Annotated in this window: 201 protein-coding genes, 1 tRNA gene, 1 other RNA gene and 1 pseudogene (1 of these 204 cut by a window edge); 83 read left to right on the forward strand and 121 right to left on the reverse strand. The window is 40.5% G+C overall.

Translation table 11 applies throughout. The features are described from left to right. Positions 1–5: 5 nt before the first annotated feature. From BFS30_RS01260 to BFS30_RS01375, 24 genes are all read right to left on the reverse strand, one after another. The gene (locus tag BFS30_RS01260) at positions 6–809 is read right to left on the reverse strand and encodes a phytanoyl-CoA dioxygenase family protein (protein ID WP_069377614.1); all 804 of its coding nucleotides are present in this window, start codon (positions 807–809) and stop codon (positions 6–8) included. Positions 810–836: 27 nt separating this feature from the next. Further along, positions 837–1,862: a GNAT family N-acetyltransferase gene (locus BFS30_RS01265; protein WP_069377615.1), complete on the reverse strand. Its 1,026-nt coding sequence runs from the start codon at positions 1,860–1,862 to the stop codon at positions 837–839. Between the two features lie 12 nt (positions 1,863–1,874). Continuing rightward, positions 1,875–3,023 (reverse strand): glycosyltransferase family 4 protein, encoded by a 1,149-nt coding sequence (locus BFS30_RS01270; RefSeq protein ID WP_069377616.1) that lies wholly within the window; start codon positions 3,021–3,023, stop codon positions 1,875–1,877. A 125-nt stretch (positions 3,024–3,148) separates the two neighbouring features. Further along, positions 3,149–4,501, reverse strand: a complete 1,353-nt coding sequence (locus BFS30_RS01275; RefSeq protein ID WP_069382226.1) for a pectate lyase family protein — start codon at positions 4,499–4,501, stop codon at positions 3,149–3,151. Between the two features lie 478 nt (positions 4,502–4,979). Continuing rightward, entirely contained in the window at positions 4,980–6,074 is a 1,095-nt protein-coding gene (locus BFS30_RS01280) for an NAD-dependent epimerase (protein WP_069377617.1), read from the reverse strand. Between the two features lie 37 nt (positions 6,075–6,111). Further along, positions 6,112–7,947, reverse strand: a complete 1,836-nt coding sequence (asnB, locus tag BFS30_RS01285; RefSeq protein WP_069377618.1) for an asparagine synthase (glutamine-hydrolyzing) — start codon at positions 7,945–7,947, stop codon at positions 6,112–6,114. Next, positions 7,919–9,016, reverse strand: a complete 1,098-nt coding sequence (locus BFS30_RS01290; RefSeq protein WP_069377619.1) for a glycosyltransferase — start codon at positions 9,014–9,016, stop codon at positions 7,919–7,921. The genes asnB and BFS30_RS01290 overlap by 29 nt, the downstream gene beginning before the upstream one ends. Further along, positions 9,013–10,077, reverse strand: coding sequence for a hypothetical protein (locus BFS30_RS01295; protein ID WP_157262847.1), 1,065 nt, complete (start codon positions 10,075–10,077; stop codon positions 9,013–9,015). The genes BFS30_RS01290 and BFS30_RS01295 overlap by 4 nt, the downstream gene beginning before the upstream one ends. Then, positions 10,013–10,615, reverse strand: a complete 603-nt coding sequence (locus BFS30_RS01300) for a hypothetical protein (RefSeq protein ID WP_069377621.1) — start codon at positions 10,613–10,615, stop codon at positions 10,013–10,015. Before BFS30_RS01300 ends, BFS30_RS01295 begins: the two co-directional genes overlap by 65 nt. Further along, complete coding sequence (locus BFS30_RS01305) at positions 10,599–11,804, reverse strand: pyridoxal phosphate-dependent aminotransferase (RefSeq protein WP_069377622.1); 1,206 nt, start codon at positions 11,802–11,804, stop codon at positions 10,599–10,601. The genes BFS30_RS01300 and BFS30_RS01305 overlap by 17 nt, the downstream gene beginning before the upstream one ends. A gap of 21 nt (positions 11,805–11,825) precedes the next feature. Beyond that, complete coding sequence (locus tag BFS30_RS01310) at positions 11,826–12,965, reverse strand: glycosyltransferase (protein ID WP_069377623.1); 1,140 nt, start codon at positions 12,963–12,965, stop codon at positions 11,826–11,828. Further along, positions 12,958–14,145, reverse strand: coding sequence for a hypothetical protein (locus tag BFS30_RS01315; protein WP_069377624.1), 1,188 nt, complete (start codon positions 14,143–14,145; stop codon positions 12,958–12,960). Before BFS30_RS01315 ends, BFS30_RS01310 begins: the two co-directional genes overlap by 8 nt. A gap of 5 nt (positions 14,146–14,150) precedes the next feature. Beyond that, positions 14,151–15,236: a hypothetical protein gene (locus tag BFS30_RS01320; protein ID WP_069377625.1), complete on the reverse strand. Its 1,086-nt coding sequence runs from the start codon at positions 15,234–15,236 to the stop codon at positions 14,151–14,153. Beyond that, positions 15,233–15,829, reverse strand: a complete 597-nt coding sequence (locus BFS30_RS01325) for a sugar transferase (protein ID WP_069377626.1) — start codon at positions 15,827–15,829, stop codon at positions 15,233–15,235. Before BFS30_RS01325 ends, BFS30_RS01320 begins: the two co-directional genes overlap by 4 nt. 12 nt (positions 15,830–15,841) lie before the next feature. Continuing rightward, positions 15,842–17,083, reverse strand: a complete 1,242-nt coding sequence (locus BFS30_RS01330; RefSeq protein WP_069377627.1) for a DegT/DnrJ/EryC1/StrS family aminotransferase — start codon at positions 17,081–17,083, stop codon at positions 15,842–15,844. A gap of 36 nt (positions 17,084–17,119) precedes the next feature. Continuing rightward, on the reverse strand, positions 17,120–18,220 hold the full coding sequence (locus BFS30_RS01335) for a glycosyltransferase (RefSeq protein ID WP_069377628.1): 1,101 nt from the start codon (positions 18,218–18,220) through the stop codon (positions 17,120–17,122). Between the two features lie 10 nt (positions 18,221–18,230). After that, positions 18,231–19,094, reverse strand: a complete 864-nt coding sequence (locus BFS30_RS01340) for a glycosyltransferase family 2 protein (RefSeq protein ID WP_083251896.1) — start codon at positions 19,092–19,094, stop codon at positions 18,231–18,233. 6 nt (positions 19,095–19,100) lie between these two features. Further along, positions 19,101–20,252: a DegT/DnrJ/EryC1/StrS family aminotransferase gene (locus BFS30_RS01345; protein WP_069377629.1), complete on the reverse strand. Its 1,152-nt coding sequence runs from the start codon at positions 20,250–20,252 to the stop codon at positions 19,101–19,103. After that, positions 20,249–21,691 carry a lipopolysaccharide biosynthesis protein gene (locus BFS30_RS01350; RefSeq protein ID WP_069377630.1) on the reverse strand — a complete coding sequence of 481 codons (1,443 nt, stop codon included), beginning with the start codon at positions 21,689–21,691 and terminating at the stop codon, positions 20,249–20,251. Before BFS30_RS01350 ends, BFS30_RS01345 begins: the two co-directional genes overlap by 4 nt. A gap of 42 nt (positions 21,692–21,733) precedes the next feature. After that, on the reverse strand, positions 21,734–22,735 hold the full coding sequence (locus tag BFS30_RS01355) for an acyltransferase family protein (protein ID WP_069377631.1): 1,002 nt from the start codon (positions 22,733–22,735) through the stop codon (positions 21,734–21,736). An 11-nt stretch (positions 22,736–22,746) separates the two neighbouring features. Beyond that, complete coding sequence (locus tag BFS30_RS01360; protein ID WP_069377632.1) at positions 22,747–24,045, reverse strand: nucleotide sugar dehydrogenase; 1,299 nt, start codon at positions 24,043–24,045, stop codon at positions 22,747–22,749. A 6-nt stretch (positions 24,046–24,051) separates the two neighbouring features. Continuing rightward, complete coding sequence (locus tag BFS30_RS01365; RefSeq protein ID WP_069377633.1) at positions 24,052–24,579, reverse strand: UpxY family transcription antiterminator; 528 nt, start codon at positions 24,577–24,579, stop codon at positions 24,052–24,054. 179 nt (positions 24,580–24,758) lie between these two features. After that, positions 24,759–27,053, reverse strand: coding sequence for a GumC family protein (locus BFS30_RS01370; RefSeq protein ID WP_069377634.1), 2,295 nt, complete (start codon positions 27,051–27,053; stop codon positions 24,759–24,761). Positions 27,054–27,081: 28 nt separating this feature from the next. Then, complete coding sequence (locus tag BFS30_RS01375) at positions 27,082–27,843, reverse strand: polysaccharide biosynthesis/export family protein (protein WP_069377635.1); 762 nt, start codon at positions 27,841–27,843, stop codon at positions 27,082–27,084. Between the two features lie 196 nt (positions 27,844–28,039). Here BFS30_RS01375 and BFS30_RS01380 point away from each other — a divergent pair, with 196 nt between their 5' ends. Next, a complete protein-coding gene (locus BFS30_RS01380) occupies positions 28,040–28,567 on the forward strand; it encodes a hypothetical protein (RefSeq protein ID WP_157262848.1) in 528 nt (175 codons plus the stop codon). A gap of 40 nt (positions 28,568–28,607) precedes the next feature. Here BFS30_RS01380 and BFS30_RS01385 read toward each other — a convergent pair whose 3' ends face one another. Then, positions 28,608–29,435: a DUF6266 family protein gene (locus BFS30_RS01385; RefSeq protein ID WP_069377637.1), complete on the reverse strand. Its 828-nt coding sequence runs from the start codon at positions 29,433–29,435 to the stop codon at positions 28,608–28,610. Positions 29,436–29,779: 344 nt separating this feature from the next. Beyond that, complete coding sequence (locus BFS30_RS01390; protein ID WP_237028691.1) at positions 29,780–31,231, reverse strand: amino acid permease; 1,452 nt, start codon at positions 31,229–31,231, stop codon at positions 29,780–29,782. A gap of 248 nt (positions 31,232–31,479) precedes the next feature. Here BFS30_RS01390 and BFS30_RS01395 point away from each other — a divergent pair, with 248 nt between their 5' ends. After that, positions 31,480–32,154 (forward strand): hypothetical protein, encoded by a 675-nt coding sequence (locus tag BFS30_RS01395; RefSeq protein ID WP_069377638.1) that lies wholly within the window; start codon positions 31,480–31,482, stop codon positions 32,152–32,154. A gap of 56 nt (positions 32,155–32,210) precedes the next feature. Here BFS30_RS01395 and BFS30_RS01400 read toward each other — a convergent pair whose 3' ends face one another. The 4 genes from BFS30_RS01400 to BFS30_RS01415 all read right to left on the reverse strand — a co-directional run bounded on the left by BFS30_RS01400 (position 32,211) and on the right by BFS30_RS01415 (position 35,119). Continuing rightward, positions 32,211–33,047: an alpha/beta hydrolase gene (locus tag BFS30_RS01400; protein ID WP_069377639.1), complete on the reverse strand. Its 837-nt coding sequence runs from the start codon at positions 33,045–33,047 to the stop codon at positions 32,211–32,213. 16 nt (positions 33,048–33,063) lie between these two features. Next, entirely contained in the window at positions 33,064–34,101 is a 1,038-nt protein-coding gene (locus tag BFS30_RS01405) for an LLM class flavin-dependent oxidoreductase (RefSeq protein ID WP_069377640.1), read from the reverse strand. Between the two features lie 56 nt (positions 34,102–34,157). Further along, a complete protein-coding gene (locus BFS30_RS01410; protein WP_083251897.1) occupies positions 34,158–34,460 on the reverse strand; it encodes a hypothetical protein in 303 nt (100 codons plus the stop codon). Between the two features lie 80 nt (positions 34,461–34,540). Beyond that, positions 34,541–35,119, reverse strand: a complete 579-nt coding sequence (locus BFS30_RS01415) for a TetR/AcrR family transcriptional regulator (RefSeq protein ID WP_069377642.1) — start codon at positions 35,117–35,119, stop codon at positions 34,541–34,543. Positions 35,120–35,466: 347 nt separating this feature from the next. Between BFS30_RS01415 and BFS30_RS01425 the strand changes: the two genes are divergently transcribed. Beyond that, the gene (locus BFS30_RS01425; RefSeq protein WP_069377644.1) at positions 35,467–35,859 is read left to right on the forward strand and encodes a MauE/DoxX family redox-associated membrane protein; all 393 of its coding nucleotides are present in this window, start codon (positions 35,467–35,469) and stop codon (positions 35,857–35,859) included. Between the two features lie 513 nt (positions 35,860–36,372). After that, positions 36,373–36,618, forward strand: coding sequence for a hypothetical protein (locus BFS30_RS27905; protein WP_167353113.1), 246 nt, complete (start codon positions 36,373–36,375; stop codon positions 36,616–36,618). A gap of 62 nt (positions 36,619–36,680) precedes the next feature. On the opposite strand, the gene BFS30_RS01435 is transcribed toward BFS30_RS27905, so the two are convergent. The 10 genes from BFS30_RS01435 to BFS30_RS01480 all read right to left on the reverse strand — a co-directional run bounded on the left by BFS30_RS01435 (position 36,681) and on the right by BFS30_RS01480 (position 50,170). Beyond that, positions 36,681–39,482 (reverse strand): M16 family metallopeptidase, encoded by a 2,802-nt coding sequence (locus BFS30_RS01435; protein WP_069377646.1) that lies wholly within the window; start codon positions 39,480–39,482, stop codon positions 36,681–36,683. Positions 39,483–39,507: 25 nt separating this feature from the next. Then, a complete protein-coding gene (locus BFS30_RS01440; RefSeq protein WP_069377647.1) occupies positions 39,508–40,875 on the reverse strand; it encodes a TlpA family protein disulfide reductase in 1,368 nt (455 codons plus the stop codon). Between the two features lie 60 nt (positions 40,876–40,935). Continuing rightward, a complete protein-coding gene (locus BFS30_RS01445) occupies positions 40,936–42,312 on the reverse strand; it encodes a RagB/SusD family nutrient uptake outer membrane protein (protein ID WP_069377648.1) in 1,377 nt (458 codons plus the stop codon). An 11-nt stretch (positions 42,313–42,323) separates the two neighbouring features. Beyond that, a complete protein-coding gene (locus BFS30_RS01450; protein WP_167353114.1) occupies positions 42,324–45,809 on the reverse strand; it encodes a SusC/RagA family TonB-linked outer membrane protein in 3,486 nt (1,161 codons plus the stop codon). Positions 45,810–46,080: 271 nt separating this feature from the next. Then, positions 46,081–47,202, reverse strand: coding sequence for a FecR family protein (locus tag BFS30_RS01455; protein WP_069377649.1), 1,122 nt, complete (start codon positions 47,200–47,202; stop codon positions 46,081–46,083). Positions 47,203–47,325: 123 nt separating this feature from the next. Next, a complete protein-coding gene (locus BFS30_RS01460) occupies positions 47,326–47,901 on the reverse strand; it encodes an RNA polymerase sigma factor (protein WP_237028692.1) in 576 nt (191 codons plus the stop codon). 169 nt (positions 47,902–48,070) lie between these two features. After that, positions 48,071–48,268, reverse strand: a complete 198-nt coding sequence (locus tag BFS30_RS01465) for a helix-turn-helix domain-containing protein (protein WP_069377650.1) — start codon at positions 48,266–48,268, stop codon at positions 48,071–48,073. Positions 48,269–48,758: 490 nt separating this feature from the next. After that, on the reverse strand, positions 48,759–48,965 hold the full coding sequence (locus BFS30_RS01470) for a hypothetical protein (protein WP_069377651.1): 207 nt from the start codon (positions 48,963–48,965) through the stop codon (positions 48,759–48,761). Between the two features lie 174 nt (positions 48,966–49,139). Further along, on the reverse strand, positions 49,140–49,601 hold the full coding sequence (locus BFS30_RS01475; protein WP_069382231.1) for a YybH family protein: 462 nt from the start codon (positions 49,599–49,601) through the stop codon (positions 49,140–49,142). A gap of 134 nt (positions 49,602–49,735) precedes the next feature. Then, positions 49,736–50,170 (reverse strand): VOC family protein, encoded by a 435-nt coding sequence (locus BFS30_RS01480; RefSeq protein ID WP_069377652.1) that lies wholly within the window; start codon positions 50,168–50,170, stop codon positions 49,736–49,738. 70 nt (positions 50,171–50,240) lie between these two features. Here BFS30_RS01480 and BFS30_RS01485 point away from each other — a divergent pair, with 70 nt between their 5' ends. The 4 genes from BFS30_RS01485 (at position 50,241) to BFS30_RS01500 (ending at position 52,814) form a co-directional block, all read left to right on the forward strand. Beyond that, positions 50,241–50,849, forward strand: coding sequence for a TetR/AcrR family transcriptional regulator (locus BFS30_RS01485; protein WP_237028693.1), 609 nt, complete (start codon positions 50,241–50,243; stop codon positions 50,847–50,849). A gap of 51 nt (positions 50,850–50,900) precedes the next feature. Beyond that, the gene (locus BFS30_RS01490) at positions 50,901–51,692 is read left to right on the forward strand and encodes an SDR family NAD(P)-dependent oxidoreductase (RefSeq protein ID WP_069377653.1); all 792 of its coding nucleotides are present in this window, start codon (positions 50,901–50,903) and stop codon (positions 51,690–51,692) included. Between the two features lie 85 nt (positions 51,693–51,777). Continuing rightward, on the forward strand, positions 51,778–52,371 hold the full coding sequence (locus tag BFS30_RS01495) for a Crp/Fnr family transcriptional regulator (protein ID WP_069377654.1): 594 nt from the start codon (positions 51,778–51,780) through the stop codon (positions 52,369–52,371). Between the two features lie 56 nt (positions 52,372–52,427). Then, positions 52,428–52,814, forward strand: coding sequence for a hypothetical protein (locus BFS30_RS01500; RefSeq protein ID WP_069377655.1), 387 nt, complete (start codon positions 52,428–52,430; stop codon positions 52,812–52,814). A gap of 145 nt (positions 52,815–52,959) precedes the next feature. On the opposite strand, the gene BFS30_RS01505 is transcribed toward BFS30_RS01500, so the two are convergent. Both BFS30_RS01505 and BFS30_RS28180 read right to left on the reverse strand, forming a co-directional pair. Further along, positions 52,960–53,826, reverse strand: coding sequence for a DUF808 domain-containing protein (locus tag BFS30_RS01505; RefSeq protein WP_069377656.1), 867 nt, complete (start codon positions 53,824–53,826; stop codon positions 52,960–52,962). Between the two features lie 19 nt (positions 53,827–53,845). Then, positions 53,846–54,010 (reverse strand): hypothetical protein, encoded by a 165-nt coding sequence (locus BFS30_RS28180; protein WP_420488418.1) that lies wholly within the window; start codon positions 54,008–54,010, stop codon positions 53,846–53,848. Positions 54,011–54,420: 410 nt separating this feature from the next. Here BFS30_RS28180 and BFS30_RS01510 point away from each other — a divergent pair, with 410 nt between their 5' ends. After that, on the forward strand, positions 54,421–54,612 hold the full coding sequence (locus tag BFS30_RS01510) for a cold-shock protein (RefSeq protein ID WP_048905418.1): 192 nt from the start codon (positions 54,421–54,423) through the stop codon (positions 54,610–54,612). Positions 54,613–54,678: 66 nt separating this feature from the next. Here the strand turns inward: BFS30_RS01510 and BFS30_RS28185 are convergent, their stop codons facing one another. Next, a complete protein-coding gene (locus BFS30_RS28185; RefSeq protein WP_069377657.1) occupies positions 54,679–54,915 on the reverse strand; it encodes a helix-turn-helix transcriptional regulator in 237 nt (78 codons plus the stop codon). A 352-nt stretch (positions 54,916–55,267) separates the two neighbouring features. Between BFS30_RS28185 and BFS30_RS01520 the strand changes: the two genes are divergently transcribed. Continuing rightward, positions 55,268–55,549, forward strand: coding sequence for a RidA family protein (locus tag BFS30_RS01520; protein WP_237028772.1), 282 nt, complete (start codon positions 55,268–55,270; stop codon positions 55,547–55,549). Positions 55,550–55,778: 229 nt separating this feature from the next. Here BFS30_RS01520 and BFS30_RS01525 read toward each other — a convergent pair whose 3' ends face one another. Beyond that, a complete protein-coding gene (locus BFS30_RS01525; protein WP_069377658.1) occupies positions 55,779–56,543 on the reverse strand; it encodes a TIGR03915 family putative DNA repair protein in 765 nt (254 codons plus the stop codon). 14 nt (positions 56,544–56,557) lie between these two features. Further along, positions 56,558–57,814 carry a putative DNA modification/repair radical SAM protein gene (locus BFS30_RS01530; RefSeq protein WP_069377659.1) on the reverse strand — a complete coding sequence of 419 codons (1,257 nt, stop codon included), beginning with the start codon at positions 57,812–57,814 and terminating at the stop codon, positions 56,558–56,560. A 217-nt stretch (positions 57,815–58,031) separates the two neighbouring features. On the opposite strand from BFS30_RS01530, the gene BFS30_RS01535 reads away from it, so the two are divergent. The 6 genes from BFS30_RS01535 to BFS30_RS01560 all read left to right on the forward strand — a co-directional run bounded on the left by BFS30_RS01535 (position 58,032) and on the right by BFS30_RS01560 (position 65,677). Then, positions 58,032–58,562 carry a protease gene (locus BFS30_RS01535; protein WP_069377660.1) on the forward strand — a complete coding sequence of 177 codons (531 nt, stop codon included), beginning with the start codon at positions 58,032–58,034 and terminating at the stop codon, positions 58,560–58,562. A gap of 221 nt (positions 58,563–58,783) precedes the next feature. Further along, positions 58,784–59,359 carry an RNA polymerase sigma factor gene (locus BFS30_RS01540; protein WP_069377661.1) on the forward strand — a complete coding sequence of 192 codons (576 nt, stop codon included), beginning with the start codon at positions 58,784–58,786 and terminating at the stop codon, positions 59,357–59,359. Positions 59,360–59,434: 75 nt separating this feature from the next. After that, on the forward strand, positions 59,435–60,460 hold the full coding sequence (locus BFS30_RS01545) for a FecR family protein (RefSeq protein ID WP_069377662.1): 1,026 nt from the start codon (positions 59,435–59,437) through the stop codon (positions 60,458–60,460). 139 nt (positions 60,461–60,599) lie between these two features. Continuing rightward, positions 60,600–64,058, forward strand: a complete 3,459-nt coding sequence (locus BFS30_RS01550; protein ID WP_237028694.1) for a TonB-dependent receptor — start codon at positions 60,600–60,602, stop codon at positions 64,056–64,058. Positions 64,059–64,080: 22 nt separating this feature from the next. Beyond that, the gene (locus BFS30_RS01555) at positions 64,081–64,881 is read left to right on the forward strand and encodes a hypothetical protein (protein ID WP_157262850.1); all 801 of its coding nucleotides are present in this window, start codon (positions 64,081–64,083) and stop codon (positions 64,879–64,881) included. 19 nt (positions 64,882–64,900) lie between these two features. Beyond that, positions 64,901–65,677 carry a hypothetical protein gene (locus BFS30_RS01560; protein WP_157262851.1) on the forward strand — a complete coding sequence of 259 codons (777 nt, stop codon included), beginning with the start codon at positions 64,901–64,903 and terminating at the stop codon, positions 65,675–65,677. 280 nt (positions 65,678–65,957) lie between these two features. On the opposite strand, the gene BFS30_RS01565 is transcribed toward BFS30_RS01560, so the two are convergent. Then, the gene (locus BFS30_RS01565) at positions 65,958–66,797 is read right to left on the reverse strand and encodes an MBL fold metallo-hydrolase (RefSeq protein ID WP_083251901.1); all 840 of its coding nucleotides are present in this window, start codon (positions 66,795–66,797) and stop codon (positions 65,958–65,960) included. A gap of 216 nt (positions 66,798–67,013) precedes the next feature. Here BFS30_RS01565 and BFS30_RS01570 point away from each other — a divergent pair, with 216 nt between their 5' ends. After that, positions 67,014–67,868, forward strand: coding sequence for an AraC family transcriptional regulator (locus BFS30_RS01570; RefSeq protein WP_069377665.1), 855 nt, complete (start codon positions 67,014–67,016; stop codon positions 67,866–67,868). A gap of 118 nt (positions 67,869–67,986) precedes the next feature. On the opposite strand, the gene BFS30_RS01575 is transcribed toward BFS30_RS01570, so the two are convergent. Continuing rightward, complete coding sequence (locus tag BFS30_RS01575; protein ID WP_069377666.1) at positions 67,987–69,405, reverse strand: serine hydrolase; 1,419 nt, start codon at positions 69,403–69,405, stop codon at positions 67,987–67,989. A gap of 273 nt (positions 69,406–69,678) precedes the next feature. Further along, positions 69,679–70,041: a winged helix-turn-helix transcriptional regulator gene (locus tag BFS30_RS01580; RefSeq protein ID WP_069377667.1), complete on the reverse strand. Its 363-nt coding sequence runs from the start codon at positions 70,039–70,041 to the stop codon at positions 69,679–69,681. A 234-nt stretch (positions 70,042–70,275) separates the two neighbouring features. On the opposite strand from BFS30_RS01580, the gene BFS30_RS01585 reads away from it, so the two are divergent. The 3 genes from BFS30_RS01585 (at position 70,276) to BFS30_RS01595 (ending at position 73,133) form a co-directional block, all read left to right on the forward strand. After that, the gene (locus BFS30_RS01585) at positions 70,276–71,289 is read left to right on the forward strand and encodes a hypothetical protein (RefSeq protein ID WP_069377668.1); all 1,014 of its coding nucleotides are present in this window, start codon (positions 70,276–70,278) and stop codon (positions 71,287–71,289) included. A gap of 79 nt (positions 71,290–71,368) precedes the next feature. Next, complete coding sequence (locus tag BFS30_RS01590; protein WP_237028695.1) at positions 71,369–71,743, forward strand: nuclear transport factor 2 family protein; 375 nt, start codon at positions 71,369–71,371, stop codon at positions 71,741–71,743. Positions 71,744–72,242: 499 nt separating this feature from the next. After that, on the forward strand, positions 72,243–73,133 hold the full coding sequence (locus BFS30_RS01595; protein ID WP_069377669.1) for a heparin lyase I family protein: 891 nt from the start codon (positions 72,243–72,245) through the stop codon (positions 73,131–73,133). A 289-nt stretch (positions 73,134–73,422) separates the two neighbouring features. Here the strand turns inward: BFS30_RS01595 and BFS30_RS01600 are convergent, their stop codons facing one another. The 6 genes from BFS30_RS01600 to BFS30_RS01625 all read right to left on the reverse strand — a co-directional run bounded on the left by BFS30_RS01600 (position 73,423) and on the right by BFS30_RS01625 (position 77,928). Beyond that, positions 73,423–74,433: an alpha/beta hydrolase gene (locus BFS30_RS01600; protein WP_083251903.1), complete on the reverse strand. Its 1,011-nt coding sequence runs from the start codon at positions 74,431–74,433 to the stop codon at positions 73,423–73,425. Next, the gene (locus tag BFS30_RS01605) at positions 74,387–75,019 is read right to left on the reverse strand and encodes a DapH/DapD/GlmU-related protein (RefSeq protein WP_083251904.1); all 633 of its coding nucleotides are present in this window, start codon (positions 75,017–75,019) and stop codon (positions 74,387–74,389) included. The genes BFS30_RS01600 and BFS30_RS01605 overlap by 47 nt, the downstream gene beginning before the upstream one ends. A gap of 63 nt (positions 75,020–75,082) precedes the next feature. Continuing rightward, positions 75,083–75,961 carry a helix-turn-helix domain-containing protein gene (locus BFS30_RS01610; RefSeq protein WP_069377671.1) on the reverse strand — a complete coding sequence of 293 codons (879 nt, stop codon included), beginning with the start codon at positions 75,959–75,961 and terminating at the stop codon, positions 75,083–75,085. Between the two features lie 342 nt (positions 75,962–76,303). Then, positions 76,304–76,510 carry a hypothetical protein gene (locus tag BFS30_RS01615; protein ID WP_069377672.1) on the reverse strand — a complete coding sequence of 69 codons (207 nt, stop codon included), beginning with the start codon at positions 76,508–76,510 and terminating at the stop codon, positions 76,304–76,306. After that, positions 76,507–77,340 (reverse strand): class I SAM-dependent methyltransferase, encoded by an 834-nt coding sequence (locus BFS30_RS01620; RefSeq protein ID WP_069377673.1) that lies wholly within the window; start codon positions 77,338–77,340, stop codon positions 76,507–76,509. The genes BFS30_RS01615 and BFS30_RS01620 overlap by 4 nt, the downstream gene beginning before the upstream one ends. 514 nt (positions 77,341–77,854) lie before the next feature. Next, positions 77,855–77,928, reverse strand: a tRNA-Ile gene (locus BFS30_RS01625). A 329-nt stretch (positions 77,929–78,257) separates the two neighbouring features. Between BFS30_RS01625 and BFS30_RS01630 the strand changes: the two genes are divergently transcribed. The 3 genes and pseudogenes from BFS30_RS01630 to BFS30_RS01640 all read left to right on the forward strand — a co-directional run bounded on the left by BFS30_RS01630 (position 78,258) and on the right by BFS30_RS01640 (position 80,869). Then, positions 78,258–78,893, forward strand: a complete 636-nt coding sequence (locus BFS30_RS01630; RefSeq protein ID WP_083252272.1) for an HAD family hydrolase — start codon at positions 78,258–78,260, stop codon at positions 78,891–78,893. 50 nt (positions 78,894–78,943) lie between these two features. Then, positions 78,944–79,261, forward strand: a complete 318-nt coding sequence (locus tag BFS30_RS01635) for a DUF962 domain-containing protein (RefSeq protein WP_069377675.1) — start codon at positions 78,944–78,946, stop codon at positions 79,259–79,261. Between the two features lie 100 nt (positions 79,262–79,361). Next, a pseudogene (locus tag BFS30_RS01640) lies at positions 79,362–80,869 on the forward strand (catalase). A 63-nt stretch (positions 80,870–80,932) separates the two neighbouring features. Here the strand turns inward: BFS30_RS01640 and BFS30_RS01645 are convergent. Continuing rightward, the gene (locus tag BFS30_RS01645; RefSeq protein WP_069377676.1) at positions 80,933–82,117 is read right to left on the reverse strand and encodes a proline dehydrogenase family protein; all 1,185 of its coding nucleotides are present in this window, start codon (positions 82,115–82,117) and stop codon (positions 80,933–80,935) included. 97 nt (positions 82,118–82,214) lie between these two features. Here BFS30_RS01645 and BFS30_RS01650 point away from each other — a divergent pair, with 97 nt between their 5' ends. The 6 genes from BFS30_RS01650 to aroC all read left to right on the forward strand — a co-directional run bounded on the left by BFS30_RS01650 (position 82,215) and on the right by aroC (position 88,287). Further along, a complete protein-coding gene (locus BFS30_RS01650) occupies positions 82,215–82,421 on the forward strand; it encodes an RNA-binding S4 domain-containing protein (RefSeq protein ID WP_069382236.1) in 207 nt (68 codons plus the stop codon). Further along, positions 82,421–83,485, forward strand: a complete 1,065-nt coding sequence (gene aroB, locus BFS30_RS01655) for a 3-dehydroquinate synthase (protein WP_069377677.1) — start codon at positions 82,421–82,423, stop codon at positions 83,483–83,485. Before BFS30_RS01650 ends, aroB begins: the two co-directional genes overlap by 1 nt. Before the next feature lie 401 nt (positions 83,486–83,886). Continuing rightward, positions 83,887–84,723, forward strand: a complete 837-nt coding sequence (locus tag BFS30_RS01660; protein WP_069382237.1) for a prephenate dehydratase — start codon at positions 83,887–83,889, stop codon at positions 84,721–84,723. A gap of 49 nt (positions 84,724–84,772) precedes the next feature. Then, the gene (locus tag BFS30_RS01665; RefSeq protein WP_069377678.1) at positions 84,773–85,912 is read left to right on the forward strand and encodes a chorismate mutase; all 1,140 of its coding nucleotides are present in this window, start codon (positions 84,773–84,775) and stop codon (positions 85,910–85,912) included. A 2-nt stretch (positions 85,913–85,914) separates the two neighbouring features. Continuing rightward, positions 85,915–87,168, forward strand: a complete 1,254-nt coding sequence (locus BFS30_RS01670) for a 3-phosphoshikimate 1-carboxyvinyltransferase (RefSeq protein ID WP_069377679.1) — start codon at positions 85,915–85,917, stop codon at positions 87,166–87,168. 24 nt (positions 87,169–87,192) lie between these two features. Then, positions 87,193–88,287, forward strand: a complete 1,095-nt coding sequence (gene aroC, locus BFS30_RS01675; RefSeq protein ID WP_069377680.1) for a chorismate synthase — start codon at positions 87,193–87,195, stop codon at positions 88,285–88,287. 64 nt (positions 88,288–88,351) lie between these two features. Here the strand turns inward: aroC and BFS30_RS01680 are convergent, their stop codons facing one another. Continuing rightward, positions 88,352–90,775: an alpha-ketoacid dehydrogenase subunit alpha/beta gene (locus BFS30_RS01680; protein ID WP_069377681.1), complete on the reverse strand. Its 2,424-nt coding sequence runs from the start codon at positions 90,773–90,775 to the stop codon at positions 88,352–88,354. Between the two features lie 132 nt (positions 90,776–90,907). On the opposite strand from BFS30_RS01680, the gene BFS30_RS01685 reads away from it, so the two are divergent. The 4 genes from BFS30_RS01685 (at position 90,908) to BFS30_RS01700 (ending at position 93,655) form a co-directional block, all read left to right on the forward strand. Further along, positions 90,908–91,300, forward strand: coding sequence for a DUF1573 domain-containing protein (locus BFS30_RS01685; RefSeq protein ID WP_069377682.1), 393 nt, complete (start codon positions 90,908–90,910; stop codon positions 91,298–91,300). A 62-nt stretch (positions 91,301–91,362) separates the two neighbouring features. After that, complete coding sequence (locus BFS30_RS01690; protein ID WP_069377683.1) at positions 91,363–92,565, forward strand: pyridoxal phosphate-dependent aminotransferase; 1,203 nt, start codon at positions 91,363–91,365, stop codon at positions 92,563–92,565. Positions 92,566–92,593: 28 nt separating this feature from the next. Continuing rightward, positions 92,594–92,960: a transfer-messenger RNA gene (gene ssrA / locus BFS30_RS01695) on the forward strand. A gap of 149 nt (positions 92,961–93,109) precedes the next feature. Next, positions 93,110–93,655, forward strand: coding sequence for a hypothetical protein (locus BFS30_RS01700; protein WP_069377684.1), 546 nt, complete (start codon positions 93,110–93,112; stop codon positions 93,653–93,655). Positions 93,656–93,811: 156 nt separating this feature from the next. Here the strand turns inward: BFS30_RS01700 and BFS30_RS01705 are convergent, their stop codons facing one another. The 24 genes from BFS30_RS01705 to BFS30_RS27665 all read right to left on the reverse strand — a co-directional run bounded on the left by BFS30_RS01705 (position 93,812) and on the right by BFS30_RS27665 (position 132,300). Then, entirely contained in the window at positions 93,812–94,447 is a 636-nt protein-coding gene (locus BFS30_RS01705; protein ID WP_069382238.1) for a DUF6624 domain-containing protein, read from the reverse strand. Between the two features lie 136 nt (positions 94,448–94,583). Beyond that, entirely contained in the window at positions 94,584–96,248 is a 1,665-nt protein-coding gene (locus BFS30_RS01710; protein ID WP_069377685.1) for a hypothetical protein, read from the reverse strand. 85 nt (positions 96,249–96,333) lie between these two features. After that, positions 96,334–97,128, reverse strand: a complete 795-nt coding sequence (locus BFS30_RS01715) for a hypothetical protein (RefSeq protein WP_069377686.1) — start codon at positions 97,126–97,128, stop codon at positions 96,334–96,336. A 192-nt stretch (positions 97,129–97,320) separates the two neighbouring features. Continuing rightward, a complete protein-coding gene (locus BFS30_RS01720) occupies positions 97,321–102,459 on the reverse strand; it encodes a tail fiber domain-containing protein (protein ID WP_069377687.1) in 5,139 nt (1,712 codons plus the stop codon). 319 nt (positions 102,460–102,778) lie between these two features. Continuing rightward, on the reverse strand, positions 102,779–107,155 hold the full coding sequence (locus tag BFS30_RS01730; RefSeq protein WP_069377689.1) for a tail fiber domain-containing protein: 4,377 nt from the start codon (positions 107,153–107,155) through the stop codon (positions 102,779–102,781). A 58-nt stretch (positions 107,156–107,213) separates the two neighbouring features. Continuing rightward, complete coding sequence (locus BFS30_RS01735; protein ID WP_069377690.1) at positions 107,214–107,633, reverse strand: hypothetical protein; 420 nt, start codon at positions 107,631–107,633, stop codon at positions 107,214–107,216. A gap of 60 nt (positions 107,634–107,693) precedes the next feature. Then, positions 107,694–107,855 (reverse strand): hypothetical protein, encoded by a 162-nt coding sequence (locus tag BFS30_RS27650; RefSeq protein ID WP_157262852.1) that lies wholly within the window; start codon positions 107,853–107,855, stop codon positions 107,694–107,696. 52 nt (positions 107,856–107,907) lie between these two features. Then, positions 107,908–112,938: a hypothetical protein gene (locus BFS30_RS01740; RefSeq protein WP_069377691.1), complete on the reverse strand. Its 5,031-nt coding sequence runs from the start codon at positions 112,936–112,938 to the stop codon at positions 107,908–107,910. Positions 112,939–112,972: 34 nt separating this feature from the next. Further along, positions 112,973–119,311, reverse strand: a complete 6,339-nt coding sequence (locus tag BFS30_RS01745; protein WP_069377692.1) for a hypothetical protein — start codon at positions 119,309–119,311, stop codon at positions 112,973–112,975. A 211-nt stretch (positions 119,312–119,522) separates the two neighbouring features. Beyond that, positions 119,523–120,119 (reverse strand): hypothetical protein, encoded by a 597-nt coding sequence (locus BFS30_RS01750; RefSeq protein ID WP_069377693.1) that lies wholly within the window; start codon positions 120,117–120,119, stop codon positions 119,523–119,525. A 4-nt stretch (positions 120,120–120,123) separates the two neighbouring features. After that, positions 120,124–122,841 (reverse strand): hypothetical protein, encoded by a 2,718-nt coding sequence (locus tag BFS30_RS01755; RefSeq protein WP_069377694.1) that lies wholly within the window; start codon positions 122,839–122,841, stop codon positions 120,124–120,126. Between the two features lie 4 nt (positions 122,842–122,845). Continuing rightward, a complete protein-coding gene (locus BFS30_RS01760) occupies positions 122,846–125,020 on the reverse strand; it encodes a hypothetical protein (protein WP_157262853.1) in 2,175 nt (724 codons plus the stop codon). 19 nt (positions 125,021–125,039) lie between these two features. Further along, entirely contained in the window at positions 125,040–126,929 is a 1,890-nt protein-coding gene (locus tag BFS30_RS01765) for a hypothetical protein (RefSeq protein ID WP_069377696.1), read from the reverse strand. Positions 126,930–126,984: 55 nt separating this feature from the next. Further along, positions 126,985–127,554 carry a hypothetical protein gene (locus BFS30_RS01770; RefSeq protein WP_069377697.1) on the reverse strand — a complete coding sequence of 190 codons (570 nt, stop codon included), beginning with the start codon at positions 127,552–127,554 and terminating at the stop codon, positions 126,985–126,987. After that, entirely contained in the window at positions 127,551–127,724 is a 174-nt protein-coding gene (locus tag BFS30_RS27655; RefSeq protein ID WP_157262854.1) for a hypothetical protein, read from the reverse strand. The genes BFS30_RS01770 and BFS30_RS27655 overlap by 4 nt, the downstream gene beginning before the upstream one ends. A 138-nt stretch (positions 127,725–127,862) precedes the next feature. Next, the gene (locus BFS30_RS01775) at positions 127,863–128,252 is read right to left on the reverse strand and encodes a hypothetical protein (RefSeq protein ID WP_069377698.1); all 390 of its coding nucleotides are present in this window, start codon (positions 128,250–128,252) and stop codon (positions 127,863–127,865) included. After that, positions 128,253–128,723: a M15 family metallopeptidase gene (locus BFS30_RS01780; protein WP_069377699.1), complete on the reverse strand. Its 471-nt coding sequence runs from the start codon at positions 128,721–128,723 to the stop codon at positions 128,253–128,255. It abuts the gene before it with no gap. A gap of 106 nt (positions 128,724–128,829) precedes the next feature. Continuing rightward, on the reverse strand, positions 128,830–129,231 hold the full coding sequence (locus tag BFS30_RS01785; protein WP_069377700.1) for a hypothetical protein: 402 nt from the start codon (positions 129,229–129,231) through the stop codon (positions 128,830–128,832). A gap of 203 nt (positions 129,232–129,434) precedes the next feature. Beyond that, the gene (locus BFS30_RS01790) at positions 129,435–129,893 is read right to left on the reverse strand and encodes a hypothetical protein (protein ID WP_069377701.1); all 459 of its coding nucleotides are present in this window, start codon (positions 129,891–129,893) and stop codon (positions 129,435–129,437) included. 76 nt (positions 129,894–129,969) lie between these two features. Next, on the reverse strand, positions 129,970–130,209 hold the full coding sequence (locus BFS30_RS01795; protein WP_069382239.1) for a hypothetical protein: 240 nt from the start codon (positions 130,207–130,209) through the stop codon (positions 129,970–129,972). A 29-nt stretch (positions 130,210–130,238) separates the two neighbouring features. Beyond that, positions 130,239–131,051 (reverse strand): hypothetical protein, encoded by an 813-nt coding sequence (locus tag BFS30_RS01800; protein ID WP_157262855.1) that lies wholly within the window; start codon positions 131,049–131,051, stop codon positions 130,239–130,241. Next, positions 131,048–131,902 (reverse strand): hypothetical protein, encoded by an 855-nt coding sequence (locus tag BFS30_RS01805; RefSeq protein WP_069377703.1) that lies wholly within the window; start codon positions 131,900–131,902, stop codon positions 131,048–131,050. The genes BFS30_RS01800 and BFS30_RS01805 overlap by 4 nt, the downstream gene beginning before the upstream one ends. 35 nt (positions 131,903–131,937) lie before the next feature. Further along, the gene (locus tag BFS30_RS27660; RefSeq protein ID WP_157262856.1) at positions 131,938–132,144 is read right to left on the reverse strand and encodes a hypothetical protein; all 207 of its coding nucleotides are present in this window, start codon (positions 132,142–132,144) and stop codon (positions 131,938–131,940) included. A 9-nt stretch (positions 132,145–132,153) separates the two neighbouring features. Further along, positions 132,154–132,300, reverse strand: a complete 147-nt coding sequence (locus BFS30_RS27665) for a hypothetical protein (protein ID WP_157262857.1) — start codon at positions 132,298–132,300, stop codon at positions 132,154–132,156. Between the two features lie 391 nt (positions 132,301–132,691). Between BFS30_RS27665 and BFS30_RS01810 the strand changes: the two genes are divergently transcribed. The 4 genes from BFS30_RS01810 to BFS30_RS01825 are packed head-to-tail and all read left to right on the forward strand — an operon-like array spanning position 132,692 to position 135,736. After that, positions 132,692–133,318: a S24 family peptidase gene (locus BFS30_RS01810; protein ID WP_157262858.1), complete on the forward strand. Its 627-nt coding sequence runs from the start codon at positions 132,692–132,694 to the stop codon at positions 133,316–133,318. A 7-nt stretch (positions 133,319–133,325) separates the two neighbouring features. Continuing rightward, positions 133,326–133,700, forward strand: coding sequence for a helix-turn-helix domain-containing protein (locus BFS30_RS01815; RefSeq protein ID WP_069377705.1), 375 nt, complete (start codon positions 133,326–133,328; stop codon positions 133,698–133,700). A gap of 8 nt (positions 133,701–133,708) precedes the next feature. After that, complete coding sequence (locus tag BFS30_RS01820) at positions 133,709–134,674, forward strand: polysaccharide deacetylase family protein (protein ID WP_069377706.1); 966 nt, start codon at positions 133,709–133,711, stop codon at positions 134,672–134,674. A 21-nt stretch (positions 134,675–134,695) separates the two neighbouring features. After that, entirely contained in the window at positions 134,696–135,736 is a 1,041-nt protein-coding gene (locus tag BFS30_RS01825) for an Atu2307/SP_0267 family LLM class monooxygenase (RefSeq protein ID WP_069377707.1), read from the forward strand. A 32-nt stretch (positions 135,737–135,768) separates the two neighbouring features. On the opposite strand, the gene BFS30_RS01830 is transcribed toward BFS30_RS01825, so the two are convergent. The 10 genes from BFS30_RS01830 to BFS30_RS01875 form a co-directional block, all read right to left on the reverse strand. After that, positions 135,769–136,050 carry a SelT/SelW/SelH family protein gene (locus tag BFS30_RS01830; protein ID WP_069377708.1) on the reverse strand — a complete coding sequence of 94 codons (282 nt, stop codon included), beginning with the start codon at positions 136,048–136,050 and terminating at the stop codon, positions 135,769–135,771. 23 nt (positions 136,051–136,073) lie between these two features. Continuing rightward, on the reverse strand, positions 136,074–137,438 hold the full coding sequence (locus tag BFS30_RS01835; protein ID WP_069377709.1) for an aldehyde dehydrogenase family protein: 1,365 nt from the start codon (positions 137,436–137,438) through the stop codon (positions 136,074–136,076). Then, on the reverse strand, positions 137,435–138,148 hold the full coding sequence (locus BFS30_RS01840) for a gamma-glutamyl-gamma-aminobutyrate hydrolase family protein (protein ID WP_069377710.1): 714 nt from the start codon (positions 138,146–138,148) through the stop codon (positions 137,435–137,437). Before BFS30_RS01840 ends, BFS30_RS01835 begins: the two co-directional genes overlap by 4 nt. A gap of 23 nt (positions 138,149–138,171) precedes the next feature. Then, positions 138,172–139,320, reverse strand: a complete 1,149-nt coding sequence (locus BFS30_RS01845) for an iron-containing alcohol dehydrogenase (protein ID WP_069377711.1) — start codon at positions 139,318–139,320, stop codon at positions 138,172–138,174. A gap of 12 nt (positions 139,321–139,332) precedes the next feature. Further along, positions 139,333–140,691, reverse strand: coding sequence for a glutamine synthetase family protein (locus BFS30_RS01850; RefSeq protein WP_069377712.1), 1,359 nt, complete (start codon positions 140,689–140,691; stop codon positions 139,333–139,335). After that, entirely contained in the window at positions 140,688–142,004 is a 1,317-nt protein-coding gene (gene eat / locus BFS30_RS01855) for an ethanolamine permease (protein ID WP_083251905.1), read from the reverse strand. Before eat ends, BFS30_RS01850 begins: the two co-directional genes overlap by 4 nt. A gap of 42 nt (positions 142,005–142,046) precedes the next feature. After that, positions 142,047–143,609: a SusD/RagB family nutrient-binding outer membrane lipoprotein gene (locus BFS30_RS01860; protein ID WP_069382241.1), complete on the reverse strand. Its 1,563-nt coding sequence runs from the start codon at positions 143,607–143,609 to the stop codon at positions 142,047–142,049. A 50-nt stretch (positions 143,610–143,659) separates the two neighbouring features. Then, on the reverse strand, positions 143,660–147,052 hold the full coding sequence (locus BFS30_RS01865; protein ID WP_083251906.1) for a SusC/RagA family TonB-linked outer membrane protein: 3,393 nt from the start codon (positions 147,050–147,052) through the stop codon (positions 143,660–143,662). A 224-nt stretch (positions 147,053–147,276) separates the two neighbouring features. Beyond that, positions 147,277–148,398 (reverse strand): FecR family protein, encoded by a 1,122-nt coding sequence (locus BFS30_RS01870; RefSeq protein ID WP_069377714.1) that lies wholly within the window; start codon positions 148,396–148,398, stop codon positions 147,277–147,279. A 71-nt stretch (positions 148,399–148,469) separates the two neighbouring features. Next, positions 148,470–149,063 (reverse strand): RNA polymerase sigma factor, encoded by a 594-nt coding sequence (locus tag BFS30_RS01875; RefSeq protein ID WP_069377715.1) that lies wholly within the window; start codon positions 149,061–149,063, stop codon positions 148,470–148,472. A gap of 239 nt (positions 149,064–149,302) precedes the next feature. Here BFS30_RS01875 and BFS30_RS01880 point away from each other — a divergent pair, with 239 nt between their 5' ends. Both BFS30_RS01880 and trxA read left to right on the forward strand, forming a co-directional pair. After that, a complete protein-coding gene (locus BFS30_RS01880) occupies positions 149,303–149,599 on the forward strand; it encodes a Dabb family protein (protein ID WP_069377716.1) in 297 nt (98 codons plus the stop codon). Positions 149,600–149,674: 75 nt separating this feature from the next. Beyond that, positions 149,675–149,965, forward strand: a complete 291-nt coding sequence (gene trxA, locus BFS30_RS01885; RefSeq protein ID WP_069377717.1) for a thioredoxin — start codon at positions 149,675–149,677, stop codon at positions 149,963–149,965. On the opposite strand, the gene BFS30_RS01890 is transcribed toward trxA, so the two are convergent. From BFS30_RS01890 to BFS30_RS01915, 6 genes are all read right to left on the reverse strand, one after another. Further along, positions 149,958–151,664, reverse strand: coding sequence for an ArnT family glycosyltransferase (locus tag BFS30_RS01890; protein ID WP_069377718.1), 1,707 nt, complete (start codon positions 151,662–151,664; stop codon positions 149,958–149,960). The genes trxA and BFS30_RS01890 overlap by 8 nt on opposite strands. A gap of 14 nt (positions 151,665–151,678) precedes the next feature. After that, positions 151,679–152,089 carry a GtrA family protein gene (locus BFS30_RS01895; RefSeq protein ID WP_069377719.1) on the reverse strand — a complete coding sequence of 137 codons (411 nt, stop codon included), beginning with the start codon at positions 152,087–152,089 and terminating at the stop codon, positions 151,679–151,681. A 100-nt stretch (positions 152,090–152,189) separates the two neighbouring features. Then, entirely contained in the window at positions 152,190–153,698 is a 1,509-nt protein-coding gene (locus BFS30_RS01900; RefSeq protein ID WP_069382242.1) for a SusD/RagB family nutrient-binding outer membrane lipoprotein, read from the reverse strand. An 11-nt stretch (positions 153,699–153,709) separates the two neighbouring features. Continuing rightward, on the reverse strand, positions 153,710–156,859 hold the full coding sequence (locus tag BFS30_RS01905) for a SusC/RagA family TonB-linked outer membrane protein (RefSeq protein ID WP_167353115.1): 3,150 nt from the start codon (positions 156,857–156,859) through the stop codon (positions 153,710–153,712). A gap of 22 nt (positions 156,860–156,881) precedes the next feature. After that, complete coding sequence (locus BFS30_RS01910; RefSeq protein ID WP_069377721.1) at positions 156,882–158,069, reverse strand: glycosidase; 1,188 nt, start codon at positions 158,067–158,069, stop codon at positions 156,882–156,884. 25 nt (positions 158,070–158,094) lie between these two features. Next, positions 158,095–159,924 (reverse strand): sodium:solute symporter family protein, encoded by a 1,830-nt coding sequence (locus tag BFS30_RS01915; RefSeq protein ID WP_069377722.1) that lies wholly within the window; start codon positions 159,922–159,924, stop codon positions 158,095–158,097. Positions 159,925–160,087: 163 nt separating this feature from the next. Between BFS30_RS01915 and BFS30_RS01920 the strand changes: the two genes are divergently transcribed. Then, complete coding sequence (locus BFS30_RS01920) at positions 160,088–160,966, forward strand: AraC family transcriptional regulator (RefSeq protein ID WP_237028696.1); 879 nt, start codon at positions 160,088–160,090, stop codon at positions 160,964–160,966. 1 nt (position 160,967) lies between these two features. On the opposite strand, the gene BFS30_RS01925 is transcribed toward BFS30_RS01920, so the two are convergent. Further along, entirely contained in the window at positions 160,968–161,657 is a 690-nt protein-coding gene (locus tag BFS30_RS01925; protein WP_069377724.1) for an MCP four helix bundle domain-containing protein, read from the reverse strand. A 26-nt stretch (positions 161,658–161,683) separates the two neighbouring features. Next, entirely contained in the window at positions 161,684–163,117 is a 1,434-nt protein-coding gene (locus BFS30_RS01930) for an ATP-dependent DNA helicase (protein ID WP_069377725.1), read from the reverse strand. Between the two features lie 68 nt (positions 163,118–163,185). On the opposite strand from BFS30_RS01930, the gene BFS30_RS01935 reads away from it, so the two are divergent. The 3 genes from BFS30_RS01935 to coaD are packed head-to-tail and all read left to right on the forward strand — an operon-like array spanning position 163,186 to position 165,016. After that, entirely contained in the window at positions 163,186–164,016 is an 831-nt protein-coding gene (locus BFS30_RS01935) for a DUF3822 family protein (RefSeq protein ID WP_069377726.1), read from the forward strand. After that, complete coding sequence (locus tag BFS30_RS01940; protein WP_069377727.1) at positions 164,007–164,549, forward strand: RsmD family RNA methyltransferase; 543 nt, start codon at positions 164,007–164,009, stop codon at positions 164,547–164,549. The genes BFS30_RS01935 and BFS30_RS01940 overlap by 10 nt, the downstream gene beginning before the upstream one ends. A gap of 5 nt (positions 164,550–164,554) precedes the next feature. After that, positions 164,555–165,016: a pantetheine-phosphate adenylyltransferase gene (gene coaD, locus BFS30_RS01945; RefSeq protein WP_069377728.1), complete on the forward strand. Its 462-nt coding sequence runs from the start codon at positions 164,555–164,557 to the stop codon at positions 165,014–165,016. Here coaD and BFS30_RS01950 read toward each other — a convergent pair. Then, positions 164,987–165,619: an NUDIX hydrolase gene (locus BFS30_RS01950; RefSeq protein WP_069377729.1), complete on the reverse strand. Its 633-nt coding sequence runs from the start codon at positions 165,617–165,619 to the stop codon at positions 164,987–164,989. The genes coaD and BFS30_RS01950 overlap by 30 nt on opposite strands. A 381-nt stretch (positions 165,620–166,000) precedes the next feature. Between BFS30_RS01950 and pyrE the strand changes: the two genes are divergently transcribed. Next, on the forward strand, positions 166,001–166,660 hold the full coding sequence (gene pyrE / locus BFS30_RS01955) for an orotate phosphoribosyltransferase (protein ID WP_069377730.1): 660 nt from the start codon (positions 166,001–166,003) through the stop codon (positions 166,658–166,660). Positions 166,661–166,667: 7 nt separating this feature from the next. Next, positions 166,668–167,066 (forward strand): SRPBCC family protein, encoded by a 399-nt coding sequence (locus BFS30_RS01960; RefSeq protein ID WP_069377731.1) that lies wholly within the window; start codon positions 166,668–166,670, stop codon positions 167,064–167,066. A 59-nt stretch (positions 167,067–167,125) separates the two neighbouring features. Here BFS30_RS01960 and BFS30_RS01965 read toward each other — a convergent pair whose 3' ends face one another. The 4 genes from BFS30_RS01965 to BFS30_RS01980 all read right to left on the reverse strand — a co-directional run bounded on the left by BFS30_RS01965 (position 167,126) and on the right by BFS30_RS01980 (position 170,220). Then, positions 167,126–167,722, reverse strand: a complete 597-nt coding sequence (locus BFS30_RS01965) for a hypothetical protein (protein WP_069377732.1) — start codon at positions 167,720–167,722, stop codon at positions 167,126–167,128. A 62-nt stretch (positions 167,723–167,784) separates the two neighbouring features. Next, positions 167,785–168,525 (reverse strand): endonuclease/exonuclease/phosphatase family protein, encoded by a 741-nt coding sequence (locus tag BFS30_RS01970; protein ID WP_208603022.1) that lies wholly within the window; start codon positions 168,523–168,525, stop codon positions 167,785–167,787. 120 nt (positions 168,526–168,645) lie between these two features. Further along, positions 168,646–169,866, reverse strand: a complete 1,221-nt coding sequence (locus tag BFS30_RS01975) for an MFS transporter (RefSeq protein WP_069377734.1) — start codon at positions 169,864–169,866, stop codon at positions 168,646–168,648. Between the two features lie 12 nt (positions 169,867–169,878). Further along, a complete protein-coding gene (locus tag BFS30_RS01980; RefSeq protein WP_069377735.1) occupies positions 169,879–170,220 on the reverse strand; it encodes a DUF1801 domain-containing protein in 342 nt (113 codons plus the stop codon). A 398-nt stretch (positions 170,221–170,618) separates the two neighbouring features. On the opposite strand from BFS30_RS01980, the gene clpB reads away from it, so the two are divergent. Next, positions 170,619–173,213 (forward strand): ATP-dependent chaperone ClpB, encoded by a 2,595-nt coding sequence (gene clpB / locus BFS30_RS01985; RefSeq protein ID WP_069377736.1) that lies wholly within the window; start codon positions 170,619–170,621, stop codon positions 173,211–173,213. A 115-nt stretch (positions 173,214–173,328) separates the two neighbouring features. On the opposite strand, the gene BFS30_RS01990 is transcribed toward clpB, so the two are convergent. Further along, positions 173,329–174,531: an MFS transporter gene (locus BFS30_RS01990; protein ID WP_069377737.1), complete on the reverse strand. Its 1,203-nt coding sequence runs from the start codon at positions 174,529–174,531 to the stop codon at positions 173,329–173,331. A 138-nt stretch (positions 174,532–174,669) separates the two neighbouring features. Between BFS30_RS01990 and BFS30_RS01995 the strand changes: the two genes are divergently transcribed. Continuing rightward, a complete protein-coding gene (locus tag BFS30_RS01995) occupies positions 174,670–176,964 on the forward strand; it encodes a glycosyltransferase family 4 protein (RefSeq protein WP_069377738.1) in 2,295 nt (764 codons plus the stop codon). A gap of 2 nt (positions 176,965–176,966) precedes the next feature. Then, positions 176,967–177,980: a glycosyltransferase family 4 protein gene (locus BFS30_RS02000; protein ID WP_069377739.1), complete on the forward strand. Its 1,014-nt coding sequence runs from the start codon at positions 176,967–176,969 to the stop codon at positions 177,978–177,980. On the opposite strand, the gene BFS30_RS02005 is transcribed toward BFS30_RS02000, so the two are convergent. Further along, positions 177,970–179,484, reverse strand: coding sequence for a glycoside hydrolase family 130 protein (locus tag BFS30_RS02005; RefSeq protein WP_069377740.1), 1,515 nt, complete (start codon positions 179,482–179,484; stop codon positions 177,970–177,972). The genes BFS30_RS02000 and BFS30_RS02005 overlap by 11 nt on opposite strands. Positions 179,485–179,884: 400 nt before the next feature. Between BFS30_RS02005 and BFS30_RS02010 the strand changes: the two genes are divergently transcribed. Further along, positions 179,885–180,523 carry an outer membrane beta-barrel protein gene (locus BFS30_RS02010; protein ID WP_069382243.1) on the forward strand — a complete coding sequence of 213 codons (639 nt, stop codon included), beginning with the start codon at positions 179,885–179,887 and terminating at the stop codon, positions 180,521–180,523. A gap of 154 nt (positions 180,524–180,677) precedes the next feature. Then, on the forward strand, positions 180,678–181,781 hold the full coding sequence (locus BFS30_RS02015) for a C1 family peptidase (RefSeq protein WP_069377741.1): 1,104 nt from the start codon (positions 180,678–180,680) through the stop codon (positions 181,779–181,781). A 257-nt stretch (positions 181,782–182,038) separates the two neighbouring features. Here BFS30_RS02015 and BFS30_RS02020 read toward each other — a convergent pair whose 3' ends face one another. Beyond that, positions 182,039–182,320 carry a hypothetical protein gene (locus tag BFS30_RS02020; protein ID WP_069377742.1) on the reverse strand — a complete coding sequence of 94 codons (282 nt, stop codon included), beginning with the start codon at positions 182,318–182,320 and terminating at the stop codon, positions 182,039–182,041. Positions 182,321–182,467: 147 nt separating this feature from the next. Here BFS30_RS02020 and BFS30_RS02025 point away from each other — a divergent pair, with 147 nt between their 5' ends. Continuing rightward, a complete protein-coding gene (locus BFS30_RS02025) occupies positions 182,468–182,986 on the forward strand; it encodes a glycosyltransferase family 2 protein (RefSeq protein WP_069377743.1) in 519 nt (172 codons plus the stop codon). A gap of 247 nt (positions 182,987–183,233) precedes the next feature. Here the strand turns inward: BFS30_RS02025 and BFS30_RS02030 are convergent, their stop codons facing one another. Continuing rightward, positions 183,234–185,738, reverse strand: a complete 2,505-nt coding sequence (locus tag BFS30_RS02030) for a S9 family peptidase (protein WP_083251910.1) — start codon at positions 185,736–185,738, stop codon at positions 183,234–183,236. Between the two features lie 211 nt (positions 185,739–185,949). Here BFS30_RS02030 and BFS30_RS02035 point away from each other — a divergent pair, with 211 nt between their 5' ends. Both BFS30_RS02035 and BFS30_RS02040 read left to right on the forward strand, forming a co-directional pair. Continuing rightward, positions 185,950–186,840 (forward strand): polysaccharide deacetylase family protein, encoded by an 891-nt coding sequence (locus BFS30_RS02035; RefSeq protein WP_069377745.1) that lies wholly within the window; start codon positions 185,950–185,952, stop codon positions 186,838–186,840. 29 nt (positions 186,841–186,869) lie between these two features. After that, positions 186,870–187,721, forward strand: coding sequence for a polysaccharide deacetylase family protein (locus tag BFS30_RS02040; RefSeq protein ID WP_069377746.1), 852 nt, complete (start codon positions 186,870–186,872; stop codon positions 187,719–187,721). On the opposite strand, the gene BFS30_RS02045 is transcribed toward BFS30_RS02040, so the two are convergent. The 3 genes from BFS30_RS02045 to BFS30_RS02055 form a co-directional block, all read right to left on the reverse strand. Continuing rightward, positions 187,714–188,166, reverse strand: a complete 453-nt coding sequence (locus BFS30_RS02045) for a 3-oxoacyl-ACP synthase (protein ID WP_069377747.1) — start codon at positions 188,164–188,166, stop codon at positions 187,714–187,716. The two genes, BFS30_RS02040 and BFS30_RS02045, sit on opposite strands and share 8 nt — an antisense overlap. A gap of 3 nt (positions 188,167–188,169) precedes the next feature. Beyond that, complete coding sequence (locus BFS30_RS02050) at positions 188,170–188,748, reverse strand: nitroreductase family protein (protein ID WP_069377748.1); 579 nt, start codon at positions 188,746–188,748, stop codon at positions 188,170–188,172. Positions 188,749–188,820: 72 nt separating this feature from the next. Continuing rightward, positions 188,821–189,405: a hypothetical protein gene (locus BFS30_RS02055; protein ID WP_157262860.1), complete on the reverse strand. Its 585-nt coding sequence runs from the start codon at positions 189,403–189,405 to the stop codon at positions 188,821–188,823. A gap of 90 nt (positions 189,406–189,495) precedes the next feature. Between BFS30_RS02055 and BFS30_RS02060 the strand changes: the two genes are divergently transcribed. Beyond that, on the forward strand, positions 189,496–191,118 hold the full coding sequence (locus tag BFS30_RS02060) for an ABC-F family ATP-binding cassette domain-containing protein (RefSeq protein ID WP_069377750.1): 1,623 nt from the start codon (positions 189,496–189,498) through the stop codon (positions 191,116–191,118). Positions 191,119–191,173: 55 nt separating this feature from the next. Here BFS30_RS02060 and BFS30_RS28010 read toward each other — a convergent pair whose 3' ends face one another. After that, positions 191,174–192,040, reverse strand: a complete 867-nt coding sequence (locus BFS30_RS28010; protein WP_069377751.1) for a glycosyltransferase family 10 domain-containing protein — start codon at positions 192,038–192,040, stop codon at positions 191,174–191,176. Between the two features lie 104 nt (positions 192,041–192,144). On the opposite strand from BFS30_RS28010, the gene BFS30_RS02070 reads away from it, so the two are divergent. Next, the gene (locus tag BFS30_RS02070; protein ID WP_069377752.1) at positions 192,145–192,543 is read left to right on the forward strand and encodes a glycosyltransferase family A protein; all 399 of its coding nucleotides are present in this window, start codon (positions 192,145–192,147) and stop codon (positions 192,541–192,543) included. Here BFS30_RS02070 and BFS30_RS02075 read toward each other — a convergent pair. Next, positions 192,515–193,123, reverse strand: coding sequence for a hypothetical protein (locus BFS30_RS02075; protein ID WP_069377753.1), 609 nt, complete (start codon positions 193,121–193,123; stop codon positions 192,515–192,517). The genes BFS30_RS02070 and BFS30_RS02075 overlap by 29 nt on opposite strands. Before the next feature lie 163 nt (positions 193,124–193,286). Between BFS30_RS02075 and BFS30_RS02080 the strand changes: the two genes are divergently transcribed. The 17 genes from BFS30_RS02080 to BFS30_RS02170 all read left to right on the forward strand — a co-directional run bounded on the left by BFS30_RS02080 (position 193,287) and on the right by BFS30_RS02170 (position 211,772). Beyond that, positions 193,287–194,024 carry a glycosyltransferase family A protein gene (locus BFS30_RS02080; RefSeq protein ID WP_069377754.1) on the forward strand — a complete coding sequence of 246 codons (738 nt, stop codon included), beginning with the start codon at positions 193,287–193,289 and terminating at the stop codon, positions 194,022–194,024. Positions 194,025–194,082: 58 nt separating this feature from the next. Continuing rightward, positions 194,083–194,346, forward strand: coding sequence for a hypothetical protein (locus BFS30_RS02085; protein ID WP_069377755.1), 264 nt, complete (start codon positions 194,083–194,085; stop codon positions 194,344–194,346). A 10-nt stretch (positions 194,347–194,356) separates the two neighbouring features. After that, positions 194,357–195,046 (forward strand): glycosyltransferase family 2 protein, encoded by a 690-nt coding sequence (locus BFS30_RS02090; RefSeq protein ID WP_069377756.1) that lies wholly within the window; start codon positions 194,357–194,359, stop codon positions 195,044–195,046. Between the two features lie 103 nt (positions 195,047–195,149). Beyond that, entirely contained in the window at positions 195,150–195,812 is a 663-nt protein-coding gene (locus tag BFS30_RS02095; RefSeq protein WP_069377757.1) for a glycosyltransferase family 2 protein, read from the forward strand. Beyond that, on the forward strand, positions 195,809–196,501 hold the full coding sequence (locus tag BFS30_RS02100; RefSeq protein WP_069377758.1) for a glycosyltransferase family 2 protein: 693 nt from the start codon (positions 195,809–195,811) through the stop codon (positions 196,499–196,501). The genes BFS30_RS02095 and BFS30_RS02100 overlap by 4 nt, the downstream gene beginning before the upstream one ends. Positions 196,502–196,511: 10 nt before the next feature. Further along, entirely contained in the window at positions 196,512–196,823 is a 312-nt protein-coding gene (locus tag BFS30_RS02105; RefSeq protein WP_069377759.1) for a hypothetical protein, read from the forward strand. A 504-nt stretch (positions 196,824–197,327) separates the two neighbouring features. Then, positions 197,328–197,573, forward strand: a complete 246-nt coding sequence (locus BFS30_RS02115; protein ID WP_069377761.1) for a hypothetical protein — start codon at positions 197,328–197,330, stop codon at positions 197,571–197,573. A gap of 490 nt (positions 197,574–198,063) precedes the next feature. Further along, positions 198,064–198,642 (forward strand): RNA polymerase sigma factor, encoded by a 579-nt coding sequence (locus BFS30_RS02125; protein WP_069377763.1) that lies wholly within the window; start codon positions 198,064–198,066, stop codon positions 198,640–198,642. Between the two features lie 64 nt (positions 198,643–198,706). After that, positions 198,707–199,828 carry a FecR family protein gene (locus BFS30_RS02130; protein ID WP_069377764.1) on the forward strand — a complete coding sequence of 374 codons (1,122 nt, stop codon included), beginning with the start codon at positions 198,707–198,709 and terminating at the stop codon, positions 199,826–199,828. Positions 199,829–200,031: 203 nt separating this feature from the next. After that, a complete protein-coding gene (locus BFS30_RS02135) occupies positions 200,032–203,649 on the forward strand; it encodes a SusC/RagA family TonB-linked outer membrane protein (protein ID WP_237028697.1) in 3,618 nt (1,205 codons plus the stop codon). Positions 203,650–203,667: 18 nt separating this feature from the next. Next, positions 203,668–205,107, forward strand: a complete 1,440-nt coding sequence (locus BFS30_RS02140) for a RagB/SusD family nutrient uptake outer membrane protein (protein ID WP_069377766.1) — start codon at positions 203,668–203,670, stop codon at positions 205,105–205,107. Positions 205,108–205,126: 19 nt separating this feature from the next. Next, positions 205,127–205,696, forward strand: a complete 570-nt coding sequence (locus BFS30_RS02145; protein ID WP_157262861.1) for a hypothetical protein — start codon at positions 205,127–205,129, stop codon at positions 205,694–205,696. A 22-nt stretch (positions 205,697–205,718) separates the two neighbouring features. After that, the gene (locus tag BFS30_RS02150; RefSeq protein WP_069377768.1) at positions 205,719–207,146 is read left to right on the forward strand and encodes a TlpA family protein disulfide reductase; all 1,428 of its coding nucleotides are present in this window, start codon (positions 205,719–205,721) and stop codon (positions 207,144–207,146) included. A gap of 21 nt (positions 207,147–207,167) precedes the next feature. Continuing rightward, positions 207,168–208,316 carry an NHL repeat-containing protein gene (locus BFS30_RS02155; protein WP_069377769.1) on the forward strand — a complete coding sequence of 383 codons (1,149 nt, stop codon included), beginning with the start codon at positions 207,168–207,170 and terminating at the stop codon, positions 208,314–208,316. Positions 208,317–208,348: 32 nt separating this feature from the next. After that, positions 208,349–208,909 carry a hypothetical protein gene (locus BFS30_RS02160; protein WP_157262862.1) on the forward strand — a complete coding sequence of 187 codons (561 nt, stop codon included), beginning with the start codon at positions 208,349–208,351 and terminating at the stop codon, positions 208,907–208,909. 363 nt (positions 208,910–209,272) lie between these two features. Continuing rightward, positions 209,273–210,571, forward strand: a complete 1,299-nt coding sequence (locus BFS30_RS02165) for an alpha-L-rhamnosidase C-terminal domain-containing protein (RefSeq protein WP_083251912.1) — start codon at positions 209,273–209,275, stop codon at positions 210,569–210,571. 25 nt (positions 210,572–210,596) lie between these two features. Beyond that, a complete protein-coding gene (locus tag BFS30_RS02170) occupies positions 210,597–211,772 on the forward strand; it encodes a glycosyltransferase family 2 protein (RefSeq protein ID WP_069377772.1) in 1,176 nt (391 codons plus the stop codon). On the opposite strand, the gene BFS30_RS02175 is transcribed toward BFS30_RS02170, so the two are convergent. Continuing rightward, a complete protein-coding gene (locus tag BFS30_RS02175; protein WP_069377773.1) occupies positions 211,761–212,141 on the reverse strand; it encodes a hypothetical protein in 381 nt (126 codons plus the stop codon). The two genes, BFS30_RS02170 and BFS30_RS02175, sit on opposite strands and share 12 nt — an antisense overlap. Before the next feature lie 268 nt (positions 212,142–212,409). On the opposite strand from BFS30_RS02175, the gene BFS30_RS02180 reads away from it, so the two are divergent. Together BFS30_RS02180 and BFS30_RS02185 are read left to right on the forward strand one after the other, a co-directional pair. After that, complete coding sequence (locus BFS30_RS02180; RefSeq protein ID WP_069377774.1) at positions 212,410–212,982, forward strand: Crp/Fnr family transcriptional regulator; 573 nt, start codon at positions 212,410–212,412, stop codon at positions 212,980–212,982. A 92-nt stretch (positions 212,983–213,074) separates the two neighbouring features. After that, positions 213,075–213,488: a MauE/DoxX family redox-associated membrane protein gene (locus BFS30_RS02185; protein WP_069377775.1), complete on the forward strand. Its 414-nt coding sequence runs from the start codon at positions 213,075–213,077 to the stop codon at positions 213,486–213,488. A 104-nt stretch (positions 213,489–213,592) separates the two neighbouring features. Here BFS30_RS02185 and BFS30_RS02190 read toward each other — a convergent pair whose 3' ends face one another. Continuing rightward, on the reverse strand, positions 213,593–214,792 hold the full coding sequence (locus BFS30_RS02190; RefSeq protein ID WP_069377776.1) for a GTP-binding protein: 1,200 nt from the start codon (positions 214,790–214,792) through the stop codon (positions 213,593–213,595). A gap of 110 nt (positions 214,793–214,902) precedes the next feature. On the opposite strand from BFS30_RS02190, the gene BFS30_RS02195 reads away from it, so the two are divergent. The 5 genes from BFS30_RS02195 (at position 214,903) to BFS30_RS02220 (ending at position 218,245) form a co-directional block, all read left to right on the forward strand. Continuing rightward, positions 214,903–215,283 (forward strand): MerC domain-containing protein, encoded by a 381-nt coding sequence (locus tag BFS30_RS02195; RefSeq protein WP_069377777.1) that lies wholly within the window; start codon positions 214,903–214,905, stop codon positions 215,281–215,283. Positions 215,284–215,504: 221 nt separating this feature from the next. After that, positions 215,505–216,134 (forward strand): ABC transporter ATP-binding protein, encoded by a 630-nt coding sequence (locus BFS30_RS02205; RefSeq protein ID WP_069377779.1) that lies wholly within the window; start codon positions 215,505–215,507, stop codon positions 216,132–216,134. Next, positions 216,131–217,324, forward strand: coding sequence for an ABC transporter permease (locus BFS30_RS02210; RefSeq protein WP_069377780.1), 1,194 nt, complete (start codon positions 216,131–216,133; stop codon positions 217,322–217,324). The genes BFS30_RS02205 and BFS30_RS02210 overlap by 4 nt, the downstream gene beginning before the upstream one ends. A gap of 43 nt (positions 217,325–217,367) precedes the next feature. Continuing rightward, on the forward strand, positions 217,368–217,808 hold the full coding sequence (locus tag BFS30_RS02215) for a hypothetical protein (RefSeq protein WP_069377781.1): 441 nt from the start codon (positions 217,368–217,370) through the stop codon (positions 217,806–217,808). A gap of 2 nt (positions 217,809–217,810) precedes the next feature. Beyond that, positions 217,811–218,245, forward strand: coding sequence for a Fur family transcriptional regulator (locus BFS30_RS02220; RefSeq protein WP_069377782.1), 435 nt, complete (start codon positions 217,811–217,813; stop codon positions 218,243–218,245). Between the two features lie 9 nt (positions 218,246–218,254). Here BFS30_RS02220 and BFS30_RS02225 read toward each other — a convergent pair whose 3' ends face one another. From BFS30_RS02225 to BFS30_RS02250, 6 genes are all read right to left on the reverse strand, one after another. Then, complete coding sequence (locus BFS30_RS02225; RefSeq protein ID WP_069377783.1) at positions 218,255–219,325, reverse strand: dipeptidase; 1,071 nt, start codon at positions 219,323–219,325, stop codon at positions 218,255–218,257. Positions 219,326–219,349: 24 nt separating this feature from the next. Further along, positions 219,350–219,817, reverse strand: coding sequence for a RidA family protein (locus tag BFS30_RS02230; protein WP_069377784.1), 468 nt, complete (start codon positions 219,815–219,817; stop codon positions 219,350–219,352). A 33-nt stretch (positions 219,818–219,850) separates the two neighbouring features. Beyond that, positions 219,851–221,386 (reverse strand): SusD/RagB family nutrient-binding outer membrane lipoprotein, encoded by a 1,536-nt coding sequence (locus BFS30_RS02235; RefSeq protein ID WP_069377785.1) that lies wholly within the window; start codon positions 221,384–221,386, stop codon positions 219,851–219,853. 11 nt (positions 221,387–221,397) lie between these two features. Then, positions 221,398–224,568 (reverse strand): SusC/RagA family TonB-linked outer membrane protein, encoded by a 3,171-nt coding sequence (locus tag BFS30_RS02240; RefSeq protein ID WP_083251913.1) that lies wholly within the window; start codon positions 224,566–224,568, stop codon positions 221,398–221,400. Positions 224,569–224,882: 314 nt separating this feature from the next. Next, positions 224,883–225,383 (reverse strand): FKBP-type peptidyl-prolyl cis-trans isomerase, encoded by a 501-nt coding sequence (locus BFS30_RS02245; protein WP_069377787.1) that lies wholly within the window; start codon positions 225,381–225,383, stop codon positions 224,883–224,885. Continuing rightward, positions 225,383–227,407, reverse strand: a complete 2,025-nt coding sequence (locus tag BFS30_RS02250) for a thioredoxin domain-containing protein (protein ID WP_069377788.1) — start codon at positions 227,405–227,407, stop codon at positions 225,383–225,385. The genes BFS30_RS02245 and BFS30_RS02250 overlap by 1 nt, the downstream gene beginning before the upstream one ends. Before the next feature lie 104 nt (positions 227,408–227,511). On the opposite strand from BFS30_RS02250, the gene BFS30_RS02255 reads away from it, so the two are divergent. From BFS30_RS02255 to BFS30_RS02270, 4 genes are all read left to right on the forward strand, one after another. Beyond that, positions 227,512–227,694 carry a hypothetical protein gene (locus BFS30_RS02255; RefSeq protein WP_069377789.1) on the forward strand — a complete coding sequence of 61 codons (183 nt, stop codon included), beginning with the start codon at positions 227,512–227,514 and terminating at the stop codon, positions 227,692–227,694. Positions 227,695–227,704: 10 nt separating this feature from the next. After that, positions 227,705–228,802, forward strand: a complete 1,098-nt coding sequence (locus BFS30_RS02260) for a mandelate racemase/muconate lactonizing enzyme family protein (RefSeq protein WP_069377790.1) — start codon at positions 227,705–227,707, stop codon at positions 228,800–228,802. Positions 228,803–228,901: 99 nt separating this feature from the next. Beyond that, positions 228,902–229,375, forward strand: coding sequence for a MarR family winged helix-turn-helix transcriptional regulator (locus tag BFS30_RS02265; protein WP_069377791.1), 474 nt, complete (start codon positions 228,902–228,904; stop codon positions 229,373–229,375). After that, positions 229,368–229,940 (forward strand): pentapeptide repeat-containing protein, encoded by a 573-nt coding sequence (locus tag BFS30_RS02270; RefSeq protein ID WP_069377792.1) that lies wholly within the window; start codon positions 229,368–229,370, stop codon positions 229,938–229,940. The genes BFS30_RS02265 and BFS30_RS02270 overlap by 8 nt, the downstream gene beginning before the upstream one ends. Here the strand turns inward: BFS30_RS02270 and BFS30_RS02275 are convergent. Continuing rightward, positions 229,937–230,686, reverse strand: the 3' portion of a protein-coding gene (locus BFS30_RS02275) for a glycoside hydrolase family 25 protein (RefSeq protein ID WP_069377793.1). It continues 171 nt past the right edge of the window; 750 of the gene's 921 nt are visible here — the last part of the coding sequence; the start codon falls outside the window, past its right edge; its stop codon occupies positions 229,937–229,939. The two genes, BFS30_RS02270 and BFS30_RS02275, sit on opposite strands and share 4 nt — an antisense overlap.

Below are 230,686 nucleotides of genomic sequence, written 5' to 3' on the forward strand. Positions count from 1 at the left end.
GTGAATTACTCCTGACCTCTCTGATACATTCTTTTATGAACCGGTTGATAATATTCCTCAAAATCAGCCGGGACCCTTGCATTATAACCGATCACCTGTCTGAGGTCTTCGCTAAGGCCCTCACCAAAAGCATATCCGAGAAATCTTGGATAATCCATCTGCTGTTTCATAAAGGGTTTGGTAAAAGCCATTGTCAGTGCCCTTCTCGGCCCATCGGTATAATTTATGCCCGCAGCATGCCATAGGTTCGCATCAAATAAAACGATGCTGCCTTTCTTTGCCAGGGCCCTGTCCGCATGATCATAAAAATAGGCTGTCCCGGGTTTTTCATCATACTGATGTGATCCGGAAAGAAAATAGGTTGCCCCGTTTTCCAGGGTAAAATCATCCAGGATCACCATCATCTGCACCATCAGTTTAAAAGAGCCTGTAAATGTTCTGATGTCTCTATGAATATTCTGAACATACGCATGGTTATTTTTTAAATTGATCACCGCTCCCAAAGAATTGAGAATATACTGACCTCCCAAAAGACTTCTGATCTGCGTATCCGCATATTTCTGTTCCAGGAATTTTAAAGAAAACAGGTCTTTTTCTACCAGATGATGAAGGGTGCCATCCATACTTTCCCCAATTCCATTATTCAACTGTATTTTTCGCCTGAATTCATAGGCAGGCTGAAGTGATGTATTGATCTCCTCCACAAATTGAGGATCCAGGGCATTTTCATAAATAATCCAACCATATTTTTTGATGATTTCATCAAATAAACGGAGATCAGTTACAGCATAATCCAATCTATTTTCCATTTGTCTCTTATTTTTTGCGTTAAAACTCTATTGTCTGTAAGCAGGAAAGAATACCGATTCAGGATTGATTTCAGGTATCCGTTGAAGTACAAGCGCATCATACGCCTCCTGGTCATTGATATAGCACCAGATCCGGTCTGCAATCTGCAAATCTGAAAAATGGCGTTTGAACTCGAATAAGGAATCTTCCTTCCCTCCTACACCTCCTCCAAGGTGAAAGATCTTCTTTCCCAGTCTCCGGCCAATCATACTGATCTCATCGGTCAGCAATTTGCTTGGAGATTCATGCAGGTACTTTTCCGAGGTTGCCGACAAATGGTTTCTGACCACCTTATCGGAAATCAGGATTACCGCACCGCAAATCAACTCCGGCCCGTCATAAATCAGGATCAACCGGTTGTTGAACTCCTCCTGGTTCAACAGACCAGTAAAATAGGCTTCATCAAAATAATAGCTCTTATTTGCGTTCAGGCGATCCATATTTTTATGGTACATCTCGGTAAACAGGGTAATCTCTTCCGGACTGCAGCTGTCTTTGATCGTATAGCCTGCTTCACGAAGTTTCTTCACCTGTCTTTTTAACCGTTTATGGTACCTGGAGCGCTGCTCTTCAACAGTCATAGATAAATCCATGTAAATCGTGCTGCCGTTCGGGGAAACGTTTCCAATATAGGAAAGCAAATATTGCTGGTTCAGAAAGGGATACAACCGTGTAAAAACACAAACACAACGCTCATCTGTCAGAAACCGGCAAAAGGCTTCTTTAAAATCCTGTAAGGATAATGCCGTAATACTGCTGAAATCACAATCAGACACCGGGCCTGCATAACCATATACTGAAGTCAGATCATAGAATGAGGAATTGGCAATGCTTCTTTTAACCACCGGAAAAGCAATAAAAAAACCGGGTTCTTCATAAACAAAAAGAAGGGGCTCTCCAACCCGGTTCAGCTTATGATAATCCCAGGTATGGTAAATTTCATAATCCCGGGAACGTTTCACATAGGCATCCCACTCCGTCTTTTCCCGGACAATAATACTTTGATAGGCCATGTTTTTTTTTGTTTAATAGACTCCCTCGAGCACTCGGATCATCATTTCATTGACCTTATTGACATCAAATTTTTCCCCCGCGTATTTTCTTCCATTGACACCAAACCGGATAATATCATCGGTGTGCCTGATGTAATACTCCATTTTTGAAGCCAGTTGGGCCACATCTTTTATCGGAACCAGGAATCCGTTTGCCTTCCTCAGCAATGGATTAATCGTTTCCCGGCAGCCTACGGAGTTGCAGGTAATCAATGCCCTTCCCATTGCCATCCCCTCCAAAAGGCACCTGGGCACTCCTTCTCCATAATAGGAAGGCAGCACCACAACAGAGGAAGCACTAATATAAGGCCGCACATCTTCCACCAAGCCCAGGTATTGAACTGTACCATCTGAACAGATCTTTGCCCGTAAATCATCACTTATCGCATCAATGTTATCATCGTAAGGTCCGATCAGTTTAAAGCCAACCTCCGGAAATTTCCCTTTGATCAGTCTTGCCGCCTCATAGTATTCCCTAATCCCTTTTGCATTGATGAGGCGCGCGATCATTAAAAAACTGAGGTGTTGTATATCCGGTGTAGAATACTCATAACCCGAAAGGTCTACGCCAGAACCATTCACAACTGAAGCTTTATTCTTTTTTGAAATGATATGCTCCCGGATCAGGAGCTCATAATCGTCCCGGTTCTGGAAGATGATGTGTAATCTTTTACTTGCCCTCAGGCTTAGTTTAAGTAATATCCTGGTGATTCTTTGTACCCATGTTCTCTTGCCAATATCCAGAAAATTATAACCCAGACCGGTCAGCATCGGGGTAATGCGTTTCACCCCGCAATACCTGGCCACAAAAGAACCATAGATAACTGGCTTAAAGGTATAAGGGAAGAAGACATCTGGTTTTAGCATCCGGATTACTTTGCGTAAGGCAAAAAGGTATTTCAGATCCGAACCTATGGAAACATTACTGGGGTTGAGCTCATTCTCATATACCTTTACGCCCATTTCCATCAGCTGGCGACTAATATACGGTTGTGCTATCGCCGGGCTAAACACGATCACTTCGTGTTTTTTCAGCAATGCTTCTATCAGTTTCCCCCTGAAATCCAGCAATGAGCGCGGAGAATCACAGGAGATCAATATTTTCTTCCTTTCCGTTACCATATTTATTGAGTTTTAGGGGACAAAACAGCTTACTGAACCCACAGGAAATAGCGCGTATATTTAAGGGGCAGACCGAACAATAATGCCGGACCTGCCCCTTAAATATTAAAATCAATGTGGTTTGGTTACCTCAATGTTGCACCTGCCCCGGCGCTTACCACTGCAGGAACATTTGCCGCAGCGATCAATACAGATTTATACTCATAAGCAGGCACCCATGTTGATGCTGCAGTAGAAATCCTGTTGGCCTTGCTGTTGGCATAAACATTTGTTGCTGCACCGCTCACATAACCAGGTTTGGCATTGTAATCCGTATAAATTGGAACGGCCTGGTTTTCAAAATAATTGTTATCAGTCCTTACGGTAGCCCCCATAGTCACCCCAATCCCATAACCACTGCCATTTTGCAGGTAATTATTAAATACGTGGATATAACCAAATCTGGTACTCGGCTGACGTTCAGAAACATTATAAAAATAATTATTGTTTACGGTAACGCGAAGATGCCCGATATCATCGGTATTCTCATCCCCAAAACCGATCAGCATTGGAATATGGCTATCGTGTAACCTGTTCCAGGAAAGCGTGACATAATCCGCTCTCTTACCTACATCCAATAAACCATCGTAATAATCCCATCCATGATTTCTGTCGGACGACAAATCACAATGGTCAACCCAGATGTGATGCGCCCCTTCTTTAATGATGATGTTAGAATACGTCACCACATTCCTGATGGTCATGTTCCTGATAATGACATTGCTGCTGCCATACATCATCAGGCCTACACCTTCCAGACTTGAACCCGGCAGCCCCTGAATGGTCTTATTCGATTTCACATTCAGAAATCCCGTACCCGTAATTTTTCCGGATACCAGAATGATTGAAGCCGCATTCGATTCTACCGCAGTTTTTAACGCAGATAAGCTGGATACCGTAATCGTCTGACCTCCAATACCACCTGTTGTTTTTCCATCCACCGAGGCGAATCCAACCGGTGCAGAACCGGCAACAGGCTGTTCAGTAACAGGCGGGGTTACGGGAGGGCTAATAGCAGAAGCTGTACTGCCATCAAGACTATAGGTATAGGTCCTTCCATTAGTCCTGGGATTGGTATTATCCGAAGCCGAAAAATACAGGCTGCCAGCCCAATGACTAAAACGGCCTTTCCCCAGATTCCTGATGTCAGCATGCATCGCATGCGCAGGGCCTAGTTCTTTACCATTTTCAAATAGCCTGAGCGTGGAAGCTTTGGGTGTTCTTTCCGAATCACTTGCCCCGGGGATGTTAATCACTTTGTAAGAAAACCCAGCATCGCTAAAGGCCTTCGTTGCATCAATCGTTTTTATTCCGGTGATGCTACTCGTGCTCAGGCTTGCGACTTCGGTTAAATCAGATGAGTTTTCTAAGGTTGCCACATCCGAGCCTTTTTTACATTTACTAAAAGTTAATACAACCAGCAGTAGCAGAAGGCTCATGGGCAGTCGATTTGTTAAATTGTTTTTTCTTTCCATTTGTAATTTTTAAAAGTCTACAATGGTAACGCGAAAAAGCATTACCTCATACGTTTTAAAAATTATAGAAAAGCACTGATTTTCAGTAAAGAAGGCCTAAAATACAGACTTTTTGAAAAAAGGCAATCTGACCGATTTAATTCCTGTAATCAAACAATTTTCAAATTAAAATCAGAATATTAAACAAGTTAACCAAATGAAAACAAGGGTTAGCAGAAGAAAAAAAATATTAATATATTTTCTAACCTAAGTTTTAATCTTTATTTAAAAAAAATCAAATTATTTTAATCTGGTATATAAATGTTGGTCAATTCGTAAGTTTAAACACCAATTTATTGTAATATTTATGTCATAATCAATATTAAAAATTCTTAACAGTCCATTTATTCTGTTAAAAATTTGAAATTGTAAATATTTATTTGTATAATTTATCTAGTGTTTTTCAATCATAACCTACTGGTTCCAGTTGCTCCGGTATGTTTTCTGTTACCCCATAGAAATCTTTATACCAACTCACGAAATTCCGGATTCCTTCTGCGACAGAAACACGTGGCTGGTATCCCAGCATCTTTTTCATGTTTGAAATGTTTGCCCAGGTTTTAACCACATCTCCGTTCTGCAGGGGCAAAAAATGTTTATGTGCCACCTTTCCCAGGTTTTTCTCAATCTCTCCAATAAATTCCATCAGGTCTACCGACTGCCCCCGGCCAATGTTAAACACCCGGTACGGTACTTTTGAACTGGCAGGATCAGGCTTAAATTCATTCCATTCCGGATTGCTTTTTGCGGGATGATCAATCACACGGACAATACCATCCACAATGTCATCCACATAGGTGAAATCCCGTTTCATCATGCCATTATTAAATACTTCAATATTCCTGTTTTCAAGAATTGCTTTTGTAAAGAGAAACAGCGCCATATCCGGCCTCCCCCAGGGGCCATAAACCGTAAAAAACCTCAGCCCAGTAGTTGGAAGCTGGAACAGATGGCTATAGGCATGTGCCATCAGCTCATTACTTTTTTTAGAAGCGGCATACAAAGACACCGGGTGATCAGCATGCTGGTTTGAGGAAAACGGCATTTCCTTATTCAATCCATAAACGCTGGAAGAACTCGCATATACCAGGTGTTTGATGTGATGTATCCTGCAACATTCTAAAATATTCAGAAATCCGGTGATGTTCGAATCAATATAAGCCCTCGGATTGGTTAGACTATACCTCACCCCTGCCTGGGCAGCCAGATTGCATACCGCATCAAAATGACAGTCCTTAAATACTTTTTTTAATTTGCCATGGTCTGTAATGTCGAGCTTAATAAACTGATAATTTAGATACTTACTGCTGACCAGCCCTTTGCTGTATTTCAGATCGGCAGTATTAATGCCCGTTTCTTCCAGTCGCCGGTACTTTAGATGAACATCATAGTAATCGTTAATGTTATCAATTCCGATTACTTCATCTCCTCTTTCCAACAGAAATTTCGCGAGGTGAAACCCAATAAAACCGGCTGTACCGGTAACCAATACTTTCATAACGATCGCTTTAAATTTTAGATTAAGAAATTTAGACTTACAGACTTTTATGCCATACCTCCAGACTGAAAACACAGAAGAGAATTTTAGCCCTTCTTTCTTCAGAAATACCGATCCGTCTGGTGATCAGCTGTTCAATGAAAGACTTTTTGATGATATGGGGATACAATGCATCCGGAGCCAGCAGATAGGTCTGCATCACCTCCCGAAGCTCATGGTCTACCCATTTTTGCAAAGGTATTTCGAAACCTCTTTTAGGCTGCTCAATCAACTCTGCCGGAAGGTATTTTTTGGCCAGTGTTCTCAGGATGTGTTTCGTACGGATATTTTTGATCTTATACTGATCCGGTAAACCCGGTGCAAAATTAAGGATTTCCCTGGCCAGAAAAGGGCTTCTCCCCTCGATGGAATGTCCCATTGTCGCAATGTCCATTTTTGGCAGCAGCCGGCTAAATAACATCGATTCAAAATCCATCAGCAATAATTTCTTTAATGGCGATATGGAATAACCATTATACCGTTCCAGGTCTCCGGTAATGGCCAGCATTTCTGGTTTGATGATAAAGGCCTCTTCAAATCCCACAAATAAGTCGGAAGAGGCCGAACAATAAATTTTTACCGGATCAGCATAACCGGCGAATTTCAGGAGCCGGTAAGCATAGGTATAAAGGCTTTGTTTTTGATTGGCGACGGGCAGGATTTTAGTCAGCATACCAGCGCCCATTTTTGTAAAATAACCAGGGTTAAAAAAATCCAGGTGTTTAAAAGGAACATACCTCCGGTAACCGCCAAACAACTCATCCGCCCCATCTCCGTTTAAAACTACCGTAATGTATTTTTTAGCCTCCCTGGCCACATAATAGCTGGGAATTGCCGAATTGTCTGAATTTGGCTCCCCATGATTGGAAATGATCTTCTCAATATCATTTGCCAGATCAGAAAAATCGATCTCCACTACCGTATGATCTGTACCATATCTTGTGGCTACTTTTTCCGCAAGTGCCGACTCATCAAAAGAACCCGGTACTTTTACGGTAAATGTCTTTAACCGGGACTGATGCCCCGCAGCCATCGCCGTGACCAGGCCACTATCAATTCCTCCACTTAAAAATGACCCCACATCCAGATCTGCACTTTCTATTCTCCTTTTCACGGCGGTATCCAGGTGCTGATCCAACTGTGATAAAGCATCCTCATAACCTATACCCTGTTCGTTTCTATAAGCATCCTCCATCTTAAACCAGCAAACATCTTCTGCATGGCCAAGCAAGGTATCAATGATCATATAATGTCCATTCTCCAACTCATTTACCAGGTGATAAGGCGTTGCCTTCCGGTAGTAATGACCGAGATAAAGATAATCTGCAAGTGCAGCATAATTGATTTCTGGCCGGCAACTGCGGTAAAGCACATTCAACTCCGAAGAGAAGACATAACTTACCCCTTTCTTGTAGATGTATAAGGGCTTTTTTCCGGCCCTGTCCCTTGCCAGGTATAACTTCAGGTTCTGCGTATCATACAAAGCAAAGGCAAACATGCCATCAAATTCCTCCAGCATTTTCATTCCTATCCGTTCAAACAGCATCAGAATGGTTAAGGTATCCGAATTTGAAGCGGCAGAAAGACCATATTTCTGTCTCAGCTCCATATGGTTATAAATCTCTCCGTTAAAAACAATCACCAGACCTTTGTACATCATCGGCTGCTGACCGGAAACAGTTAAATCCTGAATCGCCAGTCTGGTATGGTAAAGTTGTACATTATACAAGCTAAAACAACCCTGCTCATCCGGCCCGCGATGAAGCAATCCTTCAAAGATCTGCTCTTTCCGGATTGCATACTCATCATTTAGTGTTCCAAAAATTCCGCACATCGTCGTTAGTTTTTTCAATCAATGCTTTCCATTGCCTCATCACAAAGCCTTCAGAGAATTCCATTTTCAGGTATTGTCTTCCCCTTTCCCCCAATTCTTTCCTTTCTGACAGGGAAATATCCATCATGTTTAACATCCTGGTTGCCAACTCATACTCATTCTGTTTTTCGAACAAAAAACCACATTTCACCGCCTCCAGCAATTCTCTGTTCCCATCAATATCTGATATCAGAACCGGTAAAGCATGTGCCATTGCTTCCAGAACCGCATTAGGCATTCCCTCCGAAAAGGAAGAGAGCACAAAAGCATCAGATTCATTCAGATAAGCAGCAATATCAGGCCGAAAACCAATCAGGTTTACCCGGTCCTGGATGTTCAATTCCTCTATCATCCGGTATGGCCAGTCTGCGCCGTTCAGCTCCCCGAGGATGTCCACACAGAAATGCTGATCCCGGATCAGTGCAATAGCTTTAAACAGCGTTGGATAATCTTTATTCCACCTGAAATGTCCCACACAGACCCACCTGAAAACCCCGCTTTTTCCGGACATCTCCGCTGTATCTGCAGGAATGGAGATGCCATTGTGAATGACTAAACCTCCTTTTAACCTGGGATTCCGGCTTTCAAAATTACTTTTAGCAGCCAGGGAATTATACACCAGCACATCGTCTAAGCCTGCGGTCAATTTAAATGGCAGATACCATTTGGCCGGCAGTACCGAGATCCTGATGCTGGAAATCAGTTTAAACCTCAGGCTCTTTTTCAGCAAACGGGCAAAGATGATCGCGATGAACATAAATGCAACCATTACCTGCGGTTGGAAACTTTTCACCCTGGAATGGAGCAGGCGGAGGTTGGAAAGAAAATGCGAAGACCAGTTGTTCAAAAACAGGACTTCCAGTCCCGAGCGCTCCAGCAGTCCGTTAAACTCATCTATTGGTTTCAGCGAAATGATCAGTACCTGATCCCCTTCCGATTTCAGAAAGAGGGCCAGCTTTAGCAATTGTGTCTCTGCCCCGCCCTTACTCATGGAGGGCGTCAATAAAATCACACGTTTAGGATCTTTCATAAAGCCGATGCTGCAGATGCCGACAGGTAAGCCCGGACTTGTTTCTGTTTGATGCGAAAAACGGCATCCACATATTTTACATCCCAGGAATTAAAAAGACTAAAATGCTGTTTGTAAAAAGCATAAGCCTTTTTCCTGACCTCCATTTTCGGATTTGGCTGATAAAAAGGGCTCACCTCCAGATAAATAGGTTCGGTACTCAGGTCATCATCCTTCCAGGTAATGTCGAAAGCACCTGTGGTTAACTCCAGGGAACGGAAAGTATCAATAATATGCTGCCTCCATTGTTCCGGAAAAAAGTCAAAATCTACCTCCGTTCCATAACTCGTTGATGTAGGCTTCCATTCTTTATCCTTATTGATCCGCCAGTAGTGGAGTACAATCTCCCCTTCTACCAGAATCACCCTCAGGTCTTTTCTCATGTTGATCAGTTCCTGAACGATGATGTGTCTGTTCTTTCTGATAAAATTTTCGTCGGACATCAGTCTGGCCAGGTCGGAAAAATCCGAAATCTTGTACAATCCCTCTGCAGAACAGGAATGTTCCGCCTTAATCAGATAGGGAAATTTGATTTTCGCATTCAGCAGGTATTTCATAGAATCAAAAATCCTTGTCCTGGGTTCATGTACCCTCGCCATATAAAAGCGCTGGTGCATATAAGTCTTATTCTCCCAGAAGATCGTTTCACACTGCTTTGGAAAGACTTCATTTCCCTGGATTTCCAATTGCCTGGTGATGTGCAGTAAAATATTGGTATAGTCATCAAAACCATAAATATTATACTTGCTGTTGATAGAAAAGAAGATCTTTTTATCATGATAGCTCCCAATCTTTTTGCCGGTAACCACCCTGAACTCTTTATTTTCAGCAACCAGACCGGCAATTGTCGCCATGTCCCAGATAAATGCATCTGATCCGCAGTAAAAGAGCGAAAGATTGGGGATCCAAATCAGGATTTCACTATCGGAACGATACAATTTCCAGAACCGGGCCCACTTAATACTGACTATAATTTGAAAAATCCTGGAAAGTCTTTTGAGTATCCTGATGATTGATTTCATAATTTGAATTGATTGATTCTATTTCTTTAATGCCCAGATAAGTAAGAGGAAGGTCCTTCAGCTCCCGGATCAGCTCGTGGTAAAGTTTCAGTTCTCCATGCTCATGGTTATAACTCAGATCGTCAATATAGACCAGCTCCAGCCCTTTTAAAACCAGTGTTTTGATGTAATACATTTTGTCTTCCGCCTTCGTGACCAGAATCAGTTCAGCGCCCTCAAAACCACAGGATTGCAGCCATTCTGCAGTAGCCTTATAGCATCGGTAACTTCTGGCGGAAATAAAGATCACCTTTGCCTTTTTCAGCTGCTCAGCAATGAGCTTACGCATCCCTATAAACACCGATAAAGACCGGTATCGGTCCCGGTCCCGAAGGTAAACCCGGTCCCGGAGTGATGGCCAGGTATCGGCAAGCGTATTGTCTATATCCACCAGATAAACGGGAACCCGCTGTTGCAGCCGGCTTGCGATACTGTTAAATTTCAATTGAAAAAAACAAGCAAAAATCCAATAATACAGTGCCTTAAATAGCCTTTTCATCGATCAGGTCTAAAACTACATTCATTTCCAGACAGCACCTCAGGCTATTGATGATGTAATTGTTTTCTGTTCTGGACCGCGAAGCCAGTCTGATAAACTGCCCCTCCAGTCCGATTTTATCGTCACAGGTCCTGATGTATATGCCGTAGCTGATCAGTAATTTTGCAACAAAGTCTGAAGCCATAATTCCGTTGGTCAGCTCAATCAACACAAAATTCGCCATGCTTGGGTAGACTTTAATATAAGGGAGTTGCCGGAGTTCTTTGATAAATTCCAGTGTTTCCACAATGTATTTTACCCGGAGGATATCATACCTCATTGCAAAATCGCTTCTGGTATACAACCTGAAAAAGTATTCTGCAAGCCCGTTGGAATTCCACAGGTACCCCCTGCTCAGCAGCTGCTGAACATATTCCTGTTTCATGATGCCATAACCCGCCCTGATCCCCGCCACGCCAAAATCTTTGGACATGCTCTTAATCACGATCAGATTTGGATTTTCCGCGACCAGGTTACTCAGGGAAACCAGCTGATAACTCTGACTCTCATAAGCAAAATGGATAAAACTTTCATCTACGATAATATTCTTCACAAACCACAGCTCATCCAATATACGCTGCACATCTACAATCCGGGTATAGGCCCCATTGGGATTATTGGGATTGATCAGCACAATGGTATCGGGGCGGTAAAATTTGACTTTTGCAATGTAACGGTCCACATCCAGGCTGTAGTCCTCTGCTTTGGACAGCTCATTGTAAATCACTTCCACCCCTTCTTTTACGTACTCATAATAGGAAGAAAAGGTAGGGATATTGATCATGATCTTTTTCTCGGTAAAATTGTGAATTACAGCCTGTATGATCTCAATAGCGCCATTTCCAATAAAAATATGCTGGGGATTTATCGCCAGGAAGTCGGCCAGGATTTCAGCAATCACTCCATTTTGAGAAGGATAACATTCCAGCAGATCTCTGATCCTGCCAGTCTCCAGAATTTCCTTATTGAAATATTCAATAAAAAGATCTGTAGCATAGGGATTGGACAGAAAGCAGGCGTCAATTTTTATCTCTACCTCCGGAAGCTTTTGCCGGAAGGTAAAAATGCCAGGTGAATGTGATCCCGCTTCATTTTTTAAGATTTCCAGTTTTTTGACAACTATCAGTTCTTCATCAGTAAATTTCATCATCTTGTTTAGCTATGGAATGGTTCAACAATAGAGTTCCCGTACCTTATGCTCCTTTAAATTCATGGCAATTGCATACACTTTCAGGTGTTTGCCGGCCGAGATGCCAATGGTATATTTCTGTTCGTAGTCTTTCTTCAAATTTTCTTTTATCGTTTCTTTATCCGGGGTATACAATGCCTGTTTTAAAGCCTCATAATAAGCAGTTGTACTGACCTCCCTGCTTAAAAACCCGGTGATCCCTGTACGGATCATCTCCTTCATCCCACCGATAGGCGTACATACCGGAATACAGCCCAGAGACATGGCCTCTATAAGAGAGATGGGCATTCCTTCCCAGGTACTCGATAAGCAAAAGGCATCTGCAATGCTCAGGTAATCCCCCACATTTTTCTTCCCACCCAGAAACTCGATACAGGGATCTCCATTCACCTGTTTTTTCAGACTTTGGTATAATTTCAGCTCTTTGACTTCTCCGATCAGCAACAGCCGGCAAGGTACAGGCGTGGTTTCATTGAGTTTCTGCACCACCTCAATCAAAAGCTTTTGATTTTTTTCCGGGGAAATCCGACCGATATGAACGATCAGAAAACCATCCTCATTTCCTTTATATTGCTTTAAAAGCTCATTCCGTTCCGCGGTGATCAATACCGGGGGCCTTGCATTTTCAACCAGGACATCGTTTCTTAACCGGTAGTATTCCCGGTAAGACCGGCTGCAATCAGCAGATATGGTCACAGGGATTACCTTATTACTTTTATAAAAAACCTTTCTGAACATTTTTAATATCAAGCCGGGGCATTCTGCCTCAGCCAGGTTATGTATTGTATGAAAAAAGATGGTCTCATTCCTGGCCATACGGTACAACAACAGGTACTCGCTGCTGTTTTGATGGCTATGGACAATATCAGGAGACTGATTTTTCAGCCAGGCGGTAAGTTTCATCAGCACCGTCCAGCTGAACCCACTTTTCTTTTCAAAAGAAACATAGTTTACCCGCTCATCGATCTCCTCCAGAAAGCTATTCTCTTTTTGGTTTCCACATAAAGAAACCAGCGTAATTTCATGTTCTGGCTTCCTGGCCATTTCATTACAAAGGTCCACTACAAACCGTTCCGCCCCGCCTCTGGCCAGATTGCCGATAAGGTGTATAATCCTAGACATGGTTTTCTTTTTGCCGGTGATACAAATGAAGGATACTGAAAAAGAGAAAAACCGTTGGACCGTCTGCACTGATGAGCCATGGATTGTGCGAAAGCGCATTCACTGAAACCGCTAAAAAAGCGAAACAAAGACAAACCATCATGGCATTTTTCCGGTCCCGCAGCTGATGAAAAACATAGATGCAGGCGCGGCCAACCCTATAATAAATTGCGGCCAGCAGCCCCAACCCTAAAAAAGGCCCCAGATAGGTGAAAAATATCAGGTACGCATTATGAGAAGTAATTCCCGAGGAGAATACATAATCCCGATAAATCACATCGCTCCAGTTTTTTCCATAGAAAATCAACCCATAGGGATAATCAGCATAGATCCTAAGGTTTTCTTCAGCCAGGTTCGAACGGTCATATGCTGCATCACTGTGGGTGTTTTTCACCAGGATATTGTTGTAGCTATCCAGGTTATCCTTCAGCACATAATTGTACAGCAATCCACAAAGTAATACCATCAGGAAAATTGCCAACACCGCTTTGAAACGATAATACAAAACAAGAAACAGAAAAGTAGCCCCCACAAATCCAACCAGTACAGAGCGCTGCATCCCCAGAAAAATAAACAGCAGGCAAACCCCTAAAGCCATTCCTTTGACCAGCAACGGTGTTTTAAAAGTACAGGTACAAATGAAAACAAAAGGAACCAAAGCTGCCAGCTGATATCCATAGGCAAACTGACTGAGGGCTATTCCTGCAGGGCTTTGTAACACCCGGTCGCCCATGATCAGTTCCCTCAAAGTATCCATCTCCCCATAAAAATGATTGAGTACCATAACCACAGAAGAAATCAGCAATAAGCAAAAAAACATCCAGACGGAAACCTGAAACCTGCGTTCACTATTGCCGACAAAATAGTTAAAATAGAAAGCACAGATCAGGATACACAAGCTATTGGCAGCAAAACTATTCACTTCCGAAAGGCCAATTACATAGTAGAAAAATAAAGCCAGACCAAGCAGGATAAGTTCCCGCGCATATAAAAACTTAACTGCCCCCTCTTCCCGGAATAGAAACACCAGGGGAAAGCAAAACAGAAAGGGTGCCGGGATCCGGAAAAGGTCTGTCAGGAATATCCCGAATGCCAATGTCCCCAGATAGCACATCATGAGCAATGTGACAATTAATTTCATAGAAATCAGGTATTATTGATGCTGTTTTTAAAGAAGCTGATGAATTTTTCAGCATCATTTATCGCATCATAGTATCTTTTCTGACCATTTCTGGCAATATGCCTGTAATGGTCATAATTGCTGATCATTTCGGTTAGCTGACCTTCCAGTCCGGAGAAGTTCCAATGTACAGGCACATACGTTTCATCGGCAATAAAGAGGTCCGGAAAGGTTTCTATATGACTCATTACCGGCTTCACCAGCACCGCGCCGGAAATAAAGGTTTCAAAATCCCGATAGCAGATTTCCCCCCACCCAAAAGGACTGACGCTCAATTTAGCCGCTTTCAGTTCTTTCCAGTACCGGGATTTACTGACATTCCCGCCCGTTGCCATCTGCAGGTTCATCTGGTTAAACAGGTGAATAAGGTGGTTTCTTTGATAAAACACCCCCCGTTGCCCGTCCTGATCCGGATGAATTGTACCCCTGTAGGCAAGGTCATATGGCCTTTGCTGATCCACATCGGTAAAGCGAACCGGATACCACTTATAACTCAGGTAATTGCTCAGCCGGCTCATTTTGTATCCGAAATACCGGTAGTCATTAAAGCCGATATTCCATCCCAGTCGTACCTTATGAAGTTCCCCCTTCGGACAGGGTTCAAATCTTTTTCTTTCCCCGGGTGATAAACAGTTTAACCATACCCGGATGTCTTTCTCCCCTTCAGGATTTACATAATAATCTTTGTTCCGCAGCAACTGCTTTTTAAGAAAAAAATCCACATAGGGAAGCACCGGAAAATCGTAGGATCCTGTTGAGTCAGCGGCATCAAACCAGATCAGCTGATCTGCAGAAGCCCTTAACGACTGGAGAAAGCGAAAGAGCTGCTCCTCATTCCGGGCATTTCTGGTGCTGATGTTCTGCCATCCCCCGGCGAAATGCCGGGAATGGATCAAGACATAATCTGCATCTGCCAGCCCCTTATCACGATGATCCACGTAAAACTCTACTTTTATGCCATGGTCCAGCAATTTTCTTTTCCAGCGGTGAAAATGGTGGGTCTCTCCATAATATTGCTTGGAAGGCCAATCCAGGATCTTCAAAGTTTTCATTTCAGCAGGATGCTCTTCAAAGTATGAGAAATGATCTTACAGTCAATCCAGAGGTTATGGTGATCAATATATTCCAGGTTCTGACTAATTTTGGAAGGGATTACCTTATGGATATAAAAGCTTTCCGGATCATCTGCTGTTGCGAGTAAACTGCTTTCGTCAATGTATTTGATGGAAGCCCAGTCGGTGATCCCTGGTTTTACGGTCAGCACCCGCTGCTGACTGGCATCATACATTTCCACATACTTGGGCACTTCCGGTCTTGGTCCCACAAAGCTCATCTCCCCTTTCAGGATATTCAGCAACTGAGGAAGCTCATCTACTTTATGCTTCCTTAACCAGCACCCGAGCCTGGTGATCCTGGCATCATGATCTCCGATAGTCAGCAATCCCATTTTATCCGCATCCGGACACATTGTCCTGAACTTGATCAATTGAAAACACCGCTGGTTCAGGCCAACCCTGATCTGCTTATAAAATACAGGTCCCTTACTTTCTCTTTTCAGCAGAACAGCCACTACAAAAAATACCGGCATCAGAATTAAGAGCCCTGTCAGGGAGAAAAATATATCGAATAGTCTTTTCGCATCCATATCCGGAACACATTAAGATGCCACCTTTACTAATTTGTTTATCTCTTTTACCAGCTGAACACATTCAATCACCGCATCTGTAATATAATGCAGCTCAGCATCAGAAAGCTGGGGATAGATCGGCAATGAAATTTCAGCTGCATATTGCTTGTAGCTATTGGGAAAATTTGCCATGGCATACCCCAGGCTTTTAAAATACGTTAACATGGGCATGGGAATAAAATGCACATTCACATTGATGCCCCTAACCACCAGTTCATCAATCACCCGGTCCCGTTGTGCTTCGGTGATTCCTTTAATGCGTAGTGGAAACAAGTGGTACGAAGCCTCTCTGTTGTCCTCCTTCATAACCGGTTCTATAAACCAGTCGCACGGCCTGAATGCATCACAATACCTCATAGAAATAACTTTACGAAGTGGCAGTAAACTGTTCACATATTGCCTGATCTGGGCCAGTCCGATTGCCGCACAGATATCCGGCATATTCATTTTAAATCCTTTAAATAAAATATCGTACCTCCAGTTTGCTCCTTTCGACTTGGCAAAGGCATCTTTATTCTGGCCATTCATGGAGAACAATTTCAAAAAGGCATATTCTTCCTGATTGTCAAATGGCTCCGGCAGGTTAAGACAGATACAACCACCCTCTGCCGTAGTAATGTTCTTTACCGCATGGAAAGAGAATATCGTTATATCGGATTGTTGTGCAGCCGGCTTTCCATTATACACCGCACCGATGGAATGTGCCGCATCGCAGATGAGCAGGATTCTTCCCAAGCCCGCCTGTATCGCTGTTGCAGAAACAAACTGCACCTTAATTTCAGGTTCCCTGATCAGCGCATTCAACTCCTCATAACGGCATGGCAAACCGGCAATATCTACCGCAATAATTGCTTTCGTTTTTGCATTGATCATTTTTCTGACCATTTCAGGATCCATGGTAAAATCATCCAGAATATCCACCATAACCGGTGTTGCGCCACAGTGTAACACACATAAAGCAGTGGCACAGTAAGTATAAGCAGGTACAATGACCTCATCTCCAGGCCCGACGCCAAACCAATTGAGCATCATAATGGCCCCCGACGTCCATGAGTTGACACAAACTGCAGCCTTCAGGCCGGTCAGACTGATCACTTCGGACTCCAGCGCTTTGACTTTCGGGCCCGATGTGATCCAATTGGAATGGAGCGTATCCAATACCTCATCGATCACCTGCTGATCAATGAATGGCGGAGAAAATGGAATATTCATAATCTTTAGTTTTTGTTGGTTCTGCGGATAAAGATTTTAGGGACGTTGGATCAGCTCTTCCCATTTATCAGAAATAACTTTCAGGGAATTCGTCTGACTGATCTGTCTGGCTTCATTTCGTAATTTTCTTTTCAGGTTCAGGTCGAACAGCACATTGAACATGGCTTTTGTAAGGGCAGGAACATTGTCTTTAGGAACGAGAATCCCGTTTTGCCCGTCTTCAATGATCTCTGCTGGCCCAAATTCGCAGTCTACCGCAACACAAGGGCATCCATTGCTCATAGCTTCAATCAATGCATTTGGATAACCTTCATTTCTGGACGGCAGAACGAACAGCTCTGCCTGGTTATAGTAATCCTGCAGGTCGTCTTTAGCTCCCGCCAGCATCACCCGGTCCTGCAAGTTCAGCCTGTTGATCTGTGCCGCCAGGTTTTGTCTTTCCTGCCCCTGACCAACGATGATCAGGTCAATATTTTTAATTCTTAATTTACTAAAGGCATCAATCAAAAGATCAAATCCTTTCTCATAAGAAAGTCGGCCGACCCCCAGAATAAATTTCCGGCGATGTACGATTACATGCTGATCTGATTTGAAAACATAGACCGGATTTCTGATGATGCTGTAATTGTTGAGCCGGTTAAACAGACCATTGTTTTTTAAACAATTTTCAATGCCTTTAGCCGGTACCACTACTGCTTTTGAGCCACTGTAAACGAAGTAAGACATCCATTTGAAGAAAAAATTAAAGCGGTTAATCGTATGGTCCGGGGTTGTTCTTTCCGATACGATATAAGGGATTCTCAATAAACCGCAGCTCAACCCTGTCCATAGGTTTGCACTGGTCATAAAGGAAATCACACAGTAAGGCCGCTCTCTGAACAAAACCAGGAGCAAGCGCAGATAGGTCTGCATTCCATAGATCAGTCTTCTGAAAATATGCTCTTTATGTTTTCTTTTCAAAAGAGGAATGACCCTGATTCCATCGGCCAGCGGATAACCTTGTTCTGCATCGTTCATGCAAACAATAACCACCTTGTATGACCTTTCGCTAAAGCTGTTGCTCAAAGTCGAAAGTACCCGTTCAGCACCTCCTTTCTGAAGGGTATAGATAACAAAAACCAATTTTAATCCGGACATGGCGCATGAATTATAATAAGTTCATAATCGTGTTCATTGCATTATTGATCTTCCAGTTTCTCAGGTCAAACAGAAAATACTGACGGATATAAATTTTGAGCAATTCCTTTTTCATCAGTCCGGAATACTTAAAATTCTTAATGGTCAGGTTGAAATCACTGACCATTCTTGTCTTCCTGATCCTGGAATCGATCATGCTCCAAATCCCACCGGTATGCAGGCGGTAGCAAGCCATAACTTCCGGCAATACAAATATTTTCTTACCGGTATTTGCCAGGGCATACAGCTTAAAAAGGGTATCTGTACCATAGGTATCGAAGTACCAGGACTCTTGCCCTACTGCCCTCACCGCATCAATATTTCTGATCATGAGTGAGCAGATTCTGGTTTCTTCTCTTTTGCCAAGCAATACATCCTGATAGTCAAATTCCATGCTTACCGGTGTCTTTTTGAGGTAAACTGTTTCCTCATTTTCATCGATCACCCTGGTATGGTGACAACAGATCACATATTCCGGATTGGTCTCTAAAAAGTCGACCTGCTTTTGCAGTTTTTCAGGATCAGTCCAGAAGTCATCTCCATCACAAAGGGCAATGTATTTCCCCCTCGCCCTGGTGATCACATCTACCTGGTTTCTGATCGCTCCGATATTTTCCGGATGCGCAATCAGTTTGATGCGTTCAGGATACCTGACTGCATATTCCCGAATCACCGATCTCGTGGCATCCGTAGAGCAATCCTCACCAACCAGGATTTCAAATTCAAAACCAGTTTTTTGCATCAGAAAACTGTCCAGTGCTTCGGCGATATATTGTTCATGATTATAGGTGATGCAGCAGACGCTCACCATAATTTCAGGTTTAGTATTCATCATATTGCGTTATATTCCAACCGATGCCGGGTGTAGTATTTCAATCGGGGTGCTGTCCATGGTCTCCGTTTGCAGAGGCTGACCATAATTCTGAACCCGGAGAATGATCCGCGTGATCAGGTCCAGATCGCTGGAAGTGAGCGTATGGTATAACGGTAAACAGAGTATCCTGGAGGCTACAGATTCACAAACCGGCATAGACACCGGATCTACAAAAGGCAGACTGGAAAGTGGTGGATAGAAATACCTTCTGCAGTAAATTTTCTCGTTCTCCAGTGCTTTCAAACAGCTCAGCATCAGCGCCGCACTGTCAAACAATACCGGGAAATAGGCATAATTATAATCCAGATCTGCATTGAGCTTAGGATACTTCGCTTTCAGCGGACTCAGCGCCTTCCAGTAATAAAAAGAAAGCAACCTTCTCTTATCGAGAATATCATCCACCTGTTTCAGGTTACACAAACCCATTGCCGCATGGAACTCGCAGTTTTTTCCATTGATTCCAAGTTCCGCAAATTCGTCTGGGCCATTGTAGCCAAAATTTCTCATCAGCGCCATCTTTTTTAATAGCTCAGGACATTTGGTAAACACAGCTCCACCCTCAATCGTATGGAAAAGCTTGGTGGCATGAAAGCTCGTGGTGCTGATGTCCCCGTATTCAAATACCGATTTATTTTTATACTTCGTTCCGAAGCAATGCGCTGCATCAAAAATCACCTTCAGAGAATGTGCATCTGCAATTTTTTGAATCGCCTCGATGTCGCAGGGATTACCATATACATGAGTAGCCAGGATTGCCGAAGTCTTTGGTGTAATGGCCTGTTCAATTTTAGCCGGATCGATATTAAAAGTTTCCTCATCGATATCTACAAACACCGGCGTACAACCTTCCCAGACAATGCTGTTCGTGGTGGCTACAAAAGAAAATGGGGTGGTGATGATTTCCCCTTTCAGGTCCAGCGCTTTGATGGCGATCTGCAAGGCCATGGTCCCATTAGCAACATAAAGCAAGTGCCTGATGTTCAGGTAATTTTTCAATTTCAATTCCAGTTCATTTACCAATGGTCCATTGTTAGTGAGCCATTGTCGCTCCCAAATACTGCTCATATACGATTCAAATTCTTGAATTCCAGGGAGAAAGGGTTTGGTTACAGGTATCATCTTTTTAGGATTAATTGTTTAAAATCATGAATTGCCGCAAGCCTGAACAGGCTGCTTCCAGCCAGGTACACGATCAGAAAAAAGGATCCATTGATCAGTATTCTGCTGAAGTCGGATAGGAAGAGTGATCTCAAGCCATATTCATCGAACAGGTAACAGATGACACCGGCAAGGGCCGAGTTTCCAATAATTGGCGCAGCATCTGCTATTTGCTCAGGGATGGGATAACTGATCATCTTACCACTATAAAAGGAGTTGATATAATAGCCGATGAAATTGAAAAGCAACTGAAAATAAAGCAATCCATAGATCCCGAATGGAATGGCAGCTAAAATTCCAACTACACAAATCCCCTTTTTCACCGATTCCAGTTTCAGGATCAGGTCACTCCGGCCTTTTACCTTCAGGATGTTTAAATTGTAGGCATGTAAAGGATACATGATGCCTGCAAAACAAAGAATCTGAAAGTACGGTACCGCCGGCAACCATTTGCTTCCAAGCAGCACATTGAACAAGGGTTCTGCAATAAGGGCCAGAAAAATCAGGACCGGAGTATTCCAGAATAATACCTGCTGCATCAGCTTTTTGTATACCCATTTCATTTTTTCATCGTCCTCTGCAATTTTCGAGAACATGGGGTAAGTCACCTTACTGATCACTGCCGAAATATTGGTTACCGGAAGCTGACTTATCGATTCTGCCCTTGAATAATAGCCCAGCTGCACCGCAGCATAATATTTACCAATAATCAGTACATATATATTCCGGTATACAATTTCCAGCAATCCGGTCAGGGTCATTTTATAACCGAAATGAAAATGTCTTTTGAAACAGGCCAGGCTAAAAATTAAATCAGGTGTCCATCCGGAATAGATCCAATGCATAATGGTCGATAAAAACGACTGGAATAAAGACATCCAGACCAGGCTCCATACCCCGTAACCGTTCATCGCCAGAAAAATGCCAAGTAACCCGCCGCCCAATACCGCGGGGATCTGGATCAGCATCTGAATCCGGAATTTCATTTCCTTTGTCAGGCGCGCATTCTGCACACTAAAAAAAGCATTCAGAATAAAATCCAGTGCATATATCCTTAAAACCAATGTCAGCGCATCCTGATGATAAAAAGCCGAAACCAGGGGCGCTAAAAGGTAAACCAGACCGTAAATCAGGAGGCTCCCTATCAGGTTAAAATAAAAAACAGTAGAATAATCCTCTTGTGTAAGGTCCGGCGACCGGATCAGTGAGGATGCCAGTCCGCCTTCCAAAAGCGCATTACCTATCGCGATGAACACTGTTAGCATTGCGATCAATCCAAATTCCGCAGGCATTAAAATCCTGGCCAGAATAATGGTGATACAAAAACTGATCAGCTGTACACTGAATTGCTGTGTAAATGTCCAGAGCAATCCCGATAAGGTTTCCTTTTGTAGGCTCATGATGATGATTGGTCCCGCGGCTTCGGATAATTTTGCCTTTTTTTATTTTTGCAAAGAGCTGGAATATCTCTGCCCCTGAATTCTGTAATTCCTTAAAAACTGAAGAACCGGCTTTTCCAAAAACCTGGTAACCAGCCATGCCAGCGTAACAATCAGCACCATAGTGATGAATATCACCAGGTATTCATTACCGATATACGGCTCCATTTTTCTCATCAATACAAAGCCAATATTCTGATGAAGCAGGTACAGGGAATAAGAGATGTAACCAAGGAATATAAAGGGTCTCCAACTGAAGAATTTAAGCTGATCGTATACAAACAGATAAAACAACAAAAAGATGAAAACAAACACATAAAAAAGGGTTAACCCCGGGTGTGTCAATACTGCTGCAAGAAAGCAAAAACCGATTAACACATGCTCATGCCAGTCTCCTTTGGCAAATTTGATCTGGTAAAAGAGAATCCCCGCCATAAAGAACATGCCATATTCAAGATTCAGAAAGTAGGCCCCGAACGGAAGTTTAAACAAGGTGTTAAACAACATCAGGCTCAACCAAACCAGGGCAATCGTACGGACCTTATTTAACCAGCCCAGCTGAAACAGCAGCCCCATGCTCACGTAAAAGAACAATTCGGGAATCAGCGACCAGTATACCCCATCTATATTTTTTATATTGAACGCTCCCTGGATCATCGTCAGGTTCATCAGGAATACCGCAGCCGACTGGCTTTCTATCCCCGGATCCCGGGCCAGGCCTACCACCAGAAAAGTCAGAATCATACAGATCCAATAAGTCGGATATAATCTGGAAAAGCGTTTATAGGCAAAATCCCGGATACATGTTTTTCCCTGAAGCGACATAAAAATCACAAATCCGCTAATGATAAAGAATAATTCTACACCATACTGACCGATATTCCAATCGTATTTTGAGGGATAATCATGACCAAAATTCAACCTGAATTTAGCCGTATAATGGAACAGCACAACATTCAATGCTGCAATCCCCCTTAAAACATCGAGTTCTTTTACACGTACCATATTCCGGGGTATTACAGTCGCATATTGACCAGTTTGTCAGGCAATAGCGATTTTAAATCATAAACGATGGTTTGCGCATTACACATCGCCGAAATGTCGATATCCTTAAATTTGCGGTGTGCTACGGCAAGGATAATCGCATCGTATTTCCTGGTTTTCGATTCTCCGTTCTGACAGATCACCCCATATTCACGTTCCACCTGAGCGGGATCTGCCCAGGGATCGTGGATCACCACCTGTATATTGTATTCGCGGAGCCTCCTTACGATATCAATGACTTTGGTATTCCTCACATCAGGACAATTCTCCTTAAAAGTGAAACCCAGGATCAGCACCTGGCAATCCACCATTTTTCTGGTGGCCACGATACGTTTCACCAGTTCATCGGCAATGTACCTGCCCATCCGGTCATTGATCCGCCTTCCAGCCAGGATGATTTCCGGATAATACCCCTGCTCCTGTGCCTTTTGCGCCAGATAATAAGGATCTACACCAATACAATGGCCGCCAACCAGGCCGGGCTGAAATTTCATAAAATTCCATTTGGTACCTGCCGCTTTGAGTACTTCAGTAGTATCAATTCCTAATTTGTTAAAGATCATGGCCAGTTCATTTACAAAAGCAATGTTAATGTCGCGCTGTGCATTTTCAATAACTTTAGCTGCTTCGGCCACCTTTATAGAAGATGCTTTATAGGTTCCGGCCATGATGACTGAACCATACAGGTTATTGATTATTTCTGCAGATTCAGGTGTGGAACCGGAAGTGATTTTCAGAATCTGGGACACCGTATGTTCCTTGTCTCCGGGGTTTATCCGTTCTGGTGAATAGCCCACAAAAAAGTCGCTGTTGAACTTTAATCCGGAAACCTTTTCCAGTACCGGAATACATTCTTCCTCCGTTGCCCCTGGATATACCGTAGATTCATAGATAACGATATCTTCCGCTTTCAGTACCCGGCCTATAGTCTTGCTCGCTTTCAGCAGGGCCCCCATATCCGGACGGTTGTTCTTGTCTACCGGTGTAGGAACAGTGACAATATACACATTACATTTCCTCAGCATTTCCAGCTCATTGGTACAAAACAAACCTGTCAGGGTGCTGCAATCGTTGGTGATGACCTTCATCAGGTCGGCTGCCTCAATTTCCAGCGTATGGTCGTATCCCATTTTCAGGTGGGCGATCCGCTCTACATTGGAATCAAAACCAAACACCTTATATTTTGCAGCAAAGGTTACCGCCAGCGGTAAACCCACATATCCAAGTCCTACGATTCCAATTTTAATCCCTTTAATTACCGGAGTTACCATATCCTATTAATTAATGAGTTCCAGGTCTTCTATATTCACATCGGTAAGCAGTACACAGTTCAGGCTATCAATCACCACCATCACGCTTTTTTGTCTGAGTTTAATGACCTGCCCTTCTTTATTGTTCATCAATCCTTCTTTAATCTTTACCCGATCGCCCACTTCCAGCTGTTGAAGATCTACTACCTCTACATCTGGAAATGCATCAATACATTTCCTGATCTCCTCGATCACCACATCCCTTACCTGAGCAGGTCTGCCCATGTAATACACAAAATTCATCACGCCCAATGTGGCCCTTACTTTGAGCTCTTCTCTTGGATCGATGTACACAAATACATAGGAATTAAATAGGGGCAGCTCTACGTCTTTCATTCTGTCCGCCCATTTATGTCTGACTCTTTTAAGAGGACAATAACTGTTGATTCCCTGTAGTTTAAGCAATTCATCAACTTTTTTTTCCCATCTCGGGCGGGTGTAAATTACATACCACCTTTTTGGCGTGTTGAGCCGGATTGAGGATAGACCTTCCATAATTTTATTTTTGAGAAATGTTAATAGACTGAAGGTTTAATACGGCTTCGCCCCCTCACTTACATGATGTTTCGTGTTTTCAGGAAAATCTTCGTATCACCCCTTTATTTTTTAGCATCTACCGGAACAATTACCGGTCTTTCACCATGCCCAACGCACATTTTAACCTTATTCTTCAGTTATGCTGAGTATGCATATCTGCCATATTTGTACGCATTTTTATTCCCCTTCCCTGCATCATTAAGCACAATCATTGGATTTTTAAGCCGGCCGTTTTCACAGATTTCTTCAAATATCGCCAGGTCTTCTTTCTGGGTATAATTATACCGGACCAGGTAAATGCTGGAATCCGCAAACTCAGCAATGGTAAAAGCATCTGCAACATAACCCACCGGTGAAGTATCGACAATCACATAATCAAACCGCTCTCTGAGCTCCATAAACAGTATTTTTAGTTTAGGGCTCATTAGAATTTCTGAAGGGCTGTCTGAAATTTCGCCACATCCAATCACAGACAAGTGTTCAGATTGCGGTACTTTGATCAGAATGTCATCCACCCTCAGGTTTTCAGATTTGAGATAATCTGATAAACCTGTTTTGCTCTGCAGTTTCATGCTGTTCAGCAGATCCGGTTTACGCAGATCAAATTCAAGGATAACCACCTTTTTATTAATTAAAGACAAGGTGATGCCCAGGTTAATGCTAAAAAAGGTCTTCCCTTCTCCTTTTGAAGTGGAGGTGACCATCAACACCTTGTTGTGCCGGCTCATATCCATAAAGTGAAGGTTAGAACGGATATACCTGAACAGCTCGGAAATGGTATTGCTCTGGTTTTTATGCACCACAATAGATTCTCCAATTGCTTTATGGCTCAGTTCTCCAAGAATTTTTCCGTTTGCCGCAATATATTGCACATCATAAATATCTTTTACTTTATTGTTTAGTTTCTCTTTCAGGTAAATGACCGAAAAGGGAATGGTCAGACCGGCCATTATGCTGAGCATATAGATCAGCTGCACTTTAGGTTTCGCAGGAATCGGGTTGTAAGCAGGCTTATCAATCAGCTTAGAAGTAGGAATTGTAGCCGATAAAGAAAGTTCCGTTTCTTCTCTTTTCTGAAGCAGGTATTGATAAAGGGTGGTTTTCACACTTTGCTCCCGGCTTCTTTCCAAAAGCCCCCGTTCCATCACCGGCACATGACTTAACCGGTTCTCAAACTGAGAAGTTTTGCTGCTCAGTTTATTTCTTTCCAGCGTAAGGCCTCTTCTGATCATCGTCAGGTTTTCCAGCAGGCTTCTTTTAAGGCCGCTCAATTGTTCAGTCAGACTGACCACCAGAGGGTTATTTACGCTATTGTTCCGCAGCAGTCTTTCTCTTTCAATCTGCAGGTTATTGTATTTATCTGTCAGGTTTTGTAGGGTCGGATCTTTCAATCCAAGCGTGGTAGGTACCAGTTCAAAAGTGCTGTTTCCACCTTTCAGGTAATTGATGATAGATTGTACCAGGCTCAGCTGTACTTCGCTTGAGGCCAGCTGTTCGTTGTAATTTCCTGAAGACTGCAGGTTCATCTGCGCATCAGCACTTAGTTCAGTGATCCTGTTGTCCCTTTTATAATTCTCGACATCCTGTTCTACCCCGGACAGGTTTTTAGTGAGGTATTTCAACTTACCATCAATAAATTTAATGGTATTTAAGGCCATGACATTCTTATTATTGACATTTTCCCTATTGTACCTGGAAATCAATGCTTCCAAAATGTCCATTCCCCTTTGCGGGATCACATCCATTAAACTCAGCACCACAGTATTTGCATCCTTAATCACCGGCAGCACCGTTAATCCAGTGGTGCTGTAGGCTTGTGACAGTTGGCGCAGGTCAACGAATCTGAACTGAATGACCTGATCAGATACTTTAAATGCAGGGCCTTTTACAACCGTTATATTGAACTGAGAACGGGAAATGGCATAGCCAAAATTGTAAATGGTCCTTTTACCATTTTCATTTAAAATAAACTGATCTTTATTGAGGATGGTCAGACTTAGCTTTTGACGGTAAGCCTGGTCGTTGTTTTTCCCTACGCGAACCACTACCGGCAGGGTCTTCCCATACAATTCCTGATTCCGGAATGTCAGCTCATAGAAATAACTCAGCTCCATGTTCAGGTCTTTTAATACCCCATAGATCAAATCCCTGGAACGCATCACCTCCATCTCATCGATCACCGTTTTGGAGCTCCGGAACATGTTCAGGTCGCTAAATGCCGTTCCCTTTAATAGCCCATCCCCTTTTGCATCATCCTGAACAAGTAAGGTGCTGCTTACTTTATATTTTGGCGCTGTCATTTGCAGGTACAGCCAGGCGGCTCCCAGACTTAAGATCAGTGCAATAACAAAGAAATGCCAATATTTCACATATTTCATCGCCTGTGCAATAATGCCGGGATTATTGATTGGAACTTGTTTATGGTAAGCCATGACAATAGATTTAAGAAATGAAATCACATTACTTTAAAAGTGTAGCCGCTAAAACAGCCACTGCAGAGATCGTAGCCACCACTAAAGGCATCAACCTGTTGTTATTGCTGACTTCGACCGATTTGGCTTTATCAGGCTCTACATAAATCACATCGTTCTGTTTCAGATAGAAATAGGGGGAGCTCAATACATCCTGCCTGTTCAGGTTGATGCGCTCCATGATACGCCTTCCGTCCTCTTCTCTGATCAGCAGGACATTTTCCCTTTTACCATATGCGGTCATATCACCCGCCAATCCCAGTGCTTCCAGGAGGTTTATCTTTTCATTGCTCACCGTGAACGTGGAGGGGTGGTTCACCTCCCCGATTACCGTCACCCGGAAATTCAGAAATTTGATATTTACGATTGCATTCTTGACATACTTGTTGAGTTGAGCTTCGATCAGCTTCTGAGCCTGATTAATTGTAAGTCCCTGTACAGGAACCAGTCCGAGTACGGGAAACTTAATACTTCCCACTTCATTTACCCGATACCCTTCCCTTTCATATACCCCGTTTACCGTTTGGTTAACCGGCTGTGAGGCAAACAGCACATTCGATTCCGGACTCGTGCTATTTACGGTAACCGAGAGGATATCATTCTGAAGAATAGTTGGTTCTCCATTATTCAAGATCTTGGAATAAGGTTCCTTTTTAGAATCCAGATCACTGAAATAGACTAAATTTCTTTGTCTCGAACAGCTACTTAATGTAATTACCATTAAGTAACACACTACAAGTTTTAGATTCATAAAATACAATTTAAATTAAACACAAGTAAATGTTTGATTAAATATTACAAGATGAATTTACTAACTAATTATAGCGTATAAATGGCCTTCAACCCAATTGTGAAGCCACTTGTAGAACTTTCTCATTCCGTTTCACACATGTGAGAAATATTTTATACATGTGGTATCAATTTTGATGACAGCTACAGAAACTCCCATGAATAAAATCATTCTATCGGCCTTCCTGCTACTCCTGACTTTTAACTGTATTGCTCAAAAAGATGCCGGCATTAAAGCACTGTTATCTAAAAACGGGGAACTGTCTCTTCCTGTGCAGGTAAAAACCCTGAATAAGGAATTGAAAGTAAAACCTGTGGTCACAAGTGATGATACCTATGGTGATGAGTATACCTGGAATACCCCTGAGGGACTTTCATTTTCCGGTTTAGTGAGCGCAGACAAGACCTCTTCTGTGATTTTCTTAAAAGCAGCAAAAGGAAAAGTTTTAGGCGGTTTGCCTTATGGTTTAACATTGAATGGCAGTACTTTAAAAGACTGTGAAAGCAAATTCAAAACCAATATCCTCGAAAAGCAAAAGCTCAATCCTGTTGACAATCCGGGAGAAACAAGCAGTTTCATTTTAAAGGTAAAAAAAGGGATATACTATATCCATCTTGCATTTGATGCACAGCTAAAACTGGAGCAAATTACCCTTGCTACCGTTAATCTTGACGCCGCCGGTTAGTACTTTTTAAGGCCGGAGGTCCGGTTAATACATTTTGAGCTTAACCGGGCTTCCCTGGCAGGTGTTCGAGCTTTTGTTTGAGCGCCTGATACTCTGTTTCCAGATTCCGGAAGGATTTGGTGGTCAGCTGAGCTACAATACGCAGGTCGAGAATTCTGAAGTATGCTGCTGAAACCTGATCAAACCTGGTTTTTAATGCCTGATACTGTTCCCTTTTCAGCTTTTCTTTAGAACTTTCCATCTCCCCGTTGAAATTCCCCAGATATACACTATTGGAAATTTGCTTTCCATCTGCGGACTTGAAGCAGATATATGCTTCCAGTTGTTGGCTCAGGTCTTCCTCAGAAATGGCAAAAAAATGACTTCCTGCATCTCTTCTGCAGGCATTAATACTACCACTGGATAAACCTTTTAACGGATGACAAATCAGAATCATCACCATATCATGTGGTTTCCCCCCACCGGTATCCCAGCTAATTTGCAGCCCGGTTTCTGTCTTTACCATTTTCAAATTTCCTGCAACCGGTAGGTTGCCATAACTCAGTACCACTTTGCTATAATCCACCCTAATATCTGGGTATTCGCCTTTTAAGGCCTGTTTTTTATTGTAGGAAGTGGCGAGGTTGTGCTGATTTTTAACCGTCCCCCTCGCTTCAATTTCAAAACTGGAATTGATAAAAGTAGTCATGGGCTTTAACAGTTTCATGGTCACAGCCATAGCCTGATAATTGGCCAGCTGGTCTTTACTATGTTTAGTGCGTTTGTGACCTATAGTGCGTGTCACTACTTGTCCATTTAAGATATAGGAAACCAGTTTTCCTACTTTTCCGATAACCGGGCCATGTGGCCCATAAGGCAATAATCCCATAATCTATAAATTAATTGTTTTAATCTAATTTACAATAAAATTCTCTTTATAACAATACAGGAACTATCATTAATTAAGGTGCTGATGGATTCCCCTGCTAATGAGTTCCCTATCTTTTCTGCTATCTATATCCTAATAAACAGTGTTGAAAAGGCAATAAGCCGGATAAAGGCCCTAGGAACTCCTATGAGAAGCTGGAGTAAATCCCATGAAAGTAGGTATACAACAGACATGCAGCATAACTACTGCCAGCTGGGATTCAGGGGGCGCGAATAAAGGAAATAAAAAAGCCTGCGCTTGACCTTCAGGAAAGCGCAGGCATAAAAAATATAAAATCAGTTATTTTAAGCAATCTGTTTCTTCTTTCTTTTCACCAGCAGGTAGCAGATGTATAAAAGCAGGATCCATCCGGGAATGAGTTCTACGGAGACTTTCATACCGGTAATCCACATGATGGCTAAAATTCCAATGAGAAAAACCAAACAGATATAGTTCGATAACGGATAAACGAAAGAAGGAAACTTGGTCTTCACCTGCTCTTCTTTTTTTCTCTTTCTGAATTTCAAATGAGTAATACTGATCATTAACCAATTGATCATTAAAGAAGAAACTACCAGTGACATCAGGATTCCCAACGCTTTTTCCGGGATCAGTTTATTAACTACAATACAGATTGCGGCAAAAACACTGGACACCAGAATGGCTTTTATCGGTACATGGTTTTTATTCAGTTTCTTTAGGAAAGCAGGTGCATTCCCTTGCTCTGCCAAGCCAAAAAGCATACGGCTATTGCTGTATACACAGCTATTGTAAACCGATAATGCGGCCGTTAAAACAATCAGGTTAAGCACATTGGCAATGATACTCGTGAAGTAAATGGTCTTTCCGAACAAGTCAAACTGGAAGCCTTTTAAGCTTTCAAAAACCATCACAAAAGGACTGCTATCTGTAGTGATGCTTTTCCATGGTGATAAGGAGAACAGGATGACTAATGCACCTACATAGAAAATCAGGATGCGATAGATCACCTGATTGGTTGCTTTAGGGATTGTTTTTTCAGGATTTTCTGCTTCCGCAGCGGTGATGCCGATCAATTCCAATCCGCCGAAAGAAAACATAATCAGCGTAATCGCGGCAAACAATCCTTCAAACCCACCTTTTCCGTCAGAACCAAACCATCCTTTCGCGAAGAAACCGCCATCATTCCAAAGATTTTGGATGCTTGCTTTTTCACCACCCGTCCCACTCAGTAACAGATAGGCACCAAAAGCAATCATCGCTATGATGGCAACGACTTTGACGATAGAGAACCAGAATTCCACTTCCCCATAGACTTTAACGGAAGTCAGATTTAAGGCGTTGATGGTCAGGAAAAAGAAAAGGCTGGAAGACCATAAAGGAATTTCCGGCCACCAGAAATGTACATAGATACCAATGGCTGTCAGCTCCGACATGCTCACCAGGATATAGAGTACCCAATAATTCCAGCCCGAGGCAAAACCTGCAAAGGGGCCCCAGTATTTATAGGCAAAGTGACTAAAACTTCCTGATACAGGCTCCTGTACTACCATTTCACCCAATTGGCGCATGATAAAAAAAGCAATGATACCCGCTAAAGTATATCCTAAAATTACAGAGGGTCCTGCGAGCACTGCTGCCGGCCCGATCCCTAAAAATAAGCCCGTTCCTATGGCACCGCCAAGGGCAATTAACTGAATATGTCTGTTTTGCAATCCCCTTACCAGTTTCTGCTCCTCAGGCTTTTGCAGTTCAGATTTTTCGTCTACTTGTTTCAATTTATATCGTATTGATTTGATGGCAAAATGAGTAATTCAGCAAAAATGTAAACTTATATTCATATCAGCGATTAAAAGACTAAATAATTTGAGTTGTTTTTATACACATCCAAAGATGGAATTCATTAGGCCAATACATACACCATTAAATCAAGATATATAGATATCTAGATGTCATGAATTAAAATTTAAAGTCTGGATATGGAAAGTTCAGGTTTTATGCATCTCCATATTAAATCTTAAAAATTATGGAAGAGCAGATCAACAATGCCCGTTTGAGTTTCAAGTGTAAAGAGAATTGGGATGCCATGACGCCCGAAGCTGATGGCCGGTTTTGTGGGGTTTGTCAAAAAAAGGTGTACGATTTAACGGATAAAAAAGCGGCCTATTTTATCCGGATTATGCAGGAGAACAACAATAATGTTTGTGGCAGATTCAGCAGTGATCAATTGATTGCCCCGGCTCATGGCCCAAAATCAACCTGGAAAAAATGGGCTATAGCGGCGATGGTTTTCATCGGTATCGGGACTGCTGGACAAGAGGCAAATGCACAGGAAAAAATGTTGGGTAAAGTTGCCCCAAAAGTAGCGGAGCCAGACTGCGATAAAATAATGACCATGGGAATTGTAATGCCCCCAATTACAGCAGCTGAGGAATTAAGGTCTTTACATGGCTACATTGCTCAGCACTGCAAAGTCCCTGCTTCTACAAATGGCAGGATGATCGTTTCTTTTAGCGTTAGAAATAACGGCAGTTTAAGCAATATCGCGCTTACCGAGCAGTTACCAAAAGCTGTTCGGGACGACGTATTAAAAGCCATAAAAACCGCTCATAAATGGAATGTTCAAAAGAAGAATGATACTTCCCGTTATACCATGCATCTTACTTTCAAAAACGGAAAGATCCTGCCTTACGGGAGTTAAAGGATAAAAACAAACCGGAATACCTGTTGATTCCGGCTTGTTTTATTTCCAATACGTTAGCAATGGTTATTGAGCCATTTTAAAACCAATGCTTTAGCCTGCTCCACATAGTCAAATTTTTGCCCGAACATATTGGTTCCTTTTATTCCCCAGGCATGATCTCCCTGAGGAAATATATACAGTGTTGCAGGAATCTGTTGTTGTTTCAGCGCTTCATAATACAAAGTGCTGTTAACCGGGGATACAATGGTATCATCATCACTGGTTAAGATTAACGTGGGTGGCGTATTTGGCTGGACCTGCTTTTCGCAAGAATAGTTCGCTATGGCTAATGAAGAAGGTTCTGCTCCCAGCAAGTTTTGCTGAGTGTCTTTTTGTGTATGTAGTCCCATGGAAATCACCGGATAGAACAAAATTGAAAAGTCAGGCCGGGTACTGATCCCCTCTTCTGAGAATAAAGTAGCCGATAAGGCAGCCAGGTGACCTCCTGCGGAAAATCCAGCTACCCCAATTTTGTTTTCATTTAGTTTCAGCCCTTTGGCGTTCTTCCGGATATAGCGGATGGATTCCTGAACATCATCCAATGGAATTTCTTTGTTTCCATTTGGCATTCTGTATTTCAACACGATTCCTGTGATGCCGATCGTGTTGAGCCATTCGGCAAAATCGTAGCCTTGTGTCGTGATGGCTAATCCGGCATAAGCCCCTCCGGGGCATATGATTACCGCAGCGCCTATATTTATCTTATCGTCCGGGCTATAGATGATCAGCTCTGTTTCTGTAACATTGGTCAGCTCCAGGATCACTTCCGGGTCCAGAACTTCGTTGCCGGATAATCCGCTATTGACAGGTGGATTTCCATTCCACAGGTTTAGTCTTTCTATCTTTTTCATTTCTTTCTCTATTTAATTACTGATTTAAGGCTTTCCTGACTTTTGGGGCTATTTTAGTTCCGTATATTTCAATGGATTTCATCAGATGGGGATGGTCTGGAGCACCCACATCCAGATGTGCAGAAAAACGGGTAATTCCGTATAGTTCCTGTGCGTACAATATTTTATCAACCACCTCTTCTGCATCGCCGACAAACAAAGCACCTGCTTTAGACCTTCCGAAATCATATTGTTCCCTCTGAAAAGGAAACCATCCTCTTGTCCTTCCGATCCTGTCCATTTGCGCTGCGTATAAAGGATAGTAGTATTCACTGATTGCATTGGCATGTTCTCCAAACAGGGAATGCGAGAACATCCCCACCTGGAACTTTGACATATCATGTCCAAACTCCTGATAAGTCTCTTTATACAGATCATAAAGGGGCTTAAACCGCAGGAGTGGTGTTCCTGCTACGATGGCAAAAACCAATGGCAGTCCCAGCCTTCCTGCACGAACTACGGACTCTGATGTTCCACCCGCAGCGATCCATACGACCAGCTTGTTGTTTACTGCTCTGGGTAGCACCTGTTGTCCATCCAGGGCCGCCCGAAAGCGACCTTGCCAGTTAATGGTCTCTTCTTTGTTGATTTTTAACAGCAGGTCCAGTTTCTCTTCAAATAAAGCACTGTAATCATGGAGATGGTATCCAAACAGCGGAAAAGATTCCGTAAAGCTTCCTCTTCCGGCCATCAATTCGGCCCTGCCTCCGGAGAGCAGGTCGACCATCGCAAAGTTCTGATAAAGTTTAACCGGATCTGAAGAGCTTAATACCGTTACAGAACTGCTTAATTTTATTCTTTTGGTGACAACCGCCGCAGCTGCAAGGATGATTTCCGGGCTTGGCACCGCATATTCCGGTCGGTGGTGTTCCCCTATTCCTAAAAGATCGATACCTACATCATCGGCAAGTTTAATTTCTTCCATGAGCTCTTTCAGGCGCTGTTGAGTGGATTGTATTTTCCCGGTGGCGGGGTCGACGTGTAAATCGCCAAACATGCTGATTCCTAATTCCATATCTATTTATTTTATGTTGTATTTTAGAACAATCGTTCTATTATTGATTAAAAAAATTAGTTGTTTCTTTTTTCTTTCCAGACATCGAGATAGTCGTAAGTAGCATAGGCTTCCGTATTGAAAGCGCCCCATGCTCCTTTTTCTATGGCAAGATTTACGGTTCTAAGCTGACTTGGATGAAAGCTCAGGGTAATCAAGTGCCCCAATCCGATTAAGACTTTCCAACTGATTACTTCTACCTGCAAGGGTGGAAAAATCTCCCAGAACCGATTGTTGTTCAATACCTCAACTATCGCATCGAGGTTTCTGTGCTGCTGGTGTTTTAAGAGGTAAGTCAGCATCATTTTATCTGTTTCCATATATTTTTTACAGTATATTAATGGAACAATCATTCCATTATCGATTAAATTTTTTTGAGTTTCTTTTCCTCAGAATGTATTTAGTTTTTTAAACTGTCCAAAGTGGTTTTTGCCATTTGATCGACCATTTTCCGGTCGTTAAAAAGAGATTGCATCTGCCATAAACCGGCAAAACCTCCTACAATGAACTGAGCGGATTGCCTGGCATCTTTCTTCTTTGATATTTCGCCTTCCTGCTGTGCTTTAAGGATTAACTCTTCAAAAATTGAGATTAAGGAGTTGCTGAGTTGCTTTAGTAATGTCTTCACATCTTCGTCGAGCGGCGCCATTTCAAAAGAAGATTTGACTACCATACAGACCTTATCTTCTTCAAATGATCGTTTTATAGCTTTTTTGATCATGAGTTCAATGGCTTTGAATGGTGATTTCTCTCCTGCTGCTGCTTTTTTATATTCTCCGTAAGTTTCCAGGGCATAGTTTTGCAAGCTTTCTATAAATAGCTGATGTTTATCTCCGTAAGTATCGTACATACTCCCGCGATTCACTTTCATCTGGCTCACCAGGTCCTGCATGGAAGTTGCATGATACCCCTTTTCCCAAAATAAATCCCGGGCCTTTTCCAGCTTTTCAGTAGGGTCAAATTCTTTGTTACGTGCCATAGTGGGAGCAAAAGTATGTATTTAGAACGAATGTTCCAATTAAAATTTTTATTGCAGATGTTTTTTACCAAGATTTCACCTTCTGTTAAAATTATCGTGCAGTGGCAGTTTTTGGGACATTTGACCCTAGAATCTGAGCTAAATCATGCTGAACTTAGCACTAAGATATCGGAGGATATTCTACAACTGATCAACCATCGGATCAAATGACTTATCGGGAAAAAATGCGTTTTTGTTTTAGATTATTATTCATAACTAAGTTGTTTTCCGATGGTTCGCTCAGTTCTTGAATCAAATGATATCGAATAAAACTTTAAAGACCTTGACCAATGATTATATCTGTTTTAATGTATACAATTATTGCTTTATTCATTGCATTATGGATATATGCAGCAGTACCGAAGTTACGCAACATCACTTATTTCAAAGAGGTTTTGAAAAGCCAGGCCATTCCAAAATGGAGCGTTCCATGGCTAAGCTGGATGTTACCCCTTGTGGAATTAGGAACAGTGGTTTTATTGATTGTTCCGGAAACGAGATTGATAGGGATGTATTTGTCTTTGGCTATGATGAGCGTTTTTACAGTGTATGTAAGCGGAATTATCTTCCAGGTTTATGACATCTATCCTTGTCCATGTGGTGGCGTGTTTAGAAGAATGGGATGGAAAAAACATTTAAGGGTAAATCTGTTGCTGACTTTGATTGCCTTAGTTGGGGTGGTGTTGCTGCAGATGAGGTAATCAAAGATTGGTTTTAAAGGAGAGTGATAAGGGATGCCGAAAACCTTGAAAAGAGTAGGAAAAAAATAAAGTTTAAGCTTTTTGATTTATAAAAGCACTAAAATTATGGCTACATCATGGTTTAAATACACAGGGGGACCCGTTTGTAATCCTCTAAGTTATTCAGAAATAAGTGGAAATCCCAATTGCCCAGCTCCAAGACAACGCTTATGTGCAATTTTTGCAGAAGTTCAATTAATTGGGGACATTGTGCGGCCAATTATCACCAGTGCACTATGCGCAGAAATTAATGTTGCAATCACAACGTTGACACAATCATCTAACGTAAGGTTAAAGCCAAATTAGATTATCGATTATTCATTCCTAGAAAGGAATTAAAATATTGTTTAAACAATTGCTGTAAGTTTTGCAAGACTGAAAGCAAGGGAAATGCCGAAAACCTTAATATGAGTAGGCAAAGGGAAAGCTGAAAACCTTTAAAAGAGTAAGCAAAGAATTTAAATTTTATATATTATGGCAACTTCATGGTTTGTTTATAGTGGCAGCGGATCAGTTACAAGTCCTACTAGTTATGCAATTGTTAGCGGAGCTCCTACTTGTCCCTCTCCAAAACAACGCCTTTGTGCAATTTTTGCAGAAATTCAATTTATTAATGATGTGGAAAGACCAACTATCACTGGGTCTTTGGGCACAGAGATTAATACAGCAATCTCATCGTTAACAGAATCTGCCAACGTAAGGTTACGACCAAATCCTTAAAACAGGGACAAAGTCGAACAGGACTAACCAAAAATGGTTAGTCCTGTTATAATGATCTTATATTATTCTGGATCCATAATTATCTCAATAGCATTTTCCGGATTAAAAATGTGTTTGGCAAATTTCTGTACATTTTTAGGAGTAACAGATAATACCATTTTTTCATAGTCTAACCCACCATCTAATCCATAGACATTTAACATCCAGGCCTTATCAATCCAATAATAAGCATTTTTTTGCTGAGAGGAATCCTGTTTATAAATTTCTAATAAATTCTGTTTTACTTTTGTTAAGTTTTCTATGGCTGGCCCATGCGTTATGATTTCATGAATTTCATCATATACAATCTGCAGCAACTTTTCTTTCTTTGATGGGTCAGTATCAAAAACAATTTGAAAAATGAAATTACCTACAGGAAAATTATAGATATCTGCGTATACACCCACTCCATATGTGCTTCCTTCCTTTTCTCTCATCTTTTCAGTATAAACAAGCTTCAACACCCCACGTAAGTATTCCATCATCATCTGGTTTTCCACGTTCATGACCATTTTACCAGTATAACCTATAGTAACTGTAGATTGCGGTATTTTCATCAGGGTTTTAAAATGTTTTTTAAAGTTTCTTTTAGGGGGGGAAGCATAGTGATCAATCATCTTCTCTTGTATGTTCAATGTTGGAAGCGATCCTATATACTTTTCTACCATCAATTTAATACTATCTATTTTCACATTTCCTGTTATAAAAAATGTAAAATCAGCCGCATTGCCAAAGCGTTCTTTATAAATCCTAATGATCTTATCATAATCCACTTTATCAAGTGTTTTAACTTCATTCAGTGAAATAAGTGCACGTGGATGATGATCATTCATAATGGAATTTAAAGTATCCATATAAATAGTCTTAGGATTTGATAAAAGCTTGGACAGTTCATTCCTTTTTGACTCTATATATTTTTCAAAGACCTCAGTTTGCTCTTCAATACGAGTCATTTTCAAATACAACAACTTGAAAAAAACTTCCGGATTTTTCAAGTTACTGGTCTTTCCTCCAAGCGTTTCGTTATAACTATCTACTTTGAAAGTTAGCGAGGCCTTCCTCTCGGGATCAGTCAATCCTCCCAGGTTAATAATGGAATTCATAGCCAATCCAGAAGGTAAATCTGATGTATTTAATACAGACAAGCCTCCAGGGCTATATCCCCAGATATAAAGGTCCCCATCTTTTTCATCAGTTTTTTTAAACTGTACTTTTGCTCCATTAGATAATGTCCATTGGACAAATCCAAAAGGTTCTTGTTCTGTTTTAACTACTTTTCCGCCTTTCACTTCTATTGAAGGCAATGGGTCAATTTTTCTTATACTTTTTGCGACATAGGGCTGCAATTCCAGGTGTTTTATGGTCTCCCATATTGTAAGTACGCCCTGCTTATCAGGAAGTACCTTTTGTTGCTGAGGTCCAGTGATCGTAATCACCATATTAGTATCACCCAATAAACTTTGAACCATTGTGTTTAGTTCCTGCAATTTCAAAGATGCAATAAGTTCCTTGCCCTGTTGGTATTCCCAGTCAGCATTGGCAAAAGGCTCATTCTTGGTAAAATTAGCTATGCATTTGAGTACATACTCAAAATTCTCTCTTTTACTTCGCCCATTATATTCCCCTTCAAGCAAACGTAATGTATTGTCTTTATAAATTTTCAATTCTTGTTCTGTAAATCCAAAACGTTTGACCCTTTCAACTTCAGTCAACAACCCCTTAAGTGCAACAGCCGTACTATCTTTATTCCGGGGCATACCACTGACGGACAGCGCCTGTCTTCCTGATGCTACAAAAAAATCATCAACAATAGCATTTACACCCATATAAGTTGATTTCGCTTCGCTACTAAGCTGTGAAAAGCGGTTCATCAATATATTTCCAATTCCTTTATTTATCATTTTTATTTTATAATAATCCGGTGTTGATTTATGGCCTATTGGATCATTCTGCAGCTTCCAATAAACATTTATGTTAATGTCAGCCAATTCCGGATCTGTGGCAATAGCTACAATGGGAGTTTTATTGTCAGGTATATTGAATTCAGGACGTATTGAAGGATTTTTATGCTTAGGGATAGTGTTAAACAGCTTTTTAAGCTTTATTTCTATCTGCTGAACATCAATATCCCCGACAACAATAACAGCCTGTAAGTCTGGCCTGTACCATTTATAGTAATATTCCTTCAGCTGCTGTACCTTAAAATTATTCACTACCTCCATTGTCCCAATAGGAATGCGGTTAGCATAGGGCGAGATGGCATAAATTATAGGAAAAATTCCATTTTCCAACACTCTTATACTTCCTGTAGACCGAGTTCTCCATTCTTCCCTGACAATTCCTCTTTCTTCATCAATATCCTTATCATTATTGTCAATAAACCCTGACCAGTCATACAATACCAGGAGAGCAGTGTCTACAATACCTTGGGTATTTATCGGAATGTCGGTTAAACGATATATAGTCTCATCATATCCCGTGCTTGCATTGATATTACTGCCAAACCTGATTCCTTTTTTCTCCAATTCGCTGATCAGTGTTTTCCCGGGAAAGTGTTTTGTACCATTAAAGGCCATGTGCTCCAAGAAATGAGCTAATCCACGTTGGTTTTCTTCTTCCAATACTGATCCAACTTTTTGTACAAGATAAAAGTCTGCGCGTCCTTTTGGCTTATCATTATGCAGTAGGTAATAGGTTAATCCATTACTTAATTTTCCAGTACGGAGTCTAGGCTCCAAAGGAATAGACTGGGCTATTGCGGTATAATAGGTACTTACAAGAGTAAATAAAATGATTAAATTGATGTAACTGGTTTTCTTATTCATTTGTGGACTATTAATTCTTTTAATATTATTTGTTATTCTTTTCCGTCAAGACAAATACTTCCAGTTCTCTTTCTTCTTCTCTTAAGTCAAGTCCGTAGGCTTGCAATGAGGCACGTAAGGCAGGAATGTTCTTCCAGGAATCAAATTTTAAATCTAAATCTACTTCTCCCGTATACCCCGTTTCGTTAAAAAATGGCGGGTTGCCATAATGTTGATTAATTTCCCATACAAGATTGTCAAATGTGTCTTTACGAAATGTTTTAACAGAACCATCAAGGTGGTTATCACGCTCTTCGGCAATTGATCTGAATTTCTCAGTTGAATCTGAGCGAATCAATGCCAAACATTTAATTTTCCTATGTTCAAACCTGCCATACAGGCCAAGTAAATAATCCAGGTCATTAATAATGTCACGACTACGCTGCTCAACAGTTCTTCCGGTATCAGCAGTGACAGATTCATAACAGATCCAGGTCTTTCTTGCTATATCAAAATTGGTAGCATTACCATCCGTTTTTATAAACCTGGAAAGATCTTTTACTTCAAACACTATATTCGTAGGTACCGGAAATAAAGGAGATTTCCCTGTAGCTGCTCTGATCTTATTCCAATTTACTAGGTAAATATTATAAATGGGAAGATTAACCACGTAAGTCCTCAAAAGACGATTCACCGAGTCATAAGAACTACCGTTTGTACTAAAAGGTGGACCTACCCGATAGCCAAATATGGCTGCATATCTTTTTAAATCAGGATTCCCCAGAAACTGCTTAGCGTTAGGGCGCATCAGTGGCTTTTTTACGTCGACCCAAGGTAAAAAGTCATCCTTCAGTGGCCAATCGTTCTTTTTACCATCCAATATCAATTGGATATTTTTTCTAGTTACATAATCTTTTTCAGTTATAGCTATTACTTTCCCTTTATAAATCCATACTTCGTGGGGCTGTGCATTATGTTTAAATAAGGCAGATAGAATCTTATCCTCTATAACAGTTATAACCTTTGTATTTCGTAAATAGCGATTTTTAACTAAAAACTTACTGATTATATCCATAGTTTCATGCGTCACCGGAAGCATTTTGATTCTGTTACCAAATTCCTGTTGCAATTCCATTATATGGGGCAGTGCTTCAACGCAGGAACTGCAGGTAGTGGCCCAAAAATCAAGGATGAGCAGCTGGTCTGCAAAATCAAACATTCTGGCACTAGCACTTTTATCATTTAGAATCTTAGAAATCAAAACATTAGGGACTTTATCTCCTATTTTCAGATGATCAATTTTCTCTCGTTTAGACGGTAGTGATTTATGAAAACCAACAGGTCTATTTTTTTGGGCTGTAACACTTAAACTCAGTACGATTAGCAATAACAAGATAAATGATGTGATTTTCATAGTCAATATTTTTTAAACAGGCGCAGCTTAATAAGGTTACGCCTGTTATGATAATTTATTTTAGCGGGGATTCTGTGGAAGATTTACCCGCTCCAATACCTCGCGGGGAATTAATAAAGTATAACGTGGATCCTTAGGAGGAAGTGTATAAATTTGCGAGTTTAATGTGCGCGTAAGTGTAACTGCAAAATGGCCTTCCTTATTAAGTCTGCGCAGGTCTGTCCACCTAAGACCACGATAAGGAAGTTCTTTCCTACGCTCCGCAATTACAATATCCAGTGCTACGGATGCATTAGCAGCAATCTGGTCTACATACATTGTTTTACCTGTTACTGAATTAACAGCCCAGCGGGTTCTTAACAAGTCATTAACATCCTTCATTGCGTCTGCTATATTCCCTGCTCTTGCCGAACATTCAGCTCTGATCAAGTACAACTCATCTGTTGCCAGACCATTAAAGATAGAACCTGTATAATAAGCACCTTTAAAATTATAAGTTCCATCTCCGTTATTTTTATAAAAGATATCCCGCCTTAAATCTCCTTCGGCATACGACTTATATAATGTTTCAGGAACTCCCCCACTAAAAATGGGTACATTTCCTGAACCAATAAGATTATAAATCACTTCCTGATTGTAGGGTGAAATCGGATTATCAAGTGTGAAATCCAGATTTTTGAATTCCATCAATACGTTATACTGCTTTAAACTTGCATCTGCATTTTTAAAGGCGTTTGGATAATCTCCCATCGTTAAATATATCCTTGCCAATGCTGCAAACCCTGCAGCCTTTACAGGCATGGCAATTGACCTTGTTACACGGTCTATAGGCTGTCCTTCTGGCAAAAGCGCCACCGCTTCAGTCAGGTCCTGAACAATCCTTGAATAAGTTTGCTGAACCGTACCACGGTTTGATTCTTCACTGATGCTGGACGTTAACTTTAACGGAATCCCTAAATCCTGTCCCGAGGTGGCCGGATCATAAGGCTTTGCAAATATCTGTGCCAGGCAGTAAAAATTCAAAGCCCTCAAAAGCAATGCAGCCCCCTTTAATTTATTCCATTGTAGTTGTTCACTCTGTGTTGGCGTAATTTCACCTAATGTTTCAAGAATTTGATTCGTAACAAGAATGGTACTATAAGGGCTAAACCAATTACTGACATTTATATTGGCGTCCGTTTGCCAGACATATGCTTCTTTATCATTCTGGTTGATGGAGTTCCAGACTGGAAATGTTAAAATATAGTCATCAGAAGACACCTCAATACCTAGCGGATAAGTATTACTTAACAAAGTAACATTATTTAACAACGATTGACAATCCCTAAGACTAGCAGGAATTACTTGTTTTTTATCTGGTTTCAGGTCAAGATATTTCTGACATGAGTTTAAGCTAAACAAGATCATCACTATAAATATTCGATAAATAGATTTCATGACTTTAGATATTATAAATTAGCGTTTAAACCGAATGCGATGGTACGAGGAGCTGGATAATCGAGATTAAATTCAGGATCAATACCTAATTTGTTTGCCCTCCAAAGGATTCCCAGGTTACTGATGTTTGTAAAAAATCGTATGTTTTTAACCGGCCAACTAGGTTTGTTCAATGTATAGCTGAAAATAATATCCTGCAGGCGGATATGATCTGCTTTTTCTACTAAAGCAGCAGATCCAGCATAAAATTGATCTCTCGAAAAATCATTAGGATAAATAAACGACGGTACATTCGTTGTAAATTCATCACCTGGCTTCTGCCACCGTTTACTGTAATCTGGGTGACCAATTCCTCCCGCGGTGTTTATTAATGCGGTATAATCAAGTGCTTGTCTCCTGAAAAAATGACCAAATTTAGCAGTAATATTTGCAGAAAGGCTGAAGTTTTTAAATGAAACAGTGTTTCGAAAAGCACCGGCATAAACCGGAGTAGCTGGGCCGTTATATTTTAGCTGATCAGGAGTTGTATTTATTAGTGCATCATAATCCTTGCTAATCTGACCATTAAGTAATCCCTGGGGATCACCTGTCTGCGGATCTAAACCAGCCCATTGATATGAATATATGGCGGCAACAGGTCTGCCTACCATTTGAAAAATATTAATTACCGGGGTTACTTCGATAAAACTTGAAGCCTGACTTGGTACGGGCTTCAACTCGGTGACTTTATTAACGTTATAACTAAGAATTAGGTCTGTATTCCATTTAAACAGGCTAGTTTTTGAAAGATTAGTTGAATGGAACGACAGATCTAGCCCTTTTGCCTTTAGTCCTGTGCTGTTGTAAGTAGTAAATCTAAACCCGGTGGTATAGTCTAATGGAGCAGTGAACAATGCATCTTTCACATTTTTGGTGTAGTATTCAATACTACCAGAGAGAATGTTATTTTTTAGTCGGAAATCAATGCCAAAATTCAACATCCCCACTCGTTCCCAACGAAGCTCTTCATTCGCAGGATTAATCAGATCAGCATAAGGCAATCCAGTATCTGGATCATTTGTTGAACCATATCGAATGGTACTATAAGCAGATAAACTAGGATTTGTATTGCCCTGGTAGCCATATGTTGTCCTCAATTTTAAATAGGGTAAGCTCAAAAACTGATAAAAAGGTTCTCTTGAAATATCCCAGCTCAGCCCACCTGAGTAAAATGGAGCCCCTCTTAAATTTGTATTTACGCCGAAAAGATTAGCCGCATCCTTGCGCCCACTTGCAGAAAAGGTATAACGATTGTTATAGGTGTAGGAAGCATTCGCATAGAAAGAAGTAAAGCGAGAAGTCACATCTGTAAAATTGATTCCACTCGGCATACTTACAAAATTAGAAAATGAAATAAATTGGGTTTTATTATCTACATCAGCGTAAGTCAAAAGTTGATCATTATAACCGTAGACATTGCGGCTATTTGAACTAGTGTGATTTTCACGCTGTTCTACACCGGCAATGGCATTCAATTGATGCTTATCATTCCAGTTTTTATTGATATTAAGCTGTCCACGCAGATTAGACAAATTGTTATTTCCTGTTGTCATTCCCAATATAGATCCCAAAGGAAGATTCCTGATTACTTCTGAGCCATTGAACTGAGTCAAAAGATTGATCTGGTTCCTTGTGTAATAAGATTCTTGGGTTTGCAGATTTTTAAGATCTGTTAAGGTTCTACCATATTGATACATGATCTCTGCACTAATTATCTGAGAAAACTTATATTTTGCAGTCAGATTTAGGAGCAAATCATATGTTTTTTGAGTATTTGAACTGGCATTCATTTCGGCAAGTGGTCGCCATCTCCAGTCAATGTAATTTGGATTTGCTATTTCATTCAAAAATTTCACTCTCCTGTCTCTACCTACTATAAGTGGATTGCCTTCATCATCTGCCAGTCGGGTATAAGGAAGAATGCTTTTGTTATAGTCCAAACGACTAAATGCCCCTGCAGAACGATTCACTTTTTGGATGTAAAAAGTTCCGGCAGTGATCTCAAGATTTTGCACCGGGCTATAAGAAAAATCTGACCGCAGGGTAGCTCTATAATCGTTGCTCGTTTTTATACTGGCATTGTTCTTATCATATCCTCCAGAAATGCTATAGCTGAATTGTCTTCCACCACCATTCAGGCTTAAAGCATACTGCTGGGCCATAGCATCTCGGTACACATATTTTAAATAGTCATTCCGTACATCGTAAGTCCGCAATACATCAATCTTGGCATTGGCCTCAGCCAATGTAAGTGTACCTCCAGGTCTTGTCTGAGCAAGTAATTCCACCACTGGAGAGAGGTAGGGATAAGACCTGGTATTGTTGATTCTCCCATCATAAAATCCGGCATTATAAAGTGTAGTTTCCACATCAATATAATCAGAGCTGCTCATTTGTCGAACAGCAAACAGATCCGGCTTTTCTGTTACTGTTAAATTTGTATTAAAGGAAATCTGTAAAGGTTTATCATACATTCCCTTTTTTGTAGTAATCACAATTACCCCATTGCCTGCGCGTGCGCCCCAGATAGAGGCAGCTGCAGCATCTTTCAGAATAGTAACACTCTCTATATCATTAGGATTAATATTATTGACATCTCCTTCATATGGAAAATTGTCTAAAACTATGAGTGGAACGGCAATAGCCTGAGTAAGCGTACTCAATCCACGGATACTAACATTGCCAGCACTTAGCTTACCCTCCCGGATTAATCGTCTGTCTACCAACAAACCGGGTATTATCCCTTCCAGTCTGGTGAGAATATTAGAACCGTTTGTGCGATTCAGTAAAACGTTATCAATCTTTTCAAAAGACCCGGTTGACCTTTCTTTAGGAATGGTCTGATAACCAGTACTGACCACCGAGACCTCTTCCAGCTGTCCGGTGACTGGTTCCAGGCGAATAACTAAATCCACATCCGCTCCTGACACATTCACTTCCTTTGTTTTATATCCTACATAAGAAACGATCAACACCGCATTTTCTCCTGGAACGTTCACAGAGAATCTTCCTTCAGAACTGGTTACAATCGAAACTTTAGATTCATTCCCTTTCAACTTTACTGTTGCCCCGGGCAACCCCTGCCCCTTCTCATCCACGACTCTCCCTCGGACGACAATATCTAACGAGGGCTTTTCGCTCCCATTCAAACCAACCTCATCTTTCTCCGATACAATTATCGTCTGATCTTTTACAAGATATTTCAATGGCTGCCCCTCAAATATTTTTGTCAACACCTCATTCAATTCTACATTCTTAACATTTATCGTTACCTCTTTCGTCCCTTTCAGTGTCGTGGCGGTAAACATAAAATCGTAACCCGTTTGTGCCCGAATCGCTCTGAATACCTTCATCAATGAGGCGTTTTTCTCCGACAAAGTGATTTTCTGTGCAAAGGAACTTGCACTTACCTGCATGATTGCTGAAATTAAAAGAATGGTGATTAGGTTAATTCTCATGATCCATTTCCTTTTATCTGAATCGCTGATCCGGCAAAATGCCGAGGTCATAAACAGCAGTAGTTTAGCTAGGTAGCACGACGGCTCCCATAGACATTTCCTGTAAAAACTGTACATTTGTTTAGTTTGGGTTTATGCGTTGCGCCTTTTCATTTTCGAGGTGGTTCGGCTCTTCGCGGTTGATGATATATTTCATATGTTATCTATCCAGGCTTAGTCATCCTGATTCGCGTTGGGATGGCTTTTTTATTGGATTTCAGTTTAGGTAGCATTACTTCATAACTGTAATCCTCCTTCCTTCGATTCTAAAATGAACTCCTTTGGTTTTCTCCAAGACATCCAGTACCTGATTGATGTTTTTTGTACGTGATATCGTTCCGTAAAATCCTTCTTCAGTAATTTCTCCCTGATACCGGACCTCTACATTATACCAGCGGGAGATTTTCCGCATGATGCTTTCAATGTTTTCATTGTAAAAATAGAAGTAGCCCTTTTTCCAGGCAATCGCTTCTTCCACATCAACAGTTTTCAGGGCAAACCGACGGTGACTCAAAATGGACTGCTCTCCTGGTTTCAGAATTTTAGACTCCAGGTCATTATGGATTTTTATCGAGCCTTCCAATAAGGTGGTTTTAACCACCTGCTCATCCTTGTAGGTATTGATGTTAAAATGCGTTCCTAAGACTTCGACATCCTGTTCGGTCGTTTTGACGATAAATGGTTGCTGCTTATTCTTAGCCACTTCAAAGTAGGCTTCGCCGCGTAATTCAACCTTTCTACTAACTAACCTGGCAAAAGTTGAGGGGAATTTGAGTGACGATGCGGCGTTAAGCCATATTTTGGTGCCATCCGGCAATACGATCTGATATTGCCCGCCGACAGGGGTTTCTATAGTGTTGTAGTTATTTATTCCTTTATGTCGTTCATCATGGTCTGAAATGTTATATATCAGTTCGCCATCTGCCGCTTTCGTTATTTTGACTCCCGGTTGTATGGCGACTGTACCATTCTTCGCATTCGTCAATGCAATTTTTTGACCATCTACCAATGTCAGATATGCTTTATTGCCACCAGGGGAAATAGTGCTTTGCGCATGTAAGACAAGAGGTTCTGGTTGAATCCGCTGATAAAAATAATAGGCAGTTCCGACACAAAGAACAACTGAAGCGGCAGCGGCAATACGCAGCCAAAGCCTTCCGGAGTTCCTATGGTATTTTAGGGGAAGCTCCGTCCTGAGGAGTTCGATGATTTCTTCCTGCCGCTCCTCATCAATTTCTGCTTTGCTGTTTAAAGCCTGGGTAATGTACCAGGATTCCAGTTTTGCGCGTTCCTCCTGACTTAATCCTCCTTCGTTGTATTTTTTGATTAAAGCTATGACCTGATCTTCATTCATAACACTAAGACAGCTAACTAAGGCCAGCGTCATATGTCGACATCAAAAAAAATTAAATTCTTATGAAATGAGGCTAATGCTCCCGATATGCAGGGGGCTAATCTCTACAGAAGAAGATAAATACTACAGAAAAGGATAAATACTCAGGAAGGAGTCTATTTTAAGCTTCAGGATTTTCATTGCTTTATAAACCTGTTGTTTTGCTGTCTCACTGCTGATATTCAGTCTTTCCGATATTTCACGGTAATTTAGCTCGTCTTTTTTATTTAAGAGAAACACCTCCCGCATTTTTGGAGGTAGAGCGTCCACCTCTTTTTCTATGATCAAAGCGAGTTCCTTTTCCCTGATCTGATCTTCAATGATGTTATAGCCTTCTACCATAAAACTGCTAATGGATTCTGCATATCTTAAAATCACCTTCTGATGAGATAGTAAATTAAAAATCTTGTTTCTAACGGAAGCATAGAGATATGCAGAAAGTGAGGTTTTAAATGATAGGTCTTCCCGTTTTTGCCAAAGCTGAAGAAACACATCCTGCACCACATCATGGGCTTCTTCATGATCGGAAAGAAGCCGAAATGCATGCCGCAGCAGCACTCTGGTATACCGTTCAAAGATTTCAGTATACGCGAGCTGGTTCCCTGACTTTAGTAAGTCTACCAGCTCCACATCCGAAAGATTACTATATAATCTCATCATCGATATTTCTCATTATGACTTTATGAGGCCTGATACAAAAACAACAGCTCACCGGGGATGTTGATATAAATTTACCAATAAATCCGGGCAATGTTAAAGAAATATTTTCAAATTGTTAATGTTAACTCAATTATTATAAGGAGTATAAAAGAAAAACAAGGTCAGGATCTTAATTTTCCGGGAGTAAACTATCAATAGAGATTTCCAGAATTTCTGCTATCTCATAGAATCTCCTCACGGTTAGTTTAGTTTCCCCACGCTCCAATTTTGAATAGGCATTTTGAGAAATATCAAGGCGAAACGCCATATATTCCTGGCTGTATCCCTTGATCATTCTCTGAACTCTTATTTTAGCGGCGATTGGCATAGCATTTTATCTATAAGTAACAAAGAATATAACGAAATCAAACTTGAATAAATACAGCAAAAGCAAAATTTTACGCAAAAAATGTATCTATTTATGACAGTTATATTAAATAATGAAAGAATTAAAAACATTTTGATTATTAACAGGAAACCCTCCTAATACAAAATCAGATAATTTACAGCGGAATTGACTACACTGAAATTCAGTGTGGTTAGAGATCGTATTTAAGGTTAATATCCTTAAAAAAGAGGTAAGATGACACATTTTGAGCGCGTGTATTTATTTAAAATATAATCCAATTAACTGCTTACTGAAACCAAACATTTTTCATGTCTGCATAAAAAACATGCTCCGACAACTATACTACAAAAATAATTGCTGTAGCTAACACTAAATTGTTGCAAAGATTTTAGGTCAGTAAGCAATTATTTTGCAGAAAAATCTTTAAGTTCTCAGGATTGACTGATTAAATATAGGGTATGGATCGATTTTACGCCTTACAAACAAAGTCGTAAGGTTTAACTGGATTACCATTACAGGAAGGGACAGGGACACAGTTTCCTCCCATACAGTCCATATCAGAACTGCATTGATCCGCACAAGGATGCAAACCTCCTCCGCTTACGGTTCTCATTTCGGCTCTTGAAAGCACTTTTTTTGCACTAAATTTCAAATCCTCAACAGATAAGTTTTTCATAATTTCTACAAATTAAATTTACAGTAATATTAAAAACCACCCTATAATGCATTAAACGTACTAATAATTTTCTGCTTTACGCAAAAAAATTAGATTTATTCAATACTTTATTACCTCCTACTTCAATAATTGAAGTATTTATAATTGTAATTATTCATGCTTTTTCTTTTACGGTCAGTTGAGCTTGTTATCGCTGCTGAAAGAGTCCCGGAACATTTTCCAGCCCTGATCTGTTTTTTTCCAGAGTACGAGAAATTTCCCATGATCGAACAACACATGGTCCTTATTATAAGACTTCCAAATTCCTTCCTCTGCAACATAACCGTTACCTAATCCATACACCATTGTTGTTATAAATTCACCGTCCCGGAGTCCTATTTGATCGTAAGCAATTTTAAAGAACTCTAATGCTCCCCGATGCCCCTTCATTGCCTTTGCATTTGGCACCATAATCAGACAGTCTTCTGCATAACGATTAATAAAAATGGAAGAATCGCCTTTTACAAAGGCCTGAAAATAAAGATTATTGCTGGACGCGATTTCTCTCTTAGCTTCGTCGAGACTTAAATCAGTTTGAGATTGGGCAAGGGTTTTATCAGTTACAAGATTCAAAGTAATGAACAGTAGTATTGCCATTAAAAACAGGTGATTTTTCATGTGTTTTTTTGATGATGAGACTCAAAATTACGGGCACATCGATCAAAAAAATTGTATAAATCAGAACAAAAGAGCCCTACCTGCTGAATACAGTCAGACAGGGCCGAAATTGTTTATTTCTTGTTGTTCTCGTTGAAACTTACCATCCAGTTGATGCCAAATTTATCAACAAACATCCCGAAATAGTCTCCCCAAAAGGTTTGATTCATTGGCATAGTAGCTTGCCCACCTGCAGATAAACCGTCAAATAACCGATCGGCTTCTGATTTACTGTCAGCCCCGATAGAGATAGAAAAATTATTGCCCTGTACAAATGTTGGTGCCCATTCCCCTCCGGTGTCACTTCCCATCAAAACAGAAGTCCCTATAGGCAAAGAAACATGCATAATTTTATTACCGTCTTCTTCAGACATGGTGCTACCACTTTGCGGTGGCATTTCATTGAATTTTCCGATAAAGGTGAATTCTCCTCCAAATACCGATTTGTAAAAAAGAAATGCTTCTTCGCAGTTCCCGTTAAAGTTTAGATAAGTGTTTGTTGTTGCCATTTTTATAAGTTCTTAATATTAAATCTACAGATAATGACTGAAACTTCTGCATAAAGTTCCTATTTTTGTAATGAACAATACAAAAATGATTCCTGAGATGAGAGGCAGACCAACCATATATGATGATCAACAGATTTTACTGAAAGCACAAAGCGTTTTCTGGACAAAAGGATATACAGCCACATCTTTAGAAGACCTGTTAAAAGCCATGGACATAGGCAGTGGAAGCTTCTATAATGCTTTCAAAGGAGGAAAAAAAGAACTATTCCGAAAAGCACTCCTTCAAAGAAGAGCCGCATTTAATCAATTTAAGGCGGAATTAAAAAAGAATGAATCCCCAATTGAGCTGATCAAAGATTTTTTCCGAAGTATTGCAGAATCTGATTCCCTAGTTCACCTCCAGGGCTGCATTATTGTCAATACCGTCGTAGAAATGACTTTTGTCGATGAAGAGTTGGAAAAGGAGTCTGTAGCCATTTTGATGGAAGTAGAAAAGATGTTTACAGCTGAAATTGAAAAAGCGCAGAAGAAGGGTACACTTAAAAATCAGACAGATCCTGTAATTCTGGGCAGATACTTAATTACGTTGTGGAACGGTTTGAATGTTACAAGAAGAATGTACCCGGACAATAATATACTTAAAGAGCAGATTGAAATGCAGCTGGAAATCATCAGCTGATTTTTTTTGATCATTTATGTAGTAATCAATACAAAATTAATATGAACACCTATGGATTTACAATTAAAATCAAAAACAGCTTTTATAAGCGGTTCTACGCAAGGGATTGGATTTGCTATCGCTAAACAATTATTAAAGGAAGGGGCTAAAGTAATCATCAATGGCAGAACACAAAAAAAGATTGACCTCGCTATACGAAAGCTAACAGAAGAAATACCGGACGCCGATGTTTATGGGATTCCGGCAGACTTTGCTAATGCAGATGAAGTAAATCAGCTGCTGGCTAAACTTCCGGATACCGACATTCTCATTAACAATGTAGGCATATTTGAACTCAAACCATTTGCTCAGATTGGGGATGAAGACTGGAGCAAAATTTTCGAAGTGAACGTTTTAAGTGGTATTCGTTTGTCAAGATTATTATTACCGAAGATGCTAGAGAAGAAATGGGGCAGAGTTATCTTTATAAGCAGTGAATCCGGCATCAATATTCCTGAGCATATGATCCATTATGGGATGACTAAAACGGCAATGCTTTCTATTAGTAATGGCTTGGCAAAACTCACTAAAAACACAGAAGTGACTGTAAATACCATATTAGGAGGCCCAACCTATTCTGACGGTGTAGCTGAAACCATCACTCAAATAGCACAGGCACAGCAGCAAGATATCACAGAAATCAAAAGCTACGTCATGAACAATTACAACCCATCCTCCCTACTTCAAAGGTTCATTGATCCATCCGAAATAGCAAACCTTGTGGTATATCTTTCCAGCCCATTGTCTATCGCTACAAACGGATCAGCACTCCGTGCAGATGGAGGTGTTTTAAATACAATTTAATGTCAGGTTATTTCCTTCTATCCTTAGCAGCACCAGGATTTTAAACCTAGCTTTGTGCAGTACCGGCAGAGGCGAAACTACAATTATGGATAAAACAGTAAGTATAGATGAAGCTTTAGATCTGATCAACAAGAGATACCTAAAACTGAAACCAGAAAGCAGAGCGGCGTTAAAGGAATGCGCAAGAATCGAAGTGTTTGAGAGAAATACGGTACTTGTTAAAGAGAATCAGTATTCAAAAGCTTTAATGTTTATCATAACCGGAGCTTTGAGGGCCTATTACCTCAAGGATGGAAAAGACATCAGTGACTGGTTTGCTTTTGAGCATGATTTCATCTGTGAGATAAACAGCTTCTTTCTTGACAAACCCAGCGCCCATTATTTCGAAACATTAGAAAGATCTGCCATAATGATCATTCCCAAAGAATCCATATTGAAACTTTGTGATCAACACCATGATATAGAAAGATTAGCGAGATACTCCACGACGAAAACCATGATCAGGCTCCAGCGAAGATTGGTTTCCTTACAATTTGAAACTGCATTGCAGAAATACAACAACCTGTTAACAGTTCATCCAGACATCACTAAAAGAGTGTCTTTAGGCCATATCGCCTCCTTTCTGGGCATTACATTAGAAACGCTGAGCAGGATTCGAAATCCCAGAAACAGAATTTGATTTATATCAAATGAATTCAGGTTAATTAACGGGAGTTTTGAAATAAATTAAATTTTATGAAAACCTTATTAATCATTGGTGGTATACACAGCCTGCTCTTCGGCTTGTTTCATTGCATGTTCTGGAATAAGTTACATTGGAAAACCGAGTTAAAAAAAATCGATCCTAACAATGAAGCTGTCATGCAAATCTTAAATCTTAGAATTATCTATATTTTCTTTTTGCATTCCATACTGTGTTTCTTTTTTATGGATGAACTCTTAACTACCGGGATTGGGCGTTTTATACTTATCGGATCCGCATTGTTCTGGTTCGGCAGAACAATTGAACAATTTGTTTATCAGAAGCAATTGCCATTTAAGGATCCCGTTAATATGGGGGTAACAATCATGTTCATTATCGGAATCGCAATTTACACCATACCACTTATTGATTTAAGATAATGCTCAGGATGGCAGGATATTTTTATAATTAGCAGGTGGCTTGGAACTAAATTGATTATTCACAAAAAACGCCGTTCTTCTGCATGAAGGAACGGCGTTTTTTGTGACCCATGAAATTGCATCACAAATCATCAATAAACATCCTTTATTTTTTAAAAAATGAGATTGCTTTTTTACCAGCCGTTAATATCGCGACCATGATTAATCCCGCTACCAGTCCAGCCAGTAATTCTTTAACTATTGAAGCCATTTTTGGAAATAAATGGTGTAAAAATTCAATGTTATGGATAAAGATTCCACCAGAAACCAGGATCAAAGCAAGCGTTCCTACAACAGCCAGAATCCTGATAATAACAGGCAGTGATTTAACCAGTAAATGTCCCAGGCCTGCCAATAAGCCTTTATCATTGGAGCGTTTGATTAATTTGTAACCTGCATCATCCATTCTTACAATAACGGCAACGATGCCGTAAACGCCAACTGTAGCTAATATGGCGACTACCGAAACTGTTAAAATCTGAATCGCTAAACTCTTTTCTAAAACACTTCCTAACGCGATAATCACGATCTCTACCGACAGAATGAAGTCGGTGGTTACCGCAGATTTAATCTTTATTTTTTCTGCCTCATTATCTTCCTGTTTGATCTCCGCAACCACCTCATGACCTTCCTTCGGACGATGAAAAAAGTACTCGACAATCTTTTCAACACCTTCATAAGCCAGATAAAGCCCTCCTAATACCAAGGCAACCTTAATAGCAATTGGAAAGAATGCGTTTAACAACAAAGCGATAGGAACGATAATAATTTTATTAATGAAAGAGCCTTTCGTAATTGCCCAAAGCACCGGCAGTTCACGTGAAGACAGAAAACCAGTGGCTTTCTCTGCATTCACAGCTAAATCATCACCCAAAATACCCGCAGTTTTTTTCGTTGCTATTTTAGCCGCAACTGAAACATCATCCATCAAGGCAGCTATATCATCCAAAATCGCAAAAAAACCTGCAGCCATATATTTATTTTAATTTTTGTTAATAGAACCGCAAAATATAAATACGGTTTTGAATTACCATAAAAAAATACTGTATATATTTTCTATGTACCGTGTTGAATTTGCCTGCATAAGCCATAAAGCAACTACCCACTTCATTTTTGGACCTGCTTCCAAAAGGCATATTATCACGGACAGTTTTCAAGTTGTCACCTTACCGCATGTGCCATTTCATCTCATTCGATTTGCACCTTTCAAATACTTTGAACGAAAAGATAGCCTCCTCCTCTATAATCCATGAGGATTTTCTGTTCCATCAACGAAACCTAAAATGGAACAAAGAGACAAGGCCGAAGCGCAACGTCATGTCCGATCCGAGAATCAGATTAAAAATTATACCGATGAAAACCTGCTTTTTGACGACGGAAGTTGATTATTGAAAGATTGTGCGCGCAATGAGCCCAGAGGCTGATTTCAGTGGTGCAAAAACCATAAATAATTGCAAACACATATTTTAAATCAAAATAATATTTCAAAATTTAAATAAAAACAAAATATTATTTTAAACTTCAAAAAAAAAATTGTTATCTTTGGGTATAATTAATATATAATACAATGCAACAAGGAACAGTAAAATTTTTCAATGAGACAAAAGGTTTTGGATTTATCGTGCCAGCAAATGGTGATAGCGAAATCTTTGTTCATTCTTCTGGTTTAATGGACAACATTCGTGAGAATGATTCAGTAAGCTACGACATCGAGCAAGGTAAAAAAGGCTTGAATGCAATTAATGTTAAGATCAGCTAATTAGAATCCTTCATAAATTGGTAAAAACATCTGTCTAGCGGCAGATGTTTTTTTTATGCACCAATATTAACAACCGTCGGTAAACCTGGCTGGGGGAAGCCTGAAACCCTCCACTATTGAATAACCTGCTCCAGAGCGATAAACCATAGGAATTCCTACACGCTCAAGCATACTAAGATCCCTATATATCGTTCTTTTGGTTACTTGAAATTTCTCTATCAGTTCGTCTATCGGTAAGACAGACCTCGATTGAAGCAGAAAAAATATATGAACTATCCTCCCAAATTTCTTTATGTTTTCCATCTTGCATAATTAAAAGTTCAATATTCCATATCTATTGTCTCCGTTATTTCTTGTAACGGGTAGTTTTAATATTAACAAATTTAAGTGCGCCAGTGACAACTGTATGTCACAACAATCATTGAACTTCAAATTAATTACACGATATAGGTGTTAAAAAAATGATTAGCTCTTTTAGTGTGACAAACGGTTGTCACAATTGAGGTTTAGGTTTGTAGAAATAAATAATACTTAAATCAAAAACAATGGAAAAAAAATCACTTGCCCCCTGGAAATGGGGTGAGTACACGAACTCAGTTCAGGCAGTTGAGGTTAAAATGTAGAGAGTACACTTTATTGCTCGGGACAAGTTGCAATAGATGCGAATGGACAGCCCAGTTCAGCTGACATGAGAACTCAACTCCTACTTACAATTAATAACCTGGAAGAACTTATCAAGAGTGCAGGATATGATTGTAAGGGCATCGTTCGTTTGAATGTTTACACCACCTCTGTGCAAGATTTTTTCAGTACATGTATGGAGGTATATCAGGATTTTTTGCATAAACACGGCATAAAGCAAGCTACACCCTTACTGGAAGTTAAAGGCCTTTTTGCAACTCTGACGGTCGAACTGGAAGCTACTGTAGTAAGATAGCAAAACGGACAGTTTCATCTAGTCGAAATCACAGCCCATAACTTTAATAAATCGCATACGTGATAAGGTAAAATAATCTAACGAAAAAAGCCGCTTTTCTTTTACAGAATGCGGCTTTTTAAGTAATGGGTCTGACTGGTCACCGCCCTAACCAATTCCTATATGATTTAGGTTTAATCAGTGTGGCGTTGATTGGGGTTATCACCTGAGGAGCGATTTGCTAGAAAATTTAGGCGCCAATTTTTTCAGTAAGATACTTCCAGTATCTTTTTGGGACATGTTGCACATGTAATTTGGTATTTTTTCTAGCCGAAATATTAGTGCTTTTAAAATAGTCTTGCCATAATGTGGCGTAGAGATTTTCTTTAGCATCCTGCAGTTCTCCAGTCTTTTTATTTAGATTTTTTTCCTCATCTGGATTAAAACTTACTTCTTCTACTTTTTCCAGGTTATAATACATTCCATAATGTCTTTTCAGATCATAAATGATCCACTCCTGATCTGCATAACGGTTCTTAAAATGATTCATAATTAAAGGGAGTACATTGAAGACCGGTTCTACGCCACAGTAAAAAATTCCATCTACAGAATGTTGAAATCGTATGAAAGCCTCCATCCTATGTTTCTCTCTCTCCACCTTTCTGGCTGTTTGCGCTACAGCCAATACATAAGTATTACCATAATTATCTTCTGATCCGGCTGGATTTGAAAATATATAACAAGTAAACTCAAATAGACTGCTGTAGGCTTGAGCTGATTCTGAGAGAAAAGTGCAGTAGAACCTTCTCATCCAGCTTGTATTTAGTTTCTTTTTTAATCCTGCCCATACTCTATCAGCCTTTTTGATATCATTATGTACATGAAATGCTGCTGTGAAAGCATCTGGTTGATGATTTTTTTCCAATTGCAGAATTATTTTCCCTGGTTTTCTCTCAAACCATTCAAAGACTGCACAAAGCAAGCTCTCTAAACTTCCATCGATCACATATAACATTGGCAATTGTAGGATTAAAATAAAATCAATTGTTGAACATCAATTTTAGAATATTTACCTTGGCATTCCGCTAATATGAATGTCTTGATCTGCGTAGCCTGATAATCTTTAATTTGATAAGGAGTGTCTGCACATTTGATAAAATGTTTTGCCCTATTATAGGCAACTCCTATTTTCTTCAGCTGATCTATACGTAACTTTCCAAATTTTCTGGCTTGCATAATTTTTTTCGCAGAACTCACTCCAATTCCTGGGATGCGCAAGATCATTCTATAGGCGGCCACATTGATGTCAATAGGAAAAAACTGAAGGTTTCTAAGTGCCCAGCTCAATTTTGGATCTATATCAATATCCAAGTGGGGGTTGGCGTCATTTAATAGTTCATTAACGTGAAAGCCGTAAAAGCGCATGAGCCAGTCAGTCTGATATAATCTATTCTCGCGAATTAGTGGGGGCTGAGTGCCTATAAGCGGCAGACGATGGTCGTAGCTAATAGGTATATATCCAGAATAATAAACTCTTTTCAGAGAGAATTTTTTGTAAAATGCATCTGCAGTATGCATAATATCTTTATCTGTTTCCGGGGTCGCCCCGATTACCATTTGCGTACTTTGGCCCGCAGGCACAAATTTAGGTGTATTTTTAATAATTTTTTTTTCGTCGTTGAACTGTATGATTTGATTTTGTATTAATCCGAGCGGTCGCTTAACGTCTTCATGATTCTTTTCTGGTGCAAGTAATTTTAGACCACTTTCCGTAGGCATCTCCAGATTGATACTCATTCTGTCTGCATAAAGCCCCGCTTGCCTAATGAGTTCTTCGCTTGCACCAGGGATCGTCTTCAAATGGATATAACCATTGAAGCGTTCTTCAAGTCTCAATTTTTTAACGACTTTTAGTAAGCGTTCCATCGTAAAATCAGCATTCTTAAAAATTCCAGAACTTAAAAAAAGTCCTTCAATAAAGTTTCGTCTATAAAAATTGATGGTCAGGGAAACAACTTCTTCAACAGTAAAAGCTGCACGTTGAATATCATTACTTTTTCTTGAAACACAGAAGGCACAATCATATATGCAGTGGTTGGTCAGCAGAATTTTCAAAAGAGAAACACAGCGACCATCTTCTGTATAGGTATGACAAATCCCGGAAGCGTGGCTATTACCCAGTCCTTTATTGTCATTTTTTCTTGTTCCTCCACTTGAAGAGCAGGATACGTCGTATTTTGCCGCATCAGCCAGGATATTCAATTTTTCTCTAATCCGTTCAGACATCTTTCATATTTTACTAACAAATATAGTAATACATACTAATTAATTTAGCTTAATTCTGAATATTGAGAAGATCCAATTCATAAAAGCAACAGCGACCTCAAGATCGCGTGGAAAAATGTGAACAAGAAGGGCTGGAACTTAAACAAATGATTAATTTTTTACTATAACATCATAAAAAATTAATGATCAAGCCAGGCAAAAAAGATATTTTTGTACCATGAAAAACTTTAGTACATTACTATATGCTACCGTCGTACTGGCACTTTCATCTTGCGGGATGAACAAGAATGGCACACAAAACAGTACAGACGCAGCGGATTTTCCGGCTACTGTAGCTGTAGACAGCTTAGCTGAGAAAGGTCTATTTGCAAAGATGTCAATTAAAGACACCGTTAAGGTTGGTGAATTGGTGGAACTGAAATTTACAGTGTACAATGATGCAGATACTGCACAACATTTTTGCAAATGGCACACTCCTTTCGAGCCATTTATAAGTAAATATCTGGATGTACAATCAGAGTCTGGTGAAGAAGTGAACTACAAGGGAGCGATGGCGAAACGAGTGATGCCACCACCGGCTGGTAGTTATATGGCTGTAAATTCTAAAGATAGTGTTTCTGTTACCGTTGATCTTTTAAAAGGATATGACATCACCAAACCTGATAAGTACACTATTACTTACGTGGGCCAAAACATGAGTGGACTTATTGTTAAAGACAGTATTTCTTTCGTTTACGCCAAACAGTAAAAATCTTAAGATGCCTGACAAACACCCGACGCTCTGCATCAGGTTAAAACCTGGCAGAGGGACAAGAATGAAAATATCCCTATCATCTTATTAAAAATACCCCCCTTTTTACAGACTGTAAAAAGGGGCTGTGGACACGACAAATTTCGGCATTAAAGAATTTCCATTTAAGTTAACATACTGGTAATAATGCTTCATATATCTTTGGTCCAAGTAAAGACATGAATTTAGCATCGTTATCTGATACGGAATTAATTGATGAGGTCAAACGCAGTCATACGGCTGCATTTGAGGAAATTTTCAAGCGATATTGGGAACCCTTGTTTCTTTTTGCTCATAAAAAGTTAAAAGATGAGGATGATGCGAAGGATGTTGTGCAAGACGTCTTCATCAATTTCTGGATCAGGTCTTCCTCCATTGTCATCACCGAGTCCCTGGAAAAATACTTATACAGCAGTGTACGGTACGAACTGCTGTATAAAATATCCAGATCCCTCAAAAAGGAGGAAAAGATCCGGCATTATATAGATGTCGTGATGCCTGATTTTACCGCTTCACTGGATCCCCTGCAACAGAAAGAACTGTTTGCTGCTGTAGATGAGCAAATTGACTTATTGCCCGATCGCCTCAAACAGATTTACCTACTTAGCAAAGACGAAAACCTAAGTATCAAAGAAATAGCGAGCATGCTGAATCTCTCCGAACAAACTGTTAAGAATCAACTAAGCACAGCATTAAAAAAGCTTCGGGTAGGCCTTAAAGAAGCATTTATCATTATTCTCTTTTCAAATATCTAAGCACTTAAACTGCTAACAATAGCTTAACCTAAGCATAACACAGTTCGACTAGTACGAAATACCCATTTCATACGCATGTATATAAAGGGTATAGAAATGAACATCAAACAATTTGGGATATTGGTCGATCGCTATCTTTCTGGCAACGCTTCTGCCATAGAAATCCATGCTATAGATCAATGGTTGAACAAGTCTGAAGAAAGTACAGAGGTGCTGAGCGATCAGGAACGCATGAAACTGCAGGACGAACTTCTTCAACAAATAAGACAAGCCATGCCTGACCAGGCACCTTTGAAGCAGGGAGCGTTGATTAGGCTGATCAAACCTTACCTGCGTATCGCTGCAATGCTGGCTATGCTCATTGGTTTGACATGGCTGTACCAATCTTACCAGGCGAACAAAACAGTGACGATATCGAACAACAAAGTCACCTACGAAACCTATCGCACGCCTAAAGGCTTGAAGGCTATGCTTAAGCTCTCAGACGGATCATTGATCCAGCTTAACGCGGCTACGGTTTTTAAATATCCTAAGCAATTTCAGGGTGCCACGCGGGAAGTAATTCTGGAAGAGGGTGAGGCATTTTTTGAAGTTAGTCCCAACGCGCACAAACCCTTTATCGTTCACGCAGCGCATCAAATAGATACGAAGGTTTTAGGCACATCCTTCAATATCAACAGTTACCGCGCCACCGGCCGGCTCACCATATCCGTAAACACAGGCAGCGTGCAGGTCACTAAAGCGAGTGGCAAGTCCAAAAAGACAATGGGTATTTTTATTCCCGGACAAGGTCTGTCCTATCATGCGAAAGACGAACAGTTCGAGTACCATAAGCTAGATGCCACAGAATTAGCCGTCTGGAAAAACAATATTCTGGTATTGAAAGACGCCGACTTTAATGAATTGAAACAGCGATTGGAGAACTGGTATGGAATTGAAGTCCACTTACACACAAAAGCAGATCCGACAGTGCTGTTCACGGGCCGGTTTTTCAACAAATCACTGAATGAGGTATTGCATGCCTTACAGCGTATCAATCATTTTCACTACGAACTAAAATCAAACAAACTTACTATAGAAAAAGAAAGGAAGCCTATGTAATCTGTACCCATCATATAAGAATACCGGAATTGTTGACAGCAATCCCGGTATCAATACAGTCTTAAACAAGTGTCTTAATCTTATTATAAACTATCCAAAAGTAGTAAAAACTACTGTTATGGAGAACAAATTCAAACAAATGAAACAAATATTAAATGGGATTCTATTTAATTTATTTAAGCTAATGAAACTTTCAGCGCTCTCGTGTATCGTTATTGCGGTCATGGGCGGCACACTGCTGGCCAAACCGGCGTATACACAAAGCATCTCCGAAGTAAGGACTTCCATCAAACTGAAATCCGCGAGCCGGGATATGGTCCTGCAACAATTACAAAGACTGACGGGCTTTAACTTCATGTACAACAAAGTCCTGATAGAAGGCAATAAGATCGTCAGTATACAATTGGAAAATGAATCGGTCAAAACCATACTCGACCAGCTTTTTCAGGAGAGTAATGTAGGCTATAAACAGGTTAAGGAAGATATATACCTCTACCAGAAACCAGCATTACAGCAGCCGGGCCGCATCTCAGGTATGATTCTGGATGAAAAAGGAATAGGGCTGCCGGGTGCTAATATAAGAATCAGCGCGGGAGGCAATGGGGTACAAAGTAATTCTGACGGAACCTACAGTTTGGAACTGCCAAAAGGCAGCTATACGTTGGAGATCAGCTATGTATCCTATCAGACACAGCACATTACCGGCATCATAGTCGTCGCCGGAAAAACCACACCACTGAATGTTGCCATGAAGGCATCGGCCAATGCCCTATCTGAGGTAGTGGTCAGCTCAGGCTACAAGAAAGCTTCCATAGCTGGATTGTATGCGCAACAGCAGAATACAGCAGAGATCTCTAATGGAATTACGGCAGAACAGATCTCCGCTACACCTGATAAAAACGTAGGCGATGTCCTCAAAAGAATAGCTGGAGTGAGCACGAATGATAACCGCAGGGTAGTGATCCGCGGGATCGCGGAGCGCTATAATGTGGCCATGCTGGACGGCGTTACTCTTCCAAGCACAGATGTACAAGTCCGTGACTTTGAATTCGATATCATCCCCAGCAATCTGATCGACAATGTAGTGGTGTCTAAGAGCTATACGCCAGACATGAGCTTTGGTTTTGGTGGAGGGTTGGTGCAGATCAATACGCTGACCATTCCCAATAATAATTTCGTCACCTTCAGCTTAGGTACCAAGGATAATAACCGCAGCACGGGAAAAGACTTTCTGGGTTACAAACGTGGCAAAAAAGATTATTTTGCTTTTGATGACGGCGGCAGGAAGGATCATTTTCCTAAAGACCTGTTTTATTATGATATCAACAGATACAATCCGAGCACGCCCTACGAAAACGTAGTGTCCCCTGGTTCTGACCTCACTCCCATTACACCCGAAATGATTGCCAACCAAAATAAAAAGATTGGCGGAACGGAACGGTTGGGAACGCGGATTTATACCGCCCTCCCATCACAAAACTTTCAGTTTTCGTTGGGTCAAAGTTACCATGTTGGCAAAGGCCGGTTGGGCTTTGTAGGCTCTTTGAGTTACCGAAATGAACAAATGATAGATGATATTCTGCATTTTGAGCGGGGAAGCTGGTCAAAGAATGCTAACAATACCTATGATGCGATAACTGGTAAGGAAATTCATGAATCAAACGCTCAACAATATAATTTTAGCACCAACTGGGCTGCATTGCTGAACGGGGGCTGGCAAACAGACAACCACAAGGTTCTGACCCGCAATTTTTATTCTAGAGGATTTCAGAGCCGCTTTATCCGTACCACAGGCTGGGGAAATGACATTGGATTTGATGATAATCCCGCAGTTATGGAAAATGACAGTCCTAAATTCATCGAGTTGCTGCAAAATAAGTTGACGGGAGAACACAGGTTTGGCCACTTTTTGCTAGACTGGAATCTGGCCCGCAACAAGATTTCAAATGCTGAGCACGATGCTGTAGAAGCATCACTTGTCCCTGAGAAGACGGCGAATTCTACAGTATATAGTTATATACCAAACAGTGTCACCGATCCGGGCGTTGGTGCGTTTAACAGATCACAGTACCTCTATGATGAGGACAACCTCATGGCAGATGTAGCGCTTAGCTATCAATTTAAGGTTGGAAAACTAAACCAAAAGATCAAAACCGGCTATCAATATCTGAAACGCCATGGTAAATACGATTGGGATATCTTGCCGATAGGATCGTTAAATGGCGCCCGCTACAAGGGCATTCCCGTCCAGGAATGGAGCAAATATCTTGAATTCAGTGATCCCCTGAATGATATTCTATATTACCCGGGATCTTTTTCTCTAAACGGATATGAAGGAAAAAACACCAACGAAGCCTTCTTTGCGATGGTGGACTGTCGCCCGCTGAGCTGGGTTAGGCTAGTCTGGGGCTTGAGGCTCGAATCATACGTCTATAAAGAAATTCTGGATGCCACCAGCTCCATCAGTCAACACCTGGATGAGCAGGCAGAAGCAAAGCGGCGCTATGTAGACCCGGTAACAGGTAAACAGGTACACAAATTTTTGGATGCGGCAACAGAGGAACAAAAATGGAGATACTTGCCCTCAGCCAATCTGACCCTGACGCCACTGAAAGATTTAAATCTACGCGCTTCCTATGCACAGTCGGTTGTAAGGCCTTCACTGATTGAGAACTCAGGTTTTTCACGCCTCAATCCAACACTCGGACGCATCCAGCACAACATTGGCGTACTGTCGACGGTAATCGATCACTATGATTCAAAACTGGAATGGTATCCCAATCCGGGTGAAGTGTTGTCTATAGGGTACTTCTACAAATATTTCAAGAATCCGGTGGAGCTCTATCTCGATATTACCAATTCAAGTCAGAGTGTAGATGCCATTACCGGTAATTCAGACTGGGCGAAAGTGAGGGGGTGGGAATTTGACTTCCGCAAGAGTCTCGGCTTCTTATATGCTGGATGGAAGCCCTTGGCCAACATCTATGTGAGTGCTAACCTCACCTTGCAAAATTCAGAAGTACAGGCCAGCAGATTCAATTATACCAATTTCGGAGAGGGAGGCTATGATAAAGAAGGTTTGAGTTATGCATACCGCGATAAAAAACTATTGCGGGAGAAGCGCCCACTGTATGGTCAGGTACCAGTGTTGTACAATTTCGGTTTGTTGTACAGCGGCGATCGTTTAAGTATGAACGTAGTTTACAATCATATGGGGTACAAAACTTTTACAGTTGGTCTGATGCCGGATTATGTAGAGTACGAGCGCCCGAGAAATCAAACGGATGCGCAGATCGGCTATGCCTTTCTGAAAAACAAGGGCTTGAAAATGAAGCTCAATCTGAGCAATCTGTTTGACAATCCTTATCGGTTTTTTGTGAACAACGCAAGCACCTATAAAATTAAGCCTAATTCAAGTATGTATTTCACAGAATGGTCGGAACGCTACGAATGGAAGTACGGTTTTTCAGAAAAATATGAAGAAGGTTATTACGACACATCTGAGGATGGCAAAACCAAGACCCGTGTTGGCGACACTGATACCTATGTCAGAAAAATAGGACGATCCATGAGCCTATCTCTTTCTTATTCATTTTAGCAATCGATATAAATATAAAGATATGAAATTTACACCTAAAGTCATTTTCCTCTTACTGTGGTCGTTGAGTATGGCCGGCTGCCAGAAAGATGATATTTTTTTTATTAAAGATGAAGCCTTTTCATTGGTTACAGCTGGCTATAATGGCAGTAACAGCGAATTAATCATCACGATAGACACCATGAAGTTACCAAATGGTATTCCGGCCAATGGCAGTTTCAAGCGCACAGACAAATATACCTTTCATGAGGGGCAGGATAAGGTAAAGGTGGTCGTCAGTGAAAAAGATAGTGGTAAAAAATTATACGAGTCAGCTGTCAACAGGGGGGAGTATAGTCTGAATGTCGACCTGATCTACGTCGATAGTAAATTAATCGTCAGACCTGCTTTTCCAGCAAATAAAGAAGGATTCCTCCAGGCAAGCTATTTGTTTATTCCTAAAGTTTCTGGTTACTCCGGTGACATCGATATCGCCTATTTCAAAAACCACGAGGTATATGTGGATAATAAGCTGGTAGTGGAAAAATCCGAAGAACTGGCCAGAGTCACCGCAAAGCCAAATACCTTCTCGCCATTTTTACAGGCTCCTATCTTCGAGAGTGGCCGTACCGAGATCGACGGAAAAGTCTATTATATCAATCAGGCAACGGTGTTTTTCAAGGCAGGCACCAACATTCCATATTATAAAGACGCTGGGTTCACTACCGGTGAGTATGCTACGTTCCCTTACCTCACCTCTACTCGGCCTGAGTGTGTTGGTATAATTGAATCAGGATCGGCGGAAAATAAGATGATAGACGGTTATTTACAAGTAAAATTATAAAGGGTTAACAATGATATTTATGATTCCAAAATACGTACAGGCATACACCATTGCAGTGGTTAGCCTATGCAGTCTAACATCCTGCAATAAAGAAATACCAGTACCTATGGCAGTGAGCGTTAGCTTCCATGGCTACAACCTTAGTGAGGACCAGCTGGTAGCTACGTTTGATACAGTAGTATACGATAAAGACCTGATCCAGCCCAATAGCCAATACAACTTCAGTAAGGTATATCCCTATCCACCAGGAAAAACTGAGTTGAATATACAGGTGAAAAATAAGAAATCCGGAAAGGAGCTATTGAAGAAGACACTTTCACTGTCAAGTGGCACCCTCGAATTCTTTTTTCCACTAGTCTATTTTGACAATAAGGTTCTTGAAGTAACACCTCCTGTAGCAGATCCCGAAACCAATAAACTGGGTTTTTACATTCGTTATAAAGAGAGCAATGAACCGATAGATATAATCCTATACAAGCCCCAGACCGGAGAGCGGGTTTATCTTGCCGAAAGTGTAGTTCCAGGAACATGGGTGTATACTAATTATGTTCCCACTGCGGGCTTTTTGAGTAAGAATGACATTCAGCAATGTGTTCTTTATTTCATGAAGTCCGGAACTACAGATCAATGGGCATTCAATGGAGACGAGTATGCTAGTAAGGCCTCCGCTGGCAGCCTTTATATTCCGCACATGGCATATAACTTCAATAAAGTGCAGCCCTACTTCATCACACCATCTCCCCAAGGCTATCAAACAGATGTGTCCAATATGTTTCCTAATCCTAAGGAATATTAATCGTTGAATTCCTCGCTCTCATAACTAAGCTGATGCCCTGTTCATACTGAGCAGGGCATTTTTTAATATCGCTGCAAATATTATTGCTCCTTTATCTCTGAATTTTTTCTTTGTTGAAATGCTGCAAGCCACCAAGCTCTGGTCTATAGACTCCCTCCTGTTGAACCACATAAGCAAAAAAAGCTGATACTACTTTTAAAGTGTATCAGCTTCTTAATCGAAAGCAATATCAAAGTAACTACTGATATTTGAAGGTAATCTTAATAATTAAAACAGACATTTAAAGAGAAAGTTTAATCACTTCTCCATCCTGAGGGATTATCAGTTTATCTGTTCCGATATTGAATTCGGCAGCTTTCTGTCTCAAAGACTTTCTGGTTGTCCGGCAATGATCCAAAGCATCCATATGTACTGCTATCACTTTCGCTTTGCCACTTTCACCTATCAAAGCCATTGTCTGCATTTCATCCATGATAATGGGCGTATTTTCATAGCCTTTAATAAGTGCTCCACCTGAATTAACAATAATATAGTCGGGTTTAAACTTTTTGATGTTATTTTTAATATCATCTGTCCAGATCGCGTCTCCAACGATATACAGCGTTGGTTGGTTCTTGGCCTTTAGGACAAAGCCCGAAGTTTTGCCCATCAACTTCAATAATTCTCCGCTACCATGTTCAGCTTCCATTCTATGAATACTGATACCGTTCCATATCTTGTTATCTTGTAAAGCAGTCGCATTGATAAAACCTTCCTTCTCAAAGAAACCCTTATCTGCAGGTTGATTTATAAGTTCTATGGATTTATCCAGGATTTTACTCGCCGCCTTGTCGAAATGGTCCTCGTGTGTATGTGTCACCATAACCAGGTCAACTCCTTTGACAATATGATTTACAGGCATTTTTAGGTCAACTGTGGGGTTTGTTTGGATTCCGGCCCAAGACTCAATTGCTCCCTTAGAAGACAGCATTGGATCGACTAAGATCTTTTTTCCATTATACTTAATGATTAATGTTGCGTTTCTAACCAGCTGAACAGTTGGCTTGCCGCCTGGGTTTGTTTGTGCGAAGGATAAGGTAGCTGCAAGTGCTAACGCCAATGCTAAAATTACTTTTCTCATAACTTTTTATTTGTTTCTAAAAATTTTCACTCCATCTTTTATTGAAATCTCAACGTAATGATTTCAATACAAAGGTCAGAACATTGAATTATCTGAAACCTACCAATAGCTACTTAATTACTATCATTTTGATAACCGGATAGTATAGAAGACAATTTTCAATGTGCATTAAATATTTAAACTTCAGTAACTTTGACGACCTAAATAGCAAAGAGAATGAAAACGATTAAATTCCATAAGACTGAATGTGGAGTTGATTTTCTGTTGAATGTGTTAACAGAGAAAGATATTGATTATACTGATAGAGGTACTTTTAATACTGACTATTTTGAAGTTTTATTTTTCAAAAAGGCACAGGGTACATTAATTTTAAATCAGCAAGAAATTGAATTAAGTGATGGTTCGGTCATTTTTATTTCACCCTTTCAACATCGAAATTGGAAATTAGAACTGAATGATCTTCAGGTTACTACCTTGATTTTTCAGGAAGCTTTCTTGAATGATTTTTTTGCCGATAAACTATTCACTTACAGACTATTGTACTTTTATCAGTTGGTTCATCCTTTACAAATGAATATCGACAAGGATGAAATGCTAAAATACTGCAACCTGTTGACAGAAATAAAAACGGAGTTGTTGAATAGTAAAACAGATAGCGTCCACATTATTCGCTCGTTGTTATACTATCTACTCCAGACATTAAACCGCCGTTATTCCCAACAACATGAACTATCTCTAAGAAACACACAGCATAATTTTGCTTTCCTTTTCAAAAATCTAATGGAAATCCATATTAGGGAGAAACAGCGAATCGCCGATTATGCTGAAATGTTGGGCATTAGCAGGATTTCATTGAACAAAGCGGTCAAGGCTCAGTTCAACAGTACAGCTACTCAATTGCTAAAACAACGTCTTCTTTTTGAAATACAAAACTCGCTACTCCATTCGAATAAAACTATTAACGAGATAGCTTACGAACTTAATTTCCCCGAACCGAACCATCTGATGAGATTCTTTAAGACTCAAACAAGTCACACACCAACAGAATTCATCAAGAGCATGAAGAAATAACAATATTTGTTATCTCATTTAAACGGTCGTTTTTAAATATACCTATCTTCGATATTTAATCGGAATTGACCGCATCTACCGGCAGAACCTAGGTGGGCGTGAATCAAAAAACCGCAATTCAAATTATTTTCCTCAGAATCGAAATGCCGATGTCGTCGACACTAACATTTGAATTAGACAGCACAACCACGGCAATTTTCTTTTCCGTATTCAAGATCAAATAACTTCGGCTTCCACCTGTGCCACCATTGTGCCAGTAATAGCTAGCTCCATCTTCTTGAAGTAGATGCCAGCCTAAACCTACCACAGGATCCTTTATGTAAGTAATTTTATGTGTCAGTGTAAAGGAATTAGATAATGGGACATACTCGCTTTTAATATTTGCTTTTGCATACAGCAACAGATCATTAACCGTAGAACGGAGAGATCCACAACCCGCAAGCGCATTAAAATCCCAGGGCTGGATTTCATCACCATCAGTGTCATATACCTTAACGAAATGTTTATTTTGCTGAGGTGTTAATCGTTGGGAAGTATTGTTCATATGCAATGGAACCGATATCAATTGTTTAACAAGCTGCTCATAAGTTTTGCCACTTATTCTTTCTAAAATTACCCCTAGTAAACCGGTAGCCAAATTCGAGTATGCATACGCCGTTCCAGGGGCAGTCGTTAATTTACATGCTCTAAGTCCGGCAAAAAGTAGTCTTTCATCATAATGGATATAGGGATTAGCCGGATTCATTTTATTTGCAAAATTACCAGGAATAGTTGGAAGTCCGGAAGTATGGTTACTCAGATTTAAAATTGTGATTTTATGAAGTTCGGAATTTGCCGACAGTGAATCTGGTAAGTATTTGATGATTGGATCTGTCAGACTAATTTTTCCTTCATTTATATAATGAGCTAATATCGTGGCCGTAAATGTTTTAGTAATCGATCCTATTTCAAAGATGGTGTTTGCATCTGGAAGTTCGCCACTCCCTTTGCTTGTTTCGCCGTAACCATAAGTTTTCATCTGGCCATCTTTTAAAATCCCTATACTTAAGCCAACTGTATTGGATTTCTGGATATACTTTCGGGCAATGGAATCAACCTGTTTATCAAGTACAGTGATTAATTTGTTGGAGGTGGCAGCAGGTACAGCCTTGCTTGTTGTGACGGCTTTAAACGGTAAAAAAGTAAACGAATTAAACTTACCGACCTTGTCGAGCAAAAAAGAAAACTCAAGCTTTCCGTATTCAAATTGTAGTTTGTATTTATCTGTTTGGTTAAAGCCAATAGGTGAATATTGTTTAATCTTACCAAAAGGATAAATCTCTTTTTCAAAAAAGATACTCAACTTTTCTTTATCAAAACCTTTTCTAAATGACTCACTGGTCATCTCATAAATAGCAACCGTATTATGCTCATTGATGTATTGCTTTATTAAAAACAATACTGAATCACTTTTTTGAGGTTGATTAGTTTGGGCTTTTACAGTTAATGATATAAGGTTCAATAATACTATTGATGCCAGAATGTTAAAAAACTTCATAATTTGCATTTGAAACCAATATACCTATTTAAAACTTCCAATTTGAACCAAGGCTTTGACTTAATTGCTGAAAATTACCAAGCTATCATTATAAGTTTTATATTACTCTGATAATATCCTGTAAAGTTCAAGATCTAGATAATAATGTCCCCCATCAATGGATCTAAAATACTTCTATAGTTATTGCAAAACACGAATTATACAAACGAATAAACCATAGCAATGTTTGAATAATTTTAAATGTATCGGAAAGTTTCAGACAGGAATGCGAGGTCACTCACCGATCAATTTTTTATGGCTTGTGCCCCAAACTTCTAATTCCATGATAACTGACTTCAATGCGTATCCAATTTCTGTCAGCTCATATTCTACACGTGGCGGTACTTCTGCATAAACAGTCCGGCTGATTATTTTATTCTCTTCGAGTTTACGCAGTTGCAAGGTCAACATCCTTTCAGTAATACCAGGTAATTTCTTCTTTAGTTCTCCAAATCTAAGTTTACCGCTTAATAGCCACGAACATATTACCAATGTCCATTGTCCGCCGATGATATTTGAGGCATATGCTTCCGAACATTCATCGCTCAGAGCAACCTTATTCGAGAAGTTGGTTGAGGTTTGCTTGATCTCACTCATTACTTACATTATTTATAGTACCTAACAATTGGCGGGTAATATACAAAAGTTTATGTGCAACCTTAACTTTGTCTTAAATACACGAATCATTGAAATATGAAAACTTTAATAATTGTTGTGCATCCTAATCTTGCTGAGTCTGTGATAAATAAAAGATGGCTTGATGAGTTGTGACCGACTTCACACTTAAAATGAATTGCAAAATGTAAGGTTATATAATTTAAAAAATTTAATATGGAATCACAGAAAAAACGAATCTTAATTGTGGGCGGTTATGGAATGGTTGGAAGTAACATCGCACGACTAATCAGACAAGCTGATAAGAGTATCGAACTTATTCTTGCAGGTAGAAATCCGCAAAACGGAATATCTTTAGCGAAGGAATTAAATCATTCAGAAACAGCCTATATCAATCTCGAAGAAGGCTTCGATCTAAGTGAATTTAAGAAAATTGACCTGATTATATCAGCAGTGGATGATCACAGTAATATATTAAGAGAAACTGCTATCTTAAATGGCATTGCATGTATTGCTGTAAGCGAATTAGCGGATCAAATTTCTCCCACAGCATTTTTGAGCCTTCACAAAACGATTGTTGCACCTATTGTATACGCAGGTCATTGGCAAGCGGGATTATTAACCCTTATGGTCAAACAACAAGCGAATAAATTCAGTCAAATAGAAACTATCGAACTTGCAGGATTATATGACCCAAAGGATAGCGTAGGGCCGTTAGTTGCAAACGAAGTTAGTGGTTTTGATGGTGAGGCGCTAATTCGCAAGGGGGGAAATTGGCTATCATTACAAGCAAAAGAAAACCCGAGAACTATTGATTTGCACAATCATTCATCAGCAATAGGTTACCCACTCAGCACGCTGGATGTTCCGAGTATAGCCGCTTTTACGAGTGCGAAAAATATTCGATTCGACTTTATTATAGGAGAATCTATAGGGACTAGTAAAGGCCTGGAAGCTTCCCATGAATTATACATTACTATTGATGGCACCCTACTATCCGGCGAAAAAAGAAAACTCAACACGATCGTATCCGGCCCAAAAGGAAATTCCCATCTCACAGCTGTGGGCGTATATTTAATCACAGAAAAGATATTGGGCCTGAATGGACAATCTGAACAAAAGATTGGGGGTTTGTATCTTCCAGAAACTATTATCTCAACTCATCATATCAGCAACCGATTAAAAGAATTTGGAATCGAAATAATTGAAGAAACCTTGGAAAGTATGTAGAACTTAATCAGGATATTCTAAGCACAATTTAACAAAGTCACAAAATTGAGCATGACTATTAAGACTAACAAATGGGCATATGAAACAGAGTATAAAACAAACAAAAATGAAAAACGCAACGATATTACACAAAGCCAACGAATTCGTAAAAAAGGGAAACTATGAAAGTTTTCTAGTCTATTGTACACAGGATACCAAATGGGTTTTTGTAGGCGAACGTATCCTTGAGGGTAGAGATAAAGTACGAGAGTATATGAAAGAATTCTATTTGGAACCGCCCGTGTTTACGGTCGAAAAGACCATTGAGGATGGTAGCTATGTAACCGTGACAGGCGAAATCACCTTGAAGGCTGCAAATGGAACCTATAACCACTATGATTATTGCGACGTCTGGCGCTTCGAAAATGGAAAAATTGCAGAATTGAAAGCTTTTGTCATAGAAAAGAAATCTTGACACATGAATCGTTAAATGAAACTGAATTGGCAATTGAGCGTAATAGGGCCACTAAAGCCTTACTACTGTAACGGAATTATAAATCTGTTAAGAGACGTTAATTAAAATAAGAATAGTAAAAACCGGAGATTTCGCAAGCCGCTAGTCATGTCATTAAGAAATTATAAGCCAATGCGCTTCGCTCAGACTGACTGCAAATTTAAGAACTTTACCGTAAGCGAAGTATGATATACCTCTTAATAATATCTCTTTGTGCTGTAAGTTCAAGCCTTATTAACGCTAAGCAGTAGATACTAAATGCCTTCTTCACAACTGCTACTTCGTAAGACAACCTGAGTAGCTACAAATACCAATAAATGCTATTTACGTTTAATAAAATACTTATATAATTGATTAAATAAATATTGATAATTTAAAATTAAATCATAAAATTTATATTGTGTGATTGGCCGATTCACAAATTAACCATTTGTAAACCATAATTTTAAATTCATTCCTAATGAAAGTTAAATATTTAAGCCTATTGCTGACAGGACTTATTTTTAGTTCTTGTGAAAAAGGTATTCAAAACTCCGAAAATCCGGGATCCCAACAGTTAACTGCTAAAACCAAATCTGATATTTCCATAGCAGCAGTTGGCGTGACCTTAAATGCCGATGGCCCGGGAAATACCTATAGTTTAATCAATAGCGTACTGGGCGGAACAGCTTATGAGGTACCTGATTGCGGACATGCACAGAACCACATTAGCGAGGTTTTTGATTCCGTACTCAACACCAATGTATTTGTATTTTCCGCACATGTTGCATTAGACGATGACAGATGTCAAGCCACCGATCGTCAGCGTACGGAAATTAAAACTTATGGCTCCTCTCCGGCGAACCTTAAAGCCTCTAATGGTGAAACCGTTACGTATCGCTGGAAATTTAAGATAGATGCTGGTTTTAAGGCTTCTTCCAGCTTTACCCATCTTCACCAGATCAAGGCCGGTGATGGTGATGATGCTGGAGCTCCTCTAATTACCATTACACCACGCTATGGGGCTAATAATACGGACAAAATGGAGCTGATTCACGTCAACTCTTCAGGTACAAGCACTAAAGTTAAGATTGTTAACCTGGCACCTTTCAAAGGCAATTGGGTAGAAGTTATAGAAACCATTAAATTTGGTTCTTCCGGAACTTATAACATCGCGATCAATAAAGTAAGTGATGGGACAAGTTTGTTATCCTATAGCAGTTCCAATATAGATTTGTGGAGATCAGGTACAACTTTTTGCCGGCCAAAATGGGGAATTTACCGCAGTCTGAATAATCCTTCCCAATTGAGGGATGAAGACGTTCGTTTTGCTAATTTTTGCATTGCAGAAGGAAGCGCTACCTGCCAATAGTTTTGCCTATAGGAATACCAAAGCACCTATCTTATTGCCTCACACTAAAGATCATCTTTAATCAGATAAAATTTTCAGCAAACAATTGCTTCTTAAAATTTAAAAACGAAAAAAAACCGCTTCTCTTTACAGGAAAGCGGTTTTTTAAGCTTGGACCCAACTGGGTGTTTCTCGAAGCATTTCCCAGCTAATTTATGTTTAGTCAGCGCTTTGGTCATTAAAGTTATCTGATAAAAACTATTAATATTATGAAGTAAACTAAAGCGCATTAACTGTAACGATGTTCATCTTATTTAAGATTTTGCTTAAAAAACAATTCTAACTTACCAAATGGGATGACATCGATCTTATCATATAAATCAACATGAACTGCATTTGGAATAATGAATAATTCTTTAGGCTCTGCAGCGATCTTATATATATCCTCACTGAAATAGCGTGAATGTGCATTTGCTCCTGCTATCAGCAGAATTGGTCTCGGAGAGATTTCTTTGATGTAAGATAACAATGGCATGTTCATAAATGATAAGGGATTGGTAACAGGCCATGCGCCATTTGAATTAACCGAATTGGGATGAAAGCCACGGGGACTGCGGTAATAATTGAAATAATCTACAATAAACTGGGGCTCATCTCCCTGCAATTTTTCAGGCAAATTACGAGGTCCATCAGCAGGTGCTCCTTTTTCGGCATCTTCCCAACGTTGTTGACTAATTTGTTCAAGCATTTTGGTGCGTTGCCCAAGTGTCATCGAGTCATTATATCCTTTCGACATAACCCTGCTCATATCGTACATGCTCGTAGTGGCAATTGCTTTCACACGTTTATCAACAGCCGCAGCATTTAGTGCCATACCGCCAAAACCACAGATTCCAATAATTCCTATCTTATTCCTGTCAACAAATGTCTGTAAACCAAGGTAGTCAATGGCTGCACTGAAATCTTCGGTATTAATATCCGATGACGCTACGTTGCGTGGCTCACCTCCACTTTCTCCAGTATAGGAAGGATCAAATGCGATTACCGCAAAACCGCGTTCGGCCATGATGTTAGCATACAAACCCGAGGATTGCTGTTTAACTGCGCCAAATGGTCCGCCAACGGCAAGTGCTGATAATTTTTCGTTTCCGCGGTTTTTTGGAAGATACAAATCGCCAGATAAGGTAATTCCATAACGGTTTTTAAAAGTAATTTTTTGACGTGTTACCTTATCGCTTAACTTAAAAGTATAATGATTTTGTGCTGTCAGCAGATTAATAGACATCAGCACTGCGATTATTGTTAGCATTATATTTCTCATTGTTATTTGTTTTATTTACTTCATTAAATTCTACTATTTGTTTGAGTATTTTTGCCGGAACACCACCTACTACGGTGTCAGCAGGGACATCTTTTGAAACTACGGCACCTGCGGCAACAATTGCGTTCTCACCAACGGTAACTCCCGGTAATATGGTGGAACCTGCCCCTATCCAGGCATTCCGTTTAATTAGAATAGGTTGGCACAGCATTCCTCGTCTTTCATCTGGCAGCAAAGGATGGTTTTCTGTCACCAGATTTACTCTCGGACCGATTAGAACATGATCTTCAAGCGTAATCCCGCCCATATCTAAAAAAGAGCATGCATGATTGATAAAAACATGTTTGCCGATCTTAATGAAGCGACCAAAGTTTGTGTGAAACGGAGCAAACACAGTTGTGCTCTTGTCTAATGCATAACCTACAATCTCACTTAGCTTCTGCCTGGTCTCCTCAATACTTGTCGAAGCGTTGAGTCCTGGAGATAGCGCCAGTGTACGATTAACTACTTCGTCTACTTTGTAAAATTCTGGATCTTGTAGATGGACCAACCCACCGCCCCGAAGTCTGTGGAAAATATCTTTCATACCACAAAACTCGGTGATTACCGCTTTCGTAGTTTACAATTATCAAACCGATGGTTAAGAATTTCAAACCGATGCTTCGCGAAAGGCAGTTGGATTCGTTCCCGTCATCTTTTTAAAAAAGTTGTTGAAATAAGTAGGATACTCGAAGCCTAGGGCGTATGCAATTTCGGCAATATTCCAAGCCGTATGTTGTAGTAGTGCTTTTGCTTCCGTGATAATGCGTTCAGTAATGTGGGCGGTGGTCGGTTTGCCAGTAATTTCTTTCACGGCCCTGTTGAGATAATTAGCATGGACATTTAATGCACCTGCATAATCCTGAGCTGTTTTAAATTGTAGCGGTCTATCGGTAGTTTCAATTGGAAATTGTCTTTCAAGTAGTTCAAAAAAGACAGAGGTAAGTCGTCCTGCCGCATTTTTGTGCTGATCGAAATTGGCCGATGGTTGTATTTTAAGGGCCTCGTGGATAATCAGGTTGATATAATTTCTGATCAGGTCGTCTTTATAAACATAGTTGCTCTTTTGCTCCTCAATCATTTTCAGAAAAATGGAGCTCAGAAAATCTCTCTTATCTTCATCTATTTTCAGTATTGGAGTACCTCCAATTTTAAATAAGGGTGAATGTTGCAGGCTTTCGCTACGCTCTGAAGCACTAAAAAAGCCGTCTGAAAAAAGCACGGTATAGCCTACATAAGTAGTAGAAAGTGTCTCCCAGGAATAAGGAATATGAGGATTACCAAAGAATAAAATTGTTCCTTCATGCTCGAAACTTCGATCCGCATAATGAACAATGCTTTTGCCTGTAGTGAGGCAAATTTTATAGAAGTCTTTACGATTATAAATACGAGTTGCCTGGCTATCAGCCTCCAGTTGCCATACGTTAAAGCCTTTTAACTTCAATTCATTGTTGAATTCTGATACCTGACGTCCGATTTTCGTAACCATTTCACAAAGTTAAGAAATTCAAATCAACTGCTGCTAATCCAATATAGAAATGGCACATTCTCTTTCATTTTCGACCTATTGCGGTTACCTGATAACCTTTAGGTAATCACTAACAAATTGTAAGCACATATGCTTTAATTTTGAATATGACATACCTTAAGTGAAATGCCCAGCATCATAGAGCAAAAAAAAGCGGGCAAACGACTTATCTAAGCGTTTGCCCGCCAGGGTGGCCCAACTGGGCGTTTCTCGAACCATTTCCTATCTGATTTAGGTTTAATCAACGATTTGGTTGAAAAACTTGAATCTAGTTAAAGGTGATTATAGAACTTAATGATTAGGTTATCTGATTTTTCCTTTAACAGTTTTCATCACACTATACTCGCAAAATCCATTTTCAATATATTCTATTTTATATTCTGATAGAAGTTGAGTAACTATTTGTCTGGTAGAATTTTCATCTAGACCAAGTTTTTCTCCAAGCTCTATTTCGTTACAACGTCCATTACTTTCTTTGAAAGCCTTAAAATATTTATCTTTATTTCTCATAAATTGATTGTTTTTTTTACCGCTATCATCATATGCGGACTAAATGGTAAAAGGTAGCTATCGTTTTCAGTGATCTGGATAAGTTCCATTAAGGTCTTTCTCTTTTTCATATCCAAAAGATTCAAAAAGTAATCTTTATCCAGCCACGCCATCCCCTCAACTGCATAGATATTTATATACGTCAAGTCCTGTTTCACAAATTCATCTTTTAACTCATTTGGTTTATGATAATATGCTTCCGCTAGAAGCCAGGGAAAATCATCTGGAGGATTATGAATGCCTGTTGTGAGCTCTTCTTTGCACATATTAAAGAAAGTACCTTTATGAATTAGCCCTTGTAAAAGCCCAACTAAAGTTGATGCCGTATAATTTATAGAAAACCCTAAAATAATACCGCCTATTTTTACAACTCGTTTGGCTTCACAAATCGCTTTTTCTCTGTCTTCTTTTTTTTGAAGATGATAAAGCGGCCCGTGTAGAATTATGATATCAGCAAAATTATCTGGGAAGTCTAAATTTCTAGCTTCTCCTAAATAAACGAAATATTTGTTTTTTAATTTACTAGCTCTATCCTTAGCTATTTGAATATGTTTAAGGACTGGCTCAATTAAGTATACCTCATGCCCTTTTTTTGCAAGCCATTCTGAATATTTACCTGTACCTCCACCAACATCAATTATTTTAGAGGATGTGAGTGGAACATATTTTTCGACGAGTGATTTAATTCTTTCAAATTCAAACACTCCCATACCTTTGTTCAATCTAGTTTCTTCGGATGCTTTATTATAAAAGAGTTCTATATCTCTACTTATTAACTGTTTACTATTCATCTTGAATATTTTTAAACTTTATCAAATTGCAGGAGATATTAATCATTTTGCAATGTGATAAAGTAATTGATTTGATAATCAATCTCTTTTTTTATTAAAAATTATTGGGTAAAAAATGATGCACATACTATCCGTTACATTTAGAATCAGGTGGTTCCAATGCATTAGGTCTTCAACTTAAGGAGGATTTCCTTACGAAGGTTGAATAATATGTCAGATATAGTATAACAGATCACAAAGGTAGAAATTAAGAATGATCATTTTTTGGTTTCTTTTTCAACTATAATGTTGTTTATTCAACATCAAGATACACATTGATAATATCATATGATACTATCAATGTGAAGTATAAAAGCTCCCCATACAATACAACTATTTAGACTTGTAACAAAACAAACCCAATTAGAATACCGTTACGGTTTTTGTAAAGAATTAACATAAATTCGTGACCGATAATAAAAAATCAGAAACAAAAAAAGCCGATTTTCTTATCGAAAAACGGCTTTCTTGCTTGTGGGCCATGATGGGCTCGAACCATCGACCAAAAGATTATGAGTCTTCTACTCTAACCAACTGAGCTAATGGCCCTGGTCTGTAGTTTTTTCTACAGGCCGCAATATTACAGCTTTTTTTTTATACCTCAAAATTTCTCTATTACCTATCTACAGCCTTTTATTAAAACCATTGATCTATAACACGATAATTTTCAGATGATCGAAGCAAACCGATAAATTTATTTTTTATTCCAATGTAACCTTAGTTCCGACAGCACGATCAAACTCCCCCTATATAAGGCCATTATTGATGAATTTGGCATCCACCTACTGCTTAGTCAAGCTTTTATCTGATTCCACAAATGAATTGATTTTGCGGGAACAATGTTCCATCTTTGGAGCGAATTTTGGAAACATCCTGATATGAAAGAAATAAAAAACATCATTTTTGATTACGGCAATGTAATCTTTGAAATCGACTTTAAAAGGGCACAACAAGCATTCGTAGAACTTGGCATTACTGACATAGAAACATTCTTCGCGCATAAAGGCCATCATGATATTTTCAATAACCTGGAAACCGCAGCAATTAGTCCGGCGGAGTTCAGAACCGGAATCCGGGAGGCATCCTCCAATAAAGAGATTACAGATGAGCAAATTGATGCTGCATGGAACAGTTTATTGATTGGAGTTCCACCCAATGTCCATGAAGTCCTATTAAAAGTAAAAGAGAAATACCGTACCTTTTTGCTGAGTAATAATAATGAAATCCATTATAACTGGATCGTGGACTACCTGAAAAGAGAATTCAATATGGCAGACAACAGCAGTCTGTTTGAAAAGGCATATTATTCCCAGCAGATGTTTTTAAGGAAACCACATGTAGAGATCTTTGAGAAAGTGCTGGCAGAGAACAACCTTGACCCAGAAGAGACGCTATTTATAGACGACAGTCCACAACACCTGACAGGTGCCAGACAAGCAGGCATGCATACTTTATTAATGACCAGACATCCTAAAGACCTGGAAGAAGTATTAACTGAGCACCATATATTATAAGGCTTCGTTAAAATATCGTAAATTGCAGGCCTAAATAAAACTCAAGTACGATGACGGAAAAAAGATTCAAAACTCTGAAAGAATTCTATCCATTCTATTTAACAGAGCATAGAAATTTAACCAGTCGTGTGTTACATTTTATAGGAACGGGCCTCGTTGTTCTTTCTGTATTTACAGGAATCCTGTTTCATGAATGGCGTTTCATTTTAGCAACGCCATTCCTGGGATATGGCTTTGCCTGGGTCGGACATTTCTTTTTTGAGAAAAACAAACCTGCCACTTTCCAGTACCCCCTCTTCAGCCTCGCCAGCGATTTTCTTTTATTCTGGGACTTACTCACAGGAAATCAAAGCTTTAAGGCGAAATAATTTTCCAGCATAGAAAAGGTCTATATCCATATAGATATTTGGTGTTTGCCATGAAATTGTGATATCCATAATTTTACCCCGACACTAAGATCATTTCGTTATGGAAAATAATAATACAAACAATCGCAAACTGACTACTGCTTCCGGGAGACCTTATGTAGACATGAAAATACACAATCCGTAGGGAGCCGGGGACCATTGTTACTTCAGGATTTTATCCTTCATGAGAAAATGGCTCATTTTAACCGGGAGAGAATTCCTGAACGCGTAGTCCATGCAAAAGGTACCGGGGCTTACGGGACATTTACGGTTACTCATGACATCACTAAATATACTAAAGCTAAAATCTTCAGTAAGATTGGCAATACCTGTAAAACATTTCTACGGTTTTCTACGGTAGGTGGAGAAAAGGGAAGTGCTGATTCTGAAAGAGATCCACGAGGGTTTGCCCTTAAATTTTACACAGAAGATGGCAACTGGGACCTTGTAGGAAACAATACCCCGATCTTCTTTATAAAAGATCCGAAAAAATTCAGTGATTTTATCCATACGCAGAAAAGAGATCCGAGGACCAATCTGAAAAGTCCGACGATGATGTGGGATTTCTGGTCATTAAACCCGGAAAGCCTGCACCAGGTAGTGATCCTGATGTCTGACCGCGGTACTCCTTTTTCTTACCGTCATATGGATGGCTTTGGAAGTCATACTTACTCTTTCATCAATGGCGAGAATGAACGGGTATGGGTAAAATTCCATTTCAAGACCCAACAAGGCATTAAAAACTTTACCGGCCCCGAGGCAGATGCCATGCGTACACAGGATATGGACCATTCTCAGCGTGACCTGGTAGAGGCCATTGATCGTGGAGATTTCCCTAAATGGAATGTAAAAATCCAGGTGATGACAGCAACCGAAGCTAAAACTTTCAGATGGAATCCATTTGACCTGACCAAAGTTTGGCCTCATGGAGAGTTTCCTCTGATCGATGTAGGTGTACTGGAATTAAACCAGATTCCGAGGAATTACTTCGCCCATGTGGAACAATCAGCATTTGCTCCGTCCAATACCGTAGATGGTATTGGTTATTCACCTGACAAAATGCTTCAGGGGCGTATCTTGTCTTATGCAGATGCACATCGCTACCGTCTGGGCGTAAACTACGAACAGATTCCTGTAAACAGCTGTCCTTTTATGGTAAACAATTACCATCGTGACGGGATGATGCGTGTAGATGATAATGGAAATGAGGAGCCAAATTACTACCCTAACAGCTTTGGAGACGTAGTTCCGGACGAAAGCTATAAAGAGCCGGCATGGGAACTGGATTCTAATGTAGCAGACTGGTACGATAGAAATGCAGGTCCGGGCGATAACGATCATTATACTCAGCCGGGAGATCTTTACCGTAAAGTATTGAGTCCTGAAGATAAGGTAAATCTGGTGAACAATATTGTGGGTGCCATGAGCGGCATCAGTGGTCCGAAAAGGGCACAGATCATCAATTTACAATTGTGCCATTTCTTCAGAGCAGACATTCAATTGGGAATGGCCATTGCAAAGGGGCTTGGCGTTGATGTGGATCAGGCTATGGCCAGCAAACACAGCTAATACAGCATAAAAAAGCCGGTTTGATGAATCAGACCGGCTTTTTTATACTTTATATTTTACAGATTATAATTTTCTGCGTTGTTTTTCTTTGATGATCAATCCAAGTTCTCTGCTCGTTGCACCTGCAATAGAGGTATTTTCCTGCGCTCTTCTGAAAAGATAAGGCATTACCGCTTTAATTGGCCCGTAAGGAACGTATTTAGCAACATTATAGCCTGCATCAGACAAATTGAAGCTTAAGTTATCACTCATTCCCAGCAACTGCGCAAAATAAACATGGGGGTGGTTATGGCCGATCTGATGTTGATCTAACAATTCTGCTAATAAACGACAGCTTTCTTCATTGTGTGTACCGCAAACAATGGCAATTTCATTGATATGCGCCATGCAATAGTTCAAAGACTCATTATAGTCCCTGTCTGAAGCTTCTTTATTTGGTTGGATCGGCGATAAATACCCCATCTCTTCGGCTCTTTTTCTCTCTTTCTCCATGTATGCTCCACGAACCATTTTAACCCCAAGAATGAAACCTGACGCTTTAGCAATCAAATGATCTGCTTTTAAGTCGGCCAGTTTATCATGACGGTACATCTGATAAGTATTGTAAACGATGATACTTTCCTTATTAAATAGTCGCATCATGTCCATCGCCAGCTCATCAATGGTATTCTGAATCCAGGTTTCTTCCGCATCTACCATAATCGGCACATTTTTATCGAATGCCCTTCTGCAGATCTTTTCACATCTGGCTTTTACTTTCTCAAATTCTGCCTGTTCTGCTGCTGTTAATTCCTGTTTGGCATCCAGTTTCTCCAATAGTCCGAAGCGGCCGATACCAGTCACCTTAAAAACGGTAATTGGAATGCGTTTATCCCCCGCAGCCCTTTCTATTGTTCTGATGATCTCCTCACAGGTAAAGTCGAATACCGACTCCTGCTCTTCTCCTTCTACTGAATAATCTAAAATGGTACCTACATGACCAGTTGTAAGCTGCTGAATAGTATGTTCACATTCTGCAATTGTCTCTCCACCACAAAAATGTTTAAAGATGGTTGCCTTGATGATTGATTTTATTGGTAAACCGATATTCAGAAAAAAATTAGTGATTGGCGGGCCTACTTTGGTTAGGAAATTACTGCTGATCACTTTAAAAAGCCAGTATCCAGCATTCAGTTCTGAATTTGATTTATTGCGAAAAGCGATTTCGGTGTTGTCAAAATTCAAGGTTTTTTTGGGAAAAGTTTCCATTTAAATATTATGGTTAGTCAAATTGCATGCAAAAGTATAAATTCCACGGCTATACATGGTACAACACTTTATAAATAATTGTAATTTTGCTGGTATAATGATAGAATTCAAATTAGAAGGCGAATTTATTCCCCTTATTCAGTTGCTAAAAGCAACCTCACTGGTACAAAGTGGCGGCGAAGCACAAACCGTTGTTGAAGACGGCCTGGTAAAATACAATGGCAAGGTCGACTATCGCAAGCGGTTGAAAGTTCGTGTGGGCGATGTAATTGATTTTATGGGACAGAAAATAACAGTAATTTAATGAACGTAATAGAAAGCTCAGGCCATCATATTCATTTTGAATCCGAACTTGCTCCCTTAGCAAACCTGATAGAAGCGGGTAAATACAGTAAAGTATTTGTTTTTACAGACCGCAATACCTCCGAGTTCTGTCTGCCTTTTTTCCAGGAAATGTTGGGAGATTTTACAGGATTTGACCTGATTGAAACCGATCCGGGTGAAGAAAACAAGAACATTGATTTCTGTATTGGTATATGGAAAACTTTACTTGATTTTGAAGCAGATCGCAAATGTCTAATGATCAATCTGGGAGGAGGAGTCATTACAGATATGGGGGGCTTCATTGCTTCTACCTATAAACGTGGCATTGATTTTATCAATATTCCGACGACCTTACTTTCTCAGGTGGATGCTTCCGTAGGTGGCAAAACCGGGATTGACATTGATAATGTAAAGAATATGGTAGGTACTTTTTCGCTGCCACAGGCTGTTTTCATTGAAAGTTCTTTCCTGAATACCTTACCTGAAAGAGAATTACTTTCCGGATTTGCAGAAATGATCAAGCATGGTCTGATCGTAGATGGTGCCTATTACCACAACCTGAAAAGCGCCGACTATAAACATATCGAACCAATTGCCATCCGCCGTTCTGTAGAAATCAAAAATGAAGTCGTAACGGAAGATCCACAGGAAAAAGGACGTCGCAAGATTTTAAATTTTGGTCATACCATCGGGCATGCGGTAGAAAGCTATTCACTGATCAACGACAAGGCACCTTTAACACATGGCGAAGCCATTGCCGTAGGGATGATCTGTGAAGGCTATTTATCCAGTACCAATAACACCCTGAGCGAAGCAGAACTGGAAGACATCACGAAGTATATTCTGAGCCTTTACCCTGCCTATGAGCTCAAAAGTAAGAGCTTTACGGACCTTTTAGGCTTCATGCAAAGCGATAAAAAGAATGAACATGGACAAATTCTGTTCTCTCTGTTGAACAAAATCGGTGCCTGTGATTACAATTGTATCGTTACGGAGAAGGACATCCTGGAGAGTTTAAGCTATTACAACAATCAGGTTAAATAACTGTTACAAGTGATTTAGCAGCAAATTTTAGCAATAAAATTACAGGTTTAAAATCTGTATAAGTAGCTAATGTTTTGTTGTACAGCGAATCAGGGTTACAGCACAATAAATAATTTTTTTTATTAAAGTATTGACAAATTAAATTTTGTTAGTACATTTGGAAAAACGAAAAAGAAAAAAACATCGCATGAGAAATGTTACTACATATTGGTTTGGTTACTTCTACTACTTTAGTAAGAGCCGGGACTGATATGCAACAAAAATCATAAGATAAAAATGTATATAGAAAGTCCCGGCCTAAAGCCGGGACTTTTTTTTGTTTAATGCAAAAACCGAAACCTGCAGAAGTACAAAAACAGCCTTCCGCAAGCTTCAAGACCACAGAAAACTCAACAGCAAAAATGAAACAGAAAAAAACAAGAGTAGCGATTCAAGGTATTAAAGCGTCATTTCATGAAGAAGCCGCTTTCAAATTCTTCGGAAAAGACATTGAAACCATAGAATGTAATTCTTTCAAACAGACTTGCGACAGTCTGGAGAGAAAAGAATCGGACTTTGTGATCATGGCCATCGAGAATTCTATTGCAGGAAGTCTTCTACCCAACTATACCTTAATCCGCGAGTACAATTTTGCTGTTGTAGGAGAAGTATATTTACCGATTCAGTTGCACCTGATGGCTTTGCCAGGCGTAAAATTTGAGGACATCAAATATGCTACCTCCCACCCTATTGCGATTCGTCAGTGTGTTGACTTTTTTGACGATTTCCCTCACATTCAGGTAATTGAGAGCAATGATACTGCAGCTTGTGCCAAACGCATTAAAGAGGAACAATTAACAGATACCGTAGCCATTGCCAATACCCTGGCTGCAGAATTATACGGGCTGAATATCATTGAAAGAAGAATCGAGTCCAACAAAAAGAACTATACCCGTTTCCTGGTGCTAAAACAAGACAAAACAGAAGATTTGTTAGAGATCAATAAAGCTTCCATCTGTTTCCAGGTAGGCAATCATGTAGGTGCACTTTCCAAGGTCCTCAACATATTTGCAGATCAGGATGTGAACCTAACCAAAATCCAAAGCATGCCTGTCCTAGGAAAAAGAAACGAGTATTATTTCTACGTGGATATGGAATGGAGCAATATGGAACAATATGATAAAGCCATCCGCCAGACTTTAAAATACACCGTAAATTTTAACATTATGGGTGAATACCTGAAAAATGATAAAGTATAAAAAATAGAAAACACCTTCATAAAACATACAAAAATTAAACCCCAAAAAAATGAAATTACAATTGAACATCCAGCCATTAAATACCTGGCTTAACACCAACAACGAGCCATTAATTATCTCAGGACCATGCAGTGCAGAAACTGAAGAGCAACTGTTAACAACAGCACATTTATTGGCTGCAACCGGAAAAGTATCGGTTTTGAGAGCTGGAATATGGAAGCCACGTACCCGTCCGGGAGAGTTTGAAGGTATCGGCAGCATTGGATTAGAGTGGTTGAAAAGAGCAAAAGCTGAAACAGGATTGCCTACTGCTGTTGAGGTTGCCAATGCGAAACACGTAGAGGAAGCTTTGGCTGCTGGTGTAGATATTTTATGGATTGGTGCACGTTCAACTGTAAACCCATTCACCGTTCAGGAGATTGCGGATGCTTTAAAAGGTGTTGACATCCCGGTATTGGTTAAAAACCCGGTAAATCCTGACCTTCAGTTATGGGTTGGCGCATTGGAGCGCATCAACGGTGCCGGAATCACTAAGTTAGGTGCCATTCACCGTGGTTTCTCTTCATTTGAGAAAAGCTCATTCCGTAACGAGCCAATGTGGGAACTGGCCATTCAATTGAAAACTTTATGCCCTGACCTTCCGATCATCAACGATCCAAGTCATATCTGCGGTAACCGCGAATTAATCCCTTACATCTCTCAAAAAGCACTGGATTTAGACATGCAAGGTCTGATGATCGAATCGCATGTTGATCCTTCAGTAGCCTGGACAGATGCAAAACAACAAGTTACCCCTGCTGCATTAAGCGAATTGGTGGAACGTTTAACTGTACGTGAACCAGAATCTCAAAACGAAGCTTTTGTAGATCAACTGGCTGATTTGCGTAAGCAGATTGATAAAATCGATGATCAGTTGTTACAGAAATTAGGAGAACGTATGGCCATCGTAGGTAAAATCGGTGAATTCAAACGTGACAACCAGGTAACGATTTTACAGGTAAACCGTTGGGATGCCATCATGAACAAAGGAATTTCATTTGCTAAAGCGCTAAAATTAGACTTGAACTTTACAGAGAAATTCTTAGAATTGGTTCACGGTGAATCTATCCGTAAACAAACAGAAATTATGAATGCCGGCAAAGCAGAAAAAGGCCTTGCGGCAGAAACACATACAGAAGTTAAGTCTTAATAATGAGTAAGCATGCACTTGTTTCTTTTACCGGAAACAAAAAAATCCATACAGAGATTGCGCTTACGGGCTCTAAAAGCGAGTGCAACAGGGCATTAATTATCAGTGCGGCAAGCAAAGGTTCGGTAAAAGTCGACAACATGTCTATTGCAGCCGATTCGGTAACACTAGACCGCATTTTAAAACAGGTTTCCGCCTCAGATCCACATCAGCAAACTGTTGATGTGGGCCCTGCAGGTACGGCAATGCGCTTCTTAACCGCCTATCTTCCTACTCTTCCAGGTCAGTTTTTACTCACCGGAACGGAACGGATGAAACAGCGTCCGATTGGTATTCTTGCAGAAGCTTTAAAAGCAATTGGTGCGGAAATCAGCTATGCGGAAAAAGAGGGTTTTCCTCCTTTAAGCATTACCGGCCCTTTAGCTCAAAGCAAGGGAACGGTTCAGATCAAAGGAGACATCAGCAGTCAGTATATATCTGCATTGTTAATGATTGCCCCTACTTTGGAGCAGGGATTGACTTTACAGATTGAAGGCGAGCTAACCTCTCTTCCCTATGTAAATATGACCCTGAATATGCTGGAAGAAGCAGGAATCCAACATGCCTGGGGTGGGAATAATATCAGCATCAAACCGCAGCCTTTCAAAGCGGCAACACTGGTGGTAGAGCCCGACTGGAGCGCAGCTTCCTACTGGTATAGCATTGCCTGTTTAGCAGAAGAAGCAGAAATTTCTTTACCCTATTTAAAGGAAAAAAGCTTACAGGGTGATAGTAGAATCAGGTCGATCATGACTGCATTTGGTGTACAGACTGTCACTACAGCTACAGGCCTCACCTTAACCTCTTCAGCTACAGATTTCAGCGATGAAATTTTAGACCTTAAAGATTGCCCGGATTTAGCACAAACCATTATCGTATGTGCTGCCGCTTTAAAGAAAAACCTATCCTTTACCGGACTGGAGACCTTAAAAATCAAGGAGACAGACCGAATTAAAGCTTTGCAGAATGAACTTGCAAAAATTGGTGTAATTTTAAGCGAAAACAATCTGGTTTACACTTTGAATTGTGAAGGACTTCATTTCCCCGACAGCGTGACTTTTGGCACCTATGAAGATCATCGCATGGCGATGGCCTTTGCTCCGCTCAGCCTTTTGATTAAAGAGGTGATATTGGAAGAAATGGACGTAGTAGAGAAATCTTACCCTGACTTCTGGAAAGACCTGAAAAAAGCAGGTTTTACTGTTGAAGTGATTTAAATTAACCTATAAAAACGAACAAAAATGGCAGGTAATACATTCGGACAACTATTTCGCATCAGCACTTTTGGGGAATCCCACGGTGCCGCTATTGGTGTTATATTAGATGGTTGTCCGGCACAATTGCCAATTGACCTGGATTTTATCCAGTCAGAATTGGATAAGCGCAGGCCAGGGCAATCGAAAATCACTACGCAAAGGAAAGAAAGTGATACCGTTCAGATTCTTTCGGGAACATTTGAAGGTAAAAGTACCGGTACTCCTATTGCGATGCTGATCCCGAATGAAGACCAGCGTAGTAAAGACTATAGTCATAATACCGATATTTATCGTCCTTCTCATGCAGATTACACCTATGATGCAAAGTATGGCATCCGTGACCACCGTGGTGGTGGGCGTTCCTCTGCAAGAGAAACTGCTGCCCGCGTTGCTGCAGGAGCCATTGCCAAATTGCTGTTAAAGCACCACGGCATTGAAATCTTCGCCCATGTGTCTGCCGTAGGACGTATCATTGCGCCCAACCTGGAATCGTCCTTAACTGTAGATCAGCTTTTGGAAATCAGGGAAGAGAACATTGTACGTTGTGCAGATCCCGCAACCGCGAGAGAAATGATTGAATGTATTGATGGCATCAGAAAAGATGGGGATACCATTGGGGGTAAAGTTAGCTGTATCATCAGAAACTGTCCTGTTGGACTGGGTGAGCCTGTATTTGACAAGCTACATGCAGATCTGGGTAAAGCGATGCTCAGCATCAATGCTGTACATGGTTTTGAATATGGATCCGGATTTAGCGGAAGCGAAATGAGGGGATCAGAACATAACGACATCTTTATTCCCGGCAATGAGGCGCCAAAAACATTAACCAACTTCTCCGGGGGAATCCAGGGAGGTATTTCAAATGGAATGGAAATCAACTTCACTGTGGCATTTAAACCTGTAGCAACCATCATGCACAATCAGCAGACCATTAATGCTGCTGGCGAAGCGGCAGAGATCAAAGGTAAAGGCCGTCATGATCCATGTGTAGTGCCGCGTGCGGTAGTTATCGTGGAGGCGATGGCTGCTTTGGTGTTGGCAGACCAGTTACTCAGAAATAAAAGCAGCAAATTGGATTAACAAAATTTAGATGCAAAAAAAAGGCGTTCTGTAATGGAACGCCTTTTTTTTGTCTTATTATTTTCTAGAATATCGCAGGGTATTTCACAGCATTATGATCGTGCATCATCTGATATACTGTTTCTACTACGTCGTCTACAGATGGTTTACTGAAATAATCGCCATCAGACCCATAAGGAGGACGATGTGCTTTAGCACTCAGCGTTTTAGGCTGTCCATCCAGGCTATAATAACCTTTTTGCTCTTCTAGAATCTGTTGCAGAATAAATGCGGTTCCACCGCCTGGTACATCTTCATCAACCACTAATAATTTATTGGTTTTGCTCAAAGATTTAGCGCAAAGCTGGTCTGTATCAAAAGGCAACAGGGTTTGTGGATCGATGATTTCTACCGAGATACCAAACTGAGCCAGTTCTTCTGCTGCTTCTTCCACTATTCTAAGGGTAGAACCATAAGATACGATTGTCAGGTCAGATCCTTCTTTGATGAGCTCCGCTTTACCTAAAGGAACTGTAAACTCCCCTACATTTTCAGGAAGTTTTTCCTTCAGCCTGTATCCGTTAAGGCATTCAATAACCAATGCAGGTTCATCAGATCTGAACAGGGTATTGTACATTCCCGCAGCCTGAGTCATGTTGCGTGGTACGCAAATGTGCAATCCACGTAAAGATCCAAGAATCATTCCTATCGGTGATCCGGAATGCCATACTCCTTCCAGTCTATGTCCGCGGGTCCTGATGATTACCGGCGCCTTTTGTCCAGCTTTGGTACGGTAAGATAAGCTTGCCAGATCATCACTCAATACATTTAACGCAAAGAGCAGATAATCCAGGTATTGAATTTCGGCAATTGGTTTCAAGCCACGCAATGCCAATCCGATTCCCTGACCAACTATCGTCATTTCACGGATCCCCGTATCTGTGATTCGCAGGTCACCATATTTGGCTTGCAATCCGGCAAAACCCTGATTTACATCACCAATCGCGCCTAAATCTTCACCAAAGGCAACCAGACGAGGGTCACGGCCAAAGTTTGCATCAAAGCAAGCATTTAACAGTTCTCGTCCATCCACCATTTTACTGGATTCTGTGTATTCAGGCTCAAGTACGTTCACTAAAAACGGACTTTCGTTACCATCTGTAAACAGTTTTGACGTATAACGCTCCAGGTTCATTCCACTTTGTTCGTTGTACCACTCCAACAGCGCATTTCTATTGTCCGATGGGTGTTGCAGGCTTAAACGCAATGCTTTTCTGGCAGAGGAAATTACTTCTTTGCGTTGAGCATCCGGCGTATTGGCCAGCTGAGTAGTAATTTTAATCAGCGCAGGGTTTCCTTTTGCCAAAGTATTGATCAGCTCAATGGCCTGATCTTTTTCTGTTTTTATATCAGCCAGGAATTCATTCCATGCTTCTTTCTGTGTTTCACGAACAAATTTCTTTGCTGTATCTTCCAGGGCAACCAGTTCTTCCTCAGGAATAATGGCAGATTCGATCATCCATTTGCGCATCTGGGCAATACAATCGTATTCTTTCTCCCAGTCTAAACGGTCTTTATCTTTATATCTCTCATGTGAGCCTGAAGTAGAATGACCTTGCGGCTGCGTCACCTCTGTTACATGAATCATGACCGGAACATGTTCTGTTCTGCAGACATCAATGGCTCGCTGATACGTTTCACATAAAGCCGGGTAATCCCAGCCTCTTACTTTATATATTTCGTAACCAGCTGCATTTTCATCCCGTTGGAAGCCTTTCAGAATCTCTGAGATGTCTTCTTTAGTGGTTTGATATTTTGCAGGAACTGAAATCCCATAAGCATCGTCCCAGATGGAAATTGCCATTGGAATTTGTAATACACCGGCAGCATTGATGGCTTCAAAGAATACTCCTTCCGAGGTAGAAGCATTACCAATCGTTCCAAAAGCCACTTCATTTCCATTTACGGAGAAGTTTTTAAGGTATTCCAATTCCGGATTCTGTCTGAATAATTTCGAAGCATAACCTAATCCGACTAACCTGGCCATTTGTCCGCCTGTAGGAGCGATATCGGATGAACAGTTTTTCATCGCGGTAAGGTCTTTCCAGCTTCCGTCCTCATTAATGGAGCGGGTAGCAAAATGACAGTTCATTTGTCTGCCTGCTGAGGCAGGTTCAGCTTCAACGCTAGGGTTGGCATATAGTTGGGCAAAAAATTCTTTGATGGTACAAATGCCTGTAGCAAATGCAAAAGTCTGATCTCTGTAATATCCCGAGCGCCAATCTCCATTCTTAAAAGCTTTGGCCATGGCGATCTGAGGAATCTCCTTACCATCACCAAAAATACCAAACTTAGCCTTACCTGTTAAAACCTCCTTACGACCTAATAAACTGGCTTGTCTACTTTCAAAAGCTATTTTATAATCGTTTACCACAATGGTTTTGAAGTCCTCAAAACTTAACTCTGAAGCGTCAATGGGATTGGTAGTAGGTTTTATATCCGGCATCATAAGCAATATTAGTTAGGCGACAAAGATACATAAAATCTAAAGTATGACTTATGGCTGTCGGGTAATTTATATATTGGAATACTTTTTGATTTATGAATCAAAAGATTAAATTTGCTTTAAAACACCATAATCATGAAAAAGTTATTACTATTATTTACATTAATTTTAGGAGTAAGTGTTGCAACTAACGCTCAAACAAAACCTGCTGAGTTCAAATTTGAAAAAGAGCTTCACGATTTTGGTAAAATCCCATTGAACAAAGCTGCGACGGTTGAATTTAAGTTCACCAATGTTGGCGATCAGCCATTAATTCTTACTAAAGTAGAGACTACTTGTGGATGTACAGTCCCTGAATATACCCAAACTCCGGTTAAAAAAGGAGAATCAGGTGTAATTAAGGTTACCTATAACCCAACTGGTGCCGCTATGCCATTTAGCAAAAGCATTACCATTTCTTCCAATGCAAAAACCACTACTAAGGTGTTGTATATTAAAGGAGAAACTGTAGCTGCCAGTACCAAGTAAAATTTTTAAAGATATTTCTTATTAAGACCTCGTTAATCAACGAGGTTTTTTATTTTTGCGACATGCCTAACATTTCAGAAAAAGGGATACAAATGCCCGCCTCGCCGATTAGAAAACTGACTCCATTTGCTGATAAAGCAAAGAAAGATGGTAAAAAAGTCTATCATTTGAATATTGGTCAGCCCGATATTGCTACTCCAGAGGGCATGTTAAATGCCATCAAAAATATTGATTTCAATGTTTGGGCCTATACCCCATCAGAAGGTACTTTATCCTATAGAAGCAAATTAGCTGAATATTACAATAAACTGGGTTATAACATTACCCCTGAAGACATCTTAGTGACTGTAGGTGGATCTGAAGCGATTACCATTGCCATGCAGACCTGTGTCAACGAAGGTGATGAGATCATCATTCCTGAGCCTTTTTATGCGAATTACAATGGTTTTGCCTGTATGAGTAATGTAGTGGTAAAACCAATTTTGTCTTATATTGAGAACGGTTTTGCACTCCCTCCTATTGCGGAGTTTGAAAAACTGATTACAGATCGTACTAAAGCGATTATCATCTGTAACCCGAATAACCCAACCGGTTATTTATATTCTAAAGAAGAACTGGAAGCATTAAAAGCATTGTGTCTGAAATACGACTTGTTTTTGTTCTCTGATGAGGCTTACCGTGAGTTCTGCTATGATGGAAAAGCGTTTATCTCTCCAATGCATCTGGACGGAATCGACGAAAATGTAGTGATTATGGATACCGTATCCAAAAGATACAGTGCCTGCGGTGCAAGATTGGGCTGCCTGATCACCAAAAATAAAGAAGTGATCAAATCGGGATTAAAGTTTGCTCAGGCAAGGTTAAGTCCGGGTATGGTGGAACAGATTGCCGGTACCGCAGCCGTAGATACTCCTGATAGTTATTTTGAAGCAGTAAATAAAGAATATACTTTACGCAGAGATACGATTGTAAAAAGATTAAATGCAATCGAAGGTGTTTTCTGTCCGAATCCGGGTGGTGCATTTTATGTAGTAGCTAAACTTCCGATTGATGATGCTGATGTTTTTTGTCAGTGGATGCTGGAAAGCTTTGAGCATGAGGGACAAACGGTAATGATGGCTCCTGCTACAGGATTTTATTCGACCGCTGGTTCAGGAAAAAATGAAGTAAGAATGGCTTATGTCCTGAATACTGATGACCTGAATAAATCAATGGATTGTCTGGAAATTGCATTAAAAAAGTACCCTGGTAGAACATTAGCGTAATTTTTTGTATATTTGTTGTTCTAACAATGGGGCCGTTTTGGATTTGACAGGGTGGCGCTACGTATGTTAGCATGCAGTGCGTTGTACGGAGAGCACTTTAAAGAGAACGTTCACACTATAATTGGCGAAAATAACTACGCCTTAGCTGCCTAATTTAGAATTAGCTTAGCTTTTGTCCCTCTGACTGCTGCGATGTTAGGTTAGAATATGGGGCATCGAAATAACAACGCTGGCCGCTGTAGGGTACGATACAGTAGCGAGATAAAGTACCTAAGGAAAAAGGCAAGGTAGGTTTCCGGCCCGTCTGCTCCCGAAAATTAAATGGAAAACAAGCATGTAGAAGGCATAACTTATCACACAACTGGACAAGGGTTCGAACCCCTTCGGCTCCACAAACAACAAAGAAAACGGCTAAGAATTAATTCTTAGCCGTTTTCTTTTTACGGCATCTTAGCGTTAAAATTTATTTATTGTATTTACATTTACACTTTTGTGTATATAAAATACATCTATTAGAAATAAATAATAAAAAAAATACAATTAAATGAAAAAACAATTATTAACGCTCTTAAGCATTATACTTATAATTACCGCTTGCAGCAAGAACGAATCAGAACCAACAAAGGAGAAAGAGATAAGTCTGGGTAACGATTCTTTGGTTAACCGATTAAAATTGAAACCTAATGATAAGGAAGGTTTAATCATTAAATTACAAATTCTTAAAGACAGCAAAGGTGCTTACCTGGTTTTGGGAGAAAAAAACAAGAAATATTGGTTAGGCTACTTTGATCGTAACGGGAATGAATTATCTACAAAAGTATTTGATGATCCGACTGAAATGAAAGGACCTTATGGGGCAATTATAAAATTGACAGAAACCCTCTACTATGATCTTATAGAAGTAAGTGGAACTATTTATATCAACAGGCAACTGAGAGATGATGTTCTTTCCCGAAATCCATTTGTTGAATCCCTTATTCGAATAAATACGAATTCCAGGGCGATTACGAATGAATATACTGAGATAGATGGAAAATCTTCTATGACATCATTTATCGGCCCTTGGTTCGATGGTACAGTGCTAATTTAACTTCAAGGATGAACATAAGAACAGGCAAACTATTGAATTAAGATTCTTTCCGCCTCTTTATCTATATAAAAAACGGTTAAGATTAACATCTTAACCGTTTTTTATTGAAAATTAAGTCACTTACCTCATTAAGCAGCTCATGATGTAATCGTCATATTATTTTACCACATAAAGCTTCGGCCCTTTGATTCCTCGCTTTTCGTAGTTGTCTTTATTCATTTTAAAATGAAGTTCAGTCATTAGGTTTAGATATTGCTCTATACTCTCTAACCCAACTTCCTTTCTTCGCTTGCTCAACGACTCTGGTTTTTCTGTTGGTTTTGGAATTGCCTGGCAGCTATCCGTATTATAAGTTACTTGTGTTCCGTACAGTTGATTACGACCTGAATTAATTCTTACCCTATCGGTCAGATAAGCATAATTTCCACTGGATGCATTTTTCCTAAGCACCTGTTTTTTCATGGCCTTCAATACTTTTTGCTGAAAATCCGGCCAGTTATCCATATGTTGGACCAATAACCAGAAATGGTGTGAACCTTCTTTTCCTACCAGGTCAAATCCAGGATATCCATGTTTTGAAAGAATCTTTTGAAGCTGGTCATGATGAGCGGTAAATACACTGTCCCGAAATTTCTCTCTGTTAGGATCATTGAGTGCATATTTAGGTTGAAATCCGGCTACTTTCTGGTCCCAGACTACCATTTTCTCCAGTGTGTCTTTAAGTGCTGTATTTATTTGGGCAAAGACGCTGATGTTATTTAAAAAAATCAGGATCAGGATAATTTTTTTCATAATTGATCTGTTTTGCCCAAGATAATTCATTATGACTTTAATTACCAATTTATATAATGGAATTTCCTGCGGCGTAATATTTATCAATTAGAAGAAGCCAGTTGTAAGTTCTGAAAGTTACAACTGGCTGTATGCATTATTCGAGTAAGGTTCCTGAGGAGTTACCTGCGTTCCAATTTCCATATTGTACACTCCCGTCTTCCCGTAGGGAATACAATCTTAAATCACCACTAGACACATTACTATCTAAGTACGTCGTCCTCCATTTCCTGAGGTCATTATTTATCCAGTCTTTCGCCTCTACTGCACCCGATTCCCAGCCAATTGAACTATTCTCACCAGAATATGTAATCCATAGCTTACTGGTTCCAACTTCTCTCATCACCGGTGGTTTCAGCAGAAAATACAATAACACTGCAACTATGGCTATAACAACTCCAGCAGGAGAGCCCGCTATTGGAGCCAGAGGGAAAAATACCGTAAAGAAACCTCCGGTAGCAACACTAGATAATGATGTCACTACTGTGGAAGTAATCCATACTGCTTCGACACTTGCCAATGTTGCCCAGCTTTTTATACGCGCCCACTGACTAACAGATGATGACTTTATTACTACAATTAAGTTCTGACCATTATAAGCTATTTCTGCCTTAACATTATTCTTCCAGACATTATTACTATTGCTATTTATTCTGTACCTGCCTTTATATTTAATGGATTTAGGTTCAATTCCAGGGCTTCGATACTCATCTGAAATAACATTCGGACGATCGACCATCCATACGATCACTTCTTCTACTTCATAGTTTTTATATCGATCATTTCCACCTACTGTCCAGCTTCTTGGAGCAACGACGGTTAATGTCAGGCTGTAAGCTTTATATTTTGGAGTAGGATGTGATTCCGCCTTTTTCCTGGTTACTGCAAAACTCCGGATCATATCCACATCTCCATCTCTCAGTCCAGAATGGGTTGATATACCAGAAGTCAAGGATCTGCTATTACCAAAATAATCCACCTCAACCAATGATATAGCATAAGTTTTAAAATAATTGTAATTATCTGAACTCTTGTTCCAGATCCCTAGGACGATTGCATCAAAGGCACCATCTCCGGTCTTTTCTACATATTGCAAGGTTACAGGTAGCCAAAACCCATTCAAGCTACTGTCTTTCGCGGTCAATAGATCAACCAGAGATCCAGGATTTAACGGAACGCAGTTCGCATTATTTACTCCACCTCCCTCCACAGGCTTATAAGCCCATTCATCATCATCAACCTGCGATCCACCAGCTCTATATCCCTGTTGGTTAAATATTTTTACACTTTTAAAAGATCCCCCGGAATAGACTGCAAAGAAACCACCTGTATCCCTCCACTGTACTAACATGGGCATATTTAAGAGTTCTCTTCCCATATCATAACCGGTTTGCGGATTATTCATCTGCCCGGCTACAATTGTCCCTATCGGATTTGTGCCGGTGGAGGTATCATACAACATGACCACATGCTTGTCTGCATACGCGCACAGCAATAAATTACCGAATTTAGAGATGTCAGTGGGTATCCCCATATCTGATTTCCTCAGCGTTATAGTGACAGGGCATCCTGTGGTTTGGGTAATTTCTCCATTTGTAATTACTGCGTAAGGATCCAATGTATTCTCAGAACTAAAGAAATAACCATCAGCTATTACTGTCATTTGATAATTGCTGTAATATTTTCTGGTATCCTTATTGAAATATAGTTTCTTAGCTACCCTTGGTGAAGAGCAGGGAGAAGATGCTGAGACTTCCCACATATTAAATATTAATGGTGCAGACGGATAATTTGAAAAATCCGAGTGCTTTGGTGATATACAATGTGCCATATTCTATTCTAAAATTTTAGTAAACATATTCTGTTATAGGTGCTCTTACTACTGGTTCCGGATAGTAGTTACCGCAGTCGTAAATTGTGTATTTACCACTATAGCCAGCGGTTCCGTTCAAAATCACGACAGGATAATCATCAATGAAGAAAGTAAAGTCGGGGTGATCTGTTACCGGTGTACCGCTGGCATTTACGACAGTGAGGTATAACCACATTGCTTGTATTGAGCCACTATTAGGTCCGTATCCGCAATCGGCAGACGTCGTCTCAGAACTTCTGCTATCAGTGTAAAAGAATGCAGAAACTCCACTTCCGCTTTCTCCACTTTCGTTATCTCCATCCATACATGAGCCATAAGTTTCAAATTGCATAAATGCATAGCGCAGATAGGTAAGGGAATTGTTTGACCATGCATTTATTCCATACCTTCCTTGATCATTATTATTGAATTTTGATAAAGTAACCGCAGCATCATCAACCCCATTGGCTACATTACCAAAGAGTGCCAGTTCAAATGATTTATACTTTCCCCACCTATTGACCTGACTTATTGACCAACCAGACACAGGTTGTGGCTGGCTGTAAATAGTTGAAGCATATTGTGTGGATGACCATTTGCTTTCTAACCAAGCGTAAAATGTCCCCCGATTAAACGGGAAAGCCGGAAAGTATCGTCCTGTCGTAATATAAAACTGAGGACCGAAGCCTTCCTTAATATCTTCTGCACTGATAGCTCCTTTCCACCAGGAAAATATATCCTGGGCTTGTCCAAGCGATCCGCTTGATTTTATGTTATTTGGATATGCCATTTTTTTTAATTTTCAGTTTATTTAATTTATTAATTACATCCGCCATCGTGATACAGTTGAATGTCTAAGTCTGCATGGTCGGATTCGTATCAAAAACAATAACCCCGCGGCTGATCTCCGTTAGCATATGAGCAGCGCAACGGGATTATCATTTAAGAAATGAAAGCGTTATTTTTTGGCGGACTATCGATATTAATTTCCCGCCCTGAGACTTTCCAGCTGTGACTTTAATTCTTTCACAGCCTCAATTAACAGAGGAACAACTTTCTCGTATTGGATAGTCATGTAGTGCTCACCAGACTTACTTTTTCCATCAGCTATATTGGTGTCGAATGGAGCAAGCCTAACCGCTTCTGGCAGAACTTCTTTAAGTTCCTGAGCAATAAGCCCAACCTGCACTCTATTCCTATCAGGAACAAGCCCTAACTCTACAGCCAGATTATTAGCGGTATAGGTGTAACCGTGTAGTTTGCTTACTTTTTCTAAAGCACCTTCTAACGGTTTAAAGTTTTCCTTTAATCTTTGATCAGAATAGAAGGATATTAAATCTCCGGTTGCTCTGATTTCAGCTCCTGTTATCGTTCCGGTGGCAGTAATGTCTGTTACCCCAGTTAAAGCTCCTGAAATATTTGCCGTTCCATTGAATGACTGACCCCACAATGTTCTTGCAGTTTGCAGAGCCGTTGATGTAGCAGCATTACCGGTAACAGCAATTGGCCAGGTTCCGGAAGTACCTGTTCCAGTAAGCGGGGCTTTGGCATTTAACTGTCCCTGAACTTTACCAAATCCTGTCAAAACAGTTTCTGAGGCAGATAGAGCAGTATTAGAACCAATCGCATAACCAGTTAGCGGAGCAGCTATGGCTCTCGCATTTGTGAAATACAAATTCCCTCCTTCAGGAACATTAGTTGAATTCAGATTTGCCAAATTTCCCTGTCCGTTAACGTATTGGGCAGCAGTTCCGGCCCAGGTATAATCTAATGCACCAGCGCCTGTTACCGCAGTGGCCGGAACATTTAACGCATTTCCGGCAACCGTACTTGAAATACTGGTAACTGTACCCGTACCTACAGGAATAGTGATATTGGCCGAGCCATCAAATCCAACACCGTTTATGGTTCTTACTGTTGCAAATTTTGAAGCGCTAGATGCGTTTCCGCTAAGCGCACCTGCAAAAGTTGGCGCTGAGACAGTGGAATCGAAAGAGTGGCTGGTACCCACATACAATATCGGAGCACCAGAATTATTTATGGAAAGACTATTATTTGATGCTGTACCATGACCTATAAAAGATAATCGTGTTCCGGTATTATTTAGAAATTCAATGTAGGTATTACCTGTACCGGTAGAGCTTTGCAATTTAAGTGTTGCACCGCCAGCCACAAATGATCCCTGTAAGGCGTTTAATGCCCCGCCAAACTGAGCGTTGCCTGTGCTTCGATTAATAATTAAAGCATTTCCAAGAAAAGAACCGCCATCCGAATATCTGGCAATATTAAAATTAGTTCCGGCGTTTGCACCCGATTCTGCTCCTGAATCCCCGTACATCAACCATCTTAATACTCCGGCAGTTAGCAGTCCAAAACTTCTGGTCGTAGCGGCTGCACCAGTTACGGTCATATTCTGAGTTGCATTGACACTACTTGCAAAACTCGCAGATGCCCCCCCTGTAATCGCTCCACTAAAAGTTGTGTTTCCTGTTTGTCGCTCTACAAAAACAGCATTACCAAGTGAGGCCCCAGTATCACTAAATCGTTCAATTACAAAATTAGTTCCAACATTTGATCCGGTTTCTCCAGCAGCATTTGCTCCATAAAACCAGCGATTAACGGAATCAGTTTGAGCAAACACACCTCTCATTGTACCTGATGCCCGGTTAATTATATAAGCTAACCCTGAAACATTTCCTGAAAAGTTAGCAGAAGTAGCACTTAAGGCTCCGCCAAATTGTGAGGCACCGGTACTTCTGTTAATGACCAGGGCATTTCCGATAAGCGCCCCCGTATCTGAATATCTCGCGATATTGAAGTTACTACCTTCCTGTGCCCCTGACTCCGCATATGCATCGACAAAGATAGACCACCTATCGATTCCACTTGATCTTAACCTATAAGCCCGCGTTGTTGCTGCTGCTCCATTTACAATAACATTAGTTGTACCGGATACAGATCCACTGAAAGTAGCAGATGTTCCATTAAGCGGCCCTGTCAGACTGCCTCCAGCCAATGGTAAATAGTTATTTAAACCAATTGCCAAACCAATTGCTGCACCTGTATAAGTATATAATGTATCGTCAGTACCTGAGTTTTTACCTACAATACTAAATGGAGAAGAAGAGAAGTTGTTATTGTTTAAGATAGTCACTGTCGCAGCAGTTATCCCGCTTTTTAATACAAGATCACCATTTCCATTAAATCGTCCAATTTCCCGGTCTTCGGTATTATTCCCCTGAGTAAACATGATTTGCGAAAAACCCGTACTTATGGTGTTTTTAGAGAAAATGTTGGTTGCTCCGGATTCAGAATCTATTTGTGTGTATTGCCCCGTTGTGAGCCTTTCGGTTCTTATTGTACCTTTAACATGCAATGAGCTGAGTGGCGTTGTAGTTCCAATTCCGACATTTCCTCCCGCACTTTGCATAATAATATGATATGCAGTGGTGGTACCATCGAATCGACCGGCTTGCATCCATGTATTGCCGTCATTGTACACACCTATAGAAAGACCATATAAGTTTAGGGTACTACTCCCATTCCCTATTTTGAAGGCACCGTTCAAAGTCCCAAGTGTTGGATAATTATAATTAGTTGAGCTGATCAGACCAATATTCCTGGTAGTCAAACTCCCAGAAAGTGTTCCACCGGATAAAGGCAGGTAACTATCCAAAGAAGTATCTACATAAGTTTTATTAGTAAGATGACTCCCTATACTTGGCGCAGCGGCAGCATTAACAGTCCCCGTAAAGCTGGCTGTTGATCCGGCAGATAAATGTCCGGTAATGTTGACAAATCCGGTACTTCTTTCTATAACCAATGAATTACCGAGTGAAGCGCCAGTATCACTGAACCGCTCTATTACAAAATTAGTACCTGCATTCGATCCAGCTTCTGATGCTGCATTAGCCCCAAAAAACCAGCGATTTCCCCCAGAGGTTTGTGAAAAGATCCCTTTAATTGATCCAGCCACTTTGTTTACCACAAAGGCACCATTAGAGTTTACATTCGCAGTAAAAGTAGCTCCGACTCCATTTAAATTACCGGTCAAAGTTCCTCCTGATAACGGTAAATAATTACTTAGGCCAATCATAGCCTGTACACCTACCGGCCTTGTCAACCTCCATGCTGCTAAGGCGACATCATAACCAAGCACATAATAAGGCGCATCAAGTTTCTCAGCGACAGAATTAATGGCCTGGCTTCCCCATAACGTAGCACTTCCTGCATTACCTGATATGCTATTATTGAATGTAACCCCTGTATTTAGCCCGACAAATTTCCTAACGGATAAATCATCTATTCTGGCCAATCGATCAGACGAAGTACTGGCAACTATTCCATCTATCGTCAATCCGGTTGAGTAAGTTCCTGTTGGAAATAAATTGGTCCATCCGTTCCATTGGGTTGCGTTTGTAGCAGTTGCCGCATTACCCGTCAGATTACCATTAAACACCGAGGACGAAATATTACCTGCACCATCTCTTATGACTACCTGATTGGCAGCACTTCCCGCATTTAAGGTAATCTGAGGGGTGCTGGTATTATTTGCAACGGTAAGGTAGGTGTTTGTCGAAGTTACCGAGGTAACTGTTCCCTGTGGGATGGATGGAAAGGCTGCCAAAGAGCCATCACCTCTCAGATATTGAGCAACGGTACCATTGGCAAAATTACCTTCATGGTAAATCTTATTCCAGCTATTCCATGTAGTGGCTGATGCTTTGCTCCGAATGTATAATTCAGCAGGGGTATAATTTCCTCCTGCATTAGAATAACCTAAAGCAAACTGACCTCCAAGACCTGTTGTATTTAAATCAGTTGTCGTTCCGGTAGTCCAAACTGAATGAACACCTGCTGTAGGTGCGTTGGCAACTGACAATCCGTTATTCCGGTAAAACGTATAGGAAGGAATTGTATCATAATCGGTGGTTACAGCTGAGGCGCCCAATCCAAATTGCCTGTAATTTCCCCAGTCAAACGCCGCTTGCCCATTAATAATTCTAACATCATTTCCCTGTGCTACCGTTCCAGCTGTTGTTCCATAGTTTTTATTGAAAGCAGCATTTTTTGTAAAAGCAGGTTCCTTTGTAGCCAATCCAGGAACCGTTGGAACATCCGCTGTTCCTCCAAGGTCTCCGGACAATTTTAATTTACCTTTCACTGTTGGTGTTGCATCTAAAACTGTTGCATCAGTCCCTGCCGGCCCCTGAACACCTTGAGGTCCAGTTGGGCCAACATCTCCTTTCTGACCAGTCAGTCCCTGGACACCCTGAAGCCCTCTCTCTCCTGTCGCACCGGCATCACCTTTTGCTCCAGTTAGCCCTGTTGCTCCCGGGGTACCCTGAGGACCCGTTGCACCAACGTCCCCTTTATCTCCTTTCGGGCCAGTTAAACCAATAGGTCCCTGGACACCCTGAAGCCCTCTCTCTCCTGTCGCACCGGCATCACCTTTTAATCCAGTTAGCCCTGTTGCTCCCGGGGTACCTTGAGAACCCGTTGCACCAACGTCCCCTTTATCTCCTTTTGCCCCGGTTAAACCGGTATCACCTTTCGGACCCGGCGTTAAAGAAATACCATTTATCGCATTCGCTACCGCCTGGGTGGTAGGATATTTTGTATGGTCCGGACTAGAAAGATTTATTGCTTTATTCGCCACGTTTTCCGGTGAAAAGCTCAGCTTATTTTGTTTTCCTTCTAAAGCAGTCTGTACAGCTGTAGATACCGGTTTATCTGCATCAGAGGTATTATCTACATTTCCCAAGCCAAGTTCCGTCTTATTAAGATCTGCCTTTAAGGCAATTTCACCATTTTTTGCGGGGAGCGTATAGATGTAATTTGAACTCTGATTTAGCGGGCTTTTAAACAAACTGGAAAAACCATTCTTCACAAGGGATAGCTCTTCCGCAGTAATCTGGCTAAAAGCTTTTGCACCAGTGATGTTTTGATCGCCCGTCAAATGTACGGCATCAGCGTCACCTTGTTCTATCCGATCACGAAGGAACTTAATCAATTCGCGTAATTTAATACCTTGAGTTTTGTTTAATGCTGGATTGTGAACCTCAGCTGCTTTGATAACTGCATCGATGTAAGCATCATCAATAAATGGGATATCTGACATAATTTTAATTGTTTAATAGTAAATTGAGTTTATAGCGCATTCCCGTTCCAACAGGTATAGTGTCTGCCTAACGATTTTGGACATTTCCTAGAATTCGATTTTTTGATTGATTTTTAGAATCAATCCTTTTTAAAGAAGGACTAACGTCCCATTAGGATTTCTACGAATGGAAAAGCAGGAAGATACTGCCCTTTTTTCACAAAAAAACCTTCAAATCCCCCCTCCTTATCCTCATTTCTAATTGCATCCCTCCACCACGTAAAGATGGTGGAGGGATGACTTATAGGCCCTGAAACAGGCATTGGATTTGGATACGCCATTAGTTTTTTTCTTCGAGTAATTTAATTTTAGCTTCTTGTTCATTCACTACAGACTTCAGCTCCTTGACCGCTTCAATCAATAAGGGAACAATTTTTTCGTATTGGATCGTTAAGTAATTCTCTTCAGATTTGCTTGTTCCATCTGCGTTTTTGTCGAAAGGTGCAGACTTCACTGCCTCCGGAAGTACTTCCAATAAGTCCTGAGCCATTAATCCTACATATTTGGTAGTCATGTCCGGAGCCGCTCCCAGGCTTACTGCCAGTTCATTAGAGTTATAGGTATACCCTTTTAACAAGCTAATCTTATCCAGGGCATTTTCTAATGGCTGAAGGTTTTTCTTCAAGCGGCTGTCTGAGTAGAAGGAAACCACGTCACCTCCCGCTGAAATGGTTCCATCAAACCATGCAGAACCATCTTCAACTCTAATCGATGCACGTACAGTACCGGCATTTCTGAACACCAGCTGATGTCCGTTTGCATATTTAGAGCTATAAGAATAACCAAGCCCATACATATTGGAAATTTCATTCCATTGTGCACCAATCGTCCAGATGATTTTGTCGGTTGTACCATTTTCGTCATAGTCTCCCAGCATACCCCGATGGTTATAAGACTTATATCCACTTCCCGTACTTCTAAAGATCTCTGCCTGAATTCCTGTTCCACCTTCAACTAAAAAACCTTTTCCTGCATATGTTCTTACCCATGAAGAATCAACCATATGTATACCACCAGCATACGTAGAATTGTACCATCCGGTATTTCCTTCAGATCTGAACCAGTCCGTACAGACCATTGAATTCGCATGCCACCAGCCTTCAGAAGGTTCATGTCTTAAGGACCAGCCTCCTGCAGCGTTTAAAAAACCAAACTGACCTGATACAGAACCATGAATGTATCCCTTGACATTATTCTGCCCCTGAGCCGAAAAACTTAGCAATACATGAGTTGACGAATCATTATAAAACCTCCATTGCGAAGCATCCACAGGGTAAAAACCATTGCCAAAAGAAGAGCTGTAGAGACCGGATTGACCAGTTGAATAAAACCAGGTGTCTGAATCTACACGAACACCTTTAAGGGCACCACCAGAAGACACATTACCGTTTGCATATATATTGCCATTTGCACTTATATTATGGCGGGTCCAAATCCCATGCCCGATAGCCGACTGGGTTTGTCCTGCTTCTGTGAAAAGTGCCTGATGTCCCAATCCGGCAATGGATTCACCTCCCGCATTGGAATGTGTCCATACAATACCATAATGATTGGCTAACCCGGAGCCATCCATTACAGAGCGGTAAGCAGCTCCCATAGAGAAGACCTCCTGATACTTGGTTGCATCATATAAACCGACCAGTCCGGCGCCATAATTAGTTCCCTGAAATCCTTGTCTAGCTGAAGCCAATCCACTCTGATTCACATGAAATACGGGGGTATTCCGATCTCCAAAGTGGAAACCTATATAATCAAGGCCAGCTGAATTCCAATTCTGATAATAGCCAAGGCCATATTCCCTGGCATTATCCAATCTCCAGATATTGTTATGGTTCTGAGCATAATTGATGTTTGAAAAACCACCTTCTGAACCTCCTCCTGAATAGACCTGTCCGTTGGCATAGATGCTTGATGCTTTGAATTTCTCATAAGCCACTCCAGGGTTATTCATCGCGGCAATTGACCCATCAGCTTCTATCGTTAACTGGGAAGCTACGGCCCCTGCATAATGGAATGACAATCTTGGTGCGATGCCGCCACTCACGTGGCTATACAATTCCAGATTGGCTTGTGTATATGATGTGCCTTCAACACCACCCGCAACAATTCTATTGTTAAAATTAAATCCGTTTGGAGCAGCTGCAACACTCAGGTATGCCGTACCTGTCCACCAATTCTCGGCATACCTGATCGTTCCACCATCGCTATGACGAGCCATGTACTTATGGAGTATATTACCCCTGTTATCGGCCCTTGCAGCTACTGAATTATCTTCATTATTATAATGAATGGTGTTAGAAGAATTCAAAGTAATACTTCTGCCCAAGGCCGGATTTCTTGCTGCCACCGTATCCAGTGTTTCATTCAGTAATCCCCTGACCCCGTTGATTTCCGCAAGTCTGACTCCCCCGTCGCTGTTACGCACAAGAAAGTATTCCCCGGCATTATTGATACTATCCAGATCAGCAGGACGGCCACCCCATAAGGTTGCTTTATCTGCAATTCTGGAACTGTCTACTCTGACCCCATAAGTACCAGCACCATTCCATCCCATCAAAGTGGGATATGTCGGTTCCCATGGTATCTGCGGATCTCTGTTCCCTATTGCTACCCCCGTAGGACTAAGACTTTTTGAGGCATCAAAGATGACATGCTGATCACCATAATTTGCCCAGCGTAACATTGAGGAAACCCCAACATCATAACCGGCTGTGGCTATCCCTGTATTGATCTGATTGCCGCTATAAGCCAGATCTGATTTAAGTACATCAATGTTCGCCTGATGGTAAATCTGAAACCAGGGATTCCAGCTTCCCGTATCTCCATTAAACGTTCTGAATCCTAATCTTCTTCCATCTCCATACTGTGTATTGAACTGAGTTCCATATCCTCTTGCTCCGAAGTGCATTAACGTTCCATTAAAAGGCGCGTTTAAAGCATAAGTGAAAGAAGAAGTATGTTCGGCTGTTGTATTCGCATCTGTTCCAAAACCTCCGTATCTATGACCTGAAATGGAAGGCATCCAGGTCGAGTTTTCCGGATTAAAGGCTAAAACATACTGAGGTGCACCATCATGCAAATGCCCCAGGTATTTCTGACCTTCCCAAAGTGAAGAACTGCTCGCATTACCTGTCAGACTTCCTACAAATGTGGTAGCAGTTATACTTCCTGCCACAGCGGTATTACCACCCAGACTGATGTCTCCTGTAGTTCTATTGGCCGAAAAAACAGTACCCAGGTAATCACCGTTATCTGCATAACGGGTAATACCAAAATGAGAGCCGGAATTTGCACCCGACTCGGCTGCAGTATCAGCAAAGATATCCCATCTTAATACGCCATTAGTTCTATACTGGAATTCTCTGTAAGTTCCGGAAGCACCATCTGAGAATATTGTTTTTGCTCTGACTGATCCTTCTACATCCAGTGCAACAACAGGATTTGTAGTTAAAACACCAACATATCCCAATTGGTTAATCGTCAGCTTATCGGAAGGCGAACTCCCACCATACCATCTTCTTGATCCATCCGGGGCGACAAATTCAGCCCATGAATTGCTTCCATTACTGGTGATCAGGCCTGCACTAAAGGATGGTGAAATGCTAGTGCTCGCTCCGGCTTCCAATACCGTCTGCAGGTTAATTCCTGCGGCAGGAATTCCTAAAATTGATTTTACATTGGAAGTTGTACTATATCCATAAATCCCGGCTCCATTGGAACTCATAAAATATGCCGGTGCATTATTGTCAATTCCTGAATAACTTAAATTATTCCATTTTTCCGAGTTGTTGCTGAAAGCCGAAGTAGCCGCATTTCCTGTGGTGTTTGCACCTACGGTCTGACCGGTTGCCAGTCTTGGATTCAGAATGTCATTTACCCTTTCCGCGGTATGATAGAGCCGACCGCTTTCTGAAACATCTGAGGTTGTGAGTGTTACATTTCCGGTGTAACCATTCACAGACTGGACTGCATCAGTCGGACTTAAAAGCTCTTGCCAGTTAGCCACTGCAGATGCCGGAGACTGAACCAGGATATAGGACTTTTTGAGATCTGTTCTCACCGCAACATCCCCTTCATTAGCTCCCGATACAGCCAACATTGCTGCCTCATTGTTGACTACAAATGTATCAGTAATGGCAATTGAAGGAATCTGAGTGCTCAACAATTTACCATTGCTATCCAGAGTAGCCACACCATTTGCCGCTGCTTTTTCAGATTTATTGATCTTGGTATCCAGAGCCGTCTGGGTCGCCTGCGATACCGGTTTATTTATATCAGAAGTATTATCTACACTGCCAAGGCCAATATCCTCCTTATTGATATTCCCTTTTAAAGCCAGTTCTCCATTTTCTTTTGGAAGCGTATAGACATAGTTTTGGTCCTGATCCAAGGGATTTTTCAATATACTGGCATATCCATTCTTCACAAAAGACAGTTCTTCCGCACTGATCTGAGTAAAGGTTTTCCTGCCAGTGATGAGCTCATCTCCTGCGATATGAACAACATTAGCTTGTCCTTGTTCCATACGGTCACGCAGACGTTTGATCAGTTCCCTTAATTTAATACCCTGAGTTTTATTTAATGCTGGATTATAAGCTTCAGCTGCTTTTATAATTTCATCGATGTAAGCATTATCGATAAATGGGATTTCTGCCATAATTTTAGTTTTAATTTGATGATTTGTGGGCTGTATCCTGATAGCGCATCGGCTGTAACTATCTGACTAACAGACTCCAGGTGAGGTTATTTATACCTGCAGCGAAGGGATTTACTGTCTGCCTTGACTTTATAATTACGTTAGGCCCTTCAATATAAGCGTACAGATCACTTGCAGATGCCGGGTCCGTGTTTACGTCCATCGCTCTTCCTATTGCATCCGGAGAGTTGGGAAATACAATGGCCGTAGTCGCAGCAGGCAAACCATGAGGTACCGAGAACTGAGTCAGGACACCATTTCCGGAAGTGGTATAAGTAAAGAATCTGTGCAGGCTTGCCTGTTCTGCATGGTCACGCAATCGTTTAATTAATTCGCGTAATTTGATGCCCTGTGTTTCTTTTAAAGCCGGATTATAGGTCGCGGTTGCTTGAATGATTTCATCAATATACACGTCGGTGATCGCTGAAATATCTGCCATAATTTTATTTAGTTAAGTGTTAAGAGATTATTGATTTGTCTGACCGATTATTTCAGTCCCTTATTCTTCTGCAAATTCTGCAGCTGTTCCGGGTATTAAGCCCGCTAAAACTCTCAGTGCTGCATCCAGAACCCTGGCATCTGTGCGGTTTAATTGTAAAGCACCGGTAGCGTTGTAAACGATTTCGAATGCTGTTTTCGGAGTTAATTGTTGTTCTTCCATGATGATTGATTTTGAGTTGTTTAAATGAGCAGTAGAATTACTGCTCATTTAATTATATAGTGAGTTCTTTTTCGATCAGATTGAACAGACCTGAGGCATTTTGCGTCTGTACTTTAAACCTGTGATAGATTCTGTTCCCATCTTCATCCTGAAGGGCTAAAGGATCGGTTAACACATACTCAACAGGTCCATTAAGGGATTGTGGCTGCACGGAATAAATTCGTTCCCAGTTCCCTCTTTTATTTTGTTTAAAAAGGTGATATGTTCCTTGTGGAGTCGTTGGTAACCAGCTGAGTTTAGAGCTGGCCGCATCATAGTTCAGATCAGGAGCCTCCGGATTAACGGCGTCAATTAACTTTACACTCGTTACTGCCGAGCCTTTTGAAAGCACTTCCTCAGGCGTTCCTCTTTCATTGAGAATCGTCCTGATTCCCGCAAATCTGTAATGCATCATTTCGCCGGCAGGAACTACGGTAAGATCAGAGAAATCGTCCACAATACGGTATCCTATATTTAAGCCCTCTTCAATTTCCACATCAAAATAGTCGTTCATGGTTTGTAAAGAAATCGTTTTTGCCAGGTCATTGCTACGGTAAACCCTGATCTTAGAGATCTGATCTGCCGGAGACATTGCTGCAATCTCAAATGCAACAGAAGCAGTCTGTTCCGAAGAATATGCAGGCGTCAAGCTGAATTTACTGATCAGTGGAGCGTCCGAAGGCGCAACATTCAAAACAGTTACCGGTCCTGCAAACGGACTCAAAGGCCCCGGCATCAACTGATTCGTCACTTCTGCTCCTGCATAGAAATATAAGTTCCTTGACGAGGCATTTAAGACATAATCTGTAAACCTTACATAAGTCACGTTTGGCTCTCCTGCTTTCGTAAATTTCCTCACCATTGGAAAGGGATTAAAATCGGCATTTGATGCGCTCAGTAAATTACCATCAATGTCCCTGATTACCGGCAACGCGTTTTCAGTCTGGTACCCTCGCTTAAGGAAACTTAAAATCGGCGGCTGTTCTGTAAGCGGCAATAATGTTCCCTGAATGGCCGCACGAAGCTTATTCAGTTTTAATTCCAGGCTGTCTTCAGGTGCTGTCAGCTGCAGTTTATCCGGAACAGGGAAACCATAAGGCTGAGGAGAAGCCTCAAACACTTTAAATTGAAGCGATTCAGCCACATTAAAGATCAGGTTAACCAGTTCATAAGCCCTCAGGTCGTACGAAGGATCCTCTGTCAAAGCCGCCAGGTCAGTAAAGATCCGGGTGATGGTATCCGGCTGATAAAAAGCATGAAGCACATCTTCCAGTGTTGTCCGGTAAAACATAAAACCAAATGGACTTCTGACCGTCCCGAAACGGGAGGCTGCGATGCGTGTATCAAATGTAAATGCTGCCTTTCCCGTTGCATCAGGTCTGACTTTTAAGCCTGGGGCCAATGGTGCTTCCAGCTGTACAGGTTCTTCGATTCTACGGGCTAACAGCACTACAGGAACAGAAATTGCAGATACAAAATCATTACCGGAAAGTGTATCAGCAGATTGCAGACTAAACAATGATTTACGGTCATTTTCTCCTTCTGCCGGTAACAAATTGTTTCCGTTGAAAGAATAGGTTGGCGCTGGTTCCGGGAAGAGGTATGCCTTATAACCCGGATGGAAATTCACCTTCACCTTATTCTGATCGGATGCCGAATGGAGAACCGGCGCATCCAGATAAGTAGGATCATAAGCATATAATACTAAAGGACTTTCCTGAGAAATGATCGTCACCTCCAGTACTTTTTGATCTGCCCCAGGTTTTACCTGAGGAATCCTGATGTTCCCTTTATACCATTCCACATGTGCTCCCCTTAATGCTGAAGGATCATTTGCCTGTGGATGAGCAGGGTCGTAAGGAAGATTTGTCTGAGGATGCGGAGCTAAAGAACCCTCGAAGCTGATCTTATAGTAACCCGGCAGGTTATCAGAGGCACCTTCGATTCCAAACATTGGAGCAACCACTGCATTCCCCGTCACACCACCAACCCAGTATTTTGTGATATTTCCTTCCACATCTACTGAAGATTCAATGTTTGGTTGGACCGGATCCGCCAGGCTGAGCAAAGAAATCTGACTGGCCACCTGTTTCCAGTTCGCAATGTTCCCCAGGTTTTCAACCACCGAAAACCTACTGTTGATCTCTGGAGAAATGTACCTTCTTTGTGAAGCAAAACTCCCGGGATCCAAAGGATCCTCAATAGTATCTGTCTCAAAAGCCTTTTCAATAGTAATGATCGGTCCCTGTGCGGCAAATTCAACTTTGATTACCTGGAATTGTCCTTCAGGAGTACTGAGTAAACTATCTTTAAACCTAAATAGATTTTCATTGGTAATCACCGGAGTGATGATCGTTCCATCTATCAACGTATAACTGCCGGTAAACAACCGCAACTGTGTATCTGATCCTTTAACCGGAACGATATACTTAATCATTCCGATCACTTCTAGTGGCAGGCCTTTCTTAAAATGAGCCTTGATTTTATCCGCCTTAACTACTGACGACAATGCTTCGGCAGAAGTATCCTCCATATGAGAAATATCCACAATATCCAGCCAGTTAAAAGTCGTCCTTGAGAAGTTCACATCCTGGTCAGGAAAAGCAGTACTGCGTCCTTTTAACCAGCTTTGCTCCCTGGCAGTAGTAAACAGTAACTGATCCTCTTTCTGGATATACTGAACTGTTACATCTGTAGGTGGAACCAATGTGTTTCTGATCGGGAAAACCGTGGCATCAGTTGCTACCTCATCACTGATCAGGGATACTCTGGAGAACCAGTTAATTCCGTAGATCGCATAATGGTGAATGCCGACCTTCCTTTCAAAATGAATATACAGACTCGTAGGATCATCAGGTACCGGAACTGTTTCCAGGACACCCGTTTGGGGATATGCCGGATCGTAGGCATAATAGGCTGTACCCATTGATTTGTCATGAGTAATTTCAGGCTTGATATATTCAGTCTGATTCGCTGCACGATACTCTATGCCATAAAGAACTGCTTTGGGATGCTCAAAGATATTGTCATTTTCAACCGCAGAAAGATCTGCAAAAAAATCATACTCCGGAACTTCGTCAAGCGATGGTTTTCGTCCAATGTTAATTGCTCTGACCTGATCAAGACTGGTATAACCCTGTTCATCAAATGTATTGTTCGTCTGAGCATCCATTACCGGAAGTCCATAGTTCAGGGCTCTCATCTCCGGTTTTTCGGGTAAACGGGCATCTACTTTTTTTACCGGTAAGCTCGTGTAAGTATAACTTACCATTTCGGTACTGTTCAATGCTTTACGGTTTGTATAATTTAAGCGGTAAATGAACTGATCATTTGAACTGGTATTGGCAGGCACATCAATATGCCCCAGACCAAGCATCCTGGCCATATGGTAATCCATGGCCTGCATATTCAAGATATCCAGGTAACTCACCAATAAGCCTGGTGCCTCAATACCAGCGCCTTCGTCTTTTAAAACATCTTCCGCACGTGGATCCGTTTCACTTAACGCCAGATAACGGGAAACTGCTTCTTTGATACCAGGTTCGTTCAATCGTGATGAACTCCATTTATCCCTGTAATTGCTGGCCCTTACCAAAGTACCATTATTGTAATGCGGCCATCTGTTGTCAATCGGATAAGTCGAATTTTCCAGACGGTCAAAAACTTCTGCATCCGTCAGGGAAAGCGCAAATCTATTTCCTACGGCTGTCCATTCTGCCGTATTTCTGGTGATTAAGAAATCATGGTACGTTTCAAAATAAAACCCTTTCAGTGTTCCTAAAGATGATGTTTTCAATCGTGTAGTTCTGATGTTCTCGCCTGAAAGCTCAACCAGCTGTACCGCATCCCTGTTAAGAACAACCGTTTTTCTGATGTGTACCGGTTCCGATACTTCCTTATTGTTTTGCGACTGACAAAGCGCTTCCATCTTTAATACCGCATCGCCGGCTGAGGATGAGCTTTGAAAGCCGGCGGCAGATGGGTTTTCAAAATCAACAGCCACTACAAAGGAGGTTTTATTGACTACTTCCAACTGAATCAAACCCGAATACTCATTTAAGAATTCAAAATGGCTAACTGAAGGGCTGAGTGTTGTAGCAAGTTGATTGTATAATCCTGCATCCATAAAAGTCAGCCTGATCCGGTTTGTAATCTTCTTACCGTAAACGGTTTCAGTACGCACATACGTCCACATCTTTTTACTGAAATTGATAACTGGTTGATCATTTTCAAAATCAATACCCATACGCACCGGTTTCACATACGGCGTTCTGGAAATGTAAGCGTAGTCATCCGGCTTATTAAAACCAATTACCGACACTGTCGTATTGTTGTAATCTCCTTTGGGCATATGGTTCGATCCCAGCTCTCCACTCAAACTCCAGCGCAGGTGCAATCCTTCGGCAACGCCATCTGCTCCATCAGAACCTGAGGCCTGTAAATACACCGCAGGAGAGTTATTCAGGTAGCGGTCATCGGCAAAACCACAAGGATTTAAACCTTTACTGGTCAGGTATTGCTGAATTTCTTCGATCGCATCTAACACCGGGATCAGCGCGGCATCGATAGCAGCTTTTCCTTCTTCGCTGATTTCAGTACTTCTGCTACAGAGCACTCCGAATATGTTTAAGATCGTCTGAAAGGTAGAGCTATAGCCTGAGTTGGTATGGTCCTGATAGCCCACATGAAAATCAAGGGCAGAATAGTCGTCCTCTTCGAAATCTCCCAGGAGATAACCTTCATCTATATTGGGTTTATCCAGGACCAGGTAACCTATCCTGAAATCATGTCCGGTGAAATCAGCCCTGCTAAAGTCGCCCCCGACATAAATCTTTGGGATTTCCTCTACATTATTGATGACGCCCAGTACTCTTAGCGTACGTAAATACAATTTTCTTAATACATCTTTTTCAAACAGGTCGAGTAACCTTGATGCTTCCGCATCAAGGCCCCCACTATCTTCTAAAGCTTGTATGGCAAATAAACATGCTGATAACTCAGTATAATCAGCACAAAAGGCATAAGACTTGGTTCTTGTTGGCATTGAAAAATATTTTATGGGTGATAAATCATTTAAATTAAACAGCAGCGTTCATTGGGATTAAAGGACTTATGTAGTCCTTATGTACCGTCTGGTAATCAGTTCCATTGAAAACCTTATGTCTAAAGCTCAGCTTCATATCGCCTACCGGAACATTCATAGTAGGATTTGTGATGAAGACCGATGCTGTATCCCTGGAATGGATGTAGACAAACTGGTCCGGACCTGCTATGCTCTGATCCGCAGCAGTAACAGACAACTTAACTGTATCTGCAAGCAATTCAACCGGTGTTTTCGGATCGTTAAAAGGCTCAGGGTTTCTAATCAGAATACCCAGAACTTTTTTATCTGAAGGATCATCAGGGTTAACGTTAACCACCAGATTAATCACCGTATGTGCGACCGCTTCCAGATTTTTAAGCCCTAACCCACCGTACACCAGCCGGTCAAACTTCACTGCATAATTTTGTACTTCTGCAGGATCATTATCAGGATTATCATCGATCAGTGTTTGCAGCGTTTGCGTAACCTGAGCAGGTGTAAAGGCCACTTTTGCAGGATAAACCGCATATTTTTCCTGACCTGGGCTTTCATCCAGAATAAAGCTTTCCGCCTGTTCTTCGAAGTCTACAAAACGGGAGGTTTTGAAGCTGAACTTATGCACCTCCTGTCTCTGTTCTGTTTCACCCTCCGGTTGATAAACTGCATTAAATACCGCAGTATATAACCTGTTCGGTTCCAGATCAGGTAATTGATAGGATCCCTGTTTAGACCTCTTCTTCATCGTTAGTGGATTTACATTACAGGAATCGGCCTGCGCAGATAAATTCATCAGGAATATAATCTGCTGATCCGGTGGCAACGAGCGGAAATTCTCCAATGTGATTGCTTTATCCGGCAATTGTTCCCAGATCAGTTCCGGAACTATCGGCGTTCCGTAAGGGTCAATCAATTGCATTTCCAATTTACTTTTTACTGAAGGGAGTCCTTTGTAGCTGTCCCAGTTTGCATACATCGCATTGATATAAGGTTTTGTGAACAGCAAACTGATTTTAGGATCATGGCAGAATACGGGTTTACTCAGGTCATAACGACTTTGTGCATCCGGAAACGATCGTTCATAATCGATGTAATGTTTCAGGTTAGCCAGTTTAAATTCAGCTGCACGGTCTTGTTGTACCAGTTCTTTATAACCTTTGCTTTGTTGCTGGAAGTGCCCGATTGGTCCGGCAGTTTTAAATCCAAAAACATGCGTTTTCTGTTGAGATCCAGATGGATTTCCGTCCACCACATCTCTGGTTTTCAGTACAACGGCAAAGGTGGTATCCGGACGCCATACCGGCTGAATGGTTTTATTCAGGCCATCCCCGAGAATCTGCACCTCATTGATCAAACCTTCTTTTGTAAGGTCGTTTTCTTCCTTCCTTCTTTGCTGACTCTCTGAAAGATAGCTCAGTTGGTTCAACACGGTAATTCCAGGTTGAGTATGGTAAGGTTTCAAGGTCTGCAACAACGTTGGTCCCTGTTTGGCCTGCCCGTCGATAAAGATATTCAACTGCCCCGTTTCACGGTTTACAGAGATCAGTATCTCTTTGTATTGTTTTTCAGAAAGACGTCCGGTAGAACAATCAAGCGTGTACTTTTCTGTAACTGTTGTCATTACATAATCCGCGTCATCATAGGTGGTTAAACTCAGCCTGAAAACGGGCAGTGTCCCTGCATTATAGCTCAGCTCAGGGTTTCCCGGATTGTCCTGGATAAGGTGCAGCGCAAAGCCTTTTTTATATCCTGTTTCCAGATCTTCATTTACTTTAGACATCAATGTGGTCACACCTGCTTTGAAAGGATCGAAAATCGCAGTGACTTCAAAAGCAAAACTTCCGTTTTCTACTTTCAGGTCGGGGCTGTATGGAATAAAGAAGCCATCTGTTTTCCCGGCATAAGCATATACTTCATTCAGGACCTGCAGTCCATCCTGATCTCGTTCATAATATCCCGGGGTTAAGTCCGGGCTTCCCATAAGGATTCCCGAATGCATACCATTTCTGTCCTGGGCACGATTAAGTACCCATTGCCCAACAATTCCAGGTGTTCCGGTATTGCCTTTGCTCAGGACCTCCTCAGCTGTAAAACTCCTGTTGTAGAGTGTAGCAAACATTAATGCTTTATCGCCTTCAGTTCCGGCGAGTCCCGCCATATTGCCAAGAGCCGGATCCATAGGTAAAGGAAAATGCCCTCCAAGGATCAGATCACCATCAAAGTCGAGCGCCCTGTCTCTGATAAAACGCAGGATAACTTTGTCAATAGGATTATTCAGGTCATTGTAAATAATGCTTGTATTTTCCTCAGATTTGGAGAGCAGTCCAGGCGTCATATAACGGTCCCTTCCTATTGCCCTGCCAAAGAATCCGGGACGATAGACTTTTCTTACATAATCAATCTGAATGTTATTTTTATTTGGCCCGAAGTCCAGCTTCAAAAAGGAAACAGGTTTAGACAGACGAACGGTCAGCAAACCACCGTTGGTCTCCATAGACAGGCTGTTATGGCCATATCCCGGATTGTATTTTACTGTTCCGGAAGCTCCTTCAAAGGTAAAGGACTCTCCCATAAACGAAAAGGGTTCAATTCCTGTATAGGTGGTATCTGCAGCCTCTTCTTTCCAGTTAACCTGCGTTTCCTTAATGACATTTTCAAAACAGAAAAGGTCTTTTCTTTTGAAGTTTAAACCATCAAGATCAGAAGAAGCACTCGTTGATTGATTCGCATAGCTAAACATATTCTGAGACAGCAAGCGGATCTTATTATACCTATTCGGCTCCGTAAATTGCCAGAAACCATCTTTAAGCATACTCAAATCGGTAGCATTTGATCCTGTATTCTCTAAAACAATGGCCGTAACCGCTTCGTATACGCCATATGGCTGCCATGAACCGGTGCCGGTTCCTGTTCCATTCCAGGCAAATATTTCCAATCCCGTTAGCTCGAACTCGTGACGAACCTGATCGCCAAGTCCTTTTTGTGGTGGCATGAGTTCAGTGTAACCATCCGGCAACTGGTTGGAAGCTCCTCCGAGTTTTGACAACTGCGGTTTTACCGGTTTAAGTAGTTCGATGTCAATGAAACTATCCATTGGAATCGTCACGTTTGTTGCCGATTCCACTTCATTAAAGTTGTACTGCCACCTGCTGTCTCCAGGAGAAGGGATCTGGATTTGATCACCCATAAGCTCCTGGTTGATATAATTTACCGGGAAGGTTTCACCAGACAGAATGTTGGTTGCCACTGCGGGAAGATATCCTTTGGAAGGATCCGGTAGCTGCAGAACCGGTAATGGCTGCAATAATGGACCTTTATTGTTATTGATGCGCCAGCTAACCTCAAACCTGAATTTAATATTTTTAATCGGCCAAGGCAGTTTAATTTTAATCTCCAGGGAACCTGAAATGTTAAATGGATGTGGTGCCTCTACGGCAAGGCCAATCTGTACGGATAAACCTAATCTGATAAAGAAAATTTTCAGGTAAGCATACCCTCCAAACCGTATGAATCCACCAATCTGAACCGGCTTAAAGCTGATCGATCCTCCCAGATCCAGGAAGGCTCCAATGCCTACCCCAACAGGACCAAACTTCTTGTTAAAATCGAACCTGGCACCGGCACCAGCTTTAAATCCACGCGATGAAATCATGAGGTAAGCATAGCCCTGGAACAAACTCAGGATCCTAGCTCTTACCCTTGCACTTTCAGGCTGGTCTTTTCCTACATTCAGGTACCAACCAGATGAGTTGTTAAAGTAAAATGCCATATCCAGGTTTCCGCTCAATGAGAATAAATCTCCATCAAATGATCCGCCTTCCGGAAGTCTGTAATTGACACCCAGGTTACCGCGGAAGGAATTCCCATCTATGGCGATAAAGGCACTAAATGGCGGATCCACATCATCGTTCAATCCGATGCGCGACCTTAAAATAGCTGCTTGTCCCTGAATCAGGAATACATCAGGTAATCCAAGCAACAGGAATAATTTACTTGAAAAAATCTTTCCGGAGTCAAAAGCAGTTGCAATGGATATCCCTGCACCAACAGAATAACCCGGTTTGTCGGCAAACTTATCAATCTCAATTCCCTCTTGACCGGTTAATGTACTTTTAGCTTTATAATAATCCCACCATGATGCAGATTCATCTGTTGGCGGTGTGGTTGCAGATTTTGAAGGCAGGTAATGCTGACCAATCAATCCTCTGAAACCATAAATACCTAAACCGGTTGCACCTAATGGGATCGGTGTGGAAAGGTCTAAACCAATATCGACCACAAAGGCCGGGATGTTCGGGTTCATCCGCATTCCTGCACTTCCGGCCATTTTTAGCCTTGGCATCGCAAACGATACTGATCCGGTATATTCTGAGCCTGCATTAGAACCGGAGATCTTCGGATCAGGGTTGTTCATGCTGAGGTAACCATTCAGGATAAAGGCGGCATTTTCCTTACTTGCATTTCCGGGAACGGTCAGATCGATGGCAATTCCGTCAATGCTTGCAAAGCTGTCAAAAGGTTTATCCTGGCCGTTATCATCCACAGTGAAATAATACTTAATCCCGTTACCAGTAGCATTCACTCCCGCTCTTCCGGTATTGATCATTCCATCAAAACCGAAGTAACGGTACTTGCGGTCTACCTCATTGTGTTTTCTGGTATATGCACCAAGAGAAATATTGGTTACTTCTAATTTAACCGGACCTACTGCCAGACGGAAAGATTTAGGAACTACGAGTCCGCCACCTTCAAACTCCAGATCGCCGTTACTCCAGATTCTTAGTTTCTGGATATCAATTCCTTTAGGCAAGACTTCTCCCAAACCAGGTATTTTCGCAATAAAATTTAGCTTACCCGCCACTTCAACATAAAAACCACGTTCTTCTTTGCCAAGACTCAGGCTTCTGATCTCCAGCTCCAGAACATTGGGCAAAGTGATTTTAAGGGGTTGTGTCTGCGCTGCCGCGGTGATGCTGAAATCGCCATTATCTTTAATGTGTGCCTGAATATCGATCACTGCAGGTGCATTCCCTTGTTTAAAACGTCCAATGGTCAGCTTTCCTTGAATGTCAGATTCTACAATACTGTTTTGTTTAAAGGTCACTGCAAACCTGTTCAGTTCTACATCGAAATTCCCAAACTTTCTGTGAAGGAAACCGTTCGATTCAAGTGCAATGGTTCCGGAAACACCGCCAGTACCGATCAGCAGGTTATCACCAATGATTTTTGCACTTTGCCTTTCTATATTGTCATCACCAAATCTGTTGAACCCGATAACCGCACGTTTAACATAAAGTCCCATGAAATCTACAGGATATCCCGCAGCATCTGCTTCAGGAATATTTGTCGTTCTGCTCAGGTCAAGTTTTGCATCCGTAAACCCAATCATCAAACCGGTATTTCCAATTTGCGAGTATTCCGGAACGAGAGAACCTGACAACTCTAATTGTGAACCTATTCCAGATTCCGTATCGGCATAAAATGTAGCCTTGGCAAACTTAAACAAGGTTTTAGCATTAGGAATTGGGGTACCGTTTGCCGTTACCGGTCTCAAAACGGAGTTAGGAAACTCAATACCTGCAGACAGGGCCAATGTTGCTTTAATTTTCGGTACAAGGAGTTTTTTAATATAGTTCTCAATCCCTTCAGGAACCATTGAGGCATAGAACTGATGTAGTTTGTCTTTAATTACTGAAACATCCGTATCTAAGATATAAATGGTAAATATCAATTCCGGTATGCTTACAGGAATATTAGCATTTTGAGTGATCATTGAAGTGACCTGATCCACGCCAATCTCATCTCCCGCAGGAAGGGTTAGATTTGCAGCAGGATACGAGGCATTGATTGCATCTATCAGCTCCTGAAATTTCAATCTGGTTGTATCCTTATCATCCACGAATCTGTTAAGAATGTGTGCAATAATCTGATCATCGGAAATACGGAAGATCTTAAGTCCCAGCTCAAAATAGGCCTGAGGTGTAAAAGAGAAATTCTCCAGATTGAATGATCTTAAAAATGCAAGTACTTCCCATTGATATTGCAAAGAAACGGGAAAAGAAGAGATGCTGGAATCCCCGCCTTCGTCGGGGTTTAGGATAAGACGCAAACCAAAAGGGAGGTCTATTCCCAAATTTTTTGAAATGATATCCAGGCTGTAAAATGCAGAGTCACCTCTGGCACTTTTGGAGTACTGGAAGTTCTTATAATGGATATGGTCCAAAACAGAACTTAGCCCGTTTTCTGCAAAATGCAGAAACTCCGGTAAATCATCCGCCTGAATTACTTCCGATAAGGCAGGATAATATCGTTTGGTTATGGCTGTTGTTGCTGACATAGTAGTTAATTTTTTACTTTTTTTAGGGCAATAGAATTCCTGTGCTGATGCCGGGAGGCAACAACAGGACATAATTATCTTGACAGGCATGTTTTGGGACATGCCTGTTAAGAGGGTTATAAGAACTTGTATACGATTTTACACCTTGAACTAAGGCATTAAAAAGAAATTGGCAAGCGCTATTCTTTATCTAATGTATTCCGTGAACAATCTAGCCAGGGAAAAAATCTGCATTCTCAAAATAGGGGTAATCAATAAACAGAGTAGGAAAATATTTAGAAACATCGGCAATATTAATAAATCCATTTTGCCCTTGATCTGTATTTAAAACCCAATTTCCCCATATATATTTAATTTTCCCCTCATTATTATACATAAAACCCAGAGCGGCCAGCGAATCACTGTCTACATAAAGAAATTTCTCAGTTTTATCCAAAATGGGTCTCATCGTAGATAAATCATATTCATGTTCACAAACAAGATTATTGTCCTGATTGTAAATTTTTTTGTAATAAAATTTCAACACGCCCTTGTTATAATATTTTTCGTCCTGAACCCGGTAAGTACCAAACATCGATCTTTCGATTATATCAACACGATATTCAGAATATTCGTTTAATACATCAGATATAGTTTGACCTGGATCTAAATAATATGTGAAGTAATTAATTTCCCTATTCAAATAATGTTCAGATTTTTTTAAAATACCATCATTATAATAGTTAATATCATAATCATTTAGCTCTTTAAATTGTTGGGTTGTGATAGGTTCACCCAAATCGTTTGTATATGAAATTGTTGTTGCCATAATCTTATTTAAATTTATATTTTACTCTTGGATAACCAACATTCAAGCCATCAACGACAGTCGTCATATCAGTCTTGACAGAAAAAGAGGATGAATTTTGCATAACTTTCTCAAAGTTAGCAAGTTTACCATCTTCTATCGTTACAATATACCTTTTATGTAATTCCCCCTTTTTCTTAAGAAAGTCTTTCATAGCTTTAATATTCTTATTGGAATAACCTTCGGTAATAATTTCATCTTTAGCGGCTTGTCTAAATCGCCTCTCCATTTCATCAGCAAATTCCTCCAGCTCTTTTTTTGAATATCTAATCGCCCAATCTGTATCAAACGTTCCTCCACTAATACTAGATTTGTTAGTTATACTTGATCCGGTAAAATATATCCGATCCTTATTAAACCCAAATTTATCTAAAACAGGACCAATCTCCAATTCCGCATAATTGTCAAAACTTAACTTATCCTGGAATGTAAAAGGGTAGCCTCTCTTTCTTACATTTACAAGATTATCCATTCGGCCTTTAAGAACCTCTATTGAGGCAATATATTCAATATCTCTTTTTCGACATGCTTGATGAAGCACTCCCATGCCATCTTCTTTAGAAAGCCCTTTACTTGCCGCATATGTAAGTACCTCCTCTATCTGAGGATTCTTATAGTAAATCACCATTCCAATAGGTTTATTAACAGATCTTCTAAATTGGTTTTCTTCATTCACTATACGAATCAAATCTTCCTTTCCTTCCGAAACATACCTATTTAGATATTCAACTGACCCCATTTCTGCCAGTTCCTCAATTTTCCGTTTTGGGGTTGCTCCTTCTATTTCGTCCAACATTCCAGAAGGCCAACCATGCTCAATTCCATCCTCAATAAGTTCTTGAGCAGCTTTCTTTGCTTTTGCTGCAGCAATGGGATCGGTAACTAATGCAGTCAACTCAATAAAAAACAATAATGTTTGTAATTTTTTACAAAAAGTTGATCCATCACAATCGCTTGAATAACGTAACAAGAAGTTAAGTACTGAAGCAGATATCTGAATAACACCCAATACATAAAGTACCTTCCCTAGTTTTGACAAGTGTCTTAAGTGCCTTAGTTTTGTAATATTTCCTATTCCTGAAATTGTCGTAACGACATCAACGAGAATACCAACTTTGGTATTAAAATCCTTATCATCTCCATCTTTGTCAATATATGCCAAATAAAATAACGGAATCACTCCATTGAATTCACTATCTTTCTTGGGTAACTGAATTGAAGTGTCAGTTTCAGATGGATAAGTAACTAAAGTGACTGGTTGGTATAGATTTAAAGGTGAGCTTGCAGTTAAAGAGTAATCCTTATTTTCAGTTATCCAATAAATACCTCTTCCCCATGGATCAAACTCAAATGTGAAGCGGTCGTTATATACGCCAAAAGCATTCTTCTCAGAAACATAGTTAATTACTGAAAAATGGTTTAAATCTTTATCATAATCATAGGTACTATTATCAATTAAGCTATAATCTGGATCCCCGTTAGGTTGAAGATTTTTATATGGATTATACTTACTCTCGGTCCACAAAAGTAAGATTGCGTTGACGAACCTTGTTCTGTTATCCTTACTAAATTCCTTATTGCCAACCAACTCAAGCACCGCTTTCAAAGGGGCTCTATAATTTTCAATATTCCTGTACAACAAACTATATAAGGTTTCCGTGCGGGAATCTATAGCATATTTCTTACCAATTAGCGCCCCTAAGAATTCATTCACTTCATTTTGATTCACCAAATCAATTGAATTAACAATTCTTAATGCAAACTCCTCAAGATTGTCACTTAATCCTGATTTTAAAGCGAGAATTTCAAGAACGCTTATTCGCTGAGGTAAAGGAATTGATCTTAATGACTTGGGGGATAAAATATTTGCTAACCAGTATAATTTATCAATACCTTTCGATTTGGATATTAGTTTCTGATCAAAAAAGGCAACCTGAAAATATTGCCTTAAACCATTCAATAAATCACCTAAACTCTTAATTGTAAGAGGATTAAAAACATCCCCAACCTTCCATTCCAAATTTTGTGCGTTAACATAGGTGGAAAAATCATCCGCTCCTGGAGCACTAAAAAGAGGAAAAATATCCTTGTTAATCATACTTATTACAAGCGCAATCTTATTAATAAGCAAAGCAGCATGTTCACTCTCAACAGTAGAAAACTGATTTGAAAGCGCAATTCTGTTTTTTAGAAACTTGACTGCTTCAGGATGTAAATTTTCAACTTCTTTAATAATTTGTTCTGTGCCATTAGGAATCCGAATATTAAAATTACCATCTAATACATTTAATCTGTTTCCATCATAAGTAAACTTATACGTTCCAACAGAACAAACTTCTTTATTTGATGCATCTACAACTAATTTTTGTATTTTAATCTCATCTCCTTTGACTCCTTCTTTTATTCTGGCTTCTTTTTCGAGTTTAGAATTATTGACAATATCTACATCAGCATCATTGCCATAGTATTCTATAATCTTTGACTTCTGATAATATCCATCAGAAATTAGTCTTCCTTGTGTATTAAGATCCGCAATTTTGAATTGGTTCCTTTGGCGAAATAGATAAGTAATATTTTCAACTGAAAATTCCACTAAGAATCCATCCAAATCGTGTCGCACTTCATTTGTGAAATTATCACTTCGTACCACTCTTCCATTTTTTAATATTTCTGCTTTTGCCATGATCTTATATGAAAATATCTGAAGTTAAAATTGTCCCTAACAAGCTATTATCCTTAAAATACTTGCTGTAATCTGAAGAAAAAAAGCTTCTCCTGTCAAGGGAATAAATGATTATATCTGATTCAGGAGTATAAAGCTGCAACTGTCCGCTATTACTTTCGCCAACTATTCCCAGTCTATACTTTTGGTATATGGTATTTTGTGAGATAGTGACTTCGTTCGCATCAATAAATACATTCTTAAGATGCAATCTTACATTTGATAAAGATTGAGTATTCAATAGCAACTTTAAACTATCATTTTCAGCTTTAGTTATACCCAATAAAACCTTACTAGGAATTGTATCATTTGTAGTCTTTAGCACCAGACCAGTAATGGTCTGTGATTCATCTGTAAAAAAAGTCAGTCCATAAAAAAATGGTTGATTAAGATTATAAGCATTAGTTCCATTAAAACCACCGGAAGCTGAAGAGAGAGAATCCGCACTTATTGACATTGCGCGAGAAGTTCCAAGAGTTAGACTTGAGGTATCTCCTAACTCCGTTGTATAGGTAACTCTATTTAATTTTGTTGTAAGATTAGTATTTGTTTCAATAAGATCATTAATGGTGGAGGTTTGAGCTACTGAAAGACCAACATTCTCCATATCATTATAAGATTTGATGAGTTGTGGTCTTTGCTTGGATAACACAGAGTAGGCTGAATTTGTACTTGTTCGCAACAGTGCGAACTCACTATGCAAATCAAATATGTCATTAAAGAAATTGGGTTGGTTAACATCCCGTATAGAGCTTTCATCTTCACTACCATTCTTTTCGACATAACTATATCGTTTTCCCTGATACAACAGAATATTAAAAGAAGCAATATTCACTTTAGCACCATCCGAACCAGTAGCTGGATTAGACAAGACAATAATCTTAGTAAACCTACTGGGAACACCATCAATCGAATCCGGCAATCTCAAATCATCCGCATTGCAAAAATTATTATGTTGCGCATTATCTATCCGAGCCACCTGTCCATACAACATGGTATTCACATTGTTATCCGTTACCAATTGCAAAAACAACTTATTCCTGGTACCAGTATGTGTCTGAACAGCATCGTTAATCAGCAGAGGCCATTTCTCCTTTTCATAAGCAACATCTGTGAGTGCCATTTCAACAGTCCCCATCTTCAACGACATCCCCTCAACCTCCCCAATGTTATAATTCCCATAGAAATTATAAGATCTCGTTCTGTCACTTTGGATATACAGATAAAGCCTGTTTTTCGTGTAAAAATTATCGATCACTTCGTTATAAATGCTCAATCCTTTCTTTGCCACCTTAACACCAGCGTTATCGACCTTTACAGTCCCGTTATCGGTATGAAAACCAAAGTAAGCCGCTGCATCCAGGAACTGAAAAATATGCTCACGTTTCAGTTTCTGTTGAAAAACATCCATTTCTGCAGGAAGGATAATCTTTGCTTCATTTGCCCGTGCATAAGCCAGGTCAAAGACAAATTCATCATTCGGTACAGGCAGTCTATAGTCCCCATAATTTAAGACGATGTCTATCCCGCACTCTCCGGAAGCAAAATTCCCCAGAGATGCGCCCATTTCTATGACCGGCAATTCGAAAGCCATTTCTTCCTTTTCAATGAATTCGCCATTACTCTCTACATACTCTGACTCCTTGAAAAAGAAGTCAGACAACAATAAATCATCGTTCTGTTTTAACGGATCATAACCGAGAAATCTGGCCATGAAAGTTGGTGGAGTTGTTCCCGGGTTGATTCTGTTATGAAAAGAAAGGAAACTCGCATTGACTTTGTTGATAAAGTCTGAGGTACTTGCAGTTGGAGTGATGACCTGATCACCCAAAAAGAAATCACTTTTCTGAAGTCCCCTGTAAATAAAATATTTAACATTAAAGCCGGTTATAGGCTGCGTGAATGGGCGTAAAATTACATTCACTTTGTTAGTGTCGCCGGTCTGAGGTTGCACCAGCATCACCCCTTTGCAGATTGCAAAGGCTTTTGATCCCGACGCAGTAAACTTATTGGTCAACCTGAATTCACGGTCTGATACCGGCCCGAAAGCCTGTCCTTGAACCTGCGTCATAGACGCGGGTGTCGTAAAGAAGTGTGAATCAGGCGAGAATCTGGACATATAGTTGTCTGAACTTGCCATAGTATATTGGTTATGAGGATTAATGAATTTCTATTGTGGCAGATGCCGTAATCTTGTTGTATCTTACCGTACCTATCTTATAATAATCAGAAGGGAGTGTGGAGTTTGGAGCCTTTTTCATGGTACTAAGTGCGACCTGGTTTGAAGAAACCCTTGTACCACCTGTATTGACAAAATTGGTTCCCGAATGTGTCATCGTTCCTCCTTTGTAGGTCACCAGTTCTACATTGAAGTTACCTGTCACAGGAGTGCTGTACCATACCGCATATAGTCCTACTTCGACCACCTCCGGCAAATTAGGAAAGGCATTCAGGAAGGTTTTCATACCAATCAATGCACCTTCATAGCCGTTAGTTCCGGTATTGTCCGTACCCCATTGCAGATAGGTATTGGCTGGAGTGGCGTCTCTTGGAACTACAGTATTTCCCTGGCCATATCCTACGTAAACCTCATCGTACTGCGTTCCGGTATTCTCGAAGCCGACCAGAATATCCAGATCGGATCCCGCTCCTTCACCCCATTGATAACTTACCGCCATAAAATCAAAATCACTGACTTCAATTCCCGGATCCGGAGCAGTATGACTGAGGGTTGCCGTTGCTACATTATAATTGAAACGCAGGATAACGGGAAGATAATTTTGATTATAATTACCATTCATTCCTCCCAGAACCTGGTTACTGAAAGAAGTCATGAATCCCATATTTGCTCCTCCGATTACCGTTGGCATATAAGATCCCGGAGCACCGTTCATAGCCATCTTCGACTCTTTGGTTTTTAGGGCATAAACACCTGAAACTGAAGCCGGGCTCAATGATCTGCCTTTAATGTAGAACACAAAATCTGCAGTCCCCGGATTCTCCCGGACCAGTTTATCTATATTGAATTCAAACCTCCAGCTTGTCGACGAAGGGTTATGATCTGAAGCCAGTACCAATGCATTTTCAGGAGTCATTCCTACCGGTGCAATGTTGTTTCCTGTATAGGCAGCCAGATGATGACCGGTAACCTCAGCATTGTCAACATATCCAATCAGGTCTAATGGAGGTGAATTGTAGAAATCTACGACCAATACTCCGGCCTGCAGCTTATTACGAATATCAATCTGTCTCGTTACCTTTACAAATCCATTTTGCAGGGCACTGATGTCTACCTGCCTGATCTCGGTACCCGTCATTCCACTAATAGCTGCGGTATAAGTTTTCCCAACAAAATACCCTTCTGTAGAAGCAAATGTAAAATCTGTAGTAACATCGCGCTGAGAACCATCAGAATAAGATCCGAGCACACTATATGTCGTTGTACTGCCATTGTCTATAACATCTGGACCAATAATAGATAGTGAAACCAACGTAACTGGTGTGGTATTGAGGATGGTAACTTGTTTTGTTAAAGTTTCAGCCCCGGCTTTTACAGCGGTTACGGTAGCATTCAGATCGGCATAACTTGTGCTATCATCCAAAGTCTTAAAGAGGTTACCATCAAAGCTGCCTCCTTTATCAGTGGTAAAAATATATCCTAAGGTGATGTCTGTGTTAGAGCCATCAGAAAACAATTGGAACACGTAATACTTGCTGCTGCTACCTTCGTTAAGCGATGCTGCACCATACAATATGACAGAGGCTGGAAGTTTACAGGTGGCAAACTGAATTGTTTTAATTCCGGACCATCCTTCATGACTTAGAATCCTTAGTCCGAGGCTATGGTCCCCGCAGCTGATTTTATCATTGAAGCTGGCAGTTTGTTGTTCGGTCACAAGAGATTCATCCAGATACCATTGGTAAGCCAGTACACTTTCCTGGGCTGTAGGAGAATCAAAGCTGACCTGAAAATTGACACTATTGTCGCTGAAATAAGAATCGCCAACAATAGAAAAGGCGGGGCCGGAGAGGCAGGGGGTTAAAGGCATTTGTATTATTTTTTAATAAAAAAATGGGTGAGTAGAAGGAGATAGAAATAGCGGGTTAAATACGCCTGATGTTACCTAACCGGAGTACAAAAATGACAGCAGCGATTGCCACCAGAAGGGCAGCAAACCAGTATTGCAGATTCACAGGCGTTTTCTCGGTCAGCACTTTCGTCTTTTCGTCTTTCACCTGGATCCTGGAATGTTCAGTCTGATCAGATTGCACTTTGATGTCCTTATGAATAACAGTCTCTTTTTCAATGCGAACCGAAATCTTACGGGGTTTTAAAATTGCTTCTGCAAGCAATCGCTGTGTGACGGGATTCAGGATCAGCCGGACATCCACCAGGTCATTTTTGATCGCTGTGATTCCGTTGACCAGGCTATCCATACCAAAACTATTTTCCTGCCGGATCAGCTGTTCCGGAATCAGGACAAGGGTATCCACCTTTTCCTTTATTACCAACACAGACCGGTCCGTAACCGTCTTTGCAGAATCTCTGGAGTATTCAGCCGTCAGCTTAAAAAGATCGCTTTCACGGGACTTATTTACCTTTCTGAACAGGTTACATCCGGAAATGAACAGGATCATGGTGATGACCATTGAGTTTAAGATAAAACGTTTCATAATTTTTTGATTAAAAGTTCCAGTTCTGCGGCTTTAAGGTTGATGCTGTCCAATTTCTTACGTATCGGACTGTGATAAGATTCCACAAATAGTCGCTGAACTGTAGGTCTGTTAGACGACGCTCCGGAAACAAACAGCAGGAATGCCATCATTATAATTAGCTTTTTCATTAGAATATATTTGTTTTTTAAAGGCTATGAAGCGATCATGATCTTGTTATTATTCATCAGGATCTATTGTTTTTATTGTATTCATGAGCTCGCAAGCGAGGTTCATTTCGTTGTGTGATCTGTAAGATCATGATGGCTTCATCTCTTCTTATTTTCTTTAAAATATTTCTTAACTGACTCGACAGTTCCATTCAGATTGATGAGCGAAGTATCCAGTTTCCTGCTGTTGCTATCCTGTTGTTCTTTGTATGGTGCCAGCTGCCTTGGAAGTTCTCTCTGAACCCCTGTAGCAACGGCCACATTAATCTTTTCATTGAGCATCGTAATGTCCTGAATCCTCAGCCGGTTCATTTCATTGTTGATGTTATATTGCCAGAAGTTAAGCCCTACAGAAAGGATCAGCATGGTAGCGAATGGGTTCTGTTGCACCGCGGAAAATAAGCGGTCAAACATTCTCTCTAACCATGCTGCCTTTCTATCGATAATGTCCTGGGCAGCATCGGGGCCATGTGTTTCTATCTCTTCCATCTACTTTGCGATTTCAAAATGCATCCAATCATAATTTTTCTCTCTGCCCAGGGAGAGAAAGCCGTGTTGATAAAAGATATCGATCATAGCCTGATATTCAGGTCTTGCGAATCTTGCTGTTCTGGCCGTCTCTCTCAGTAAATTTCTATCCGGGTCCAGGTCAATGGCTGTTCCCCAGGAATGACGCGAAAGCGTTTCTGTACTTCCCCTCATAAAGCGGTAATTGAAACAACCACCATAGAGGTCAATTCCTAATTCTACAAGCCTTTCATAGCCATAATGGCCAAGGATATCTTCGAGAACGGCCAGAAGCTGATCAGCGATCAGATGATGACATTGGATTCTGGTTACATAAGAACTTCTCTGCCATGCAATCCGCATTTTAAATGGCAGTGTGATGGTGGTCAGATAACCGGCACCGGTTGCATTTGGGATTCCGTATTTCGCGTTTAATTGCTCTGTATCTATCATAATTTTTTTCTTTTTTTACAACACTCATTTTTAATACTTTATAAGACGAGGCCACTAAAAAAAACCAGCATCAATACGAATTTCAATCTTGCAAAATCGCTGGAATTTACCCCAACATTAACTGTAGCAATACTTCCAGTTCATTGGTAGTTAATGCAGGATTTTCTGTATACAGATCTTCCAGGTGTTTTTGACTAAGGATTTTTAAAGACTGAGCTTCAATATCCGTCTGATCCTCACTTAGTTTTTTCAGTGCATTGCTCACTTCATTTACTTCTTCAATGCGCTCCGCACCGGTAACCGAACCATCTACATTAAAAGTCAAACCACTCTCGGTACAAATTGCCTCTCTCAATTCCTGAAACTGCTTTACAACGACTGATAAATTTGACTTGAGTTTGATCACCGGGAATAACAATTCTGTGCCTACAGATTTGATGGTACATTTACCCAGAATTGCGGAAATTTCTAACGCCGTTGCGTAATTGATTGCTGTGTTTGTATTCATGATTTATATATATAATTGTGTTATTAAACTAAATATTTGTGCATAAGCAGGCCTGTCACCATGCCCTTTAAGGCATTTAGATTAAGGTTATTCTGTTGAATTTTATGTCGCTTTGAGTGTTCCTGATTTGTAATATAAAGATACGAAAAATACTAACAATATTAGCATTTTAAGACTTATAATTTCAGGATAATAAGGTCTTTTTATTCAAAAAAGTTATTCTCTATTCTGATCAGGTCGTAGATGCGGTAAACCTCTTCCCTGAAGCCCTCATAGGCTTTAAATGCCACAATTACCCCCGGAGTTGACATACTCAAAACCTCTTGTGAAGTGCCAATTAAACCCGAAGCCTGCTTCAGTACACCAGGTACCGTATTTCTACGAACGAGCTGCATGATCTTTTCCGGATCATAAAATAATAGCAGAACCGCAATCAGTAACTCCCTTTCATAGGTAATGTTTGTTTTTCCCTTTCCATTGGTCCAGCTTTCTACCTGGATCCCCTTTATCTTTTTAAAGGTGGAAACGATCTTTTCAATGTTGGAAAGATCCGTTAACCGTTCGTCAGGCAACGTTTCTTTTATTTTTTCGGCAATGATGTCTGCAATTTCCGGATACTCTTTCCGCAACACTGCGACCATTAGGTTTGAGCTGTATTCCATAATCGTTAATAATGATATTCATAACTGTGCGCAATAGTTTTATTTAGCACAGAAATAAGTTAAAATGTATATTTATTTATAGTTTATTTACTTCAAATGCACGGTAACTCGCCATGATTGCATTTGAGATCACCATCAGGTTTAATTTCAGGTGGATGATCAGCGCTTTTGCTGCGGCAACATTCATTTCCAGATTAGGCTGTCCTCTTACCTCGATTCCGTTTTTTAATTTTTTGTACTTGCTTGGTTCAAATAGCAAGATGAAGGTTTGAAGATCATCCCTTTCTTCTTTAAGTATTACCACGTTATTTTTCATAGGTTTAAGTTTTGGTGCTATGGCCATACTCAAATAAAAAGCGGCCGTTGTTGTTCTATTATTTCTTTCAGATCCAGCTCGTCCAAAATGCAGGACCTGAAGAAAGCATAAAGGGCGAATCTCTTAGCCATACTTTTGATCATCTCTATTGCGGATCCATCCTGTACTGAGTTCAATTTCCTCTGGATTTCTGTCTGTTTTATTCTGGAGATGGTTCTTCTTTGCTCTCTGCCAAGAGATTCGTTCAGATAACGCCTGGCTTCGGCTACAAATTCCCACTTCTCGCGGTTGTTAAATGAGATTAGTGCCAGTCGGTCTAAAAAATCGTACACAATGGCTCCTGATAATACTTCTTTTCCGGAGTTCATCATATGCATGGCATTAATGGCATTGTCCCGGGCCACATTAAAGCGACTATCTTTGTCCGGAATCCGGCTCTCTTTTTTTAAAAGGGCATCTCTGGCCAGTTGTTCACGGCTTTCGCAACTCAAATGTGCTTCAACAAACTTTTCAAATGAAACTACATTTAGTCCGTAATAGGGTCCAAACTTGCCCCTGATTCCTCTGGAAAAAGCCAGGGGAATTTCTGCCAGCCGAATCGAAGGGAATTTGCGGGGGATAAGATCTGCCAGCTCATTGGCGAGATAATCCTTATCTTTTTGTGTAGGCTGTGTCATCCCGAGATCAGTATAGGACTTGGCAAGAGACATGACGATCACCTTAAATACTTCCTGATCTTTATGTTTCTTAATCGATGGCATCGTTAAGATCTGCCTTGTTTGCTGTACAGAAGTATTTTCCTGATCAGCAGTTTCGTTCATAATGGCTAACATCGTTTTCATAATTGTTTCGTTCTTCTTTCTACGTGCCTCCATTCCATTGCAGCCTCCACCCCTTTGCCTGTTCCTGACTGTTCTCTTGTTTTAATCATCTGCTGCTGCTCCTTTACTAATTTCTCCATCCAGTTCTCTGCATTCCAGGCACCATTCTCAAAAAGCTGATCGGTTGTACCCAGGAAATTTTTAAAAGAATGACGGAAACTATCATTAATGCCTTTAAATTCTATATAGGCAGCAAACTGTTCTTCGAAATAAACCAAACGATCTGAGGCCTGCAGACATCTTAAAAAAACGGCTATCTGTCTGAGTTTATCAAAATTCGCAACCTCATTAAAACCAAAATATTTCATAAGTTTAGCGGATAAATTAAGGTCAATGGGAGGAGTATATTCCAATGTACTTTCCCCTTCCTCTTTCAATTCCTCTTCCTTTCCGTTCCCTTCCTGTACATCCAGTTGTTTCACCAATGCTTCTCTGTTATTATTCATTGGTTCAATTCCGATGTGCTCCGGTTCAGGAGGAAATTTCTCTCCTTCGGTTAATTCTTTCCCCGTAATCCGCTGGTGATCTCTGAAAGTCGGAACAACCCCATATCTGCATCCATTCACTTCATAAGATCTGATGAAGCCGTTTTTTTCCAATACATCCAGACTTTGTTGCATATTATAATCCAAAAAAGGTAAAATATCTAACTTCATAGACCTGGGCTTATATTCAAACCTACCTTTACTATCTGCCAGCATCCATAAACCCATAAATACAATCATGATATACTGCCCTGGATTTTCATGCTCCAGGTCCTGTAACTTTTCATGTCTTAAAAAAGCAGGTTTAACCGTTCTTATTCTTGCCACTCGTTATTAGTTTATAGCTTATAAATTTTAAAATATCAATCCAGGACCTCATGTCCCGGGCAACCTTTGAACGGACAAAATCCCTGACAACTCATTGCGCCTAACCATAGTTCTCCTCTTTCTTTCCTGATGCGAAGCTGCTCGCGCACTTCGGAAACTACTCCTCCAAATATGGATTGCAAGGCAGCATCTGTACAATCCAGCAACTGCACAATCGGAATATCAATGTGACTGCTTCTCATATAAACGTCTTAGATTAACTGCCCAGATTCCAACTTAGTGTTTGTTAAATCTAACTTTTCATTCAGAAGGTCATTTTTAAGAACTTCCTCCAGAAGCAGCTTCTCCAGAATCTTAATCCTTTGCTTCAAAGCCTTTAATGTGTTCGTCTCTTCCATAGCTATAAAATTATAATCAACTAATAATCAATCAAAAAAGAGTCAATCAACTCCCTATATAATTCAATTCAACTTATTTAATCTTGTGTATTCCAATTATTAATATTCAGGATATATTTGGAATATGATTCTTAAAATATATATTTGCTGAACTATACAGAACAAATATAGTTCGTATTTACGAACTATTAAAACTATAATTTCGTAAATAAGGACATTTAAATCATAACGTATTGTGAATCAGGAAGAAAAAAATTCACAAAAATTCCAGAGACTTAAAGAGATCTACAGTTTCTTTAAATTCAAGAGCGACACAGAGTTTGGAAAAGCAATTAATATGTCCAAGTCTTACGTCTCTGAAATTTTGAAAAGTGAAAAGACACCCAAAACAATGGGACAGAAATTAGAAGACCACCTTGGTGTTTCCAGGAAGTGGTATGAAGAAGGTGAGGGAGAAATGCTACTTGAATCAGCAGCAATCCAAAAAGCAAACAGCACCTCAATAGGTGAAATCCATTATCCGCTGGAAGTCGGAGATTCTCCTTTTATAGACCTGGGAGAAGGAAAATACATAATGGTTGTACCATTAGTCAATGAATATGCATATGCCGGGTACTTGCCAGGCTACAGAGATCCGGAATATTTAGAAGAATTACCAAAGCATACGATTATCGTGGATAAACATCATAAAGGTCAGTACAGGGCTTTTGAAATTGTAGGAGACAGTATGGACGACAATACCAAAGAAAGCATCAGCGACGGAAGTATTGCCACCGGAAGAGAAATCCAGCAGCATTTATGGACCAGTAAGTTTCACACCCATAGGTTCAAAGATTACATCATCGTTCATAAAAAACATGGTATTATTGCCAAGAGGATCACCCACCACGACACAGAAACCGGCGTGATTACCTGTCATTCTCTTAATCCTGATAAAAACAGATACCCCGATTTTGACATCCACCTGGATGATGTACGCCAGATGTTCAATATTGTAAACGTATTACAGAAGAGATAAAGACTACATGGCAGAACTCAAAGAAACAACAGAAGAAGCAGAGCGATTGAAGGTCTTCAGAAAAGCCGAAAAGATGGGTCAGGAAGAGTTCGGAAAACAACTTGGCCTTGACCATTCAGTAATCAGCAGATACGAAAATAACCGTCTAAACATCCCTATTGATTTCATAAAAAAGCTCCACGAAGTATTTAACATGTCCTTTGAATGGTTTTATACCGGCAAAGGCAACAGGAAGTTCACTCCGGAAAAAGGAACCCTGATTAAAGACATCAAAACATTGGAAACAAATCAAAAGATCCTGACGGAACAGGTATCCGCACTAAAATCAGAATTACTAAAACTTCATAGAGAATTCCATGCTTTTAAAGCTGAAATGAAGTAAATTAGGGGATGAAGAAATTCGCCCTGATATTCCTTATTTCTTCCTGGACAATCAGATCAGATGCTCAGGAAGAAATCAAAAATTACAAGCCATATTTTGCCGCCACAGATTATCAGGGTAAAAACAGGATGACCTTACGGGAATTCGAACAGTCAGGCCAGAAGTACTACCTGACTGTTGATCCTCAAAACCTGGAAACACAGATCATCAAGGCTGCAGAACTTAGCACAAAACCTATTTCAAACTGGCAGGAATCACTTTACCTCAAAGGTAGTCCTTATTTAAAAGCCATTCAGGCAGCAAAACAGCAATCCATAGCCCTTCAGGACGCGGGAATTACCCATGGCTTTCCAAAAGAAAAAGGAATTACGCTGACAATTGACCTCTGTCCTTCTCACAAAGCCTTAGACCGGGTGATATTCACCTCTTTAATCACTGAATTTCAAAAAATCGAGAAACCAGTTCCTGTCGCATTGTCCATTACCGGCAAATTCATGACCAATCATGCTGCCGATATCGACTGGCTTAAAGCACTGGAAAAATCCGGAGATCTAGCCATCACCTGGACCAACCATACCTTCAACCATCGTTATGACCCTAAATCTCCTTTGGCCATTAACTTCCTGCTGGAACCAGGCACAAGTGTGATGTACGAGGTTCTGGCAACAGAGATACTGATGATACAAAAAGGGTTGTTACCTTCCATTTTCTTTCGCTTCCCAGGCTTAGTTTCCGATCAGAAACTTGTAGATGAAATTTTAGCGTTCGGTCTTATCCCGGTAGGAAGTGATGCATGGCTGGCAAAAGGACAACGAACACATGCAGGGAGCATAGTCCTGATCCATGGAAATGGCAATGAACCAATAGGTGTTCACGACTTTATCCGCTTACTAAGGACAGAACAGACAGCAGTACACAGTAAACAATGGCTGTTATATGACTTGCGTGAAAGCATTACAGAAGAATTTAAATAACCGCACATTTTAAAGAAAAACATGGAAATAGGGATCAGCACCTTTGGCGAAGTACAACCAGATGGCACTGCAGGAAAAGCAGAACACGCACACCGACGGGTTCAGGAATTACTGGAAGAGGTAAAACTTGCTGATGAGGTTGGTCTGGATGTATTTGCATTTGGAGAACACCACCGTCCGGATTTTGTCATTTCGGCACCTGAAATTATGATGGCCGCAGCCGCAGCCATTACCAAAAAAATTAAACTATCTAGCTCAGTAACCGTGTTGAGTTCAGCCGACCCCGTTCGCATTTTTCAGAATTTTGCTACTGTAGACCTGATTTCTGGTGGAAGAGCTGAAATCATTGCCGGCAGAGGATCTTTCACTGAATCGTTCCCCTTATTCGGTTATCATTTGAATGATTACGATGAACTGTTCACCGAAAAACTAAATTTGCTACTCCAGATTAACGAGGAGGAAGTGGTAAGCTGGCAGGGAAAATACAGGGAATCTATTGTGAAGCGTGGGATTTATCCCCGGCCCATTCAATCCTCAATTCCAATATGGATCGGAGTTGGAGGCACGCCTGCATCCGCGCAAAGAGCTGGAAAACTAAATCTTCCTATGGCCGTAGCCATACTGGGCAGTCCCCCGGAGCAATTCGTCCCTTTTGTAAACCTCTATAGAAAGTCAGCAACCGATGCTGGACACGATGCCAGCAAACTTCAACTGGCAATCAGTTCGCAGTTTTACGTGGCAGAAACGGAGCAGCAGGCAGCAAACGAATTCTACCCTTCTTATGAACGATTGATGAACCGGGTAGGAAAAGACAGAGGCTGGTCGCCAATGAGCAGACAACAATTTGACTACCTACGCAACTCAGGCCCATTGGTGGTAGGGAGTGTCCAACGAGCCATTGACAAGATCATGCACCAATATGAACTGTTTCAAAACACCAGATTTCTGGCACAGCTGGTTACCGGTTCCATACCGCATAAACAGGTATTAAAGACTATTGAGCTCCTGGGAACAAGAGTTGCCCCTGTTATTAGAAAAGAAACAAAAAAACAACAATTATAAGGCAGTTTTATCGCTTAATATTCAGCAAGTATTTAAGAAGATTTATCTGAATGCCCCAGATTTTTCTCCGGGCTAACGATATCTCTAACCAATTGTTTCACCTCTTTGATCTCTGGAAAACGTCCCATTTCCTTTCTATCAAACACCTGGACTTCATTTATGGTGATGATATAGGTACCTCCTGTTTCACTGGGTTTCAATAAAACCCCGCTAATTTCATCAGTAAATGTTGTTAATAATTCCTGTGCCATATAAGCAGCTCTAAGCATCCAGCCACATTTAGGACAATATTCAATAGCAATTGTTGGTTTCATTTTCTTTATATATCAAGGTTATGTTAGCTCCTTATATGCCAGCCTCTGGTTTTCGTAAAAGCACGCAGGCCCTGGTGCGATAATGTAGCTCCTATTCCGGAATGCTTCCTTCCGCTCCAGGGAAGTCCGGCACTAACCCGATCACAACAGTTCCAATATCCTGAGCCCGAATCAACCTGCGAAAGAATCCGCTCTGCACGATCGAAATTCTTCGAGTATACCGCCGCGGTTAAGCCATAGGTTGTACCCTGCATCATTGCAATCGCCTCTTTGTCATCTTTCACCTTCATAATACCGACGATAGGTCCAAAACTTTCCTGCTGCATCACTTTCATATCATTTGTGACATTCGTAAGCACAGTTGGCTCAAAGTAATAACCCTTACCTTCTCCCCTTTTTCCTCCAGTCAATAGTAAAGCGCCCTTTTCCACCGCATCATTCACCTGCCCCTCCAGCACCTCCAGTTGCTCTCCTCGCGTCAAAGGCCCGATGTAAACCCCATCTTCAGTAGGTATTCCTTTTTTCCAGGATTGTACTTCTTTCAAAAAGGCGTCAACATAGACTTCATAAACCCGCTCATGAACATAAATACGCTCTACCGCACAACAGCTCTGTCCATTGTTGTAAAAGGCTCCATCTGCTGTTCCGACAGCAACGGAAGCCACATCATTTACATCATCCGCTACATACAAAGGATCCTTCCCTCCCAATTCCAGTTGACAAGGCACCATTTTCAAAGCTACCTTCTCATAGATGTATTTACCGGTTTTGTAAGATCCGGTAAAAAAGTAGCCATCAAAATCCATATCTAACAAAGATTCTCCTGTTTCCTTTCCTCCGATAGCTATCTTAAAAGCATCCTCAGGCAATCCTGCTTTTCTCCATAATTTCTCGATTTCCAGACCAGTTAATGTGGCGTATTCAGAAGGTTTATACATCACTGTATTTCCCGCTATCAGTGCCGGAACAAAAACATTTACCCCAACCAGATAAGGATAATTCCAGGCAGAGATATTACAAATCACACCAAGCGCATCATAAGAGATTTTTTCTTTTAGCTCTTCCGTATCAGTTACCCATTCATCAGAAAGGTATTTTTCCCCGTTGTTCATCATCCACTGGATCCGTGTTCTGGCACCGTTGATTTCATTTCTTGCCTGCTGCAAAGGTTTCCCTACCTCGGAAGTCAGTATGGCAGCCAGCCTTTCCTTTTCTGTTTCCAACAAATCGTAAAACCGATGAACCACCGCCAGTCTTTCTGTCAGGCTTTTCTTCGACCATTGCAATTGCTCCGCCTTAAGCAGGCTATATTTTTTATCAAGACTAAGCCTGCTGTCTTCCTGAACTGTTGTGATTATTTCTGCTGTAGCTGGATTAATGATGTTCATTTCTTATGATTTCTTACTTCAATGATAAACTGTTCTTTGATCTTTTGCGAAAACGGATTGTTTTCTTTCTCTTTCATTCTTTCGGGATGCCACTGCACCCCAATCATAAAGCCCATATTGGTTTTATCTTTATACTCCAGACCTTCAATGATTCCATCTCCGGCATCCGAATAAGCGCTAACCATTAAGTTTTCTCCAATATGATCGGTATGCACCGCCTGGTGATGTGCGCTGTTCACAGATCCATATTCCTCTCCGGTAACGGCATACAACAGACTATTCTTTTCTAAATTAATGTGATGAATTTTATCTTCTGCGCCTTTCTTATGCACCGCATTCGCACTTTCTCCAATGTCGTCAAAAACCTTCCCACCTTCCAAAATGTTAATGTATTGCATTCCTCTACAGATCCCCAATACCGGAGCCTTTTCTTTTTTTGCATGCTCATAGATCAGCTTTTCAAAAGCATCTCTTTCCGGTAAAAAGGATTCCGGACGATGAGGGTAATCGGGTGCGCCGCCGAATACAGAAGGCTCCACATCAATCCCGCCTGTCAGTACAAAACCATCGCAACCTGCAATATCTTCTATATTTTTCTTTTCGAAAGAAAGCTCGACCAGCTCCAGGTCTGTTCCAAGGTCCAGGGAAGTAAACCAATTCCAGTAATTCTGAGAGTTTGTTTCTGTATAACTAATTCCAATCTTCTTCATAAACTATAAACACTTCAATCCTGTTAAAGCGCTTTTAAATATAACTGTTTAAAATCTTCCCTTGTAACTGGTTTCGGATTATTAGGGTGTGCAAAATCTGCAAAAGCCAGATCAGCCAATGTTTCAATATGCTCAGACTTCACCCCAATATCAGTCAGATGGTGGGGAATATTCAGTTTAGTATTGAGTTCAAAAAGATACTTCACCACTGCTTCACCACTTTCTTCCTTCAGCTCCAGCGTTTTGGCTATGCGACGGAATTTATCTTCAAAGCCCGCAATATTAAACTCCATTCCATATGGTATATTCACTGCATTAGCCAGTCCATGATGGGTATCGAGCAGAGAAGAGAGCGGATGGGCCAAAGAATGAACCACTCCTAAGCCCTTCTGAAAGGCAATAGCCCCCATCATGGAAGCCATCAACATCTTACTTCTACTCTCCAGGTCAGACTGATGTGTAGCCTTTTCCAATGCGTCTTTAATCAGATAAATACCTTCCAAAGCAATTCCATCACATAGTGGATGTGGATTTTTTGCCAGGAAAGCTTCCATATTATGTGTCAGGGCATCCATCCCAGTTGCGGCGGTAATATGGGGAGGCAGATCCATTGTTAATACCGGATCAGCAAATACGATTTTTGCCATTAACTTAGGAGAGAAGAGAATCTTTTTCTGATGCGTTTCATCATCAGAGATAATCGCACTTCTTCCCACTTCACTTCCCGTTCCTGAGGTAGTAGGCACCGTAATAAAGTGAGGCACATCATTCGTCACATATATATCGCCACCAATCAGGTCGTCGTATTTAAACAGATCTTCCCGATGGTTCACCCGCAGTACAATTGCCCTGGCTACATCTAAGCCAGCCCCACCTCCGACACCGATTACACTGTCTCTCGAAGTCTGGTCCCAAACCTCTGTACCTTTGTAAACATCACTCTTTACAGGATTCTTATGAATATCACTAAACACCTCCACTGAAAAAGAATGAGCTTCCAAATCAGCCACAATCGCTTTAAAAAAAGGCAATGCTGCCACTGTAGGATCTGTAACGATCAACGGACGTTTTAATCCGTTAGCCTGCAGGTAGGCAGGCAGTTCCTTAATTGCTCCTGCTCCAAAACGAATGGTAGTAGGAAAATTATATTGATATACTTTATCAAATGTCATAGCTCTTATCGCTTAAATAATTTCAAAATATCTTTTCATCTCCCAGTCGGTCACCACTTTTGCATATTGTTTCCACTCCCATTCCCTGGTTAACGTAAAATGTTCTACAAAAGATGCTCCGAACAACTCCGCTGCAATCGGAAATGTTTTCATTTTTAGGGTCGCTTCGTGCAGGTTTCCGGGAAGGATGCCATTAGAAAGATCTTTATAACCATTTCCTGTGGTCGCTTCCTTATCCAGACTAAGCTTGTTTTTAATCCCATATAAACCTGCCGCCAGGCAGGCCGATAGCGCCAGGTAAGGATTGGTATCTGACCCCACCACCCTCGTCTCTAAACGGGTGGCCTTCACATTTCCAGGCAAAGCCCTTAAAGCAACGGTCCTGTTATCAATTCCCCAGGTTAAAGTTGTCGGTGCCCAGGCACCTTCCACCAATCTTTTATAGCTATTAATCGTTGGCGCTATCATCGGCAAAATATAAGGAAGACAGTGCAGCTGTCCGGCAATATAACTCTGCATTAACGGACTCATTTTATGTTCCGAACTTTCGTCGTAAAATAAATTATGTTTCCCTTCGTTATCCCATAAGCTTTGATGGACATGCCCGCTACACCCCGGCAGATGCTCACTGATTTTAGCCATAAAAGTGGCCATAACTCCGTGTTGATAAGCAATTTCCTTAACCGCGGTCTTAAATAATATGGCTTGATCTGCTGCCTGCAATACCTCAGCATATTTAATAGCCGCTTCGTACACCCCAGGACCAGTCTCTGTATGCAGACCTTCTACAGGAACCCCGAATTTACACAGCAAATCAAACAGGTCCGTCATATAAGAATTTTTCAGACTGCTGCGTAAAATAGAGTAACCAAACATGCCTGGTGTTAAGGGATTCAGGTTATGAAAATTCTTCTGATGTGTACTTTCTGGTGTTTCTGCGAAATTGAACCATTCAAATTCCTGAGAAAAATAAGGACGGAAGCCCAGCTCCTCAGCTTCAGCAAGAACCTTACGAAGCAATTGCCGAGGACAGGTGTACGCCGCCTCATTATTTTCATTAATAAAATCACCCAGAAAAAAAGGAACATCATTTTCCCAGGGGATCTTACGAAAAGTATTCAGATCCAGCTTCACCTGAGCATCTGGATATCCCGTATGCCATCCGGTAAACTTTACATTATCATAAGCAACATCCCCCATATCCCAGCCAAAGGTGACATCACAGAAGCCCAACCGGCCTTCTACCATTGCTGCAAATTTATCTGCCGCAATATATTTACCTCTTAGTACCCCATCAATATCTGCCACAGCCACTTTTACCTTTCCCGAAGGGTGTTGTTTTACGTATGCTAAAATTTCTTCTGTTGTCATTTATGCGCTGTTTTAAAGGTTCTGTATAACAAAAATGTAACTGCCAGTATAGAGAAATAGATCAGGCCCAGCTTAGGATTAAAAATAAACATGGCGATAATCGATACCGATGCAATAGTCAGGGCCACCATCGGTAATAAAGGATAAAAGCGAATCCGAAAAGGACGCGGCAGTTCCGGTTCTCTTTTCCTTAAGATTATAATCGAGACCATGGAAATGATGTACAAGGTTAAAGCGCCAAAAACAGAAACGATAATGATTTCTGAGGTTTTTCCGGAAAGCAGGGCGAGAATTCCGATTACCATATTCCCGATCAGAGCATTGGCGGGTGTATGAAAACGCGGAGAGATTTTACCAAGAAAAGCAGGGATATTGTGTACACGTCCCATCTCGTAGGTAGAGCGTCCGGCAGCAAGGATTAATCCATGAAAAGAGGCCACCAGGCCAAACAATCCAACCGTAATCAGTAAATGATACATCAGGTGGTTATTGCCGGTAATCTTTGCCAGTGCAAGGGGAAGTGGAGAATCGGAAGTTTCTCCGTTCAGACCATTCTTGTAGACAATCGCTTCCCAACCGGCAATTCCTGTTGCCGATATAAAAATCAGAATACATAAGATCGCCAGTGTAAATATCGCCCACCCAAACCCTTTACTGATGTCTCTTTGCGGGTTCTTGGTTTCTTCGGCAACATTTGCAATCCCTTCGATCCCCAAAAAAAACCAAATGGCAAAAGGAATGGCAGCAAATACTCCCGTCCAGCCATTAGGCAAAGCATTATGAGTCAGGTTAACCAGCTCGAATTTCGGCAATGCAATCCCCGAAAACAGCAATAGCTCTCCCACTGCAAAAATGGTTACGATAACTTCAAATGAAGCTGCGGCTTTCACCCCATAGACATTCAGGGCAGTAAAAATAAAATAGATCGCAATAGCGCTGGTCAGTACGGGAACCTGTGGATAGAATGCATTAAAATAGGCACCAATGGCAAAAGCGATTGCCGGTGGTGCCAGTATAAATTCAACAATCTGGGCAATACCGGCTATAAAACCGATATTTTGCCCCATTGCTTTATTCGCATAGTCAAACACTCCCCCTGCTTTAGGGATCGCGCAGGCAAGTTCTGCGTAACTAAATGTAAAGGTGACATACATCACCATAATGGCCAGGGTGGCCATTGCCATGCCCCCTGTGCCTCCTTTTTCCAGTCCGAGATTCCAGCCAAAATACATGCCTGAAATAACGTAGCCTACTCCAAGCCCCCACAACATAAAGGGAGTCAGTGTTTTCTTTAAACCCTTGTTTTGTGTCATTAGCTGATCTCTTTTACATGATTATAAATATAACATAAAATACTACTTTAACACCCACATCATCTGGTTAACATCATCGTTTCCACCATATTGACTTTGGATAGCCGCGGAAACATTAGCACTGTTATAATCCAGCTCATTTGAAGGGTACAACCAGCGTAAAGGAAATTGGGCTGTAGGACTGTTCAGGTTTGTTGTACTGTTTAAAGTGAATACCGGATACCCCGTTCTTCTGTTCTCAAACCAGGCGCTATATTTACTACCCTGTAAAAAGTTGGCCAGATATTTCTGGGTGATGATCTGTCCTATCTGCTGTTCGTTTGTCCCGCTTAGAACCACGCCTGTTGAAGCTGGGAAAGCACTGATATAAGCAGCATCCATTTTCATGTTATGATGATAATCCATCATATCAGGTGTATTTATGGCAATAAAATTCATGGAACTGGTGATCCCTGCAGCATAGTAAGCCTGTGCCCCTGTTCCCGTGATCCATCCCCTTACACTCGCTTCTGCCAGGATAAACTGCAGGTCCCAATAACTAAAGACACTTACCGGCTCTGCATTCACCAGCTGTACATAGCGGTTGTTCAGATCTGCATAATCTTTTCCAACCCGTCTGGTTTGCAGGCTCGAAAAAGCATCCGATGGTTCTACCCCAGGATAGGCATTGTAATCAGATTCTGATAATCCGGCAGTAACTTTTACAGGCGAAGGTTTCGCATAATAGAAAAGACGCCTGTCTTTTAAAGTTCTCAGCGGTGCCAGCAAAGTATTGGACAGCATGGTATAGTTTGATTTTACAAAAGAGTTACCAGATCCCGCGGGAACGTCAGACCATGGATAATTCTGTCCTGCCGTCGTATTGTAAGCCAAAGCAAAATTGTCCTTAAAGTCACGCATTAAAGGACGATTGGCTACAATATCTTTAAAACGCGCTATTACTTTCAGGTCTGCATCAGCTGTCTTTTTATACAGGTTATTTAACACATGTAGCTCAAAGCTATTCGTCAATCTTCTCCAGCTGTCGGTTTTTCCTCCATAAATCGGATCTCCATCAAAATTTGCCCCTTCAGAAAAGAGCTGATTGGCCTGATCCAGCTCATTAAGGATTCCCAGGAATACTGTTTTCTGAGTATCATATTTTGGTTTCAGTACATTTTCCGATTCCCCTTTTATCGCATCAGTATATGGAATATCTCCTACCTGCATGGTGGCCATAAAAAATTGCCAGGCACGAATAAAATGTCCCAAAGCCTGATATGATTTTTTCAGTCCTTCGCTGGTAGCATATTTTTCCATTGGAGCGATATTACGAAGAATGGTCACCCGGCTCAGATCAGCCCTGTTTAACTTATTATACTGCAGGTTTTCCTGTCCCTCGCCCCAGGTGAGGTATTTCCCTAAAAGAAAGGGCTGCATAAAAGATTTCTGTGTACTGATTTCACTCCTGGTAATGCTCAGGATCATACCTGTTGCCAGATTAGAAGAGTTTACCTGATCTGTTTTATTCGGATTTCTATTGATATCCTCAAATTTCTTACAACCCGTTGCCAGCGTAGCCATTAAGGGCAGTGCCAACATATATTTTAAAAGAATCCTTTTCATTAGAATATTTTTTTGTGAATGGTTATACTGTAGTTTCATCTGTTTTCCTCCTACAATCCTACTTTAATATTAAAGCCGACCATACGTTGAGAGGGTGAGTTCAGGTTTTCTGTAAACACATCCGGATCAGAGTATTTAAAGTCCGTCCACATCCACAAATTTTGCCCGGTAACAGAAAAGGATGCTTTTTTCAATCCCAATTTACCCAGAAACTGAGCCGGGAAATTATAGCCTACAGAAAGTTCACGAAGCTTTACAAAAGACTGATTCTGAATCCCCTTGTCGCCACCTCTGAATTGCTGCGCAAAATCCTGATAACCTACCTGTACATCGTTTGGCGCATATTGACGGGTATCACTGGTAATATTCCCATATTTATCAAACACGACAGTACCTGAAACCACTTTTACGCCCTGGCCTACATAATTATCAAGTCCGTTAACCACCTGATCATAGCGATATTGATTATCAGAATCCGGATTTGTTCCTGTGTCCCACATCTTATCGTACATGTAGTTATACATTAATCCGCCGATACGACCATCAATGTTAATACCCAGATTCCAGTTCTTATACCTGAAATTATTCATAAAACCGAAACTGAACGAAGGATCACCATATCCATATTTTTTATTGTAATCACTTTCAACAGGATATCCGTTATTAAAGATCACGTTCCCCTGAGGATCTCTAAGCCAATATCTTGCCTTATAAGTATCCAGTCTCTGTCCCTTTTTGGTCCATGGCTCATCCGGAGAATACTGAGGATCAAGATCTACATAATAACGATGTTGTGTAGCCCAGTTTATCGTGGAATACCATTCAAAATCCCGGCTCTTAATCACCGACCCATCCACAGTAATCTCCAATCCGCGACGCTCATAGGTCTCTTTGGTATTGACAATTGCCATGCTGAAACCGCTAAAGTTTGGAAGAAAAGCGGTCTGACTTCCGCCGGAAAGATCTGTCTGACGATTGTAATAGTATTTATTGTAATAAGCCACATCAAAATGCAGGCGCTTTTTTAACAGGTAAGCTGCAGCCCCTATTTCCCAGGTACGCTGCGAACTTGGTAACAGTCCTTCGCCCAGCAGATAGTTTGGATAGGCTGCGGAATTTAAGGTATTCCACACCGCCGTACTCGTGGTATATAAGCTATTGATTGCATAAGGATCAAATGCATTTTTAAATACAGCCCATGATCCACGAAGTTTAAACATATCAATAACCTTTGGTAATTTCACCAACTCAGAGACTACAACACTGGAACCGATTGAAGGATAAAAATAAGCTCTGGAAGACTTAGGCTGACTGGAATTCCAGTCATTTCTGCCTGTAAAATCCACAAAGACAGCATCATTCCAACCGATTGAAGCCCGGCCATAAATACTATTAATCTGCCTTTCTTCTGCCTCCTGTGCAATTGTAGGCGGCTCTATTGATCCGTTTAATGAGAAAAAAGTAGGAGAAATCAAACCATTTTTGGTTGTGGCGGTCAGGTTGTCTTTCCGGTAGTAAAAAAGAGTAGCTCCTGCAAGTGCATCGAAAGCCCATTTGCTAACCTTTTTTGAGTAAGTCAGAATAAGATCGTCGTTGGTACTAAAACCCTTTCTCGACATATTCCTATACATTCCCCTTGCATTCCATCCACCCCTGGTGGAGAAGATATTAGCAGTTGGGTTTCTCATGGTCTCCTCGTTGTTGTAATTGTCGTAGCCCAAACGAAGCATAAGATTAAAATCCTGATTGATTTTATAATTTGCAGTAACGTTTGCATTTATCGTATTTTCCGTAATTCCGTTCAGCTTTTCATTTGCAATTAAGTAAGGATTATCATACCAATTGGTATACATCCAGTTTTGTGTTTTATTCGGCACAACCCAGTAATCCTTATAATCACGGATGTCATATTCTGTACCTGTCCACATCACCAGTTGATAAAGATAACCCTGAAGATCATATCCACCACCCCAGATCTGAGGAGCTGACCTTCTGCTCATCCCAAGATGCCCCTCTATCTTAACCTTATCATTGACTTTAATTTCCCCGCCAGAGGTTAAATTCATCATATTGAGTTTCTGATTTGGAAACTGTCCTTTATTATAAATATGGTTTAATCCGATCCTGAAACTTCCATTTTCGCCGGTCTGGGCAATAGCAATGTTATTGTTGGCAATCACACCAGTCTCCATAAAGTTTTTCAGATTATCCTTACCTACAGAAACTAATGGCCTATTATCTTCGAATTGTTTAGTAACAGGATTCCAATCTCTCGCAGTATTTCCCACATCCAGCTTTGGCCCCCACACATAATCGTTATCAATCTGACCATTTTGCCCTCGTCCATAAGAACTCTGAACTTTCGGAACGGCCAGATAACCTAATTGAAGCATCGTATTGCTATTAAAATCAACGGAGAAGCCTTTTGTAGCAGCTCCTTTTTTGGTTGTTATTAATAAAGCACCGCCCTTTGCCCTGGATCCATATAATGCAGATGCAACTGAGCCCTTCATCAAATCCATGGTTTCAATATCATCGGAAGGGACATCCCTTAGGGTCATATTGCCATAGGGTACTCCATCGATCACCAATAAAATATCCTCACCTCTCAATTCCAGCTTTGGTTTCGCATTAAATTCTGTAGAATTCTGTACCACCAAACCAGCAACCTGGCCCGTTAATGACGTTCCAAGATCCACCCCTTTTACAGTCTGTACTTTCTCTCCTCCTATTCTTTGAGTTGCATAACCCAGAGATTTCTCGGAACGTTTGATTCCCAGTGCGGTCACCACAATTTCTGACAATTCCTGTTTCTGCGTTTCCAGCACAATGGTCAGCATCACCGAAGAGCCAGCAACGGTTACCTCTTTGGTAACGTAACCCAAAGAACGGATAACGAGTATATCACCGTCTTTTGCATTGATCACAAATTCTCCGTTTGTATTGGTTGAAGCGCCGTCTTTGGTGCCTTTAACCAATACAGAAGCACCAGGTAAAGGGTTTCCTTCCGTATCGACAACTTTCCCTCTGACATTGATCATAACCATGGGTTGTTCTGCCCCATTTTTTTTATCTTCCACACCTTTCTTTCTGATCACAACCGTTTTATTCATAATCATGTAAGAGAAAGGACGATCTTTTAAAATCCGGCCAAGGGCCTCATCAAGTGTAACATTCTTTAGTTCCACACTGATTTTTCCTTCTTCCTTGATCAGTTTATTGTTATAAAAGAAAGTGTAACCGCTTTGCTTTTTAATGCTTTCAAAGAGGTTATTGAAAGAAGTGTTTTTTTCTGAAAGCGTAATTCTTTGCGAGAAACCATCTGCAGACACCTGAAGGAATCCGAGAAAGAGTAAAATTACTGTTAGTTTCATGGCCAATAAAATCTTAGTTGAGCTGAGCCACCTGACGAAAGGGGCTTTACTACATGAGTTTAAATTCATATTTTTGAATGTTTTGGTTTATTCATTAATTATCCAATAAGTTTTTTTTGAGGTCAACCGGAACTATGTTCCATTCTGATATGAAAGGATGGGCAATCCGGATCCTGTTGCGAGCAGGGTCCGGTTTATTCCTTCATAAAAGATCTTTGGTTCTTGTGTATTTATCTTTTCATATTCGACCGGGTTTGGTTTAACAATGCGGTTAATTAGATATAAGAATTGGTTTATTTCGTCACGATCAATTTTCTATTTTCTATTTTGAAATGAGTACCCTCAAACTCCAGGATCTTCAGTACCTCAGACAACTTCACCCCACGTGGAATATCACCCATAAACTCATCATCAGCACGGTTTACCTGATAAACCACCTCAATATCATACCACCGGGCCAACTGACGTAATACTGAATGAAGATTTTCTTTTTCAAAATGGAAAAATCCATTTTTCCAGGCCATTGCCTGCTCTATATTTGCCGGACTCACTTTAACCCTCCCTCCCTGGCTTGCTCCAACGGTTGACTGCTGACCTGGTTTTAATAAAATCACATTTCCTGCAGAAACTTTCACACTTCCTTCCAGCAATGTGGTTTTTACCTCTGATTCATCTTCATAAGAATTGATATTGAAATGGGTTCCCAGCACCTCTACCTGCTGTTTGCCACTCTGTACGATAAACGGCTGTTTTTTATTCCTGGAGACTTCAAAATAGGCTTCTCCCTGAAGCTCTACTTTACGCTGATTCAGGTGGGCAAAAGTAGTCGGAAACTTGATCGAAGAGGCTGCATTTAGCCAAACCCGGGTACCATCAGGAAGGTTTACCTGATAAATCCCCCCTCTGGGTGTAGTGATGGTATTGTAACCAGCCTCCCGCTGACCTGATTCAACCACCGAATAAACCAACTGTCCGTTTGCACTTTTACTGATTTTCACTCCCCCCTGCTCTGCCAATTGTCCGTTACCGGCATCAGTCAGTGAAATTTTTGAGCCGTCGGCCAGGGTCAAAGTTGCCTTGTTGCCTCCAGGCTCTACATCCTGTTTAACCAGAGCGTACTGAACGATTTCTGATTCGGGTTTTGTATCAAAGTAAAAGTAAAGACCGGTAGAAAGGGTAATTAAAATTGTTGCGGCGACTGCGATCCTTGGCCATAACAGCTTCGGTCTGTTTACACGTTGATAATCCTGTTCATCTTCCTCAGAAATCCCTGCTTCCACATTCCAGGCATTTGCAAGCTGTTCATCCAGCTTACCTTCTTTGCTCAGCTGACTGAAGAGCTCCAGTTCCTGATCACTGAGTTGTTTGTTCAGGTAACGCTGTACCAGTGTCGCATAAAATTCTTTCTCTTCCATATTGAACGCCATTCAATAGGAAGACAATATTTGGATACCCCGAGGGTAGCTGGAAAAATATTTTTTTTAGATTATTTTAATAAGACGGTCAAAAGCACACTCAGAGACACTCCCAGATCTCTTTTAGCAGAAGCACCCAAAATTTTCATAGACGCAACCATATGATTTTTAACTGCATTTCTTGAAATGCCCAATTCCATAGCTACCTCATCATAGCTTTTCCCCTGCTGACGGCAAAAGCGGAAAACTTCTCTGGTTCTGGCTGGTAAAGCATTCAACTCTCTTTCCAGGTACTCATGGTATTCTTTACTCAGCAGCTCTTCCTCCGTCTCATTTCTTTCTTCCACAAAGCTATTTACGATTTCCGCCATTGCCACATCCGATCTCATTGCTTTTTTAAGACTGTTCAAGGTATGGTTTCTGGCCATAATGAAAAGGTAGGCCCTGATGGATTGAACCTCTCCTAACTTAGATTTACACTGCCAGATTTTTATAAAAATCTCTTGAGTCAGGTCTTCTGAAAGGTCTGTAGAATGTACAAATTTTTTAATGTATTGATAAACCTGCGCACTATACCGTTCATAAAGCTCTGAGAAAGCAGAGTCATCCCCCGCTACCAATTTAGCCTTTAGATCATCATCGGAAAAAGTATGTGGTGCTGACATGTTTGAATCCCCGAAACTAATTTATCAAAATTAAATTAATGTAACTTAATTGTTTTCGAATTAATAATTCTGAAGGATCATAAATTATTTTTTAATTCCCTGTAGCGTTTTGTATTCGACATCCGTTTTAGAAAAAGCACGCTAGATTAAGATTCCGGGGGCAGGTTTCAGGCCCTGTCTCCGAGTCTTTACTCCCAACATCTTCCATTTTGTTATATTTACCGAAAAACAATTAGAATATGTTAGCTCACCACGTTTTATTCTGGCTAAAAGCCGATACCACAACCGATCAGAAAGATGCTTTCAGAAAAGGTGTTGAATCTTTAGAAAAGATTGAATCTGTAAAAACTTACCACATCGGTGTTCCTTCATCCATTTCCCGTGCCGTTGTTGATACTACCTACACTTTTTCGCTGATCATATTTTTTGAAGATCTTGCGGGACATGATGTTTATCAGACCCACCCTTTACACCTTGCATTTCTGGATGAATTCCGTAGCCTTTTTGAAAAGGTGATCATCTATGACTCGCTATAATTAAAAAATAATCCGGAGGGCAAGAAGCTTTATAATTAGCTTTTCCTCCGGAAACTTTTATTCAAACAAATCGTCATGAGTGCATTTCAAGAACTTATCCAATCAGAAACTCCTGTATTAGTTGATTTTTATGCCGATTGGTGTGGTCCATGCAAATCGATGAGCCCAATAATTCAGGAGGTAGCAAGAATTACCGAAGGCAGGACACGCGTCATCAAAATCAATATAGACAAAAACCAGGCCGCGGCAGCCAGGTACCATGTCAAAGCCGTTCCGACTTTCCTGCTCTTTAAAAAGGGAGAAATCATCTGGAGACATTCGGGGATGATAGACCAGATGAGCCTGTTAAAACAGCTATCTATTTAACTTCAACAGAGATCATATTGCTGTTCCTTCCGCCGCGAAACGGTTCCGTTCTTAACGAAAAGATCAGTTTATACTTGCCGGCAGCTGCGGGGGCAATAAACTGTGCGGATACTTCTATAGATTGCCGGGCTGGAATCCTGATATTTTCCAAATCAGCAGTTACCGGCTTAAACTCTTCCATGTCCGCTCCGTTTTTGAAGCTATATTCCAGGTAACACTTCCATTTTTCGCCCAGATTTCCCAAATAAATCTCCTGATTATAAGGATTGGTAATTTTCAGTCTCATTGCAACAGGCGTCCCTTTTTTCAGCTCATCCGGAGTCTCTACCGGATTAACACTGAGCTTTTGGTACATCCTCACCTGTTCAATCCAACGACCATAATACAATCCTTTGGTAGTCTGAATGGTATCTTGTGGCTGATCGTCCCCATGACTGAACTGAAGAACATAATATGCTTTTTTGTTCCTAAGGCTATCTTCCAGCGGCCAGATGTCATATTGATTCTTGCGGTAATACCTGGAGTCATAACCAAAACCTTTAGTGCTCTGGTTATAATAGTTATAACGGGAAGGGATTTGAAAAGAATCTATAAAAATCACCGGCGCATCACCTGCCTTTTCATGAATCTGTTTTGCCCAGGCCTGATTGCCAAAATAATAAGCAATCACTTTAACTTTCATTAAAGCATCAATCGGAACCAGGAGTACTAACCTGACCAATACCACCAATACAATATTCACCATAGCCAGCTTTTCAAACCATTTCGGAGTATCCTTTCTGGAAATAAACAGATAGGCCAGAATGAAAAGACAGATCATTCCAGGTAAAGTCCAGTGCGCTTCCACCCTTCCTTTCAGCGTGCTGAAGAGAAAAAAGATAAAGATTCCATAGCAATTCACCTTAATTGCCCTTATAAATGCATCTGAAGTTTTTAATCTTACCGCCGACTGGTATAAAAACCACCCTACAAGTGGTCCCGCAAGCGCCAGCTGAGCCAGAAGATATTCTGTACTGAATTTTGACTTATAGAAAGCTGCGGAACGGTCAATCACATGGTAATAAAAAGAAGGATAGTTATTCTGCACCTGCCACCAGATATGAGGTAGAAAAGCCAGTATTGCAAGTCCCACAATTAACCAGAAAGAAGGTCGTTTTAATAGCTTAAAATTAGAAAGAATGGTAAAGAATAAAACCAGAATCCCATGGTATTTACTATACAATAAACAGGCAATCACCAGCGCCAGGAGAACTGCCCATTTAAACCGATCCTCGGCCAGATATTTCTGATATACGTAAAAGAACAGAACCGTAAAAAAGAATAACGGAGCATCTGGTGTGGTGATAAAACCATAGACGTGAAAAAGAACGATAGAGCTGAATAATAAAATAAAGAGTTTGATATTTTCAGCATAGGGCTTTACGATCTTCCAGAGCAGGTAAACAGATAGGGTACTGCTGAGTACCGTAAATATTCTCAGTCCCAGCGTACCCGGCAACAAAGCATCTCCTATTTTGATAAAGAGTGCCACCATTGGCGGGTGATCAAAATATCCCCAGTCTAAAAACCTGGAATATACCCAATAATAAGCCTCATCGGCATGTACCTCTACAAATCCTGCCTGAATTATATTTAAAAAGGTCCATATTCCTAAAAAAATAAACAATATTTGTTCAGCACTCTTTTTCGTTTGTAGCATTTAAGGATCAGATTTTAACTGGAGAAAGTATATAGATAATTCGCAAAAAAGTTCCATAGAGAAATGATCACTATCGCACAGGCTTTTGCCACATAAAAATTCCATTTCAACTTATCATTGAGCAGATAAATCAGCGCGTTGCTTAAAAAAAGACCAACTAAAGAGATGATAAAGAATTTACCAAACTGAGTGATACTGGCCGCGTCGTGATTATTGAAAGTCCAGTAACGGTTTAAGGTATAATTGGTAGTTGTGGCTACAATAAAGCCCAGGGAACTAGAAATATATTTGTGAATCTTCAGCTTCTCTTTACAGAGATACGTTACGCCAAAGTCTACGATAAGCCCTGAAAAACCTACCACACCGAATTTCAAAAACTTAAAAAGAAAAGCGTTATTTAATTCAATCGCGGCAATGGTTATCATAGAAAAAGGTACTTTCCAGCAAAAGTACATATAAATTTTCAAGTAAAAGGCTGAACAACCGTTTGCTTTGCAAATCCGGTTATCCAGCCTTTATGATCATTTATTTATCCCACCAGACTCTGGTCGTATAAGCATCAGGGCCTTGTTGTGCAATCGCCTTTCTAACGTTCTCGCCATTTGTGCTGTACTCGTTCCTTGGAAATGTGAATCTCCTTGGAATCGTCCCGGCGGTTACGTTTCCCGGATAATTCACTGGTGTAAGCTGAGGAATTCCAGTGCGTCTCCAGTTGGCATAGCTTTCCCAGCCATTTAAGAAAGTGACCACCCAGTACTGCTCGTTAATGGTTTTTAACTGCTGTGCCAAACCTGCCCCTGCTGGAAAGGGGTTTCCGGTGCTGAGGTAATCAGTTACTTCTGTTCCTGCAATCGTCTTGCCATAAAGTTTCTGCTGATCCATAGAAGCTTCCACCGCGGCCCTGTAATGGGTCGCTGCCTGATCAGAAGTCCATTGTCTGGCTGCGGCTTCAGCCAGCATTAACTCAGTTTCTGCGTAAGTGATAAAGAACGTAGGGGTGGTTAAGGGTAAGATGGTGTTTACATTGAAGGTAGAATAGGTATTCAGGTCTCCCCCACCCGGAGTTCCGGCAATTGTTGTTGCATTAAAACCATTTGGCAATCCTTTTTGTACTACAGGATCATTATTTCCATTTGGAAGGGAACTGTATACCCCAAGTCTGGGATCATTGGTTGCCTTAAGATAATCCATAAATGTCTTACCCATTTTGATATCTCCCGCCCTGATCAGATCAAATTTTTGAAAGTCAAACGCAATCGGATTAGACAATTCCTGCTGAGGGCCGGTATGTTTCATAAAACAGATGTCGGCATTATTTTGCATTACACCACCCTGAATCGCCTTTAGCGCCCATTGCTTAGACATCGCCGGATCAACTTTAATCAGACGTAATGCCAGGCGCAACATCAAAGAGTTCCCCAGGCGTTTCCATTGTTCTATTTTACCCTGGTAGATAATATCCGCAGCACCAAAGGTAGCTTTCGAAGCGTCAAAAGATTTGGTGGCCTGCTCCAACTCGTTCAGCATATCTCCATAAATGTCCGACTGCTTATCATAAACCGGTTTATAAATCTGCTGTAAGAAACCCTGGCCAGCCTGCGAATAAGGTACATCTCCATAAGCATCCGTCAAACGGTGCATTTGCATCACTTTCCAGATCCTTGCTGCCGCATATAGATTTATCTTTTGAGGATCTTTTTTCAGCATATCAATCAACATCGCCATATTCACAACCGGAACACCATATTCCTCATTGAACAGTAGCGCTGCACTTTCCGTTTGCAGGTACTTGTCACCTTCCAGGTCATCTATTTTTGTGGTGGCAGTTTGTTGTACCATCATCATTCCAAAACCTACATTGCTTCTTCGGGCAACAGAGGTTCCGGCCTGACGTAATTCCAGTGCGGTAAACAAAGGACCTGGTTCTACTTTTGTTGGCTGATTCGGATTGATGTTCATCTCTTCCAGATCTTTGGTACAGGAGGTACCCAGCAATATCCACAGTGCTGCTATATATAATGTTTTCTGTTTCATGGTTTTGTTTTTTAAAACTTGCAATTCAGGTTTAATCCAAATGAACGGGTTGCCGGTACAGAAAGCATTTCTATACCCTGTATATTTCCCGTAAGGAAGGTTGACTCCGGATCCACTATTGGCACTTTTTTATACAGTGTAAACAGATTTCTGGCTACCAACGATAAACTCACGTCACTCATTTTCAGTCTTCCGACCCAGTTTTTAGGAAGACTTACCCCCAGGACTACCTGTCTCAGCTTCACAAAACTGGCATCGTAAACAAACTCCTCCGAGATATTATTGGCAATCCAGCTATAGTATTCCTGTGCAGGAACATTGATTGTATTTGGCTGCCCCTGTTCATTCACTCCGGCCCCCACAATTCCGGTTTCCCGACCAGCTAAGGTTTCTTTACTCAATCCTGCCAGGTAAGCCAGGTTGTTTGTTCCTGAGGATATTTTACCACCAAACTTAGCATCCAGCAAAATACCCAGATTAAAGTTTTTGTAACGGAAATTGTTATTATACCCCAAAGTATAAGGAGAAACGCTGTTTCCAAGATTAGTCAGTTCACCTTGTACCGGAAGACCTTTATTGTTGTAAATGATACTTCCGTTATCATCTCTTTTATAACCGTAGCCCTGTATGACACCAAAAGGTTTTCCAACCTCAGCAGTAATAAATACCGGGACACCACCATCTCCATATAATCCTGGCCGGCTTTGCTGAACGGTCATAGCTTGTTGTCCGTCTGCTAAAGAAAGGATATTATTTTTATTATAGCCCATATTAAAAGACATATCCCAGGCCATAGACTTTTGCTTAAACACCGTTCCGGAAACCATCATTTCCAATCCCTTATTTGTCATTTCCCCACTATTCAGACGTACATTGGTAAAACCTGAAGCGATGGAGATCTGGCTACCAAGAATATCACTTACTGTTTTTCTATTGTACCAGGTCAGTTCCAGTCCAATCCGGTCGTTGAACAAACGGGTATCCAATCCCAGCTCATAGGACTTTGAAGTTGCTGGCTTCAAACGCGTATTAGGAATCGTTCCCTCATTGATATAAGCCAGGGATTGCCCAAGATGCTGCTGGCCAAAAGTATAGGTAAGAGACTGTGCATAAGGAGAAATATCAGAATCACTTCCTGTTCTCGCCCAGGCAGTACGTAATTTGGCAAAGCTGATCCATGAGGGCATCGTAATTGCCTGGGAAGCGACAAAACTTAAACTCGCAGAAGGATAAAGAATGCTGTTTGAAGCCGCACTAAGGGTAGAAAACCAATCATTACGTTCAGTAAAAGTCGCATACAAATAACCCTTATATCCTATTTCTGCAGAAGCAAACAATGAGTTAAACTGTTTTTTATACAAGTCAAAATACCTCCCCTGAGTTACGGTATTGTTTACCGAATAAAAGAAGGGCACAATAAACTGACTTCCCGAAGCGCCTAAGCCGGATTGTTTACTTTTCATGATGTTTCCACCCACAAAAGCATCTACAGAAAAATCATTGGCAATGGTCTTTTTAAACCCAATCATCAGTTGCGAATTAAATTCTCCGTTATAAGCCTGATTTTCACTCATACTGCCATTGGCAATTGCACTACCTTCCGGTCTGATGTATTGAGAATGGCGGTAGGCGAAATCTGTTCCGGCCAGTAACCGTGCATATAAGTAGGAAGTAAAATCATACTTTAAATCCAGGGAAGCAATCAAGCGATCCTTCCTATCCCTGTTTTGCATATCATAGGCAATGAAATACGGATTTGCCAGATAAATATTTGAAGAGACCAGGTATTCATCCCCTTTTTCATCCACCCTTCTGGAAAGGTTTCTGACATCATAATTGGCAGGTAAAAGCTGCACACCCACATTTGGATTCCAGGAAAAGTCGCCTGAGTTGGGCCTGTTTTCTACCCGCTCCCGGATGTATTGTGCACTTACCTGAGCAGTAAACTTATCCGTCACTTTCAGGTTCCCGTTTAAAGTGAAATTATTTCTCTTCAGCGACGAGTTGGGCATCAGGTCGTGGTTGTCCAGGTCTGAAGCAGAGAAACGAATAGTAGCTTTCTCTGATCCGCCGTATAAGGAAATCGTATTGGTAAAAGTTTTTCCATCGTTATAAAAATTACGGCTATTATCCTTTATTGCACTGTAGGGGCGTAATACTCCGTCAAACTGCATCACCTGCGAACCATCCAGTTTCGCCCCCCAATTGGAGATCCCGTTTTGAAAAGCAGTTGCCTGATCTTTGGGAGCCACTCCGTTTGTTCCCTGCCCATAGACATACTGATAATCCTTCTCATTGTTAAAAATAGGCTGATCAATGGTGTAAGCAGCATTATACTCAATCCCTACTCCTTTTTGCGCCTTTCCTGATTTAGTAGTGATCAGAATGGCACCATTGGACGCACGCGCGCCATACAATGCAGCTGCAGGTCCGCCTTTCAGGACACTCATACTCTCTATATCATCCGGATTGATGCTGGAAATCCCATCTCCTCCATCGCTACCTCCATAAAACACAGAACTCTGACCAAAATTGGTATTTACCAACGGAATTCCATCAATAACATATAGAGGCTGGTTATTACCGGTGATACTCGTATTTCCTCTGATAATTACCCTCGATGAACCCATGGATCCTGAAACTGGTTTGGTTACATTTACCCCCGCAACTTTTCCGACCAGGGAATTGGCAATATTTGTTTCTCTTGCTTTGGTAAAGTCTTCTCCTTTAACTTCAGTTACGGCGTAACCAAGCGCTTTTTTTTCTTTTTTTATGCCCATTGAGGTAACGACCACCTCATTCAGCGCCACATCATCATCACTTAAAGAAACATTTATTTCCTTTCGGCCATTTACCGGGACTTCGGTTTCTTTAAAACCGATAAAACGGAAAATGAGTACCGCATTAGCAGGTACTTCAAGGTTGTATCTACCATCCTGATTCGTCGTGGTTCCTTTACCTTGCTGGTTTTTCACCAGAATAGATACGCCCGGCAATTTGTTTCCTTTAGAATCGGTAACAGTTCCAGTCACCTGGGTATCCTGTATGCCCCTTTGCATTTCCGGAGCATTTTTCCCCGCAGCAAACGTGCTGTCAAACAGCAATAAGAAGAGGAACAGTGGCATTGCACTGCCCCTCAGCATCGTAAATAAAATTTTCATATTTGGTTGGTTGTTTAGTAAGCTAATGGTGGTTAGGCGATTGTTCTTTTTTATTCTGATCAATAAGTTTATAAATCCGTTGTACCGTCGCTGCCGATCTCCATTCATCTTCCGGAGTATGCAGTACATAATCCAGCAACTGGTCAATGGTACTCGTAGCCACATGAATACGGGAATCTGAGGAGGCATAATAAATAAAAACCTTTCCGTCTTCATCTGTAATCCAGCCATTGCTGAATACCACATTAGATACATCCCCTATCCTTTCTGCACCTTCAGGAGCCAGAAAGTACCCTGCTGGTTTATGAATCACTTTACTGAGTTCTTTTAAATCAGTCATGAATACATACAGCACATAACGCAATCCTGCTGCGGTATTTCTGACCCCATGAGCCAGGTGTAGCCAGCCATAACTGGTTTTAATAGGTGCTGGTCCCTGCCCGTTTTTTGATTCATAAACCGTATGGTATTGCTTCTTATCCACGATCGTTTCTTCCGGAACAACCGCATGTTCTATGGAATCCGAAAGGCCAAAAGCAATTCCTCCACCTTTGCCTGCTTCAATGAAAGAATCCTGTGGACGGGTATAAAAAGCGTATTTTCCCGCTACGAACTCCGGGTGAAGCACAACATTTCTTTGTTGCAGAGAATTTGTTTTAAGATCATCCAGTCTTTCCCAGCTGATAAGGTCTTTGGTCCTGACAATTCCACATTGTGCCAGAGCAGCCGACTGATCACCTTCTGCTGCATCAGGATCTCTTCTTTCTGTGCAAAACAATCCATAAACCCATCCGTCTTCATGAGTAGTAATTCGCATGTCATAGATATTCGTATCAGGCACCTCTGTTTCAGGAATGATCATCGGGCATTCCCGGAACTTAAACTGATCAATTCCATTTGAGCTTTCTGCTATGGCAAAGAAAGATTTTCGATCATTTCCTTCTACCCTTGCAATGAGCAGGTATTTGTTGTTCCACTTGATGGCTCCCGGATTAAACACTGCATTGATTCCAATACGCTCCATCAGAAAGGGATTGCTGTCCCTGTTCAGGTGATAACGCCAGTATAATGGTGTGTGCTCAGCAGTTAAGACCGGATATTTATACCGGTTGAAAATGCCATTTCCTAAGCTTTCCTGTTCGTTTTTGCGCGTAATTAAAGACTGATGAGCAGCCATGAGCTGCGCCAATCTCTTGTCGTAATCCATCATATATCGGTTCAAATCTGTTTTGTTCTTAATCTTCGAGTTTATTCCACCAGGTTCTTTTGAGGATGAAGATGATGACAGCGAGAATCGCTATCGTGATCAGCAATGGCAGTTTCATCATTAAAATCAGGTACATCGGTAAAAGGGTGAGACAAAGCTGAGCAATAATTCCAAGCACTACGTTAAACATGTCTCTGCCAAAATTCTTGTTTGCAATAAAAGAAGGGGCGTCCGCAATGACCAGTTGATGGACGGGCCCCCAGAATCCCCATGGGCGAACCGTCCTGTAGAATTTTTTGAGTGTTTCGGTGTCTGTTGGCGGCGCCATATAAGTACCGATTACAGAACCTGCCAGGGAAAGAATAAACAACAAAGGGAAATAATATAAAAATTCCACACCTGCAAAGAAGCGGGTAAATACCAATGCAGAAACAATTCCGGTAAACATGCCCCAGAAGAAGCCATAAGAATTAAATCTCCACCAATGCCATTTTAGCACATTGGCTGCAATGTAACCGCCATACAAAGCAGAAACAATCCATTGTAGGACGCTGTTCACATCTTTTGCAAAAAAGCCCAGGGCAATTCCAACCGCCACCACAAGTACTCCTGAGCAATAGTTCATAGAGATGATCTTTTTGTTGGAGGCATCCGGATTAATATATTTCAGATACACATCATTTACGATATAAGCCTGCGCTGCATTCAACGTTCCACTGAAAGTACCCATAAAAGCACCCAGTAAACCTGTTAATACCAGTCCGAATAAACCTGCGGGAACAAAGCTATTGATACTGGCCGGCAGAATCCGTTCGTAGTCGATCGCTCCATCCAAGCCTCTCAGGTTCATCTGATCATAATAAAGAATGCCCAGGACTGTAAGTCCTACAATCAATGAGTAACGAATTGGCAACAGCACAATAGATACAAAGCCACTCATTTTACTGGCCTCCTTAGGAGAACGCGTGGAGAGGATTTTTTGCATATCATAATTCGGTGGAGGCCCTGCCAGGGAAGCAAACGCTCCTTTAAATAGCATCATCATAAAGAATACACTAAACAAAGAATATCCATCATTTGCTATCTTTTTATTTACATCCGCGATGATATAACTCCAGTCCAGGTTCAGATGTGTTCCAAAGAAAGGACTGTCCCATCCTTCCGGAACATTTAATTGTCTTCCGTTCAGGTTGATCACTGCAATTACTGCAATGGAAATACAGACCACGGTCATGATCGCATATTTGATCATATCTCCAAATACAATCCCGTGCATCCCTCCCAAAATAGAGTAGAACATCGCAAACAGCGTAAAGATGATCCCGTAGAAATGAGCAACATAATGGGGCGCTACTGTAAAAGGAACATAATCCTTTACCAATTCCCATGGAATAAAAATCTCGACGAATTTACCCAGACCAATAAAGCCATATGCCAGAAATCCCAGACAGCTCAGTAAGGCAAAAGTAACGACTACCTTATGGGAGGCGCCAACTCCCCTTCCCGTTGTTCCAAACCTTGTAGATAACCATTCTGCACCAGTTGTTGCATTTGACCTCCTTAGCCACTTGGACAGGTACATCATCAGAAAAACCTGATTGAATACCGGCCATAACCAAGGGATCCAGATGCTTTTCATTCCATACACAAAACACAGGCTCACCATCCACATGGTCCCACTGATATCAAACATATCCGAGGCATCACTCAGGCCCAGCTTATACCATGGAAGGGATTTTCCTCCCATGATATAACTTTCCTTATTTTCTTTTGCCTTTTTACGGTACCAAAAGCCAATAATGATCGTGCTGATGAGATACGTTACTATAATAATGATGTCAACGGCTTGAAACTTCATAAACTCAAAACTATACTATTTTCGAACGCAGCTTCAATACTATTTTAACAATTAATTGTATTCACAAATCAAAAAGGCTCATATACATGATATTAATCATAATTTACCATAGTACTATTTTAACCAAAACATAATCAATTCATATCAAAATTGTTATATTTATATGATGGGCAGTAACATAGTCAGGGAAATCACCCCTTTAACCCAAAGCGATTGCTTTACCATTTTTTCAAGGACAAAGAAGGATTTCGACTTTCCCCTTCATTATCATGAGGAATATGAGCTGAACCTGATTCTTCATGCCAAAGGGGCAAAACGGATTGTCGGGGATCATATTGACACCATAGAAGACGCAGAGCTTGTCTTTATCGGACCCAACCTTTACCACGCCTGGTTTACTCACCAATGTAAAAGTGAAGAGATTCTGGAGATTACCATTCAGTTTCACAAGGACCTTTTTGATGAGCGTTTGTTAAAAAGAAACCAGCTGAATTTTATTTCCAATATGTTTGAACGCTCCCAGAAGGGAATTCTCTTTTCTGCAGAGACCATTGAAAGACTCAGCCCGAGACTGCTCTCTTTGAATCAAAAGAAAGGTTTTGATTCCGTGTTAGAACTCTTTTCTATTTTACATGACCTCTCTATTTCCAGGAACATGAGAACGCTATCCAATTCCAGCTTTAACAACGAACAGTTCAACTATAACAGTAGACGAATAGAAAAAGCTTTTGATTACATGAATGCCAATTACAACCGGGGAATTTCCCTGGAAGAAGTCGCCAAAGTAGCCAGTATGCCGGAAGTATCTTTCAGCCGGTTTATTAAGAAGAGAACAGGAAGCACTTTTATTGACAGTCTGAATGAGATCAGGTTAGGACATGCTACTAAACTACTCATTTCCAGTACACAAACCATAGCCGAGATTGCCTATAAATGCGGATTCAATAACATTTCCAATTTCAACCGGATTTTTAAAAAGAAAAAAAATTGCACTCCCAAAGAGTTCAGGGATAGTTTTTCAGGGACAAGGTCTTTTATATAATTTAGTTCAAATTGAACTTATCATTCCTCACCTGGACGACATTAGAGGCCGATATAATTCCTACAATTAATATCCCAATCAAAACAGCCAGAGCAATCTGTAAAGTAGAATACAACTTACTTCTGGACACCATTGAGGCAGAGCTTTGAATCAATTCCTGACCAACCTGCGTCTGAATACTCATCAGGTCGGTAAGTTTTTCGAGTGTTTTCATTGAGCTTTCTCTCCCTACCGTTTCATATAGTTTTCGTCCGTCTTCCAGGGTATGGTTCAGGCTCAGCGCCATCACATGTTGTTCTGCTGCGATAAGACTAGCCAAGCGTGCTTTCAACTCGGTTAGTTGTTGTTTTTCTTTTTTTACCAGAAAAGTCTTTTCATATTTTTTCAGAAGAGAATCGATGGTAGAATTAAGAGAATTCACCTGATCTTTAAGTCCTGTGGCATTGGAATGAGAAAGGTTCCCGGAATAAAGAAAGCTATCCAGGGTATATTTTTTTTCAAAGATATTCTCTGCAATATAAAACAGATCTGTTGCAGGAACCAGACGGTCATTATACATGGAAACAAAAGACTCATTCATACTTTTAACACTCTTATCCTCTAAAATTCTGATCAAAATCATACACGCCATAATTGCAAACAGGAACGTGGCGATTTTCATTTTCTGTTTTATAGAATAAGCAAATTTCATATCATTCAGTATAGGTTAGTAACGAATTAATCCTCTAAAGGGGAAGAAAAAAGGTTAGGGGCAAAATTTACTAAAAATAATTCTCTTTTTGCCCTGGTTACACCAGTATATAACCAACGCAGGAAATCGAGGTCAATCATATCCTCCGTTAAATACCCCTGATCCACAAATACCGCATCCCATTGTCCACCCTGCGCTTTATGACAGGTTACCGCATAGGCAAATTTAATCTGAAGTGCATTATAGTAAGGATCTTCTTTGATCGCTTTAAACCGTTCTCTTTTATTTGCAATATGCTCATAATCCTCATTAAGTCCTTCAAATAACTTATTGCTTTGCTCGTAAGAGAGGTTTGGGGTTTCGGCGGTCAGGGTATCCAACATCACCTTACAGGTAATCTGTCCTGCATCGGGAAAATCCATAAACTCTAACAGCACTTCAGAAAAGCGGAAACCATAACGTTCCTCTTCGCCCCTTACCCGTACTACCTTTGCCATATCTCCATTGGCAATAAAAGCTGCCGATTCATTGTCAGGAAGCCAGAAATAATTATTTCTGACTACCATAATCTGGTCCCCCCCGGTCAGTTCTTCTTCCCGATACAACAGACGGGCACGGATCTGTTGGTTATATACATTTGCAGATTTATTAGACCTGCAAACCACCAATGAGTTTTCAATTCCGAATTTATGATAGGCGTATTCCAGTCCCTCTACGAGCTTTACACCAGTCATCCTGAAGATGTCTTTATAATTTTTTGTGATGAACTGGGGAAGTTCAACACTATCCGCGTTCTCCTGCTCTTCATTGATTAATTTCCGTAACATGGTTGCATTGGCCAGGATCCCGGATTCTTTCTCCTGCCTGACCACCTCCTGAAGTTCCACGGCTTTCACTTCCAGAGCAAAGTTACCCATCATATATTCTCTGTTTAAAGCCGGACTATCGATACTGCCAACCGGAGGAAGCTGAGCAGTATCTCCGACAAACACGGCAGCACAATTTTTACCGTTGTAAACAAATTCCATCAGGTCTTTCAAAAAAGAAGAACCCGTCTGGGTATTCCATTCATCTGCAATCATAGAGGCTTCATCTATGATAAACAATGTATACTCGGCTAAATTCGGCGCAATCTGAAAGGACATATCCGTGGATGCTGCAGATCTTTTTCTGTAAATTCTTTTATGGATGGTAAGCGCTTTATTGCCGGTATAGTTACTCATCACCTTCGCCGCCCTCCCGGTTGGCGCTAATAACGCTGCCTTCAGTCCGAACATAGGAAGTGCCTTTACCAGAGCGGCTACAGAAGTTGTTTTTCCGGTTCCGGCATAACCCCTTAGGATAAAACACTGGTCATCCAGTCTTTGGGATAGAAAAGAAGCCATCTCCCTGCAAAAAACAAGTTGCTCAGCGGTTGGTGTAAACGCATAAGATTGCGCTATAATTGAAGCTTTATCCATTTAACAAAGATGCAATGGTGATGTTATAGAAAAAAGGATTAATTTTGATCTTAAATAATTTGATAGAGATGAGCCATAAAAACAGCATATTATTAGTCGATCCGGAATTTGATCCTAGTACTGCGCCAGACTGCAATTTATTATTAAAGATTACAGCAGATAGCTTTTCTTATGCCATTATTGATAAAACCACGAGTCAGTTAAAAGCCGTATATGACCAGCAAGAGTCCGACAATATCTCCCGTGATCTTTCTGCAAAATTAAAAAACGACAGTTATTTAAATCTTCCATTTAAAGAGATTAAGGTTGCTGTTTATACAGAGAACTCCATTTCCATTCCAAATGACTTATTTGATGCGCAAAATCTGGATCAATACGCTAAGTTTTTTACGGAAGAGCAGTCAGACAACCTGTATGTAAGACCATTCAGTAGCTATGGTTTTACTTCGATTTTTACTTTACACCGCTTTATTGATGAAACCCTGGCAGATTCCTTACTGAGCTGCAAACTGTTTGACCAGGTGGCACCAGTACTCGCAATGGCTAAAGAGCAGGCCCGTAAATCTATGATCCTTGACTTTACAGCCGCTTCATTTAATGTCGTGATTACAGAAGGAGAACAATTGGTTTTCCGTAATTATTATGAGATAGCGCATGCAGAAGAGTTTAACTATTACCTATTACTGATCATTAACCAGCTTCAGCTTAACACGAAGGAAATGAACGTGCAGTTAAGCGGTATTATTCATGAAAATGATCATTATTATAAATGCATCGCTAAATATTTCAAAATGATCAGCTTCAATACTCCCTTAAGTGGTCAGGTAGATCACAAAATTTTAGACGACATGCCTGCTCATTATTACAGCAGCCTGCTAGCCCTTGATATATGCGAATAATTGGCGGTACATTGAAAGGCATCCGTTTCAATGCCCCGGAAAGCTTACCGGTAAGGCCCACCACAGATATGGCCAAAGAAGCTCTTTTTAATATCCTTTACAATACCTACGATTTTGACAGTTGCGATGTGCTCGATCTTTTTTGTGGTACCGGAAACATCAGTTTTGAATTTGCCTCACGGGGAATCAAACAGGTAACTTCCGTCGATAAACATTCGGGCTGCATCTACTGGGTAAAATCTGTTATTGCCAAATATGAGCTTGAGACTATAAATGTACAGAAGGCTGATGTATTTAAGTTTCTGGAAGCACATCATAAATCCTACCAGATTATCTTTGCTGATCCACCATATGATTTACCTACCATTCCTCTGATCCCTCAGCTGGTGATGAAAAACAATCTACTGACAGACAATGGCCTACTCATTGTTGAGCATCCCTCCTTGCTAAAACTTAAGGATCAGCCTGGTTTTAAGGAAACCAGAAGGTATGGTAATTCCTCTTTCAGTTTTTTTGAAAAAACCACTAAATAATCGCTATGAAGATTGCCCTGTTTCCCGGATCATTTGACCCCATTACCATTGCCCATGTTGACATCCTGAAACGCTCCCTCCCACTTTTTGATAAGGTGGTGGTTGGTATCGGATTGAACAGTTCCAAGCAAAGCTTTCTCTCTGCAGAAAAACGCGAAGAGATTGTGAAAAAAGTCTTTGTAAATGAGCCTAAGGTTGATGTTCAGCTTTATGAAGGGCTAACGGTTGATTTCTGCAGAAAGATAAACGCACAATATATGGTTCGTGGCATCCGGTCTGTAGGTGATTTTGAGTATGAACGTGCCATTGCACAAATCAACCAGACCATGATGCCTGAAATGGAAACCATTTTCATCTTAAGTAAACCGGAATACTCCGCAATCAGTTCTACGATTGTCAGAGATATTCTGCGTAATAATGGAGATGTAAGTCAGTTTCTACCCAAGGATGCTATTGCTTTCCTCTAATAAAGCCCCTACTTCCAATACTTGTATGATAGAAGGATAGGTATTGCTCAATACCGGAGCCAGTTCTGATTTACTTAACCAGCTGGCTTTAGTAATGCCTTCTTCCTTTTGAGGAATCAGTTTTGGCTCTCCTTTAACTGTCATACTGTACCAGTTGGTTTTCTTTAGAACCAATTTGCTGCCGATCGTATATACATGATAGGTTTTACAGAGTTTCTCATCATTGGTATAGATTTTCACTCCACACTCTTCCTCAACTTCTCTTAATCCGGCCTCTTTCATCTTTTCATCCTTCTCCACCTTACCTTTAGGTAAATCCCACTTTTTGTTTCTAAAGATAAACAGATAATTACCGTTGGCGCTTTTTACCAGGCCACCAGCTGCTTTAATCAAGGTCAGGCTTTTTTTAATCTTCCGGAACAATTGCTGAGGATCGGCATCCAATAGTAAATAGTCTTTTTTAGCATCAGGGCCAATGCTTTTATAGAACTTTTTAAAGTCAAAATTTTGAACGTCAATTTGCTGAATTTCTTTATCCTGCTTAGGTTTTTCATCCGCAATAAACAGGGTAGTGTCGTTGATATAAATTCTATAATTTTTCATTGTAAACGCTCAAAATGGTTTTAATAGCAGGCCTTTTAATTTCCCACAGAAACAACACACCCCTTTGAATAGCATTCTAAAGGGGTTTTCAATGGGAAATTCTACAAAATCACCTGGATGTTTTAATTTTTAAAATTATAAATATTTATTCAATTTTCCATGGCGCTTAGGGAAGAAGCGAGACAATCCCCATTAACCGCTATTTTACTTCTTATTCTATTGATTCTCAAAGGATGGTAAAAAACAGTTTTTCTTCCCAACAATAAATCCCGACATTTGACGCTAAATAAGAAACATTTAAACGATGATTTTTATGCTTTGTTTCTCACATTACTGAAAGTAGTGCTAGGACAAACGTATGAAATTCTGTAATTTTGGAGCATGTATAATAAAAGTGATATTGAATTAAAGGTAGCTGAATTTTTATTACAAATAAAAGCAATAAAGTTACAGCCTAACAATCCATTTACATGGGCTTCGGGTTGGAAATCTCCTATTTATTGCGATAATAGAGTTACACTTTCCCATCCCTCGGTGAGAACATACATCAGACAAAAACTGACACAATTGATTCAGGAAGAATTTGGTTCTGTGGATCTGATTGCGGGTGTAGCTACTGCAGGTATCCCTCAGGGGGTTCTTGTTGCTCAGGAATTGGGATTACCTTTTGCTTATGTAAGAGCTAAAGCAAAAGAACACGGCACTGGAAGTCTGATTGAAGGAGAAATTGTTGAAGGACAACGCGTAGTGGTAGTAGAAGATTTGATTTCTACCGGAAAAAGCAGTTTACAGGCAGTAGATGCATTGAGAAATGCAGGACTTTCTGTTGCAGGCTTAGTCTCTATCTTCACTTATGGCTTTGATCAGGCGGAAGAAAATTTCAAAGCGGCTAAATGTCGCTTCGCAACTTTATCTAATTACAATACATTGATTGAATATGCTGCTGAACATAGCTTCATTGCTCAAAACGATGTAGATCTATTGGCCAAATGGCGTAGAAACCCTGCAGATTGGGGAAAAGAATTAGAACAATTAACCTAAGATCATAATGACAGTTATCGAAAGTACTACGGATATCAACCAAGCCGTAGAGAAAGTCTACGCATTTTTAGCTGATTTGAACAACCATCAGCAATTGATGCCGGAAAATATCTACAACTGGTCATCTACCAATGATGAAGCCAGCTTCACCATTCAGAATATGGCCAAATTGGCGATTAAAATTTCCAGCCGCGTAGAGAATCAGGAATTAATAGCTATTCCTACAGAAAAAGCGCCTTTTGACCTGGAATTGAAATGGACAGTTGCAGATAATGGAAACGGCGGTACTACCGCGAAACATATCATCTCTGCAGATTTGAATATGATGATGAAGATGCTTGCGGCTGGTCCTTTACAGAAACTTGCCAATCATCAGACTGAGCGTCTTGCGGAAGTCTTGAAGTAACTTAATAAGTTATAAAATATAGAGAAGCGGCTACCCTTTTAAGGATAGCCGCTTCTTTTTTAATATTGATATTCGAAGTCAATCAAAGGCAATAAAGTTCGGGTACTGATATCAGAGATCCCGTCGCTTAGCAACGGATTTTGCTCATTGCTAAAAAAACCATTCGAAAAAGTAACTGCATCTTGCTTGAGCGGATATACAGGAGCACCTTCCTTGTTACTTAACCAACCTACATAATCAGTTATGTTATGATGAGGACCACCCGAAACATACGTCCGGCTAATATAATAGGTATGTTCTGGATAGATTTCAACAGGATTTCTGAGCGTAAAAAATTGAATAGAAGAAACATATTCCGGTTTTACCAGACATGTGCCCAATGCTTTTGCTCTCCCAACCTGCCATAAGGCGATACGGTAAGTAATTCCCGGCTTCCAGGCCCGGTATCCAACTTTAGTAATTAAAATGGGCTGTTCAGCATTAAACTGACAGGCATGAGTCTTCAGATCCATAGCCAGGATGTTACGGTATTCTTTACCTGATAAAAAAACAGAGGTCAGTGTTTTTAGTACATAAAAACACATCGGTGCTTCCGGAAATTGCTGAGTCAGGATAGAAAAAGGAATACCGGCGAGAGAGGAGATTAGCTTTTTCATTGTTTTCGTTCTTGATTTATATATCGATATCAATCAGGAACAGAAAATGTTACCCCTTATGGTTAATTCAAAGAGAATTCCAGGTATACTGGTACATGGTCTGAGATCTTTCTGGCTTCCTTTAAATCCAGAAAATCGGTATAAAAGGGGACGATCCCTGTGTCAGTAATTCTTAATTTATCTTCTGGATAGAAGAAATTATCATACTCTGATGCCAGACAGTCGTCGTTAATACAACGTTGTTTCAGGGAAGTTTTCTGCTTCACCATTGCCGAAGTGTAGCCCATTTTCCTCAGTGGATTAAAAACCGTATGGGATTGTGGAAGGTTAAAGTCCCCGCAAAAAATCAAAACATCTTCAGGATACAAATCGGGAAGAAATTTGAAATACTTGATTTCCGTTTCCGGTTGTTTAGATTTTGGACGTGCATGAAAGGAACTCAATGTAAATGTCTTTTTACCCGCTTTGAACCTGGCAAAATAAGGCTCTCTCTCAATCATCAAATGATAGTCTTTCTCCAGCCATGCCTCTCCTACTTTTTTCAGTTTTCTGCTTTTCCAGATAAAAGCATATCTTTCTTTACTATAACGGTCGCTGGAAGTACCATGGCTAAAAGTATATTCCCATCGTTCTCCGCTACGGTTTAATTCCTCTGCTAATCTGATCACCGCTCTTGGTCCACCGTACCCGGCAACAACTTCCTGAATCGCCACCACATCAAAGCGCCTCACTGAACTGGCGATGAAACGGATGTGCTCATCGGTTTTAGACTGACCAAAATCTTTCAGGTTCCAGGAGCACACCTTAATATTTTGTGCGGAGACTTGAAAACAACATACAATAAAAAGGAGAAGCAAAGCATTCCTGCGAATGCACAAAAAAGAAGGAGCCAATGAATCGAATTATAAAAGGAACGGAACAGATTATTTAATGGTATTTAATTTCATTTTCTTCATTACAAAGAAGAACCCAACGGAAGTCAGCAACAGGACTACTGCAGTTCCCCACCACAATATCGGGAACCCATACAAAGCCGCTACCCGTGTACCTAAAAATGGAGAGAACACATGAGCCGCTGAAACACAAAGCGCATTGATGCCCATATAAGCTCCTCTGGTTTTTACTGTTGACCTTTGCAGGGTGATGGTTGCCATAAAAGGCATGGCCAGAATTTCTGCCAGACAAAGTACAAACATTGCCAGATAAAGTACCCACATGCCATGCGCCAGGTTAAGAATCAGAAATGAAAAACCACACAACAGTGTCCCCAACACAATAATATCCCTTGGGGATAAACGTTTCTCCGCAATATGAACCAATAGCATTTCTAATAGAAAAACAACTACACCACTGAAAGCCAGAATTACTCCGATATTGGCTTCGGTCATGTGATATATCGATCTGTAATAAAGTGGAAGCGTACTCAAGAGCTGAAAAAAACAAATCGTAAAGATGGAACAAAGTATGCTGAACAACATAAATAGTACATCTTTATACGGAGAACGTTCCGGTATCTCTGGATTTTCAACAGTATGTTCAGCTACTTTTTTTTCAACTCCCTTTCTATTTCTAAAATAAAGGAAGAATAAAATAGCCGAGAAAAACGCAGCAACAGCATTTCCATAAAACAAGAATGTATAAGAAATCGCTGCCAGGAAACCACCTAATGCCGGACCTATGGAAAACCCGAGATTCATCGCCATCCGATTCAGAGAGAAAGAACGAATGATGTTATCCGGTTTGGAATAATAAGCTATAGAAACTGAATTCGCTGGTCTGAATGTTTCAGAAATCAAACTTAAAACAAATACTCCAACAGCCAGTTTTATTACTGTATTGAGTTCAGGAAGCAAAAAAAACATGGGCACAGTAAGGATCAGGCTAAAAAGCTGAACTTTAAAATGTCCTACCTTATCCGTCAGCCAGCCTCCCGCAAAGGAACCTGCAACTGCCCCAACACCAAAACAACTCAATACTGTTCCTGTATCCTCCAGTGAAAAACTCAAATGGTTGATCATGTAAACTCCCAGAAAAGGGATCACCATTGCACCGCTTCTGTTGATTAGCATCACCAACGCCAGCATCCATGCTGGTGCAGACAATCCACGATATGCATCTAAATATAAACGTAAAAATTCCTTCATCTCCTCTCCTCTTTATAAATTCAATGCCTGCTGTAAAATATTTTCGATCATTTCTACTTCCAGGTCTTTGTTTGGGTCTATCAAAAGGATTTTCATTCGTGCCCTTTTCTCTGCTAACAGCGCGGGGTGATCAAGCTTATTTCCGTTGGCTATTCCGATATAAGGATGCCCGTGTTTCTTATGAATCCAAAGGTAACAGTACATTTTACCTTTAAAATAGAAAAAAGGCATTCCATACTTCCATTCGGCGGTCATCCGGGAATTTTGCTTTAAGATCAGCTCTCTCAAAGTAAGCAAACAGCTTCTTATAGGTTCTTCTTTTCCAAAATAAAAGCTTTCCAGGGGATTCAGCATATCGATCGATTGAAATATCTTTCTGAAGACGCAAATTTAAGAAGAAATAATTGCCTTTCCGGGCCAAAAAGTTAATCATTGTTAGAAATCAGGATAAAGTTCTAATAATGATTGCAAAAGATTTAAGTATATTTATTGATGACCTTATTCTCTTTTAAAATGGATCCGCTGGAGCTCGGTATTGTAGTAGTAGCCATATTGCTTATTGTATATAGTGTAAGGAGAATTCGGGTAAAAAAACACAGATAAAGTACTGATTGCAAAGGACTTATCAGACATATTTTCAGCATAATCCACTATTTATCAGACAATTAGTCATCAGCACCCAAGCCTAACAGACATAATTTCCGATATTTCCTCAAAGAACAATATGGCATCTGCTTTGTTAATCTGCTGGTATGAACTTCAACAACTTTACTATAAAAGCACAGGAGGCGATTCAACAGGCTTCTGAAATAGCTCAGGGCAATCAGCAACAAGCTATTGAAACAGCACATATCCTAAAAGGGCTGCTCACTGTTGATGAAAATGTAGTTTCTTATGTTTTAAAGAAACTCAATGTAAACCTGAATGTATTGGGTCAGCATCTAGACAGTCAGATTGCCAAATTCCCGAAAGTAAGTGGCAGTAGCCCATATTTAACTTCAGGAAGTAATTCTGCCTTACAAAAAGCGCAGTCATATCTCAAAGAATTCAAAGATGAGTTTGTTTCGGTCGAGCACCTGTTATTAGGCCTGCTCTCCGTAAATGATCAGACTTCTAAATTATTAAAAGACCAGGGTGTAACCGAAAAAGACCTGAAAAAGGCGATTGTCGCCTTAAGAGGCTCTAGTCATGTAACAGATCAGAATGCAGAAGCTACTTATAATGCCTTAAACAAATATGCTAGAAACCTGAACGAGTATGCAGAGTCAGGAAAACTGGATCCGGTAATTGGTCGTGATGAGGAAATCAGGAGAGTGATCCAGATTCTTTCCAGGCGTACCAAAAACAACCCTATCCTCATCGGTGAACCAGGAGTTGGTAAAACAGCCATTGCGGAGGGTATTGCCTTCCGGATCATCAAAGGAGATGTTCCTTCCAATCTGAAGACAAAAACTGTTTTCTCCTTAGATATGGGGGCACTAATTGCAGGAGCAAAATATAAAGGTGAATTTGAGGAACGCTTAAAAGCAGTTGTAAAAGAGGTGACTCAAAGTGATGGGGACATCATCCTTTTCATTGATGAGATCCATACCCTTGTAGGTGCGGGTGGTGGTGAAGGAGCCATGGACGCAGCAAATATCTTAAAGCCTGCTTTGGCACGTGGCGAATTGCGTGCGATCGGTGCAACTACCCTGGACGAATATCAAAAATATTTAGAAAAAGATAAAGCCTTAGAACGCCGTTTCCAGAAGGTCATGGTTGATGAGCCGGATACTCAGGATGCAATCTCCATCCTCCGCGGATTAAAAGAACGCTATGAGACTCACCATAAGGTCCGCATTAAAGATGAGGCGATTATTGCTGCTGTAGAATTGTCGCAGCGCTATATTGCAGATCGCTTTTTACCGGATAAAGCTATTGATTTAATGGATGAGGCAGCCTCTAAACTCCGCCTCGAAATGGATAGCGTTCCTGAAAAGGTTGATGAATTAGACCGGAAGATCATGCAACTGGAGATTGAGCGCGAAGCAATCAAAAGAGAAAATGATGATAAAAAGGTAAAATCCCTCGGAGAGGAGATTGCCAATCTATCTGCTGAACGTGATGAGTTAAAAGCCAAATGGCAAAGTGAAAAAGATCTCGTAGATGGGATAAATACAGAAATCGAGCAAATAGAAAACTATAAACTCGAAGCCGAACAAGCGGAGCGTGCAGGTGATTATGGAAAGGTTGCAGAGATCCGTTATGGAAAGGTTAAAGAAGCTCAGGACAAGGTAGAAAAACTAAAGGCAGAACTGGAGAGCCACCAGACCGAAAGCAGGATGCTGAAGGAAGAGGTTACCGCTGATGATATTGCTGGTGTTGTAGCACGCTGGACAGGTATTCCGGTAACAAAGCTGGTTTCCAGTGAAAGGGAGAAACTGTTACACCTGGAAGATGAACTACATAAACGTGTAGCTGGTCAGGATGAGGCCATAGAAGCCATTTCTGATGCCATCCGTAGGTCGAGAGCAGGACTACAGGACAAACGTAAGCCCATCGGCTCTTTCATCTTTCTTGGAACAACCGGAGTTGGTAAAACCGAGCTTGCCAAAGCACTGGCAGAATTTCTGTTTAATGACGAAAATGCCATGACCAGAATTGACATGAGTGAATACCAGGAGCGGCACGCAGTATCCAGATTAATTGGGGCTCCTCCGGGATATGTAGGCTACGATGAGGGTGGGCAATTAACAGAAGCCGTGCGTAGAAAACCATATTCAGTGGTATTGCTGGATGAAATTGAAAAAGCTCATCCTGATGTATTCAATATTCTGTTGCAGGTATTAGATGATGGGCGTCTGACTGACAATAAAGGTCGTGTAGTTAACTTCAAAAATACAATCATCATCATGACCTCTAATATTGGTTCTCATTTGATTCAGGATAATTTTAAAAAACTAGACGATGAAAACCGTGATGAGGTAATTGCAAAAACAAAAAGTGAATTGTTTGAATTGCTGAAACAAACGATCAGACCAGAGTTTTTAAACCGGATAGATGAACTGATTATGTTCACTCCATTGAACCGCAGCGAAATCAGAAACATTGTTGACTTGCAATTTAAACATGTACAGGCAACTCTGGCCGAAATGGGTGTAGAGATTGAGGCTTCTGTAGAAGCACTGGATTGGTTGGCAGAGTTGGGTTATGATCCGCAATTTGGAGCAAGACCGCTAAAACGTGTCATTCAGAAAAGAATTCTGAACGAATTATCGAAAGAAATACTTTCAGGTAAGATCGATAAAGACAGCAAAATCAAGCTTGATACATTTGATCACAAATTTGTGTTTTTAAACAACGGCTAATCTTAAATATACAAAGCCCGGATCGCTAAATTTTAAATAAGATTACAGCGATCCGGGCTTTTTTTATGACCTCCCCCGATTGCATTGCATGCGACAAAGGAGCTCCGCATTTTAGTTATTTTTTCACTTCAATATTAGGAAGGAATCCAGTGAGCAATCCAATTAACGGAAGGAATGAACAAACATGGAAAACATATTCAATACTTGTACTATCAGCTAGTTTACCCAGCAGTGCCGAACCGATTCCACCCATTCCGAAGGCAAAGCCGAAGAAAAGGCCAGCTACTAACCCAACTTTACCGGGAATCAATTCCTGCGCATAAACCAGAATCGCAGAGAAGGCGGAAGCCAGAATCATACCAATCGGAACAATCAATACTCCAGTCCAGAACAAGTTCGCATAAGGAAGCATTAATGCGAATGGTGCGGTCCCCAGGATGGAAAACCAGATTACATATTTACGACCGAAACGGTCTCCAACAGGACCGCCAACCAGCGTCCCCGCAGCTACAGAGAACAGGAAAACAAACAGGTAGATCTGTGAACTTTGAACAGATACCTGGAACTTATCTATTACATAGAAAGTAAAGTAACTTGTCAGACTGGCCATGTAGAAATATTTCGAGAAAATCAGAACGAGCAAGATCGATACTGCCAGAATTACCTTTTTTCTGGAGAAAGTGTTAACTACAGTTTCTACTTTAGCCCCTTGTTTGGCCTTGTTCAACATATGCCCCTTATACCAGTTTCCTACCCTGCTTAAAATCAGAATGGCCAGTAAAGCAATCAATGAAAACCAGATTACACTAAACTGTCCGAAAGGAACAATGATCCAGGCAGCCAGCAATGGTCCGAGAGAACTTCCTGCATTACCACCCAGCTGGAAAATAGATTGCGCCAGTCCTCTGCGACCACCTGATGCAGCATGAGCCATTCTGGAAGCTTCTGGATGAAAAATCGAAGAACCTGTTCCAATCAGCCCAACTGACAGCAGCATCATATAAAATCCATTAGAAACAGATAAAATCACCAGACCAATTAAGGTAAAACCCATTCCGATAGCCAGGGAATATGGTTGAGGTTTTTTATCTGTATACATCCCCACGAATGGCTGAAATAAAGATGCGGCCATTTGAAACGTCAGTGTAATCAGTCCGATTTGAGAAAAACTAAGGTGATAACTTTTTTTTATCACCGGATAAATGGCTGGAATTAAAGATTGAATGGTGTCGTTTAACAGATGTGAAAAACTAATAGCAAAAAGGATCGGAAAGACGGTATTTTCAACCATTTTCCCAGTGGAAGGAGCAGTATTCATGATAAAGTTATTGTTACGTCCAAAGGTATAAAATGTTTTGTTTAAGTTTTTTCCTTATTTGATAAATAAAAGTGAAAGATCAACAAACATTCTCTATTTAGAATTGTTATTACCATAACTCATCAAATCATATACAACATGAAAATCGCTTATATTTCTTCTTATCCACCACGTGAATGCGGCATCGCAACTTTTAATCATAACCTGCTTCGTGCAATCGGCCATGATAAAATAGCGGTATCCGACGATAGCTATGTGGTGGCGATGAATGATGCAGAGGGTTTAGATGAATATGAATACCCTAAAGAAGTAAAATACATCATCCGCCAGGAAAATCAAAAAGATTATATCAGGGCAGCTGATTACATCAATACCAGTCTGGCTGACGCCTGTATTCTGGAACATGAGTTTGGGATTTATGGCGGAGAAAGCGGTGTTTATATCCTTCCGCTTATTGCGAGGTTAAAGAAACCACTGATTACCATTTTCCATACGATCTTAAAAGATCCGAATTACATGCAGCTTACCATTATCAGGGAAATTGCCAAACATTCTTCCCGGATAGTGGTCATGAGCCATAGAGCCGTAGGATTTTTAACCAGTATTTATGGAATTCCATTTTCAAAAATACAGTTGATAGAACATGGTGTACCGGATCTAGAAGCAAAAACTCAAAACCCGGTAAAACAGTCCCTGGCTTTCAAGAATAAACGGGTGCTGTTTACTTTTGGATTAATCAGCAGAAATAAAGGCCTGGAAACCGTGATTGAAGCACTACCCGCTATCGTTGCCCAGCATCCTGATGTGATGTATGTGATTCTTGGAACTACTCATCCGGGTGTAGTGAAAAACTCGGGTGAAGAGTATCGGGATAGCCTTAAGCGACTGGCAAAGAAGCTAAATGTAGAGGCTAACCTTACTTTTATCAATAAGTTTGTTTCCGAGGAGGAATTATTTGATTATCTCACAGCAGCGGAGATGTACATCACCCCTTATCTGAATGAAGCACAGATCACCAGTGGAACCTTATCTTATGCTGTAGGATCAGGCTCTGCGGTAATTTCTACCCCCTATTGGCATGCTCAGGAATTACTGGCGGAAAACAGGGGCAGACTATTTGATTTCAGGGATTCGGAAGGACTGGCAGTTGTGGTCAATGAATTGCTTGCGGATGAAGAGAAGCTGAATTCACTTAAAGCTAATGCCTACGAATATGGATTACACTTACGCTGGCCAAATACCGGGCAGGTATTTATAGATGTGCTGGAAGAAGCCGTTTCCAAATACCTGTCGGAAATGGAGAAAGCTGGCAAGCAAATCATTGATCCGGATATGATGCCTGCCTTTAACTTGGCCCATATCAAAAGACTGACCGATGATACCGGAATTGTTCAACATGCAAAATATGGGATCCCAAATCTGAAGGAAGGTTATTGCCTGGACGATAATTCCAGGGCATTGATTCTTGGAATTCTGGCTTATCAGCAAAACAAAAGCAAAGTTGCCTTAGAATTGCTTCCTATTTACCTTAGTTTTATTCAGTACATGCAACGTGAGGACGGAAATTTCAGAAATTTCCTGAGCTTCAAAAGAGAGTATCTGGATGAAGTTGGTTCTGAGGATTCTTTCGGTCGTACCGTCTGGGCACTTGGTTATCTGATCAGCAATGCGCCCAACAATTCATACCGGGAGTTTGCCCGGGATCTTTTCTTAAAATCGGCTAGTCACTTTAAAGACCTGAGTCACCTGCGGGGAATTGCCAATACCATTATCGGACTGGCAAAATACCTGGAAGCGCATCCTTACGATGGAAACATGAGAGAACACATGGATTTATTGGTAGCTCCGTTAAAAGCCTCCTATAAAACAAACAAAACCCGGGAATGGCATTGGTTTGAAGAAAAGATGACTTATGACAACGGCATTCTTCCGCTCGCTTTATTCTGCCATTATGAGGTCAGCAAAGATCCCGAATCTCTACATATAGGTTTGGAAAGCATGGAGTTTCTTTCACAAAAGACACTTAACGACGGTTATTTAAATCCTGTTGGCAACGATGGATGGCTTTTTAGGGAAAGTTCTGAAATGGCTTTGTATGATCAGCAGGCAATAGAAACGATGGCCATGGTTCTGATGTATTTCAAAGCCTATGAAATTACGAACGAACTCACTTACATTAAACAAATGTATTTATGTTATCAGTGGTTCTTAGGAGAAAACAGCTTACGTCTTCCTTTATATGATCATGAAACCAAGGGTTGTGGAGATGGATTGCAACCTCATGGTGTAAATCGCAACCAGGGTGCTGAAAGTACGCTTGCTTATTGGATTTCACACCTGATGGTTCTTCAGGCCTTAGAATCTGAATACGAATATATACAAAGCGGAGATTTACTTTCCATTCAGAAAGAAGCAGATAACCCACTAATCTAAGCATGAAGATAGCAGTATTAGCACCTGTGGCCTGGAGAACTCCTCCAAGGCATTACGGGCCCTGGGAACAAATGGCTTCCAACTTAACCGAAGGACTGGTAAAAGCCGGTATTGAGGTGACACTCTTTGCAACGGGAGATTCCCTGACCTCCGGAAAGCTGGATGCCGTAATCGAACAAGGCTATGAGGAAAACCGGGATCAGGATGCCAAAGTGGTCGAGTGCTTACACATCAGTAACCTCATGGAAAAAGCAGCTGGATTCGACCTGATTCATAACCATTATGACTTCCTTCCTCTCAGCTATTCCCATTTGATTAAAATACCGATGATTACAACCATTCACGGATTCTCTTCGGAAAAAATCATTCCTGTTTATCAAAAATACAACAATGGTGGATATTATGTTTCCATTAGTGATTCAGACCGGCATCCCTCACTTAAATATTTAAAAACGGTATACAACGGAATTGACACTTCTTCATTTGTCTTTAACAATCATCCTGAAGCTTATCTTTTATTTTTTGGCCGGATTCACCCGGATAAAGGAACTGCGGAAGCCATTCAAATTGCCATTCAAAGCAACCGAAAACTAATCATTGCAGGAATTATTCAAGACCATGACTATTTCAGAGATCGGATAGCGCCATTTTTAAACGCTGACATCGAATTTGTAGGTGCTGCCGGACCGGAACAGCGTAATAAACTTTTAAGGGAAGCCAGCGCCTTATTGCACCCCATCAGCTTCGAGGAGCCATTTGGTTTAAGCGTTGCAGAAGCCATGCTTTGCGGTACTCCGGTTGTCGCTTATCAGAGAGGTTCCATGCCGGAATTGATCAAACATGGTAAAACCGGATTTTTAGTAAAGGATGTGGAAGAGGCGGTTGAAGCTATTGCAAGGTTAGGATCGATTAACAGAAAGGACTGCCAGGAATGGGCAGTCAGCAGGTTTTCTCAGGAAAGGATGGTAAAGGACTATATCAGCCTTTACCATCAGATTTTATCTTCTACTTCGTAATTTCTTCTTTTAGAGCTGCTTTTTCCCTGGCTATAATTGCGCAGGAAGAGCTTTTTAGTTTGTCCAGCAGTAATTCAAGCTTCACTGAAGCGAAGGAAGAGCAATAATCCGACAATCCATAAGGAATGATCAGCTCATCATTATGGATAATCGAACCACAGGAATACAATACATTAGGAACATATCCCTCTCGTTCGTCATTATTTGGAACCACCAATGGTTCATCCAGCCGGCCAATTTCAATAGATGGATCGTCCAGATCGAATAAACTGGCACCCAGGCAATAACGGCGCATTGGTCCAACCCCATGGGTAATCACCAGCCATCCATCTTTCGTTTCGATCGGAGAACCGCAATTACCAATCTGGATAAATTCCCATGGGAACATCGGCGATTGCAATTTTACCGGATTGTCCCAAACGGTTAACTTATCAGAATACATCAGGTAATTATTCCAGCCATCAATCCTGGACATCATGGCATATTTCCCATTTATTTTACGGGGGAAAAGAGCAAGATTTTTATTTTGTGCTCCAATCCCATGCAAAGGACTGATTTTGAAATCATAAAAATCCGTTGTTTGCAAGAGTTTAGGCATGATCATCGCGCCGTCAAACGCGGTGTAAGTAGCGTAATAAACCACTGAACCATCATTTTTCACAAAACGGACAAAACGGGCATCTTCAATTCCTTTACGTTCAAATTCCGAGATTGGAAAGATGATACGGTCTGAGATGTCTGTATCCCTCGAGAAACTGATTTCATGGTAAGTATCAGACAACCATAGAATCTTATCATACTCTAACTTCCTGAGGTCATTTTCCTGGTGACTTTTAGTATCCAAAATGATCCTGCGTAAAGTTGCATAATCGAATTTTTCTTCCAATTTTTGTCCCAATTCATCCAGGATTTCAATATCGATCTTTGAATCTGCCGCCTTTTTCAGAAATAATTTCTTGTTATAGACCGCATTTTTTATGACTTCCGCTTCATCAATATAATTTCCCGCAGGAATAACAGTGATGTTGTTATCCCGATCGATCAGCGCCCGGCGAAAAACTACGGAAGAAATATGCCCTTCACCTACCGCTCTGAAGCTAATAATAACTCTTTTCTCTCCTTCTACCAATTCAGATTGATCAGGGTCTTCCACAATAGAGGGATTAAAGAAGGCTGCCGATTCTATGGAATATTCATGTGTAAAATACGAACCTATTAATAGCCGTTGGTATTTATCCAGGGATTCAGGATCGAAGCCAGCATCTCTAATGGCATTCACGACCTTCTTACAATGTCTTGTCAAGATTTTGGTAATGTTTCGATGACGTTTGGAATATTCCTGCAACAAGGGGGAGATAATTCCAAATATTTCCTGATCAGAGAGTGCCATTACATGTTTAACTACTTCTACTGCTCTCTCATCTCCATTAAAAAAGAATCGTGCGATCACTCGTTTTGGATCAGGATAGACTTTAACCGGTTTTCGTTCTACTAATAATCTCATGTGTTATTAACGTTTCATAAGGGTAAAAAGGTTTTATGAAATTAGAATTATTTTCAAATAAAACAAGTAACTATATGACATGGGCTCTGGAAAACATTCTTTTTGTCAGCATTTGTGCCAAAAAGCACACAAAATTAACTGACATTATTACAAAATAAGTCAAATCGTATATACAATTTCAAGACGCTAAAATGACAAACACAAACCTATTGTCATCGTAAAATAATAAAGAAATTCTTTCACATTTCTTATTCAACTATTAATTAACGAGTTAGGTAAAACATTCATTTTAAGCTATTCATTAGATATTTTGTTTGGCACAGCGGTTGACTATATGACATCAATGGTCAGAATATATAAAACAAAAAATGACCTGGTTAATCAATTAAAAAATAAGAAGATGAAAAAATTATTATTATCATTAGTTGCAGTTTCTGCATTCGCGTTTAGTTCTCAGGCACAAACTGAAAAAGGAAAAATTATGGTAGGTGGTAATGTTGCATTCGACACTAAAAAGAGCGATGCTGCGGGCGCTAAGTCCAATACAAATTTTCAGATCGTTCCTAGTGTAGGTTATTTCGTGGCAGATAACTTCGCAGTTGGTACGGGTGTAGGTTATGGTTACAGCAAAACCAGCGGTATTGCAGGACCTAACAATACTGTAATTTCCGGAAATAAGAACAGCTCATTTGTTGTTAGTCCTTTTGGTCGCTATTATGCAAACCTTTCTGAATCCTTCAAATTCTTTGGACAATTATCTGTTCCGATGGCATTTGGTAAAGACAAAGCAGTAGATGCAGAGGGCAATGTTGGTGCAAAAACAGCTTCTACTACTGAAATAGGTGTTGCCTTATCTCCAGGTTTTGCATTCTATCCTACTAAAAAGATCGGTATTGAATTTGCATTGAACGGATTAAACTACAACAATCTACGTAAAGAAGACGGTAATGGCGACAAAATTAAAGGTGCTGGTTATGATGAGTTCAGCTTTGGTGCTAACTTCTTTTCTCCAAAAATCGGAATCCAGTTACACTTTTAAGCAATTCTACTTCATCTAGATTTTGTTAGATAAACAGGCCCGGGCAAATCGTCCGGGCTTGTTGTTTTTAGGGATTTTTTTCTAATTTTAGTGCTGAAAGCGGCTCACTACTGCGATCAAAACTTCATAATCATAAAAAAACAATACTATACTAATGAAAAAAATACTTTTAATTGCCTGTGGCATTGGATTTTCATTTTCCATAAATGCACAGGAAAGCGCTTTAAAAACCATTAAAGATAATGCTGCAACAGCAGTTAAAAATCAAGGACAAACAGGGACATGCTGGAACTATTCTACCACGTCATTGATAGAATCCGAAGGACTACGCAAGGGATTGGGAGAATTTGACCTTTCAGAGATGTATACCACTCGTAATATCTACCTGGAAAAAGCCAAAAATTATATCCTCCGTCAGGGAAAAGCACAGTTTGGAGAAGGTGGATTGGGGCATGATCTGGTTCGGGCCATCGCGCTGTATGGTGCAATGCCTCAGGAAGCTTTCCAGGGAGCAAGCGGAGAAATCCCAAACCATACCGGCCTGGAGGAAGCGTTAAAGACTTATCTTGATGGCATACTAAAAAAACGTCCACTTGATGCCAACTGGTTAAAAGGTTACGAGCAGATACTGGACCAGAAGCTGGGTACTCCTCCGGCAACATTCGAGTATAAAGGAAAAAATTATAATGCAAAGACCTTTGCTAAAGAGGTATTAAAGTTTGATGCGAACGATTATGTAAACATCTCCTCGTTTACCCACCACCCTTATTACATGCCATTCATTCTTGAAGCTCCGGACAATTTTGCAAACGGGTCTTTCTACAACCTCCCTCTAAATGAGATGATAAATCTAACTAAATCAGCACTTAAAGAGGGATATACTGTGATGTGGGATGCGGATGTAAGCAGTAAGAATTTTCAGCAAAAGAAAGGATATGCCATGATGTTCGCCGATGATGCGGATGTAAAAGCAGAAACATTGAACCCAAATGCAAAAGAAAAAGCATATTCCCCGGAAATACGTCAGCAGTTATACGAAGACCTAACTACCCAGGATGACCACCTGATGCATCTAACTGGCTTAGATCAGTCCAGCGATGGAAAATACTTCTTTAAAGTCAAAAACTCATGGGGTGACGTAGGCCCGTTCAAAGGATATATCGAAGTTTCGGAACCTTATTTTGCAATCAATACAGTAAGTTTAGTCGTGCCTAAAGCGGCATTAAGCAAAGAATTAAAGAAGAAATTAGGTCTATAAATTATACTTAAAAAATGTTCTTTCGGTTTTCGAATCTTTAAAAGAAAGATTTACAGGACTGAAAGAACATTTTTTTTAACATTACTCTTCTTAGAAGTAGCCCATCCGGGTTGCCCAGAAAGGAAAAAATTGTCCCTCCCTCATAAAGTCGTTAAAGTAAGTTTCATCCAGCAACACCTCTGCTCCGTATGTTTTCAGAATTACGCTGAAGATACTTTGGTCATGCCGATGAGCAATAAATCCAGGGTCTCTTTCCCCTAATCATTAATCATACAACCTGCATCACAATAAATCAGAATATCGTCTTCCTTAAGCGCATCAAGGGCTCTCTTAATAAAATAAGGTTTCCAGATCATATACCCCCCTCCTCTCGGGAATTGAAGTATCTCTTGAAATCCCGCAGCAAATTCCCCGTCTATATCCTCTCGTGTAAATATGGTTACTTCGTCAAAAAATGAAGAGAATAACGCTGACTCCTTAAAAAACTCTCTTTGCACTTTATACATCACATCCCCATAGCTGATCAAATGTATCTTCATAACTAGCGTTTCAAGTTGGTTTTATTCAAGTTACAAAGAATTTGATTTCTTGGTTTCAAACACATTTTTTTGGGACAATTACCCCTGTTAGAGACATGAAATCTTCATTAAATTACGTTATAAAACTTCTTCAATGAGTATAAAATCATGAAAACAAAATATGAATATCCGTTAATTTCCTGTATCTGTATTACACACAACTGTCCAGAGTTGTTGCTCAAATCCATTATCAGCTTTGAACATCAGGATTATCCAAACAAAGAACTGGTAATCTCCTACCCCAGTACAGATGAAACCAGCAGAAATCTGATAGAAAAAGTTATCAGGCTGTCGCAATTAAACATTATACAAGTGGAACGAGAGAAAGAAGAAAGTTTAGGAAGCGCAAGAAATCTTGCTGTTACAAATGCAAACGGAAACTATATATGCACCTGGGACGATGACGACTGGCACCATCCGGAACGACTTACTTATCAGATGAACACCATTTTAAGCGATCAACAATACAAAGCCAGTATGATCAGAAGAGTAATATTGTACAATAAGGCGACAAGCATAGCTTACCTTTCTGTTTCTTATAACTGGAGTGGAACTCTTTTATGCGAAAAAGAACTGATAAACAGCATCCTTACCAAGCCACTAACCGTCTTGAAGACACTCCATTAATCCTATTTCTTGAATCTGAAAAATGTCTGTATCATATTGAAGATATTTATGAACTCTATATTTATATAAACCACGGGACTAATTTATTGGATCCTATTCATTTCAGATATTTCACGAGAAATGGCCCAAAGTTCAGTCCGGAAATCACAAAAGATATAGAGAATACCATCGGGGCCTCATTTGAAATAAAATAACCGATGTGCTCTAAACACACCGGTTATTTTCAAACTGGATATATTATGATAATTTACTTCTTTTGTTCGATCTCCCTTTCTATTTCAAGCACATCGACCTGATCTGATTGAGAAAAATCACCGATTAAATACTTATTGAAGTGATCAGCCAATTTCCAGAAAGTATACTCGGTTAAATCACCAAAGCCATGACGTTGTCCGGGAACGATTACAAACTCAAACCTTTTTCCCGCTTTCATCAAGGCATTGGCAACCCTTATGGTATTTGCCGGGTGTACGTTATTGTCAATATCGCCAGTCATCAGCATTAGATGCCCCTTCAGATTTTTAGCCAAATCAGGGTTTTTATCAATACTGTATTTAAATGTAGTATCACCTTTTGCAGAGATGATTTCCTTCACTCCATGATGTTTCTCGCTCCACCAGCGGTTATAAATGCTGTTGTCATGGTTACCCGCATTCGATACTGCTGCTTTAAAGAAATCAGGATAAACCAGCATCGCAGCAGTAGACATAAATCCACCCCCTGAATGCCCTGTAATCCCAACTCTACCTACATCGATAAAAGAGTTTTTATCTGCCAACTGCTCGACTGCAGCCTTTTTATCCGCCAACCCATAATCGCGCAGGTTTCCATAGCCAAAAGTATGGTACCATTTTGACCTTGCAGGATTACCTCCGCGATTACCTACAGTGATTACAATGTAGCCAAACTGCGCCAAACGTTCAGTTCGGTCCATACTCTTGCTGAAGGCCTTATTTACCGCTTCTGTTTGAGGTCCCGGATAAACATACTCTATAATTGGATATTTCTTGCCAGGATCAAAATCGAATGGTTTGTACATTACCCCATAAATATCTGTAATCCCATCGTCAGCTTTTACCTTAAACGGCTCTGGGAATTTATAACCTGTAGCCATTAACAAGGAGAGATCTGTTGTCTCCAGATTCATGATTACTCTTCCATTGTTGTCCATAACCACCGATTTAGGCGCAGTATTAACTCTGGAAAAGTTGTCTACAAAGAATTTGGCTTCATCATTCATACTGATTGAATGGTCAAAATCCCCGGGATTTAGTAATTTCATTCCGGAACCATCAAAATTGATGCGATACAAATGCACATAGTAGGGATCTTCTTTACTTTCTTTGCCGTTGGCGGTAAAATAAAGCACCCTATTTTTCTGATCTATATTAACAATCTCTTCACAATGAAAAGCACCTTGGGTAATTTGATTTTTCAGTTTTCCTGCAGCATCGAACAAGTAAAAATGGCCCCATCCATCGCGTTCCGACCAGTGGATGATTTCCTTACCATCATTAACCAATCCGGGACGGTTTACTTCCACATAAGTATTGAAGCGTTCGTCAATCAGCGAGTTCACTACTCCACTATGAATATCTACAGTACAAATATCTACCCTTTTCAGGTCTCTGCTGGTTCTTGAGAAATAGATTTTACTATTATTTCCCAACCAGATGGAAGGTCTGAATTCATTATCTCTATCCTTATTTAATGAAGGGGCTCCCCAGGCAGAAACGCTTTGATCTTTAAAAGCAGCGGTATTTAGCTTTTTATAAGTTTTAGCAGCAAAATCGAATAATAACATTTCATCTATCGGTGCTTCCGGCTCGCCGGGCATCTGGTACTTGTAAGTTTCCAGTGTAGGTCTCCCAGCGCTAATATTATTGATTACCCAGAGGTCTTTTACTTTACGGCTATCAGATCTATTTAGTACAAAATATTTAGAGTTTGGCGACCATAACACATAGGCTCTTCTTCTTTTTTTATTGTTTTTTTCATTTTCCTCATTGTTCTCGCCATCACCATTGCTACCGTATGAATAGAATTTCAGTCCATCTTTTGTTAGTTGATTTTCAACAATAGTACTATCGTCTTCATTCTTAACCGCCTTTTTATAATTTTCCTTATCCATCCAATACAGGTTATAATTCCTGGTAAAGATAATTGCTGAGGAATCCGGAGCTACAGAGCCCCAATTCGGTTTTGCCTTAGGCTTAGCATAGTTTGAGACTTCAGTTAATTTTGCCCCGGCCAGCACATAATTGAAGAAATAGATTTTTTTCTGCATAGAATCGGCAGCTTTTTTATCCTTTCTATCCTTCTTAAGTTCATCAACAGAACTCTTCACTTCAAAGGTCACTGCTTTTTCATCACTAGAGAATTTCAGGTTTTCTAAAGGCAGATGTTGCGCATCAAAAGGATCACGAATAATTGTGGTAATTTCTGCCGCTAGTTTTGCATTATCAAAGATTTTCTTTTTGGTTTTCGCTGAAGGGTCGACCAAATACCATTCTTTTCCTGACGGGGTTTCATATTCATACCAAAAACGATTGCTCAATTTCAGCCAATGTGGATCTACTGCGGTGGAATAGACCATTTTCTTAATCTTTGCAGGTGAGAATCTCGAAGCCAACTGGTAATTGGCTTTCGGAGCAGCTACTGTGGACTCTGTAATGGTAAAAGTTTTCTTTTGTGCCATGGCACTATACCCCATACAAAGCGACAATAAAAGTGGTGTGTAAAGTTTCTTCATTTGTGCTTTTTAATAAACCGTCTAAATTATTGATTACAGACGGAATAGATACTCCCTTCTTTGTAATAAATGCGATAGTTTACCTATCATTTCAATTTACGTACACGCATTTCAAAAACATCGGAAAAACATTTACGTATGAGGCTTTACAAATTTTAATTTTATGAGTAAATCAGGATTGATTTTTTAGTTTTGTACCAAATACTTATTTATGAAATATTCCTTCTTACCTCTTTTCGCTGCGGCAGTAATTTTTACTGCAGGATGCCAGTCAAAATCACAAAGCAACAGCACTGATAAAAACACTAAAGATTCCCTGACAGCAACAACGGATGGAGGAAATACACTCCCTACTGAAGAAACTCAAGCTGCGACCGGCGATATCTCTAAAATGAAAGTTGCAGACGCTAAAACCATTCTTGCACGTAAGCAGGTCCCTATTCTATGTTATCATCAGGTTCGTGACTGGAGACCAAAAGACTCTAAGGGGGCAAAGGATTATATCATCCCTATTGCGACTTTCAAGGATCATATGAAAATGCTGGCAGATAGTGGCTACCACACGATTCTTCCTGATCAGCTTTACGACTATTTAAATAATGGAACTCAATTGCCAAGCAAGCCGATCATGCTCACCTTTGATGATACTGATCTTGATCAGTTCACGATCGCTGCTCCTGAAATGAAAAAGTATGGATTTAAAGGTGTATTTTTTGTAATGACTGTTTCTATTGGCAGACCTAACTATATGAGTAAAGATCAGATTAAAGCACTTTCTGACATGGGCCATGTAATTGGTTCGCATACCTGGGATCACCATAATGTTAAGAAATACCAGGGACAGGATTGGGTAACTCAAATTGAGAAACCAACTAAAACGTTAGAAGAAATCACCGGAAAGGACATCCATCATTTCGCTTATCCTTTTGGATTGTGGAATCCTGAAGCTATTCCTGAACTTAAAAAAAGAGGGATGAAGTCGGCCTTTATCCTGGCCACCAAACGTGATGAAAATGATCCTTTATTTACAATCAGAAGAATTATTGCCAGCGGTTACTGGAGCTCTAAAACATTAAGTAACAGCATAAAAAACAGCTTTTAAGCTGAACGCTAACTACTGAAAAAATCACCATGAAAAATACCTTATTAAAAATAACTACTTTCTCGGCATTAGCCCTTTCTTCTTGTATCGGCAATAGCCAGGCAGGTAAAGAAAACACAGTTACCGGAACGGCTGCGGTAAAGGCCGTCAATACGGACAGCCTGAGCAATAAGGCTGCTACTGCATCAGAAATCATTGCAAAAAAGGAAGTTCCTGTACTTTGTTACCACCAAATCAGGGATTGGAAGGCCAGTGATTCCAAACGTGCTCATGATGACATCATTCCACCCGCAAATTTTAGTCAGCATATAAAAATGCTGGCCGATAGTGGTTATCATACTATTTTACCAGATGAATTGTATGATTATCTGAATTATGGGAAGAAGCTTCCTGAAAAACCAATTATGATCACTTTTGATGATACTGATCTTGATCAGTATACGGTAGGTGCTAAAGAATTAAAGAAACATGGTTTTAAAGGAGTATTTTTCATTATGACGGTTTCCATTGGCCGACCACGTTACATGAGTAAAGCTCAGATTAAGGAACTTTCTGACGATGGGCATATAATCGCCAGTCATACCTGGAATCACAAAAACTTTGCTCAGTTCACAGAAGAAGACTGGGAAATTCAGATTGACAAGCCGACAAAAACGCTGGAGGCCATTACCGGAAAAAAGGTGGAGTATTTTGCTTATCCTTATGGTGTTTCCAAAGCAGAGAACCTGCACAAATTGAAAGAACACGGTTTTAAAGCTGCGTTTATCTTATCTACGAAACGTGATCCGAACTATCCTTTGTTTACCATCCGCCGTATTATAGATCCCGGAACTTATACTGCCCGAAATCTATACAACAGCATCAACAAAAGTTTTAAATAATATCTTTGAGGAGATAATCTTTGCCATTAAAGGCAAAGGTATCTCCTTTCTGCTTTCCTATCAGTAGCTTGCCAATTGGCGAAACTGAAGAAATAGCAAAAATACTTTCTCCTTCCAGTTGCAATTGTCCCGCACTAATACTGATATAAAATATCCCCTGCGAAGTATAAGCCAGATTACCATTCCTCACCCTTTCATTTCCCGATGTATCTTTAATGGAGTTCAAAAGCTGCAGATTTTGCTGCGCGTCCATCAATAGGCTTTTGTTCCTGGTGATATCCTGCTGCATCATTTCCCTTGTGGTTTCAAATTTATCACCGGCACTACTTTTGGTATCATCATTACTGGCTTCACGTGCCTGCTCCAATGCCGTTTCTGCAGTCTGTATCCTCTGTTCTATAAAGCCCAGACAAAGGAGGTATAACTTCTCTTTAATGTTCTGCATAAATTATGATTCTACCCATCTGACTTTATCTTCAATCGGAGTTCTCCTGGCCGCTCTTGGCACCTCATCATGGTATCCCATATAGAAAAGACCGAAACACTTTTCCTGATCATTAAGATTTAAAAATCTGTTCAGATCAGCAATCATCGCAGGTGAGCTCCAATAAGCACCAATATTTAAGGCTTCAGCAGTAAGGGCCATGTTCTGAACCGCACAAGCTAATGCTGCCAGCTCTTCCCATTCCGGGATTTTATCAGTATGTAATTCGGCATTTAATGTAATGATGCAGTTTGCCTGTGCCGCTTTCTCTAAAATACTATCGTATTTTTTTTGCAGGAACTGATGCTCCGGCATGGTCGCTTTATACAATCTGGCCAGCTCTGCCCCCAGTTTCATTTTGCCTTCATTTCTGAAGACCGTGAAACGCCATGGTTCTGTCAGTTTATGTGTAGGCGCATAATTTGCACTCTCCAGAATTTGTCGGATCAGCTCCACAGGTATCTCCTGTTTGGTATAACTGTCTGGGAAAATGCTGCGACGGCGCTTAATAATGCGGCTTAATATATCTATTTCTTTTTCCATCAGGCTTTTTTATATGAATAACGGCAAAAATAGTACTTATCCCTTCTTAATTGTTTGCTAAAGGTCATTGTTTTATACATTGACTTTTTTAAGGGCTTTTTTGATCTGTTTTGCTCTTCCAAAAAAAGCAACAGTTTCCAGATCTTCCAGGTAAGCTATGGTTTCCAACAGTTCTTCTTTGATCCAGGTATAACGTGGAGCGAGGTTAGCTAATACCTGCATGGCATGCACCTTAGTGGCAACTAACACTTTTTCATCAATCAGCCAGCTAAACATGATGTCCACAATAGGTTCCAAATTAGTATTCTCAAGCTGTCCTTGTTTTAATCCTGTTGCCTTTTTACTGGTTAAATAGGCTAAAATTTTCCCATAATGACGCATGCAGCTCTGATTTTTCTGGGCTGCAAAACGACTCAGCAGATCGTCCAGGTGATCTCCGGCACAATGGTAGTTCATGAAGATATACTCCAGTGTCCAGGCGGCCCTGAACGCAACTTCTTTCTTTGGATGAAAGGTTAGATCAATCAAATCTTTAATCTGAAAGTACTGTTCAGAGTTTTCTATTGAAAATTTATTGTCCGCAATTCCAGTAAGGATTTCGACCATTCTTGCCTCCATGGAAGCATTCAATCTGGCTGTTAATTCGTCGCGTGTCACGTCATTCAAATTTAAAGATCAAAACTAATAAATCCTCAGTCAAATCATTTTATAAATTATAACTACCTTTGCGGCTTATTTTTCAGCATTATGATTTCAGTTTCTAACTTATCCCTTCGTTACGGGAAACGTACCTTATTTGAAGATGTGAACTTAAAATTCACTCATGGCAATTGCTATGGTGTAATTGGAGCAAACGGCGCAGGTAAATCAACCTTCCTAAAGATTCTTTCCGGCGAAGTAAACCAGACTTCTGGTAGTGTAGCTTTTACTCCCGGTGAACGTATGGCGGTTCTAAAACAAAACCATTATGAGTTTGATGAGTTTACGGTAATTGAAACAGTCATGATGGGTCACAAGGAATTGTACGAAATCATGAAGGAAAAAGATGCCATTTATCTAAAAGAAGATTTTACAGATAAAGATGGTGAACGTGCGGGTGAGCTGGAAAACAGATTTGCAGAAATGGACGGCTGGAACATGGAAAGCAATGCGGCCACCATGCTGAGCAATTTAGGAATCAAAGAAGAACACCATTATAAGCAATTAAAAGAGTTGGATGGTAACCAGAAAGTACGTGTATTATTGGCACAGGCTTTATTTGGTAACCCGGACATTCTTTTGCTGGATGAGCCTACCAACGACCTGGACATTGATACCATTGCCTGGTTAGAAAACTTCCTGGCTGACTATCAAAGCATTGTATTGGTGGTATCTCACGATAGACACTTTTTAGATGCAGTATGTACACATATCGTTGATATCGACTTCAGTAAAATGAGTATCTACTCGGGTAACTATACCTTCTGGTATGAGTCAAGCCAGCTTGCCTTGAAACAACGCAGCGACCAGAATAAAAAACTGGAAGAGAAAGTTAAGGAACTACAGGAATTTATTCAGCGTTTTAGTGCGAATGCATCGAAATCTAAACAAGCTACTTCGCGTAAGAAAGCTTTGGATAAAATCGATATTTCTGAGATTAAAGCTTCCAGCAGAAAATACCCTGCAATATTGTTCAACAATTTGGGCAGAGAAGCAGGAGACCAGATTTTACAGGTAGAGAATTTATCAAATACTTCCAATGGAGAGGTGATGTTTAAAAACGTTAGCTTCATGGTGAATAAAGGCGATAAAATTGCCATTCTTTCTCAGAATAGCCTTGCTACGACTGCATTTTACAACGTATTAACCGGTCGTGAGAAAAACTATACCGGAGAATTTAAATTCGGAGTAACCATTAATGTAGCTGATATCCCGAACGACAATACGCCTTATTTTGAAGGTAAGGACGAGAACCTGGTAGATTGGCTGCGCGAATATTCTGGTACTGATCAGGATGAACAATTTGTCAGAAGTTTCTTAGGCAGAATGTTGTTCTCCGGTGAAGAAGTATTGAAAAACGTGAAAGTTTTATCCGGTGGTGAGAAGATGCGTTGTATGTTTTCTCAAATGATGCTAAGACATGCAAATCTCTTATTATTTGATGAGCCAACGAATCACCTGGATCTAGAGTCGATCACTGCTTTAAACAACGGACTGAAGGACTTCAAAGGAACAGCATTGTTTACTTCCCGAGATCATGCCTTAACGGAATCTGTAGCCACCAGGATTATTGAATTGACTCCTAAAGGCGCAATTGATAAGATGATGAGCTATGATGAATACATAACAAGTGAAGATGTGGCTCAGTTAAGAGCAGAAATGTATAAATAGGCCATAGGCTTATGAAAACAAACAAAGGGGCACTCCCCCTTTGTTTGTTTTGTCCTTAATCCCCTTTCACCAGGTCTTTGATCAAACTGTAGAGATTTCGCTGCTGAAAATACCGATCCTTATTGCTGTCCAGGTTTTGTTTCGGAGCAGGCATCTTAATGATTTCCCGGATATCGTCAATAATCGTATGGCTATCCAGGTTGATGGTATGGAAGTATTTGTCATTATAAACCTGTGATAAATTCGGAGCACCGCAATAGATAGGAATGACATCACATAATACGCAATCAACAAATTTTTCAGTAATGTAGTTCTTCTCATTAGAATTCTCAATAGCGATAGAATACTCATAAGGTAACAAGCCTGTATATTTAAACTCTATCCCTCCTTTATATCTTTCATCAGAAATATTGAATCCCCTGCCAAAGATGTCAATATCCAGATCGGAGGCCAATATTTTACGCAATAAACGCAGTCGTTTTCCATAGTTACCAACATCCATGCTCAGTGCAGAAACAATCATCGATAATCTCTTTGTTTTTTGAACGACTTTCGTATCCATAAATAGAGATTTATCTATGTGATCATGGTAGAACATGTAAGAAGGGCATTCAAACACCTTTTTCCCAAGTTCAATCTGATAGGTATTTTCAAATAACTGAGCATCATGAATGATCAAATAATCACTTTGTGTCAGAAAGCGATTGTTCCAATGGACAGGGCTCCATGATGGCTCCTGAATCACGGTGATCACTTTTGCCTGAGTCCTTAACTGCTCATTAGTTCTGTTAAAGACAACTGCAAAATCATAATCATCATCAATAGTAAAGATGATCCCGTCATCATAGATATGATAATTTGCCTTAAACCTTTTTAAAAGATCAGCTGACTTGTCATAGTTTGCAAAAAATTTGACTTTCATAGGAATGGAATTATATGTTCTGTCTTCGAAAATAAAGACTAAAAAACACGTAACTGCATCCTTCCGGTTTTTGGGACATTTGGCCCTATCCGGAAGATTCTTCTATGAGTAATTTAGATCCTGTTATAAATAGAAACCTTAAACTCATTAAAAAATCACTCCCTCTAATTTCCTGTATATGCATTACCAGTAACCGATCTACTTTACTTCAAAGGGCACTGGCCTGTTTTGAAAGGCAGGATTACCCAATGAGAGAACTAGTAATTTCTTATCCTGAGGATGATTTCCTGACCAAAAGAGTAGTCGAACAGATCGAAGAACTTTCAACTATAAAAATGGTCAGAATTGAACGTAAAACAGACGAAAAATTAGGTCAGGCGAGAAACAATGCTATTTCAGCGGCAAACGGAGAATTTATCTGCATCTGCTATTACTCATTAACAGGCGATTGGGGGTATGCTCCCTATTTTATTCCTAATCCAGATATTTATAATCAATCTTAAATTTAGCATCAGAAAAACCAATAACCACCTCTATAGGATCATTTAATGGAAAGGAATTTTCATCAAGAAATAAAAAACTATATAAGCTGATCAATCTTCCATTTCCTTCAATGATAGTATAAGGTCCGTCAATTCCCTGAGCGAGAACAATCATCCCGGATAATTGCACACTTTTAGGATCAGATTTAAAAGCCTCACTAATCGCAGAGATTCTAGGATTCAGCAACGGTTTTTGCTGAGTAATTTTAGCAGCATAAGACACCTTATAGGTATTATTAGTAATCTGGGCAAGATCAAATACCGGAAGGGTATACAATTGATCAAATTCAGACTTTTTCAGCTCCAGCCTGGCTAAATACCAAACTACATCAGATGGCAGGCAGTCTACAAGCGATAGGTGATGCATTTTCAATGACCTCTTAATTCCCTTTCCTTCCATTATAGGGTCCTTTGAATAAAGTAATCTCAACGTTTCCTGAGCAGGGGCTTCATTTATAGAATTTAAATATTCAACATGAACTTCTGCTATTGCCCAGCGCCTTAGCATCTCATGCTTTTTGATTTTCTGAATCAGCTTCATAAGTTCTCCATTTGTAATACCGCGTTAAATTTTTGATAGGAGATCAAGTTATTAAAAAACTAAATCAGTTGAACAACCGGAACCATTTTGAGTCATTTGACCCTATTACGGCGATCAGTTTACCTGTAATTTAGATCAATTCCCTAATTAAAAATATCCAGACATGAATTGTAGTAACCCATTAATTTCCTGCATTTGTATTACAAGTAACCGCCCGATTACGCTTCAAAGAGCATTAGCTTGTTTTCAAAGACAGGATTATCCAAATACAGAACTCGTTATTTCTTATCCGGAGGATGACCTGTTAACAAAAGCAGTTATTGATCAAATCGAAAGCAGCTCAATCATCAGGCTGATCCGGATAATACATCCAAAAGAAGAACAACTGATGCTCACAAAAAACACTGCAATCAATGCTGCAGGGGGAGATTTTATATGTATCTGGAATAGCGATCACTGGCATCATGTAAACCGAATTTCTGACCAATACCGGGTATTAAAAAACAGCCCTTTTCGATCAAGTACATTGATGCATATCCTGCTCTTCGATTTCAAAAATCAACAAACCTTCTACTCTGCGTACCGAAATTGGGAAGAAACACTACTATGTGAAAAACAAATCCTGCTTCAGGCGATCTATATGGATATCGAAAGAACAAATGACCATCCCGTTCTTCATTTTTTATCTGCAAAAAATCTGTTGTACCATATTTCTGAATCCCCACACCTCTATATCTATGTTTATTATCATCATAACCGTTTTGATGAAGCACATTATCAAAATTGCTTTTTCCAAAGTGTCCTTTTGGAAGACATCAATGAAACTGTACAGGACGTAGTTAATATGGACTATTATTTGTTGGGTGGATTAAAATCACAATCTCGTTTTTGGGACATTTGACCCTATTTGAACCACGTCGTTTTATCTAATTTTATTTTGTAAACCAACAACAAATATTATGGCTAAATCATGGTACGTTTATATGGGGGCAGGCGACCCGACCTTATTTTCAAGTTATAGAAGACTAACCGTCAAACACACTTGTCTTTGTGGCAATCAGATTTGTGCAATTTACGCCAAAGGGGAAGATACTCTTCCTGAAGGCCCTCTTTCAATAAATCTACAACAATACATCAAAGCAGCTCTTGCTACCGGAGCACTTCAACCAGAACGCCCGGCCGGCACAAAAAAATATGTTTATCTAAGATCTGTATTACCCTAACCTCTCTGTTATGCAACCATCCTATCCCCTAATTTCCTGTATCTGTATTACAAACAACAGGCCTGAACTCCTCCAAAAAGCAATCAACTGTTTTAAATCACAGAATTACCTGAATAAAGAATTAGTTGTCTCCTTCCCAAACACCGATACATCTACAAGAGAACTACTTAATCAATCCCAGAATAATGATGTCCAGATCTTTCCGATCGAAAGAGAAGAAGAAGAGTCGTTGGGAAATGCAAGAAATCAAGCCATAAAAAAATGCCATGGTGATTATGTCTGCATCTGGGATGACGACGACTGGTATCATCCCAGTCGGATCTCCTACCAATATAATAGCATTCAGAACAAAGGAGAGGGTTACCAGGCAAGTGTTCTGAGCCGGATATTACTATACGACACTACAAAAAAAGAGGCTTACTATTCTTTTCCATACACCTGGGAAGGCACTATATTGTGCAGAAAAGTTATTCTTCTACAAAATCAATATACCAATAGCAACAAAGGGGAAGATTCCCATGTGATCAGGTTCCTCTCCTCAAAAAAACAGTTACTCAGATTAGAGGAAGCCCCCTTTCTTTACATTTATATCTACCACGGTAAGAATACCTGGGAGTACCGGCATTTTGAATTCTTTTTATCAAGAAGTGAGCTTTTGAAAGGAGAAGATAAAGATCAGGTTATTGGTTATCTGGACTAGCTTCCTACGATTTAATCCGTATTGAATATCCCCTTTTTTGAGACATTTGACCCTATTTCCCCCTCTCCATTTTCTCTAATTTTAAAGATAAAACTTAATCATTATGAACCAACCTCTTGTAAGCTGTATCATGCCTACCGCCAACAGGCAAAAATATATCCCATTTGCTGTTAAGTATTTTTTAGAACAGGATTACCCCAATGCAGAGCTTGTCATCATTGATGATGGCATTACACCTGCCTATTCTATAGTTCCTGTTCACCCTAAGATCCGCTATTTTTACTCAGAACCCCTGGGAACAATTGGGGTAAAGAGAAATCATGCCTGTGAGAAAGCCCAGGGTGAAATCATTATGCATTGGGACGACGACGACTGGTATGCCAGAGACTGGATCAGTAAACAAGTTGATGCTTTATCTACTTCCGGAGCCGACATTACCGGATTGAACAGGGTTGTCTTTTACTCACCATCCATTGAAAAACACTGGATGTACGAAGATAAAGACCTGGAAAAACCCTGGATATGCGGTGCCACAATGGCCTATAAAAAATCTTTCTGGCAAGAGCATCCATTTATAGATATTCAGGTAGGTGAAGATTATGACTTTGTATGGAATACCAATGCAAAGACATTTGCCCTGGATTACTTAGATGGCTTTATCGCGATCCTACATGCACACAATACCAGCATTAAACCAGTTGAGGACATCAAACATAAAAAGACAGGAATGGTCTGGAAACAACCTGCACAAAATGAGGAATCATGAAAATACCATATGTTTCCTGCATCATGCCTACTGCCAACAGACCAAAATTCATTCCTTTGGCTATAGGCTACTTTTTAGGTCAGGATTATCAAAATGCAGAACTCATCATTATCGATGACGGTCAGGATCCAGTGGTTAAATTGGTCCCGAAACACCATCGGATCAGGTATTTTCACAGGGAGACCGTCAGTACTATTGGCATGAAACGAAATTATGCTTGCGAGGCAGCAAAGGGTGAAATCATAATGCACTGGGATGACGATGACTGGTATGCACACGATTGGATCAGCAGACAGCTTTCTGCTTTGGAGTCTTCTGGTGCCGACCTTTGCGGACTAAACACCATTACCTTTTTCTCTCCATTGGTTCAGAAATTCTGGCGTTACGCTGATCCGGATAATCAACGCCCATGGCTATCCGGTGCAACGATGGCCTATAGAAAAAATCTTTGGGAAAAATATCCTTTTAAGGATCTGCAAATTGGAGAGGACTATGATTACCTATGGAATTCAGGAGCTAAGATATATGCCCACAATTATAACGACGGATTTATCGCAATCCTCCACCCACACAATACCACACTAAAACCTTTTGAAAATCCAAAACATAAAAGACATGCCATAGAATGGATGAATGTTCCGTATAAGGGGAAAGCCGAAAACCCTGAACAGAGTAGGCCAGATAATTAAAATATAATGTATGCCCTGGTATCAATTCATTAACAACGACCTGGATATTTGCAACCCCGAGAGTTACAAAGTCCTGGATGAGGCCCCAGACACCTTAGATGGTCCTTATTTAGCTGCAATTTTTGCAGATGAAATACCTAATGACCCGGAAAGAAAGCCTGATCTCGAAGGTACTCCTGGTCTCTTGTTTTACATCATTCGTGCCTTGGCTAAAGGAAAAGGACAACCATCCTCTACTTTCCCTCCGGTTCCATTGGAAGTGAGAATGTCAATAACCCCGGCAAGAGGAACAGTTGAACCAAACAAAAATGAAGATTTTTAATTTTTTGGGGACATCTGACCCTAGCAAACAGGGCATATATGGTGTAATTTAGTATTCAGACAAAGGGAAATCCGAAAACCTTGAACAGAGTAGGAAAAACATTTTTTTTATTACTTTTTGATTGACAAAAGTATTTAGGATTATGGCAAATTGGTATATATATAATGGTGTTGGAGATCCCTTTTCACCCAACAGCTATAGAGTGTCAGGAGTAAAACCTGCATGCGTAAACGGTAGTTGTAAAATTTGCGCGATCTACCTTAATGAAACTGGTATGGTCCCATCAACAATCGATGACAATGTTCTGGTTTATATGGTTAATGCTTTAGCCTCACAAACATCGCAACCAGGTGGTGGAGCTAAGCGTTTTGTGTATGTAAAGAACTGTTAGTTATCAGAGAATCTATAAAAATAATTATCAATAAAGGCAATCCGAGAACCTCAAAAAGAATAGGAAAGATAAAAGTTTTTGTTGCTTTTTGATCTATAAAAGCCTCCTATATTATGGCTAATTGGTATACTTATAATGGAATTGGTGATCCAACCGCAACTTCCAGTTATCGCTTGGTTTCTGTGAAACCTACCTGTAGTGGCGCATGTAAAATCTGTGCGATCTATTTGGACGAAACTACTGTTGTGCCTAGTAGCATTGCAACTACTGTTTTGGCTTACATCTCTAATGCATTGGTTACAGGGAGTAGTCAGCCCGGTGGAGCGGCTAAACGTTTTGTTTATCTAAGGGCTTGTTGATCTTTGCACTTTTTTGAGGCCAGTTCTAGATAAAATATTTGCTATAATGGCCGGTGTTATAGCAGACAAGAGGGGGAAACCGAAAACCCTGAACAGAGTAGGTAAAAAAACAAAAGTTTTTGTTGCTTTTTGATTTACAAAAGCATCCTATATTATGGCTAATTGGTATTCCTATAACGGAGTCGGTGACCCAACCGTAACTTCCAGTTATAGATTAATGAGTGTAAAACCTACCTGTGTTACTGGTAGTGTTCGTGTTTGTGCTATCTATCTGGATGACACTACAGCTGTTCCTAGTGACATTGAAACTACCGTCTTGGCCTATATTGCCAATTCTCAGGGAACTCAAAGTTCACAACCAGGTGGCGGAGCTAAACGATTTGTTTACGTTAAAGGTTCTTAAAAACTCCTCATTTTAGTTTTTATAACTCCCGGGAAAATACCTTTCCCGGGTTTTTGTTTTTACCCGAATTTTAGCATAATTTCACCTATGCTTTCTTATAGCTCATCTACGGACTTTGAATTAACAAACCTGCTCAGGAAGGGTGACAATAATGCATTCAATGAAATCTATAAACGGTTTCAGGGATTATTATATGTATACGCTTGCAAAGTAATAAAAGACAAGGAAGAAGCGGAGGATATAGTTCAGGAAGTATTTCTCTACTTATGGGATAAAAGAGCCACAATAAACATCACATCTACCATATCCGTCTACTTATATACTGCAGTTCGTTACAAATTTTTCAATCTTCTGGACCGTAAAAAAGTACGTATTAATTATGAAGACTCTTTCCGTCAATTCCTTGAACAGGGAGAATATATTACTGATAACAATATTCGTCAAAAGGAATTCAGTAAACTTATTGAGCAGGAAATTGATGCTTTACCAGATAAAATGCGCGAAGTATTCGTACTTAGCCGAAAGCATTACCTATCCAGAAAGGAGATTGCAGAGCAATTGGGAATTTCTGAAAAAACTGTAAAAAATCAAATTAATCATGCGCTAAAGATCCTTAGAGGGAAGATTGACTTGTTTACTTTTCTTCTGTTACTATTCAATAAATAAATATTTTCTTTTCATCTGGGCCTAACAGTCATCTTAACTTACATATAGTTGTAGTTCAGACAAAATGAAAAGATATAATCCACAAGAACTTATCCATAAATACGTCAATGATACCTGCTCTGAAGAAGAGCGGGCTCTGGTGGAAAGCTGGCACCTATATGAACTGGCCAGCAGTGAATACAGACCTTCCATGGAAAACACTTCGATAGTTCATGACAGAATGTGGAACAAATTATCTTTGCATGCTAAGAAACCAAGAAAATTATGGCCAGGATTATCTATTACAGCGGCTCTTCTATTTTTAATGAGTGTTCCTGTCTTTCTTTATCTGAGCCAGCGAACGCATCCCTTATCTACTCCAAAAAACACCTCAACTCAGGATATCACTCCTGGTGGGAACAAAGCCATTCTAACCTTAGACAATGGAAAAGAAATCCTGTTACAGGGCAGTAATACCGGCTTAATAGCCATACAAAATCGTATCAATATCCATAAAGATACTGCCGGACAAGTAAGCTACAACGTTCAAGGGCATAAAAAGATGTTATCAACGATAAACAAATTGGAAACGCCCAGAGGTGGTAAATACCGGCTTTTGCTTGCCGATGGCACAAAGATCTGGTTAAATTCTGCTTCCACCCTGACCTATCCCACCACATTTGAAGGGAAAGACAGAACGGTCATATTAAGCGGTGAGGCATATTTTGAGGTCACAAAAAATAGCAACAAACCCTTTAAGGTCATTACCCGCCATCAGGAGGTAAAGGTACTGGGAACACATTTCAATATCAATGGATATCCAGATGATCCCCAAATACAGACGACCTTACTTGAAGGAAGTATTTTACTTTCTAAAGGATCAAATAATAGATTACTCAGACCTGGTCAGATGGCACTTACAAAAATTCATTCTGAAAATATTGAGATCGAACCTGCCGATACAGAGAAAAATATAGCCTGGAAAAACGATGATTTTATCTTTAACGGGGAAAATTTACCCAGCATCATGAAAACAATAGCAAGGTGGTATGATGTTGAAGTCGTTTACCAGGTGAGTCCGGATTCTACAAGATACTGGGGCGTAATTTCACGCTCTAAAAATCTATCTGAAGTATTAAAGATGCTGCAATCCAGCGGTCATATAAATTCAAAAGTACAGGGAAGGAGGGTTATTATTATGGATTAACCTATACCTTAAAGTAGATTCGAAAAATGCCGAAGGCGTTACGCACCTCCGGCATGGCTTGAATTTTATCATCAAGAAAATCAACTCAATGACGACCATCTGACACTCTTAAGCTCATAGACAAGGTTAAGTGCCAGAAAAAAAACAACCATTTCAAATGTATGAAATTTTATCATGAAATCTCCTACAGGTTAATCCCCTGTATGAAGAAATCTCTGTTCATTATGAAACTGATTATTGTTTTAATAACAACAGTATTTCTGCAAGTCAGTTTAGCCACTGATACTCAAAAAATTACATTATCAGAAAAGAATGCTTCTTTGGAAAAACTATTCAAAAAAATCAGAACCCAATCCGGTTATGACTTTTTTTGTGACATCGACCTTCTAAAATCGGCTAGGAAAGTTAGCATCAATGTTAAAGAAGTAAGCCTGGAGGAGGCGCTTAAATATTGCCTGATGAATCAGGACCTCACGTATACCATTAATAACAAAATAATAGTCATTAAAAGAAATCCCAGAATACTAAGGGAGGAAATCAATCAGCAACTCAAAGATCTCAACCTTTTGATAAAGGTAGTTGATGAAAACAACAGGCCACTTCCGGATGCAACCATCACTGTTAAGCGAACCGGAAAGTCTTTTATCACCAACGAAAAAGGGGAATCTACTATCCAGGTAGAACCTGGTGAGTTGTTGTTAATTTCCTATGTTGGTTACGAACCAACGGTCGTTAAAGCGTCCGGTAGAAAGCCGGGGGCACCCCTGATCATTATGCTTTCTATCCGTTCAAGCCAACTTAAAGAAATAGGGATTGTCAGTACAGGATATCAGGACTTGCCTAAAGAAAGAGCTACAGGGTCCTTCCAGGTCATTACAGCAAAACAACTGGAACACAGCACTGATCAAAATCTACTCAAAAGACTGGAAGGTATTACTACAGGGTTAGATTTTAACAATAAAAACTTCACATCTCCAACCAATTCCAGCAGGGTAAAAATCTCCCCTTTGGCTTCCTTAACGATTCGCGGAAAGAATAATTTACAAGCGCTTCCCAGTAGTGATCCGAACCAGGCTAGCGGACAACCGCTTGTTGTTATCGATGGAATTGCCAGCCCCTACTCCATCGATAAGATCAATCCAAACGAGGTAGAAAGTATAAATATCCTCCAGGATGCAGCAGCGGCTTCCATTTGGGGCTCAAGAGCAGCCAATGGTGTAATTGTGGTCAAAACAAAAAGAGGGGAATATGATCGTCCGGTAAGTATCTTCTTTAATAGTAATGTAAACATTACCGATAAGATGGATCTATTCTATAATAAATACATGAGTACCAGTGATTATGTAGATGCACAGGTTGCACAATTGAATTACAATTATAGCCAGAACCCGGTAACGGTTAGTGATCCGGATATTAGTATGCCACAACCTTTCCTCACCCCGGTGGCCGAAATCTGGAATTCCTGGAAAAGAGATAAGATAGCTCTTAATGAATACAATAGTCAGCTGGATAAACTGAGAAACAATGACCTTCGCAACGACCTGACTAAATACTTCTTAAGAAAGTCCATCCTTCAAAGCTATGCACTTGGAATTGCCGGAGGTACAGGCAAGTATGCCTATCGCTTATCAGGCGGCTTTGATAAAAACCGCAATAATACCATACATTCTGATGCAAACAGAATTAATGTGAATTATAATGCCTCCGTAAAACCAACGAAAAATCTTGAATTTCAAGCTATTATAGGTTACAGTCAACAGAACAGAAACGAGCAGGACGGCGGAAATACCATCAACGGTGCCATCACAGGAGAAGGAATGTATCCTTATACCCGCCTGGTAGATGACCAGGAAAATCCCGCAGTCGTTTCACGTACCTACCGGCCAGCATTCATCAACCTTTTAGCAGAAACTTATGGGAATAAGATCCTGGACATGACATGGAAACCATTGGAAGACATTAACCAGAGCTATTTGAAATACAAATCTCAGCTGATAAATATGAATCTGAATGTATCCTATAAGTTCAGTCCTGTATTTTCCGGCACAATCACCTATAATAATGCCTGGGGTCAGGATGAAAGCACAGAGCTCAGAGGCCAGAACTCTTATTTCATGAGAAGCATGATCAATAGGTTTACCGACCCCTTCACCTTTGAAAGGGCAATTCCATTGGGTGGATTTTATATCCCCAATATCGGCAAATCTAACAATCAAACTTTACGGGGACAATTAAATGCCAATAAAACCTGGGCAGACAAACACGTATTAACCGTAATAGGGGGTGTGGATGTCAGTCAGAATTACAACAACTTCAGAGACAGTTGGTTTTATGGTTACAATGAAAAAACACTAACAGTAAATAATGGGCTGCCATTTGGTGTATATAAGAATACTTTATTTATAGATCCTAATACCGGATTTCCTGATGATTTAATCCCATACAGCTCAGGATTCGGTGATTTTAAAATCCGGTCTTTCAGCTTATATTCAAATGCCGCATATACCTATGATAGACGTTACACCTTTTCTGCCAGCATCAGAAATGATATATCAAGTACATTTGGACAGGGAACGAATAAACATGGGGCCTCCTATTTCTCTTTAGGTGGCAGCTGGGCTATCAATAACGAAAAATTTTATCACATGGACTGGCTTCCGAATTTACAGCTCAGGGCAACCTTCGGGTATAATGGCAACGTAAATACAACAGTAAGTCCTGTTCCACTTATCCGTTATACCAACACTTCATTTGTTGGCAATAGATTGCCTTATGCCTCTACAAATAATGGGGCAAACCGCCTACTGAGACCAGAGAAAGCTGCTATGATGAACCTTGCATTGAATTTTGGGATCAAAAATAACCGGTTAAGCGGAAGTATAGAATATTATATCCGTAAAACTACGGATTTGATTTCAACCACTTCTTTGGATCCTAGTACGGGCTTCAGTCTTCTTCCCTATAACGCCGCAGATTTGAGGGGCACAGGAATAGATATTACTTTAAACTCCCTCAACCTGAAAACAAGAAGTTTTAGCTGGGAGAGTACCTTGTTGTTCAGCAACAACCAGGTGAAAGTAACAAAACTATTCAGTGATAAAGCCAATACAGTGGAACAGGTACTGTACTCCTTTATTTCCTTTAATGAAGGGGCCGGGCTTTCCCGCTTATACGCTTTCCGATGGGCAGGATTAGATCCTGAAACCGGTGACCCGATGGGCTATATCGATGGAAACCCTGTAAGAATTACTGGTGACATTGATGTTTACAATGCAATCGCGACAGCACCGCTCTCAACAGCCCACTATTTTGGATCTTCTGTCCCGGTTTATTTCGGATCCTTACGCAATACTTTTAACTATAAAAATTTCTCTGTTTCTGCAAATATCCTGTATAAACTGGGGTATTATTTCAGACGATCAGTAACCAATCTGGTTCGTTACTCGGCTTTATTCAATGACAATGTTATGCTTGGTTCGGAGTACAACCAACGCTGGCAAAAACCAGGAGATGAAAAAAGCACCAATGTACCTTCTTTAATTTTCCCAGTTACCGGCCCTGGAGGACAAACCGAAATAAGAGATCTTTTTTATCAATATGCTGATGTTAACGTTTTGAAAGCAGATCATATTCGTTTGCAGGAAATTAACCTGTCTTACACTTTCAAGGAGAAAAACTGGGTCATAAAAAATCCCAGAATTTATGCGAATATCTCTAATCTGGGGATTTTATGGCGAGCAAATAAGCAGGGTATTGATCCCGATATTTCTGATTATCCTCAACCTAAGACCTATAGTTTAGGCTTAAGCGCTAGTTTTTAAATCCATAACTCAATCAACATGAAAACTTTTCCTACCCTGTTATCCGGCATATTGCTTGGTTTGATGTTGCTATCCTGTCAGAAATTTGTAGCGATAAAAAAAAACAGCAGCCAGGCTTTTCTTGTCACCGCCGAGGATTGCCAGCTCATGCTGGACAATTATACAACGATGAATACGGGTTACCCTCTTGATGGAGAAATCTCCTCGGATGATTATTATATAACCGATGCCAGTTATCAGTTAGCCAGTATTCCTCAGGAAGAAAAAAATTTATATACCTGGAATCCGTCAGCTCAAAGAATGTCAGCTGTACCGAATTGGTTAAATCCATATAAAACTGTATATAATGCCAACCTGGTCCTTCAGACTTTGGATAAACTGCAAGGTAAAGGGGATGATCCGGTATTATTAAACAACCTACGAGGTGCAGCACTCTTTTACAGGGCTTATTGTTTCTGGAATATAGCTCAGCTTTACGCCCGGCCTTACCGGGCTGCCACTGCAAGGCAGGATCCCGGAATCCCACTCAGGCTTGACGCCGACATTAATGGAACATCCGTCAGAGGTAGTGTACAAGACACATACGACCGAATCCTTCAAGATTTACATGAAGCTGTAAATTTACTTGCAAATACCTCCAGCATCGCTACCAGACCAAACAGAAGAGCAGCCTTTGCTATGCTTTCCCGAACCTATTTGTCCATGGGAGATTACCCTAATGCCTTGATTAATGCCAATGCAGCTTTACAGATAAACAACCAATTGTTAGACTACAATTCGGCTGATGTAAATAAACATTCAGACAGACCATTTCAACGTTTCCATATCGAAGTCATCTTTCATACCATTAATTACAATCAATCCTTTGCACCTGTTGCCGGTCCAATATTGTCCACGGGTTTTGGAGGCTTCAACAATGTGGCAAAGATAGATCCTGTTCTCGCGGCTTCTTACGCACCAAACGATCTGAGAAGCAAAGTCTTTATAAAGGAAAATTTCAATGATATGGGAGAACCAGATGGAACATTTCGTTTTTCCGGAAATTATGAGCCGGCATTTTTTGCAACTTTATTTACAGGCCTGGCAGTTGATGAAATTTACCTGATTCGAGCAGAATGTTATGCCAGAACAGGAAACCAAGATGCTGCAATGCAAGATTTAAATGCCTTACTGAGTAAACGTTGGTTAACAGGAACCTATACCAACATGACCGCAGCTACCGCAGACGAAGCATTGACAAAGGTACTTGTAGAAAGAAGAAAAGAATTACTCATGCGAGGCCTGAGGTGGTCGGATTTACGAAGGTTAAACAAGAGTATCATCAGAAAAGTGACTTCAGGAGCAACTCCAAATCAAACCATTACAACTTATACACTCCCTGCCGGTGATCCAAGGTATACCCTCCTTTTTCCTAAAGAGGTGATGGACAATAGTAGCATGGACCAAAATATCAGATAAAATAACGAATCCTATAGAAATGAAAACATTTTTAACAATGATCCTGCTCGTGATTGCAATGAATACCTTATTTGCACAGGATACTTTGAATCCTTCCAGGCCAAAGGCGCTTCTGAATTTTAATGATCAGAATCCAGTATTTAAGTTACAAGATGAACAGCTCAGCAACAAAAACGGTTTCATGCGATATGATGTACTAACCGGATATCGGGAAGGAGTTTCTCCTATAAGCGAAAATTTCGGGCTCAATTTCCAGGCCCAGATTGATCATGAAAAGGGCACACATCGCATCAAAATGTATAATCTATCGATACAAGATATGCTAACTCATGGTTTAAGAAAATCCAATAGGGTTATTCTTGAAGTAAAAGATCCTGGTAAATACAGATACCACCTGGATTATGGAAATGAACTGGAATGGCTCCGAAAGAACGGATACTGTTATGAAATGATGATGCCAATAGGAGTAATAAATAGTATGCAAATAGTAGATGATGACCTATGCAGGCTCTTTAAAGTAAAAATTCGTAATGAAAAAAGGATGATAGATGGAAAAGAACGGGAAGTACTTGTCATTTCCGAGCAGTAAGCGAAACCTAAAACACAGCAATATGATAGATAAAAAAACCGGTTTATTAGCCCTCATTTTAATCCTGTTAATGATCAGTGTAGATGCACAGCAAAGACCTTCAATAAATATATGGGATCCGCCTGTTCAAAAAAATGTCAGGAATCTGGGTATAGGAGATACCGTTCCTGATTTCAGGATCGCAAAAATATTCAATAGTATTAAAAGCAGTGCCTCGATGTCTGAATATAGGGATCAACTGGTCATTTTTGATTTTGGCAATCTTCATTGCAAGGGTTGTGTAGAAGCTTTGCCGCATTTGGATAGTTTAGAAAAAAGGTTCAAAAACAAGATTAAGATCTTCTGGGTAACTCCTGAGTATAAAGAAGAGGTAGAGAAATTCTGGAATAGAAAAAACAATCCTTTCACAAGGGGAAACAACCTTTCTACCATTGTAGAGGATAGTACGGCAAGAGCTTATTTTAAGCATAAAAGCTGGCCTCATGAAGCCTGGGTATATAAAGGAAAATTAGTTGCACTGACCACAACACAATATGTAAATGCAGACAATATCCAAAAAGTTCTGGATGGACAACAGATTAACTGGCCGGTAAAAGATGACTTTTTCACTTTTGACGGAATGCAGGCCCCTCTATTCCAGACTGATGAAAACCAGATTAATACCCTCCCGATTACCTATGCCGCAATTAGTGATTATAAAGAAGGGGTAAACTCAACCGGATTAAGTGGCGGTTCAGGGATAGTCAGAGACACCAATCATAAAACCATACGTGCTTTTTTCTTAAATCAACCCATTTACAACTCCTATTTTTTAAACTGGCTTAAATTGATTAATCCGGGCCAGCTTGTTAAACCCAGTTCTTATGGCATTGCCCCTAATGAAATTGTATGGGAGGTGGCAGACCAGTCCCGATATATACTTAATCCCAATTCCGCTTATGAGGCAGAATGGATCCGAAAGAATGGAATCTGTTTTGAGTCTTTAAACCCCGATACCGGACAAACGGATAAAGAAGTCTATCAATCTGTAATAGGTGATCTGGACCGTCTTTTAGGACTGCATGTTCGCTGGGAAAAGCGAAAAGAACAGGTGCTTGTCCTAACCAGGCCCTTAAAAAAGGCAAACTTGAAAAGTAAAAGCAAATTGAAAGAAAATGACGAAAATTTTTCCACAAAAGGAGGCATCCAGCAATTCAGAGGTACTCCTTTGTCCAGCCTTGCTTACATGCTAAATCAAATTGCAGACAACCCCTATGTTTTTGATGAGACCCAGTATAAAGAACCTGTGGATATGGATCTGCGGTTTTCCTCCTGGAAGGATTTACCGGCAATCAGAAAGGCAATAGCAATTTACGGCCTGAACCTAAAAGAAGAGGAACGCCTGGTAGACAAGCTTGTATTTACAGAAATTAACGGAGGATTATTGGCAACAAAAAAATCGATTAAATAAAACCTCAAAACAAAAAAAATTATGAAAAAAAGAAACCTAGCTGTGGTTATTGGCTTATCACTGATTGGCCTTGGTAGTTGCAAAAAAGCGACAATAACTCTTGAACAGGAAAAAGAAAAGATCTTGATCGTCAGTACCATTTCCGGTGGTAAACGTGGTTACCAAGATGGAGAAGCCCGCTCTGCACTATACAATAAACCTGCTCAAATGGCTATTGATGCTTCAGGTAATATGTACATTGCTGATCGCCTGAATCACTGTATTAGAAAAATGACTTCATCTGGCATTGTCAGCACTTTTGCCGGAATATCAGGTTCAAGTGGTTTTACGAACGGCCCGGGAATAAGCGCTCAGTTTAACACCCCCTATGGAATAACGATCGATACCGATGGCAATTTATATGTTTGCGATGCAAGTAATAATGCCATTAGAAAGATCACAGTGGGAGGTGTGGTCAGTACCTTTGCCGGCGGCCCTCAGTCTGGATCCGAAGATGGAATCGGGGCAAACGCGAAATTTAATTTTCCATTTGGACTGGCTATCGATGCTACAAACAATCTATACGTTGCCGATCAATATAACAATAGCATCAGAAAAATTACTCCAACAGGAACCGTAACGACAATTGCTTCGGGCTACGCTTATCCCTGGGGAGTTGCCGTAGATAAAAAAGGAGATGTATATTTTACTCTCTATGCCGCGAATTGCATAAGAAAAATTAATACAAATGGAACCGTCAGTGTTTATGCCGGAAATGAGAATGATTACAATACCGCCTATCAACTTCAGGATGGAATTGCTAGTGCGGCATTGTTCTGTCAACCCTTAGGTCTGGCAACAGATGCATTAGACAATGTATACGTTGCAGATTCAGAAAACCAGGTTATACGAAAGGTCTCTCCTGAGGGAATGGTAAGTTCAATCGGAGTCCCCTATCCCGGACCATTTGATGCCAATGGCCGGACTCCTATACGCCATGCTGATGGGGAGGTCTCGGGTGTTAAATTTTATTATCCCTCCAATGTTATAGTCGATAAAGAAGGTAACCTGTATGTTTCGCAGGGTGAAGGCGACGCAAATAATTTTATACGGAAAATAAGCGCAGTCGATAAATCAGGAACAAACGAGAGCGAAAACGTAAACTGGAATAAGCCAATTGGCTGGAAATAACCCATCATTAAGCATTACATAAATTTATTAAAATGAAAAAAAGATTACTTACCATATTCGTTTGTGCAATTTTCGCTATGACTGCTGTTGCCCAGAATAAATCAAATCATCTACCAGATATTCTTAAAAAGGATACCACTGCTTACCAGACGAAAAACGACATCAGACTGAGCATCGGCCTTGATGAAGGGATTCCAACAGCAGACCTCTCCAAATATTCATCCTTTGTGATGGGCGCTTCTTTACAGGGAGAATACCTTGTTCTTAAGGAACTTGGGATTACTTTAAGTGCCAATTACCTTTATTTTCTTGGGAAAGATGGTGGAGATGGTCTTTCCATGCTTCCGGCTTTAGGTGGCTTAAACTTTTATATTACGCCAAGGGTTTTTCTTTCCGGGCAACTGGGAGCTTCCTGGTATATCGGAAAAGACAGTGATCATGACACCTACTTCACTTATGCTCAAGGAATTGGATTCCAGGCTTCAAAACGAATTAGCCTTTTAGCCAAATACGAAGGGATAAATGTAGGCCCATCAAAGACTTATTCCTTTGCAGGTCTTCGGGTAGCTTATAAATTTTTCAAACAAAAATAACTAAAACCAACGCTCGCAAAACTCTGGGGTCAGCGCTTAATAAAGCTGACCTCCATAGTTAAACGTCTTTACTAGAATATGAAAGTCATTGCAGAAAATCAGTCTTGTTTTTTATTGGTTGACAATTCAGAAATCTGCAAAGGTCCTGCTCGCGGTGAGTTATTTAATTGGGTGTGAAACCTTAAAACTGACAGAAGGTTTATTATAAATCTTGATGTCTATGAGCGAGGACCAGTATTCATTGAATACCAGGTCCAAAGCTGTCCAGTTTATAGAAAAAACCTCATCAGGAAATTAGAATTCACCGCAGCATGGACTTTTAACAATCTTATCAAATAAAAATGAACCTTAAATTCTAAAGATATGTATGGAACGACAATAGGTTATCCACTAAAAATAACGGCCACGTTTAGATGTAATGACCAGACACTAAAAAGAATGTGGACCTTGGGATGCAGACACATCCAGTATGCCCTGGCTAAAATCAGTTACGATGCACCATACCATGAACAATCACAATATACAGGTGAAACCCCTATCCAGGCCCTTACTGCCCTCTATCTATCAGGGGAAGAACACCTTATAAAAAAAGTAATCCTGGATTTCTATCATTCCCGTTCATCCGGACCATCAACAAGTCAATACGAATCTGGAAACCGGCTTAAAGTTATCCCCACTTTTTCATTGTTTTGGGTATCTATGATTTACGATTATTGGATGCACCGAAAAGACGATATTTTCATCACTCAGTTTCTCCCTGCCATTCAGGGTATTCTGGATTGGCACGAACGACAAATAAAGGGTGATCAGGAAACCATTGGTATTATGAACTGGTGGACTGCAATAGACTTCGACAAGTGTAATGGTTGGGGGAACAGTCTGGGTTCTGAAGGTTCTAAATCCGCTATTCTTTCTTTACAATATGCTTACACCTTGGAACAAGCCGCAAAATTGTTCATTGCTTTTGGAGATCCTGAACGTGCAAAAAGATATACAAATCTTGCAGAAAACATCAATAATGACATCATTAGCTCATGCTTCTGCAACGAAAAAGCATTAATAGCAGATTCACCGGAAAAGTTATCTTATAGCCAGCATGCTAACATCTGGGCAATTTTGAGTAATGCGGTCAAAGACACAAAAGCTAAAGAATTAATGGTGAATTTGCTAGAGGATAAATCAATCCAGCAGACTACTTTCTACTACAAATTCTACTTAATACTAGCCTTAAAAAAAACGGGGCTCCACGAACATTATTATGCCCGACTCAAGCCAGAAACGCCTCTCCTCAGTACCGACCTTCTCAAAATCCCGGAGGAGCTTTCAGCCAATTACTCTGATCGTAATGAATGGGGCACCCAACCCAATTACGATTTCCTAACAACAATTTGCGGTATTACTCCTGCAGCCCCTGCTTTTGAACGCATCCGGATCCAGCCTGTAATGGGTGATTTATTGGAAATTGAAGGAAGTATAAAGCATCCGCAAGGAAGCATTGTTGTAAAATATCAGAGGATTGGAAAGACAGGCATTCGTGCTGATATAGATATCCCGGAAAGCCTTCAAGGAGATTTTTTATGGAACAACAAAATTCTTCCGCTACGTGGTGGAAAACAAATGATAGAATTTTCATTAGTCAGCGAACTGATTCCTGAATACTGAAGCCAAAACTTTTGTTTCCTGCATTATGCTAATCAGTAACAAATCAGAAATCGTCACAAGGGGCATCAGCTGTTTTTTAAATCAAAACTATCCACATCTGGAATTAATTATGATACAATGCGGCGGGCTCTCAGTGGGGGTGGCAGTACCCAATTTCCCAGAACTCCACTATATTTATCATCATAAACAGGCAAGCTCAGCAGAAATGCGCAATAAGGCTTGTGCAAAAGCAAAAGGCGAAATTATTATCCATTGGACTGAAGATGCGTATTATGCCAAAGATTGGGTAACGAACCAGGTCAATGCATTGATCCGGTCATGTGCAGATATCTCCGGACTCAATAAAACAACCGGATGTCCTTCCTGGCTATCTTTACAAAAGAAACAATTAGCGTATCCAGATGAAACGGTCAGCTGGATAACGGATCAGACTTTGTGTTACTGGAAAAGATTATGGACAGTTTATCCATTTAAGAATACTAAAACAGGTGAAAGCACCGACTTCATCACTAATTCAGGGGGAACAGTCTATTCCCATCACTATTCAAAGGGATACCAGGGACAAACAGATCTGATTCCTGTTCCTGCTAAACGTGCAGTGATACCTTTGGTATCTTGCATTATGGCAACGAGCGACTCTGAAATGATTATCCCCTTTGTATTAGATTATTTTCTTTATCAAGATTATCCAAATGTAGAGCTTATCATTATAGACGATGGCAAGAATGCTGCACCTGAATTGATTTTACACTGCCCAAATGTTAAATATTTCTTTATCAGCAGCAGAAAAACTGCTGGAGCAAAAAGGAATATGGCCTGCAATTTATCCAATGGAAAAATCATCATCCACTGGGACGATCAGGATTGGTATGCCCATAACTGGATTACACATCAGGTAAGTGCCTTGATGACTTCCGGCGCAGATATTTCCGGATTAAACCTGGTCCAGACTTTCCCGCTAACTAATCAAAAAATCATTACCACAGAAAAAAGTGCATGGATATATGGGGCGACGATGGTCTATTGGAAATCTATTTGGGAAAATCACAAATTTAAAGAGCTTCAAACAGGAGAAGTCGAAGATTTCCAGCAACATCAGGGATTCAAAATTTTTGCCCACAGTTATATTGAAGGGTTTAATACCAATACTTATATGAAGTACCTGGACGGCATAACACCCGATGATCCCTTAACAAATTAACCCATCCCTTTTTATTAAAGCTGCATTTATTGCAGCTTTTTTATTTGTGGCAAACAGGTAAACAGAAATGATACCCTCTTCCTCTTTTACCAGCTCCTGGGCGGCAAGTTCAGTATCATCAATACTGAATAAAGTAATCACATCCAGAGGTTTTATACTCTGCTGGTCAAAATGTATCAGGTAAGGAATCCTCTCCTTATCGCAAATAAAATCGGGATTCAAAGCGACTTCTATCACCTTTAATTGTTCATTTTTTGCAAACCTTTTTTTAAATGCTTCTACTTTTTCTTTCGAGTCAAATACAGCCTCGATGTCATGTACATGCTCATAATCACCATAGAAAACGATGTAAACCTTACGATCCCTCATATAATAAAATTAAAAAATCTCTGTCCCCATACAGAAAAACCACTCCCTATTTTGAGCGCTAAGCTATATAATTAGATTAAGTTTTTTCATAAAAAAAGATGCAGTGTACAAAAATGTTCAACTTATTGTAAACCAACCTACAATCGACTTGTAAAACGGGTACAATCTATGCTAACGGGCGATTTTGAAGAGATCGATTTGCTATTTTTAGTTAGCAGAAATACAAAGGTATTTCTCCATATTTTAATGAACCGAATAACCTTTTTAGATGGAAAGCGAACATTTCTTAAATTCTCTTGCAGGCGCAAATAAACCAAGTAATGAACTTAGAATTCAATTTTATAAAATGGTGGAAAAGAAAGTCCATCCAAAACATGAGACCATTTTAAATACCGGCCAGGTTAGCAATCATATTTGGTTCCTTGCTCAGGGATTTGTGATGGCCTATATTGAAAAAGATGAGAAGAAGATTCCCTATCAATTCTGGAATGAAAATGAAATTATAGTTCCGGTAAATAGTTTTTTCAAACAACTTCCGGCAGATGGCTGTATAGAAGTACTGGAAAAAAGCACGCTGATAGCCATCTCCTTTACGAATTTCAGCAAGCTCACAGAAGTATTTCCCGAGTGCAATATTTTTCTGTGTAACCTTCTTCAGAACCTTCATTACGAAACTGAAAAAAGAGTACTCAATCTTACCTCTATAGATCCTGGGGAGCGCTATACCCTGCTGTTAAAGGAATCTTCCTTCATCATCAGAAAGGCTTCTGTAGAAATGATAGCCGCTTATCTCGGGGTTTCCAGAAAGACATTAAACCGCATCCGGGCAAAAAAAAACTAATTCATTTTGGGACATCTGGCCCTTTTAGAAAGCGTAGGCTCCCTGTAACTTTAATCTATAACTATTTACTAACAACAATCTGAGACATCAATATGAATACTTATCCATTTGTCATCATCATTAGCATTCTGCTTGTCATCATGTGGGCCTATGCTGCAATTTCTAAACTTCTATACCTGAGTACATTTAAGGAAGCCCTGGCCACTCAGGTATTTCCTGAATGGATAGGAAAAATTCTGGTTTGGGTATTACCCAGCTCGGAACTCGCCATCGCGGGCCTCCTGCTCTTTCAGAAAACTCAGATTTTGGGAATGTATGCTTCATTTGGACTGATGCTTCTTTTTAGCCTGTATGTTGGAGGGGCTGTTTATAATATCTACGAACGGACTCCATGTGCCTGCGGTGGATTGTTTACAAAACTGGGATGGAAGAAGCACTTTCGTGTCAATATTTTTTTCACGATCCTATCCATAATTGGTATTATACTTTTGGAGTCAGGCAGATAACTAATTACCCTACATCTATCTTTTGTCTTCTTTTATCTCTGTCTGCTTGGGTGAATTAAAACTGCTCCATTCGCAGACAGAATAAAAGTTTTAGAATATTAAAGTTAAAGCATGTGTTCAAAAGGGTTTTTAAACTCTTCATGCTGAGCATATTTAATAAGCTCTTCATCATTCAGTAAGCAACAGCTCAGTTCCTTATTCAGTTGCATCTTATCCAGATCCTGACCAATAAAAACCAGTTCATTCAGGCGGTCACCAAAATACTGATCCCATTTCTGTTCAATATCGCTGCGGTTGTCTACATAATCTATGTAATTAAGACGCTCCTGCAAAGGCATACTCGCCCACCAGGTACCTGCTGTTTCCACCTTTAAAGAGCCTCCGGCCTGAGAGAAGTTCAAAGCACGATCTGGCATCGGTGCCAGCCAGAAAAGTCCTTTTGTTCGCAGCACGTTATTGGGGAAGCTAACATTCAGGTAATCCCAAAGGCGTTCCGGATGAAAAGGCCGCGCAGAACGAAATACCGTACTGCTGATCCCATATTCCTCTGTTTCCGGTTCGTGCTCTGTATTCAACTCCCTGATCCAGCCTGCACCTTGCGACGATTCTTCAAAATCAAATAAACCTGTATCTAAGATTTCAGAGAGATCTACTTTACTGAATGAGGTTTCTATTTGTTTTGCAGAAGGGTTTAACTTTCGGATTACTGCCCTGATGAGCTTCAGATCAGCTTCGGAAATAAGGTCTGTTTTATTCAGGAGGATGACATTGGCAAATTCAATCTGATCTGTAAGCAGGTTTACAATCGTCCGCCGATCTGCATGATTGTCCACCCAGTCCCTGTCCAGCAACAATTCGTTAGTTCCAAAGTCTTTCTTAAAGTTAAAGCAGTCGACCACGGTGACCATCGTATCCAGGCGGCTAAACCGGCTCAGGTCAATACCCATCACCTCATCTACATAACTGAAGGTCTGCGCTACGGGAATCGGCTCAGAAATACCGGTACTTTCAATAATGAGGTAATCGAACCGGTCTTCTTTCGCCAGTTTCTCTACTTCGGCAATCAGGTCTTCCCTTAGTGTACAACAGATACAACCATTACTCATTTCTACCAGCTTTTCTTCCGTTCGCGATAAGGCCTGAGTGCTCTGGACACTGCGGGCATCAATGTTTATCTCACTCATGTCATTAACAATCAACGCTACCTTCAGATGCGCTTTATGATGAAGAATATGGTTTAATAAAGTGGTTTTACCGCTCCCCAGAAATCCACTGAGCACGGTAACGGGTAATAGTTTTCTCATATCATTGCAATTAAGTTGCAAATATACATTGCATTATTTTAAATGCAACAATATTGCTTTTATATTTGCAATTCATTTAGCTCATACTTTTTATATTTAAAATTTCCACTATGAAACCTTTATTAAAATCCAGCCGCTTAGATCAGGTAGGAATGACTGCCTCTATCGCATGTGCCATTCATTGTGCGGCCCTCCCCTTTCTCATTACCACCTTACCTTTATGGGGATTAAGCTTCCTTGCCCATAGCTGGGTGGAAGTCAGTATGATTTGTCTCTCCTTATTTATTGGTACCTGGTCTCTCAGCCGCTCCTATCCTAAACATCAGAAATTACTTCCCGTAGTGGTCCTGGTTCTTGGTTTTGCCCTGATCGGCTGCGGTCATTATCTGATTGACGATCTGGAAGCCATATTGATTCCCTTGGGAGGTTTTACCATTGCGGCAGCACACTTTATCAACTGGCGTTATACCCGCAGCTGCAGCCATAAATAATTTAAATGAATGCAGTAGCAAATACTTTACATGGATAGTAGCTGCAATCTTATTGCATATCCTATTTTTGCAAACATACAAGACATGAACAAGAAACTGATATTTGGTGTATTTTTACTTTTTGTAAGCATGATCAACCCGGGTTGTAAGCATACACAAATGGATACTAAACAGCTATACCTGAAATATTTAAAAAGCCGCATAATAAATAGCAAACATTTATGATCTCTTTAAAATCTGTATCACATAGTTATGCCGGTCAAAAAGACATTGGTTTTAACGACTGGCAAATCAATGATGGGGAACAATGGCTGCTCCTTGGCGAATCAGGAAGCGGAAAAACGACCCTTCTTCATATCCTGACTGGTATTTTAAAACCTAAACATGGGGAAGTGCACATCAATAACACTTCCATTTACGGACTATCATCCAAAGATCTTGATCAGTTCCGGGGAAGAAACATCGGTATCATTTTTCAAAGGCCACACCTGATCAAAAGCCTGAGCATCTCAGAAAACCTTGTTTTAGCACAAAGTTTTGCAAAGCTTCCTACAGATTTGAAACGTGTAAATGCAGTTCTTGATTCTTTAGGAATTGAAAATAAGAAAAATGCCTATCCTGACGAATTGAGTCAGGGGCAGTTGCAACGGGTATCTATAGCCAGAGCAGTGATCAATAAACCCGCATTACTGATTGCAGACGAGCCTACTTCCAGTCTGGACGATAAAAATGCCAGGATTGTATTAGATCTGCTGATACAACAGTCTGGTGCAAACCAGGCCACCTTAGTGGTCGCAACGCACGATAAGAGAGTGAAGGATGCATTTACAAACACTTACGAACTATCATGAGCCCTTTAAAGATCAGCTGGAAGAGTTTATGGTCAAAACCATTGTCTTCCGCCTTAAACATTATGCTAATTGCTTTTGGAACGGGAATCCTGACGATTCTTTTATTGGCTTCCAATCAGATTGCACAAAAACTGGACAACAATTCCAAAGACATCGACCTTGTTGTGGGCGCCAAAGGCAGCCCATTGCAGTTAATCCTGAGTAGCATCTATTATATAGATTTTCCAACCGGAAACATCCCCCTGAAAGAAGCTAAAGAACTCTCAAGAAGCCCATTTGTAAAGAGAGCCGTTCCCCTGGCCCTGGGAGATAACTACAATGGGACCCGGATTGTGGGAACAGACAGTAATTTTGTAGGCATTTATAAACTGAAAGTGCAAAGTGGAAAATTCTGGGAGAAAGACTTTGAGACCACTATTGGCTCCGCTGTTGCGGAAAGTCAGCATCTAAAAATCGGAGATACCTTTTATGGTGCACATGGCCTGACAGGCAATAGCGATGTGCATAAAAGTCATCAGTATGTTGTAGCAGGAATTCTGGAACCTCAGGGAAATGTAACCGACAACCTGATCCTAACTAACATCGCCAGTGTCTGGAAAATGCATGATGACCATGAAGAAACTGAGGCACATGAACATGGTGACGAAGGTAAAGAACTGACCTCCCTGCTGATTCAATATCGTTCTCCAATGTCTGTAGCCATGTTTCCACGTATGGTAAATGAGACTACAAATATGCAGGCCGCTTCTCCTGCTCAGGAAAGTACCCGGTTATTTTCTTTAATCGGCGTTGGGGTAGAGACCCTTCAATGGTTTGCGGTATTGATTATGCTGATCGCAGCCATCAGTGTTTTTGTAAACCTGTACAATTCGCTTAAAGAACGTAAATATGATCTGGCCATCATGCGCACACTCGGTGCTTCCAGAGGAAAACTATTTCTCATTATAATTGCAGAAGGAATTATCCTGACGCTTGCGGGCACCATAATCGGTATCGCTTTAGGACATCTTGCTTTACAGTTCATAGGGGCCTATCAGGAAAGCAGTCAGGCCAGGCTAAGCGGACTTATTTTCCTGAAGGATGAAATTTATTTATTTGTTGCTGGCTTAGCTATTGGTATATTTGCAGCTATCATCCCTGCAATACAAGCTTATCGTTCAAATATTTCCAGAATACTATCCAAAAACTAAAAGAAATATAAAAACAGGCTCAGGGCCATAATTAAATACAAGCATGATGAAACGAATAATCCTGATAGTTTTACTTTTTACTGGTTTTGCAGTTAAAGCACAACACAATCCTGATGATCAGATCTTATCCGACAACTGGGATGTGGTAGGCGGTGTTGATTTTAAAATTGTGAAAGATTCAGAGATGTATGCGGTATACACTCCCGAGATCAAAAAACATGCAAACAAACCGTTTGAGCTGGAAGGGTATATCGTTCCCATCAAAGACGGTATGAAACAGACGAAATTCATGCTTTCTACGTTACCTATTAACCAATGCTTCTACTGCGGAAAAAACGGTGTTCCAATTATGGTATTGGTAGAAATGGCGGAACCGATCAAGTTCACTTATAAAACCATTGTAGTGAAAGGAACGCTGAAATTAAATCCAGGAAATGCAATGGACAATCCTCCGATTTCCCTGGTAAATGCAAAATCAATATAATCATGAGACTAGACCCCGTAAATATTTTAAAAGAGCACGACCTGAAACACACCAGACAAAGAGTTCGTGTGCTGGAAGAAATTGCTTTGGATACTGTAGCAATTTCACAGCCTGAGCTGGAGAAAAAGCTGGGTAAAGAAATCGACAGGGTAACATTATACCGGATTCTGAATACCTACGAAGATAAAGGTATTCTTCACCGTATTATGGATATGAATGGAACGGCAAATTATGCCATCTGCTCTTCTTCCTGCTCTGAAGATCATCACCACGATGAGCACGTGCACTTCAACTGTACCACCTGCACCAAGATCTATTGCCTTGAAGTGGTAGTACCGAAGATAAAAATGCCCAAAGGCTTTACCGCAAAAACCGTAAACACAACTGCTTACGGTACTTGTGAAAAATGTAATGCGTTGTTGGAAAATCCAGCTTAATTTACCTGCTTAGCTCCAGGCTTTGTAAAGGAAGTTAAGCCAGTTCTGGTGAAAAATATGGTTCAGGTCCTCCGCGGAATAACCTTTTGCGGAAAACAAGGCCACCATTTTCTGGAGATCTGAAATCGCATCCAGATCTAATGGGGATTGTTCCGTTCCAAAGGCGCCATCCAGATCCGAACCTATTCCGACATGACGGGCATTTCCTGCAAGCTGACAAATATGATCCATATTGTCCACTACTTTTTCCAGATTACAATTTGTGCTTTGCGGAGTGGATTGGCCCCGTACCCAATCAGGAACGAGCATCCAGGCATCCAGCGCTCCTCCAATCACCGCCCCACGTTCAATCAAAGCAAGGACCTGTTCGTCGCTATATTGACGATTATGGTCTACAAAAGCCCTGCAATTGTTATGACTTGCCCAGACCGGTCCGGAGAAATGATCCAGCGCCTGCCAGAAAGCATCGTCACAAAGGTGTGTGGCATCGAGAATAATGTTCAGTCGCTCCATCTCCTTAAGTAAAGCCAGTCCCTGCTCTCCCATTTTCCCGGTAGCATCCGTTCCGTTAGCATACCGTCCTGGCCCATAATGCGCAGGACCTATTGCTCTTAACCCATATTGATGTGCTCTTTCCAGATAGCTGATGTCAACGATAGAATCCGCCCCCTCCAGACTCAGAATATATCCTATCGCCTTATTTATATTCGGATTTCCATCATTCCAAAATTCATAATGAGCTTTCAACTGAGCGGCATTACTGATCTGAACCATTTCTCCAGCTGCTTCCATCGTTCTATACCAGGCCAGTTGTGCCTGTGTCTGCGACCAGGCCTGTTCCGGAGAATTCCAGCCGGGAATTACACTTCCGGGTTTCACATATCGGGCAATCTGTGTGGCAACCACAATACCGATGTTTCCATTCCTGAGTTCAGGAAGGGAAACGGTAGACCTTTCCCGGTCAGGCTTATCTTTCATTCCCTTTTCCAGGGCACGGATCGCTTGCAGGGGCAACCTTAAATCTCTGTTCCATTCCATGGCATTCATACTGAGATCCAGGTGGGCATCTATTATAAACATAGGTCTTATCGGTTAAATATTTTATTAATGTAATTCAAAAACAGCCTCTACTTCTACCGGGATATTATCCGGCAAAGAGCCCATACCTACTGCACTACGCACACCGATACCATTCTCATGTCCCCAAACCGATGCAAATAACTCACTGCATCCGTTGATGATATAAGGGTGTCTTTCAAAGTCTGAGGTACAGTTTACCATTCCCAACACTTTGATCACACGTTTCACCACATCCAGACTACCAAAGTTATTTACAATCGTAGACAGCATGGTCAATCCAACCTGTCGGGCAGCAAGTTTACCGGCTTCCATATCCATATCTTCCCCAATACGGCCGATAATAAGTGATTTATCAAGTTGTACAGGTCCGTGCCCTGATAAATATAAATATTTACCGTCTACTAAAAACGGTTTGTAAATTCCTAACGGTTGCGGGGCTGGTGGCAACACCAAATCCAACTTCAAAAATGCTTCCTGGGCTGATAAATTCATGGTAATTGTTATAAAAATTGAGTATTAAATTATTTATTGTTTGTCCCACCACACACGGGTGGTTAAAGTATTTGGACCCTGACGCGAAATGGCATCCTGGAAATTTTTAGCATTACTGGCACTTTCTGCATTCGGATAAATCAATCTTCTCGGAATGGTCCCTCCCGTTACATTCCCAGGGTAGTTTACCGGTATCAGTACCGGATAACCTGTCCGCCTCCAGTTGGCGAACACCTCATATTCATCAAGATACAATGCCGCCCAGATCTGGGTATGAATCTGCTCCATCTGCTGATCAAATGTTCCCGAATTGCGAAAAGGATGAGTGCTCAGATACTGAGTGATCTTTTCCGAAGAAATGGCATATGCGGACCCATACATTGCTGCATTATCAAATGATCCGGTAACCCCTTTAGTGAAAAACTGATCCGCATCCCCCAGACTATTCCATCCCCTGACTGCAGCTTCTGCCAGGTAAAGGTTGGTCTCCGCACTTCCGAGAACCAATAAGGGCGCATCCAGTCTGAATACCGTATTCTGATTGGGCTCCGAATAAGTACCAAGGTCATTGGCAGAAGGTGCAGTACCTGTTCCATTTGGAAAACCTTTTTGAATCGCCGGATTGGGATCTTGTGTGGTTCCTACCCAGACCCCGGCATAAATACTTAGCCTTGGGTCGTTATTATTCTTCAGGTAACTGATGAACGTTGCACTTAGCTTTCCACCTTCGATATTATTTTTACCGAAAGAATTCGCAGAGAAATCCCTGCTTCTGGATTCCCTGGCCGTGGGGTTGCGGTTTAAATCCTGCGGGCCATCACTATACCTCATCACCGCATTGTCTTCTTTATTCAAAATTACCCCGCCGGAAATCGCCTTTTTTACCCAGCTTTCGGAAAGCATAACATCCTTTTTCGTCAGCCTCAATCCAAGCCGAAGCATTAATGAATAGGCGAACTTCTTCCATTTCAACACATCCCCTCCATAGATAAAGTCGTTGCCTCCATAAGAAGGTTTTGCCATATCCAGTCCGGAAGCCGCTTCATCCAATTCCTTCAGCATGTCTTTGTATATCGATTCCTGGGCATCGTATTTAGGCGTAAAATTAAGATTGGTCAGTCCTTTTCCAGCTTCACTGTAAGGTACATCACCATAAAGATCGGTGATCCTATGGTAAATATACACCCGCCAGATGCGTGCCACATTTAATTTATTTACTTCTGCAGGTGTTGTTTTAAGCGCTTTAATCACTTCTTCTATTTCGTTGACTGCGGTTGGATACCCATCTGTAAAGTAGGGTGCCTGATAAAAATCATTCGCAAAATACTTATCTCCGATACCGGAAACTTCTTTATAGGTTGCGTAATGCTGAATGAAACCGCCGAGGTTTAACACACCGGTAAGGTAATAATTGTTGCTCATGGTACTAAGCAAGGATTTAGAAAACAAAAATGCCGGTGTCGGCGTCGACAAAGAATTGGGATTCTTATTCAGATCGCCAAAATCTTTTTTACATCCTGATATGACCAGGATCATCACCACACTTATAGAATATATATATCTTTTCATCTGAATAATTATTAAAATTTAACGCTTAAGTTCAATCCATAACTTCTGGTACGAGGCACACCAAATTGTTCAATCCCCTGCGCATTTCCTGCGCTGAATACAGATTCAGGATCTACATTTGGTGTTTTCTTATACAGGATGAAAAGATTACGCCCTACCAGAGAAAGTGTCGCTGAGCTTAATTTAGACAACATTTTCACTTTGCTTACCGGAAGCTGATAGCTCAACACAACCTGACGAAGTTTAATGAAGCTGGCATCATAAACGAATAAAGAAGAGATATTTCTGAATCCATCGCCGTAATATTTTTCCAGCAAAGAAGGGTCTATAACCATGTCCACCGGCTTCCCGGATAGGTCTACTCCATTGATGGGTACTCCGGTATCTCGACCTTCAAGTGTCATTTTAGTTAAACCCATTCTTGTACCGTACAAATCTGTCCCGGAATAAAGACTTCCTCCGAATTTTCCATCAATCAATACATTCAGGTTGAATCTTTTGTATTTAAAATCATTTGAAAAGCCAACTGACCAGGGATGAACGCCTTGTCCAAGTTCTTCAAGAGGTCCTGGAACAGGTGTAGCCACTCCCCCGGAAACATTGTAGACTGTTTTTCCATTGGCATCCTGCAGGGCTCTTCTCCCCATGATGATGCTATATGGACTTCCCACCTGGCTGTAGATATAGGCATATCCGTTTACCGCTCCCGCCATCACAATAGAATTCAGGTTTTCGGCAAGCTTCAGCACTTTATTTTTATTGTAAGCAGTATTTACACTCGTGCTCCAGGAGAAATCAGATTGGTCCAGAATCTTTCCGGTAATTAACAGTTCTACTCCTTTATTACTGATCTCCCCTACATTTAATAAAGCAGTACGATATCCCGAACCTGTAGAAACCGTAGTTTCCACAATGTCTTTTGTGGTACTTCTATCGTACCAGGCAAAATCTATCCCCAATCTGTTCTGGAATAAGGAAGCCTCAAATCCCGCTTCAAACGTAGTAGAAGTTAAAGGGCTCAAATTGGGATTCGGAATTCTGGTACTGGTGACCTGCTGCAACTGTTGCCCAAGGTGCCCATTCTGAATCATCGTATAAGAAGGGTTCAAGGCATAAGGTTCCGGTGTAGCACCACCTACCTGCGCCCAGGAAGACCTCAGTTTGGCATATTGAATCCAGGAAGGCATTTTAACCATTTGTGAAAGGATCGCACTCATTCCTACAGAGGGATAGAAAATGGTATTGTTCTTAGGTGCAAGTGTAGAAAACCAGTCCTGGCGACCCGTTACAGTCAGGAAAATCAAATTTTTATAGTCGAAATCTGCTGATCCGAATAAAGAAGAAGTTTTTGTTTTTCCGTAAGGATAAGTCTGATTTACCGTTCCGAGATTCGATATAGAATAAAAATCAGGAGTAATGAAGTCTTTTCCCTGAATGATCACCTCATCTCTGGTAGAAGATCTGTTATTGAACCCAAACAAGGCATTCAAAGAGAAATCTTTAAGCAGGTTTTGTTTATTATAATTGATAGTAGCTTCTGTATTAATAGTAGTCAGGTTGGATCTTTCCTCTTTCGCACCACCCAATGGGGTATATAAAGATCTGCTTGGAACAACTCCGAAATATTTGAAGTTGTTGTAATCCTGACCGATTCTTGCATTGAAAAACAATTCAGGCAATACGTTCAATTTCAGGTTTACCATGGATAAGAAACGATTTCTGGTATCGTTCTTTTCAAACTTATTGATTACAAAATAAGGATTACTGGCAATAGGAACGGGATTCCAGGCTACTTCATCTCCATTAGCATCATATCCGGGAGAAAGGTTACGGATGTCTATCGTATTCCCAATCAGATAAGTTCCCCAATTCGGATTACCGTACGCATCATTTACCACTGTTCTGTTTTTAGCATTTTCAAGATTGTACTGCATAACTGCATCAATCCTCAGCCATTTGCTTAAAATGAGCTCGCCGGCAAAATTGAAAGTCTTTCTATTAAATTTGGTATTGGGTACAATCCCCCTGTTATTCATATCTGAAATAGAGAACCTTCCATTAGCAGACTCATTTCCTCCGGTAAGTGCAAGTGTATTGGTAGCCGTAGTTCCGGTCTGATAAAAATTCTGAATGTTGTCTTTTTGTGGACTATAAGGTCTCTTTACCCCATCAAACTGAATTACATCAGATCCGTCCATTTTAGCTCCCCAGGAAGAGCGCCCGGCAGCAATTGCATCCGCCTGAGTAAGCGGTTTAACTCCGTTTTTACCTGAACCATACTCGTATTGCCATTCAGGGCTTACCAAAGGTGATTCCATCGTAAAGGCAGAATTAAAATCTATACCGAGCCCTTTTTGCATAGCACCTCTTTTAGTTTTAATCAGAATTACGCCATTGGACGCCAGCGATCCGTACAAAGCTGCTGCGGTTCCACCTTTTAAAACGGTAATACTTTGAATATCATCCGGATTGATTCCAGAAATCCCATCCCCCCGGTCTATATTCAAACCATTGGCAATTCCATCAGAAGTATACCCTTCGGTTTGCGGAAGACCTAATAAGGTATTATCTATGGGCATATCATTCACCACATATAAGGGTTGATTATTGCCATTAAGAGATCCGTTCCCCCGGATAATTACCCTGCTGGAGCCGCTTGGACCCGTAGCCGTACTCGTCGCATTTACTCCGGCAACCTTACCGACAAGCGCATTGGCAAGGTTTGTTTCTCTGGCCTGAGTAAACTCAGTGCCTTTTACTTCTGTTAAGGCATAAGCCAACGCCTTTCTGTCTTTCTTAACCCCCATTGCAGTTACCACAACCTGGTTTAAGGTATTCTCTTCCGCTACCGACAAAACCACTTCAATCGTACTTTCATTATTTACGGGAACTTCTTTCCGTTTATACCCTACATAGGTAAAAATTAAGATTTGAGGACCATCCGGAATGCGCAGAATAAAATTCCCGTTCTCATCCGTCTTCGTACCTGTTTTCGGATCTGATTTCAAAACAACAGACACCCCCGGAATGGAAAGCTGGTCGTCGGAGGCGGTTACACGGCCTCTGATTTCTTTTATACGCTTATGGTAAGGTTTGGAGAAACGTTCTTTTGTGAAGGCCTGCTCTGAACATACCAATAGTGGTATAACCAGGATCAGGCATAAATGTAGTTTTCGAATCATGTTTGGTTTAGGTTAGGTCTTTGGTTCGGTTTGTTGAATTCAAATATAGAACTGTTTTTATCATAATTGCATATTTTTTGCAATAAAAATTTGCAAACAAGCACAATTAAGCCCTAAGGCCATAATAAGCCCATAAAAACAACAAAACACCAACAAAATAGGCGATTTTTTAGAGATACCAATCCTGCAACCCAAGTGGATTTGAAATCTACAGAACAAAAAACGGCACAGAAGCGGAAGAAAAAATGCAAAAAATATGCAACAAAAAAAGGTATCCTGAATCAGGATACCTTTCCAATTATGATTAAGATCTCTTAGTGACCTTCGTGTCCGTCAGCACCATGTGCATGACCATGACTTAATTCTTCCTGAGTTGCTTCACGAACAGTAAGGATTTTACCTGCAAAAATCAGGTTTTTTCCAGCCATAGGATGGTTTAAATCTACTGATACAGCAGTCTCATGAATGGCAGTTACACCAGCTCTGAAATGGTTGCCCTGGTTGTCCTGCAAAGGAATAACATCACCTACAGCAGGTAATCCGGCTTCCTTAAACATATCGATTGGCAAATCAGCGAAAGCTCCCGGATCTAATTCTCCGTAACCATCAGCTGCAGTAAGCTCAAAGCCATACTCATCACCAACATTTAATCCTGCCAAATGTTCTTCAAATTTTGGCAACATCATTCCTGTACCATATAGAAAAACAAGTGCATTTTGCTCATCTGCTTTCTCTACAAAAACTTGTTGTCCTTCTTCATTAGTCGTATGCAATTCGTACGTTAATGATACTACTGTATTGGGTTTAATACTCATTATGATGTTATTTTAGTTATCAATTTTAATGCTTCATCAACAGTAGCTACTGGCAACTGGCATACTTTATTTCGGCAAATATAGATTTTTGTTTCAATGCTTTCCTTATCTTTTAACAAAGGAAGTGTTGAATTTGTTCCTGACAGGATAATTTTATTGGGAATATAATGGTCATTAATTTCCTTTTTCAACGCTGCTGTACTTTTTCCGGTAATAGCAATCTCATTCAGGCCGAAGACTTCGTTCAACAGCTGAATAGCCCAGTTTGAGTAAGCTGAACCATACGTTTTAATCTGTGGCTGCACCGCAGCAAGCATTGCAGCAGCCTGATTGATATACCGTTCTTCGTCAAAAAGCAATCCTAAAGTATGTAGGTTTTGTGCCATAACAGAATTCGAGGCAGGAATAACATTGTCCATGATTTCATGTTTACGGGCAATCAATGTTTCTCCTCCCGATGGCGTGTAGAAAAACATCGGACTTTCCGGATCAGCAAAATCCCGAAACACCTGTTCTGTGAGCGCTTTAGCTTCAATTAACCATCTTTCATCAAAATCAGCCTGATACAAAGCAATCAGGGCTTCAATGAAAAACGCATAATCATCAAGAAAGCCTGAAATTGTTGCTTTTCCATTTTTAAAATTCCGATACAAGCCACCATCAGGAGTTCTTAATCCGCTGAGGATAAAATCGGCAGCTCTTTTTGCCATCAGGTAATACGCGGTATCGTCAAAGATTCCTGAACTTTCTGCCAGCCCTTTAATCGCCATGGCATTCCAGGCAGTGAGGCATTTATCATCCAAACCTGGTCGCACCCGCTGGTTTCTTTGCGCCAGAAGTTTTGCTTTAACAGATTTGAGCTGTTGCTTCAATTCATCCAGACTAAGTTCTTTTTCTGCAGCAAATTTTTCATCGGTCTGTTGTCTCAACAAGATATTCGTTTGCTCCTCCTCCCAGTTTCCTTCTTCAGAAAGCTGATAATAAGCAGTCATCAAGGCATGGTGTTCTCCAGTGATTTTTTCAAATTCAGTTTCGTCCCATACATAAAATTTCCCCTCCACTCCTTCGCTATCGGCATCCAATGCAGAATAAAATAAGCCCTCCTCCGAAGTCATCTCCCGGTCCAGCCAGCCAATACTTTCCTCAACAACTTCTTTAAATAAGGGCATACGACTATATTGATACGCCTCTGCATACAAGCTGATCAGTTGTCCATTGTCGTACAACATCTTCTCGAAATGCGGCACATGCCAGTTTCCGTCTACGGAATAACGTGCAAAACCTCCCCCTATCTGATCGTAAATCCCTCCCAAGGCCATCTTTTCCAGAGTTAAAAGTGCAGAAGTACGGGTTTCCTCGTCTCCTGTCAGCAAACTATAGCGAAGCATAAACTGCCAGTTATTGGGCATAGGAAATTTTGGTGCCCGGTTATAGCCACCTTCAGACCAGTCAAAATACTGCTTCCAGGGCGTAATAATCTCAGAGAGATGCTCAAGGGCATATTCTTCCCGTTTTACATTTGGAATAATTCGCTCTGCATTCCTGATGCCGTCGGTTAAACGATCCGCATATTGTTTTGCTTTATCTGGCTCATTTTGCCAGAGTTCAGCAACATTTTCCAGAATATTTATCCAGTCTTCCTTTTTGAAATAAGTCCCTCCATATATGGGGCGCTGGTCCGGTAAACACAAACAATTGAGTGGCCAGCCCCCACTTCCAGTCATTAATTGAATCGCCAGCATATAGATCTGATCAATATCCGGACGTTCTTCCCTATCCACTTTAATACAGATAAAATGTCTGTTCATCACTTCAGCGACTTCATGGTTTTCAAAACTTTCCCGCTCCATAACATGACACCAATGACAGGCAGAATACCCGATACTCACCAAAATCAGCTTGTTTTCCCGTTTTGCTTTTTCCAGGGCTTCCTGCCCCCATTCATACCAGTTTACAGGATTATGAGCGTGTTGTAGCAGATAAGGAGAAGAGGCCTTAATCAGGTTGTTAGGTTCCATATTCATCCTATAAAGTTAAAAAGATAAAATTCTTCGGTATTTTTTATTCCATAAAATGACAGAAAACACGATTGATGGTGATATCTTTAAAGATAATTTAGATACAACGCATGATCAGGTTAAATAAAGACACGCCTTCAGAGGTATTGCAAGAGGTTAAGAAAGGCGATTTGGTGACTGATACATTCAGCAAAACAGGTCTTGTTGAGGAAGTGGAGACTTCTGATGATGGCTTGTATAAAATTTACACCTTCCACCTCGTTACCGGGAGGACAATTACCATTAAAAAGTAATCCCACCATTATGAAGATCACCCATACCGAAATCTACCGCTTCAGCATCCCTATGGAGCCTTTTGTGATCGCCACTGGCACCATGCATTTTGCACAGAATGTACTGATCAGAATTCATACTGACGCAGGAATTCATGGCGTCGGGGAATGTTCTGCATTCCCGATGATTGTGGGAGAAACACAGGAAACATGCCTGGCTATGGCCAAAGATTTCGCACAGATCCTCATCGGCAAAGATCCTCTTGATATTCCTGAGCGCATGAATGACCTGCTGGGCTACGCAGCACACAACAGTACCATCAAAAGTGCTTTTGACATGGCTTTATTTGATATTGCAGCCAAACATGCTGACCTTCCTTTATATCGCTTTCTCGGTGGTCAGAAAAGAACCATTGAAACCGACATGACCATCGGCATCGACAGTCCTGAAAACATGGCTCTTTCAGCCTTAAGATATCAAAAACAAGGTTGTCGCATCCTGAAGATCAAACTTGGAAAAAAGGTGACGGAGGATATTGACCGGGTTGCAAAAATCCGTCAGGCAGTTGGTCAGGATATGATCATCCGTCTGGATGCCAATCAAGGCTGGAATTTTGATGACGCGTTATATGCGCTAGGCGCATTGGCTCAATTTAATATTGAATTCTGTGAACAGCCAATGCGGACCTGGTTTGACGACAGGCTTCCGGAATTGAAGGCCAACTCTCCGATCAAAATTATGGCCGATGAAAGCTGTTACCACCATCATGATGCCCGTAAACTCATCAACAGCCAGTCGTGCGAATACCTGAATATTAAATTTTCAAAATCCGGAGGTATTCTTGAAGCTCAGAAAATTCATGAAATTGCCCTGCAGACAGGTACAAAATGCATGATCGGCAGTATGCTGGAGAGTAGGATCGCATTAACCGCCAACCTTCATTTCGCTTTATCCAGTCCGAATGTGGTATTCTTTGACCTGGATACCTGTTTACTTGGACATCTGGCAGATCCGGTAATTGGCGGACTAACCTATAACGGATATTTCCTGGATGTTCCTGAAACTTCCGGAATAGGTGCTGACGCTACTCCTGCTTTTTTGAAAAATTGCGAACAGTGGATCATTTAAACCGTTTCTAAAATGTTAACTTAAACATTTTCAACAGCCCTTGTTATTCTAATTCAAACTCATTAGTTTAGTAAACTAAGTTTACTATACAACTTCCCAATGAAAGACCACCACAAACAAGCTGTTATCTTTAAACAGCTATACATTCTCAAAAAGCTCACTGACGACTGGGGTGATAAAAATATATGCAATCTCCAACAGCCGCATTTCAACATGGCATTTATGCCTTTTTTTATGGCTGTAGGTCTGGAAGGGAAGTCCAGTAGCTCCATTGCTGCAAATCTGAAAGTGAGTCGGCAGGCAGCTGGAAAGATTATGAAAGAACTGGAACAAACGGGCTTGATTAAAGTAGAAAAAAATGCCACAGATGCCCGTTCAAATCTGCTTGAACTAACGGAGGCAGGAAGATCATTTTATCTTCAGGTTACCGAGCAATCGGAATTGCTCACCAAAAAATATGTAAAACTAATTGGAAAGAAGCAATTGGAGATGATGACAGATACGATGGAAAAAATGATCCATTTTCATGAACAATTAAACCATTGCCATAACATGGGAGGAACACATGGCTAAAGTAGTCCACTTGCAAAAAACCTTTGATAAAATAGATTATTCAGCACAAAAACTGAGCGACAGAGAGTTTCAGGATTGTATTTTTAAAAACTGTGATTTCTCCAACAGCATTCTGTCTGGCAATGAGTTTACGGATTGCACCTTTGACACCTGTAATTTAAGCATGGTTAAGCTTGATAAAACCAAACTCAATGAAGTACATTTCATCGGTTGCAAACTAATGGGCGTAGACTTCAGCAATATCAACGCCTTCATTCTGTCAATGAGCTTTAAAAACTGCATGTTACATTTCGCCAATTTTTCCAGGCTAAAATTAAAGAAAACCGAATTTGAAGAATGCAGCATTAAGGAAGCCAACTTTTCAGAAACTGATCTTAAAGGTTCCGCCTTTCACCGCTGTGACCTGGAAAGAACTGTTTTTGAACGAAGTAACCTCGAATCCGTAGATTTCAGAACAGCCTATAATTTTAACATCGACCCGGAAAGCAACCTCATGAAAAAAGCAAGGTTCTCCAGCTCCGGATTGGAGGGCTTACTGATCAGACATCAGCTGCTTATAGATTAATAGCTGAGAATTTTCGGGATCCTTAGCCGCTCAAAAGCAGTGCTATCCCCATTAAAAGCATTAAAATCGACCACATGATTGATTCCGGTTATACGGGCTTTATCAGAATGTTGCCAGAACGACCAATTGGTATCACTTCCTACTTTAAGTTTTGCCTGATGGTAATGTGCAATCCATAAAGGATATTCGTCAAAATGCCCTTTCAGGTAATCTTTATAAAAGGTAAGACCGGAATAAATAATCGGTTTTACCTTTGTTCTCTTTTCCACATAGCTGATAAATTCCTGGAGCTCTTTACGCATGCTGGCAGGTGCAACCCCATTCAACTGCTCAATATCTACTACCGGAGGTAAATCCCCCTCTTCAAACTTCACCGTTTGAAGAAAAAACTTCGCCTGCCACTCTCCCGATTTCTGGGGCCTGAAAAAATGATAGGCTCCACAGATAACCCCTGCTTTAGCCGCTTCACGCCAGTTACGCTGGAAATACGGGTCTACACTGAGTATTCCTTCGGTAGCTTTAATAAAGGCAAATTTCACCTGTACCTCATCCTCTTTCATTGCTTTCACCTTCTTCCAGTCAATTTTCCCCTGGTAATAAGAGACATCTATTCCATGAACGCTGTACTTTTTAGGAATCCGGATGTCAAAGCTATTATAGGTTCTGTAGTTGGGATCCTGTCCCCAATCTTTCATCCAACGCCAGGTAGAAGTAAAACCCTTGATCACGTAGCCATAATAAAAAGG

Origin of the sequence: Pedobacter steynii (assembly GCF_001721645.1) — a bacterium.
Lineage (GTDB): Bacteria > Bacteroidota > Bacteroidia > Sphingobacteriales > Sphingobacteriaceae > Pedobacter > Pedobacter steynii_A.

Excerpts from the sequence above, each read along its gene's own strand:
- BFS30_RS01260 (WP_069377614.1), bottom strand. The coding sequence starts at position 809 with ATGGAAAATAGATTGGATTATGCTGTAACTGATCTCCGTTTATTTGAT.
- BFS30_RS01265 (WP_069377615.1), bottom strand. The coding sequence starts at position 1,862 with ATGGCCTATCAAAGTATTATTGTCCGGGAAAAGACGGAGTGGGATGCC.
- BFS30_RS01270 (WP_069377616.1), bottom strand. The coding sequence starts at position 3,023 with ATGGTAACGGAAAGGAAGAAAATATTGATCTCCTGTGATTCTCCGCGC.
- BFS30_RS01275 (WP_069382226.1), bottom strand. The coding sequence starts at position 4,501 with ATGAGCCTTCTGCTACTGCTGGTTGTATTAACTTTTAGTAAATGTAAA.
- BFS30_RS01280 (WP_069377617.1), bottom strand. The coding sequence starts at position 6,074 with ATGAAAGTATTGGTTACCGGTACAGCCGGTTTTATTGGGTTTCACCTC.
- asnB (WP_069377618.1), bottom strand. The coding sequence starts at position 7,947 with ATGTGCGGAATTTTTGGAACACTAAATGATGAGTATGCAATCCGGAAA.
- BFS30_RS01290 (WP_069377619.1), bottom strand. The coding sequence starts at position 9,016 with ATGAAAGATCCTAAACGTGTGATTTTATTGACGCCCTCCATGAGTAAG.
- BFS30_RS01295 (WP_157262847.1), bottom strand. The coding sequence starts at position 10,077 with ATGAAATCAATCATCAGGATACTCAAAAGACTTTCCAGGATTTTTCAA.
- BFS30_RS01300 (WP_069377621.1), bottom strand. The coding sequence starts at position 10,615 with ATGAAAAGGCTATTTAAGGCACTGTATTATTGGATTTTTGCTTGTTTT.
- BFS30_RS01305 (WP_069377622.1), bottom strand. The coding sequence starts at position 11,804 with ATGATGAAATTTACTGATGAAGAACTGATAGTTGTCAAAAAACTGGAA.
- BFS30_RS01310 (WP_069377623.1), bottom strand. The coding sequence starts at position 12,965 with ATGTCTAGGATTATACACCTTATCGGCAATCTGGCCAGAGGCGGGGCG.
- BFS30_RS01315 (WP_069377624.1), bottom strand. The coding sequence starts at position 14,145 with ATGAAATTAATTGTCACATTGCTCATGATGTGCTATCTGGGGACATTG.
- BFS30_RS01320 (WP_069377625.1), bottom strand. The coding sequence starts at position 15,236 with ATGAAAACTTTGAAGATCCTGGATTGGCCTTCCAAGCAATATTATGGA.
- BFS30_RS01325 (WP_069377626.1), bottom strand. The coding sequence starts at position 15,829 with ATGGATGCGAAAAGACTATTCGATATATTTTTCTCCCTGACAGGGCTC.
- BFS30_RS01330 (WP_069377627.1), bottom strand. The coding sequence starts at position 17,083 with ATGAATATTCCATTTTCTCCGCCATTCATTGATCAGCAGGTGATCGAT.
- BFS30_RS01335 (WP_069377628.1), bottom strand. The coding sequence starts at position 18,220 with ATGTCCGGATTAAAATTGGTTTTTGTTATCTATACCCTTCAGAAAGGA.
- BFS30_RS01340 (WP_083251896.1), bottom strand. The coding sequence starts at position 19,094 with ATGATGAATACTAAACCTGAAATTATGGTGAGCGTCTGCTGCATCACC.
- BFS30_RS01345 (WP_069377629.1), bottom strand. The coding sequence starts at position 20,252 with ATGATACCTGTAACCAAACCCTTTCTCCCTGGAATTCAAGAATTTGAA.
- BFS30_RS01350 (WP_069377630.1), bottom strand. The coding sequence starts at position 21,691 with ATGAGCCTACAAAAGGAAACCTTATCGGGATTGCTCTGGACATTTACA.
- BFS30_RS01355 (WP_069377631.1), bottom strand. The coding sequence starts at position 22,735 with ATGGTACGTGTAAAAGAACTCGATGTTTTAAGGGGGATTGCAGCATTG.
- BFS30_RS01360 (WP_069377632.1), bottom strand. The coding sequence starts at position 24,045 with ATGGTAACTCCGGTAATTAAAGGGATTAAAATTGGAATCGTAGGACTT.
- BFS30_RS01365 (WP_069377633.1), bottom strand. The coding sequence starts at position 24,579 with ATGGAAGGTCTATCCTCAATCCGGCTCAACACGCCAAAAAGGTGGTAT.
- BFS30_RS01370 (WP_069377634.1), bottom strand. The coding sequence starts at position 27,053 with ATGGCTTACCATAAACAAGTTCCAATCAATAATCCCGGCATTATTGCA.
- BFS30_RS01375 (WP_069377635.1), bottom strand. The coding sequence starts at position 27,843 with ATGAATCTAAAACTTGTAGTGTGTTACTTAATGGTAATTACATTAAGT.
- BFS30_RS01380 (WP_157262848.1), top strand. The coding sequence starts at position 28,040 with ATGAATAAAATCATTCTATCGGCCTTCCTGCTACTCCTGACTTTTAAC.
- BFS30_RS01385 (WP_069377637.1), bottom strand. The coding sequence starts at position 29,435 with ATGGGATTATTGCCTTATGGGCCACATGGCCCGGTTATCGGAAAAGTA.
- BFS30_RS01395 (WP_069377638.1), top strand. The coding sequence starts at position 31,480 with ATGGAAGAGCAGATCAACAATGCCCGTTTGAGTTTCAAGTGTAAAGAG.
- BFS30_RS01400 (WP_069377639.1), bottom strand. The coding sequence starts at position 33,047 with ATGAAAAAGATAGAAAGACTAAACCTGTGGAATGGAAATCCACCTGTC.
- BFS30_RS01405 (WP_069377640.1), bottom strand. The coding sequence starts at position 34,101 with ATGGAATTAGGAATCAGCATGTTTGGCGATTTACACGTCGACCCCGCC.
- BFS30_RS01410 (WP_083251897.1), bottom strand. The coding sequence starts at position 34,460 with ATGGAAACAGATAAAATGATGCTGACTTACCTCTTAAAACACCAGCAG.
- BFS30_RS01415 (WP_069377642.1), bottom strand. The coding sequence starts at position 35,119 with ATGGCACGTAACAAAGAATTTGACCCTACTGAAAAGCTGGAAAAGGCC.
- BFS30_RS01425 (WP_069377644.1), top strand. The coding sequence starts at position 35,467 with ATGTATACAATTATTGCTTTATTCATTGCATTATGGATATATGCAGCA.
- BFS30_RS27905 (WP_167353113.1), top strand. The coding sequence starts at position 36,373 with ATGGCAACTTCATGGTTTGTTTATAGTGGCAGCGGATCAGTTACAAGT.
- BFS30_RS01435 (WP_069377646.1), bottom strand. The coding sequence starts at position 39,482 with ATGAATAAGAAAACCAGTTACATCAATTTAATCATTTTATTTACTCTT.
- BFS30_RS01440 (WP_069377647.1), bottom strand. The coding sequence starts at position 40,875 with ATGAAAATCACATCATTTATCTTGTTATTGCTAATCGTACTGAGTTTA.
- BFS30_RS01445 (WP_069377648.1), bottom strand. The coding sequence starts at position 42,312 with ATGAAATCTATTTATCGAATATTTATAGTGATGATCTTGTTTAGCTTA.
- BFS30_RS01450 (WP_167353114.1), bottom strand. The coding sequence starts at position 45,809 with ATGAGAATTAACCTAATCACCATTCTTTTAATTTCAGCAATCATGCAG.
- BFS30_RS01455 (WP_069377649.1), bottom strand. The coding sequence starts at position 47,202 with ATGAATGAAGATCAGGTCATAGCTTTAATCAAAAAATACAACGAAGGA.
- BFS30_RS01460 (WP_237028692.1), bottom strand. The coding sequence starts at position 47,901 with ATGATGAGATTATATAGTAATCTTTCGGATGTGGAGCTGGTAGACTTA.
- BFS30_RS01465 (WP_069377650.1), bottom strand. The coding sequence starts at position 48,268 with ATGCCAATCGCCGCTAAAATAAGAGTTCAGAGAATGATCAAGGGATAC.
- BFS30_RS01470 (WP_069377651.1), bottom strand. The coding sequence starts at position 48,965 with ATGAAAAACTTATCTGTTGAGGATTTGAAATTTAGTGCAAAAAAAGTG.
- BFS30_RS01475 (WP_069382231.1), bottom strand. The coding sequence starts at position 49,601 with ATGGCAATACTACTGTTCATTACTTTGAATCTTGTAACTGATAAAACC.
- BFS30_RS01480 (WP_069377652.1), bottom strand. The coding sequence starts at position 50,170 with ATGGCAACAACAAACACTTATCTAAACTTTAACGGGAACTGCGAAGAA.
- BFS30_RS01485 (WP_237028693.1), top strand. The coding sequence starts at position 50,241 with ATGAACAATACAAAAATGATTCCTGAGATGAGAGGCAGACCAACCATA.
- BFS30_RS01490 (WP_069377653.1), top strand. The coding sequence starts at position 50,901 with ATGGATTTACAATTAAAATCAAAAACAGCTTTTATAAGCGGTTCTACG.
- BFS30_RS01495 (WP_069377654.1), top strand. The coding sequence starts at position 51,778 with ATGGATAAAACAGTAAGTATAGATGAAGCTTTAGATCTGATCAACAAG.
- BFS30_RS01500 (WP_069377655.1), top strand. The coding sequence starts at position 52,428 with ATGAAAACCTTATTAATCATTGGTGGTATACACAGCCTGCTCTTCGGC.
- BFS30_RS01505 (WP_069377656.1), bottom strand. The coding sequence starts at position 53,826 with ATGGCTGCAGGTTTTTTTGCGATTTTGGATGATATAGCTGCCTTGATG.
- BFS30_RS01510 (WP_048905418.1), top strand. The coding sequence starts at position 54,421 with ATGCAACAAGGAACAGTAAAATTTTTCAATGAGACAAAAGGTTTTGGA.
- BFS30_RS28185 (WP_069377657.1), bottom strand. The coding sequence starts at position 54,915 with ATGGAAAACATAAAGAAATTTGGGAGGATAGTTCATATATTTTTTCTG.
- BFS30_RS01525 (WP_069377658.1), bottom strand. The coding sequence starts at position 56,543 with ATGTTATATGTGATCGATGGAAGTTTAGAGAGCTTGCTTTGTGCAGTC.
- BFS30_RS01530 (WP_069377659.1), bottom strand. The coding sequence starts at position 57,814 with ATGTCTGAACGGATTAGAGAAAAATTGAATATCCTGGCTGATGCGGCA.
- BFS30_RS01535 (WP_069377660.1), top strand. The coding sequence starts at position 58,032 with ATGAAAAACTTTAGTACATTACTATATGCTACCGTCGTACTGGCACTT.
- BFS30_RS01540 (WP_069377661.1), top strand. The coding sequence starts at position 58,784 with ATGAATTTAGCATCGTTATCTGATACGGAATTAATTGATGAGGTCAAA.
- BFS30_RS01545 (WP_069377662.1), top strand. The coding sequence starts at position 59,435 with ATGTATATAAAGGGTATAGAAATGAACATCAAACAATTTGGGATATTG.
- BFS30_RS01550 (WP_237028694.1), top strand. The coding sequence starts at position 60,600 with ATGAAACAAATATTAAATGGGATTCTATTTAATTTATTTAAGCTAATG.
- BFS30_RS01555 (WP_157262850.1), top strand. The coding sequence starts at position 64,081 with ATGAAATTTACACCTAAAGTCATTTTCCTCTTACTGTGGTCGTTGAGT.
- BFS30_RS01560 (WP_157262851.1), top strand. The coding sequence starts at position 64,901 with ATGATTCCAAAATACGTACAGGCATACACCATTGCAGTGGTTAGCCTA.
- BFS30_RS01565 (WP_083251901.1), bottom strand. The coding sequence starts at position 66,797 with ATGAGAAAAGTAATTTTAGCATTGGCGTTAGCACTTGCAGCTACCTTA.
- BFS30_RS01570 (WP_069377665.1), top strand. The coding sequence starts at position 67,014 with ATGAAAACGATTAAATTCCATAAGACTGAATGTGGAGTTGATTTTCTG.
- BFS30_RS01575 (WP_069377666.1), bottom strand. The coding sequence starts at position 69,405 with ATGAAGTTTTTTAACATTCTGGCATCAATAGTATTATTGAACCTTATA.
- BFS30_RS01580 (WP_069377667.1), bottom strand. The coding sequence starts at position 70,041 with ATGAGTGAGATCAAGCAAACCTCAACCAACTTCTCGAATAAGGTTGCT.
- BFS30_RS01585 (WP_069377668.1), top strand. The coding sequence starts at position 70,276 with ATGGAATCACAGAAAAAACGAATCTTAATTGTGGGCGGTTATGGAATG.
- BFS30_RS01590 (WP_237028695.1), top strand. The coding sequence starts at position 71,369 with ATGAAACAGAGTATAAAACAAACAAAAATGAAAAACGCAACGATATTA.
- BFS30_RS01595 (WP_069377669.1), top strand. The coding sequence starts at position 72,243 with ATGAAAGTTAAATATTTAAGCCTATTGCTGACAGGACTTATTTTTAGT.
- BFS30_RS01600 (WP_083251903.1), bottom strand. The coding sequence starts at position 74,433 with ATGAGAAATATAATGCTAACAATAATCGCAGTGCTGATGTCTATTAAT.
- BFS30_RS01605 (WP_083251904.1), bottom strand. The coding sequence starts at position 75,019 with ATGAAAGATATTTTCCACAGACTTCGGGGCGGTGGGTTGGTCCATCTA.
- BFS30_RS01610 (WP_069377671.1), bottom strand. The coding sequence starts at position 75,961 with ATGGTTACGAAAATCGGACGTCAGGTATCAGAATTCAACAATGAATTG.
- BFS30_RS01615 (WP_069377672.1), bottom strand. The coding sequence starts at position 76,510 with ATGAGAAATAAAGATAAATATTTTAAGGCTTTCAAAGAAAGTAATGGA.
- BFS30_RS01620 (WP_069377673.1), bottom strand. The coding sequence starts at position 77,340 with ATGAATAGTAAACAGTTAATAAGTAGAGATATAGAACTCTTTTATAAT.
- BFS30_RS01630 (WP_083252272.1), top strand. The coding sequence starts at position 78,258 with ATGAAAGAAATAAAAAACATCATTTTTGATTACGGCAATGTAATCTTT.
- BFS30_RS01635 (WP_069377675.1), top strand. The coding sequence starts at position 78,944 with ATGACGGAAAAAAGATTCAAAACTCTGAAAGAATTCTATCCATTCTAT.
- BFS30_RS01645 (WP_069377676.1), bottom strand. The coding sequence starts at position 82,117 with ATGGAAACTTTTCCCAAAAAAACCTTGAATTTTGACAACACCGAAATC.
- BFS30_RS01650 (WP_069382236.1), top strand. The coding sequence starts at position 82,215 with ATGATAGAATTCAAATTAGAAGGCGAATTTATTCCCCTTATTCAGTTG.
- aroB (WP_069377677.1), top strand. The coding sequence starts at position 82,421 with ATGAACGTAATAGAAAGCTCAGGCCATCATATTCATTTTGAATCCGAA.
- BFS30_RS01660 (WP_069382237.1), top strand. The coding sequence starts at position 83,887 with ATGAAACAGAAAAAAACAAGAGTAGCGATTCAAGGTATTAAAGCGTCA.
- BFS30_RS01665 (WP_069377678.1), top strand. The coding sequence starts at position 84,773 with ATGAAATTACAATTGAACATCCAGCCATTAAATACCTGGCTTAACACC.
- BFS30_RS01670 (WP_069377679.1), top strand. The coding sequence starts at position 85,915 with ATGAGTAAGCATGCACTTGTTTCTTTTACCGGAAACAAAAAAATCCAT.
- aroC (WP_069377680.1), top strand. The coding sequence starts at position 87,193 with ATGGCAGGTAATACATTCGGACAACTATTTCGCATCAGCACTTTTGGG.
- BFS30_RS01680 (WP_069377681.1), bottom strand. The coding sequence starts at position 90,775 with ATGATGCCGGATATAAAACCTACTACCAATCCCATTGACGCTTCAGAG.
- BFS30_RS01685 (WP_069377682.1), top strand. The coding sequence starts at position 90,908 with ATGAAAAAGTTATTACTATTATTTACATTAATTTTAGGAGTAAGTGTT.
- BFS30_RS01690 (WP_069377683.1), top strand. The coding sequence starts at position 91,363 with ATGCCTAACATTTCAGAAAAAGGGATACAAATGCCCGCCTCGCCGATT.
- BFS30_RS01700 (WP_069377684.1), top strand. The coding sequence starts at position 93,110 with ATGAAAAAACAATTATTAACGCTCTTAAGCATTATACTTATAATTACC.
- BFS30_RS01705 (WP_069382238.1), bottom strand. The coding sequence starts at position 94,447 with ATGAAAAAAATTATCCTGATCCTGATTTTTTTAAATAACATCAGCGTC.
- BFS30_RS01710 (WP_069377685.1), bottom strand. The coding sequence starts at position 96,248 with ATGTGGGAAGTCTCAGCATCTTCTCCCTGCTCTTCACCAAGGGTAGCT.
- BFS30_RS01715 (WP_069377686.1), bottom strand. The coding sequence starts at position 97,128 with ATGGCATATCCAAATAACATAAAATCAAGCGGATCGCTTGGACAAGCC.
- BFS30_RS01720 (WP_069377687.1), bottom strand. The coding sequence starts at position 102,459 with ATGTCAGATATCCCATTTATTGATGATGCTTACATCGATGCAGTTATC.
- BFS30_RS01730 (WP_069377689.1), bottom strand. The coding sequence starts at position 107,155 with ATGGCAGAAATCCCATTTATCGATAATGCTTACATCGATGAAATTATA.
- BFS30_RS01735 (WP_069377690.1), bottom strand. The coding sequence starts at position 107,633 with ATGGCAGATATTTCAGCGATCACCGACGTGTATATTGATGAAATCATT.
- BFS30_RS27650 (WP_157262852.1), bottom strand. The coding sequence starts at position 107,855 with ATGGAAGAACAACAATTAACTCCGAAAACAGCATTCGAAATCGTTTAC.
- BFS30_RS01740 (WP_069377691.1), bottom strand. The coding sequence starts at position 112,938 with ATGCCAACAAGAACCAAGTCTTATGCCTTTTGTGCTGATTATACTGAG.
- BFS30_RS01745 (WP_069377692.1), bottom strand. The coding sequence starts at position 119,311 with ATGTCAGCAACAACAGCCATAACCAAACGATATTATCCTGCCTTATCG.
- BFS30_RS01750 (WP_069377693.1), bottom strand. The coding sequence starts at position 120,119 with ATGGCAACAACAATTTCATATACAAACGATTTGGGTGAACCTATCACA.
- BFS30_RS01755 (WP_069377694.1), bottom strand. The coding sequence starts at position 122,841 with ATGGCAAAAGCAGAAATATTAAAAAATGGAAGAGTGGTACGAAGTGAT.
- BFS30_RS01760 (WP_157262853.1), bottom strand. The coding sequence starts at position 125,020 with ATGGCAAGTTCAGACAACTATATGTCCAGATTCTCGCCTGATTCACAC.
- BFS30_RS01765 (WP_069377696.1), bottom strand. The coding sequence starts at position 126,929 with ATGCCTTTAACCCCCTGCCTCTCCGGCCCCGCCTTTTCTATTGTTGGC.
- BFS30_RS01770 (WP_069377697.1), bottom strand. The coding sequence starts at position 127,554 with ATGAAACGTTTTATCTTAAACTCAATGGTCATCACCATGATCCTGTTC.
- BFS30_RS27655 (WP_157262854.1), bottom strand. The coding sequence starts at position 127,724 with ATGAAAAAGCTAATTATAATGATGGCATTCCTGCTGTTTGTTTCCGGA.
- BFS30_RS01775 (WP_069377698.1), bottom strand. The coding sequence starts at position 128,252 with ATGGAAGAGATAGAAACACATGGCCCCGATGCTGCCCAGGACATTATC.
- BFS30_RS01780 (WP_069377699.1), bottom strand. The coding sequence starts at position 128,723 with ATGATAGATACAGAGCAATTAAACGCGAAATACGGAATCCCAAATGCA.
- BFS30_RS01785 (WP_069377700.1), bottom strand. The coding sequence starts at position 129,231 with ATGAATACAAACACAGCAATCAATTACGCAACGGCGTTAGAAATTTCC.
- BFS30_RS01790 (WP_069377701.1), bottom strand. The coding sequence starts at position 129,893 with ATGGAATACAGCTCAAACCTAATGGTCGCAGTGTTGCGGAAAGAGTAT.
- BFS30_RS01795 (WP_069382239.1), bottom strand. The coding sequence starts at position 130,209 with ATGAAAAATAACGTGGTAATACTTAAAGAAGAAAGGGATGATCTTCAA.
- BFS30_RS01800 (WP_157262855.1), bottom strand. The coding sequence starts at position 131,051 with ATGAAAACGATGTTAGCCATTATGAACGAAACTGCTGATCAGGAAAAT.
- BFS30_RS27660 (WP_157262856.1), bottom strand. The coding sequence starts at position 132,144 with ATGAGAAGCAGTCACATTGATATTCCGATTGTGCAGTTGCTGGATTGT.
- BFS30_RS27665 (WP_157262857.1), bottom strand. The coding sequence starts at position 132,300 with ATGGAAGAGACGAACACATTAAAGGCTTTGAAGCAAAGGATTAAGATT.
- BFS30_RS01810 (WP_157262858.1), top strand. The coding sequence starts at position 132,692 with ATGGGACAGAAATTAGAAGACCACCTTGGTGTTTCCAGGAAGTGGTAT.
- BFS30_RS01815 (WP_069377705.1), top strand. The coding sequence starts at position 133,326 with ATGGCAGAACTCAAAGAAACAACAGAAGAAGCAGAGCGATTGAAGGTC.
- BFS30_RS01820 (WP_069377706.1), top strand. The coding sequence starts at position 133,709 with ATGAAGAAATTCGCCCTGATATTCCTTATTTCTTCCTGGACAATCAGA.
- BFS30_RS01825 (WP_069377707.1), top strand. The coding sequence starts at position 134,696 with ATGGAAATAGGGATCAGCACCTTTGGCGAAGTACAACCAGATGGCACT.
- BFS30_RS01830 (WP_069377708.1), bottom strand. The coding sequence starts at position 136,050 with ATGAAACCAACAATTGCTATTGAATATTGTCCTAAATGTGGCTGGATG.
- BFS30_RS01835 (WP_069377709.1), bottom strand. The coding sequence starts at position 137,438 with ATGAACATCATTAATCCAGCTACAGCAGAAATAATCACAACAGTTCAG.
- BFS30_RS01840 (WP_069377710.1), bottom strand. The coding sequence starts at position 138,148 with ATGAAGAAGATTGGAATTAGTTATACAGAAACAAACTCTCAGAATTAC.
- BFS30_RS01845 (WP_069377711.1), bottom strand. The coding sequence starts at position 139,320 with ATGACATTTGATAAAGTATATCAATATAATTTTCCTACTACCATTCGT.
- BFS30_RS01850 (WP_069377712.1), bottom strand. The coding sequence starts at position 140,691 with ATGACAACAGAAGAAATTTTAGCATACGTAAAACAACACCCTTCGGGA.
- eat (WP_083251905.1), bottom strand. The coding sequence starts at position 142,004 with ATGACACAAAACAAGGGTTTAAAGAAAACACTGACTCCCTTTATGTTG.
- BFS30_RS01860 (WP_069382241.1), bottom strand. The coding sequence starts at position 143,609 with ATGAAAAGGATTCTTTTAAAATATATGTTGGCACTGCCCTTAATGGCT.
- BFS30_RS01865 (WP_083251906.1), bottom strand. The coding sequence starts at position 147,052 with ATGAATTTAAACTCATGTAGTAAAGCCCCTTTCGTCAGGTGGCTCAGC.
- BFS30_RS01870 (WP_069377714.1), bottom strand. The coding sequence starts at position 148,398 with ATGGAAGAGAAAGAATTTTATGCGACACTGGTACAGCGTTACCTGAAC.
- BFS30_RS01875 (WP_069377715.1), bottom strand. The coding sequence starts at position 149,063 with ATGTCAGCACCACATACTTTTTCCGATGATGATCTAAAGGCTAAATTG.
- BFS30_RS01880 (WP_069377716.1), top strand. The coding sequence starts at position 149,303 with ATGTTAGCTCACCACGTTTTATTCTGGCTAAAAGCCGATACCACAACC.
- trxA (WP_069377717.1), top strand. The coding sequence starts at position 149,675 with ATGAGTGCATTTCAAGAACTTATCCAATCAGAAACTCCTGTATTAGTT.
- BFS30_RS01890 (WP_069377718.1), bottom strand. The coding sequence starts at position 151,664 with ATGCTACAAACGAAAAAGAGTGCTGAACAAATATTGTTTATTTTTTTA.
- BFS30_RS01895 (WP_069377719.1), bottom strand. The coding sequence starts at position 152,089 with ATGATAACCATTGCCGCGATTGAATTAAATAACGCTTTTCTTTTTAAG.
- BFS30_RS01900 (WP_069382242.1), bottom strand. The coding sequence starts at position 153,698 with ATGAAACAGAAAACATTATATATAGCAGCACTGTGGATATTGCTGGGT.
- BFS30_RS01905 (WP_167353115.1), bottom strand. The coding sequence starts at position 156,859 with ATGAAAATTTTATTTACGATGCTGAGGGGCAGTGCAATGCCACTGTTC.
- BFS30_RS01910 (WP_069377721.1), bottom strand. The coding sequence starts at position 158,069 with ATGATGGATTACGACAAGAGATTGGCGCAGCTCATGGCTGCTCATCAG.
- BFS30_RS01915 (WP_069377722.1), bottom strand. The coding sequence starts at position 159,924 with ATGAAGTTTCAAGCCGTTGACATCATTATTATAGTAACGTATCTCATC.
- BFS30_RS01920 (WP_237028696.1), top strand. The coding sequence starts at position 160,088 with ATGATGGGCAGTAACATAGTCAGGGAAATCACCCCTTTAACCCAAAGC.
- BFS30_RS01925 (WP_069377724.1), bottom strand. The coding sequence starts at position 161,657 with ATGAAATTTGCTTATTCTATAAAACAGAAAATGAAAATCGCCACGTTC.
- BFS30_RS01930 (WP_069377725.1), bottom strand. The coding sequence starts at position 163,117 with ATGGATAAAGCTTCAATTATAGCGCAATCTTATGCGTTTACACCAACC.
- BFS30_RS01935 (WP_069377726.1), top strand. The coding sequence starts at position 163,186 with ATGAGCCATAAAAACAGCATATTATTAGTCGATCCGGAATTTGATCCT.
- BFS30_RS01940 (WP_069377727.1), top strand. The coding sequence starts at position 164,007 with ATGCGAATAATTGGCGGTACATTGAAAGGCATCCGTTTCAATGCCCCG.
- coaD (WP_069377728.1), top strand. The coding sequence starts at position 164,555 with ATGAAGATTGCCCTGTTTCCCGGATCATTTGACCCCATTACCATTGCC.
- BFS30_RS01950 (WP_069377729.1), bottom strand. The coding sequence starts at position 165,619 with ATGAAAAATTATAGAATTTATATCAACGACACTACCCTGTTTATTGCG.
- pyrE (WP_069377730.1), top strand. The coding sequence starts at position 166,001 with ATGTATAATAAAAGTGATATTGAATTAAAGGTAGCTGAATTTTTATTA.
- BFS30_RS01960 (WP_069377731.1), top strand. The coding sequence starts at position 166,668 with ATGACAGTTATCGAAAGTACTACGGATATCAACCAAGCCGTAGAGAAA.
- BFS30_RS01965 (WP_069377732.1), bottom strand. The coding sequence starts at position 167,722 with ATGAAAAAGCTAATCTCCTCTCTCGCCGGTATTCCTTTTTCTATCCTG.
- BFS30_RS01975 (WP_069377734.1), bottom strand. The coding sequence starts at position 169,866 with ATGAAGGAATTTTTACGTTTATATTTAGATGCATATCGTGGATTGTCT.
- BFS30_RS01980 (WP_069377735.1), bottom strand. The coding sequence starts at position 170,220 with ATGCTGAATCCCCTGGAAAGCTTTTATTTTGGAAAAGAAGAACCTATA.
- clpB (WP_069377736.1), top strand. The coding sequence starts at position 170,619 with ATGAACTTCAACAACTTTACTATAAAAGCACAGGAGGCGATTCAACAG.
- BFS30_RS01990 (WP_069377737.1), bottom strand. The coding sequence starts at position 174,531 with ATGAATACTGCTCCTTCCACTGGGAAAATGGTTGAAAATACCGTCTTT.
- BFS30_RS01995 (WP_069377738.1), top strand. The coding sequence starts at position 174,670 with ATGAAAATCGCTTATATTTCTTCTTATCCACCACGTGAATGCGGCATC.
- BFS30_RS02000 (WP_069377739.1), top strand. The coding sequence starts at position 176,967 with ATGAAGATAGCAGTATTAGCACCTGTGGCCTGGAGAACTCCTCCAAGG.
- BFS30_RS02005 (WP_069377740.1), bottom strand. The coding sequence starts at position 179,484 with ATGAGATTATTAGTAGAACGAAAACCGGTTAAAGTCTATCCTGATCCA.
- BFS30_RS02010 (WP_069382243.1), top strand. The coding sequence starts at position 179,885 with ATGAAAAAATTATTATTATCATTAGTTGCAGTTTCTGCATTCGCGTTT.
- BFS30_RS02015 (WP_069377741.1), top strand. The coding sequence starts at position 180,678 with ATGAAAAAAATACTTTTAATTGCCTGTGGCATTGGATTTTCATTTTCC.
- BFS30_RS02020 (WP_069377742.1), bottom strand. The coding sequence starts at position 182,320 with ATGAAGATACATTTGATCAGCTATGGGGATGTGATGTATAAAGTGCAA.
- BFS30_RS02025 (WP_069377743.1), top strand. The coding sequence starts at position 182,468 with ATGAAAACAAAATATGAATATCCGTTAATTTCCTGTATCTGTATTACA.
- BFS30_RS02030 (WP_083251910.1), bottom strand. The coding sequence starts at position 185,738 with ATGAAGAAACTTTACACACCACTTTTATTGTCGCTTTGTATGGGGTAT.
- BFS30_RS02035 (WP_069377745.1), top strand. The coding sequence starts at position 185,950 with ATGAAATATTCCTTCTTACCTCTTTTCGCTGCGGCAGTAATTTTTACT.
- BFS30_RS02040 (WP_069377746.1), top strand. The coding sequence starts at position 186,870 with ATGAAAAATACCTTATTAAAAATAACTACTTTCTCGGCATTAGCCCTT.
- BFS30_RS02045 (WP_069377747.1), bottom strand. The coding sequence starts at position 188,166 with ATGCAGAACATTAAAGAGAAGTTATACCTCCTTTGTCTGGGCTTTATA.
- BFS30_RS02050 (WP_069377748.1), bottom strand. The coding sequence starts at position 188,748 with ATGGAAAAAGAAATAGATATATTAAGCCGCATTATTAAGCGCCGTCGC.
- BFS30_RS02060 (WP_069377750.1), top strand. The coding sequence starts at position 189,496 with ATGATTTCAGTTTCTAACTTATCCCTTCGTTACGGGAAACGTACCTTA.
- BFS30_RS28010 (WP_069377751.1), bottom strand. The coding sequence starts at position 192,040 with ATGAAAGTCAAATTTTTTGCAAACTATGACAAGTCAGCTGATCTTTTA.
- BFS30_RS02070 (WP_069377752.1), top strand. The coding sequence starts at position 192,145 with ATGAGTAATTTAGATCCTGTTATAAATAGAAACCTTAAACTCATTAAA.
- BFS30_RS02075 (WP_069377753.1), bottom strand. The coding sequence starts at position 193,123 with ATGAAGCTGATTCAGAAAATCAAAAAGCATGAGATGCTAAGGCGCTGG.
- BFS30_RS02080 (WP_069377754.1), top strand. The coding sequence starts at position 193,287 with ATGAATTGTAGTAACCCATTAATTTCCTGCATTTGTATTACAAGTAAC.
- BFS30_RS02085 (WP_069377755.1), top strand. The coding sequence starts at position 194,083 with ATGGCTAAATCATGGTACGTTTATATGGGGGCAGGCGACCCGACCTTA.
- BFS30_RS02090 (WP_069377756.1), top strand. The coding sequence starts at position 194,357 with ATGCAACCATCCTATCCCCTAATTTCCTGTATCTGTATTACAAACAAC.
- BFS30_RS02095 (WP_069377757.1), top strand. The coding sequence starts at position 195,150 with ATGAACCAACCTCTTGTAAGCTGTATCATGCCTACCGCCAACAGGCAA.
- BFS30_RS02100 (WP_069377758.1), top strand. The coding sequence starts at position 195,809 with ATGAAAATACCATATGTTTCCTGCATCATGCCTACTGCCAACAGACCA.
- BFS30_RS02105 (WP_069377759.1), top strand. The coding sequence starts at position 196,512 with ATGCCCTGGTATCAATTCATTAACAACGACCTGGATATTTGCAACCCC.
- BFS30_RS02115 (WP_069377761.1), top strand. The coding sequence starts at position 197,328 with ATGGCTAATTGGTATACTTATAATGGAATTGGTGATCCAACCGCAACT.
- BFS30_RS02125 (WP_069377763.1), top strand. The coding sequence starts at position 198,064 with ATGCTTTCTTATAGCTCATCTACGGACTTTGAATTAACAAACCTGCTC.
- BFS30_RS02130 (WP_069377764.1), top strand. The coding sequence starts at position 198,707 with ATGAAAAGATATAATCCACAAGAACTTATCCATAAATACGTCAATGAT.
- BFS30_RS02135 (WP_237028697.1), top strand. The coding sequence starts at position 200,032 with ATGAAGAAATCTCTGTTCATTATGAAACTGATTATTGTTTTAATAACA.
- BFS30_RS02140 (WP_069377766.1), top strand. The coding sequence starts at position 203,668 with ATGAAAACTTTTCCTACCCTGTTATCCGGCATATTGCTTGGTTTGATG.
- BFS30_RS02145 (WP_157262861.1), top strand. The coding sequence starts at position 205,127 with ATGAAAACATTTTTAACAATGATCCTGCTCGTGATTGCAATGAATACC.
- BFS30_RS02150 (WP_069377768.1), top strand. The coding sequence starts at position 205,719 with ATGATAGATAAAAAAACCGGTTTATTAGCCCTCATTTTAATCCTGTTA.
- BFS30_RS02155 (WP_069377769.1), top strand. The coding sequence starts at position 207,168 with ATGAAAAAAAGAAACCTAGCTGTGGTTATTGGCTTATCACTGATTGGC.
- BFS30_RS02160 (WP_157262862.1), top strand. The coding sequence starts at position 208,349 with ATGAAAAAAAGATTACTTACCATATTCGTTTGTGCAATTTTCGCTATG.
- BFS30_RS02165 (WP_083251912.1), top strand. The coding sequence starts at position 209,273 with ATGTATGGAACGACAATAGGTTATCCACTAAAAATAACGGCCACGTTT.
- BFS30_RS02170 (WP_069377772.1), top strand. The coding sequence starts at position 210,597 with ATGCTAATCAGTAACAAATCAGAAATCGTCACAAGGGGCATCAGCTGT.
- BFS30_RS02175 (WP_069377773.1), bottom strand. The coding sequence starts at position 212,141 with ATGAGGGATCGTAAGGTTTACATCGTTTTCTATGGTGATTATGAGCAT.
- BFS30_RS02180 (WP_069377774.1), top strand. The coding sequence starts at position 212,410 with ATGGAAAGCGAACATTTCTTAAATTCTCTTGCAGGCGCAAATAAACCA.
- BFS30_RS02185 (WP_069377775.1), top strand. The coding sequence starts at position 213,075 with ATGAATACTTATCCATTTGTCATCATCATTAGCATTCTGCTTGTCATC.
- BFS30_RS02190 (WP_069377776.1), bottom strand. The coding sequence starts at position 214,792 with ATGAGAAAACTATTACCCGTTACCGTGCTCAGTGGATTTCTGGGGAGC.
- BFS30_RS02195 (WP_069377777.1), top strand. The coding sequence starts at position 214,903 with ATGAAACCTTTATTAAAATCCAGCCGCTTAGATCAGGTAGGAATGACT.
- BFS30_RS02205 (WP_069377779.1), top strand. The coding sequence starts at position 215,505 with ATGATCTCTTTAAAATCTGTATCACATAGTTATGCCGGTCAAAAAGAC.
- BFS30_RS02210 (WP_069377780.1), top strand. The coding sequence starts at position 216,131 with ATGAGCCCTTTAAAGATCAGCTGGAAGAGTTTATGGTCAAAACCATTG.
- BFS30_RS02215 (WP_069377781.1), top strand. The coding sequence starts at position 217,368 with ATGATGAAACGAATAATCCTGATAGTTTTACTTTTTACTGGTTTTGCA.
- BFS30_RS02220 (WP_069377782.1), top strand. The coding sequence starts at position 217,811 with ATGAGACTAGACCCCGTAAATATTTTAAAAGAGCACGACCTGAAACAC.
- BFS30_RS02225 (WP_069377783.1), bottom strand. The coding sequence starts at position 219,325 with ATGTTTATAATAGATGCCCACCTGGATCTCAGTATGAATGCCATGGAA.
- BFS30_RS02230 (WP_069377784.1), bottom strand. The coding sequence starts at position 219,817 with ATGAATTTATCAGCCCAGGAAGCATTTTTGAAGTTGGATTTGGTGTTG.
- BFS30_RS02235 (WP_069377785.1), bottom strand. The coding sequence starts at position 221,386 with ATGAAAAGATATATATATTCTATAAGTGTGGTGATGATCCTGGTCATA.
- BFS30_RS02240 (WP_083251913.1), bottom strand. The coding sequence starts at position 224,568 with ATGATTCGAAAACTACATTTATGCCTGATCCTGGTTATACCACTATTG.
- BFS30_RS02245 (WP_069377787.1), bottom strand. The coding sequence starts at position 225,383 with ATGAGTATTAAACCCAATACAGTAGTATCATTAACGTACGAATTGCAT.
- BFS30_RS02250 (WP_069377788.1), bottom strand. The coding sequence starts at position 227,407 with ATGAATATGGAACCTAACAACCTGATTAAGGCCTCTTCTCCTTATCTG.
- BFS30_RS02255 (WP_069377789.1), top strand. The coding sequence starts at position 227,512 with ATGATCAGGTTAAATAAAGACACGCCTTCAGAGGTATTGCAAGAGGTT.
- BFS30_RS02260 (WP_069377790.1), top strand. The coding sequence starts at position 227,705 with ATGAAGATCACCCATACCGAAATCTACCGCTTCAGCATCCCTATGGAG.
- BFS30_RS02265 (WP_069377791.1), top strand. The coding sequence starts at position 228,902 with ATGAAAGACCACCACAAACAAGCTGTTATCTTTAAACAGCTATACATT.
- BFS30_RS02270 (WP_069377792.1), top strand. The coding sequence starts at position 229,368 with ATGGCTAAAGTAGTCCACTTGCAAAAAACCTTTGATAAAATAGATTAT.